The organism is Arachidicoccus ginsenosidivorans (assembly GCF_007971385.1).
In the GTDB taxonomy this organism is placed as follows: Bacteria; Bacteroidota; Bacteroidia; order Chitinophagales; family Chitinophagaceae; genus Arachidicoccus; species Arachidicoccus ginsenosidivorans.
In genome coordinates this window covers 1,845,484-2,076,169 of record NZ_CP042434.1, presented here as the reverse complement: position 1 = coordinate 2,076,169, position 230,686 = coordinate 1,845,484, and the positions used below count along the sequence as shown (strand labels likewise).

Genomic DNA, 230,686 nt, shown 5'->3' with positions numbered 1-230,686 from the left:
TAGTACGCCTGCCAGTAGTAACAGATAAATCAGATAGGCCCAGGAGGTTTTCCAAAAAGGAGGCAGAATACTTAATTGCATGGTCGTGGGACGGTTATTCCAGATGCCATCCTGATTGCAGCTTTTCACCTCCAGCGTATAATCGCCAGGATTTAAATTGGTATAAGTTGCCCGGTTATCTGCGTTATTTTCTATTAAAATCCAATCCTCATTAAATCCTTTGAGGCGGTAGGCATATTTGATTCTGGAGGAGTGCCCATAACCAAGCGCCATAAATGACAAAGAGAAGTCACTGGCGCCGTAGGGAAGTGTCAGGTGACTTGTCCAGGAAGGGGCATTTTTTAAGATCGTCCGGCCACTGTATTTCTTATCGATGGCTGTGGTCTTGCCCCCAATCTGAAGTTCCGTGAAAACGATAGGTGGTGTATGATAATCGATATGAATGTCCCCAGGATTAAACATATTAAAGCCTCCTGCCCCTCCAAAAATCAATAGGCCCGCCTTAGTCTTAAAGGCGGACTTCTCATTGAACTCCCGGCCTTGCAACCCGTCTGACTCATCAAATTTTCGAAAAGCACTGGCTTTGATGGAGTCGGTCATGGTGGCCGGTGGCCTAAAACGAATGAGCCCGTTTGGTGTACTCATCCAAAGATAATGTTGCTGATCTTCTAAAATGGTCAGTATTGTGTTATCAGGTAGGCCGTCCTGGGTCGTAAATCTTCGGATAAAACCTGTTTTGGGATCTATGCAATTGAGACCTTCTCTGGTGCCCACCCAAACATCGCCTTTTTGATCTTCATAGATGGTATTGATATTGTCGTTACTCAGGGACTGTTGGTTGCCAGCTATATTGCCCAGGTGCCTGGGCTGGCCGCCACTCTTTGGATAGATATCAATGCCGGCGGCGGTGCCGGCCCAAAGGTCGCCATTACTTAATTGATCCAGGGTCACCACATAGGCGCTACCATCCAGATTCGGGTGGCTGGGAGGATAAGTCGTGAAAATGCCTGTTGCCGGATCCATTTTTTGAAGACCACCACCCAAGGTGGCGATCCAGATGGCTTTGTTTTTGTCTTCAATGATATCCCAGACCCTATCATCACTTAAACTTTGCGGATTATCCTCGTGGTGGCGGTAGTGTGTGAAGCGTCCATTCTGGTAGCAATCGAGTCCACCATAATAGGTGCCGATCCAAAGCCGGTGCTGACTGTCATAGCATAGACCAACAATGACATCCGCACATAAGCTACTTGGATCTCCTGCTTTATGCGTAAATCTTTTAAAGGTGGAATCCTGCTGGTTATAATAAATAAGTCCACCCCCATTGGTGCCGATCCACAGATTCCCGCTTTCATCTTCCACGAACCGGTTGACATCTTCAAATGGAAGTGTGCGCCTGGGCCCCGTCTGGTTGGGATCATGACTATACAAAGGGAACCTGTCCATCCTCTCATTATAATAACACACTCCCTTTTTATAGGTGCCTACCCAGATCAGGCCGTTGTCATCCTTATACAGATCATATATACAGTTCTGGGCTAAGGACTTTTGGTTTTCAGGGTTGTTCATCAAATAACGGACGGATCCATTATGGGGATTAATGATATTGATACCGCCATGATCGGTGCCAACCCATATATTGCCCTGGTCATCCTCGGTCAAAGCATTAATGATATTATTATTCAGGCCGGGGGCATTACCTGAGCTTAATTTGTTTTCCTGGTATACTTTGAAATTGCTTTCTCCCCGCTGCAGTGTAAATAAAGCCCCAGGTCTGCCGCTATTGTATATCCAGACAGCGCCTTTGCTGTCTGCAAATACCCGGTAAGATTGCGTAGGCTGACTGAGTTTTGTTTTGTCGCCTTGAGGGGCCTTTGCCAGCTTTGCGGCTACCTGCCATTTACCGAGTGACGGTTCAAAACTGATCAAAATCCCTGTTTGAGAGATTACCCAAATTTTACCGCTGCGGTCAACAGTGGCATCTGCAGTTATAAAAACCGGACTTGCAGGGAAAAAGGTGATTTTAGGTAGGACTTGCAAATAATTGGGAGATTCATATAAGACGACACCCTTGTCCTTATAAATAAACAGATATTTATCTGTTGAAATGCGTCTGATTTGCTGCACCTCGCCTGCGGGCAGCCCCAGGGCTTTTAAAAAAGCATTTTTATCATGAGAAAAGCGCATTTTACGGGGATCAAATATATCACTGGAAGATCTGGATTTAATCCAAAGATAGCCTCCTGGCAAATTATAAATACTTTCTATATAATTATCAGTCAGGCTTGTGCTGTCATTACTGTTGTGCCTGAAATTTATAAAATGTCTGCCATCATAACGGCTCAGGCCTGAGGGGGTGCCAAGCCATACAAAACCTTTGGCATCTTTCATGATACAATTGACCTGGTTGTGAATCAGGCCGTCACCGATGTCTAAGTGGGTAAAGCTGAGTTGACGCTGCAAGGCAAAACAGGAGCAACCTCCCAGAAGAAAAAGCCCCATAAGGATAACCCGCCATTTGCATATATGCCGCATAACCGTTTTTACGTTTTTTTTAGTTAAATCTTTAGCAGGTGTTAAAAATACCCCTTTTTTTGATAAACCATGTCAAGGCCTTAATCCTGTTAAGGTAGACGCTTTGCTGCTTTAATGCACGGCTAATCGCTAAAAACGCCTATTTTTGATATATCTTCGCTGCTATAACAGAAAGTCCGATCCATGTCAGAAAAGAATTTTATTGATTATATCCGTGTTTTTTGCCACAGTGGTAAGGGCGGCAGAGGTATTACGCATTTTATGCGGACAAAATTTAATGCCAAGGCTGGTCCCGATGGGGGAGATGGTGGCCGCGGCGGGCATGTAATTCTCAGAGGTAATAAACAGTTATGGACCTTACTTCATCTGCGTTATTTTAAAAATGTTGTGGCCGATGACGGGGAGAATGGGATGAAAAATAATTGTACTGGTCGTTTTGGAAAGGATGTGATTATTGAAGTTCCTTTGGGCACTATTGCCAGGGATGAAGAAACGGGAGAAATCGAAGCGGAGATACTGGAAGATGGTCAGGAGGTTATCTGGCTGCGTGGTGGTCGCGGCGGGCAGGGAAACCAGCATTTTGCCACGCCTACCAATCAGGTGCCAGAACATTCCCAGCCAGGAGAAGAAGGTGTTGAGGGATATAAACTTCTGGAATTAAAGGTCTTGGCAGATGTAGGACTTGTGGGCTTTCCCAATGCGGGTAAATCCACCTTGCTCTCAGTGGTAAGCGCCGCTAAACCTAAAATTGCCAATTATGCTTTTACAACACTCATACCGAATTTGGGTATGGTGCCCTACCGGGATGGCAGGTCTTTTTGTATGGCAGATTTGCCTGGGATTATTGAAGGGGCCTCGGAAGGCAAAGGACTGGGGCACCGGTTTTTAAGACATATTGAACGAAATGCGGTATTATTATTTTTAATTCCCGCTGATAGTGAGGATCATGCAAAGGAATTTGCGGTCCTTTATAATGAGCTGGAGCAGTTCAACCCCGAACTATTGCAAAAAGATATGCTGATAGCGATCAGCAAATCGGATATGCTGGATGAGGAATTAAAAAGGGAGATCGCAAAGGAACTGCCAGAAAAGCTGCCCCATATTTTTATTTCTTCTGTGACTGGCTTTGGCATCGTAGAGCTAAAAGATCTGCTCTGGGCAAAGCTCAATATGACGCAAAGCGAATAGTTATCAATTGGACAGCCGTTACTGCTACTTTATTTTGAAAATCAATGCCAAGCAGGATGATTGATTGGGTAACAAGCCTGAATCCTGCAAAAGCAGGCAATATTATATTTATCGTATGTTTGGCGTAACCATATTAGGAAACAATTCTGCTGTGCCGGCTCATGACCGGCATCCGACAGCCCAGGCGGTCACAATCGCCGGGGAGGTGCTATTACTGGATTGTGGGGAAGGTACGCAGATGCAGATCAAAAACTACCATGTCAAACGTAGCAGGATTACCCGGATCTTCATTTCTCATTTACACGGAGATCATTATTTTGGTTTGATCGGTCTGATCAGCTCAATGGCCCTGATCAACCGTACCACGCCTCTGCATCTGTATGGTCCGGCTCCTTTAAAAGAGTTGATTGATCTGCAATTAAGTGTGTCGGATTCCATTTTGCCTTATGAGTTGATTTTTCATCCATTAGAAGGCCCGGCAGTGCTGGTACAAACTGCTAAATACCGGATAGAAACTTTTCCCGTGGAGCACAAAATTCCCTGCTATGGTTTTCTGATCCGGGAAAATCATGCGCCCAGAAAGATCGATCCCGATCTGACCAGGCAATATGAGGTCCCACAGGCTTATTTTGAAAAATTACAATGGGGCGCGGATTATCAGACCAAGGATGGCCGCTTGCTCAAAAATGAAATGCTTACGGTGCCTGGCAGAAAAAACCTGAGTTATGCCTATTGTGCGGATACCTTATTTACGGACAGCTTTTTGCCTTTTATTAAACAAGTGGATGTACTCTATCATGAATCCACTTATCTGGATGATTTTGCTGAGCAGGCCAAAAATCGCTTTCATTCTACGGCAAAACAAGCAGCCATGATTGCTGAGCGGGCTGAAGTAGGCCGGTTATTACTCGGGCATTTTAGCAGTAAGTTTAAAGGGGTACAACCATTTGAAGCGGAGGCCAGAGCCGTATTCCCTTATACTGATCTGAGCCAGGAAGGTGTAACATATTTGGTATAGGTATATAATAGTATTAATAATACAAACAAAGCAGCGGTATAATTTGTGGCATATAAACGCGCTTTGGCAAGTACAAAAAGTCATTTACCGGCAATCGCCGGTTAATGAACGAAAATAACTAAAGAAAAAAAGACGATTAAAACCATGAAATACTGGAAAAAACTTTCCGCTGCTACGCAAGACAGTATTATCAGTCAAGCCTTGAAACAAAATGTCAATTACTGGGAAGGTGGCTCCCTGGGGGTGCCGGCATCTACCTTAGACGATAAGGTGTTCTATGGCCAGGCCAGTTTTTTAAAAGACTCTCCCTGGCTTAGACTCTATGTCCACAATCCAAACCATATCGGTTGTCATACATTGGGAGAGTCAGAACCATTTTTTAAAGGCACTCAACAGCTGGAAAAAGAGGTTATTAGTTTGTTAAGTGAAGATCTGCTGGGTGCAGCAGAAAAAAGCACAGATGGTTATATTGCCTCTGGAGGTACAGAGGCTAATTTGCAGGCTATCTGGATTTATCGCAATTATTTTCAAAAGGAGTATCTGGCTCAGCCCCGGCAAATCGCCCTTATCGCATCTGAGGACACGCATTATTCCATTGCCAAAGGGGCCGGAATTTTTGGACTGCATCATATTACAGTGCCAGTTGAACACACGACCCGTTTAATAGAAAAGGCAGCTGTTGAAGCGAAGGTTCGTGTGGCAATGCAGCAAGGCGTCCGCTATTTTATCGTAGTCGCCAATATGGCGACCACCATGTTTGGAAGCGTGGATGATCCTGACATTTATACTTCGGTATTAAAGGCGGCAGGGCTGCCATTTAAACTACATGTAGATGGCGCCTTTGGAGGCTTTATCTACCCGGTGGCCACAAGTGAGATAAAGTTAGATTTTAAAAACCCGGATATTAGCTCCATCACCTTAGACGCCCATAAAATGTTGCAGGCACCCTATGGCACCGGCATTTTTTTAGCAAGAAAAAATCTGATGCAGTATGTGTATACTGAGCAGGCGGCCTATGTAAATGGCATGGATATAACGCTCTCTGGCAGTCGCTCCGGTGCGAATGCCGTGGCTGTCTGGATGATTCTTATGACTTATGGGTATTACGGGTGGCAGGAAAAAATACAGGTATTGCTCAACCGCACCAGCTGGTTTTGTAAGGAACTGGAAAAAAGAGGGATTCGATATTACCGGCATAAGTATATGAATATTGTGACCATTTACAGTGAGGACCTGCAAACGGCAATAGCGGAAAAATACTACCTGGTTCCAGATAAACATACAGGACCTGCCTCCTGGTATAAAATTGTGGTAATGGAGCATGTTGATCAAACGAAGTTGCTGGATTTTTTGTCGGATTTGGATAAAGGGAACGGGTAGGAGATTTTCCTAGAAACTTATGAATTTAACGTACTCCACTGTCCGTTTATCGGGAACAATTGTTAGTTTTGCAGGTTGGATACATGTAAATAATAACGTTGTAACAAAAGGCATTACTAAATCTAAATTCGTCATTTGGCTATGGCAAACGAGGCAATATCGGTATTTGATATGTTTAAAATTGGGGTGGGGCCTTCCAGCTCGCATACGCTGGGTCCTTGGAAAGCGGCACTTAGGGTGCTGGAGGAGATCAAAGGGCGCGGACTTATGGAAAAAGTAAGCCATATTGAGGTATTGCTGTACGGCTCTCTGGCAAAAACGGGCCATGGGCACGGAACGGATATCGCTGTAAAAATGGGGCTCCTAGGGGAAGACCCGGAAACGACAGATGTTGGCTTGATTACGATTAAAATGGACGAGATCGCTGAGGAAAAAAGATTAAATCTGGGCGGAAGCCATTTGATTGATTTTGATCCTAAGCAAGATATTGCATTTTTGTTTAGTGAGTCTTTGCCCTTCCATCCCAACGCACTGACTTTTTTAATCCGCTTTGAAAATGGCGAAGATCTGAGTGAGACCTGGTATTCTATTGGCGGTGGATTTGTGGTGAAAGAAGGCCAGATAGGACCAGATGCCAGTCAACTAGTGGAGTTGCCCTTTCCTATTCAGGATGCGAAAGATCTCATCTTTTGGTGCATGAAAACCGGTATGGCGATTCATGATGTTGTCTTAGAAAATGAATCCATCTGGCGGGCGGAAGAGGAGACAAGAGCTGGGGTGCTGCATATCTGGGAGACTATGAAAGCCTGTATTTATAGAGGTTGCCACCATCAGGGCATTCTGCCTGGTGGGTTAAATGTCAGGCGCAGGGCCTTTGAGCTGAATAAACGACTGACAAAGAAAGCAACTTATACAAACTATGATGAGTGGCTCAGTATAGTCAGACAATCCAAAGGTAATTTTAATGAGATTCTGGATTGGATGAGCTGTTTTGCACTGGCTGTCAATGAGGAGAATGCCGCCTTCGGACGGGTTGTTACTGCGCCCACCAATGGCGCAGCAGGGGTTATCCCGGCAGTTTTGATGTATTATATTGCTTTTTGCCAGGATGTAGATGAGGAAAAAATCATCCAGTTTTTGTTAACGGCCTCTGAAATCGGCTGTATCTTTAAAAAAGGTGCGACGATCTCCGCAGCCATGGGTGGCTGTCAGGCTGAAATCGGCGTTTCATCCGCAATGGCGGCAGCAGCGCTGGCTGAGGCGCTGGGAGGTACGCAAAAACAGAGCCTGATGGCCGCTGAAATTGCCATGGAACACCATCTTGGCCTCACCTGTGACCCCATAGGTGGCCTGGTGCAAATCCCTTGTATTGAAAGAAATACGATGGGTGCCATCAAAGCTATCACGGCCTCCCAGCTGGCCCTTCAAAGCGGACCGGATTATGCAAAGGTTTCCCTGGATAAGGTAGTAAAGACCATGTGGGATACTGCCCTGGATATGAATAGTAAATACAAAGAAACTTCGGATGGCGGTCTGGCCGTTCACATTCCACTGGGACTAAGTGAGTGTTAAAGGACTACTGCAATTTTTAGGGGATCTTTGCCACCATTTATTTGTCGTTATATTTGTAATTATAAGCAACTCTTTAATACACTGGATGAAACGCATCTATATTATACTTACCATTTTTATCGGAGCCACTGTCTGGGCCTGTACCAAGTCTTCTGTTACTGGCAATCAGGCCCCTACCAGAATAAGACTGATCAATGCCATGCCAGGCAAAAGCTTTGATCTGGAATTAAATAATGAGGTTCTGGCAGAAAATATCCCTTATGATACGTTCTCCGCATTTTTAAACGGACCCGCCGGCTTTTATAAGTTATTAATCCATGAAAATGGCAATCAGGATACCTTGATTAACGGCAATCAATATCTGCAGGCCGGTGAAAAGTATTCACTGTTTCTAATCCCCGACAGCAGTAATCGGACAAACGGAGTTAAGCTCTCTGTTATAACGGATGATGATGTTGCCCCTTTGTATGACTCAGCTAAACTCCGATTTTTTAACTTTGCACCGGACACAACTTCGATGTCCATCGTAAGGTTGAAAAGAAGAGGGACAACCACCAGATTTGATACCATTTTACCTTATTTGGGCGTGGGTAGAACTTATCTGGACAATAGCCTGAATAGCAGACTGGGTCAATACACGACTATTTTTACAGATACCTATTTGTTTTTGTTTTTGAAGACCAATGATCCCGGTGTGATCATTGATTCCTTCACGATGGCCATAGAAAAAGGAAAGTTTTACACGATCTATTATGAAGGATATGACAGCTTATCCACTGGGGAGTATATGCGGCAACCCAAAGTATTGGTGTCTGAACAGTAAAATCTGGATGTAAAAGGCCGAAAATTGTGTTGGGTTAATAACCCGCCTGAGCACAATTATTATATATCTTTGCGTCAATCATCAATAAGCAAATATAAAACTATGCAACTTTCTTCTCTTCTCGACCGGTTTGCGGAGCCGGAGACCCTCAAGATGGCCAAAATGGGCCGTGAGTTAAGAGCTCAGGGAATCGATGTTATTGATCTGAGTTTGGGTGAACCTGATTTTGACACGCCAAAGCATGTTAAAGACGCTGCGATTAAAGCCATTGAAGACAACTGGAGTCATTATACCCCTGTTCCCGGCTTCCTGGATTTAAGAGAAGCGGTAGTGACAAAACTTAAAAGAGACAATCAGCTGGCGTATGAACCTACCCAGATTGTGGTTTCTACGGGAGCCAAACAAAGCCTGGCAAATGCTATTTTAGCCATTACAGATGATGACGATGAAGTCATTATCCCTACACCTTATTGGGTAACATATTCTGAACTGGTAAAAATTGCCAGAGGGAAAGTCGTGGAAGTTCGTACAACCCCTGAAAGTGGGTTTAAAATCTCACCTGAGCAGTTAAAAGCAGCCATCACGCCTAAGACGAAAGTCTTCCTGTTCTCTTCTCCCTGCAACCCTTCTGGTGCGGTTTACAATAAAGAAGAGTTAGCGGCATTAGCTGAAGTTTTTAGGGCCTATCCGGAGATTTTTATTATCTCTGATGAGATCTATGAATATATAAATTATGTAGGCGAGCACCAGAGCATTGCTCAGTTTGCGGATCTGAAAGACAGGGTAATTATAGTCAATGGGCTTAGTAAAGGCTTTGCTATGACCGGATGGCGTTTAGGCTATACTGCCTCTAACACGACAGTGGCTAAGGCCATGGAAAAAATACAGGGTCAGACGACAAGTGGTACTTGTTCCATTACTCAGCGGGCGGCGATTGCGGCCTTGACAGGAGATTTACAGCCGTCTAGAGATATGGCCGCTGAATTTACACGTCGTAAAAAGCGTGTACTGGAACTTGTAAAAACAATACCTGGGCTAAAATGCACAGATCCTGAAGGCGCTTTTTATATTTTCCCGGATGTGCATGAATATTATGGAAAATCTGATGGAAATACCACTATTAAAGATTCTGCAGACTTCTCCATGTATTTACTGAATACCGCACATGTTTCCTCTGTGATGGGCGCTGCCTTTGGAGAACCCAATTGTGTTCGTTTTTCGTTTGCAAACAGCATCGAAAATATCGAAAAAGGCTGGGCAAGAATAGCGGATGCACTGGCAAAACTTAAATAATCTATTTTGTAGCGGGCGCGTGAAAATAATTTTGCCTGACCCGCTACATTTTTTTTAAATTTCCTGTACGTTTGTGCAATAAAAATAAATAACTATGAATTTTCCTTCTGAATTAAAGTACACAAAAGACCATGAATGGATAAAAGCGCTGGATGGTAATCAGGCGTTGGTTGGCATCACTGAATTTGCCCAGGGCGAACTCGGCGATATTGTATTTGTTGATATTAATTCTGTGGGGACTCCCTGAAAGCGGATGAAGTGTTTGGTACAGTAGAAGCTGTTAAAACCGTCAGCGATCTGTTTTTACCCATTAATGGTAAAATCCTGGAAGTTAACCCTGAGTTGGAAAATCAGCCCGAACTGGTGAATACAGATCCATATGGCAAAGGCTGGATGGTAAAAATTGAATTAGAAAATTCTACTGACCTGGAAGGACTGCTGGACAGCGATGCTTATCAGGCACTGGTATCCTAAAAATATTTAATAAAACCCTTTAGAACAGCCGTTTAAAACGGCAGTGTTTAATGAGCTTATGGTGGCTTGCGGTTGGTCTAGCGCGTTTTAACGCTAGACCAACCGCAAGCCACTTTATTTTGGGGCCTCGTAATTTTCTAATAATGTTCAGATAACTTGCTTGACGATTCTTATAAATTTACCGCAGGGATGCGGATTTACTCATTATTATTGTTTATCTTAGATGTCCTGATTTATTTTGGAAGACGAAAGGTGTTGATAATCAGCTGTCTGCCAGAGTTTCGGGGTTTAAGAACGCGTAAATACGCAATAAAATTTTTGAATAGATGAGAAGAAATATTTTACCGATGGCCATTGCCTTAAGTGCTATGTATATGAGCATTGCTGCCTGCAATAGCACAGGTCAGGAAAAAAGTGATAAAGACAGCATTAGTTTGCAGGATACGTCAGGGCAGCAGTCCAGTGTTGCAGCGGCGGACAGCGTTCCCTTTATTATAGCAGAAAACTATTTTATCAATAACTCCGTAAAGGATTCAATACCTGCCAAAATAACGACTCGAGCCATTTTTGATACCTATTTTGGGAAGGCCTCCACAATGGGCACGAATGGTAAACCGACGCCCATTGATTTTGACAAAGAGTACGTCATTGCGCTGAGTCATCCGACGACCAATATAAAAACGGAGATTATACCGGTAAGTTTAACCCAAAGTGACGGAAAAGTTGTCTTCAATTATAAAGAAACCCAGGGAGACTCACTGGGGTTTTCTATTCACCCATTGCTACTGTTAATTGTTGATAATCAGTTTAACGGAGATTTGGTGTTGCACAAAAACTAAATCAGGCAGAAGTGCCAGTTGGTTTAAAGTGCGCTACCCATAGGCGGACAAGCCAGTCGGTATTACAAATACTAAATGTAAATAAGCGACCGACTTGAAAATATATTGTTTCAACTCGGTCGCTTATTTATGTAAATATGTTTGTTCGGTTCTCTAAACGCTTAATTAGTCGCTTTGAAGACTTTTCTATTGATTGATCCCCCTATTTTAGGGAAAGAAAAAGTTAGATCTGTTAAGCTTACTTTGACGCTTCAATTTGACTTTGCTGACCTTTTGTTACAAATCTAACTTAGTAGCGTTTAATAGCTTTGTTTCTATTAACCTTCGTTCTTAAATCATCAGGTGACCAGCTGTAGGAACGCTGCAGTAGCGCTGTAGTCTCAGCCGTCATCTGAATTTGACTACCTAGGCTTTTGCTGTTTTATGGCTATTTAGCGTGTTGCCGCTTAAAATAGCTGGGCGCAGCAGATTAGATATTTGAGAAACGTTTTTCTTTAATTCTAGCACTTTTACCGCTTCTTTCACGCAGGAAGTACAGTTTCGCACGGCGAACTTTACCAACTTTATTCAAAACGATAGAGTCAACGTTGGGAGAGGTGAACGGGAAAGTTCTTTCTACACCAATGCTGTTAGAAATTTTGCGGACAGTGAAAGTAGCAGTTGCGCCATTGCCCTGGATTTTCAAAACATCACCACGGAAGCTCTGGATTCTCTCTTTACCACCTTCCACAATTTTATAGTTTACGGTAACATTGTCACCAGCTTTAAACTTCGGAAATTCTTTGACCTGTGTCAGTTGCTCGTGTACATAGTTCACTGCTGCGTTCATAGCTTAAAAATTTTAAGGACTGCAAAGGTAGGCATAAATGAAACAATCTACAAAATTATTTTGAACCGGTTATGACCTTGTCGGGGTTTTGCTTGTAATAGGTAAAAAATGGGGCATATTCAGGGGCAAGTTTCTGTTTTTTTTCATCCAGACGAATCAGTTTGCCTGGGGAGCCTTCCATTTGGTAATATTCAGAAAAAGCACCCATGGTTTCTTTGCCATATGCGTGAATAATTTGATTATCAGCTAATTCCCATTGTCCCATTACGATTTGATCGGCCACCCGGTCACTGGAATAATGAATGGTTTTGATAAAAGTATGGTTGGTTAGAAATTTCAATTTTCTTCTCTGCCTTTTTTATAAACCATGGTTTCTTTTGCGCCATTCATGTTTTGGACGTCCCTGGAAAAATCAGTTACGGCACTATAGATACCTGCTACCTGATCCTCCTGCAATGCAGGTCGGGTGAGCGCACATGAACTGATTATCAGTAGCGTTATTCCAGTCAGTGCTGCCGATAATCGGCGGCGTGTTAACAAATTATAAAGTAGTTTCACCTCCTAAAAATAGGGGATTTTTGCCAAAAATAAAGCGGGTATTGTGTTTAAAATCAGGGTTATATTTCTATTTACGCAGTTGATACCAATGCAAGCTGCGCGTATGCATGTCACCCATTAAAAGCGTTGTGTCAATCCGGTCTTTATCTGCTTGTTGGGAGTATAAGAGCATAAACTGATGGTCATTTTTCCATTTGGCGTCCAAAATGACGGTGCCGGGCCCGGCAAACATAACCTGCCACTCTTTGTGCTGGCCAGGAATACCCACCATAATCTTGGTATCTGGTTCCCCACCTTCCAGGCTGGTGCGCCCCGCCTTGTTTTTAACAGGGATACTCCCATAGGAGCCAAAATCTAAAATATAGCTGCTGTCTGGAGAGAAGCGAAGGACCGAGGCATATTGCTCATAGTATTTATTGTCTGGATTAAAATTCACAGAATCCCCGAAAAGGCCAATGGCGGCATCAGAGCCGGCAGCGGTACTGTCCGCAGTGGGACCAGGCGGGTGCCCGTTTTTAAAATCTGTTGTATCTACTTTTCTACCGCCCATGGTAGCAGACAGCCAGCCGGTAGTCTGGCTGTCAAAAGTAAACTGATGGCTGGACGTGCGTCCTTCCATGGCCAGACTGTCTGCTTTTAAAATTTCCAGACTGTCTGCATTACTGGTTCCTTGCTTATTATTATTACAGGTACAACCAGCCATTAACAGTGTAGATATAAGTAATAAGCAATACTGATTAATCTTATTAAAAGGGCTGTTTGACTGCCGAAAATTATGTAGGCTCATAGGGATAATTTTATGCGTACTCATTCATTTTATGCTTTTTGAAGAAATATCTCAGCCACCATGCAACGGGCACTGCCCCCACCTACGGTTTCAATGGTCGAGATATCAACAGCCAGCGGCTCACTGTGAATCGACAAAATCTGCTTTTGCTCTGAAGAAAGTATATTGTATGCAGATTGACTCATCAGGATATAGGATTGACCGGATTTGCTTGCTACCTGTAGCATATTACCTGCAAAGTGGGCTACCTGATCCAGGGTTATCTGGATAACTTCATGTCCGCTGCGTTGAAGTTCCTGAGCTATCCGGATGCGCTCTGCTTTATTTTTAATCGATTCCAGACAGATAACCGCATAAGTAGTGCCAATATGCATCATGACATTGGTGTGATAGATAGGTGTGCCATTTTCATCACTGGCATTGAAGTATATGGGCTTATAGCCATGGGCCCTTGCAAAGGTCTCCAGTAAGGGTTTATGGGTCCTGGCAGAAAGACAGCCGTACACTGTCTTATTTGGATGATCAAAGATCATGGATCCAGTGCCTTCTAAAAAGAAGTTCTCGGCCTCATATTCACTCCAATCTTCAAAATCACTGACTTGATATTGCTGCTTGAGCATTTGCAGGATTTCTTCTCTTTTTTCTTCTCTTCGGTTCCGGGCGAACATTGGGAAGATAATGACTTTGCCACTAGGTAAGGTACAAAACCAGTTATTGGGGAAAATAGCATCTGGTTTAACCGGCGTTTTGCTGTCTTGAATCACTTCAACCGTGATATCATGCGCTCTTAAGGTGGTAACATACCGGTCAAATTCCAGTAGTGCTTGTTTTTGGGTGGCAGTGGCCGCCTGACTATCTCCCGGATTTTGCTGGTAGGCATTATTTAAAGCCGTCTGGCTGTTAAAGCCAAAGCTGGCTGGCCTGACCATGAGTACAGTAGAACAGATCTGTGGAAATATTAAATTTTTATCCAGCATATATATAAGAAAATAATAATTAATTGGAGGCTAAAGGTACATTAACGAAGCTTATGCCCATTCAAACGCTGCTACAATAACCAACTATATAATTATATAAAGATTTATGCAAAATATTGGAAGGGCTATTATTGTCCGCTATGCACTTAGCTGTTGATTAAGGCAGCATGTCTCTGAGCAGTGGTTGACTCATACAGTGAGAACCACCTCTGGCCCTGGAAAGTTCAGCAGAGGGCAGCAAAATCAGTGTATTCTCAATGTCTGCTGCCTTTAATTTCCCAAAGCCCAGCTCATCGTTGAGTTCGGCTGCATTTTTAATGGAGAAGCCTCGCCTTTTAAAGGTATTAATGGTGAGTTCATTGCGGTCATAGCCCACAACGACGCCATCTTTCAAAGCCAACAGATTACAGGAGTCTGTCCATTGTTCCCTTTCATCATAGGGGAAAGTATTGTTGCCACTATAGATGATCTGAACCTTATCCGGATCCACCCCAAAATCATGCACACTGATATCCCTTAGCAGGGATTCCAGGCCGGTAATATGGGGGTGAATATTGACTTCATAGTTTTTATACGGGGCATAGGACTCTGATAACGGCTTCTGAAAGCGCAGAATCTCAATTTTAAAGCCACTTTCCTCATGATGATCCGTGTGTAATCTTTTTATATAACTATACTGGCTTCTTTTGTCCAGCTGCATGATTTTTTCAGAAAAGGGCCCGAAAAGTACCCAGGTATCTTTTCTGACTTGGGTAAAGACGGTGTCGATATGCATCATGGCCCGGTGCTGCGGAATTTTAATCACCGATATTTTTCGATGCCCGTGCTGGCATCGGCAAAAATATTATGGATTGCTTCATTGACACCAGCGGGCGTAGTACGTTCACTACAGCCGATCAGCAGATGATTAGGTGAGATCATCATTACGTCACCACCTTCCAGACTGGTTTTTTGAAGTGCCTGTTCTTCCTGGCTTAAGAGGAAAAAATTGCTTGGTTCAGAGATCTCAATCAATTTTTCACTTTGATTTTTAAATAAAGAATATTGTGCGATAAACTTCATTAATAGTGATTCTCTTTCTCTGGCAGGGCTGGCTGCATTACTGAGTAATAAATGGTCATTGACTGCAATGGCGATATCTCTGGTAAATATAAAATTGGGCAGGGGTGCAAAAATAAATTCTCCGGTATCTTCACCGCCTTCCTTGATAATGCCTGTTATCAAGGCCTTGGCCAGGTCCTCGGAGCGGTCCACGGCCATCAGTTTTTTCTCCGTTAACGAACTGCTGCCTTCCCAGCCGCATACCGCAGAAATCAGCCGCTGACGCAGGCTGTCTTCCTGAAGGAGTTCCGAGAGTAAGAACTGGGCATCCAGCACGTTTTTACTATTAAAATAGGCCGGGTTGTCCGGTTTATAACAATCCGGTTGTATTTTGTCCTTTTGGGTCTTTTCAAAATCCATCACATAGGCAGCCTTTTCAGGGTCGGTAAAGTGCAGTAGCAGTTTGATATATTGATTGTATTCACGGCGCATTTGGGATAAATGAACCGTATCGTCATATAACCATTCTTTAAATTTTGCAGGGACTACTTTTCCGATGCCGCCATCGGGACTGTGTATAATCAGTCTTTTTAAGGTGCCGATTTCTGTTTCAACGTGGATATGTTCATTTTGGGTCATAAAAAGGCGTTTGATTGGCCGCAATATAGGGCTTTTTTGACGATTAAATAGCCGCTGGGTGTTAATAACCTAATAAATGTTAGTTTACCGCAAGGCATTAATAGTCTAATGCTTTGTATATAAAAACGCGGGTTATTACAGCATAAAAAAGCTATGAGGAGGCCTTTTTTAGTATTAAAGCATTATGGCTCACTTATTCGTTCTTCCCTAAAAATAAATACTATAAAGCGGGAGTGATACGAGTTACAATCAGGAGGATTAAAAAATCAGATGTTCTTTATGTTCAAGGTACATATAATCAATTTCCGTGGCCAACTGCACATCCTGGATAGATTTAACTAAGGATAGCATCTGCCCGAACTCATCACCAGGACCGACCTGACCTTTTATCAACCAGATAAAGTCAATATGCTTAAACTCTGGGAGTAATATCTCGCCATCGTTTCTGTTGCTGTACAGAAAATGCTTGGTAAAGCTATGTTTTACATTGGATTGATAGACAGGGAAATAATAATTCCGGTTCTTTTTATTCAATAAAATCTCAATATCAGTATTGAGCCGAAAATCAAAATTCAGGAGTTTATTGACGCGCAAGCAAAATTTATAGCTTTTAACGGAAGTGACCAGCCCAATCAGACAGCTATCCTCGAAGAACTCGTCGTAGGAGTCTTGGGTGTCCAGTAAAAAGCTCTTGCCAGGTTTCATAGACCAAAGTTAGGATTTATAACAAAAAGGCCAATAGAAAGCTAAAAGAAACCGAGAAATCAGATAGTTTCCCAAAATCGTAAATGGAATCACGCCTAAGAATGGTAAATTTGCCCCGCAATGTTAAGAACCGGAAAAAAGACGATTCAGATCGCGCTGACGGGCAATCCCAATAGCGGTAAAACCTCTTTGTTTAATGCCCTGACGGGCCTTAACCAAAAGGTCGGGAATTTCCCGGGCGTTACGGTCGATAAGAAAGTGGGCTCTACCCAGATCGGCGGACATGGCCAGGCAAAAATTATTGACCTGCCAGGGACCTATAGTTTGTATCCCAGAAGAGAGGATGAATGGGTAGCCTATCGGGTTATGATGGATGTAGAAAAGGTACAGGATCTGGATTTGCTCTTACTGGTGATGGATGCCAGTAACTTAAAGCGGAATCTGCTGTTTTGCTCCCAATTGGTGGATCTCAAATGTCCGGTCGTTGTGGCCCTTACCATGAATGACCTGGCCCAGAAAAAAGGCATCCGCATTGATGTGGATGAACTTTCCAGAGAACTGAATATTCCGGTAGTACCGGTTAATCCAAGGACCAATAAAGGGATCGGAGAATTAAAAAAGGTGATCAGTCATGTGTTGTCGCAAAGCGTTTCTGCGCCGGCACCTGATTTTATTGACAATAAAGCCCTGGCGCCTGAAGCTGTTGCGGATTTACAGGCTTTGATGCCAGAAGTTAATGATTATTTGGCCATACATTATTTGGCTAATTATAAAAACCTGGCCTTTTCTAACGAAAAGAAGGAGGCCATCCAGCAAGTGGATGAAAAACACCACTTTTCACCCAATAAAGTCCAGGCAGAAGAGATCTTGCAGCGATACACCAGAATCCGCAAGATTATGCAACAATTTGTGGTGGAACCAGATCCGCTGCAAAAAAAGATTTTCACCGATAAACTGGATAATTTACTACTGCACAGAGTGTGGGGGTATGTGATTTTACTCGTTGTATTATTTATCCTGTTTCAGAGTATTTTTTGGCTGGCATCTTACCCAATGGATGCCATTGACTGGGGATTTTCTGAACTGACCGGATGGACGGCCTCCGTTTTGCCCGAAGCCTGGTGGAGTGATCTGCTTTGTAACGGCTTATTAGCCGGCCTGGGGGGATTGTCATTTTTGTGCCCCAGATCATGATTCTGTTTGGCCTGATAACACTTTTGGAAGATTCCGGTTATATGGCCCGTATTAGTTTTCTAATGGATAAACTGATGCGTAAGGTCGGGCTGAATGGCAAGAGTGTAATGCCAATGATCAGTGGGTTTGCCTGTGCGATCCCCGGCATCATGAGCACCCGTAATATTGAAAATAAGAAAGAACGGCTGCTGACCATTATGATTACGCCACTAATGAGTTGTAGTGCCCGCCTGCCGGTCTATACAATTTTGATTGGCCTGGTGGTGCCGGATACTTATTATCTGGGTATCTTTTCTGCCAGAGGATTGATTATGATGTTTATGTACCTGTTAGGGGTAGTGATGGCACTCATTGTCAGTCTGGTTTTAAAATGGATCATTAAAATCAAAGAGAAAAGTTTCTTTATCCTTGAATTACCAGTATACAGAGCCCCAAGATGGAAAACGTGGGGGTCACCATGGTAGAAAAAGCGAAGATATTTGTACTGGAAGCAGGGAAGGTTATTATGGTGATCAGTCTTTTGATTTGGTTTTTAAGTTCGTATGGGCCGTCCAAAAGAATGCATACGGTAACGGAAAAGTATGAACATGCAAAAACAGCGCTTATAGCAGCGGTGCCTGTTAATTCGACGGCTATTGAGGATTTGGACAGGGAATATGGCACAGAAAAACTGGAAAATTCTTATGCGGGTATTCTGGGCAAATCAATAGAACCGGTAATCCGTCCTTTGGGGTATGACTGGAAGATCGGTATTGCACTGATTACCTCCTTTGCTGCCAGAGAGGTCTTTGTGGGTACCATGGCTACTTTATACAGTGTGGATGAGAATAATACGGCAACGCTCCAAGAGAAAATGGAGAATGCTAAAAGGTCCGACGGCTCTAAAGTCTATACACTGGCCACTGCCATGTCCTTGATTATTTTCTATGTCTTAGCCATGCAGTGCATGAGTACACTGGCCGTCGTCAAAAGAGAAACCAAATCCTGGAAATGGCCGATGATCCAACTCGCATATATGACAGCGCTGGCCTATGTCTGTAGCTGGATTACCTTTTTGCTGCTGCGGTAAATGGTGGTATGGCGCGTAAAAGGGATTCAACGAATCAGCCCTATAGCAGTATTGTATGAACAATGCCACTATAGGGCTGATTCGTTTTTTGTTTTGTTGTAATTCAACCTCCTTACACTTCCTATAGCGTTTTGCTTATTTAAAAATCAATTGATTGGCTAAATCTATTTCTTCCTGATTAATGGTATGTCCCATTCCAGCATATTCTTTTAGCGTTACTTCAGCGTGCATATCCGTTAGGATATTTTGGGTGGCGTATACTCGTTCTATTGGCACGTGAAAATCTGGATTGCTGGTGCCAATAAATATGGGCGTGCCTTTAAAATCTCCCTTATATTGATCTTTATTTAGCTTTTGACCTATTAGTCCACCGATAATGGCCACTGCCCCGCCATAACGACCAGCATTACGAGCCATATATTCTAGGGTCAGGCAGGCTCCTTGAGAGAATCCAAAAAAGTAAATGTCTTGCTGGGCGATACCCGCTTTTATTACTTTTTGTACGGTTTGGTGGATAATGTCCACCGCTGAACTGAGCCAGGGCTCATTTTGTACAGTATCTACTAAAAAAGAATTTGGATACCAGGTATAATTAGTGGCTTGCGGTGCCAAAATAGCATAATCCTGAACCCGCAAGTGATTACTTAAAGCCAGCATATCCTCGGCGGCGGCCCCGCGGCCGTGGATCATAATCAGTGCTTTTTTAGCTTCCTGCAAGGACTTGCCCTTGTCAGGCAGGTGAATATCCAATGTATGTTTATTATTGTTTTGTGTCATTACTTTAAGGTTTAATTGGGGTTGATGGATGTTTCGTTTATACAACCTAAGGGCCTTGTTTAAAAGGGTTATTTAAACTTTTCTGCGTCATAATGAACGGTGGTCAGCTTACCGGTCAAATAGGTCCGGTTCCATTCAAAAAGTTCCGGTAACTGTAAATGGGTTCCCAGCTCGCCAGCCGTTTCGTCGACGGTAAAACCTGGACCGGAGGTCGCAATTTCAAAGATGACGCCACCGGGTTCTGTAAAATAAACTGATGAAAAATATTTGCGGTCTTTCACCTGCGTGGGGTTTAATCCCATTTGTTGTAACCGCACCTGAAGTTCCAATTGAGTTGTTTTATCCGGTGTGGCAAATGCCACATGGTGGACCATGCCTTTGCCGCTAAGCCCTTTAAGTGTTTGACCGCCTTGGCTGTCCCAAAGAATGTCTACATATTTTCCCGGCAAATCATCTACTGCGTATCTGAACCGACCGGCGCTTTCCTGCAGTAGCCGGTGGTTCATAACCGTTGTAAGCAAGGCCGCTGTTTTTTCAAAATGATCCAGCCAGAGTTCTACATGATGGAGGCCCCGGATACTATGGCTGGCCGGGATATTGGGATTAAAACCGCTACCTGGCCTGTTTTCTTTATTGTCAAAAACGAGTTCCAGACCTAAGCCATCCGGATCTTCCAAATAGATAAATACTTCCCCTTCATAACGCTGCTGTGCGTGTTTATGGGCAATATGAAACTGATCCAGACGCTTTTGCCAGAATGCCAGGCTAGCCGCAGGTAAAGAGAAGGCGGTGGTGTTGATTTTACCTTGTCCATGCCGACCTTCTTTGAGGCTTTCTCCATAGGGGAATACCGTGAAAATGCTGCCTGGAGAACCCTTCGAGTCGCCAAAATATAGATGATAGACATTTGGGTCGTCGAAGTTGACGGTCTTTTTGACGAGACGCAGCCCCAAGATGCCTGCATAAAAATCCATACTTGTCTGAGTGCCTCCTAGGACGGCTGTCACATGGTGTAAACCTGTTATTAACGTTTGCATGATTTTCCTTTCGGTTAATTGAGTTCAAGACAGCACCCCGCTGCTGTCATTGAAATTTATTGATTTGGTGAGACGTTAATGCATGGGGATAGATGTATTATGCATCTTCTCTTAACCAAATGTCCTGATAGTCTGACTCGTGGCGCTTAAATTGCGCGTGGACAAATGGGCAAAGCGGGCGCACTTTTAATTTGTTTGTCCTGGCGTAATCTACCATGGCCTGGAGCAGAATTTTGCCATACCCCTTACCTCCATAGGCATCACCAACTTCGGTGTGATAAACGGTTAAGAGGTTGTCAGCAACGGAAATGTCCATTTTGCCGGCGATGGCATCATCACTGAATAACAAGGTTTCTCCAAAACCGTTATCCTGTAATACAACTGCAGTTCTTTCCATGGTATTGATTTTTATATGTAATAATAAGGGATTAAAGTCTGGGCAGCACTTTTTCTATTTTGCTGCGCATACCTTCATATTGTTTGGGTAGCTTTAGAGTGCTGCCCAGCGTTTCCAGGGGTTCGTCTATAGTAAATCCAGGATTGTCTGTTGCGAGTTCAAAGAGCACTCCACCGGGTTCTCTAAAATATAGGGAGAAAAAATAATCCCGATCAATTTTGGGCGTAATCTGTAGGCCTGCGGCGAGAACCTTTTCCCGGTACTCCATCAGAATATCATCGTTTTTAACCCTAAAGGCAATATGATGATTCGTGCCAGCTGCATTGTAACCCCTGGGGCCGTTGGGGGCTTCCAGGAGGTCCACAACACCAGCCGTCTGAGTATGCGGATGAATAAAGCGTAATTTTTGCCCCTCTTGTTTGGAAGCTTCGTAACCCAGAATATCTGTCAGTACCTTGGCTGTTGCATCCGCCTTTTCTAAAGTCAGTGTCACATTATAGAAACCCTTTATCCCGACCTGGCTTTGGATATCTGTTGTGGCCCAAGGTATCCGATTGTCTTTGTTGTCTGGTGAAGCAGGTTCAATAAATTGCAACTGGAGTCCATCCGGATCCTTAAAGGAGAGTGTTTTTTGCGAAAAAAGTTCGGTCTCCTCGAAAGGAACCTTAAAGGCTGTCAGCCGTTCTTTCCAAAAGGGGATGGCCCTTTGGCAACACTAAATCCAATATGCGTGGCCAGGCCAGTTCCGTTTTGTCCTGCACCTATGCCTTCCCAGGGGAAAAACGTCAGGATCGTGCCCGGTGTCCCTGATTCATTACCATAATAAAAATGGTAGGTGCCCGGGTCATCGAAATTGACGGTTTTTTTTACCAGGCGCAGTCCCAGTACCTTGGTATAAAAATCAAGGTTTCTTTTTGCATCATTTGCGATGGCTGTTATGTGGTGTAATCCTAATACTTGATGGTCATTCATAATTCATAATTTTTTTGATACTGCAAAGTTACACCGGGGTTATACCCTTTAAAATAACCTAGGTTAAGTATGGTCCTCAGCAAACTTAATCTAGGTTAAGATACCTTTAGTATTGTTATTTTGGAGAAAGGCCATACCGGATTTTTCCCTCGCAGGCAGCAATTTGCTTACGAGTAAATTACCGAATGCTGAAGGCTTCATTTCCCAAAAGTTACATCAATACGCCACATATATATATTTATATGCCGTTGTTGATTATTATACGAAATTTACGACTTATTGTTAAACCTAGTTTCAGTCCCACTAAAACTTAACAGGATATAGGCGGGCGTTACGCGAATAATAAGGAACTATTGCGAAGAAGTGCTGATAATTGAGTTACCAACCTGCAGGGACTATTCAAATACAACAAATAACAACAAACAATCATCATCAACCTCCCGATTATATTGCGGGTAACCGATTGATTTTATAGTATTATAGCATGCCATCTATTATATAATTATTAATAATATATATGACAATCGATTGCAATTTCAGAATATTGATTACCTTTCCTTAAAATTAATCATTTGTCATGAAACGATTCTGCATTAAACTTAGTGTATTATCCATCCTTTTAGCCATGGCTGCTGTTTCTAATGGCCAGGTTTTCAAGGATCCTTCCAAATCAGTCAACGAGCGGGTTAATGATTTTATATCCAAACTAACGCTTAAGGAAAAAGTTGATCAATTAATGAACAGTACACCAGCGATTCCAAGGCTGGGTGTGCCAGCTTATAACTGGTGGAACGAGGCGTTGCATGGACTGGGACGTTCCGGCGTAGCGACGATTTTTCCCCAGGCCATCGGGGAGGCGGCTACTTTTGATCCGGTTTTATTAAAACAAATTTCTACAGCCATCGGTAAAGAGGCCAGGGCACAATTTAATATCAATCGTAAAAACGGTTATGAGATCCAATACGGCGGTTTATCATTTTGGAGTCCTAATATAAATATATTCAGGGACCCCAGATGGGGCAGGGGCCAAGAAACCTATGGAGAGGATCCATATCTGACCTCTCAGATGGGTGTTGCTTTTGTAGAAGGACTGCAAGGAGACGACCCCGAGCACCTGATGGCAGCAGCCTGTGCCAAACACTACGCCATTCATAGTGGCCCGGAAAGGCTGCGGCATGAATTTGATGCAAAGGTCAGTCTGCAGGATATGCGTCAAACCTATTTTCCGGCTTTTCATGCGCTGGCGGAAGCCGGCGTGGAATCTTTTATGTCTGCCTATAACCGCGTGAATGGTGAGGCCTGCAGTGCCAGTGGTTTTTTGATTGATACTGTACTTAGAGGCTGGTGGGGTTTTAAAGGACACATTGTATCCGACTGTGATGCGGTAGAAGATCTTTATAAGGGTCATCATATTGTAAATACTGCGGCCCAGGCGGCAGCCCTGGCTATTAATAAAGGCCTGGATCTGAACTGCGGAACAACTTATTATGCGCTGGTAGATGCAATAAAACAGGGATTAACGTCGGAGGCCAAAGTAGATAGCGCCCTGGCTGCGGTAACACGTACAAGGATCAAATTAGGTCTATTAGATCCAGTGGGCAGCAATCCTTATGACAAAATAACTCCAGATGAACTTAATAGTGATTCACACCGGGCATTAGCCCGTAAAGCCGCAGTAGAATCTGTGGTCATGTTGAAAAATAAGGCCAATACATTGCCATTATCCAACCATCTTAAAAAGTATTACATCACTGGCCCCAACGCCACTAATATGGAAGCGCTGATAGGCAATTACTATGGTGTAAATAATCAGATGAGTACCATTCTTGAGGGAATCGCAGGCCATATAGCCAAAGGCAGTCAACTGCAATACCGCAAAGGTATTTTAATGGACCGGCCCAATGACAATCCAATAGACTGGACAACAGGCGATGCGCAACAGGCCGAAGCCATTTTTGTCGTATTAGGTATCGATGGAACCTTGGAAGGTGAAGAGGGAGAAGCCATCGCTTCTAAGCATTTTGGAGACCGGCTCGATTATAATATTCCACAAAATCAGGTGGATTTTCTAAAAAAACTAAGAAAGGGTTATCAGGGCAAGATCGTAACCATCGTCACAGGTGGCAGCCCGATGAACCTAAAAACAGTCGATTCGCTCTCTGATGCATTACTCATGGTCTGGTATCCGGGAGAAGAGGGCGGCAATGCCGTAGCGGATATTATCTTTGGTAAAGTCTCTCCTTCCGGCAAACTACCTGTGACCTTCCCCATGTCTTTGGACGATTTACCGCCTTATCAGGATTATGCCATGAAAGGTCGTACATATAGATATATGGATAAGACGCCCATGTATCCTTTTGGATTTGGACTCAGCTATGCAGCTATTGTTTATCAGGATTTAAAGGCTGACCATAGCACTTTTAAAAACCCAGAGGATAAAATTACCATCACCGCTACGCTGCAAAATAAAAGTCAGGTGGCCAGCGACGAAGTCGTGCAACTATATGTAAGCGTACCCAAACAGGATTTTGAGACGCCAAAATATACCCTTAGGCATTTTAAACGGATACATCTTGAGCAAGGTGAAACTAAAAAGATAAGTTTCACGCTGGGGGCAGACGATCTGATGGTTTATGACGATGAAGGGAAAGCAGTAATGCCCAATGGTAAATTTACGGTATATGTCGGCGGCAGTGCGCCCATCTCGCGTGCTCAGCAATTAGGTGCGCCCGCCATGAGCAAATTGATTATTGACGTAAAGTAAATGATCCGATATTTTGGGAATTAATTAAAGGTGATGTGCTTAGTATGTGCCGCCTTATTGTGACTACTTGTCACTCCTTGTCTCACAAGGGAGGTTCACATGCTACTGGTTGTACTATCATGCATTAATGACTCCGATTTTTGATTGGATATTTTTCTACAATTAAAACAACACTGATGCGTATAAATTCTTTGTTATCGTTTTCTGTCTCCCTACTGCTCACTGCGTGTCTGAGTAGTTGCGGCAATCCCGCTGCCACCACTAAAAGCGCCTCCAAAAACAGCGCTACTAATAAGGGAGCGCACCGCAATACCCAAAAGGGGCTGAAGGATTATTATAAGGATTATTTTCCGATCGGCGTAGCGGTGAACAGCCATAATATTCATGGGGCTGAACAGCGGTTGATATTACAGGAATTTAATAGCATTACCCCAGAAAACGATATGAAGATGGGGCCGATCCATCCCAGGCAGAATAGGTATAATTTTGGCCCGACAGATAGTATTGTTGCTTTTGCAAGGGCCCATCATTTAAAAGTCAGGGGACATAATCTTTGCTGGCATGAACAAGCACCGGGCTGGCTTTTTAAGGACGGCAACGGCGCAACGGTAACAAAAGACAGCTTATTTGCCCGTTTGCGCAGTCATATTCAGACAGTGGTCACGCGCTATCATAAAGATATTTATGCCTGGGACGTGGTCAATGAAGCGATTAGCGATAATCCTGCAGAACTACTCAGAAAGAGCCCTTGGCTCAAGATCTGTGGTCCTTCTTTTATTGACAGCGCCTTTTGGTATGCCCATAGGGCGGATCCTAAAGCTGAACTTTATTATAATGATTACAACGTGGTATTTCCGGAGAAGGCAAAGCGCATTTATACTTTGCTGAAAGGGTTAAAAAAGCGTGGAGTGCCCATAACGGGCATCGGCATCCAGGCCCATTGGTCCATTTATCAGCCTACAGAACAGGCGCTTAGAAATGCCCTGGATCTGTTTAAAAGCCTGGGTTTAAAAATTCAGATTACAGAACTGGACGTCTCTGTATTTCCATGGGAGAAAAACAAAAGAGCATTAGAGAATAAGGATCATATTGTTTACAAGGGAGCGGTAGAGGATAAGCAAACTGCCTTTTATAAAATGATCTTTAAAGTATTCAGAGAATATAAGGGTACGATTACCAGTGTTACTTTTTGGAATGTTTCTGATAAAGACAGCTGGCTGAACTATTATCCCGTGGCAGGACGTAATAACTACCCCTTATTGTTTGACCGCTCTTTGCAAAGGAAGCCGGCCTATCAGGGGGTCACTGATTTTTAAAAAGAGATGCAATTACTTAATCTAATAACGCAACGCTGGTAAAATATTATTGAATATGAAAAGTCATTGGATAAACACAACAATAAGAGTAATGGCAAAAGTAATCTGCGTAAAAATGGGTAACAAAGGTATATACTTGCTTATTGCCTTTATGTGCTGGGGCAGTTCCTATAGTTTTGGTCAGCAGCAGGTGATTAGCTTTAGCAGTGATCAGCAGCAGGCAAGTGTCGCCTTTGCCCTGGCAGGCCAAGGTCAGGTTGCGCCTATTGTTTTGGCAGAAGATGATTGGAAGGGTGTTCAGATAGCAGCAGACAACCTAAGTCAGGATTTTAAAAGAGTAACCGGTACACCGGCGACGCTGCTGAAGATGCAGGATAATGCTATTGGTAATAACAGTAGTCATACAGCTATTATTGTTGGGACCATTGGCCATAGCTCGGTGATTGATCAATTGATTAAAAATGGGAAGATACAGGTAGATCAGGTGGCTGGTAAATGGGAGGCAACGCTGATGCGTGTTGTGGCGCATCCGTTCCCAGGCATAGAACAGGCGCTCGTGATTGCAGGAAGTGATAAGCGGGGCACGATTTATGGCATTTATGAGATTTCCAGACAAATCGGGGTTTCTCCCTGGTATTACTGGGGGGATGTGCCTGTTGTCCATCAACAAAATATATACTGTCTGGATCGAACCATGGTGCTGGCATCTCCAAAAGTCAAATACAGGGGCATTTTCTTAAATGACGAAGCGCCAGCCTTGTCAGGGTGGGTTCATGAACAGTTTGGGGGCTTTAATCATAAATTTTACACGAAAGTTTTTGAGCTGTTATTAAGGTTAAAAGCCAATTACCTTTGGCCGGCCATGTGGGGCAATGCCTTTAATGATGATGATACTTTAAATCCAGTGCTGGCGGATCAGTATGGCATCGTCATGGGGACTTCCCATCATGAGCCCATGCTGCGCGCCCAACAGGAATGGAAAAGATATGGCAAAGGCGAATGGAATTATCAGGAAAACCAAAAGGTATTACAGGATTTCTGGAAAAAGGGGATTCAGCACATGGGTAGCCATGAAAGTATTGTAACAGTCGGTATGCGTGGTGATGGAGATATGCCGATGACCGAAGGCAGCAATATTGCATTGCTGGAAAAAATTATTAAGGATCAAAGGCAGATCATAACCAGTGTAACTGGAAAACCTGCCAGCAAGACACCGCAGCTCTGGGCACTCTATAAAGAAGTACAGGAGTATTATGATAAAGGCATGCGGGTGCCCGATGATATAACGCTTTTGCTTTGTGATGATAACTGGGGAAATCTCAGAAAGCTGCCGGCCTTAAATGCTAAATATAGATCCGGTGGATATGGGATTTATTATCATTTTGACTACGTGGGAGATCCCAGAAATTATAAATGGATCAATACCAATACGATTGAGAGGACCTGGGAGCAAATGCACCTGGCATATAGTTATGGGGTCGATCAGATCTGGATTGTCAATGTAGGTGATCTAAAACCGATGGAATTCCCGATTTCGTTTTTTCTGGATTATGCCCGTAATCCAGAAGCCATTAACTATGACGACCTGCCGGCCTATACAACCAATTGGGCTAAGCAGCAGTTTGGAGAAACCTTCGCTCAGCCAATAGCTGATATTATTCATCTTTATACCAAATACAATGCACGGGTAAAGCCAGAGCTCCTTAATAGCAGGACGTACAGCCTTAAAAATTATAATGAATGGAACAGGGTGGTTGATGCGTATAATGCGCTGGCGCAAAAAAGCAGGGCCATTTATGATAAACTTCCAGAAGCTTATAAGGCTGCTTATTTTGAGCTGGTAGATTTTCAGGTGGCAGCCAGTGCGAATTTGTACCGGCTTTACCGGGCACAGGCGTTAAATCATCTATATGCCGACCAACACAGATCTGTGACCAATCAATTCGCAGATAGCGTCCGGTATTATTACCTGCAGGATAGCCTGCTTACATACCGGTATAATAAGATAAATGCAGGCGGAAAATGGAATCATTTTATGGATCAAACCCATATCGGCTATACTTATTGGCAGCAGCCCGAGCATAACAGCCTGCCTGCTGTCCGGGAAATCACGCTGCAGGGTAAAGCAATACTTGGCATTGATGGCCCGGATACGCTTTATCTAAATCAGGTACCCACCTCGGATAACACTACACCTCCTGGTCAGATCACGTTGTACGCAATGGGAAACCAGCCGGCCGATTATGCGGTGAAAGTTGCCAACGAAAAACTGCTCAGCCTGGACGCTCAAAAAGGAATAGTTAAAACCGCAGCAGCCGGTCGGGCGATTCACCTTAAGGTTGATTGGACGAAAATTTCCACTAAACAGGTGACTGCCATTGATATTAAAGGCAGTGGTGGCGTGCATAAAAAAATAACGGTGGTATTAAGTCCGGTAGATATTCGTCAGTTGCCACACGGGGCGTATATTCAAGGTAAAGACCTTGTCAGTATAGATGCGCTGGGCTATACCAGTGACAGCTTAAAATTTGGTCAGGGCATTCGCTGGACGGCCTTAAAGGGCTTTGGTAAAACAGCGGGCGGCGTTACGCCCATGCCGGTAAACTTTACGCCCCTTAAAATGAGCCGGGAAAATCCCAGTATCAGCTACCGGTTTTATACCCTTGATTCCGGGGATGCGCATATCCGGTTTTATCTTTCACCTACTTTAAATATCTGGCATACGGAGGGACTTAAATTTGCCTATGCTATTGACGCACAGGCGCCTGTAGTTGTTAATATCAACAAGGGATTTGAATCGGAAAATCTCTGGAGAAAAGAAGTGGCAGCCAGTATTAGGAAGATTGCAGACAAGGTAAGTATTAAGAACGCCGGCTTACATACCCTGACCATCTGGGCAATTTCTCCTGGTGTAGTCATTCAAAAGATGGAACTGGATTTTGGGAAAGAAAAGCAAAGTTTTCTGGGAGCACCCATTTCCTATTATAATCCTTAGAGATCAGATAGGGCGAGGTAAGGATTAGCAATGGTAAAGGGTGTGAAAATTGGAATTGGAGTTGGAATTTGAATTTGAATAGGAAAGGATTGAAGAAATTTATAAATAATCATATTTAAGCCTTTAGATGATGTTTAAAAAAATTGTGGGCAGTCTGCTATTATTACTGCCTGGTTTATTATTGCAGGCGCAATTAAAGCTTCCTGCATTATGTAGTAATGGAATGGTATTACAGAGCCATCAGGCAGTTCCTGTATGGGGATGGGCGAGCAGCGGCAGCAGGGTCAAGGTGGAATTTAAAGGCCACAGCTATGCCTCCAAGGCGGGCGCAGACGGCCGCTGGACAATAGCGCTCCCGGCCTTGGCTCCTGGAGGGCCTTATGAGATGAAAATTACCAGCGGAAAGGAAGCTATAATACTTAAGGATATACTGGTCGGAGAAGTTTGGGTTTGTAGCGGCCAGTCCAATATGGAACATGATCTAACCAGTGTAACAGAAAAGTATCCATCCTTGCTTGCAGATAGCAGTTACCCCCGTATCCGGCAATTTAAAGTACCGACTGCTTATAATTTTAAAAAACCCGAAATTAGTTACCAGTCAGGAAGCTGGCTTGCTGCCACTCATGAAAATATAGGCAGTTTTACGGCAGTTGGTTTTTTCTTTGCCCGCAGGCTCCATCAGCAAACCCGTGAGGCCGTTGGCATCATCAATATCAGTTTAGGGGGCTCTCCGATAGAGGCATGGTTACCCGAGGCTGTCGTGAAAAAGTACCCAAAGGATAACAATATACTTCAAAAATATAAAAGTGACAGCCTGATTGCTGCAATAGAAAAAAACGACCAGACAAAGGCTGCCGCCTGGGGAAAAGCATTAAATGACAAGGACCAGGGCGAAAGGCAAGGATGGCAACAAATTTCCATCAATAGCCCGGAAATCAAAAATTGGGCAACCATGTCTGTACCCGGTTATTGGGCGGATCAAGGCCTCGGTTATATGAACGGCGTCGTTTGGCTCAAAAAAAAGGTAGTACTGCAGCAGATTACTGAAAAAACAGTCAGGCTTGTTTTGGGCAGAATGGTAGACGCGGATTCTGTTTTTGTAAACGGAAGCTATGTAGGCAATACGACTTATTTATACCCCAGAAGAAGATATGATTTTTCAGGTGACCTGTTAAAACCAGGCATAAATACCATTACTATCCGGTTGGTTAATCAGTCGGGCAAAGGCGGCTTTGTACCGGATAAGCCCTATGCGTTAGTTTTAGGAAAGGACACGGTGTCGCTTGCCGGCCGTTGGAAATACAAAGTTGGAGGGGTGGTCGAGCCTGCCCCGGGTCAGACTTTTATCCGGTGGGGTCCCGCTGGGTTATATAACGCGATGCTGGCACCTGCGTTTTCTTACGCAGTCAAAGGCTTTATTTGGTATCAGGGCGAGTCCAATGCGGACAATGCCAGTGAATATGGAGGAAAGCTTACCGCATTATTGGAAGCTGTCAGGCAGGGATGGGGTCATCAGTACTTACCTTTTTTGGTCGTTCAATTGCCAAATTTTATGCAGCAGAGCTTTGACCCCAATAAATATAGCGGCTGGGCAAAACTTCGCCAACAGCAGCAAACGATTCTTCAGTACCCACGTACAGATATGGCTGTGACAATAGATCTGGGGGAATGGAATGATGTGCATCCTTATAATAAGCGACCCGTGGGGGAAAGACTTTTTATGCTGGCAGAAGATATGTGCTACGGAGGGCAAAATCAAAATGCGCCAGTCTTTAGTCCAATGCATCATAGCCCGATTGCGGATAAGGCTACCTGTCAAGGAGATACAGTATACATTGAATTTAAGCCGGATCAGTTGTTACAGATCAGAACCGGTGATCAAAAGCTGCGACGTTTTGCCCTGGCGGGTGCAGATGGGAAGTACAAATGGGCGACGGCAGGCATCCAGGCAAACGGGAAAACGGTCTGGGTCTATAGCCAGAACATAAAAAATCCCAAGGTTGTCCGGTATGCATGGAGTGATAACCCTATCAGCGCCAATCTTGAAAACAAGGCTGGATTACCGGCGGCTCCTTTTGAGTTACAGGTGACACACTGAGTTGACACGTTTAGCGGGCGTCCTGATTCGCAAATCTGAGCGCACTTTTGGCACTTTTAATAATGAGGTATTCTTCGAATGGCGTAGCGCTTTGGTTAAATAGAATTACACACATCTGGAAGGGGCTATTATTTAAGGGCATGCCAGATGTATGTTAGTCATGCGCCAAACTGGTTTCAGATTTGAATTGACGCAGGCTATTTTGTAATTGAATAATAACCAATTTTAAATGCATAAACTGCTGCTGGTATAAATCTCAACTGGACGTTATTATACATGAGGGACAAATCCTTATCAATGGTGGTCACGGTTGCCGTGTTCAGGTTATTTAGTTCACAGAAATAAAACAGGCTTTTGAGCTCTATGGGTCTTGTGATAAACCTGTTGGACCATTTTATTTCCAGACACCACGTGGCTTTTTGTTTTAGCGTATCAATGGCCACCATATCAACTTCTCCCTCTGTCTGGCCTACCTTCCACCTTGCATACCTTAATGAATCATTTTTTTCGTGCATCCATTGTGCATAAATAGCGGTTTCAACCATCAGACCCATTTCGTCATCTGTATAATCAATCGGAGAAAACATAGCACTTCTTATGGAAGTATTGGTGAGATAAATTTTAAAGAATGTAATTCTTTTAAATCTTGATGACTTTTCATGGATCTTGTTAACGACTTTAATAAGGAATGCCGCTTCTAAATATTCAAGATATTTTTAATGATATTTTTTTCAATGCCGCTTTCCTGAGAAATTCTTTCTAAAGAGAACTCCTTTCCGGTATTGTAGGCCAGATAGGCAAAGAATCGATTCATCTCTTGCACATCTCTAATACCATATAAACTGGGCAAGTCACGAAGTAATACTTTGTCAATTATATCCCCTTTGATATATTTAGACATATTTTCTCTTATCGTTTCGGAGAATATAACTTCTGGATAACCTCCAAAATTGATATAGTTCAAAAATTGGCCATTCAATTCTTTGATGTCCGTAACCTTGAAAGCTTCATTTTCCAGTGAAATTAGATCTTCCTTATGCTGAAGCGTCAAAAATTCCTGAAAGGTAAGCGGAGGTAGCATAAATTCTGTGAACCTTCCGGCACCACTTTCGGTACTTTTGATTTTTAGAGCGGCGGCTGCGGAGCCCGAGACAATAAATTTTACCTGGGGGTAACTATCTACCATAATCTTTAGGTGTCTTTCCCAGTCCTTCAAATATTGAATCTCGTCAAAAAAAACGAATAATGGATCTGTTTTTGCCCCAGAGGCCTTCCCTCCCAGCTGAAATAGCTCCTCTAGCCCAATGGAGGTATAAATAGGATTGTTAAGCCCGACATACAAAATGTTTTTAGCGGGGATTGCAACGCTAAGCAGCGCATGGATAACATGGTGCAATAATACTGTTTTCCCAACCCGATGGCCCCCCATTAAAACCACCGCTCTTTTTAAATCCCTGTTTTTGACAATAGGCAACAGTTGGTGTATATATAATCTCCGGGGTAGTTTTTGTATATCGGAGTTGATGGCTTTTGTTTGCCACCAAGGGTTTTCATATCGCAAATGCCCCATAATTTTTCCAATTGGAATAGTGGTGGAATATGGCATAAAATGGCTTATTTGTACAAAAACATTCAAATAAGGGGTAGAAAAAATGCTTATTTCAATGAATTTGTAAGAATAAGGATAAAATAAAAAATTTTACCCCTTAATTTAACGGTTGGTAGCTGAGCCCTGAAACAACATTAGATGATTCAACTGCCAGCTAGCTACGGGTCAAAGATACACTACACAGATGAACTATTTGTGTGGCCGGGTCGTCTTTGCCTTTTTGCGGACAGACGATTCTCTAAGAATAATCTCTGTTGGGATTACAATGGTATGATCTTTCACGTTTTTATTCTTGCGGCGCAATTTAATTTGTTCTATTAAGGTTTTGGCGGCCATTTCGCCCATTAAAAACCCGGGATAGTCAATGGTAGAGAGTTTAGGGGTGATCAGGTCACTCAGCATATCATTGTTAAACCCAAAGACCGCAATATCCTGCGGGATATTAATATCCTTATTGCGCAGGATTTCCATACAGACGGCGGCTGCAAAGTCACTGGGAATAAAAAAGGCGTCTGGTTTTTGCTCCAGCATTTCGGTTACCGCCTGGGTAGTCTCTGCTTTATTCAGCCCGCAGACTTTGACCAGATCCTTATTGAATTTGATCTTATGATCTTTTAAGGCCTTTTGGTAGCCTTTAAAACGGTCCATATATACATTAAGATCCATGTCGCCGGTTATATGGGCAATTCTTTTGCAACCCTGTGAGATCAGGTGATTGGTTGCGTCATAGCCTCCCTGAAAATTATCGATCACCACTTTGGTGCAATCTGCGCTCTGCAAGACCCGGTCAAAGAAGACCAGTGGCATTTCTCTTTCAAAAAGTGGGGTAAAATGCGCTGTATCGTGAGAATGCATGGCCAGCGATACAATAATCCCGTCTACTCTTTTGTTGATCAGGTTTTTAACATTTGCCTTTTCCCTTTCAGCAGTCTCAGCGGAGTGTGTAATCAGGATATCGAAGTTTTCCGGCGTGGTAACCTTCTCAATACCAGCTAGTACGGAGGTTGCAAAATAACTATTGACCTCATGCAGGATGACGCCAATTGTCTTAGTCTGCTGTTTTCTGAGGTTGGCGGCAATGGTATTATGCCGATAGCCTAGTTCCTTGGCAAGCTGGTGAACTTTTTCTCTGGTTTTCTTATTGATCCGCGGATTGTCATTTAAAGCCCTGCTAACAGTTGTGGCAGAGACGCCAAGACGTTCGGCGAGATCATAAATGGTTATTTCTTTTTGCATAGTTCCGACAAATTTATCTCAAAAATTTAAAAATAAATTGCAATCGATTGCAACTTTTGAAAAAATAATCCTACTTTAGCTCTGACAACTTCCCTGAGGGCAGACAAATGTTAAATCGGGTTTGGGCAGGGAGGGTATTTATTAAAATTCTAAAACAGAGTATGCTTTTACTGGGAATCGATTTAGGGACTTCATCCATAAAAGTGTCCGTTGTAGACGCTGCCACGAGAAAAGCGGTGGCGTCTACTTCTTATCCCACAGATACAGAGCGGGAAATCCAGAGTCCACAACATGGATGGGCTGAACAGGATCCAGAGCTTTGGTGGAGTGATGTGCAAAATGCCATTCAGGCGCTCACAAAAGCGGGCACCTTTAACCCTGCTGATATTCAGGCCATAGGGATTACCTATCAGATGCACGGTCTTGTGGTGGTGGATAAGGCCGGCAAAGTACTCAGGCCTTCTATCATTTGGTGTGACGGCAGAGCCATTGATATAGGTAATGCGGCAAAAAAGCAATTAAGCGAAAGTTACTGCTTAACCCAGTTGCTTAATTTTCCGGGCAATTTTACCTCCTCTAAACTAGGCTGGGTAAAGGCGCATGAACCTGAAGTCTACCATCAGACTTATAAAATGATGTTGCCGGGTGATTTTATAGCCTTAAGACTCACCGGAAATATTACGGCCAGTCCTTCTATGTTATCCGAAGGCGTTTTCTGGGATTTTAAAAAGGAAGAGATTTCTGAGGCATTATTAACGGCCATGGACCTGGATAAGGGTTTACTGCCTGAAACGCAACCTGTTTTCTCGGTACATGGAAAGCTTAAGGCGGACATAGCACAACACCTGGGCCTAGAACCCGGCATTCCAATTAGTTACAAGGCAGGAGATCAACCCAATAATGCACTTTCCCTGGGTGTCTTAGAGCCTGGTGAGATCGCAACCACGGCTGGCACCAGTGGTGTGATCTATGCGGTGACGGACCAAAGGTATTTTGATCCACTTTCCCGGGTAAACAGTTTTGCCCATGTCAATCATGGCAAAGATCATCGGAGAATCGGCATATTACTATGCATCAATGGCACCGGCATCAGTAACCGTTGGATCAAACAAATGACGGATCCCGGGCTTTCCTACGGCGCAATGGATGATAAGGCCTATGCAACAGCTGTGGGGGCAGAGGGCCTTTTATTTTTACCTTTCGGTAATGGTGCGGAAAGGGTGCTTTGCAATGCGTTTATTGGGGCGCATATGGAAAATATTGACTTTAATCTACATCAACGGGCACATATGTACCGGGCTGTGCATGAAGGAATCGCGTTTTCTTTCAGATATGGACTTGATATCATGCGGGAAGGGGGCACAGCGGCTAAGGTTGTAAAAGCAGGTAAAGCCAATATGTTTTTAAACAAAACCTTTATCCAGGCCTTTGTTAATGTCACCGGACTGACGCTGGAACTCTATAATACGGATGGAAGTGTGGGTGCTGCATTAGGAGCCGGCATCGGCCAGGGATTTTACGCAACGCCGGGCGAGGCTTTTGAAAAGCTGGAAAAGTTAGCCGTATATGAGCCGGATCCTGCCTTAGTTACACAATATGAAACTATTTATCAGCAGTGGAAAGCATTGCTGGATACAAAGCTTGAAAAAAATAATATTCATTCATAATCAAAAATCAAATTAGATATGTCAATTATTACTGGAGACAAAACGTTCTTCAAAGGCATCGAGCAAATTCAGTTTGAAGGCCGTGAATCAAAAAATCCACTGGCATTCAGGTGGTATGAAGCAGATAGAGTTGTGGCGGGTAAGCCCATGAAAGATTGGTTACGTTTTGCCTGTGCTTACTGGCATTCTTTCAATGGGGATGGTTCTGATCCATTTGGGGGCAGAACCCATTTCTTTCCCTGGGATGAAAGTGCGGATCCTTTGCTGCGTGCCAAGGATAAAATGGATGCCGCTTTTGAATTTATGACAAAGGTCAACCTGCCTTTTTATTGCTTTCATGACGTGGATCTGATTGATCACACAAATGACGTCGCAGAAAATGAAAAGCGTATGGCTTTTATTACGGATTATGCTAAGGAAAAACAAGCTGCCAGTGGTATTGAACTGCTATGGGGAACGGCAAACCTATTCTCCCATGTCCGTTATATGAATGGAGCAGCAACCAATCCTGATTTTCATGTACTGGCCCATGGTGGGGCACAGGTAAAATCCGCCTTGGATGCTACCATTAAGCTAGGTGGTTCCAATTATGTATTCTGGGGTGGTAGAGAAGGTTATATGACTTTACTCAACACGGATATGAAAAGAGAACAGGAACACCTGGCTAAGTTTCTGCATGTGGCCAAAGATTATGCTCGCGCTCAGGGCTTTACAGGGACTTTTTTAATTGAGCCTAAGCCATGTGAGCCTACCAAACATCAATATGATTATGATGCGGCCACTGTTATTGGGTTTTTGGAACATTTTGGCCTGCAAAATGACTTCAAACTAAATCTGGAAGTAAATCATGCGACGCTGGCTGGACATACCTTCCAACATGAAGTCCAGGTGGCTGCTCAGGCAGGACTATTAGGTTCTATGGATGCCAACAGGGGCGATTATCAAAACGGCTGGGATACTGACCAGTTCCCGACAAATGTCAATGAACTGGCAGAAACGATGCTGATTCTCTTAGAAGCAGGTGGTCTTAATAAGGGTGGAATCAACTTTGATGCGAAAATCAGAAGAAACTCAACAGATCCGGCAGATCTTTTCTATGCGCATATCGGAGGAATGGATACTTTTGCCAGAGCCCTCATCGTAGCTGATGATATCCTGCAACATTCTGATTACAAAAAACTCCGCCAAGAACGTTATGCTTCCTATGACAGTGGTGCCGGTGCTGATTTTGAGGCAGGCAAATTGGATTTGGTTGCCTTGCGCGATTATGCAGCAGCTAATGGCGAGCCTAAAATGACCAGTGGACAACAGGAATTATATGAAAATATCATTAATCAATATATATAATCATTCAAGCAGTAGCATTTTCTTAATACATCCTTTTTAAGTTTTAAACCAAACAATAAAACCATAAAATATGGCTTTCATAAATACAGGTGGATCCACAGGCGCAGGTATACAAAAAGGGAACAAATTCTATATTGTTCTTTTGACCCTGGTGGCTACTTTTGGCGGGCTTCTATTTGGGTATGATACGGCAGTGGTAAATGGTGCAGAAAAATCCCTGGTGGATTTTTATATCACACCCATGCTGGATCCGGCTAATTATACGGCGCTGACCCATCCGATCATTACCCAGTACAGGATCCTTATGGTGGTCGTACTTTTAGTGGTAGCGGTCATTATTTCTGTTCAAATGTTGAAGCTGCTGGGCAAACAAAGAGGTGGCATATTTACCGCCGTTGTATTGATTGCCTGGGCGGTGTGGAGCTGGTCTTTTATTGGGGAGAGCGTTCCAAAGGACAGTGTTGCTGTTCAGGGAATGGCAGACACGATAAAGGGCTTTGTGATTGCCAGTGCTTTGGTCGGATGTATTGTTGGTGGCGCCTTGGCTGGCATGGTCTCTAAAAGCCTCGGCCGTAAAAACGGGCTGTTTATCTCTGCTATATGCTTCATTTTGTCAGCTATCGGCGCTTGGAGACCGGAGCTGTTTAATGTTTTTGGCACCTTGGATGTGTTTTCTTTTGTGATATACAGAATCATCGGGGGAATTGGTGTGGGGCTTGCCTCCATGATTTCTCCGATGTATATCGCAGAAATAGCACCGGCAAAGACCCGCGGCAAACTCGTTTCTTTTAACCAGTTTGCCATTATCTTCGGTATGCTGGTCATTTATTTTGTGAATTACCGGATTGCGGCGCAAGGCGATGAGGCATGGTTAACGGCTACAGGCTGGCGCCTGATGTTCCTGTCTGGTGTTGTGCCAGCCGGACTGTTTTTATCCTGTTATTCTTTATTCCGGAAACACCGCGTTTTCTGGCTTTAAAGGGCAAAGAACAGGAAGCTTTGAAAGTGCTGGAAAAAATTGGCGGAAAGGATGAGGCGCCTGGTGTACTCAGTGCCATTAAAGGAACACTTAAAGATCATAGTCGCCCTTGGCTTTCCTATGGTTCACTGATTATTATTATCGGCATTTTGTTATCGGTATTCCAACAGTTCGTCGGTATTAATGTGGTGCTATATTATGCAGGAAATATCTTTCGTAATATGGGTTCTTCTACAGACGCATCCTTATTGCAAACCATCATTGTTGGGGTCGTCAATTTATTATTTACAGTACTGGCCATCTTTACGGTAGATAAATTTGGGCGTAAACCGCTGATGATTATTGGCTCTTTGGGGATGGCTGTCAGTATGATCGCCCTGGGATTGTCTTTCTATTTTAACAGTGTCGGCATGGGGGCTCTGATTTTTATGCTGATTTATACCGCCGCCTTTGCCATGAGCTGGGGCCCGGTTTGTTGGGTATTATTATCCGAGATCTTCCCTAATTCCATTAGAGGAGCCATGTCTATCGCGGTAGCCATACAGTGGATCGCCAACTGGGTCGTGTCGTTTACCTTCCCAATGATGAATGACAATATTGCACTGGTGGATAAATTCCATCATGGTTTTGCCTATTGGGTTTATGGCGTCATGTCGATTCTGTCTGCATTATTTGTCTGGCGCCTGGTGCCAGAAACAAAAGGACGTAGTCTGGAGGAGATTGAGCTGTTCTGGAAAAAGAAACATTGATTCGATTGCTTGCCATTATTACTGGTTTGAATTGGGGCACAACATAAGAAATAGACTAAGATCACATAATATTGGATTCATAAAAGAAAATCCAAGCAAATTTATGCATATAATCTCCATGAATGAGGGGGCCTCTAAAAATATTAGGGCTGTAAATTAATAATTCTTACCTTTTAAATCGCTCATATTGTGTTATATCAAACGAACAAAATAAGGGATTTGCAATTTAGAATGAGTTACTATAACGACGAGAAGGCTTATGAAGCATTATATGCCATCTTGTTTGATGACCTCTACCGGTTTGCCTTTTCTATAATAAAGTGTAAGGAGAATGCAGAGGAAATCGTTTCAGATGTTTTTGTCAAACTTTGGAAAAAAAAAGATCAATTGTCGCATGTCAAAGATTTGCGGCTGTACCTATTCACGGCGACAAAAAACTATGCGCTAAATTATATTGTAAAGCAATCAAAATGGGCATTGACGAATTATGATCGTGAAGATAATAGTGAATGTAAATGGAATTGCAGTGACAGTAGCCCAGAAGAAATTTATATCTCTAATGAAACGGAGAGTATGGTCAATAAAGCGATCGAGACTTTACCACCTCAATGTCGAGAAATTTTTAGAATGGTAAGAGTAGACGGATTACAATATAAGGATGTAGCAAGCGCTTTAAATATCTCTAAGTTTACCGTTCGAAATCAAATCGTTATCGCGTCCAGACGAATTTCTAAGACGCTCAGCTGTTATTTATAAATCAGCCACTTTTTTTTGGGACAAAAATATATTGTCAAAATGACAAAAGATTGAAAGTGGATGAAATTAGGTGCAAAATTTAGTCCTTGTATACCACCAATGAAAGGTGTAACATATTGAATGGGTAGTTTTATTATCAAGACAGAAGGTAAAACATATTATTTTATAAGCTATTATTTAAATATATGAAAAAGAATATTGTATATAAACGAATCTGTTTTTTAGGCGCTGCACTATTGTTCTGTGCCAGTACCTTTGGCCAGAAATTTCATAGCGATAATGGGGATGGGACTTATACGAATCCCATTATTGCGGCGGATTTTCCAGATCCGGATGTTATCCGGGTTGGGGACACCTATTACATGGTGACAACCACCATGTTTATTTTTCCCGGGGTGACTGTTCTGAAATCACATGACCTTGTAAACTGGGAATATTGCAGCAATGCGGTCCCAAGATTTGACTATGGTAAATGTTATGATTTAGAGGGTTGCAACCGATATGGCCATGGCCAGTGGGCAACCAGTATGAAGTATCATAATGGGAAGTTTTACCTTTTGTTTATCACCCTGAATGAAGGCGGTTTTATTTGTAGTGCGGATAAGGCGGAAGGGCCTTGGAAAATAAGGCATTTGTCAAAAGGATTTTATGATCCGGGGCTGTTTTTTGACACAGATGGCAAAATTTATGTTGCCCATGGATACGGTAAAATTTATATTACCGCATTGAATAAAGATTTTTCGCCGGCCGGGAATGACTCATTAGTGTATACCGGGGATATCAGAGGCGGGTTAGAAGGAACGCATGTTTATAAAATTGGCGATTTTTATTATCTGTATAGTACTTATGGTGGACGCGATGGTATTCAGGTAGCACTTCGGTCCAAAGATATTTATGGGCCTTATACGGAAAAGGTGGTGATCAGCGATAAAGTTAAAGGGGCGACTTTTGGAGTACACCAGGGTGCCTTGATACAGGTTAATAAAGATGAGTGGTGGACCATGCTTTTTGTTGACAGCGGCCCGTTAGGCCGATTCCCTTCTTTACAACCTGTTACATGGATAGATGGATGGCCAATTGTTGGAAATGACGGCCATGGTGTGATAACTTATAAGAAGCCGAATGTAGGTGCCAAGTATCCAGTTACCACGTTGCCTACTTCTGATAAGTTTGACAGCAAGGTGCTTGGTATGCAGTGGGGCTGGAACCATAATCCTGATACTGCTAAATGGTCGTTAACAGAGAGGCATGGTTACCTGCGGCTTAAGACTGTTCGGGTTTGTGATAGCTTACCAAAAGCTGTGAATACCCTTACCCAAAGGATATTTTGCAAATATGACGGGACTAAACCGACTTACTGTACGACCAAATTGGATGTTCGAAATATGAAGGATGGGGATATTGCCGGACTTGCTGTCTTTCAGATGCCTTATGGTTACATTGGTGTAAGAGTAAGCGGTAATCAGAAGTATTTAATTATGGTCAATGATGGAGAAGTTATTGATTCTGTTTTATTAAAAGGGGATATTGTCAGGCTCCGGACCATCGTTTCAAATACGAAATCAACTGCGGATTTTGAATATAGCTTTGACCATGTAAAATTTACAAAGCTTGGAAACGCTTTGAATATGAAATTTAATCTAAAAATATTTACGGGCAATAAAGTATGTTTATTTAATTATCCTACCAAACAACCCGGCGGCTATGTTGATTTTGATGAGTTAATCATGAACTAAAATTTTAAAAAAATATTGCTATGATGCATTTTAAAAAGCTAAGTGCCATATTATTACTGGCGGGTATATTACCTTGTATGAGCGTATTTGCCCAATCTACGCCCAGCATGGCTGTCAACCTGGATAAAGTCGGCCACGAGGTAAGTCCAATGCTTTATGGGTTAATGACCGAAGAAATCAATTATGCCTATGATGGCGGCATCTACGCCGAAATAATCAGAAACAGATCGTTTCAGGACGACAGAAATAATCCGGTGCACTGGTCATTATTTTCTGAGAAGCAGGGTGGCACGATAAAACTGGATCATAAAACATTTTTAAATAGGAATAATCCGGTCTCTCTGATGCTGGATGTACCTGTTTCCGAAAATATTACAGGCATTGCAAACGACGGCTTTTGGGGCGTTCCTGTAAAACCGGCGACGGTATATAAGGGCTTCTTTTATGCCAAGGCCGATTTTGACGGGGACCATCGCTTTTCTGTAAGTATAAGAGGCGATAGTGCTGATCCAACGGTTTATGCGACTGCTATTGTTAAGAAATCAGGTGCGGATTGGAATAAATATAGCTTTGAACTTACGACGAAACAGGATATTAAACCGACCTCAAACGCCAGATTTGTGATTACAACAGCGCAGAAGGGCAGGTACTGGTTTAGTGTAACTTCCTTATTCCCGCCTACTTTTAGGAACACGCCCAATGGTAATCGTCCGGATATCATGCAGCTCCTGAGTGACATGAAACCTGCTTTTTTAAGATTACCTGGCGGCAATTTTTTAGAGGGCGGCAAATTTAGCTCCAGGTATGATTGGAAGAAGACTTTAGGACCCTTAGAAAACCGACCGGGGCATATGGGTACCTGGGGCTACCGGGCCTCTGACGGCATGGGTCTGTTGGAATACCTAAGATGGTGCGAGGATCTGAATATGGAACCGTTATTGGCCGTCTTTGCCGGCTATACACTGGGTGGAGATCATCTGGAAGGTGCCTACTTACAGCCATTTATTGATGAAGCATTGGACGAAATTGAATATGTAATTGGAGATGTAAATACAAAATGGGGCGCCCAAAGGGCTAAAGACGGACATCCAAAAGCATTTCCATTACGATACATTGAAATTGGCAACGAAGATTTCTTTGATCGTTCAGGTAGCTATAAAGAGAGGTTTGCCCAATTTTACAAGGCGATTAAAACGAAGTATCCTCAAATGACGATCATTTCAACCTCCGGAAAAGAATTCGATGTTCCGGGTGGAAAAGCTGACATGATAGATGACCATTATTACAGGAATGCTTCTGAAATGGAAGGGATGAGCACACAGTACGATGATTATGACCGAAACGGCCCTAAAGTTATCGTGGGAGAATGGGCAACAAGGGAAGGTAGCCCAACTCCGAACTTTAATGCCGCATTAGGCGACGCTGCCTGGTTAACAGGGTTGGAACGTAATTCTGACGTAGTGCTGATGTCTTGCTATGCGCCGTTATTTGTGAATGTTAATCCTGGCGGGATGCAGTGGAAATCTGATTTAATCGGATATAATGCATTGAACAGCTACGGGTCGCCTTCCTATTATGTACAAAAGATGTTCAGTAATCATTTGGGCGATAAATATGTTCCTATACAAGCAGAAAATATCCCGACGCAGTTTGAAACCCTGAATGAAAAAGATATTGCCTCAGGTAGAAAGCCGAGAAAGATTCCAGCTATGTTTTATGTTGCAACCAAGGACAGCAAGAAAAAATTGCTGTATCTTAAATTAGTCAATACGCAGAACAAAGCACAAAAGGTTAATATTGATATCACCGGAACTGAACAAATATTGCCTGCTGCGACATTGGTAGAACTCAGTGCAATGTATCCTGAAGCGACTAATTCAATTAAGGAACCAACAAATATTGTTCCTGTAAAATCGGATATCAGGATAAACGGAAATGCGTTTACACGGGAACTGCCTGCGTATTCAATAGCTGTTATAGTATTAAAAATCAAGTAAAGGGCTTTTGTGAGAATTGATATTATAGTGGAGCGCAGCGAAAAGCCTGATTTAGTAAATTTCAATATTTAATTATGCAATCAGAAATAAGGTCTCAAACAAGGTTCTTATTGACAGTAGGGTTATTCGTTTTGGTCGGTGCCCATTGTTTTGGCCAAAATCCAATTATCAGGAGCGCTTTTTCTGCAGATCCTACTGCAAGAGTTTTCGGAGACAGCGTATATCTTTATCCATCACATGATATCCTTGCAACGGCGGATCGTGGAAGGGTCGGATGGTTTTGTATGGCGGATTACCATGTATACGCATCAGTGAGGCTCACGGACTGGAAGGATAAGGGCGTCGTGGTAAGTCAGTATAATGTACCCTGGGCAGATACCGCAGCTTACAGCATGTGGGCACCGGATTGCATATACAGGGATGGGAAATACTATTTTTATTTCCCTACGAAAGCGAGGGATACGACGTATGGGAGAGGATTCTCCATCGGTGTAGCCATCGCAGATAAGCCATATGGACCTTTTAAGCCCCTGGAAACGCCCATTATCGGTGTTCATGGTATAGACCCGAATGTTTTCATAGATACTGACGGACAGGCCTATTTATACTGGGCCGAAGGCGAAATTTATGTCGCCAAACTTAAACGCAATATGGTGGAACTCGCTTCCCCGCCACAAGTAATCGCCCATTTGCCCAATAAAGGTTTGAAGGAAGGGCCTTATTTGTTTAAAAGGGCGGATAAATACTACCTGACCTATCCCCATGTCGCAAATAAAACGGAAAGGCTGGAGTATGCCGTTAGTGATCATCCGATGGGTCCATTTAAGGTGGATGGGGTTATTATGGAGGCCAATGCCCATTGTTGGACCAATCATCAGTCCATCATTAAATATAAAGGGCAATGGTATTTATTTTATCATTCAAACGACTATTCGCCTGATTTTGATAAAGCCAGATCAGTTCGTGTCGACAGTCTGTTTTTTGACACTGATGGCTCCATTAAAGAAGTAATACCTACATTAAGAGGTGTAGGTATTACTGACGGAAAAAGCGAAATTCAGATCGATAGATATTCTGCTATTAGCAGCCTTGGCACCAGCGTTTCGTTTTTGGATACGGCTGACAGATTTGAAGGTTGGAAGACGACGCTGGGCGTTGGAGCTGCAGAAGGTTGGATTCAATATAATTCGGTTGATTTTGGAAAGTCAAATTTAACATCGTTGATCGCCCGGGTTAAATCGACAACCGGAGGAAAATTGCAGGTGCATCTGGACGGGGTAGCCGGCCCGGTCATTGCTGAAATCAGGATTCCGGCTACTGAAGGGTGGAAAACAGTTACGGCGACCGTAGCACACTTTGTTCCAGGTGTCCATAATATTGTGGTGACCAGTTCGGGTAAGGCGGTTACCGAGCTTGACTGGCTGCAATTTAAATAATGAGTGGTCATGTACGGGGCTTGCATTTTGTGCAGTATTTGCTGTATAAACCCATTATTATAATCCTGGGGACTTGCCAGGTGGTTTTGTAATGTAAACCTGGGTTGAACCCTATAGATAGATCAAAAAAACTACATAATGAAAAAACTGAACCTTATTATTATTGTTGTTGTATTGGCCGCTTCATCCGTGCAGGCACAGATCAGTCATGAGTTATGGTTGGGTGAACAAACGCCAGCAGCAGTAAATGTTGTGAGTGTAAAGTCGTCTCCCACTTTGGAAATTGCAAAAAAGGAACTACAAGACCGCTTTGTCGGTACACCTGGTTCGACCATAAGGATCCTTGTTGATAAGAAAGGAAACAATGATTTGAAAACTGATGGATACAAGCTTGATAATAATACGATTAAGGCAAAATCGGATATAGGCGCCTTATATGGCGCATATGCCCTCTTGAGACGGCAGCAAACAGGTGAACCTGTCTCAGGAGTTGTTTCCAATCCTTCCTATGAACGGCGAATACTAGATCATTGGGATAATTTAGATGGTTCCGTGGAACGTGGATATGCCGGCAACTCCATCTTTTGGCATGGAAAAGATTCACTGGCAGTATTGCCTTCTGATCGAAAATTGTGGCATGAATACGCCAGGGCGAATTGTTCAATCGGTATTAACGGCTCGGTGATCAATAATGTAAACGCCTCTCCTTTGGTTTTAACTGATGCTTATCTGCAACGCGTGAAGGCAATTGCAGATATACTACGACCTTATGGAATAAAAATCTATCTCTCTGTAAATTTTGCGTCTCCTGTAGCGCTCAAAGAACTTAGTACAGCTGATCCGTTGGACGGGAAGGTCATTTCCTGGTGGAGTCAAAAGGTAAAGGAAATCTATTCGATTATTCCGGATTTTGGTGGATTCTTAGTGAAGGCAAGTAGTGAAGGGCAGCCCGGGCCGCAAAATTACGGACGCTCGCACGCTGAAGGTGCAAATATGCTGGCGGATGCGCTGAAACCTTATGACGGTATTGTCATGTGGCGCGCATTTGTCTATACAGCAAATGATGAGGACCGCGCGAAACAGGCCTACGCTGAGTTTACACCACTGGATGGCAAATTCCGGGACAATGTGATTATCCAGGTCAAAAATGGCCCCATTGATTTCCAGCCCAGAGAGCCCTTTAGCCCTTTGTTCGGTGCCATGAAAAAAACTTCAGTCATGGTCGAATTCCAAATTACGCAGGAATATCTGGGGCATTCAACACATCTTGTATTTCTGTCGCCCATGTGGGAGGAGTGCCTAAAGAGCGACACCTACCAAAATGGCAAAGGAAGTACCGTCGCGAAGTGCACGGATGGCAGTATTTATGATCAGGCCCATACGGCTATTGCAGGTGTGTCGAATATTGGCCTGGACAGCAATTGGTGTGGTCACCCATTTGCCCAGGCCAATTGGTATGCCTTTGGCCGACTGGCATGGAATAATGAATTGGCCAGTGAACAAATCGCGGATGAGTGGTTAAAGCTTAGCTTTCATAAGGATGCTGCAAAGATGAAAAATAATCTGGATTATGCCGCCAATTGGTCCAGGCATTTTTTGCAGCCTGTAAAACAAATGATGTTGGATAGCCGTGAGGCAGCGGTCAATTATATGATGCCTTTGGGACTACATCATATCATGTCAGCAAACGGTCATTATGGCCCTGGTCCCTGGTGGGCTCCGAAAGGTGTCCGCTCAGACTGGACTCCACCCTATTATCATCAGGCAGACAAAAATGGAATTGGTTTTGACAGGACTATTCAGGGAAGCGGCGCTGTGAGGCAATACCATGAACCGGTTTTATCAAAGTTTAATAATTTGGCCACCTGTCCTGATAAATACTTGCTTTGGTTCCACCATCTGCCTTGGAACTATAAAATGAAAGATGGACATACTCTCTGGGATGCGCTATGCTACCATTATGACAAAGGAGTGAAGCAAGTTCGTTCATTTCAGAAAATTTGGGACCGGGTTGCCCCTTTTATAGATAGCAGTCGTTTTTTAGAAGTGCAGATGAAGCTACGCTACCAGTGTGCAAATGCCATTCTCTGGAAGGACGCTTGTTTACTTTACTTCCAGCAGTTTAGTCGGATGGCGATTCCCTATGACATAGAGCGGCCTGTACATATGCTTAAAGATATAAGGGCAGATGAATTTAAAGTAAGGATAAAATAAAACTTAAATTAGAAGTCCTATCAACATTAGATCATAGCACATGTGGCCCGGAGTCTTGAATTTTTGGATCAATTTGAAGATTTGATCGCAAAATACTGTTGATACTGTGGTTAAGGAAATCTGGGCTGTCAATGTAAAATTCACATTTTCAATCAAATGACAATCGATTTTTTTATTTTTTATAAAAATATTTGTCAATATGGCGATTATTTATTTATTTTGGTTTCGGAAAATCTAAATGATTTGCTAAAAAGTAATTAGATTGAGCTGTTCAATCTGTTATTTTAGTTTTCTTTTGGGTTTTTGGGGAAAATTGAGTTTTTTGAAAAGCGAATGTTTTATAGAAAAACTTTAAAGAAGCTTAGGCGTGGGCAATAGCAAAATAAGAAGCGGCCGAATTCATAGCTTGGATTAAATGTTTTATTGAACATGACAGGCTTAGGTTGAGACTCATAGTTTTCGTCGAACTATCATATATATCACCATCCACTTAAATTTTAATTAAAAACAAAAACATGGATTCAACAATCTTTTTAAAAGCAGCCAAAATATTGCAATCGATTGCAATTTAATGATTAAACATTGATTAGTATTCCTTAACAAATTAAATATTGCACAACTATGCAAAAATTCGATTTAAGAAACTTGATTGTTTCTCTTATCCTAATCGTTACAGCGACCCTGCTTTCCTCCCCTGCCTTGCTTGCACAGGGTGGTACTTCTGCCGTGCATGGGGTTGTCACCGATTCAACTGGTGGCCCGATTAGTGGCGCATCGGTCAAAAATAGTGAAACGGGGAAAGGTACGTTTACTGATGCCAAGGGACAATTTTCAATACAAGCGGCTAAGGGTCAGGAACTGGAAATTTCCTATATTGGTTTTCAACCACAGAAAGTAATATATAATGGTCAATCTGACATCACGGTAACCCTGATGGCCAAAACCGACGCAAGTCTTCAGGACATTGTGGTTATCGGATACGGCACACAGAGGAAAGAAGCGGTTACCGGATCGGTCTCTTCTATTAGTGGAACCAGTCTCAGGGAAGTGCCCTCATCAAATGTTTCGGATGCACTTCAAGGCCGCCTACCGGGTGTTCAGATTTCTCAGACCTCTTCTCAGCCAGGGGCGGCTATGCAAATACATATTCGCGGTACCAGATCACTGACAGCAAGTAATGATCCATTAATTGTGTTAGATGGTATTCCTTTCGCGGGTTCTATTAGTGATATCGATGCAAACAGTATTAAAAGTCTGGATATATTGAAAGACGCATCTGCTACAGCAATTTATGGCTCACGCGGTGCAAATGGTGTAATATTAATCACGACTTATAAAGGGATTGCCGGGCAGAAAGCGAGAATTAGTATTAATAGTTATTACGGCATAAAGAAAGTCTTTTCAGAATATCCGATGATGAATGGACCTGAATTTATCGCCCTGCGTAAAGCAGCGGGTCAATATAATAATGGTACGGATGAAAAAGATAGTATTAATACAGATTGGCAAAAACTATTTTACAGAACGGCACATATGACTAGCCAGGATGTTAACGTTTCGGGTGGCACTGATCGTGGAAGCTATAATTTTGGCGCAAGTTATTATAAGGATGAGGCAGTAATTCCGACTCAGCAGTACAAGCGTTTTTCATTGCATGGATCGGTTGACCAGAAAATCGGGAAATACTTTCGTGTAGGTTTTTCAACGAATAATAATTTTAATATTACACAGGGCACTCAAGTTGGGACATATGGCATCTTAAGTATGTCACCCCTCGCCAGTCCTTATAATTCCGACGGCTCGATGAAACGAACGATTAAAATGCCCTTAGATGAATCTTGGGTGTATACAAGAAACAGTATTGAAAGCCTAAAAGATACCTGGCTAAGTCAAACAAAAGCTTATGGATCTTATAACTCGCTTTATGGTGAGGTGAAGGTGCCCTGGGTAGAAGGTTTAAAATATAGGATAAATGTGGGGTTAAATTACCGATCTAGTAATGGCGGAAACTATACGGGGGAGGGAATCAATAGTTCGAATGAAACGACTCCTTCTACGGCCTCTATTACTAACGCGCTCACGACTGATTGGACAATTGAAAACCTATTGACTTATGACAGAACATTTAAAAATAAACATCAATTAAATGTCGTCGCGCTTTATTCCACTGCGCAAAACAAGTATAATAGTTCGAATGTTGCGGCAAAAGATATCCCCGCCGATGCATTCCAATTCTACAACCTTGGACAGGCAGCTGGTGAAATCACTGTCGATCCGGCTAATCAGAGCTATCAGGTCAGTGGCTTGATGTCCTGGATGGGTCGTGCTATGTATTCCTATGATAACCGTTATATGATCACAGCAACTTTGCGGTCAGATGCCTCTTCCAGACTAGCTAAGGGCCATCAGTGGCATACTTACCCCGCTGTATCAGCAGGTTGGAATATCGCCAATGAATCCTTTATGAAAAATGTGTCGACTATCAACTCATTGAAGTTAAGGGTTGGGTATGGCCAAACGTCCAATCAATCCATTGCGCCTTACGCTACTTTAGGTAGATTATCGACTAGCCCTTACAATTTTGGAGATGATAATTATTCTACAGGATTCTATGTATCCGAACTACCCAATGCTGATTTGGGCTGGGAATATTCAGAGACATGGAACTACGGCTTGGATTTTTCACTTTTCAATAATCGGTTAAGTGGAACGGTGGAATATTATGTGACTAATACTAATAATATTTTGCTGGGTGTAAGCTTACCAGGTACATCCGGTGTTGGTAGCTATACTGCTAATATTGGGAAAACGCAGAATAAGGGATTTGAACTATCTCTTGATGGCTCCATCATTAATAATGTGAATGGATGGTCATGGGATGCTGGTATCAACATATATGGAAATCGCAATAAGCTGGTTCAATTAGCTTCCGGTCAAGATAGGGACGAAGGGAATGCCTGGTTTGTTGGTTACCCAATTGACGTAATATATGATTATCAGAAAGTTGGTCTTTGGCAGGAAGGTGATCCAAATCTTGATAAATTAGAACCAGGTGGCAATGTAGGGATGATCAAAGTGAAATATACAGGCGGATATAACACAGATGGATCACCCTTGAGGGCAATTGGACCGGATGACAGGCAAATAATGAGTATGGACCCAGATTTCGAAGGTGGTTTTAATACGCGTGTCGCTTACAAAGCCTTTGATTTAAGTGTAGTAGGTGTTTATAAAAGCGGCGGTATACTGATAAGCACGCTTTATTCTTCTGCAGGCTATCTCAATTTAATGAGCGGAAGGAGAAATAATGTTAAAATTGATTATTGGACTCCTGAAAATACAGATGCCACTTATCCTAAACCAGGAGGTATTGCTAGTGGTGATAACCCAAAATACGGATCAACTTTGGGCTATTTTGACGCTTCCTATATGAAGATCCGTACAATTTCTCTTGGTTATAATATCGCAAAAAATGATTGGATGAAAAAGTCCGGTATCAGCAACTTGAGGGTCTATTTTACTGTACAGAATCCATTTGTCATGTTTTCACCTTTCTATAATAAAACAGGCCTTGATCCAGAGACAAACTCTTATGGAGATCAAAACTCGGCCGTGTCTGCTTATCAACATCGTTTGCTGACATTGGGGACGAACACGCCTGCTACCCGAAATTACTTGATTGGATTTAATTTAACATTTTAAAAAGTATAATGATGAAACAGACATATATAAAAACACTCTTAAGAGCGACCTTAGTAGTCATTCTTTTTACTGGCTGTTCCAAAATTCTGGAGGAACAACCCAGGAGTATTTATACGCCGGATTTCTTTAAAACAAAGTCCGGGTTAATGGGAGGGCTAACAGAGATGTATGCACACCTGCGTAATATTTATGGACAGGCTTATTACTATAATACATGTGAGACGGGGACCGATGAGGTAACCTATGGGCAGAGTGCTGACCAGAATTTTAAGGTGATGGACCTCTCTGGACAAGGTGACATTACTTCAACTACCAGTCGCGCAGATGCAATATGGGGAACTACATTTACCAATATCAATACCGCTAGTGGAATAATCGAAAATGCTTCCAGCATACCAGATGTAACGAATGATCTAATAGCGGAAGCCAGACTTTTTAGAGCATTTGATTATTTTTTATTGGTGCAGACTTTTGGAGGAGTTCCGCTAGATCTTGGTGCCGGAGAACTCAAATTTAATACAAATCCAGTGCGAGAATCTGTACGCAATACGGTGCCTGAAGTCTACACAAAGGGTATTTTCCCTGACTTTGTAACTGCAGTGAAGGATTTGCCTGATAACCCAAGAGTCACTGGCGGTGCAACAAAAACCTTGGCGAGACTATTATTATCCAAGGCGTACCTGACCTATGGTTGGTGGTTGCAAAACCCAAAAAACATACCTACTTATCCAGCAACTGACAGAAATGATCCCGATGGCCATAATGCACAGTGGTATTTTCAACAGGCCTATGACATAGCCACTACAGCAATAGAGAATCCAGGACCATTTGCCTTACAACCTACATTTTATGATGTCAATAATGGGGCTAATGACCGCAATAGTGAAATATTACTGTATGCTGACCATACCGAGACCAGTGAGTATTATAATGGTGGAAGTCTTACTTCCGGTAGCGGAGGTGCGCCAGACAACTTTGCTGGTTGGATGATGACATGGAATTATCCAAATATGACTAGTAGTTCGACGCCAACCGGTTGGACGGCTGTAAATTCTGTACAGCGGGACGCCACACAAGCCTTAGGCAGACCCTGGACCAGAATGGCACCAACAATTGGTGCGATTGAAAATACCTTTGCAGATAAATCCAATGATTCCAGATATGATGGCACATTTACGACCGTTTATAGAGGTAATTGGGATGAGGCGGGTATTAGTGGGCCACTTTATAATGCGAATCATTTGAAAATTAATCCAGGAGATGCCGTGCTGACCTTCTTGAATGAAAGTCCCGCTACACCAATTGATTATTCAAATACGACTTATAAGAGCAATATTGGAGTTGGTGTGTTGCCAGGCCGTGCCGATTATGTTGTAGGTCCAAATGATATCAGTAGGATCGTCTATCCGGGTTTATGGAAACTTGGACCTTACCGGACGGATAATGGCGATGGTTTGGGACAGCCTAATGCAGGGAGTACTCGTCCATTCAATATTGCTAAATTCTCTGAGCTTTATTTTATTGCGGCTGAGGCGGCTGTAAAAGGTGCCACAACTAAAGCCGGAAACACAGCAAGGGATCTGATTAATGTAATCAGAGCACGTGCCGGAAAATGGAACTGGGATAACAACGGAAATGTCGCCAAGGTCGAAGACCGTAGTGCCGCAATGGTTGGAGCTACACCTACTACGATAACAATTGATTATATTTTGGCAGAACGTTCTCGCGAATATTACGGTGAAGGTTACCGCTGGTATGATCTGATCCGTACACAGGAATGGGGCGATTTGGCTTCTTCCTATAAAATCGCCGGCAGTAATGTTGGAGATCATACCGCAACTGTCGTGACCCGTAATATACAGCCTTATTTATATCTACGGCCAATTCCTCAAGGTGAATTAGACGCATTACAAATGAGTACAGAAGCAAAGGCTGCCTACCAAAATCCTGGATATGAATAGGCTACTTTGATTGAATTCTGACGCTTCTTTAAAAATCAGATAGTTTTAGCAAGTCATCAAATGGAATGTTAAGGCTATCTGATTTTTCATTTAATTATTACCTTCACTAGAAATTGTCGAACAATCTTTGTTTTACAAAGATTTCAAAGTAATTATTCGAGTATAAATTTGGAAGTTGGCCGCTCCTTAAAAATTGACCTTTTTGGCATTTAATCATGCACACTTAAAAACCTTGAGTTGAATTAATGCTTGAAGTACTAATGGCAGGTCTATTTTCTCCTTTATTTTAATTAATGGTTATAGCGTCGGATTTTATCTCCAAATATCAGGTAATTATTAACGAACGCTTCATCAATACGCGGATCAGACAAGCGGCTATAACATTCCAGGTGATTGGAGAACAATCGGTAAAGGTTATGGGCAAGTATTGACTTTGTGAGATCGAAGTCGATCTTAATAAGCATTAAAAGATTAACTTTATTTAGATTGGAAAATTCGATTTGCTCACTGATATGTTTCTCTACATTCCGTCTCCTAGTATGTTTTCTAACAATTTGTTCCGACAGAGATCGAAATTATTAGAAATGAAAAAGCCGATTTCCCTTTCCATAATCTATAAACATAACCTGGCGAACCTTTGCATCATATACCCTTAGCGTTATATTGCTGTCATTAAATTTTAATGTCCTGTTTTTATTGCCGCCGCATGGAACAAGTACTTTTTTCCTTCAGGAAGCCAGATGGTTTTGAATATTGTTTACTTATTTTTTTACGATGCGACGTATGCTTATAAATCTGCACCTTGTTCATTTAGGCGGCTCAGATGCTCATAGCTGGTAAATTTGCCGTCAAGGATCGTTTAATATTGCCCCACAGCACCAATACAGCACTGCAGATAAAAATCTCAATATTCTAGAACAATTTTACGTTTGTTTTTTTGCTTAACATCTGTATTGCCATAACCGATGATAGGGCTATCATGTTCATCAATCAATACGGCTAGCATGTTTGTGAGCACCTTGCCGTTTTTGCAATCCCAATTATGCTTGCACGCTACTCATCTCCAATAGGAAATTGTTATAAAGTCCATATTTTTGTTGATCCCTAATAAGCCTAATTCGATTCATTTAAGACGGATTACTTTTAAAAAATACCGATTCATTCTAACAGTAATGCGGTCAGGATGGGATGTTGTAAACCAGGTAACCATAAGCTCTCTATCCATGTATCTTATATTGTCCTCAGAGTATCAGCAAAAATTTGATGGCTTCTAAGCGATAGAACTCGGAATAGAGCTTAGTAGATTGATAAGTTTCGTCTCAAGATAATCGATTAGATAATAATACCAGTTTACCAAGTTTTGCAAAATAGGGAAGAAAACAGAGTTTATCAGCAGCACTTTTAGAGGGCTGATCTTCTTCAAAGGTCAGCGTTTTGGGTTTTAATGCAGTAAGCTTGATGACACTCAAAATTATCATAAACACACATAAGTAGTGACTCATAAACAGGTAATTCAATTTTAAACAGAGCTGCAAGTGGTATAAAATATTTACCTTATGTGAGATTTAATACGCAATGGATAAGGAACCATAATTAAAATAAAGATAATAATTTATGATTCAAAAATATATAGATGATAAATCACTTTTTTGAAATAGAGAATATTACCATTAAGCATTGATGTTACCCGAAAAATCTACGCGCGCCATTTGAAATGTTCAAAAAAACTGACTTTTCTAACAAACATCATTTAATTGCGAACAAAAAAGATATGAAAACGTTTTATTTTAGAATTTTTTTTTGAAGCTTATTAATTAATTGTTAACCATTTGCAATGGAAATCGACTTCATGTTTAAAAAAAGTTAAGGTATTATTTGTCAATTTGATAATTAATAAGTAATATTGTTGTATAATAATATTCAAGCAGTTATAAATTATAAGGTTATTACAGGGCATCAGATATTTTTTTTATTAATTAATTGCAATCGATTGAAATTATTCTTACTCTTGAAATATTAACATTATATTGTTTAAAAGTGATATTAGAATATTACGCTAAAATTAAAACACGAAGATCTATTATCTATACCATTGAATCGCTTTAAATGATGATCAAACGGCCTTATATGAGCGACATTATTTATTATTGAGATATAATGCATCATGCTTTTAAATTTGTTAAATCCCAGGAAATTGTACAAGAAATAGTTTGTGAGTAAAAACATAAAGACATTCTTAATGAATATAGAAAGCCGTTAAGTAAAAATCTGAGAGAAAAAATTTTGATTAAAAATGGCAATCGATTGTTTTTTTAATTAATGAAAATTTGGGAATTGTTTCTAAACCATCTAAGTGCTTATATCATTTGATTACACCACTTATATTATGACACGTATTAAATAATAAACAGAAAAAGGTATGTTTAATTGCAAAATCTGTCGAAATTTTGGCGCCCTAATAGATTATAATAAAATCTGGGCTATTTTAATTGTTTTATTATTACCGGTTCAGTTGACGCTTGGACAAGCCAATGGTAATAAAAAACAAAAAGATATCGTAGAAGGACTGGTTGTCAATGAAAAAAATGAACCAGTTATTGGAGCAAGTATACTCACCGTTGATGGTAGAAACAGTTCGGCCATAACGAATAATTCTGGTGAATTTTTGATAAAATATGAAGGAGCCTCAGCAAAATTGTTGGTCAGATATGTAGGGTATAAAGATGAGGAGGTTTTCGTTAGAGGTTCAAAAAGCCATTTGGTGATTCATTTAAAGCCAGAAATCGCTGAAATGGATAGTGTGGTAGTGGTCGGATATGGAAAACAAAACAAAGAAAGCGTCGTAGGCTCAATTGTTCAAACAACAGGAGAGGTGTTGAATCATTCAGGCGGCGTTACAAATTTAGGGATGGCTTTAACTGGGAATTTACCGGGGTTAATTACTAGCTCCTCCACAGGGATGCCCGGAGCAGAAGATCCTCAAATTGTCATACGTGCAGCTACTTCTTGGAATAATAGCGCTCCGCTTATATTAGTTGATGGTGTAGAGCGTCCAATAAGTCAAATTGATATATCGTCAGTTGCCACAGTTACAGTTCTTAAAGATGCATCAGCTACTGCTGTTTTTGGCGTAAAAGGAGCAAACGGTGTTATTTTGATAACCACCAAGCAAGGTTTTCTAGGGAAGGCTAAAATTCAAATTAGATCGAATGTTACAACGAAAATTGCTTCTAAGTTACCTGCAAAGTATGATTCTTATGATGCTTTAACGCTTAAAAATGGCGTAATAGCGAGGGAACTAATGCTAACTGATAATGGCTGGACGGCCTATAAACCTGAGGATATCTTGTTAAAATATAGATTTCCTGCATCAGATGCCGAGCGTGATCAATATCCAAATACAGATTGGGAAAAAGAATTATTTAAGAGCCATGCCATGTCCTATAATACAAGTGTCAATGTTTCTGGTGGTTCCCAATTCGTAAAATACTTTGCCGCCATTGATTTTGTGCATGAAGGAGATTTATTTAGAACCTTTCAGAATAATAGAGGATATTCTTCAGGGTTTGGATATACAAGGGTAAATGTGCGCAGTAACCTAGATTTTAATTTAACGAAAACAACCAAGTTTTCAACAAAACTATTTGGGTCAAATGGTTTAAGAAAAGTTCCATGGGGAGCATCCGACGGTGATGCGACCTACTGGGCCTCGGCTTACCGTACCGCACCTGATGCCATGCCCCCCATTTACTCGGATGGTACTTGGGCATTCTATTCGCCAAGAAATGCGGATGTTCCCAATTCGGTATATTCTCTAGCTATGTCGGGCGTTGAGAAGAGAACAAATACGCAATTAACAACTGACTTTATTTTGGAACAAGATCTTAGAATGATTGCTAAAGGGCTTAATTTCAGGGGAAGTTATTCACTTGACAATACCTTTCAGGAGGCAGGTAGAGGTATCAATGATTTGTATAATGATGCACAAAGAAAATGGATTGATCCTGAAACCGGAATAGTTTATTATTTGCAACAAATTAATACAGGAACTGAACTGGACTATTCGGACGGTGTGCGTTGGACAAGTCAAGGTGGTAATGTAAATACCGGTGCTACTTACAGAAGACTTAATTATTCATTTCAATTGAATTATGCCAGGAAATTTGGAGATCATGATCTCTCAGCAATGGCATTATTGTCCAGAGAAAAATATGCATCTGGTAGCGAATTTTATCATTACCGCGAAGATTATGTATTTAGAGCCACTTATAATTATAAATCCAAATATTTCTTTGAGGGAAATGGTGCATATAATGGATCAGAAAAATTCTCCGCAGATAACCGATTGGCATTCTTCCCATCTATGGCTGCGGGCTGGACTATAAGTAATGAAGATTTTTTGAAAAATGTAAATTTTTTGAATTTATTGAAGGTCAGAGCATCCTGGGGTAAGATTGGTGATGACAATGTTAATGGAAGGTGGTTATATACAGATCAATGGTCTTACGGAGGCAATACATTGATGGGCACAATACCGGCTAACACACCATATACCTATTATAGGATTAGTTCCCTTGGCAATCCTAATATACATTGGGAAGCTATGGAAAAGAGGAATCTAGGTGTAGATTTTGGATTTTTAAATAACGACATATCAGGTAGTGTGGATGTTTTCAGGGATCATAGAACGGATATCATCATAGGTGGTGGCGGTAGAGCTATACCTACTTATTTTGGTGTAACGGCTCCAAGTGCAAATCTTGGGGAGGTGATTGCGAAAGGTTACGAGGTGCAACTTAAACTGAGCCATACTTTTAATAAATTACATGCCTGGGTAAATTTGAGCCTCACCCATGCCAAGAACAAGGTGATTTATAGAGATGATCCTGAATTGTTACCTGCTTATCAAAAACAAGCCAATTACGCAATTGGACAAACCAGATCTTATTTAAATGAAGGGTTTATTACAACCTGGGATGATCTGTACGGAAGTACACAACGTTCTACTAATAATGACAATAAATTACCCGGTGATTATAATATAATAGATTTTAATGGTGATGGAGTAATTGATACATATGATCAGGCGCCAGAAGGATATACGGGTACACCTCAAAATACTTATAATGCAACCTGGGGATTAGAATGGAAAGGATTAAATATAATAATTCAATTCTATGGTGTTAATAATGTAACCAGAGAAGTCAGTTTCCCAACCTTCCATTCAACTTCTGACGTAGCCTTTGTTGAAGGGACTTATTGGACGCTGGCAAATGGCGGAAATATTCCATTTCCGCGCTGGGCTACGACAGTTGGCCCAGAAGCAAATGGAACAAGATATTTGTATGATGGATCATATCTAAGGCTGAAAAATGCAGAAATTGGATATACTCTGACTGGCCAATATATTAAAAGATTTGGCATGGAGTCATGCAAAATATATGTAAATGGAGATAATTTATTGCTGTGGACAAAAATGCCCGATGACCGGGAATCAAACTTTAGTGGAAACTCCAGTTTTGGTGCCTATCCTACAGTAAGAAGGTTTAACGTCGGAATTGATATAAATCTGTAAAATTATAAATGACATGAAAGATAATTTAATTAAATATCTATTTGCGCTTACACTAACTTTAAGTTTATTCTGTTTTAGCTCATGCAAGAAATATCTTGATAAGTCTCCTCTGTCAGATATTTCAGATACGGAAGCCTACAAAAACTTTACTAATTTTCAGGGCTTTACTGAGGAACTATATAATTGTATTCCTCTAATATCTACTCAAGACTACCATAATAACTGGAACTTTGGGGAAGATGAGATGTGGGAAATTGGCGAAACAAGGCTTCTTGCTTATGCTATTGACCAAGGTGATTTTTGGGGGTGGAATACTTCTTATTATAGCTGGTTTAAGACAGGAGGAAATGGTTCGTCCCAGAATAGGGGAGATAAAGGACATCTATGGGGATTGTCATGGTATGCTATAAGAAAAGCGAATATAGGCATTGCAAATCTAGATAAATTGACTGATGCTACTCAGGAAGAGAAAGATTTGATTGCAGGACAATTATATTTTTTTAGAGGTTGGTTTCATTTTATGCTAATGCAATATTGGGGTGGTTTGCCTTATGTTGATCAGGTGATTCCTGCCGATCAGCCCATAAAATTGGAAAGGCTTAATTATCAGCAAACTGCAGATAAAGCTGCTGAAGATTTTCAGAAAGCTGCCGATTTATTACCTATAGACTGGGATGAGACACTGATTGGAAAGCAGACATTGGGAAATAATAATATTCGTATTAATAAAATAATGGCTTTAGCTTATTTAGGTAAGGATTTACTTTGGGCTGGAAGTCCATTAATGAATAGAGAATCCACTGGAAACAGTGATTACAATAAGGAATATTGTGAAAAAGCGGCAGATGCTTTTGCCAAGGCTTTGCAATTGTCAGAAACTACAGGCCGTTATCAACTAGCAGATTTCTCTCAATATTCTCAACTTTTTTACACTTTTAATCAGAGCGGCAAGCTTCCTGGGTTAAAAGAATCGATTTTCACGGAGAACTTGATTGGGGCAGAAAACCAGTGGAGATGGAATCAGGTAAATGACTATAGACCAATGACTATCGACGGATCCGGTATCAAGGTGAACCCTACTGCTAATTATGTTGATTATTATGGGATGAAAAATGGTCTTCCCATTACTGACCCTGCTTCCGGATTTGATCCGACCCATCCATGGAAAGATAGGGATCCCCGTTTCTATCATGATATTACTTTTGATGGTGTTAAATGTGTTATAAACGGTGGAAATGTGGGCAATGATGATCATCGCCAGTACGCTAGTTTGTATACGGGTGGCTTATATCGTACTGCCAACGGAAATAAGGCTGTACTAACGGGATACATGGAAACAAAATTTGTTTCGCAATATATGAATGATTGGGATGGCTTTAAGGATAATAATGTGTTTATATTGAGTTTAATGCGGCTATCTGATGTTTATTTAATGTATGCGGAGGCAACTGCTGAAGGATATGGTACACCCCAAAGTAAGGCATCTGGCTATGGATTATCTGCCGTAGATGCTGTAAATAAGATAAGGGAACGCGCTGGAGTTGAAGATGTGAATAGCAAATTCTTAAACAATATAAATGATTTTATGGGAGAACTTAGAAGAGAACGTGCCGTTGAATTAGCATTTGAAGGGCATAGATTTACTGATCTACGTCGCTGGCTGTTATTAACGGAAAGCCCATATACATTAAAGAAGGCTGTAGAATTTGACAGGGACATGCCAGATGAAGATATATATGCGGATCCCGTAAATGAAAAAGTCAAGAATTTTAGAGAAGTGACAATAGTTGAAAGGCATTTAAGTCAGAAACATTACTGGTTTCCTTTTTTGACTTCCGATGTTAATTTGTATCCTGGCTTTAAGCAAAATCCCGGCTGGTAGAAAGATCTAAAAATTGTTTTTTCAAAAGGAGGCGGTTGTCGAAGATTGTGTAAGTTAAATTGAAATTAAGTTACTAAAAATCAGGACAGACACTACTACAAGGGTAAATGAAGGGTGCTCATATAAAGTTTAAATTTATTATTTAAGATGATGCAAAAAATTATAAAAATTTGTACGCTGCTTTTTGTGATCAGCATAGTTGCTAAAACCCATGCTTCTGCGCAAAATAGCTTAGACAGTATTATTCACTTACAAAATGAAGTGGTGAATGATCTAGATTCATTAGGAGGTACTGGCACTGTTGATGTGAAAAATATCATTACTAAAGGTTACGGTACATATAGCCTCGATAATTTACAGAGTTTTGTCGGGGGCTATAATGGAAATATTTGGGGACAGGCAGGACTTGTTCTTGTGGACGGCGTTCCGCGCGATGCATCCTATGTGCGGATGGTAGAAGTGCAGTCTGTTAAAGTCTTGAAATCTGGCGATGCTGTTGCATTATATGGTAGCAATGGTGCAAAGGGCGTTATTTTGATAACAACAAAAAAGGGGCAAATTAGCCCGATCAGAATTGATGTTCGTGCTAATTCAGGTTTATATGTACCAAAGTATTACCCCAAATATTTAGGTGCCGCAGATTATATGACACTATATAATGAAGCTTCTAAAAATGACGGAATTGCCGAGAAATATACACAGGAACAGATCTATAATACGAGTGTTGGTGTGAATCCGTACAAATATCCTGATATAGGATTTTTTAATTCTAAATATTTAAAAAAATCCTATAATAAATCAGATTTAACTGCAGAAGTATACGGCGGTAGTGAATCTGCGCGCTATTATACTAATATTGGACTAGCTTACAACAATGATATATTAAGATATGGTTATGCGAATAAGAATAATAATGTTGCCATGAATTTAAGAGCCAATGTAGATATGAATCTTTCAAAATGGCTTTCTGTTTCGACTAGTGCAGTCGCGAATTTTAATAATAATTATGATGGAAGGGGAGATTTTTGGGGTGCATCTGCGACTTTGAGACCGAATTGGTTTTCGCCTTTAATTCCCCTCGACATGTTGGATTTAGATAATCCAAATTTGCAAATGATTGTTGATCACAGTAACCATTTAATAGATGGAAAGTATCTTTTGGGAGGTACTTCCACCGATCAAACCAATGCATTTTCGGATATGTTAGCCGCAGGTTACGTGAAGACCAAAACTCGAACTTTTATGTTCGATGTTAATGCAAAAGCGGATCTGGGAACGATGCTTAAAGGACTTTCTTTTAATGCAGCATATAGCATGGACTACAATGATATATATGCAGAGGGGTATAAATTGGACTATGCTGTTTATGAGCCTCAATGGACAACATACGATGGTAAGGATATTATCGGAGGATTGACAAAGTATAATAATGATAAGAATTCTACTAATGAATATATTGGTCAAACAACCTATTCTCAGACCTCTTCCATGCGTGCACAATTTGATTATGTAAATAAATTTGGGAAGGTAAATAATGTAAGCGCTACTTTATTGGGTTGGGGGTACAAAACACGTTATTCGAATGATGAGGGACACGGAGGTAGCACTTATCAACCAACAATAAACACTAATTTAGGATTACAAATGGGCTACGACTATGCACAAAGGTATTATTTTAATTTTGCAGGTTCAATGATACATTCTGCAAAACTGGCTCCTGGCCATAGAAATGGGTTCTCTCCCAGTTTTACCCTTGGTTGGAAGATTAGTGATGAGGATTTCTTTAAAAATAGCATAAATTTCATTAATTATTTAAAAATAACGGCTGCTTATTCCGATCTCAAGCAGGATCTTGATATATCAGATTATTATTTATATCAGGGGCCTTTAATAATGAAGGCGGATGGTATCAGTGGCGGGATGGTGTTGCGGGAGGTTGGACTACCGGTTCTACCCGAGGTGAGAATTTAGATTTAACTTTTATAGACAGGAAAGAATATCGTGTTGGATTAGACGCCGGATTATTCAACAACATGATAACTTTAGATGCCAACTATTTTGTACAAAACACAAATGGTTTGCTAACTCAAGGGGCGTCTACTCTTTTTCCTTCATATTTTTCAAATTGGGACTTTTCATTTTTGCCTTATTTAAATTATAATGAAGACAGACGAAGTGGCCTAGATTTTTCAGTTAAAGTCAACAAAAAAATTGGTAATGTATACACCTCACTTGGTTTCAGTGGTTTAATTTATGCATCTCAGGCTATGCACAGAGATGAAATCTATGATAATAGTTATCAGGATAGAGCAGGTAGACCCTTGATGCTTACTGGGGATACATAAGTGAAGGTTTCTTCCAGAATGAAGATGAAATTAGTAGCCATGCAACCCAAAGTTTCGGAACAGTTAAGCCTGGCGATATTAAGTATAAGGATGTTAATAATGACGGTGTAATTGATAGCAGAGATCAGGTGGATTTGGGTCATAATGGTTGGGCGGCCGCACCCTTTACCTTTGGTTTGAATTTGACCTTAAAATGGAAGAACCTGACACTGTTTGTATTAGGTTCTGGAAATTCCGGTGCAATAGGTTTTAAAAATAGTTCGTACTACTGGGTAAATGGTGCAGCGAAGTATTCTGACGTCGTTTGGGGGCGTTGGACAGAAGCTACTAAAAATACAGCGACCTATCCTCGATTGACCACTACAGCTAGTAGTAATAATTTTCAAAATTCAACATTTTGGCTCTATAAAACAAATCGGTTTAATTTATCCAGAGTTCAGTTGACATATGATTTTGATAAGAGTGTGTTTAAACAAGGTTTTGTCCGTGGTTTAAGTGTTTATTTTAAAGGAGATGACTTACTGGTTTTTTCAAAGGAACATAAGATGATGGAAACAAATATAGGTTCCGCTCCCCAGTATCGTTTTTACAACTTTGGATTTAAGATTTCTTTCTAATCTAATGAATATAAATTAATACTTATATGAATAAATTATTATTAATATCTGGATGCTTTATTTTATTTGCGTGTGGCTGTGAAAAAATATTTACGCCAGAGCCCGAGAATTTGAAGACAGTAGAGCAGATGTACACGGATCCAGCTTATGCTCAAGGTTTTCTTGTAAATGCATATCGCTCAATTCCTACCTACTATGATGACTGTGATTATGCCACTGATGATGCAGTTACAAATCAGAAAAGCAATGCCTACCTGAAGCTTGCCTCCGGAGCTTGGACGGCAACAAACAATCCTACTAATCTTTGGCAAAGTGCCTACGGTGCTATTCAGTATTTAAATTTGTTTTTACAGAATTCACCAAAGGTTCACTGGGCCGATGATACTGCAGCGGACCAGCTTTTTACCATTAGGATGCGGGGTGAAGCATTTGGGCTTAGAGCTTTATTTATGTATTATCTGCTTCGTAACCATGCAGGATTTGGTGGGGATGGTACTTTATTAGGGGTGCCTATTATTACAGAATTTCAGACTGTAAATTCGGATTTTAATGTCCCCAGGGCTACCTTTGCCGAGTGTTTAAAGCAGGTTTATAAGGATTTAGATAGTGCGGATGTTGATTTGCCATTTGATTATGAAGATGTTAGTTCCGCAGCACTGATTCCGGAAAGATTTAGTAAAATCACACAAACACCCGAAGTATATAATAGGGTAATGGGACATTATTCGAGACAACTATATAATGGACTAATTGCAAAATCGATCAGAACCAGGATGGCATTACTTGCTGCGAGCCCTGCGTTTCAATCACCCAACAATCCAGGTACGTGGGCTGATGCTGCAAATGCAGCCGCAACGGTGATTGATTACAAAGGTGGCGTTTCGGCCCTTCCTGCCAAAGGTGCAACATATTACACAAATACTACTGAGATCGGAAACTTGAGTGAAGGTATAAATCCACCTGAAATTATCTGGCGTGAGAATTTATCGACAAATAATTCTGATGAGGAAAGCAATAACTACCCTCCTTCACTATTCGGGAAAGGATATATGAATCCAACACAAAATCTTGTTGATGCATTTCCTATGAATAATGGGTATCCTATAACTAATTCAGCCAGCGGTTATGATCCTAAATATCCTTATAAAAACAGAGATCCTCGTCTGGCATTATATATTATCTATAATGGCAGTTCAGAAGGTGTAAATGCGAGCACCATTTATACAGGATCTGCCTCCGGTACTGATGATGGAATTAATATTAAGGAGACTTCAACCAGAACCGGCTATTATATGAAAAAAAGATTAAATATGAGTGTTAACTGCAATCCGGCATCTGTAACGGGTCAGACCCACTATAAACCCAGGATAAGATACACTGAGATTTATTTAGATTATGCCGAGGCCGCTAATGAAGCTTGGGGACCTACGGGCACAGGCTCACATTCCTACAGCGCTTATGATATTATTAAAGCCATTCGCGGTAGAGCTGGTCTGAATAGTGGAGGGAGCGATCCTTATTTAGAATCATGTATGGAAAGTAAAGAGAAGATGCGTGATTTAATACATAATGAGCGTCGTTTGGAACTTTGTTTTGAGGGATTTAGGTTCTGGGATCTTCGACGTTGGAAATCAAATCTAAATACAATTGCTACCGGGTTAGATGTGAATGGGGATGTAATAAAAAATATCGATGTGGAAAGTAGAAATTTTACAGATTATATGTATTACGGTCCGATTCCTTATTCCGAAATTCTAAAATACCCCAATTTGCAACAAAATAAAGGATGGAAATAAATTTTAAAGCAAAAACTAAATTAATTAATGATATGAAGTGGTTTAAATTTATAACGTGTGGAATACTATTGGTTTTTGCCTCTTGCACAAAGAACCAATCAATTACATATCCTGATTTCGATTATACTACTGTGTATTTTGCATCCCAATATCCGATAAGAACTATTGAACTAGGTGAGGATTTAAATGTTGATAACACATTGGATAATAAGCACAAAATTAATATTGAGGCTACTATTGGAGGAACGCGTGCCAATAAAAATCAGGTTTTAGTGGATTATACAGTTGTTGACACTCTATGCAATAACTTTTATTTTGAAAAGAACGGGTCTGAGATATTACCGATGCCTTCCTCATATTACAAATTGGTGTCCAAACAAATATCTATAGCTCCCGGAAATATATTAGGAGGTGTTCAAGTCGAGTTTACCGATGCCTTCTTCGCTGATCCTTTGGCGATTAAAAACACCTATGCAATTCCTCTGGTACTAACCAAAGCTATGGGTGTTGATTCCATCTTACGTGGAAATTCTCCTTTGGAAAGCCCTGATCGTAGAAACGGTTCTGAATGGACTATTCCTCCCAAGGATTATGTATTATATATGGTTAAGTATGTTAATCCATGGAACGGGCATTATTTAAGAAGAGGAAAAGATGTTATTACCTATGCCGGCGATGCGCAAACGACTGAATTAATAAGACATCAAACTTACGTGGAAAAGGACGAAGTTAATAACTTAACGACGAAATCTTTAAGTGAGGCTGATTTTCCTGTAACCTTCAAAGATAAAAATGGTAGCAATGTAACCATAGACTTAATATTAAAATTCGATGACCAGAATAATTGTACAATAAGTTCTGCTACAACTGGGGTGACTGCTTCAGGAACAGGAACATTTGTGAAGAAGGGAGATAAAAATAGTTGGGGCAATAGTGATCGGGATGTCCTTTATTTAAATTATGATGTTTCAATGGCGCAATTGTCCGCACAAACATTGGATACACTTGTTGTCAGAGATAGAGGAGTTAGCCCAGAATATTATAATCCAATCATTAGTTATAATTAACTTAACAAAATCGAATCATGAAAATTTTTAATAAATATTGGTTATTAGTTGTTTTCACAGCATATATTTTTATGTCTTTGGGTTGCGCAAAATTTGATTCAAATGAAAGTCAATATGATAAACCACAAAGTTTAATTGACCAGGAAGTGTTAAACTCATATAAGCCCCTAAAATCATATGTAAATTATAACGGACAAATTAATTTCAAACTTGGGGTAGAACTGACATTTAACGATTTGGTTAATAATTCATTGCTATATAGGATGCTTCAGGAACATTTCGATCAGATTACCTTTACAGACAAATTAAACCATTTAAATTATGTACAAGGCTCTGATTCCATTACATTGAATGATTTTCGTGAGGCATTAGAGGCTAATGATACAACGGGTTTATCTGTATATGCAGGCTCGATTATTTGGCATAAAAACCAAAATGCTGCCTATTTGAACAGTTTATTAGCTGACAGTATTTTGCAAGGTACTTCAGGCTCCGATGTTGTAGTTGACTTTGAAAGTAGTACTATAGGAGACGACTTTCCAACAACGACCGGTGATGCCAGTGCTACAATTGTGGCTGATCCTGATGGGAAAAGTGGAAATGCTGTTAGGATTTTAAAGGTTACCGGTACTGCTTTTCCACAATTTAAGGTTAACCTACCCGATGGGAAAACCTTAGGTCAATACGAATCAGTTTCTGTTGATTTTAAGGGAGGGGGTTGTTGTGGTTTTTATGGTGCCGGAATGAGAATGGCTATTACTGAAGGCTATGGGAATCCTTCTTTAACGGGCTATGGGGGCCCTCCAGCTTCGGAATTGCCGGAGATCAATGGGGAAGAGGTCTTATAGTCCTGCCTTTGGAGAATTTAAATTTATCCACAGACCAAAAGAAACTAACCTCATTTGTGTTGACAATAGGTTCCCAAACCGGGGCTCCTGATTATTTATTAGATAATGTTAGAATGAACTGGAAGATTTCAGGAGATACAATCAGAAAATCTGATGAACAGAAAGCGAATATTATTAGAGGTGAACTTGGCAGATGGGTGAAAGCAGTGGTGCTGACCGGCAAAGGTCATGTAGGTTCATGGAGTGTAGTTAAAGAGCCTATGGACGATGATAACCCCGCCCAGATTCGCACTGGAAAAACGATTGAAGTTTTGCCCGCCAATACATTTTACTGGCAGGATTACTTAGGAAAGGATTATGCAGCCATTGCCATAGATACTTTGCGTAAATATAGCGATGCCACCAATAAAGTTTTTATTACAGAAACCAATCTTTTAAACAACAGGGCAAAAGTGCAAGGATTATCTGATTTTATAAAATACACGGAACAGAAAGGCGCAAAAGTTGATGGAATTGCTACTGAATTGGCTTTAAATATAAATTCAGATACGGTCCAAGTAGAAACTTTATTAAGTGAACTTGCAGGCACCGGTAAATTGATTAAGATTTCTTCTTTAGATATTGGCACCGGTGGTAGTGCCAATCAGACAACCACTGAAACGTATCAGCGTCAGGCAGATAAATATCAATGGTTTGTTGAGGCGTATAATAAGCTAATACCGGCGGCACAAAGAGCGGGGATTTCATTTAGAAGTCCGGTTGATCAATCATCTTCATCAAATTGGAGACCCGGTGAACCTGTGGGGTTGTGGAATATGCAAAACAACCGTAAGCAAGCATATAAGGGAGTTGTTGAGGGATTACAAAATAATTAAAATATAAAATAAGAAGCGATGTTATTAATATTGTTTTTGTGCGATCTTCCATATTTTTAACGCGTATTATGTAGAGATGACAACCCATGAATTGACAACTTTACGCAGTCACGCACCTTGTGCTTTTTTATAATATATAAGGAGAAATAGTTTGTGTTTTTGAAAGTTTAAGCACTGACGGCTTTTCTACAATTGGTTTTTGATTTTTAGTAGTAAAGTGAGGTCAGTCGATTTTAAATGAATTATAATCGAATGAAAAGACCAATTTTTAGTATCTTTTTTGTCTGTATGCTCATTTTTAGTGCGGCTCATGGGCAATTAACGTATAACAATCCCATACTTGGAGGATTTTATCCGGATCCGAGTATTTGCAGAGTAGGAGATGAATATTACTTGGTAAATTCCAGTTTTGAATACTTTCCTGGTCTTCCAATTATGCAAAGTAAAGATTTAGTAAATTGGGTGCAGATTGGTAATGCAATGAATAGGAATGAACAATTTTCATTAGCGGGAGGCAGGGTTTCCCAAGGTCTATTTGCTCCCACCATACGATATCATGAGGGCATATTTTATATTATATGTACAAATGTCACAAAAGGTGGCAATTTTATAATTACGGCGACAGACCCAAAAGGCCCGTGGAGCGACCCAATATATTTACCTGAGGTCAATGGGATAGATCCATCTTTGTTTTTCGATGATGATGGGAGGACGTATATTACATACAATAGTGTACCACCTGATAACCAGTCCTTATACAACGGACATAGGACAATTCGCCTAATTGAGTACGATGTACAACGGCAGAAAACTATTGGAGAGAATAAAATCATCGTCAATGGGGGCTCAGATATTTCTAAGCACCCTGTATGGATTGAGGGCCCACACCTCTATAAAATTAAAGGATTGTATTATTTAATGTGTGCAGAAGGCGGAACTGCAGAGGCCCATTCGGAAGTGATCTTTAGAAGTAAGAATCTTTCTGATAGTTTTGTTGCATATAAAGATAATCCCATACTTACACAGAGGGATTTGAATCCATCAAGGGCCAATCCAATTACCTGCACTGGACATGCCGATTTAGTTGAGACACCAGGTGGAAAATGGTATGCGGTCTTTCTTGGCTGCCGTCCTTACATTGGGGATTATTTTAATACAGGGAGGGAAACATTTATGGTGCCCGTGACTTGGAAAGATGGTTGGCCAATAATCGTGCCTTCGGGATCGGAGGTGGCTCGGCAATATCCGGTGCCGTATTCTTCGACAAAAAAAGTTGAAAGTAAATTTAGTGGGGATTTTTTATTCGCAGACGATTTTAGCAGTTCGAATCTCAACTTTAGATTTGTGATGCTCCGAAATCCTACTGCAGATTTATATAAATTCCACAATGGAAAATTGGAACTGCCTTTGAAACCTGTGACTGTGGCCCAATTTGATAATCCTGCATTTATTGGATTCAGGCAGTCTAATTTAGTCTGTTCAGCAAAAACGCGTTTGTTTTTTAACACAACTAAAGAAAACGAAAGCGCAGGGTTGCTGATTTTTCAAAGTGAGAGCCACTATTATTACTTGTGTAAATCCGTAAAAAACAATGAGGATGTGGTTGAATTATTCAAATCTGTTACAGATAAAAGCGGAAAGGATGAATTAATTGCATCAGTAAACATCGGTGCGGATCGTAATTATATTGATCTCAAGATAAGTGCAGACAAGGATAAGTATTCTTTTTATTATTCTACAGGTGCAAACAAATGGAAATTATTAAAAGCCGATGTGAACGGAAAGTTTCTAAGCACTAAAGAGGCGGGAGGCTTTGTAGGTTCTATGTTTGGATTATATGGTACATCAAATGGGATACCTTCAGTCAACGTAGCAAAATTTGACTGGTTTGAATATAAAGGAGAGGATATTTAGTTCGCTAAAAAATATTGGCATTCTTGAAATTATAAAATATGGCGCGAATATACATTTTGATTTGTTTTAGTCTGTCAATTGCTATGTCGGTAAGCGCACAAGTTAGGTTGCCTCGCCTTGTAAGGGACAGTATGGTTTTACAAAGGGATGCAAAAATCAATATTTGGGGATGGGCATCCAAAGGTGAAGCAGTTACCGTTAAATTCTATGGGAAAACATATACAACCCAAGCTAGTGATAACGGTAAATGGAAGGTGTCTTTGGTGGCCATGAAAGCTGGTGGGCCATATACGATGGAAATCAAAGGTAAGAATAGAATTGTACTTCATGATATTCTGATCGGTGATGTGTGGTTTTGTTCTGGTCAGTCTAATATGGTACACCAATTGAGTTTGCATAGTGTTTATTATCCTGAGGTTATTGCTAATGCCAATAATCCTCAAATTAGACAGTTCTGGATCCCTACACTAACAAATTTAATGGGTCCTGTACAGGATTTGCCTGCAGGCTCCTGGAAGGCAGCTGTCCCACAAGATATTGGAGCGTTTTCGGCAGTAGCCTATTTTTTCGCAAAGAGTTTATTTGATAGGTATCATGTACCGATTGGTATTATTAATGCAAGTGTGGGCGGTACTCCTATTGAAGCATGGATTGGTGCAAGCGGCTTTAAGAGCTTTCCTACTATATTGAAGACAATTGCGACTAATAAGGAAAGACCAGAAACAGAAGCAGGATATTTAAATCATCCACCCTCTGGCAAAAGCGAGCCTGTAGATAAGGGCCTTTCTGGTACAACACCTTGGTATAGTACTGCTTTTATACCTAAAGGGTGGCGTCAAATAGGCATTCCGGGTTATTGGGAAGATCAGGGGATAAGGAATTTGAATGGGGTTGTCTGGTACCGAAAAGAAATTGAGGTCCCCGCTTCGATGTCCGGCAAATCCGCAAAGGTTTATTTGGGCAGGATTGTGGATGCAGACGAATTATACATTAATGGTAATCGGGTGGGCAATACCTCGTATCAATATCCACAAAGAAGATATACTGTTCCAGCCGGCTTGTTAAAAGCAGGTAAAAACCTGTTTGTTATTCGTGTTACGAATCAATCAGGTAAGGGTGGATTTGTCCCGGACAAACCTTATTATATGTTCTTTGGCGAAGATACAATTGATCTTAAGGGTTATTGGACGTATAAAGTAGGAGAAGTCTTTGTTCCGAACAGGCATGCAAGAAGGGTGTTCCCGTTCTCGGCACAAAATGCCCCGACGGCACTTTATAATGCCATGGTAGCACCGGAAAAAGGCTACGCTATCAAAGGTTTTATATGGTACCAAGGTGAAAGCAATACGGGGAATGCTCAGGAATATGGGCAATTGCTGCCTGCTCTGATTGCAGATTGGAGAGAAAAATGGAACATGGGCAATATTCCTTTTTTATATGTTCAATTACCAGGCTTTGGGGACTTTAATTATTTGCCCACCGAAAGCAATTGGGCGGAATTAAGAGAATCGCAACGCCAAACTTTATCAATCCCAAATACTGCAATGGCTGTCGCCATTGACCTGGGAGAGTGGAATGATATTCATCCGGACAGGAAAAAGCCGGTAGGGAAACGCCTTGCACTGGCCGCGGAAAAAATTGCGTATGGGGCAGATATTGTTTATACGGGCCCTGTTGCCCGTTTTTCAAAAAAGGAAGGCGATAAAGTGAGGGTATTTTTTACAAGCGTTGGAGGTGGTCTGATAACAAGTGACAGTGAAGATCTGCAAGAGTTTGCAATAGCAGGGGCTGATAAGAAGTTCGTTTGGGCTCATGCAAAAATTGAAGGTAGTCAGATTTTGTTATGGAACGAGGAAGTGAAAGACCCAAAATTTGTGAGATATGCATGGTCGGACAATCCCGTGGATCCAAATTTATCAAATAAGGAAGGACTGCCTGCTTCTCCATTTGAAATGGAATGCAATTGAGCAGATGGCCCTGGATCGATTTGGGAAATTAGATAGCATTTATTAATTTACTTGGTATGATTAACAACTTTGGTTTTCGCAGGCGGTGTAGCAGTTATAGGTGGGTATTTTTCGAGGTGTCGTAGGCACCTTTATCACGGTTAGATATAATTTAGAAACCAGGTAGTGCCATTTTTCCACTTAAATATATTATTTAAATTAATATTAAAATGCTATAACAGGAGAAATGGTTCTACTTTTTTATAGTGTGAAGAGAACGTTTAATAATAAATGGCTGTTTTTTTGGTACACTACTGGTAATTCTATTGTCTTGTAAGTAATAGACCATCATGCTCATCAAGGATGGATGGTGCTTTTTTTGACTATCTGGTAACTAGCTTTTAACTTCTCTAAATCGCCTAATGTAAAAAAGTAATAGTCAGTTAAACTTAATAATTTATGAAACACATTTTTGTTTTTTTTATTTTTTCGGTTTTTTTTATGCTTCGTACGAACGCGCAGGATGTGGCCACAACTGTACCATTTGGATTTGATGTGGTAGAATCGAATATCCCACATGGAAATATAGACACAATACATTACGTCTCCAAAACAGTGGGTACAGAGCGAAATGCATTGGTTTATACGCCTCCAGGTTATTCAACCGCTAAAAAGTATCCAGTGTTATACCTTTTGCATGGCATTGGTGGCGATGAATATGAATGGCTACATGGCGGACATCCTCAGGTTATACTGGATAATCTATATGCAAAGGGTAAACTTGCTCCAATGATTGTCGTACTGCCTAATGGAAGAGCCATGAAAGATGACAGGGCGACGGGTAATATTATGGAACCGGATAAAGTAAAAGCTTTTGCAACCTTTGAAGGTGATTTATTAAATGATTTAATTCCATATATAGAATCGAAGTATCCTGCATATACAGATAAGGATCATCGTGCTATCGCAGGTCTATCAATGGGAGGAGGCCAGACTTTAAATTTTGGTCTAGGGCATTTGGATAAATTTGCCTGGATAGGTGCATTTTCGGCCGCACCAAATACAAAAAACCCGGAGGAGTTATTGCCCAATCCGCAAAAGGCAAAGGATAATCTGAAGTTATTATGGATCTCTTGTGGGAATGAAGATGGTCTCATAGGTTTTAGCCGGCGCACACATGATTTTCTGGTTGAGAACGCTGTGCCGCATATCTATTATATTATGCCTGGTGTGCACGATTTTAAGGTCTGGAAAAGTTCTTTGTATTTATTCTCTCAGTTACTATTTAAACCGGTAGATAAATCCATATTTGACAAGTTTAGCCTTGTGGGACTACCCGCATCAACTAATATCAGAAATGGGCATTATCCGGAGATTTTACAAGATGGACGTGTTATTTTTAAAATTAAAGCGCCCGATGCAATGTCGGTTCAGGTTGATTTAGGGAAGAAATATGACATGAAAAAAGATAAAACCGGCCTTTGGACGGTTATCACTGATTCTATAGGAGAAGGGTTTCATTATTATTCTTTAATTATTGACGGTGTCAGCGTGGCTGATCCGTCAAGCCAGACATTCTATGGCATGGGTCGAATGGCCAGCGGCATAGAGATTCCGTTTTCCAGCGATGGTTTTTATGGTTTAAAAAACGTACCACATGGAAAGATTGCAATGCAGCCTTATTTTTCGAAAATTACAAACACATGGCGGCAGGTGTTTGTTTATACACCACCGGGTTATGACGAACTGGATTCGGCAAAATACCCGGTGTTGTATATATTGCACGGCGGTGGCGAGGATGAAACAGGATGGGCCAGACAAGGTAAAGCCAATTTAATACTAGATAATCTAATTGCCGAAAAGAAAGCCAAACCTATGGTGGTTGTGATGCCTGATGCGAATATTGGAACAGGTGGTTTTAGTGGTAAAGCGATTGAAGACGCATTAAAATTGTTTAAAGCAGAACTATTGCAATCGGTGATCCCGTTTGTTGAAAAAAACTATCGCGTCAGGGAAGACGCAGCCGGTCGGGCATTGGCAGGCTTGTCCTTTGGTGGACTACATACTCTTTATACAGGGATTCAGGATACTGAAATGTTCTCTTATTTGGGTGTGTTTAGCTCTGGGTGGATTATGCCGATGATGACAGACGTTGCCGGTGCGCAATATGATTATCTTGCAAAAAATGCGGATAAGATAAATTCGGATTTAAAAGTCTTCTGGATTGCAGATGGAGGAGAAAGCGACATTGCTTATAAAAATTGCCGGATAATGATGAACAAACTAGACGAACTTCATATTAAACATGATTATTTTGAATATCCGGGTGGACACACATGGCCGGTATGGAGAATGGATTTGTTCAAATTTGCACCTTTGTTATTTCAGTAGGCGAATGGATTATGGCAGAGACGTCCTTGTTGAACAGCGCGTGTTACTCGATATGGCTGGCAGAAAATTGAAACTTAAAGTCTTTGTGGTAATCCAAAACGAATTTCGTTTTTCAGGTTGGCCCCGGGTCGTGGTAAAGAACTGTGACCAATTGGAAATGTAATTTGCAAACCGAGTGGCCGCTTGGCCGTAAACGATTTAAAAATATGAGATTATCATTGCTTTTAATAGCGTTGCTGTTTTGGGTTTTTGGATACAGCCAGACGTACGAAAAATACGATTTGCAAAAAAACGGTGTGTCTATACAATTGTCAGGAGCTGTATTAACGATCAGTCCGTTATCTGATTATGCCATACGTGTTCAATTGGAAAAGGATGGTATAAAGGAGAAGCGGGAATTTGTTCTGGTAAACAGACAACCCGTTCCCGCATTTAGCGTTTCCGAAACTTCCTCTGCGCTTAAATTAATTACAAAGGCAATAACAGTTACATTTAATAAAGAAAATTGTGCGATTAGTTATCGGGACAATACGGGAAGGGTGTTTCTTAGTGAAAGACCAGGTAGCAGAAAGTTAATTCCTGATTCCGTATTTGGCCATCGGTGTTTTATTGCCGAACAAAGCTTTAACTCTCCAAAAGATGAATGCCTGTTTGGATTGGGACAATTTCAGGACGGTCACTTTAATCTTCGAAATGTCACCAGAAAATTAATACAGGTTAATACACAGATTGCTATTCCATTTCTGTATTCAAGCAAGGGTTACGGGTTGCTTTGGCATCAATATGGACTTACAGAATTTAATCCGGCGGATCATGGCGTAGCGCTGGAGAAAAAAGATTCGACTGCTGATACAAAGGGGGATATTGAAGTGACGACTACAGCAGGAACCCAAAAAGTGACGCGAAGACAATCTCTCTATAGCGGAAGATTTTCTGTAACGAAGGATGGAGAATATTCTATGATGCTGGATTTGGGAAATATGGAAAGTCGCCATTTGTTGATCATTGATGGCACGCCTGTTATAAATCAGTCGAACGTATGGCTTCCTCCTGCCGCGAGTGCATTAGTTAAGTTAAAAGCAGGGGAACATACTGTGGAGGTTGTTTGCAAATCGAGTAATGTGCCGAAATTATCCTGGAAACTTTCTGACAATGAAACTACGTTTCGTTCGCCTAATGCGAAGTCTTTGGATTATGTCGTGTTTAGTGGAAAGGATGCAGATGATGTGATTGCGCATTACAGAAGTCTTAGCGGGAACGTCCCGATGCTTCCGCTATGGGCGTTTGGTTTCTGGCAATGCCGTGAACGCTATACATCCGGTATGGATTTAGTTTCCGCTATAAAGGAGTTCAGGAAGCGGGATTTACCGGTCGATGTCATTGTGCAGGACTGGCAATATTGGGGGAAGCACGGCTGGGGGGTGCCAAAATTTGACACTTCACATTATCCAGATCCTGCAGGATTTATAAAGGAACTACATGATCTGCATGCCGAGTTTTCCATTTCCGTTTGGGAGAATTTGGACAAGAAATCGGATGTGGCTAAGCCTTATATTCAAAATAAACTTTATATCCCCAATAGCCCCTGGATTGATATTTATAATCCGGCAACCCGGATCACGCATTGGAATGCCTTGAATCAAAACCTATTCAGGCTTGGCGTGGATTCATGGTGGATGGATGCTACTGAACCGGAGAATGATGCGCTCGTTGGCAAGCAGACTTATTTCGGGTTGGGTGATTTCTACCGGCTTACCTACCCGTTGTTTGTCAGTAAAGCGATTTACGAGGGACAGCGCAAAACGAATCCTAAAAAGAGAGTCACTATACTTACCCGATCTGCTTATGCCGGACAGCAACGATATGGCACGATTAATTGGTCGGGCGACATCGGCAGTACATGGGATGCTTATAGACGGCAGATCGTTGCCGGATTGAATTATAGCCTAACCGGAATGCCTTACTGGACGACAGATATCGGCGGGTTTTTTCGCCCCGGCAATGGTCAGTACACCGACCCTAGCTATCATGATATCCTTACAAGATGGTTCCAATGGGGCGCATTTTGTCCTATATTCCGGATTCATGGGTACCAAACAGAAACGGAACCCTGGAAATATGGAGACACGGTAGAGGCGAATATGCGAACCGTGTTGAATCTGCGGTATCGCTTAATGCCGTATATATATTCCCAGGCCTGGCAGGTTTCAAAAAACGCTTCCACCATGATGCGGCCAATGGTGATGGATTTTATTAATGACTCTATTGCTATCAGACGGCCTTATCAATATATGTTTGGTAAAGAGGTACTTGTTGCACCGGTTATTGAGCCTAAGGCCACAAACTGGGATGTGTATCTCCCTAAACGGGCTGCCTGGTTTGATTTCTGGACTGGCAAGAGGTTCATTGGAGGTCAAACCGTAACAGTTGATGCGCCCGAAGATAGAATTCCTCTTTTTGTAAAGGCTGGCTCAATTATCCCAATGGGGAAGTTTTTACAGTACACATCGGAAAAACCAATGGATACTTTAGAAATAAGGGTGTATAGAGGAGCTGACGCACACTTTGCCTTATACAGCGATGAAGGTGACGGGTACAATTATGAAAAGGGAAAGTATAAGCTAATACCTTTTAGTTGGAACGAACAAAGCGGACAACTGACCATTGGAAAGTCCGTTGGCAATTTTGAAGGAGCTTTAATGAAGCAGGTATTCAATATTGTTTGGGTAGGCGAATCGCAAGGTTATGGAATAGCAATAAGTCCCTTGAAAAAAGCTGTGGTTTACACGGGGAATACATTAATTGTAAGCAAACCCAAGGATGAATAAAGCGTATTACAGCAAACGCAATTATGAAATGCAAGTTTGATAATTTAAAAAGGGTTCAACTAATTGGATTATCAAATACCGGTCTGGATACTAGAGGAATCAGGCACTGCATTTGAATATTATATTAAACTATATCTAAGTGAATTTAGTGCTTTACTAGATAATTATTGTCTTATTTCAATAAGGCTACTACAAATTTAGACCAAAAAGTTAAAAGAAATGAATAACCAACGAATAATGGGAATTTGGGTGCTGATTGTACTTTGTGTTGGCAGCGCATTGGGGCAAAATCCGATTATTCAGACTTGTTACACGGCTGATCCAGCTCCATTTGTCTATAAGGACACAGTATTCTTGTATACCGGACATGACGAAGACAAATCGACTTGGTTTACGATGAATGATTGGAAAGTCTTTTCCTCCGTTGATATGGTAAACTGGACCAGTCGCGGGACCCCTTTGTCTCTTAAAACGTTCAGTTGGGCTAAAAGAATGCATGGGCAGGGCAGTGTATTGAACGGGGTGGCAAGTTTTACTGGTATGTCCCTGTCATTGAAAAGTCGACTGGCAAAACCGCCATCGGTGTTGCGGTTGCCGATCATCCAACCGGTCCATTCAAAGACGCTTTGGGTAAGCCGCTTATAAATCCTGGCGACGGTTATATTGATCCAACTGTATTTATTGATACTGATGGTCAGGCATATTTGTATTGGGGAAATCCCGGACTTTGGTATGTAAAACTTAATGCGGATATGGTGTCCTATAAGGATTCGATTCATGGAGTAGCTCTAACACATGCTGGCTTTGGCATACGGACGGGCGATTCCAATAGGGCCACCTTATATGAGGAAGGTCCGTGGTTTTATAAGCGGGGTAAATTATATTACATGCTATATGCGGCCGGTGGTATTCCTGAACATATAGCCTATTCAACAAGTGATTCTCCGACCGGCCCCTGGCATTACCGCGATACGATCATGACCGTACAAGGAGGAAGCTTTACGAATCATTGTGGAGTGATTGATTTTAAAGGTAAAAACTACTTTTTTTATCATAATGGTGCACTACCTGGAGGCGGCGGTTTTACCCGTTCAGTTTGCGTTGAACCTTTTATGTATAATCCGGATGGTAGTTTTCCGCGCATTAATATGACACCAGGGATCAAGGAGGGCGTCGGTACATTAAATCCTTTTAAAAGAGTTGAAGCAGAAACGATGGCCCTGGAGAAAGGAGTCGAGATCGGTGAAGAAAAAACCGGGAACGTATTTGTAAGTGATATTAGCAATGGTGATTATATAAAAGTCCGCAATGTCGATTTTAGGAAGGGTGCAAAGAAATTTATGGGTGAATTTTCAGCTAAAGGCAATAGTAACTATGACCTTGAAATACGTTTAGATTCGGTTGGTGGACGTGTAATAGGTAAGGTGGCTATAGGTATTCCAGATAAAACGGGACATTGGGATACTTTTGCCGGTAATTTGAGACGGGTCAAAGGAGTCCATGATTTATACTTAGTCTTTCGTAATGCTGACAAGTTGGATTCGATGACATTAGCGTTTAATTGGTGGAAAATGTCAAATTAACAATGATTTTTTAGGAATTCCTCTCTATAATCAAGATTTTTTTTGAGTTCTTTAGTACTTCATTGTGATTAAGCTTGTCTTATTTGTGAATAATAATGCAAAGAGTGCGAAAAATTATTATTGTCATTCATACATTAATATTCAATTTTAATTAATCTCCTAATTTTTTATAGTTATGGGTAATTGTACCTTTAAAGGTAGCCGTTTAAAACGATATTCTATTGCGGCAACAGTAGCTTTTCTTTTGTTAATTCAGTTGCCGGCTTTCAGTCAGATAATGCAGCTAACCGGAGAAGTTTATGATCAAAATGAAAAGCCTATTTCCGGTGCTTCAATAAGTATTGAAGGTGCCACTGGCGGGACTGTCAGTAATATGGCCGGTCATTTTGAAATAATGGCGAAAAAGGGTTCGAAGTTGGTTATTCGATTTATTGGTTTTCAACAGCAGGAAGTAATTGTAAAGTCTGAGATTAAGTTGTTTATTCACCTTGTCCCTAGCGAGAATCTACTTGATTCCTTAGTTGTGCATGTTGGTTATGGTACTCAGAAGAAAATGGATCTATCATCATCCATATCTAGTGTATCTCCCAAAGAGTTATTGCAGGTTCCAGGCGGTTTTCAGGCGGTACTACAGAGTGAAGTGCCGGGCGTTCAGATAACCGGAGATAAGATTCGGGTGCGGGGTGTCGGCTCAATCAATAATACTGATCCCTTGTATGTGGTTGACGGAATGATTGGAGGGTCAATGCCTGATGAAAATAATATCGCCAGCATTCAGATACTTAAGGACGCTGCCTCTTGTGCTATTTATGGTGCCAGAGGCGCAAATGGCGTTATACTCGTTACCACCAAAAGAGGCAGGGCGGGAAACGTTCAAATTGATTATAGTGGATATGGCGGTATTAAGCAACTGGCGCATAACATTGATCTTTTGAACGGGCAACAACTTGCTGAGTTAATAAATGAAGAGATGTATAATCAGGATCCAACAAGGACAGACTATCTAAAAGCCTTGTCGAACCCGGATAGTATAGGAAAAGGATATAATATGGTGGATGCACTGCTGCGTACAGGCAACTATCAAAAGCATAACCTTTCCATAAGTGGTGGATCCAATTCTGCAACCTTTAGACTAAACGGCTCCTATTCGACTGATAAACCGATAATTATCAAAGATGAAAATAAAAATTACGGACTTCAGTTTATTTCTGATTTCAGGAAGGGGAACCTGAAAATAGGGGAGACTTTTTCCTTAAATTATTCTACCAGGGAATACAGTAATAAAAATATTATTGATGCTCAAAGATGGTCCTCTACATTGCCACTGTATGATCCCAGTAATGAGACAGGCTTTGCTGGTGCCGGTAATGGAACAGACGTGGAGAGTGCACTGGCAAATGCATACCTAAATTCAAATGACAACGAAACTTTCTCGGTAGTAGGGAACATCTGGGGGATTTATGAATTTATACCTGGGCTAAAGTACAAGTTCAATTTGGGGCTTGATCTTTATCGAAACAGAAACCAGGGATATATTTCAAAATATTTAGTTGGACAATATCAAAATAATGACCCCGATGAGTTAGACATTTCTAGTTCGCAAAGCAACCGTTTGCTGGTTGAACATACTCTATCTTATGACAAGACCATTGGGAAGCACAGTTTTAGTGCTATTGGGGGATCACATCTGAACAATCGAAATCTAAGGGCTTAAATGGTGGAGCGAGGTCAATGCCTAGTCCGGATCTTCTGATCCTTGGACTAACGCAAGATGCCAATTCAAAAGTTGTAGGGTCAAGTCTTGGACGTACGGCGATGTATTCTATGCTTGGAAGAGTGACTTATAATTATGATAGTAAGTATTTACTTACCGCGAACTTTCGACGCGATGGTTCTGCTAATTTCAGCAAAAGCAACAGATATGGGAATTTTCCATCCTTTTCTGCGGCCTGGCGTCTTAGTCGGGAGAACTTTATGAAGAACCTGACTTTTATTAATGATTTGAAACTTCGTGGTAGTTATGGTAAATTAGGTAATTCTGACATCAGTCCTTATCAATATCAAAGTACGGTGACTTTTGATCATGTCTGGTATTATTTAAACGATATTAAAGTTGTTGGTGCTTTACCTACGATGCCGTCAAATCCAAATGTTAAATGGGAAAGTCAGTATTCTACTGATTTAGGGATGGATCTTTCTATGTTTAATAACAGGTTATCCTTTACAATGGATTATTATAACAAAAAGACAGAGGAGATGTTGGTAAATGTACCAATTTCTTATGCTGTTGGTTATGGCGATAACTTTCCTACATTAAATTCAGGAAGTATCAGTAATAAAGGGTTTGAGTTTGCAGCGACTTATAATAAAAGAGAGGGAAGATTCAATTATTCATTATCTGCAAACATATCCACTGTTAAAAATAAAGTGTTGAATCTCGGGAATAAAAATGAAATTCTCGCAGGGGGCGTTAGCCCTGGTGGAGAAAACGTGACAAGAACTGCTGTCGGTCACGCCATTGGGCAGTTCTGGGGGTACAAAACCGATGGTCTTTATAAAACCGAAGCACAATTGGAGGCCGATAAGTCTTTTGCCCCGAATGCAGCACTTGGTGATGTAAAGTTTGTTGACAAAAATGATGACGGCATCTTAAATGCTGACGACAAGGATTTTATAGGAAATCCGATTCCTAAGTTCAGTTACGGGTTTAATTCTAATTTTAGTTATGCAGCTGGTTTTGGTACATTGGACTTCTCTATGATATGGCAGGGGAGCTATGGGAATGACATTTATAATAATGGCAGATACTGGGGCGAGGGGATGTACCATTATTATAATGATTATGCCAGTACGCTAGATCGGTATAGAAGTCAAGAGGTGATTTTTAAAAACCCGGTTTCAGGCGTGACTACGGTTTATCCAAAAAACACGGAAACAAATATTCCAAGAGCCATTCTGGGTGATCCTAACCACAATTTAAGTGCCTCAGACAGATTTGTTGAAGACGGTTCTTATCTGAGATTAAAGTCCTTAACGATTGGCTATACACTTCCGAACGCGTTGGTAAGCAGATGGAAAGTGGATAAGCTACGCATCTACATTGGTGGAAAGAACCTTTTGACTTTCACAAAATATACAGGATATGATCCTGAAGTGGCCTCAGACAATGGAGCGAACGGTGGACGTTATAATCTTGTAAGAGGTATTGATGAAATGACGCCATGGGGTATAACATTTGCGAACTCGCGCGAAGTATTTCTTGGAATTCAATGTTCATTTTAGTTCCATTCATTATCATAAAATTATATCATGAAACATACTATATATATATTGGCGTTTTTGGTGTCCGGATCATTATTTTTGTCTGGTTGTAAGCCAAACCTTGATTTGATTAATCCCCAGGAGCTATCGGTTGATACCTACTATAAGACGCCTGAAGAATTGGAAGCGGCTATTATTCCTGCTTATCAGGCAATTGTCGGTCGAACTCAAGGTGGTTATGCAAGAATGCTGTATTATGAATTACTGGCACCAGGTGATGATTTTAATCATACTTTTAAATGGGAACCCATGTACCAGGATACCTATAATACGCCTTCGAGCGATCAAATGCCTGTAGCAACATGGAAGGACTTTTTCAATGGTGTCTTTGCGGCAAATATTGCCTTAGACCGGATTAGCAATTTTACCGGGACGATAGATGAGGCAAGGAAGAACAGGCTTTTAGGGGAGGCACATTTTTTGCGTGCTTTTCATTATATGCATTTGTGTATGTTATTTGGGGAAACCATTCCTTTAATTACAGATCCAGTTAAAAGTAGTGATGAATATTATCCAACGAATGCCACTGCTGGTCAGATTTATCAATTGATTATCGAAGATTTTCAGAAGGCGGTGGAATTATTACCTGAAAGAAGTGTTTTATATTCGAACGCCGCAAATATCGGACGTGCGACCAAGGGGGCAGCCGAGGCATATTTGGCAAGGGCATATATGTATAGACCTATTTTGGAGATCGGGAAACCGGCAGAGTTTGCGAAAGCCCAAGTTCAGTTGAAGAACGTGATAGAAAGTGGTCAATATCATTTAATGAGTAGTTACAGTGATAATTTTAAAGAAGCTACAGAAAATAACGCAGAGTCTGTTTTTGAAGTTCAGATGCATAATGGCACCGGCTGGCTGGGAGACGATTTGTCTGACTCATGGCGTTGGCAAGAAATTGGCATGTTTGACGGAACAGGGGGCGCATGGTGGAATCTGGCACCTAATAAGAAGACTTACGATGAATTTGAACCAGGTGATCCTCGTAAATTTATGACGCTCTGGTGTGACAATGGCGCAAAGTATACGCAAATTGACGGCACAGTGACCGATTACAAGTATTGGATGGCCCATTTGGCTACTAATAAGGATCTTTACGGTACCCGGAAGTATTGTCCTGATGTTCAGGTTGCTGATTTTGATGATGGTATTAACGATAGACTCTTGAGGTATTCCGATGTGTTGTTGATGTATGCTGAATGCCTCAATGAAGCAGGAGACGTACCGGGAGCTAAAAAATACATCAATATGGTGCGCGCCAGGGCAAATGATGTTGTGCCCTCTGAACAACCTCAATTGTGGTACCAGCATTCTCCGGGAACCATTCCAGATGTAGATAAATTACTGGCGAAAGATACCGTAATAAATGGTGTGCGGTTAAATACAATAAAAAATATCATAGCACACGAGCGCTATGTTGAATTCTGTGGTGAATATTTACGTTACTTTGACCTTCTAAGATGGGGTATGGCGGATCCACAATGGCTTGAGCCGTTAAAGAAGATTGGATGGACACCAAGAGCAATGTATTACCCTTTCCCTCAGGCAGAATTGGATAATAATTCTAATCTGAAAGGGAACGCAATGAATAATTAATGATAAAACCTGAATAATTTTGAAGTCATCTGTGATTTTTGGTGGTATATTTATGTTTGTTGTCGCTGGTTTGGGCACTGCGAAGGGCAGGATATTACCCAGCAAAAATTCGCTTTAAATGAAGTACGTTTGCTGGAAAGTCCGTTTTCTGAGGCAGAAAAGGCAGACCTGAAATATATGATGCAGCTGGACCCGGACCGGCTTTTAGCGCCCTACCTCCGGGAGGCGGGGTTACCCGCCAAAGCCCAGCCTTATGGGAATTGGGAAAGTATGGGACTTGACGGGCATACAGCGGGCCATTATTTGACTGCATTGGCTCAAATGGACGCTTCCCTGGGAGATAAAGGATGCAAGGAAAGGCTGGACTATATGATAAGTGAACTGGCCAGATGCCAGGAGCATGGACAAAATGGCTATATAGGCGGAGTTCCAGGTGGTCAGAAGATGTGGGCATTACTCAAGACAGGTGATTTTAGTTTGTTTTATAAAAAATGGGTACCTTGGTATAACCTGCATAAGTTGTTTGCAGGCTTAAGGGATGCATATGAAATCGGTAATAATCAACAGGCCAAAACTATTTTGATAAAACTGAGTGATTGGGCCGTTGATTTGCTTTCCGGGTTATCAGATAAGCAAATGCAAAAGATGCTTCAGACAGAGTATGGCGGGATGAATGAAGTATTTGCGGATGTATATGCAATAACCAGGAGCCCGGTTTATCTTAAAATGGCAAAAAGGTTCAGTCAAAAAGACTTTGTTCACGCCCTCGCAGGTCGGGAAGATAAACTTACAGGACTTCATGCTAATACCCAGATCCCCAAAATCATCGGTTTTGAAAAGATTGCGAATCTGAGTCCTAAGGATACGCTCTATGGAGAAGCCGCAAATTTCTTCTGGAATACAGTGGTTGGAAAAAGGACGGTTTCATTTGGAGGTAACAGTGTAAAAGAGCATTTTAATCCCATTGATGATTTTTCGTCGATGATCGAATCTGTCCAGGGCCCCGAGACCTGTAATAGCTATAATATGCTGAAACTTACGGAAGACCTTTTCCTGTCTAATCCTAGCAGCAGGTATATGGATTATTATGAGAGAACAATGTATAACCACATTTTGTCCACTATAAGAAGGGGTAAAGGGGGATTTGTTTATTTTACACCTGTCAGGCCGCGGGAATACCGCGTGTATTCCGTAGCAGATAATGATTTTTGGTGCTGCGTTGGAACGGGTATGGAAAACCACGGCAAGTATGGCGAAATGATTTATACCCATCAGGGTAAGAACCTTTATCTGAACCTGTTTGTCGCGTCTGAGTTGAACTGGAAAGAGCAGGGCATGCGTTTAACACAGCAAAACCGTTTCCCCTATGACGCCAATACTTCCGTTGATATCAACCTAAAGGAAAATAAGGAATTTACCTTTTATATCCGGAGGCCACAGTGGCTAAGAGGGTCCATGGCAGTGAAGATTAATGGAAAACCTGTTGCAATCACGGTGAATAAGGCTGGTTATGCACAAGTTCACAGGATCTGGCATAATGGAGATTATGTTGAAATAGCGCTTCCGATGAAAGACCGGATGATACCTCTTCCGGATAATTCAGGATGGGTTAGTTTTGAACATGGACCAGTTATTCTGGGGCTGTCACTGATACGACAGATATTGTAAAACCCGAAGGTGATGGCGGGAGGTTTGACCATATTGCTTCTGGTCCACTCTATGACCTTGCTGAGACACCGATACTAAAAGTGGATAGCACGAGTATTCAAAATCTGAAGCTGATCCCCATAAACGGAAAGCCGTTAACTTTCAAAGTTCCACCGTTGGTTTATCCGGCAGGTTATACAGGAAACAAGCACTTAAAACTGGTGCCTTTTTTTGATATTCATGATAGCCGTTATATGATTTACTGGCCGGTTGCACAGAGAGGAGCAGTAAATGAAAGAGAACAGGAGCTAGCCGGACAAGACCATGAAGTCATGAGGATGTCGTTGACTACGATTGACCATGTTACGCCCGGAGAGCAACAACCTGAAATCGATCATGTTATCCAAAGTGAAAATTCAGTATCAGGCATCTTTAAGAACCGGCATTGGCGGTCTGCGGAAAATGGTTATTTTGCTTACAATTTGAAGATGGATTCGAGTGCCAGGTACTTGAGGGTTGCTTATTTTGGAAATAGCACATTACGAGGGTTGAGGATATATATTAACAACAGGCAGCTACCGGAATTGTATGCGAAAACATCAAAAGATGGTGTATTTTACTCCTTAGATTATCCGGTTGATCCAAAATTCAGACAGCTGCCTTCTGTAACCGTGAAATTTGAGGATGTGGAAGGAAAGGGTACCGGCCGGGTTTTCGATGTACGTATTTTGAAGTAATAATTTCATAAATGCACACTAATAAAAGAATTGAAATTTACAAGTATGCAAAAAATTGATCTTTAATGGTTCAAATTTCAGCAACAAGCATTAAAAAATTTTGTTTAAAATTATTGAATTATGCGGGGAATTTTATTTGTAAGCGTTCTTTTTATTTCGGTATGCTGTAATGCGCAAAAGGATGCAATGCTGAGTCTTTGGTACGATCATCCTTCAGGTAATACCTGGGAAAATGCGTTGCCACTTGGCAATGGGAGATTGGGGGCAATGCTGTATGGTAATGTAGATACAGAAAGGATCCAGCTAAACGAAAGCACAGTTTGGAGTGGCAGTCCGAATCAAAATGACAATCCAGAGGCTTTAGCAGCACTTCCCCGGATTCGAAAGCTTATTTTTGAGGGAAGGTACAAAGCTGCTGAAGCACTTACAAATAAATCCATCATAAGCAAATCTTCACAAGGACAAATGTATGAGCCTATCGGGGAACTGAATCTTGCATTTAACCGCAAAGGCCGTTACGTAAACTATACACGGACTTTAAACCTGGACAGCGCAGTTGCATCGACAACTTTTAAGCAAAATGGAGTTACCTATAAAAGGGAGACACTTTCCTCTTTAAGAGATCAGGTAATCGTCATGCATTTGACGGCGGATATAAAAGGAAGTATTTCATTTAAGGCTTATTTTACCACCCCTGAGAAAAATGCCTTGGTTACAGCGGCAGGTCCTGAATTGTCGATCTCAGGAAAAACCATGGATCACGAAGGCGTACAAGGGGCTGTTCGTTATAAAGGGATTGCACGGTTTAAACTGGACGGTGGAAAACTGCAGGCCGGAGATTCCACCCTATCAGTATTAGGGGCGAATGAAGTCACTATTTATATTTCGATTGCAACTAATTTTAAGAATTATCATAATATCCAGGAAGACGAGAATAAGAAAGCGGTAGCCTACCTGGATAAGGCCTATCCCAAATCCTACCTAGATATTTTAAGCACAAATGTTACTGAATATCAGAAATACTTTAACCGGGTTAAACTGGACCTTGGAACCACAAAGGCTGCTAAACTTCCTACCGATGTTCGTCTTAAAAATTTTGCCACGGTTAATGACCCGCAACTCGTAACACTCTATTACCAATATGGACGGTACTTGTTAATTGCATCATCGCAGCCCGGCGGTCAACCTGCAACACTACAGGGGCTGTGGAATAATAAATTATTTCCACCCTGGGACAGTAAGTATACGATTAACATTAATACTGAAATGAATTATTGGCCAGCGGAGAAAACGAATCTCGCTGAAATGCATGAACCGCTATTTGGTATGATCAAGGACCTGTCGGTTATGGGAAAACAGACGGCCCAGGAAATGTATGGAGCCAGGGGATGGATGGCTCATCACAATACAGATCTCTGGCGTTCTACCGGTGCCGTGGATGGCGCATTCTGGGGGCTTTGGAGTAACGGTGGAGGCTGGTTAAGCAAGCATTTATGGGAACATTATCTATATAGTGCGGACAAGGATTTTCTCGCCTCGGTTTACCCCATTATGAAAGGTGCGGCCTTATTTTATGTAGATTACTTGGTGGAGGAGCCTAAACATAACTGGTTGGTTCTTTGCCCCGATATGTCGCCTGAAAATGCGCCAAAAGAGCATCAGGGTGCTTCCATTGATGCCGGGACGACAATGAGTAACCAGATTGTATTTGATGTCTTTAGCAATACAATACGGGCGGCCAAACTCCTCCATAAGGATAAATCGTTTATTGATACTTTAATTGATATGCGGTCCCGTTTGGCACCGATGCAAATTGGACGGTATGGGCAGTTGCAGGAATGGATGGAAGATCTTGATGATCCTATGGATCATCACCGGCACATATCTCAGCTGTTCGGACTATTCCCGTCCAACCAGATATCCCCTTATCGGACCCCCAAACTATTTGGTGCTGCAAAAAATACGCTGATTCAAAGAGGAGACGTTTCAACGGGCTGGAGCATGGCCTGGAAAGTCAACTGGTGGGCACGAATGCTGGACGGAAATCATGCTTATTTATTAATACAGAAGCAATTATCACCAGTGGGTTCAAAGTCCGAAGGTGGTGGTAGCTATAATAATCTTTTTGATGCACATCCTCCCTTCCAGATTGATGGCAATTTTGGCTGTGTATCGGGTATTACAGAAATGCTGTTACAAAGTGATGATGGTGCCGTGAATTTGATTCCGGCTTTGCCCGATCAGTGGTCGAGAGGTAAGGTGAGTGGTCTGCGTGCCATAGGTGGTTTTGAAATCGTTGATTTGGAATGGGATGAAGCGAAAGTTGTCAAAGTTCAGATAAAGTCAAATGCTGGAGGTAACCTGAGAATACGAACGCCTAATGTATTAAAATTTACTGATGGAAGTAATATTTCAATAGCAACCGGCGAGAATCCAAATCCATTTTATCACCTTGAATCGACCGCAAGAGCTATAATTTCACCACAAGCGACCATACAAGAGCCAGTACTAAAAAAAACCGGGCTTTATGACATTGTTACAAAGCCAGGACAGGTTTATTCATTTGTTGCCCGGTAGTATAAAAAGAGGAGAACTCGGCTAAAGAACGGGGACAAATTGATCAGGAGCGGCAACTTATAAAGAATCTATTTTTTAGACCGAAAATAGTAGCTATTCGGCGGAGATAAGACCGTTTGTCCCTGATCCGGAACAAAAAAGTAAAGTTAATCGTTCAGGGATTGAGTCAAAATTTGTATATTTGACCTTGGATCCGTAATTTTAAATGTAAAATGTACATTTTACGCGCGAGAAAGCCTTTTATTTTGTTTGAATTGATTTTTAATTTACCCGAGGAAAAGGCTGTTGGCCTTGTAAATGATTATTTTGAGAAATGTGGTTATAGTGTTTGGGCAATCCCCCGCGTTGAACCGTAAAACTATTTTGAATAAGATTCGTTTGATTGAACGCAGTGTTAATTGATTTAATATGTTCTTCAGGAATAGTCAAGTCCTTGTGCCCTAATATTATTTACTGCATGCTTTTAATGAAAGTGTCGTTGCTGAGTGGGGTCAGATTATGGGCTCGAGGGGGTCTCGTAATTGCCGTGGCAGTAATTTAGGGGAGATGAATGGTCGAATATTGTTGGAAAACATATTACAAGGTTCAGGTTTAAGTATGGGCTAAAATTTTGGTTGGGAAAAGAACAGGAGATCGTGATATTAGTTTTAAATAAAAATTAAAATAGATCGTATTAATGAAAACGTTTTGTACTGCTGTTATACTAATGGCCCTTGGTCTCATTGTATACAACCAGCAATTGCATGGGCAAACCGTCCATTTTAAGACAGCTAATGGCATTAAAGCTGTCGTGAACGGCATAAATGTTGAACTTGAAATCTATAATCCCGGCATTATTAGGGTGATTAAATATCCTAAAGGAAGTGGTTTTCAGAAGCGCAGTCTCGCGGTGGTTAAAAACCCAGATACAAAAGTCCCCAGAAGGATTAGGATAACGGACAGTTCAATACTTCTTGAAACCTCCCGACTGAAGGTAATCTTAAACAAAAAAACCGGAAAAATCAGCTTTTGCAAACTGGACAACGACCTGCTATTGAGTGAAATGGACAATGGAGCCGTTTTTAAGCCCGTAAAAGATGGCGGTGTCGCTACATTTGATGTAAAACAGTCATTTTTATTAGAAAAGAATGAAGTTATCTATGGCTTGGGTCAACAACAAAATGGTCATTTAAACCAACGAGATCAGAAAAATTTATTAGTTCAGGGCAATACCAAAGTGGCAATCCCATTTTTTCAATCGATAAGTGGCTACGGTATTTATTGGGATAATTACGGACCTACCCTGTTTACGGATGATAAAGAGGAAACCTCCTTTGATTCCAAAGTTGGCAACGGTATGGATTATTATTTTATGCAAGGTGATAATGGTGACAGTATTGTAGCTCAGATGAGGTTTTTGACAGGAAAGGTGCCAATGCTGCCATTATGGGTCTATGGCTATAGTCAGTCAAAAGAAAGATATAAAACCCAGTTTGAGCTTATGGATGTCGTAAAAAAATACAGGGCGCTGCATGTGCCGCTTGACGGGATAATTCAGGACTGGCAATACTGGGGTAAGGACAGTAACTGGAATGCTATGCGTTTTGATCACACAACCTATCCAAGACCTAAAGCGATGATAGACAGTGTGCACCAGTTGAATGCGCATATTTTTGTTGTTGCCTGGCCTGGTTTTGGGCCCAAAACCAGGCAGTACAGTGAGTTTAAGAAAAGGGGAATGTTGCTGAATTTTGATACCTGGCCACCAAAAAGCGGTGCTAAGGTGTATGATGTATATGATCCAACAGCCCGAGATATTTATTGGAGATATCTGAATAAAGGTGTTTTTTCTTTGGGTGTTGATGCCTGGTGGCTCGATTCATCGGAGCCTGACCATCTCAATGAAAGAAATAGTGATTTTGATCAGAAAACCTATTTGGGGGTATACAGAAAAGTAAGGAACGCCTTTCCTTTAGAACATATTAAAGGGGTGTATGATCACCAAAGAGCAACCACGTCAGCTAAGCGTGTTGTGATATTGACTCGTTCTGCATTTGCAGGTCAGCAGCGGTTTGCCTCCAACACTTGGAGTGGGGACGTTACTTCGAGTTGGGAGTCGTTTCGTAAGCAGATTCCCGCAGGTTTAAACTTTTCGATGACCGGACTCCCTTATTGGAATACAGATATAGGAGGATTCTTTGCAAATAGCTACATAAAAGGCGGAGGCGCTAAGAATCCTGAATTTCAGGAACTATATACGCGGTGGTTACAGTTCGGGACTTTTATGCCTATGATGCGGTCGCATGGTACCGCTATTCCTAGAGAAATTTATCAGTTTGGCAGTAAAGGTGATACTATTTATGATGTATTGGAAAAGTTTATAAAATTAAGGTATAGTCTTCTGCCTTATATATACAGTACTGCCTGGCAGGTGACAAATAACAATCAGTCTTTTATGCGGGCGTTGGCAATTGATTTTAAACAGGATAAAAATGTATATGATATAGGCGATGAATATATGTTTGGAAGTTCTTTTCTGGTTGCTCCGGTGACCAAGAAGGATGCAAAGACACAGCAGGTTTATTTGCCAGCTGACGCTTCTTGGTATGACTTCTGGACGGGCGTATTGGTAAAAGGAGGTAAGTATATTAATCGGGCTACCCCTATTGGAATTATGCCACTTTATGTCAAGGCTGGAACTATTATGCCCTGGGGGCCGGATGTACAGTATGCGACAGAAAAAAAATGGGATAATCTTGAAATCAGGATTTATCCCGGAGCCGATGCGGATTTTACCCTTTATGAAGATGAAAATGACAACTATGATTATGAAAAGGGGCTATATACGACTATCAATTTTCACTGGAATGATAATCAGCATACTTTAATTATTGGTAACAAAAGTGGGCATTTCCCGGGGATGCTAAATACGAGGAAGTTTAGAGTTGTATTGATGAAACATAAAGGCGGATCCAGCGTGAAGCTGACAAAGAACGTTGATAAGGTGATAAATTATAATGGTGAAAAAATACAGGTGAATTTGTCATTTTAAGGGGGCGTTGTTGTCAATTTAATTTTAAATAAATATAGAAAATGTTGCAATATAGGTTGGATATGGCCGTGTTTATACTGTAACAGGTTTTCGACAAGTGTAGTTGAACATAAACGGACCGTGCTGGTCAATTTGGATAGTCTGGGAGGCGTTGCTCGTATAGATGGATATGGATTTTTGCCATACGGGTCAATTAGTTATTAAAGAAGTTAATTAAGGATCTGATGAACAGAAAAGAGCTTTTATTGTTATTAATGGTTTTATTCTTTATGAAAGTGGTTATGGGCCAACAATATCGGGGCGCATATTACACGCATGTATACCCTAATGTTCTGCGGGAGGTTGGTTACAGTCAAACTGAAATTGATGCTAAAATCAGTCTTGTTTATCATCAATTATTTGAAGGGTCAAATAAGGTATATTTTGAAGTGGGAGATTCAATGGCCTACGTTAGTGATTTAAAAAATCACGATGCAAGAAGTGAAGGGCTTTCGTATGGAATGATGATCGCTGTTCAGTTGGGCAAAAAGAATGTATTTGACCGGATATGGAGGTGGAGTAAAAAATATTTGCAGCACCAGAGCGGCCCAAGAAAGGGATATTTTGCCTGGAGCATCAATCCCAAAACGATGAAGCAGAATTCGCCGGGCACCGCTTCGGACGGAGAATTGTATTTTATTACGGACTTATTATTTGCTTCCAATAAATGGGGGAATACTACAGGAATAGATTATTATAAAGAAGCGCGTTTTATTCTGGACAATATGTGGAAAAAAGACGGGACAAAGGATGGCATTTTTAATATTATCAACATCGAACATAAGCAAATTTGCTTTACACCTGAAGGAAGAAATTATAACTATACAGACCCTTCATATCAATTGCCTGCTTTTTATGAGGTATGGGCTCTATATGCAAATGACGGACATCAACAGTTTTACAAGGACTGTGCAGATACGGCAAGGGCTTTTCTCCATCGTGCCTGTGCTGCACCTACCGGTTTAAATACAGACCTTACCTATTTTTCTGGCCAAGCTTTTGGAACCACCTGGTTAAAACCGGCATTCCGTTACGATTCTTGGCGTGTGCCAATGAATATAGCAATGGATTACAATTGGTTTGGTGTAGATGATATTTGGCAGCGTAATTACGCCGGAAGAATACAATCTTTTTTAAGTCTAAAGGCATTCATACATTTGTAGACCAATATAAGACGAATGGTTCTATACCCGATCAGATTTTGCAAGCTGGTGGGTATAAAAAATTACGGCATTCCTTAGGGCTGATTGCAACAGTCGCATCCACGCACATGATTATAAAAGATAAGTTTAGTTTTGTGAAGGCGTTATGGGGTGCTAAGCTTCTTCCTTACAAGGACGGTTATTTTGATCCTTATTACGACGGGTTATTGTACTTATTTAGCTTGATGCATTTAAGTGGTCAGTATCAACTAATACAACCCGCAATAAATAATCTTGAATAAAGGCTAGCGTGTAATATTGATATTGTTTTAAATCGCTTATTTTTATTACGACGTAATTATTGTAGGTGTCGTTGTAACAATATAATTTTGCAGATCTAAAATTAATTAAATAATTTTATTGCTGCATCCTTAACTATATAAATAACAATAATAATAGCGAGACCAGGTGGGATAACAAAGATAATTTATTTTGGATTTTGGTTTTGCAATCGATTGTAAATGTATTTTTTGGTGATTATCGTGAAGAAAAGATGTTTGTGTCAAGAGATAAGTGAATTTAAATAAATGGAATTGCCTTATCCGAAAACGAAAATTATTTTGTCGCGGGTTTCTCACCAATTCATGTTAAAAAAAATTGTTGTAGTGATGCTTTTATAAATAATAGCCTCTAGCGGCCGGCTTATTTCAAAATACAATTGGCTGCATTGTTTTCAATAATATTGGTAAGTAAAAATTCGTAATCATGAAATTAAAAAAGATTTTTTTCTTTGCTTTAGCCATGATGGCAGGGCAAATCGCCTGGGGTCAAAATACGATAGTGGAGGACTTCCAATCATCTACGTTGAATCAGCCGGGCCAGCAGTATCCTCAGGTAAATTCGCAGGGATATGCCAGGTTTAAAATTAAAGCGCCTAAAGCCAGTAGCGTTCGGGTGAGTCTAGGTTTGGGTGGTAGTGGTGGGACGCTGCTTACAAAAGGTGCGGACGGATTTTTTATAGGCACAACGGCGGGCCCAATGGATGAGGGTTTTCATTATTACCATTTATCTATAGACGGAGGTATTTTTAATGATCCGGGCGCTTTAAATTTCTATGGATCAACGCGTTGGGAAAGTGGCATCGAGATACCTGCGCATGATAGGGATTTTTATGCACTCAAAAATGTTCCACATGGTAACGTACAGCAGATTCTTTTCCCCTCTAAAAGCACCAATAGTCAACGCCGTGCTTTTGTTTATACGCCGCCTGGATATGAGAAAAACACAGCTAAAAAATATCCCGTATTATACCTGCAACATGGTTGGGGGGAAGATGAAACCGCCTGGAGTAACCAGGGACATGCCAATCTAATCATGGATAACCTGATTGCCGAAGGTAATACGATACCATTCCTGATTGTAATGACCTATGGTATGACCAATGAGCTTAAATGGGGTCATATGAAGGACTTTAAAATTGACGGATTTCAGAAAGTACTTGTTGATGAGCTGATCCCTTATATAGATGCTCATTTTCGTACTGTTGCAGATAGGGGGCACCGCGCGATGGCAGGGCTTTCGATGGGCGGCATGGAAACACATGCAATCACTTTGAATAATCCTGATGTATTCTCTTATTATGCTCTACTTAGTGGCGGTGTATATACGCCGGAGGAACTCAAAGGCAAAACAAAACCGGCACTCATCTTTATTAGCTGTGGTAGTCGGGAAAAGCCTGATGGCGTCAAAGGTGCGGTTGCCCAGTTAAAGAAAGCGGGGTATAATGCAGTTTCCTATATTTCTCAGAACACCGCCCATGAATTTTTGACATGGCGCCGCAGTCTCCACGAACTTGCGCCGATGCTGTTTCAAAATAACTAGTTCACCCTTTTCTTATACATTAATGGGAGATATGTAAAAATTCAGTAGCCTGGCAGGACAGATTACAAGATTTGAATTTATAAATTTAAAAGAAAAATATATATTGTGCAGCGTAAAAAAAGCCTTCTTATTGCATTTGGTCTGATGATAATGGCTGTTAATCTCGAGGCCCAAAATCCAATTATCAGGAATCTGTTCACTGCGGATCCGGCTCCTATCGTATATCATGATACTGTTTTTTTATATACGGGTCATGACACTGCCTCCTTAACAGCAACAAATTATAAAATGCCCGATTGGCATGTGTTTTCTTCTACGAATATGGTTGACTGGAAGGATTATGGCCCGGTATTATCCCCACATACTTTTTCTTGGGGGACAGGCGATGCCTATGCCGCCCAATGTATTGAAAGAAATGGTAAATTCTTTTGGTATGTGGCAACATTTCATAAAAAAGACAGCAACAGTAATGGTGGTGCTGCGATTGGTGTAGCTGTCTCTGACCGTCCTTCCGGACCTTTTAAGGATGCCATAGGCAAGGCACTGATCGTAAATGAGATGACCACGGATATGAAATACGGCTGGGATGATATTGATCCTACCGTGTTTATTGACGATGACGGGCAGGCCTATCTTTTCTGGGGCAATGGTAGCTGTAAGTGGATTAAATTAAAAGACAATATGATCCAGGCAGATAGTCCGATCAATACTTTCAAGCCGAAGAACTATATTGAAGGACCTTGGGTTTACAAAAGAAATGGCCTTTATTATCTATTGTATGCAGGCGCAGGTACCAAACCGGAAATGATTGAATATTGTACGGCTCCGACTATTAAAGGTCCATGGACATATCGTGGCATCATAGAGGGGAATGTCACCAACAGTTTTACTACACATCCTGGTGTAATTGACTATAAAGGCAAATCTTATTTTTTTTATCATAATGGCAGTTTGCCAACAGGTGGTAGTTACAGGAGGTCAATTTGTATTGATTACATGCATTATAATCCAGATGGGACTATACAAAAAGTTATACAGACAAAAGAAGGGGTGGCGCCTGTTAAGTAATATGTTGACTATACTTAACAACTTTAGCAATATAGAATCATGAATTAGGCTTTCATTTCCGGTAATATGGCAATTTGTTTTAAATGGAATAATACTTTTATAATGAAAAGATTTAATGAGTTGACGTGGATATTCTGTTTTGTTTCAATCTTGTTGAGTTGTGCTGTATCGGCTCAAACAGTATGGCTGGATCAATTGGATCTTAGTGCTGCTACGCAGGGATATGGAACCCCTGGTAAAAACAAAACCGTTGATGGTGGGAAATTTATGATCGCTGGAAAGACCTACGAGCGTGGGTTTGGCTCCCACGCTGTTAGTTCCTTAGAGATACTATTGGACAAAAAAGTAAAATCGTTTTCAGCCTTGGTTGGTATTGATGATGAAGTGAAAGGACATGAGTCGGCTGCTGAATTTCAAATAATTATAGATGGTAAACGAGCATGGTCAAGTGGTATTATGCACTTGGGGGAGCCTGCGAAACTTTGTAATGTCGTTCTTGTTGGTGCAAAGAAGTTAAGGTTGGTCGTAACTGACGGAGGCAATGGAAATTTTTATGATCATGTTGATTGGGTCGATGCGAAATTTGAAACAGAAGGAGTAACGACATTGCAAACCTTTAATCCAATTTCGGATGTCTCGTATATTCTTACGCCGAAGCCTCCGGCTACACCCAGAATCACAGGAGCTAAAGTCTTTGGAGTGCGCCCAAGGTCTCCATTTCAATTTCTTGTAACGGCGACGGGCTTAAGACCGATGAAGTTTTCAGTTGAAGGCCTTCCCAATGGATTAAAAATTGATCAGAATTCAGGTTTGATCACTGGAGTGCTTTCTTCGCCCGGTACATATACCGTTAAATTGAAAGCGATGAATGGGAAAGGGGAAGCAGGAAGGACCCTCCGAATTGTTTGCGGTGATCGTATTGCACTAACTCCCCCAATGGGTTGGAATAGTTGGAACTGTTTTGCGAATGAAGTTTCGGCAAATAAGGTAAAGCGTGCCGCTGATGCCATGGTAAAGACAGGACTGATCAATCACGGTTGGACATACATTAATATTGATGATTTTTGGCAAAATCACCGTGACGCTGAGGACACCACCTTGCGAGGCATATTCAGGGATGAACATGGCTACATTATTCCAAACAGCCGTTTTGATAATATGAAAGGTCTGGCTGATTACGTACATTCTTTAGGATTGAAGATCGGTCTGTATTCAAGTCCAGGTCCCTGGACCTGCGGAGGCTGCGCAGGTAGTTTTGGATACGAGAGGCAGGATGCTGAGAGTTATGCCAGATGGGGTATCGACTATTTGAAGTATGATTGGTGTAGTTATGGGAATGTAATTGATGGATTGCCTGAGAATGACCCTTATACAGTTTCATCATTATCATATAAGGGGGGAGATAAATTAAGTACAGCAATAAGGCCTTATAAGATCATGGGTGATTATCTTCGTCAACAACCGCGTGATATCGTATATAGTCTATGCCAATATGGTATGTCAGATGTTTGGAAGTGGGGAGATTCGGTGAATGGGAATTGCTGGCGCACCACAAATGATATAACTGATACCTGGGCTAGCGTTAGTCAAATAGCACTTAGTCAGGATCAGGCTGCAGCATACGCAAAGCCAGGTAACTGGAATGATCCTGATATGTTGGTAATCGGTACTGTGGGTTGGGGACATCCTCATAAGAGTAAGCTTCGTCCTGATGAGCAATATTTACATTTTAGCCTCTGGTGTCTCTTTTCTGCACCATTGCTTATCGGTTGCAACCTGGAACAACTGGATGCATTTACCTATAATCTGCTTACTAATGATGAGGTGATTGACGTCGATCAGGATCCTCTTGGCAAACAAGCAATTTGTGTGCAAACAATTGGAGATTTACATATATTTGAAAAGGAACTTGAAGACGGGAGCTCTGCTGTTGGGTTTTGTAATTTTGGATTAGACTCGGTTGATATTAATTATCGTGATTTTAATAAGTTAGGAGTAGCCGGCGTTCAAATGGTTAGAGATCTTTGGAGGCAAAAAAATATAGCTACGATTTCTACAGCTAAAGAGGCCCTTTCTCTGAAAATTCCTGCTCACGGCGTTCTCCTTTATAAGTTTTCCAGAGTACGGAAAAATTGAGTGGCGAATAAAATGACTTACCTTTTTAGGCCTATCTTTTCTGGGGCAATGGCAGCTGTAAGTGGATTAAATTAAAAAGCAATATGACCCAGTCAGATAGTCCGATCAATACTTTCAAGCCGAAGAACTATATAGAAGGATCTTGGGTTTACAAAAGAAATGGCCTTTATTATCTATTGTATGCAGGTGCAGGAGCCAAAACCGGAAATGATTGAATATTGTACGGCTTCGGCTATTACAGGTCCATGTACTTATCGTGGCATCATAGAGGGGAATGTATGTTATCAACAGTTTTACTACACATCCTGACGTAATTTACGATAAAGGCATATCTTATTTTTTTATCATAATGGCAGTTAGCCAACCGGTGGTGGTTACTGGAGGTCAATTTGTATTGATTACATGCATTAAAATCCAGATAGGACTATACAAAAAGTAATACAGACAAAAAAAGGGGTAGCGCCTGTTAAGTAATTTGTTGACTATACTTCTAACTGGATAACTTTAGCAATATAGAATCGGGAATTAGGCTTTTATTACCGGTAAAATGGCAAATTGTTTTAAATTTAATAATACTTTTATAATGAAAAGATTTAATGAGTTAACGAGGATATTCTGTTTTGTTTCAATCTTTACAATCATGACCGTTAACAGCCATGCGCAAAACCCAATAATTCAGACCAAATATACAGCTGATCCGGCTCCACTTGTTTATCATGATACTGTATTTCTATATACTAGTCACGATGAAGATGATGCTTTTGGGTTTAAAATGCATGACTGGTTGCTTTATACATCGACAGACATGGTTAACTGGACGGATCATGGCGTGGTGGCCTCACTCAAAGATTTCAAATGGGTGCCTTATGATAATGGCGCATGGGCGCCGCAATGTGTACAACGAGACGGGAAATTTTATATGTATTGCCCTATGCCGGGTGGTGTAGGTATCGGAGTCCTGGTTGCCGATAGTCCTTACGGACCGTTCAAGGATCCGCTTGGGAAAGCACTTATTAAGCATGGGGCTGAAGACATAGACCCGACTGTATTAATTGACAACGACGGGCAGGCTTATCTCTATTGGGGGAATCCCAATCTTTATTATGTTAAACTTAATAAAGACATGATTTCTTATTCAGGATCTATCATCAAGGACAGTTCAATCGCGAAAATAAAAGGACAGGCTGATCCGTTTCACTATCAGGAAGGACCATGGGCATATAAACGTGGCGGCCATTATTATATGGCGTATGCGTCTACATGTTGTCCTGAAGGCATTGGTTATGCTATGAGTAATAGCCCTGTTGGACCATGGAAATATAAAGGGATGATTATGGATGGGACCAGCAGATCTAATGGCAATCATCCGGGCATTATTGACTATAAAGGGAACTGTTACGTTTTTGGTTTTAGTTATAATTTGATGAAGCAAAGGATGTCAAAGCACTATGAGCGGAGATCTGTATCTGTCCAGAAAATAACTTATAATGAGGACGGTACAATCCAAAAGCTACCTTTTTGGACAGAAAAGGGCGTAACTCAAATCGGCACTTTAAATCCTTATAATAGGGTAGAAGCTGAAACCATAGCCTTTAGCAAAGGACTTAAAACTGAGAAAGCTTCGGAGTGGGAAAGGAACATTTCATGGGATAAAGGGAAATTGATCGCAGACCGGTTATTTGTAACCTCTATTAATAACGGAGACTATATCAAAGTGCAAGGCGTTGATTTTTCAAAGGGAGCATCCTCAATTGACATGAATATTGCATCCTTAAATGGTGGAAAGATTGAAATTCGTGCTGACGGCATTGGGGGCGGCTATTGGGTATTGTTGTCATAAATTTTTCTGCGCAGGGTGATGTCTGGAAAACCTTAACGACACCAATTGAAAATATAAGGGGAGTTCACGATTTATTTTTTGTGTTTAAGGGCAATAACGATCTTTTTAATTTTGACTGGTGGAAGGTTAATAAGTAACCTGAGTTTCGCGCCTAGTACTAACTTATATAAAATATTATAAAATATATGGTGACAGCGGCGATTATGGCCCTAATGGTGTCTATACAATCAAATTGGTTTCGGCTCCTGACTTTACTCAAAATAAAATAAATAGAACAATTCCCAGAAAGGTATCACTTACTTGTAAGAGAAAGGCGCTATAAATCATTAGCGCCTTTTCTTATAAATAATGTTTCGTAAATACCGATAGTTTTTTAAAAATCCACTTGGGTTCTTGGCCATTTATTGAAGTTAGCCGCTTTTCTCCCATTTTGTATGATTACTCACTCTTGATAGCCAAACTTGCATCAGCCAATCCTTTTGCATGTACTGTTAAATGGATATCGCCCTTTGCTCCCCGCTCACTTTTAATCACCACCAAGGCCTTACCTTTCCAAGCTTTGCGTGAAGTGGCATTATAGGGAACTGGATCTTGCAGATTGGCATTATCTACTCCTATAATGGATCCTGGCCCTTTAATATCAAAAGAAAGCAAATCCTCGGCACTTGGTTGGATAATCCCATTCTTATCTACAAGTTCCACTTTCACATAGGACAAATCCTGCCCATCCGCTGCAATATGATCCCGATCCGCCTTTAAAATTATCTTGGCTACCTTATCTGCCGTTCTGAGTATCTTCGCGTCCACTTCTTTCCCATTTTCAATGCCAACCGCTTTTAACACGCCTGCCTGATAAGGCACGGTAAATAAGGCCTTAAAAGCAGAGGATTCGTTGGTCGATTTTTCCCCGATTAATTGGTCATTTAGAAATAGTCTTACTTTTGGATATCTGGAATAGACTTCTACCTCGATGTTCTTACCTTCAAATCCAGGCCAGGTCCAGCTCTCCCAAGTCGGCCAAACCGCCCACTGTGTTAATTTAATCTCGCCATTTTTGGGATTAGGCTCCCTGACAGCTAAGTAAAGCTGCTGTTTATCACTATATAGTAAACTTCTGTAATAGGAGATCGGTTTTCTATCCCCATCATATCAATGTCTCCGCAGTAGGACCCATGCCAGGGAAAAAGATTACGTTCCCAAGGTTCTCCAGTCGGTTCACCAGGATAATAATACCGTCCAATACCGGATTCTCCCAGATAATCCAAAGAAGTCCAAACAAAATCACCAATAATATAGGGATGGGATTCTACCAGCTTCCAATTGGCATATGCATCTCTCGGGTAAGACTCCGTCTGCACGATAATCCGGGAAGGAACTCTGGCATGATCTGCCTCTGCCCGATGCAATTGATAATTATAACCAGCCACATCATGCACTGCCATCAATGGATCAAAGATTTCCCAGTCTTTATCCCAGGTCGTCATGGCAGAAGTGACAGGTCTTGTATTATCCATTCGTTTTATTTCATCAGATAGCATTTTGGCAGTTTTAACCGCTTGAGGTTCTTTGCGTTCAATAATCTCATTGCCAATGCTCCACATGATAACACTCGGATGGCTCCTATCGCGAAGAACCATAGCATCCAGGTCTTTTTTCCACCACTTATCAAAATACAGGGCGTAATCATATTTGTTTTTACCGGTTCGCCATCCATCAAAGGCTTCATCAATCACCAAAAGCCCTAATCTGTCACATGCATTTAGAAAAGCTGTTGAAGGTGGATTATGGGCAGTACGCACTGCGTTAAAGCCAGCTTTTTTCAATAACTCAACCTTTCTTTCCTCGGCCCTGTCATAAGCCGCTGCACCAAGGCAGCCGTTATCATGGTGTACACAACCCCCATTTAGTTTTACCGCCTGTCCATTAAGTTCAAATCCTTTGCTGGGTGTAAATTGAATGGAACGGATGCCAAAGGATTTTTCTATCTGCTGCAAACTAGGTTTTCGATTCCCCTCCAATGTTGTAAGTTCAATCCTCGCAGTATAAAGGTTCGGGGATTGCAGCCCCCAAAGTCTGGGGCGTTGTACTTCTATTGTTTGTATAATTGCCGTATCTGTTCCGGGGGCTATTTTGATCGTCATCGGTTTATTAGTTGCTGCATGTCTGCCACGGGTATCCACAATGGTCGTTCCTACAATCACTGTGTGGACTTGCTTATCTGTATTGCCTACCGATGTTTCAATTTGAACTGTAGCTATCTCAGCTGAGACCTTAGGAGTGGTGATATACACGCCCCAATGTTTAACATGAACTGGATTTTTCAAGTCCAGCCAAACATGACGATAAATGCCCGATCCTGTATACCACCGGCAATTTACCTGGCTGGAGTTATCCACTCTAACCGCAATTAGGTTGTCGCCGCCAAATTTAAGATAGGGCGTCAAATCATAATCAAACCCAGTAAACCCATAAGGATGTATGCCTAAAGAGTGCCCATTAATAAAGACCTCGCTGTTCATATAGACACCCTCAAAATAAATGGACAATTGTTTCCCTTTCCAATCCTCGGGAACTTTGAATGTTTTACGATACCAGCCAATACCAGTTGGAAAAAACCCTCCGGCACTTCCAGAAGGATTATTTTTATCTATTTTGCCTTCTATACTCCAGTCATGTGGTAAATCCAATATCCGCCAACTACGGTCATTAAAACCAGGATTGTTTGCATCCGAATAATCGCCTAATGCAAAATGCCAAGCATTATCAAACAACTCATGCCCGAATCCTTGTTGCAGGTTTTGCGCATTTACCTGGGAAACCAAGCCCCAGCATAACAACAATGCAAAGAAATAATGGCGCCAATTGCTCGATAGCTTATTACTGCTTAACATAAAACGATTTTAATTAGTTATTAATCAGAAAATAATTTTAAAAATACTATGTATAATTACGGTCTCACTCTAAGCATATTCAAACACTTAAACAAATATATGTAATTTAGACAATAATTATTCTTTTAAAGAATCAATTAATACTTCGGCCTAATGAGACGGATATTTGCCTAAAGATATCCGCGAACGTAGTCCAAACATTGAGCAATGTCTGATCTATGTGCAATTGCTCCTTATCAATAAAGGATTTAGCGTTGCAGTTTACGGATGTTTGCGTTAATGCAAACAGATTGGTTTTCAGATAAAATCCCGACAACATTAACCGGATATCCAGATGTGTATATATCCGAATATTATGCCCTTCTGGATTAGTCACATTTTGGCCTTTCTCATTAATGTCTGGCACAGGCAAGATTTTATGCTTACAAGATGCTGGGTCTGCCTTCCAACTTGATTTCAAGGCAATGATAATAAATGAGGCACAAGCTGAAACAAACTTGTGATCACCCACCCAATCATTGTCACCAGGATCCTCCCACGTAGGCAATTACTTTCGTCATATGAGAAGCCTTACTCGTCTGTACAATTGGGTAATTTGACCCAAAACCGTACAGTAGGTGTTCGGATTTGAGACACTATGGTGAAATAACTAATTTATAATTCTCGGATTTTAAACGGATACTGTAATGGCACTTTATTAGATGCCTCTGAATCTAAATAATTTCATATGCTGACGGGATACAATATCAAAGTTGCCTGGCGTAGCTTAAAGAGGCACAGGTTTTATAATTTTCTAAATATTCTGGGACTGACACTTGGCATGGCCACCAGTATATTGGTATTGATATGGGTACATTTTCAGTATAGTTTTGACCGCTTTCACCAGCAAGCGGATCAGATTTACCGGTTAAATACCACGCTTACCTCTGAAGATGGCCCAATGACTTGGGGGAAGGCGCCCAGTGGCCTGCCTGTATTAACCAAAGGCATATCAGGCATTCAGGATTACGTACGGATGCGATCCTGGGATGACCAGCTGGTCTCAACGGTAGATAAAACGAACATCACAGATGGCAATCATGTTGCCTATACGGATCCAACATTTTTATCGGTGTTTGACTTTCCATTACTTTATGGCAATAAGCAGGGCTGTCTAAATGATATTAATTCCGCGGTAATTACCCATCAACTGGCCCTGCAATTATTCGGGCAAGACCAGGTTGTCGGCCGTCAGATCAAATATTTTGGGGATATCTATAAGATTACGGCTGTATTGAAAGACTTCCCGAAGAATTCAACTTTGCAGTATCAGGCGTTTTTCCCCATGAGCGCCTTTGCCAGGCGTATATTGGCAGAAGGCTCGGTAAAGGATCCAAATTTTGTGGAAAGTAACGTGGACAGGATTGCTTTTGATGATTATTTGGTATTAACACCGACTGCACATCCCGCTCACGTAGCTGCCGCCATTTCTCAAAATTATGCCCGGCAAAAGGATAATTCAATGACTTTTTCGCTGCAGGCGTTAAGGGATTTGCATTTAGTCGGAGCTGATGGGAACCCTTCCGATTTAAGGATGGTTCAAATGCTGCTGCTGGTGGTGATCCTCGTGCTTATCGTTGCCTGTATCAATTATATGAATCTGAAAACGGCCAGATCTTTAACCCGGCTGAAAGAGGTTTCTGTCCGTAGGATAAATGGTGCTACAAAAGCGAGCCTTTTTAAATTGTTTATGACAGAAGCCATCCTACTCTTTTTATTGTCTGCAGTATTTGCGCTTATTTTGGTGTACGTATTATTGCCCTTTGTAAGCCAATTTACCGGTGCTGCTTTAAACGTGGTCAGCACAGATGTGACAACCCTTGGGATTATGGCGGCAGTATTAACGGGCACTTTCGCCGTTGCGACGGTTTTCCCAGCTTATCTATTATCAGCTTTGCAGGCAGTTACAGGGCTTAAAACAGGGGCAAAAGAAGGCCGGTTTGGCAACATCAGAAAGGGCCTGGTTACCCTGCAGTTTTGTGCTGCCTTTATATTGCTGATGGGGGCCATTGTGATCCACCGGCAAATGCATTTTATCGCTTCAAAGGATATTGGCTATGATAGAAGTTATGTGTTTGTTGCACCAATGACAAGTAATATGGTAGATAAAGAAACAGCCATGGAAGCAGAACTATTAAAGTCCACCGCTGTTCAGGCAGTAGGCGTATCCGATGCATACGATTTGTCCAATGTTCAAAATGTCACCAGTAATGTTAAGTGGCCCGGAAAATCTGAAAAAGATAATACCCTGTTTTCCGGCATCTCCGGGGATCAGGCTTTTATTGCGGCCATGAAATTCCATTTTGTTGCTGGCGGGAATTTTACCGGCCAACCTTCCGACAGCAATAAAATAATGTTGAACGAAGTGGCTGCCCGGCGCATGGGGCTGCAGCCGCCCTATGTGGGACAAATACTGCGCTATAACAATAAAAAGGCGGCAGTCGTTGGAGTCGTTAAGAATTTCAATTATGCCCCATTGACTAAATCCATCGGACCTTTAATAATAGAAAGTGGCGGGTTTAAAAACATATTATATGTAAGAACAAGTGCGGCGCATGCTTCGCAGGCGCTCAAAGAAACCGAAAGGCTTTATAAGCTTTATTCCGGCGGTGCTCCCTTTAGTTATAATTTTTTGGATAATAATTTTGCGGATAAATATATGTCGGAGAACAAGGCCAGCGGTTTGTTAAAAGGGTTTTCAATGGTCGCGCTGGCTATTTCCTGCTTGGGCTTATTTGGGTTGGCTACTTATATGGCTGAAGTAAAGAAAAAAGAGATCGGCATCCGAAAAGTTTTGGGTGCAAGTGTAGGACAACTCACCGGCTTGATAACCAGCCAGTTTTTACGGCTGGTGCTTTTAGCTGTAGTTATAGGAGCACCCATTGCCTTTTATATTACCGCCCGCTGGCAAAGTCATTTTGCTTATAAGGTGCCCGTTGGTCTTTTAACTTTTATCATTGGTGCCATTATCATTATTGCGATAACTGTAATAACCACCCTGTTCATCGCACTAAAATCAGCTCGTACAAGCCCGGTCAGCAGCCTCAAGGCGGAATAACACCTTGCTACATAGCTGATAAAATTATAACTGAGTAATAGAATATCTACAATGCAAGGATCATGTCATGCCAGGTTACGCCACCATGGTTGGAACCGCTAATGCCCGCATCTTTAAAGGCAAAGCGCTGGTAAAATGCCACCAAGTCGTTTTTGCAGGTTAGCGTAATGCCGGCAGCGCCCACTGCTTTTGTTTGTTGAATGGTTTCGCTGAGAAGCCTACTGGCATACCCTTTTTGCCGATAAACGGGTGCAACGGCCAGCCCCAGCACGGCTAACCATTTGCCGTTTGGGTCATGAAGCGCAGCATTATTAAACATTTCGTCCAAAATCTTAGGGTGATTGGTGCGCATGCCTCCAATAAAACCCAGGATCACTTTGTTGTTAGGCTTCATACTGTCTGTTGTCTCCAGCACCCAATACTGATCCGGGTGTACCTGCAGCCGTCGCGAAAGTGATGGATAGGTCGCCGCTTCCTTTTGCGGAAAACTGGCACATTCTATAGCGTAAATTCTATCTAAATCCGTGTATGTTGCTGTTCTGATTTCCATTTTTATTGATTCGTGATGACAAAAAAGCTGGGCACAACAGTTCATATTTGCCATTACGGCGTTAGTGCCGCTTCGAACAAAAATAAGGAAGTTTCCCCGACTGATTGATGGTGGGGCTAGGTTCCACGCTAAGGGCCGCAAATAAGGGCTTGCCCGTTATCCATGGGAACAGGGTTGCGGTGCCCGAGTCTTCTGGCGGCCGGTTAACCCAACCAGATAGTACATGGCTTTAATTTTATATAAAAAATAGTATATATGACTAAAACTGGTGCAATGAGACCTGTAAATAAAGACTTAGGTAAATTATTTTTACAGCAATCGCCTCAAAATCGTTAAATTTACCGACTGAAAAGTCGAAAATGGCAACATCCAAACCGATTATAACAACAGCTTTTAGCTATGAAACGCTCGAAGAAACACTGGATATTAAAAGAAAAAGTGCCCGGTTAGCCATTGGAATTCCCAAAGAAGTGGCCTTCCAGGAAGATCGCATTGCCCTGATTCCGGAGGCAGTCAGTGTACTTGTGGGCAATGGCCATCAAGTGATTATTCAGTCAAAGGCGGGTGAAGGCAGTAAATTCAGTGATAAGGATTATAGTGAGGCAGGCGCTAGAATTACACACGATCCAGATGAAGTTTTTAAACAGCCAATGCTGATCAAGAGCGCACCTATTACTTTATCCGATCTGCCAAAACTTCAAAAAGGGCAGATTATCATGAGCCCTATCAATCATTCCTTGATTCAACGAGAGATTTTAGAGGAACTCTCCAAAAAGAAAATCACCACCCTTGGCTTTGAGATGCTGAAAGACGACAGTGGCACTTTTCCAATTGTCCGGTCTATGAGTGAGATTGCAGGCAGTGCAGCCATGCTCTTGGCTGGCCAGTTTTTGGCCTGTTCCAATAATGGCAAAGGCGTACTGCTGGGAGGCATCAGTGGAATACCACCGACTAAAGTCATTATCATCGGCGCAGGTGTTGTTGGAGAATTTGCGACCAGGACGGCACTTGCGCTGGGCGCCTCTGTCAAAGTCTTTGATAATAATGTGTACCGGCTCAAGCGGTTGCAAAATAATCTGGGTTTCCGGGTCTGGACAAGTGTCATTGAACCTAAGATTCTGGCAAAGCAGTTGAAAACCTGTGAAGTGGCTGTAGGGGCACTTTCCAGTGAAAAAGGCCGTGTGCCTATTGTCGTATCAGAGAATATGGTCGCCAAAATGCGCCCGGGGAGTGTGATCCTGGATGTCTGCATTGACCGGGGTGGCTGTTTTGAGACCAGTGAACTGACCTCCCATGAGGAGCCTATTTTCAGAAAACACGATGTGATCCATTACTGTGTGCCCAATATAGCCAGTGGGTTTGCCCGCACGGCCAGCCATGCTATATCCAATGTATTAATGCCTATGCTGCTGAAAATAGCAGATGAAGGTGGACTGGATTCTATTCTCTGGCACAATTTTAACCTAAGAAACGGTATTTATATGTTTAAGGGTCAGGTGACCAATTTTTACCTAAGTGAAAGGTTTAACCTAAAGTATACGGATCTAAACCTGCTGCTGGCTACCAGCAGGCGGTAGCCCCCTATCCTTTCTTTTTGCTCACCGTATTGTGTATTCAAAGGAAAAGAATCAATAATTTCTCCCCTATATTTTAAACAAAATGCTAAAGCCAAGGTCAAAGGCCTTAGTTCTAAAAGCTTCCTTTGGAATCTGTGGCGAAAATAAAGGGCTTTTAGAATTATTCGCTATTTTGTGGCCGCAACTCCGACCAGCAATCTCACTAAAAGGGGTTCAACTGAGAATTATGATGAGAAAATGGTGTTTTTTGGTAATGTGCCTCCCTCTGTGCCTGGTTTCCAGTGCACAAGGGGATGCTGCTGCCTGGAACACAGCTTTTCAAAAGGCCAAAAATGAACTCAAAGGCCTGGCCGGAAAACCGGCCGAGGCATATGTAGCCACTGGCCGCTCCCTGGAAGAACTGGCCGTACAAAATCCCGGTAATCCGGAAGTCTGGTATTTTTTAGGTAATGCCATTGATAAGTTCAATACTTCCAGTTTAGAGAATCTGCATGCCTCAAAACTTGCCCTGGCCAGAAGGGCATCTGATTGTTTTGTCAACAGCATTGATTTATCCGATAGTAATACATATACAGGGGATAAGATACTATTTGATCCTCACACTAAAATCTTGTCTGTCTGGGGAGCCCAGGCAGAGAGATATCTGAGTGCCGGCGATAAGGATTCTGCTATCTGGTGCCTGCAACAGGCAGAGGCCTATGGCGGTGTGAATGCCAGTGTGAGTGCTTATTTTAAGCAGGTCCTGGATGAATGCACTGACAGTGCTTATTTATTTACCAATGGAGATGTGTATTTTTACTATATTTCTTATTTGCAGCTGGTAGAAAATTATAAACCGCATGTACATTGTATCAGCCTGAACTTCTTGAATACCCAGTGGTATCCAGAGTATCTACGCAAAAAAGGATCCCTGCATTTTGCTTTCGGGAAGGAGGAATTGGCTAAAATTCGTTCCAAAAAATGGAAACAGGAATCATTTACCGTGCAAAACAAAGCAGGAATAGGGGGCGATACGGCTATCGTTTGGAAAGCGACCCCCAAAGACGATAGTTATATGCTGCGCAGCGATATAATTTTGAAAGATTTTCTACAGGAAAATGGGTTTAAAAGCGATGTATATTTTGCAGCTGATGTGCCGGAAAATATGCGACTCTATTTGGGTGTAGACAACTATGCAGCACTCCAGGGACTGACCTTGAAAATCGTTCCCAACTGGAGAGCCACCTCTTTGAACTATCTGGAAAACCGCCTGGCGATGCTCAATGAACTTTCTCCTGAAGATGACGGCGACTTCACTTTTAATAAAGATAATATACAGGTCTTAAACAATTACCGCTTTGCCTATACTGCAGCGGCAGATTTGGCCATGAGCCAAAATCAACTCAAAGCTGCTGAAAACATACTTTTATTTGAGGAGAAAAAATATCCTGAGACGCTATTACCTTTCTATGCCGATGCGACCCGTAAATGGTTTGACGGGTTTAAAGAGAAGATTTTAACGGCCGCCGCCGACCATTAAAAAATTAAAATTTCCGCATCAAAAATAATCTGCTATTTTCGCTGCACAATCTATGATAACAGGTGTCAAATGCGCACGTGGTGTTAAAATAACGCAAACATTTATAATGTGTAAATAATTATAAAAAACTGTTTTGTTATTTCACTATATTTAGCGTCACTTTGCATCTTCAACACAATAAACGCAGCAAAAAAAAGAATGGGACTTTTTAATTTTTTTACACAGGAAATAGCGATGGATTTAGGCACCGCTAATACCTTAATTATTCATAATGAAGAAATTGTGGTAAACGAGCCCTCCATTGTGGCCCTGAACCGCAATAACCCTAAAGAAGTACTGGCTGTTGGTAAGCGTGCCTTACTGATGCACGAAAAGACCCATGAAAGTATTAGAACCGTGCGTCCACTCAAAGATGGTGTCATTGCCGATTTCAACGCCGCTGAGTTGATGATACGGGAAATGATCAAAATGATCCATCCAAAAAAGCCTTTATTCCCACCCAGCTGGAGAATGATGATCTGTATTCCTTCCAGTATTACGGAAGTAGAGAAAAGAGCTGTAAGAGACAGTGCGGAACAGGCAGGTGCAAAAGAAGTTTATTTGTTACATGAACCCATGGCAGCCGCAATCGGTATTGGTATCGATGTGGAAGAGCCGGTGGGCAATATGATTATTGATATTGGCGGTGGTACCACAGGAATTACGGTGATTGCACTGGCAGGGATTGTCTGTGATCAGAGTATCCGTATTGCCGGAGATGAATTTACAGCAGATATCATGGAAGCGCTCAGGCGCTATCACAGTCTGCTGATTGGTGAGAGAACAGCTGAACAGATCAAAATCCAGTTAGGCGCTGCCATGAAAGACCTGGACAACCCGCCCGATGACCTCCCGGTCAATGGTCGTGACCTGGTCACAGGTATCCCTAAGCAGATTATGGTCAGCTACCAGGAAATTGCAGAAGCACTCGATAAAAGTATCTTTAAAATAGAGGAAGCCATATTAAAAGCCTTGGAAACGACCCCGCCGGAACTGGCAGCAGACATCTATCGCCGCGGTCTTTACCTGACAGGTGGCGGTGCTTTACTGCGTGGCCTGGACAAAAGGCTGGGACAGAAAATCAAATTACCCGTCCATATTGCTGACGATCCACTGAAAAGTGTGGTGCGTGGCACGGGTATTGCCCTGAAGCATTATCAGCGTTTTCCCTTTATTATGCGCTAATCCGGCTGCCGAAGGTAGCTATGGGATTAAAGCCATCCAGAAATTAATTTACCCAACAGGCAGGTTAAAAACCTGCCTGTTGGGTAACGGATAGCGGCTAATAATAGGCGCCATTAATTTTTAGGGCGGCCCTGCAATTAGAACATAACTTAAGGTTATTCAGATGACTGTATAAGTTTTGATGAAGCAGTTAAGGTGGAAATCGTATTTTTGGCCCCTAACCGATACGGAGCGGTCAGACGACAGGTTAGAACATTACCCAGCTTTGGTTATTAGTACTTATTAGACGAGGTAGGACGTGAAAAATATATTTTTATTCATAAGGCGATTTTTTACCTTCTTTATGTTCCTGATATTCCAGGTGCTGAGTATCTCGTTTTTGGTAAATTATAATAAGACCTACGAGGCTGCCTATTCCAATACGGCACATGCGGTGACCGGAGATATTCAGAAAAAATACAATAACATCCAGTACTTTTTCGACCTGAAAAGTACCAATAAGCACCTGGCTGCAGAAAATGCAGCGTTGCGCAGCGCTTTATCCGCTTACGTCAGAAACGCAGATTCCCTGCATTTGAATAATATCTATACCTTAATCGATACGACTAGTGTGGACACCGCTGGCACTGTCCGAAAATACCATTATTATATGGCCAAGGTGGTCAGCAATTCGCTGAGTAACGAAAATAACTATATTACCATTGAAAAGGGTGCTAAACAAGGGATTCAGAAGGATATGGCGGTCGCCGGTCCGAATGGTATTGTAGGGCATGTCGTAGCAGTTAGTGATAATTATAGCCTGGTTATGAGTCTTTTGAACCATAAAAGCCGTGTCAGCGGCATGCTGAAAAAAGGCTTTATGCCAGGGCTAGTTGAGTGGGATGGAAAGGATCCCAGGTTCCTTACCTTTAGCAATATTCCCAAAAGAACAAAATTGGCCAAAGGAGATACAGTAGTTACGAGTAATTATTCAGATAATTATCCCGAAGGTCTTATGATTGGCCGCGTGGTAACCATCAGTCAGGAAGATCCTTCCAGTAATTACTATCAGATAAAGCTACTGGCTGCGACCGATTTTCGGACGCTACAATATGTATATGTAATTAAAAATGATTTTAGTAAAGAACAAAAAGAAATAGAAACGAAAGCCCAGAAATAGTCCATGAGTGTACTGATGAAAAACATATTGCGGTTTATTTTCTTTATCCTGATACAGGTATTTGTATTGGATAAGGTGCCGCTGCTGCATCAGTATCTAAAACCTACTATTGCCTTCTTATTTATCCTTTGGCTACCTTTTAGTCTGTCTCGGGTGGCACTGATGGCCATTGCCTTTATCTTTGGGCTGGTATTAGATTATTTTTCCGGCGTACCGGGGCTGCATTCTGCCCCCATGGTCCTGATTGCCTATCTAAGACCCTTCCTGTTAAACTTATTACTTCCCCAGCAAAAAGCGGAAATTACTTATTCCGATCCCAGCACAAAAAGTGTCGGAATCGGCCCCTATGCGGTTTATATTATTGTGCTGACGGTGGTGTACCATATTTACCTGACCTTTATTGAGTGGATGCAGTTTGGAAACTTTATGTTTTTCATCGGTAAAGTATTGGGCTCGGCATTACTTAGCCTGGTTTTAATCTTTATTACAGAATTGCTATTTTTTCGCAAAGTGAAGTTCAAGACCAATGCTGGTTAATTCAGCCATGTCACAAGCGCCTTTTTCAATCAACTACGTAATTTAACTGCAGCGCTCAAAACAAGCAATTGGCGTGGACCTCCTTTGTAGGTTTCTCAACGCGGAAAATTCAAGCCTAAAAGGTCCTTTTATAACTGATCTGCCGGTGGATGGCCTATTTGGAGGTAAATGTCCTACTCAAATATAGCAGCTAAAAAAATATAATAAATTATATACACCCAGGTGTCCAGTCAATTAACTGAAAGTGTAGTTTTGCATCTGAAAGCAGATAAAGATGGCCAGCGTAGATGAAGCAAACACGCTTGATCCGCGTAAAATGGCGCAATATGTGCTTTATAATCCGTAAATTACAACCTATTGCCCGTGCTCACGTGTCTGTTTGGTAAAACAAAACCCTGCATGTGCGAAGCGGCAATTTAACAAGCATTATTCAACAGGCCTGGTGCCCGGGATTTATTATGGCTACACAAAATAACAATCAGTCACGCAGCAGGATTATCCTTGGGATATTCATTGTTGTGTTCGTCATTATACTCGCGCAACTGCTCAACCTGCAGCTGTTTTCTCCTTCTTATAGATTACAGGCGGAGAATAATGCCATATTCCGTAAAGTGATTTATCCTGATCGCGGTATTATCTATGACCGGACAGGACATGCGATGATCGATAATATGATCAACTATGACTTTACGGTGACACCTAATGAGGCCAGAAAGGGCGTGGATACGGCGACGCTTTGTGCTATTTTAGGAATCGATAGTGCGGAATACCATAAAAGGATGATTACGGCTATTATCAAAAATAGCAGTTTTAAGCCCAGTACCTTTGAACCACTGCTTACTAAAGAGCTTTTTGCACAGCTCAATGAAAACCTCTATAAATTTCCGGGATTTGCCTTGCAGGAAAGACCCGTCAGAACCTATCCATTTCATGTAGGTGCCAATTTTTTAGGTCGGTTAGGGGAAGTCTCTTCCAATTATCTAAAAGATCATCCGGATGAAGGCTACCAGCCGGGTGATTATATCGGCATTGCCGGTCTGGAAAAATCCTATGAAAAAGTCTTGATGGGTCAAAGAGGGGTAAAAAGATTTTTGCGCGATAATCGCTCCAGAATACAAGGGCCTTATGCAGGAGGGGCATATGACACGACTGCCGTTGCCGGCAGGAGTCTATATACCAGCATTGATGTAAAAACCCAAAAACTGGGGGAGAAATTATTTCAGAATAAATTAGGAGCAGCAGTAGCCATAAATCCCAGGACCGGTGGCATTATTGCTATGATTACCGCTCCTTCTTTCGATCCCAATGACTTGACCCCTAGTGAATACAGAAGCCATATCGGCTTTTTAGTGACTGATACGTCAAGACCAATGTATAATAGAGCCATTGCCGGGATGTACCCGCCAGGGTCTACCTATAAGCCTCTGGGCGCACTGATTGCACTGGATGAAGGTGTTATTACGCCTTCCTATGGATATGACTGCAGGGGGGCTTATTGGGCCTGTGGCAAACGGGTCCGCTGTGATGAGAGCTGGGCTGGTCATGCGGCCAACCTTCAGTTGGCCATTGCGCATTCCTGTAACTCCTATTTTTGTAATATCTTCCGACTAACCATCGATAACCCCAAGTACGGATCTCCAAGAAAAGGTTATGCCCGCTGGCGGGAATATATGCATGGTTTTGGTTTTGGAACACACTTGGGGGTAGATATTCCGGGGGAAAGAGCTGGCAATATTCCAGATACCACAGAGTATAATCATGATTATGGCAATCGTTGGGTGTCGTGCAATATGGTTACCATGGGTATCGGACAGGACCGAATGACGGCCACTCCGTTACAATCCGCCAACGAAGCTTGTATTATTGCCAATAAAGGCTGGTATTATACACCGCATTTTGTAGATAGTATTGAGAACCCTCAACCGGGGGATACGAGTTTTCTGGCTAGATATAAAGTCAAACATTCCCTTTTGAATATAAGCGATCAGGACTATCGAGCAGTTCAGGCAGGTATGGAAGATGTAACGGAAGTGGGTACAGCTTCCAATGTTAAGATTCCCGGCGTAAAATATGCAGCCAAAACGGGTACCGCTCAGGTGCCAAAACTGAAAAATCTGGCTGTATTCGTTGCTTACGCTCCGGTGGATAATCCAAAAATCGCTATTGCGGTTTATGTGGAAAATGCAGGTTATGGTTCCGCATGGGCTGCGCCCATTGCGGCACATATGATGGAGCAATACTTGAATGATTCGCTGACCGAAGACACAAAGAAAGACGTTGAAAGGCTATCTAAGGCCAATTTGATCCCTCACCAGGTATTTGAATGGCGCAGGTCGCAGGATTCGCTGAAAGCTGCAAATGCGCGTGCAAAAGAACATAGAAAAGATTCAATTGAAAAAGCAGCGCAACAGCAGCATTTAGAAGACAGTATTCAGCTGGCAAAGCAGGCCTCCGGTCACAGCCAGGACTCTGCTAAAGAAGATTCCGTTAGAGAAGCCATGCTGGTAAACTGGAGATCTAAAATGTGGCCGCTTAGATTCCCTCCCCTTAAAAACGCAGGAAAATAAATGTATCAGCAAGAAAAGTTAGCAAAAGGTATAGACTGGATGGTGGTATTTTTATATGCTGCGCTGGTAGGCATCGGTATCCTCTGTATTTTTATGGTAGAGTATAACCCGGATATCAACTGGGCATCGGCCTTTGTTTCTGGCCAGACCGAATATAGCAAGCAACTGATTTTTGCTGGGGTCTGTGCCATACTGGCGATATTTATATTACTTAGTGATTCCAAGCTTTATACGGCTTTTGCCAATCTGGCCTATTTGTTTGGTATCCTGCTAATGCTGGCCACTTTTGTATTGGGTAAAAACATTAATGGTTCCAGAAGCTGGATTCCGCTTGGAGGAGGGTTTAATCTGCAACCGGCCGAACTCTGTAAGATTTTCACCTCACTGGCCCTGGCTAAATACCTCTCCATGCAGGAACTGGATTTCTCAAAGCTTCGTTCGCAGATTATAGCGACGATCATCGCTATGCTTCCAGCCATGATCTCTATCCTGCAAAATGAAACCGGGTTGGCTCTGGTGTATTGTTGCTTTTTTATTGTCATGTTCAGAGAAGGATTGCCAGGAGCGATCCTGCTGATTGGCTTTTCTTTTGGGGTGTTGGTCGTGGCGACTTTAATTATGGATCCGGACCTTTTGGCCATTATCCTGACCGCCATTGCCATCGCAACTATTTATTTATTAAGAAAGAAAATTAAACGAAGCCGACGCATCCTGGCGCTCATTATATTTGTCTGGGCGGCCTGTGTGGGTATCCAGCGTTTTGCGGTGCCCTATATATTTAATAATATTTTACAATGCTATCAATCCACCAGGGTGTATTCAATGGTGGGCAAGGTGTACGACTGTTCTAAGAATAAAAGTAGCATGGCCCGGGAGGAAGAAAATAAAACTTATGCCAAACCCGATGATTATAATGTACGTCAAAGTAAAATCGCTATTGGTTCGGGTGGCATTTTTGGCAGAGGCTTTTTAAAAGGTACCCAGACCAGAGGGAAATATGTTCCCGAGCAACAAACAGACTTTGTATTTACTTCCATTGGGGAGGCTTTTGGATTTGTTGGGTGCGCCATATTCTTGCTTACTTATCTGGCACTGCTTTTTAGGATCGTTAAAATCGCTGAAAGACAACGAAGTGTATTCTCAAGAGTCTATGCCTATTGTGTGGCCAGTATATTTCTGATGCATATAGCCATCAATGTCTGTATGACAGTTGGCCTTTTTCCGGTGGTAGGGATTCCTTTGCCTTTGGTCAGCTACGGTGGTTCCTCGCTGGTCACCTTTACCATCCTGATATTTATTATGCTAAGGCTGGATGCAGATCGGCAGATGGTGCTCAGGTAAATATCCAGGCAAATTCAGATAAATCAAGATGCTAAATCAAAGGCAAAAAGTAATTTTCACCTCAAAGATGAATGCTCATGAAACTCGAAAAAGGTAATTTTTTCAAATTGTGGCTGCCCACCAGGGAGTCTGCCGGCCGGCTTGTTTTTGAGAACCCAACTGATAATACCTTACGTCAGGATGCAGATAAATCCATTATCACCGCCTTTGTGTATGATGAGCATAACATAGAGAAGTTGGACCTCTCAGACATAGGGCAGTGTAAAAACCTAATCGGTACACAAAAAAGGTCTGGATCAATATTGATGGACTGCGTCGGGAGGAAGTTGGTCAGATTTGTAAAGAATTCAGTATCCACCAATTGATTGAAGAAGATATCCTGTCTGTAGACCAGCGACCCAAAAGTGACATATTCGAAGATTTTGTGTACTGTCTGCTCTATCAACTATATTTGGAAAAGGACGCTTTTAATGAACTCAGAAGGGAGCAAATATCCATGGTACTGGGAAAGAACTTCGTGCTGACTTTCCAGGAAGAAGCGACCAGAGATGCTTTTGGTGATATTAGAAAACGGCTGCAATCTCCTTTAAGCAAAGTCCGTCAGTTTGGGTCTGACTTTCTATACTATAGCCTGGTGGATGCCGTGGTGGATGATTATTTTACCACAATGGATTCTTATGGGGAAAAGTTGGAAAGAGGGGAAAGTCAACTCATCAGGACCAATGCGCAGATGCGAATGTCTTATATACTGTTTTTGCGTAAGGAGCTTTTACTGTTTAGGCGTACTATTTATCCGGCCAGAGATGTGATCAGCAGTCTGAATAAAAATGAAAATGCGCTTTTTAATACCAAAACGCTCCGGTATCTGAAAGACATCTATGACCATATTCTCCAGGCCGTTGAAATGGTAGAGAACTATAGGGAAGGCATGTCCAATCTGCAGGATCTGCATATGAACATGGCCAATCTAAAAATGAATGAATCCATGAAGGTGATGGCCGTTGTAACTTGTCTATTGGCTCCGGCAACGGTGATTGGCGGTATCTTTGGGATGAACTTCGCACAAATCCCGTTACTACATAATACCTACGGATTTACGGTGGCTGTGGCACTCATGCTGCTTATCCCAATATGGATGGTATTTGTGTTCAAAAAAAGAGGTTGGTTTTAGCTGTATGGGACAATGCTCACCAAAGCTTATTTGAACCTACTTATAGTCAAGGTAGTTATAGACTTTGATATTTTAAATAATACTAACCCATTAAAGGATATCTTTACAGAAGCGGGCGGTAATTGGAGTGAAATCTCGAACGATTGGAGCATTGTTAAGGTTTCGATAGACGCTAAAAGGCCAGAATTCGAAACAAAGGATTTGAAAGAAGAAATTGTCGAGTTTTTTGATTCCATCAATGAAAGAATTATTCCAAAAGAGAAAATTTCAGACATCCCCAAAAAATTAAAAAAAAGCACCAGCTTGGACTTATGCAAAAGAAGTCGGAAAAACATTTATCCCAAGTGGAGATGCTACAACAGCATTTACAAGGCTTCAATCAAATTTAAAATCTAAAAGCATATTTATCGTTGAGATTGGAGAGTTAGAATGTTTTGTAAAATCTATAAGAAATCACGGACCTAAAAGCGTAAATGAAGTTTTATCAAAGGATTTGATTAATGACGAAGAGCTTTCTGACAGCAAGAGAATTTGTTTCAGAAATTACTGCCCTATGAAGGCCAGCAGGCAACAAACAGCTTGCCGCAATGGCTGGTAAACGGCTTCGATTGACAGAAAAGTACTAAATTTACGTTCTCGTCTTCGGTTGATGTTTTGTGGTGAAAATCAGCCACTGCGGCAAGCTGCCAGACGTTGGGGGCAATTTTAAAGAACTACGTCTAAACAAGCACTTGACGGAAGGATTTGAAAATTTTTGCTGAAAGCTTTACAAATTTACCAATTTTTGGTAAATTTGAATAAAGGTTAAAGAAGATGAAAAACACATCAATATCACTCGGAAATTACTTTGAGCAATTTGTAAGTAGCCAAGTTTCAGCAGGGCGTTATAAAAATGTCAGTGAAGTCGTTCGTGCAGGACTTCGACTTTTAGAAGACGAAGAAAGCAAAGTTATTGCTTTGAGAGCTGCAATTCAGAAAGGATTGGATAGCCCGCGAGTTGAAAATTTCGATTTTAAAGAAAATTTGAAAAAGCTAAAAGAGGAAAAAAGAAAAAATGGCTAAGGTTATTTTAAGACAAGAGGCCATTGACGACTTGAATGATATTTGGACTTATACTTTTGAAAAATGGTCAGAAAAGCAAGCGGACAAATATTATGTGACTTTGGAATTTACCTGTATGCAAATTGGAAAGAACCCTGAGCTTGGAAATGAATATGAAGGAATAAATAGCAACCTGCTTGGACTAAGAACAGGTAAACACATTATATTCTATCAAGTTTTAACAGAAGATGAAATTGAAGTAATCGGAATTTTGAACGAAAGTATGGACTTGAAAAACAGGCTAAACGGATAGAAAACTGCCACCAACAAACAGTTTGCCGCAATGGCTGGTAAACGGCTTCTATTGACAGAAAAGTTTTAAATTGACGCTCAATGTTGTCAACAAACATACTGTATGGTTTGGATGGAATAGCCGGCGCTTCTAGGAAGTGATTGCTGTTCATAAATTATGTTGCATTGGATACCTGGCAAATGATAGGCTACAATGTGCTATTTCAAATGGTCAATACTGTTTAAATTGCAATAATTAAATCAACGATTGATAGCACAGAAATATGGAACTTTTTATTCTAAAACAAAATAATAGTAAAAATATTATTAATTATTGAACAAATTGTTTGTAATGGCTTGCCCTTAGTTTTCTGCTCATACTTTCCTCAAATAAAACCGCCTCATTATTTTTAAATAATGAGGCGGTTTTATTTGTATGCTGTTGTGTTATACTAACTGTCTTAAAAGGCTTTCCAGCCCTGTGCGGTAATATCAAATGTATTGCCGCCCTTGGTGAGAAACTTACAACCTTCTTCCAGATCCGTCATATAGCCTATGACACTGATCTCTTCATTTAAAACAATCTTATCATGATCCTCCTGACGGATGGTAAAGATCAGTTCATAATCTTCGCCACCATTCAGTGCACATACGGTGGGATCCAGCCCAAATTTAAAGGCAGCCTGACGCGTAGCTTCATTAATAGGAAGTTTGTCTTCATAAACCTTACAACCCAGTCCTGCCTTTTTGCATAAATGCAATACTTCACTACTAACGCCATCACTGACATCCATCATGGCGGTAGGATGGAGTTGTTGTTTTTCAAAGAATTCAATAATATCTTTTCTGGCTTCCGGTTTTAGGATGCGGCCCACAATATAGTCTTCTCCTTCCAGGTCCGGCTGTACTTTGGGATTCTCCATATATATTTTCTTTTCCCTTTCAAGCAAAGTCAGGCCCAGAAATGCACCTCCTAAGTCACCGGATACGCAAATCAAGTCCCCCTTTTTTGCCGTACTTCTTTTTATGTACTGATCAGGGGCTACTTCGCCGATTGCCGTGACAGAGATAATAAAACCTTTCTTGGAGGCGGAAGTGTCACCGCCTACCAGATCTACTTTGTACTTTTCGCAGGCGGCATACACGCCTTCGTAGAATTCGGATAGCGCTTCTACACTGAAGCGGTTGGTAATACCCAGGCTAACAGTTATTTGAGTAGGCTGCGCATTCATAGCATATACATCGCTTAGATTGACAATGACGCTTTTGTAGCCTAAATGCTTAAGTGGTGTATACATCAGGTCAAAATGTATGCCTTCAATCAATAGATCTGTGGTCATAACAGTCTGTTTGCCAAAATGATCCATTACAGCGGCGTCATCACCCACTGTTTCAATGGTAGAAACATTATAGGTCTCAAAGTTTTTGGTCAGATGATCAATCAGGCCAAATTCACCCAGATCCGAGATTTCTGTTCTATTTTCCATGTTTTTTTAGTTTTAGGCTGGTTATGCTTTAATGAGGTATTTATATAGACGGATTATTTAGTTATCTGGTTTTAACGCAGATCAACATATGATAAAGGGCGACAATGATAATAGAAGAGAACAGCAGGTGAAGTGGTTGCGCAAAGGCGGGCATCTTCATTTGCGTCATAATCAATCCTAAAAACAGCTCGGCGATTAGTGAGATTAAGATCAGTAGACCTGTTTTCTGGGTTTCTTTTTGATTGAATGACTTACCTACCACAAATATACAGGAAAGTGCTGCTACCCAGGCAAAAAGCTCATGGATATGGAGTGCCTGGCCTACCTGGCTAAGCCAGGTGTCTCGTGCCGTATACTGTAAAGCTTTAGAAATATTGTCCACCTCGGATCTAACCTCTGTCCCGATCAGAATCTGTATAAATACCAGTAGGAAGGCCAGATAAGTGAGCCATTTCAGGGATTTGTTAACGATAAATGGCTTGCCTTTTACAATGTGTATCATATAAACGCAAACACCTGCAATAATTAAGGCTGGGATCATGTGGGCCGTAATTTCTAACACACCCAGATTTGAATTCACTACCACTTTGCCTACCCAGGCTTCAAAGCCTACCAGGACAAAGAGGCTGAGCGCCCAAAAGAATATAGATTTATTGGTCTTCCAGTAAATTTTCCAGGCCATGAAGTTGAGCAGTACGATAAAAATCCCAAGTAAGACAGTCAACATTCTGTTCAGATATTCGATCCATGTGTGGAAGGCATTGAATGTATGATCAATATCTTGTTTTTTCAGGTATTTCTCATAGTCCTTGGGCAGTTGTCCTGCATTCAATGGTGGGATTAGCCTACCGAAACAATGGGGCCAGTCGGGGCATCCCATGCCGCTATGTGTGGTCCTGACAATGGATCCTGCCAGAATCACGATGAATATGGTATATAAAACTAATTTGGCGTATTTTATGAAACGCTGCTGGTTATCTGCTATTGATCTCATTGTTTCCTGTTTTTTCCGCAGCAAAGGTAGCCGATTAGCGGTAAAGAAGATTGGCAGGCCGATTGAAAGTTTATATTTTTGCCAAGTGCTAATCAATTCTTTTCAAAATAAAGTGCTGGAGGCAGGCTGTGATGAAGCCGGCAGGGGATGCTATGCGGGCCCTGTCTTTGCTGCTGCCGTTATTTTGCCAAAGGATTTTTACCACGAAAAGCTCAATGACAGCAAACAGGTTCCAGAAAAAGATAGAGACCTGCTCAGAGCTGTGATTGAACAAGAGGCCATCTGTTATTCAGTGGCCCGGGTGGATGTAGCAGAAATAGATTCCATCAATATTTTGAAAGCCTCTATCAAGGCCATGCATCTTGCGATTCATTCTTTAAATAAGAAGCCCCGTTTCCTGGCCATTGATGGCAATCGGTTTACGCCATTTCCTTCTATAAAGCATATATGTGTTATTAAAGGAGATGGCAAATATGCCAATATCGCGGCCGCCAGTATTCTGGCCAAAACTTACAGAGATGACTATATGAAGGATCTCCACACCAGCTACCCACGTTATGGATGGGCCAGTAATAAAGGTTATGGAACGGCTTTTCACAGGGAGGCTATAAAGGCCTACGGCCTTTGTGAACACCACCGAAAAAGTTTTAATATCAACCCAGATATTCCAACTTTATTCTAGACTTTGACATTCACGGAAGCTATTTGTTGGCTCACCGATTTGTTTGTTAAGTGATTTTAAAAATAATCCCACGGCTTGGGTTATCCCACAGCCATTAAGTATCTTCGTTACATGATAGGATATGTAGTATTAGCGTTTCTGCTTTATTTTCTGTACCGCTTTATTGTAGGCTTTATCCTGCCAGTGGTACGGACCGCTAATCAAATGAAACGCAAAGTAAGGGAAATGAATAACCCATACGGGCAGCAGGCTTACGGTCAACAAGGGACCTACAGTCAGCCGGGGGGTGCGCAGCAAAGGAAGGCTCAACAAGCACATGTAGACGTTTCGAGCGATAAAAAAGGTCCTTTTAGCCGGTTTTCTAAGCAAAAAGCGGCCGGACAGGCTGTAAAGCCTTCAAAATCAGATTATATTGAGTTTGAAGAGCTCAATTAATATATTTTGTAAAAATTGATAGTTACAAGTCCAGTAGAAGTAATTCTGCTGGACTTTTTAGTAGATGTGTTTGCAAGCCGGCCGCGGCTGCTCCTTCAATATTGCCAATGGTATCATCAATAAATAGTGTTTCTGCCGGCAGCAGATTTTCTGTTGTCAGCATATGGGTAAAAACCGCCGCATCTGGTTTACGAACGCCTTTTTCATGGGAAAACCAGGCGGATTTAAACAGGTCTTCTAATTTTTCTCCATTAAATTCATTCTGATACAAAGCTGCGAACCAATCGTAATGAATCTGGTTTGTATTGGAGAATAAATATAAGTTGTATTTATTTTTGAGCTGGTGCAGTAGTGCTACATTTTCTTTTGCATAAGCTAGCAGCATTGCATTCCAAGCGTCTTTTATTTGTTCATTACTCAAATCAGGGATGCCTGCTTCCATTCTAAATAGATCGTAGAACGTTTCTGGTGTAATATGGCCTGTTTCCAGCCTGGAGAATAACTGGCTGGCATGATGCTGACTAAAATGCGCCTTGGCATTTTTAATGCCTAAAGCTTCAAAAGCCTCATGTGTCTTTTTAAAATCAATGTGAAGAAGCACGCCTCCAAAATCGAAGATGATATTATTAAGGGTTGCTTTATTAAAATGCTGCGTTACTGGAATTGTTGTTGCCATATTTTTAATGGGTATTTTTGGGCTATTACCAAAAGTGACAAAGGTATGGTAAGATGTCAAACGTGAAAAATTAAGAAAATCCAAAGGGAATAATTAATGAAAGTATTAAAATGTTTATTTAGTAATAGATTGATAATTAGTATATTAATTGTAAGATTGAAAAAATTTTAAAAAAAAATCATTTAAAAGTCTACCTAATTAGTAGACTTTGTATTATGTTTGCAGCGCGGTTAGGGTTTTGCATGGCAAAGCAATTAAATAACTGTTTCCTACATGGCAATGAATTGTTAGGCGTTTTAAAATTTATGGGAGATAAAAAGTCTCCATTTTTATTACCTATTTAGTCTACTAAAATAATAGACTAATAAATTGTTGGGCATATTATGCAGTATACATTATATAACACACCAAGAGGGGGCCTTGCTAGTTGCATTATTGATAATGGAACAAATGGATGTATTGGATCAAATTTTTATCAATACACATTATCAAATAATAATATGAAACGTTATACGTATAAACCGCTTGTCTGGTTGGCATTTGGTGTAGCCGGTATAGGCAGCCCTGCATTCGGGCAAAAACAAGTAACCCACCAAAGTCAATATTGGGTCCGGTATTTTGGAAAATATAAACTCTCGGATGACTGGAGTCTGAATCTTGAAATTGAAGACAGACGATTTTTTAAAAATAATCGGCAAAGTAACTGGTTTTTACCGCGCGTTGCGGTTGAAAGAAAACTGGGCAAAGGCTGGGCGGCAGGTGCGGGTTTTTCTTATTACCTGGCATCAAGTCCAGCAGATCCTGACCAGGAAACAGTCGTCACCGCTCCAGAATTAAGACCCCACCAATACCTGACTTCTTCTCAGAATCTGGGGGACTTGGGGATTCAGCATAGGTTTCAGTTTGAGGAGCGATGGATTCATAATAGCACATCCACAGAGCTTACAGATGGGTATCATTACCAGGGCAGGGCCAGGTACCGGTTCCAACTAAAATATCCATTAATCAAACAAAAATCAGCGGCCGGAACTTTAACAGCTGTGGCCTTCGATGAGATTCTGCTAAATGTGGGCCATAGTATTGTTGCAAATACTTTTGATCAGAATAGGATTTACGCTGGACTTAATTATGGTCTTTCCAAATCCTTTCAGGTCGAGCTTGGGTATCTGAACTGGTTCCAGGAACGCAGTTCTGGACAACAGTATTACCACAGAGATATTGCCAGGCTGACGATCTACCATAATCTCAAGCTTTATTAATCCCGATAGGTATTTTTTTAAAACCTCATTTAAACAATATTTAAATATCATTAAAACATAAAAGATGCGTATTAAATCTTTATTAATCATTACTGTTTTTGGATCCCTTGCCGCTGGTTTGCTTTCCTGCGGCGGTGGCAAGAAGGGTAAAAACATAACCATTTCAGGGGCTTTTGCACTATATCCATTGGGTGTAAAATGGACGGAACAATATAAAACCAAGGCGCCAGACTTACGCTTTGATGTCTCTGCCGGCGGTGCCGGCAAGGGGTTGACCGATGTATTGGCAGGAGCGGCGGATATCGCCATGTTTTCCAGGCAGCTGACGGCTTCAGAAAAACAAAAGGATATCTGGGTCTTTGCTGTTGCCAAAGATGCGGTTTTACCCACATTTAGTTTGAAAAACCCCGTAGCCGACCGTATCAGAAAAAAGGGACTAACCAAGGATCAACTAAAAGAAGTCTACCTATCCGGTAAAAGCGATATTAGTTGGGGATCACTATTGGATACAGCCTATAGCCAAAATGTGGTGGTTTACACCCGCTCTGATGCAGCAGGAGCCGCCGATACCTGGGCAGATTACTTTGGGGGCAAGCAGGAAAATATTAAAGGAACCGGAATTTATGGTGATCCCGGTTTGGCAGAAGCCGTAGGCAAGGATGCCAATGGGGTGGGTTTTAATAATGTTGCCTATGCTTATGATGTCACGACTGGTAAGAAAAGGCCTGGTATTGACATTATACCGATTGATCAAAATAACAATCGGCAGATTGATCCAGAAGAAGATTTCTATGAAAATGCAGATAGTATCCTGCAGGCAATTTCTGACGGAAGGTACCCTTCTCCACCTGCACGCGATCTGTATTTTATTACCAAAGGCAAGCCGACCAATCCAGATATCATCAATTTTCTGAAGTGGGTGCTGACTGATGGCCAGCAGTTTGTGAAACAAGCAGGATATGTTCCACTAACAGACGCGAAGATTAAGGAACAATTAGACAAGCTGAATTAATACTAACTATAGAAACACAAATAGATGGCAGCGTTACAAAGACTTATCCTTCCGGCTAAATTAACGGATAGATTGTCCACTGGCTGGTTAAATTTTGCGGTGCTCTTTTTGATATTGCTACCGCTGGTAATTGGAGCAGGGTTGGTGATAAAATCGCTTCCATTACTGGAACAAGCCTCAATTGGGACCATGTTGCATTCTGCGGAATTTTCGCCTCAACAAGGTCATTTTGGGTTCTATGCCTTTATAATGGGGTCTGTCTGGGTGACGCTTCTGTCTTTTGTCTTATCAGCACCGGTTTGTCTATTAGCGGCTATTTATCTCACTGAGTATAGTCCTCAATGGCTGACGCAAAGCATGTATTTTGTAATTGATGTTCTGGCTGGTATTCCTTCCGTTGTCTATGGTGTTTGGGGTGTTTTAGTCATTGTTCCTTTGCTGGCAGATTATGTCGCTCCAGCATTAGGGCTCACCACAACAGGTTATTGTTTACTATCAGGGGGCATTGTGCTGGCCATTATGGCAGTGCCTTATATGCTCAATATGCTGATGGAGGTATTTAGAAGTGTACCCATTGAGTTGAAAGAAGCCTCTTTGTCTTTAGGGGCTACTTACTGGGAGACGATCAAGTGGGTCGTGCTCAAAAAAGGATTGACAGGTATTATTGCTGCACTTAGCCTGGGGATTTCCAAAGCGCTGGGAGAGACTATTGCTGTTTTAATGGTCGTAGGAAATGTGGCTAAGGTGCCAAAAAGTGTTTTTGATGCTGCTTATCCGTTACCGGCGCTTATCGCTAATAATTATGGAGATATGATGTCTGTGCCCTTATATGATTCGGCACTGATGTTTGCGGCCTTACTTTTATTTGTCATCATCTTGGTATTTAACAGTATAACCAGCTTTTTCTTGTACCGAATTAAGGAGCAGTAATATTTATAATCGGTTTATTTTTAAGTAATTCGCAAAACTTTTTTATCAAAAAAAGTTCTTGAACGATACAATAGCATAATAATAATCAAATGCAAAAAAGAAAATTACTGGAAGAGCAATTCTTTTTATGGTTGATGCGGATCGTGACACTGTCCATTATCCTGGTTTTTCTTTTTATTATGGGCGTCATTATTAAAAAGGGCTATCATGCAATGAGCTGGGAGATGATCAGTCAGGAACCGCAAGGAGGCTTTTATTTTGGGAAAGGTGGCGGTATTTTGAATGCCATTGTAGGATCCCTTTATTTGGCCGCCGGATCCACCTTTTGTGCATTGTTATTAGGACTTCCTGTGGCTTTGGGGATGAATGTTCACTGGGTAACTAAGACTAAATTTGTGGGTGCTATTCGTTTTCTTTTAAATGCGCTTTGGGGTGTACCATCCATTGTCTTTGGTGCATTTGGGTTTGCGCTTATGGCTTATTTGCAAATCAGGGCATCTTTACTGGCAGGTATTATTACTGTTACGCTATTTATTGTACCAATTTTTATCAGGGCCTTCGATGAGGTGCTGCGCACCGTCCCGCAGGGACTGATGGAAGCAGCCTATAGTCTTGGAGCCAACCGGACTCAGATTGCTTTTATTGTATTTTTCAGACAAGCATTACCGGGTTTTATCACAGCAATATTATTAGCCTTTGGTAGAGGGATCGGAGATGCTGCTTCGGTGCTCTTTACCGCCGGCTATACTGATCATATTCCGCAAACCGTCCAAGATCCAACTGCTACATTGCCGCTTGCCATATTTTTTCAACTAAGTTCCCCGATTCCAGAGGTAAAGGCCAGAGCCTATGCGGCTGCCTTGATACTTACGGCAATCATTTTAATTATAAGTCTTGTATCCCGGTTATCTACCCGGAGATTCAAAAAGAATATTTTGTAATATAATAAGTTTAGTAGTCATGTCAAATAGTTCAACCATAATAGATCAGGTGCAACAGGTGAATGGGGGCGAGGCAGGTGCCACTTCTGGAGCCTTTCCAAATACCTCCGTTCAAACGTCCGATTCACCGATTTTACAAATCAGGGATTTTAATGTTCAGGCAGGGGATACCAGAATATTGAAAGATATCCATTTGGATATCCCAAAAGGGAAAATAACGGTTTTATTAGGTCCATCAGGTTGCGGCAAGACTACTTTGCTGAAATGCCTAAACAGATTATCTGATTTGCATCCGAGTCTGAAGGTAAAGGGGCAGATTTTAATTGATGGGGAGGATATTTTTCACCCAACGCAGGATTTGACGACAATTCGCCAGAAAATGGGCTTATTGTCTCAAAGGCCATTCCCATTGCCGATGTCTATTTACAAGAATATTGCCTATGGTCTGAAAATAAAGGGGATTAGGGACAAAAAGGTAGTAAAAGAGAAGGTGGAGAAGCATTTAAGGGATGTGGGGCTATGGGAAGAGGTGAAAGATCGTTTGCATGGGCCAGCTGCCAGGCTATCCATTGGTCAACAGCAAAGGCTCTGCCTGGCCAGAGGGCTGGCTGTAGGCCCTGAAATCATACTGGCGGATGAACCCACTTCTGCCCTGGATCCTATTTCCAGTAGAAAGATTGAAGAAGAATTTTTAAGATTAAAGGAGGATTATACTTTGATAGTTGTTACTCATATACTTAGACAGGCAAAAAGGCTGGCCGATCATATTGTCTTTATGTATTTTGGGGAGATCATTGAACAGGGGACGCCTGATGAGATATTCAACCATCCTAAATCAGATATATTAAAACAGTATTTACAAAGCGGACATTAGAGAAAAGCGATTATTTTAAAAAGAATTCAGATTAAGGATTGATTTTTAGAATAAATCTTTATTTTTGCCACCTCGAATTTTGAAACCATCAAAATTTGGGGCCTATAGCTCAGCTGGTTAGAGCACCTGACTCATAATCAGGGGGTCCCTGGTTCAAGCCCAGGTGGGCCCACTTAAGAATCAAGTAGTTATGAACGAATTTCATAACTACTTTTTCATTTTTACAAAATTTGCCAGTAATTTGCCAGTAAACTACTGCAAACCTCAAAACAAAGAGCTTTACTGTTCAAAGTTAAGTATTTTCAGTGTTTTTTTGGGAGGAGAGTTATTTAAAAAATCTTGATTATTTTGGCAAGCTTCAGGGGGACTAAGCATTTAACTTAACACAAATAAACGATCTATTCGCCTTTAATCGCATTTTTGGGTGATATGAAAAGAATGACGGGTGTTTTGGGTGTAACTTGTTCAGAATGAATGATAAGGATGTATGGCTGAATGATTGGCAATTATCATATCATAATATTATGTTGCTTGTGTTAAAACCTTCGTCCACCTCTGTTCAGCTAGGAGGGCCTATTACCACATAAATGCTGTGAGAGTATTCATTATTTTTTTATTAATCTGTTTTTTGAAATGCCTAGCTTCAAGTCATAAATGCAATTCTTGGAGAGGATTCTTCTAAATACATTATTCATTTAATTCATATATTAAAGCAAACCCAAACATGCTTTGTATCGCTAAAGGGCGGCGGCGAAGCCCTGTGTATCCAGTAATTGAATTATGTACCAGATAATAATTAAGTTATGGACACTCATCCTATTTTACAATAATACCGCATTAATATTGGATGGTGGAGCTGGAAACGGGGCTGCTAGTCCTTTGGAGTCTCCTCCAACAACTTTTGAGCCTTGGGGTAAATGGCAGCATCCTTCGGTATTTTTTGTAGCCATATTCGGCAGGAAACATTTTGTTTTTCAATCCGGAAACTTAGTGCCGTAAAATAAGCTCCCTCATACTTGTAAACAGAGGATCCGTCAAATATAGTTTTCAAATCCTGTCTGGCTTTTTGGTAATCCTGCAAATGTAGATAGCTTATACCCCGATAAAACAGGTTCTGCATATTAGCAGGATCAGCGACAACCGCACTGTCCAGTAAGACAACAACTTCTTTATACTGTTTTGCATTAAAAAGTTTTGCAATCTGCTCTTGGGTTGATTGCACCTCGTCTCCCCTGACAACAGGACTTGTCATTTCTAATTGTCCATAATGATTTAATAAATTCACCTGCCAGGGAGACCATATAAATAGTATAATGGCAGCTGCGGCAACTATACTGACCCACAATCTGGCTTTGGATCTTATTGTCTTCACTGATGCAGTCGTTTCCAGTTGGCTGCGTACACTGTTCAATGATTCTCTAAATGCCCGCTCTTCCGTAGAAAGATCAAGTCTGCGACTAAGAAGATTTGCTGTTTGTTTATACATATCCAAGTCCTCCTGAAGCCCGGTATCCTGCCTTAAACGTGCTTCAAATTGTGCACGCTCGTCACTGGATAAATCATTATTCAGATAACTTTCAATATATTCAGCATTTGACTCTGTCATGATCTTCATTTTTAAAGATTTGCGCTGTGCACACTATTAATAAGCTGTGCCATACAGGCCGATTTCTTTTTACGTAAATAGCCGTAGGAAACGCCAAGTTGATCGGCTATTATTTCCTGGGAACTGCCTTTTTGCAAGCAAAGCCGCAAAATTTCCCGGCAACGATCGCCCAGTTTTTGATAAAAACGCATAATTATATTTTCTTTTTCCTGTGTCTCTATAAGACCTTCCAGTTCTTTAAACTGATGGGTCCCGATATCACCTGCATCTTCTATATCTATTGTTGCCCCCTGTCTGCCTCTTCTTTTCAATTCATTCAGCCACATCCTTTTTACAATCAAAAACAAATACGCCTCAAAAGGACAGGTGAGCGCCAGTTGATTTTCTTTTGCCTGTCGAAAAATCGTAATAAGCGCTTCCTGAAATATATCGTCGGCGTCGAAGCCAGATCCGCTGTTATTCAAAATCCAGCGTTTTATGCCTGGTGCAAATTTTTTATATATCAAATCAATTACTTTACCATCATTACCCAGTATTCCGATAATAAAGTGTTGATCTGCATGAATTGCTTTCGTTTCTGCCATAATCTGATTTTCCTCAAGGATAACATGCCTTGATTCCAAAGATAAAAATTAATCGCAGAACTAACCCCATAACAGCGGGATCTAAGTTACAGGCTTTCTGACCCGGCAAATAAGCCCGTCTAAAATACCACTACTTGTTTTTTGGCACCTACTAAGTCCTTGCCTGTTATTCCCAAATTATTTACCGAGTCCTTGCCAGACCTGCCTTGATCTTGTATCCAATCTTTGTAGCTATTGGTAGAATCCTCCAACCCGTTACGGCTAACCTTAAAAACCGCTTGTTTGGGCGGCAGCCCACCACTGGGCTGCGGCTGGTCAAAATATGAATTTCCGTTGGATGGAATCATCAGGCTATTTTCTCCCATCTTTTTACTTACTATAAGCGAAATCAACACTGATACCACCATGATAAGGGTCGCAATTGATTTTTTCATATCTATCTAGTTTTTAGCGTTAACAAAGCGCATTTCAAGGTTAAATAAATATAATCTCCAATTTGTGACCCCTGTTGGCAGATAAAATTGTAAACAGGCTTATACAAGGCCTGCGGCATTGATTTAATTGGCCATCTCCTTACCACGGCTGGCTACCCTAAACCGCACACATACAGGCCATTAATACAGTACAGCTGCATTCAGTCCTCCTGTCTGTTAAGTCAGAAAATATTTTTTGAATTTTCCGGCCAAACAGAGGTAACAAAACCTTCCCCCTGTTTATATACTTGTGTAAAGCGGCAGTAGTAGAAAACTACGGCCATACCCAATCATTAAAATTTGTCAAAGATGAAGAGCAAACAATTACTTAGAATCTGTACGTTAATAATCATATCGATCGTTTCATTATTACCGGCACAGGCCCAACAGTCCAAAGCCAGTTTTGATACATCATTATATCCAGTGGGGCTTTCTGCCTTGTACATAGGGGCTCAGGCGGGGTACTTATTTAGTAATAAGGACATCGCTAATGATCCTGCCTACTACCTGACAAGTGGCAAATTTGCTGAGCTTAATTTGGGCTGGAGAGCCAAAAACAGCTGGTTCGGCTGGCAATTAAATCTCGGAAGGCTGTCCATAGACAGAAAGTTACCCAGTGGGCAACATGGAAATACATCCCTGAACGGCTACGATATACTGCAAAGTTCAAGTCCAAACTGGATGTGGGAAAAGACCACCAGGGACGACCGAACCTTTTTATTTGATCAACCGACCATCGATACAGCCTCAATGACCAATTTTAGCTCCTGGTATGCAATGACAGGACCGCAGTTCTGGATGGGCAAAAAGCGGCTGCAGGCATCTCTTAGTTTAAATGCAGGTATAGGCATGACCGACTATGGTTATTATTTTGTGCAGGGTCATGGCACCTCCATGAACACCCTTCAATACGATTATTATTCAAAGCCGAATGACCAGATTGCAGGGCCGGTAGATGTAGCAATTGAGGGAAATTATAACCAGTATGCCATGAGTAAAGAAACTTTTATGGCTTCAGGATCCCCTACTGATTTCACCAGTGCGGACCTCAAGAGTCAATCAGAAATCAACCTTATGGCCAGAGGAGCGCTGGGTATTGAATACTTTATCACACCCAAAGTTTCAGTAACTGCCAACGCTTCCTATTGGTATATACTGGCGGCTGATCTGGCCGGTCAGCAGTCCTTTCGGGGAAAATTAATGTACAAAGGAACATGGAAGGAAGATTTTAAGCCTGCTACTCCAGGCGAAGACCCACATTTGGAGCCTAAAACCAGAACGATTATCGGTGTGAGTGAACTTAACTATAAAAGAGACTTTGAAAAGAAAAACTTAGGACTGTTGAGCGCCAGCATCGGGGTTAAATTCTGGTTGGGCAAACGGCATAAATCAAGACCAATAGTAAAAGTAATACCTGCGCCTGTCGTAACCACCAAGCCCATTCAAAATAAAGACCTGTTGATTACGGTCAAGGATAAACCAACTGGATATGCCTTAGGTAGTGTAACTGTAACTGTATTTAAAGATGGGCAACCTTTTTATACCGGCATAACAGATGTCAATGGTGCTTTGCCGTTAATTAAAGATATCCCGGCAGGTAATTATGCCATTGTCGGTTTATTAAATGGAATAAAAACCACGGCTACTGAATTAAACAGCTTTGATTTTAAAGGCGAGGCCCGGGTCATAAATTGCGAATTATTACATAATGATCCCCGGTTCACACTGGTCGGCCAAACGCTTAATGCAAAGACGGATGCCAGAATAGCCCATGTAAAAACGACTCTGAACCAAAATAAAGGCGGTGAAAACAATTTTCAGGTATCAGATGACAATGGTGAGTTCAGGTTCCAATTGCAACCCAACGCTGATTATACGGTTTACGCAGAGCAAAAAGGTTACTTCTCTAACAAAGAAGCCGTCACCACCAAGGGGTTAGACAGAAGCAAGACCCTTTATGTGGATCTTCGCCTGGCCTTAAACGAATTAAAACAAGGTGCGCACTTTGAACTAAAGGATATTTATTACGATTTTGATAAGGCCAATATCAGAACGGATGCAGCGATTATTCTGGACAATGTTTATCGTATGCTGATAGACAATCCAACGATTTCAATTGAACTATCTTCCTACACCGACAGTAGAGGTTCAGACAGTTATAATATGAAACTTTCTCAGCAAAGAGCTACTTCCGCCGTACAATATCTTGTCAGCAAAGGAATTTCCTCAACCCGCTTAGAGGCGAGAGGTTACGGAGAAACCCGCCCTGTTAACGGCTGCATCAATGGTGTTCCTTGTTCAGAGGACCAACATCAGGCAAATAGAAGAACAGAAATTAAGATTTTGAAACAGTAAGATGATCCTGCTCATATCCAGGAAATTTTGCTAACCTAATGTGTTTGATATATAGTCTGTTTGACAAGCGTCAGCTCCTCTTAAGGGGGCTGACGCTTGTTAAATTCCATTAGCCAATAATGTGAAGTGAAAAATATGAATGTACCACATGTTCATTCACCCATTGACATAGGATTTTGTATCTTTTAAAATTATAATTACCTTTAATGTATTAAATTAATAACAGGCTGCTATGTTGATTGAAACCAAACGATTATTACCATTGCTGATGCTTCCGGTAGCCCTTGTTTTTGGCAGCCCATTGATGGCGCAGCAAAACGATTCTCTTGCGCCACAGATTGGGTGGACACAAAAGGAATCCCTTATTCAGTTTCAGCCGAACTTACGTCCCTTAAGGCAAATTGCGGGTGCGCCTGAGGCCTTCTATACCTATTTTTGGGAATTTGGCGATGGCAACTTTAGCTTCGATGAAAGCCCCATTCATGGTTTCAGCGATACCGGCAGCTATAATGTGCAATTATATGCGACCAATAATTATGATGATGGTAAAACCCCGCCAACCCGACCCAGAAGAATTAATGTGACCCAAAATAATATAGCGGCCACCAATCAGGGTCATACGGGATTTTTCAGCAAGGGCAATCAGATTCAATTAAAGGTAAACCGGATGCCCAAACCGGGGGAGGATATGGTCTGCATAATTGGCTATCAAAATCCAGGCGGCAGTAAAGAAGCGTTAAATGGCTCCTTGGTTTTATTTTATAATGATAAAGCCTTTAAGAAAAAGAACTTTGGTCTGACGGATCTCAGGAACTACCATAAAGAACAAACCACAGATATGACCACCCTGCTGGCCAGCTGTGAATCGGGCAAGGTCGTTCCTTTATATGCCTATAATCAAATTCCAAGTAGCGGACCCAACCACTTTATCAGCTCAAAGATAGTTAGTAATAACACAACAATCAGTATCCTACAGGGCAAAAATTTACTGTTTGAAACCTCACACTCCCTGCATTTTGAAGGTTTAAAGGCCGGTGAGCAGCGTTATGTATACGCCATTTTGCACACCACCCCTGAGATGATCAAAGACACCAATGCCACGGTTACGATAAGTGCATTAATGATTCCAGACGACCCGGAACACCCCGTTTTTGAAAACAACCTGGCCCTTCAGATTGTCGCCTCCCATGACCCTAATAGGCTGATGCTTAGGAATCGGCGCTTGAATTACCGGTTCATGGGGCAACATAAAAAGCTCAAATACAAAGTCAGGTTTCAGAATACTGGTAAAGGCCCTACAAGCACCATAAAAATAGGCATCAAAGTGCCCACTGAGCTGGACGCCTCAACCTTGACCCTTATTGACCAATATCCTAAATGCATACCCTGCAGCACTGCCGAGCCAGGGCAAAGCTGTCTTGACACTTTGTATACAAAGGATAGTATCCACTTTATATTCAAAAACATCTATTTACCAGGTATGCGTCAACAAGGCGTTGAAGATAAAGATTCAACCAACGGGTTCGTTCAATACCAACTCCAGTTTAAAGAAAAACCGCCCAAAATTCCCTTCTGGTCGCAGGCAGGGATCATTTTTGACAAAAACGAGCCTGTTTATACCAATAAAATGCATACCAGGTTTATAAAAGGGTTGTCTCCCACGGTAATTGCCGGTTATCTTAAGGGCTTTGGAGACCAGAGAGGTCCTAATTCCCCCTTTATTCTGGGAGGTGCTCTTGCTCCCTATTCTCCCTACCGCTTCTATTTCCAGGTCGAAGCCTACTTGGGCATTCATCAAAAATCGACCAGCACACAATTTAATTCAATAGCAGAGCCCAGAGATACCTCCATCCAAGGCATAGGTTATATGGTCACAGAAAGAGGCAACACCACTGAAACAAGTCTTGTTAGCCTGGATATTGTGCCACTCGAAATCAGAAAAAACCTAAATGACTGGTTCAGTCTGGGGTCCGGTCTCTGGCTTCAAGGCAATCTCAAAGAAAAATCGACCATTACGCCTTTAACCCGGGTACAAAATATAAAAGACAGAACAATAGTAGATATACCAGGCGCAACTATGACACAAACCAAAACCTTCTCCCATATAAATCCGGGTGCATTTATTGATTTGAATGTGGGCAAGGTAAGAGTAGGTCCCGCACTCGGTCTGAGGTTATTACATTTCTTTTCTCCGGGTAAGACGGGCGTAATGGCCTATGCCTTATGGCGATTATAAAGGCCGGTAGATAAAGGCCTGTTGGACCATAAATATCATCTGCAAAATGTCAATCACCTCTACAAATATCATGACCCTGCTTCTGATAGGGTTATTTATACTGCCGGGGTCAAATAAAGCAATGGCCAGGGCTATTTCTGGTAATGACAGTACAATAATAGCAAAACACAGTAAAGTACCCATCCTTCCGGGTAATCTGGATCGCAGACTGGATAGTCTTCAAAAAGCTGACCAATTAGCTGGCTGGCTAAACACCTGGTATGATTATTTTTCCCCGAGTCCCAGTCAGCATATCCAACAGCTAGCCCTCCCTTTTAACAGGATTTGGAGAAAGCCCGCAACGGACCCCGAAAGAGTCGCCTTATTTTATCTGCTAATCCTCTGCGGCTACTATCAGTTGCAATATGGCAATATCCTTCAGTCAACTGATCTATATGAACAGGCGTATGAGCTGGCAAAAGGCCACAAGGCCATTCGTGACAGTGAGCTCCTGGATTATTTGATTAAACCCCTGGGCAATAATTACACCAGGCTCGGTGACTATAAGCGGGCGCTGTACATTCAACAGGAAGGTTTAAGGCGGGCAGTGCGCATGAATGACTCCATGCAGCAGGCAGCCGCCCTGGCAAATTTAAGCACAACAGCTCGCTGGAATGATCTACCCAAAGACGCCATAAAGTATGCCCGACAGGGGCTACAAAAAGTAAAAGCAGGTTCCGCCTTACAGGGTCTGCTTTTTAGTACACTCGCAGATATATTGCAGGCCGAAGGATCTACAGATACTGCGCAGTTAATCATCAGTAAAGCACTGGCACTCTTTTCAGCACAAAAACTTGAACGAGGCGCCAATAATACTTATTGGTATGGAGGCGCACTTTGTACTGCTGCTGCTATCGCCAGGCAACAAAAGCAATATGGCCAGGCAATTTCGTTACTCAGGCAGGCAAAGCATCTTTATGATCAGTACTTCCCAAGGTCCAGACAACGTGAAAAAATGAAAGTATTGGTCTCCCTGGGTCAGGTATACAAGACGTCCAACAACTTTAATAATGCATTTAAATATTTCAATCTGGCGCTCGCCGGGCTGCTCCCAAATCAATTCCCAGACGAAGCGGCCTGGCCGGCCCCTCACCTTCTCTATGCAGAAAACACCCTGCTGGATGCCATAACCGGTAAAGCACAAATACTACACCTTATGGGTAAGGACAGCCTGGCACTCATGGGCTATCAAAGCGCAGCAATTGTACTCCAAAAACTCAGGACAACCATTTTCAGTGTTGAAGCTAAAAGGCTCCTTCAGCAACAGAGCCTTCAAACGACCGAGGAGGCAATCAGTATTGCCTATCACCTATTTCAAGGGACGGATAATAAAAAATATGCCTGGATAGCACTTCAATTTGCAGAAGCGCATAAAGCCCGGTTATTATTAGACGATTTACAGAAAAGCAGCGCCTATTCCAGCCAGGCATCTGATGATAGCCTGCTCATCCAACAAAAGAAACTTCGTCAGGTCATCTCCTTTTATATCCATTCCAAAATGGATGCATTGGAGGAAAACCAGACAGCGGAAAACCAGGATTGGCAACAAAAGATAGAGGCCACAAAATATGAATTATCCCTGATCGACAAGCAGGTAAAAGAAAAATATCCGGCGATTACCTGGGACAGCCAAATTGATATAAATACAATAATTTCCGCATTACCACCAGGTATGATCGCATGGGAGTATTTTACAGGTCCCGATAAATGGTATGGATTTTCCATAAACAATAAAGGCATTCTGAGTTTTACTTCACTGAATGTTACCATGGACTTTCCAGACAAGGTTGCACAATTTGTACACCGTTGGTTTAGCAATGGACCTGAACAAATGGTAAATAATCCTGCATTATTTTATAAAAATGCATTTTATCTATACCAAAGGCTTGGCCTGGGCACTCTAAACGACTATTGTAAGTTATTGATTATTCCCGATGGTGTCCTGGGAAGGTTGCCATTTGAAGCCCTGACTACCGACTCAAATTATCATTCCAATCCGGCAAGCTGGCCTTATTTATTGCAAAAAGCCGAAACAAGTCAGGCTTATTCCCTGGCCGTATGGACGCATTCTCAAAAGCAATTTGCGACAATTAAAAACATCAATGGCTTCAGCGGGTTTTTTATTAATCCTACAGGCAATAATCAACTGGCCACATTAAACGGGGTCGATCAGGAAGCAAAAAGTATTCATAACCAAGTAGCCGGCCTTTATTATAAAAATACAGCCGCCACGGCAGAACAGCTCTTAAAGGCCCTACAGCAAAGTGAAGTGGTTCATATCAGTACCCATGCCATACTAATGGGAGATAAACAGATCCCCGCCCTGCAAATGGCGGATATGAAAATTTTATTGGCAGATCTATACCCTTTGCAGGCACATCCTTCCCTGGTATTCATCAGTGCCTGCCAAACGGCAGGGGGCTTATTGTCTCCTGGGGAAGGTATTATAAGCCTTGCCCGTGAATTTACGGCAATGGGTGCCGGAGGCGTAATTGCTGCTCTATGGAATATAAATGATGAAACGGCCTCAAAACTAACCGCACTGTATTATAAAAACCTGCAGGAAACCGGCGATAAATCAGGCGCATTATATCTGGCCAAAAAGCAATGGCTGACAACAGATCCAACCAATGCCACCGCCAAACTTCCATATTATTGGGCCGGGCTTTTGTATTATGGCAATAATACACCGCTCGCACATCCTTTGCGGACAACCGCTGTTTTCCCTGTCTGGGGCTGGGGAATTATCATTGCTTTATTGTTACTTTTATTTTCTCTAATTGGATGGCGTTTAGCTAAACGGAAGCATGATGAAAATAAAAATACATACAATTAGAGGCTATAAGACAAATGCTAAGGAAACCATACACACCGATCTCCACAGTCCGCATCATTTTTTCAGCCTGCAACTTCTAGCTTTTGGCTCTTAAAGTCCCTAAAGGTTTACGGCTGCAGTGCTGTTTCGTTGTCTGCCATTTATTTGTGCTTGTTTTTTATTTTTTGTTCTAAGAAATTCAAATCCTTCAAATCGTCTTGTTTTGCTTCAAACGCTTTCCGTTTTTGGTCAAATGCGGCATAAATTTCATTGACTTTCTTTTCCATCTGTTCGTGTGAAATGCTTCCTTTATGGTCCAGAACTTCTTTTTCATTAAAATCCAAAAGTCTGTCTACATTGATTCTCCAATAATTAAGCGTTAAGTCTTTTCGCTCTTTCACTCTTAATTCTGCTGTTTCTAAAAAGATAACAGTGAGTCTGTTTAATTGGTCTAATTCTTCTGTATTCAGGTAGTTTTTTGCTATCAAAATATCCTGTTTACGAACTTTGTTGCCTTTCCAGGAAGTTAATGCCATATTGGCTTGATCGGCATCGGCACGACTAATGATAATTTCCGCAGCAGTTTAGTGTGTAACTGCATACAGTAATTTATTTTGAGTTTCGAAGAACATTTGTGTGGATTTATCTGTAGCATCATAATCACTGCAAAGCGAAAGTAATTCACGAACCTTTTGATAAAATCGCTTTTCTGAAGTTCGTATTTCACAAATTCGCTCCAACAATTCATCAAAATAATCTGGTCTACCATCGGGATTTTTCAGGCGTTCGTCATCCATCACAAACCCCTTAATCATATACGCTTTCAGGTTTTTGCTTGCCCAAATCCTGAATTGCGTTCCGCGCTTACTTCGCACTCTGAAACCAATGGCGAGAATCATATCCAGAGAGTAAAATGTCACTTCATAATTTTTGCCGTCTGATGCAGTTGTAAAGTAATTCTTTACAACTGCATCCACACTTAACTCCTTGTCTTCCAAGATACTTTTGATATGTTGCCCTATATTTTGTTTAGAGGTGTCAAAAAGTTCAGCCAATTGATTTTGGTTCATCCAGATATTGCCATCTTTTGCCATAAGAACAACATTGGCTATCCCGTCGTCTGTTTGATATATAATGATTTCTGACTGTTCCATTCTACTCAATACTATATAAAATTGTTAGTAATTCTTCTAATGCTAGCAAATATCATGCTTTTCCCCGAAGGAACGAATTCTGCATGGTAGGTGCTCCAAAAAAAATAGCATTATATATAGTTGGCAGCCTACTCCGTTTTCGACCTAACTGATATTATCCAATCGGGATGGCACTTCTTTGCCCTCAGACACCCTGTATAAGAATGATTCGGCCTGGTATTGTACATCTTTAACCCCCTTGATCATTTATTTTGGTTAATTGAGGTTCAGTCATTTCAAATTAATGCTAATCATCAATAATCAGGGGGATTACTTGCAAACAAAACATTAAAAGATGAGTGGCTCATATGATTCATTATAGGTGACCCATATGGGTGCTTATTATCCAGATGAGATTTCTAAAAATAATTTTAACCAACTGTAAATACAAAAATGTGTATCAAATTGTGTGCAAATAAAAAAGCAGTTACGTTAATTTGTGACTGCTTTTTGATTTTATGTACAAACAATTGCTCGGCTGGATTTAACACACGTATTGTAACTAAATAGGAAATATTTCAGGGTCAAAGTGGTAACAACAAGGTGGACAGGCAGTGTGGAGGCTGTCGGTGTGTAAAATATGCATTTTTGACTACTTGGGGATTGTGTTGGAATTGCAGCATCTTGATATATACCGACTTGCGTTTCTGCTAAGGTCGTACACTATATGTTTACTACCCTTTTAGTCACCGTTTACTATACTTAAAGTATTCTGTTGGTGGTGTTTTACTATGCTTATTCTACCTCTTTTCTTTTGTGTCCAGCCATTGTGGGCTGAACTAAAAACGAATCGATTGCGAATCATCCTTTTTGATCAAAATCAAATGCTTTTTGAAGCCGGAGCCATAATTCAGCAGATCCACCGAAGTGCCGAGAGATATTTTCAGCCAATGTTGGACTTATGGGGGCTATTCCCGTTTGTTACGGAAGACAAATCGCTTATTGAGGTGCCTAATAGATCCGCTGCTAGTTCAATCGAATAGTTATTTGGAAGAAGGATCTCTTCAAATAGGATTATACCAGGGTGAATCATCTTCATTTTTCTTTTCATTTGGGTCGTTCTTCTAAGTAAAATTAATGAAGTCTCAGGATAAAAAACGTTGAATGTGATCGCCCGAAGTAATCCTTGCCTATTGCAAGGATTACTTCGGGTGTTAGAGTCTACCAGAATTCAGTTGAATAATTAGGTTTTTGTTTTAGTTTATTTTGTATATTTGTCCGTGTATGGACAAGTAAAATAATTGTAATAAATGTTAGGCCAAAAACTAAAAACATTACGAGAAGCCAAGGGATTACTACAGCGACAGGTTGCCGCTGCATTGGAAGTAGATACTGCTTATATCAGTAAAATGGAAAGCAGCGATAAGCCGGTAAGCAAAAGTTATCTTCCCAAGCTTTCGACGTTGTATGGTGTTTCAGAATCTGAGTTGCAGACTTTATGGCTTGCCAATAAAGTTTATGAGATCCTAAAGGATGATGACCTTGCACTAAAGGCCGTTGAAATTGTCCAGGAATCGTTAAAGAGAAAATAAAGACATTACGTGTGGTATTCAGAGACAATGGTTTTGTTAATGACACGACAAAAGATGAAAATTTGAGGCAGTTATTAAAGCAGTTGACTCCAGAAGCCAAATTAAAGTTATTTAAAATAATATGGCATTACCTTTAAATATAGAAGAATTAGTTCACGGGAAGACCATTGAATGGGAACGGCTGGAATTTAAAAAAGGCTGGAATCCTGAAGTTATTGTTCGCTCAATGTGTGCCTTTGCCAATGACTTAAACAATTGGGGTGGGGGTATATTATTGTTGGCATAAATGAAGATGCAGGGCAACCTGTTTTGCCTCCAGAGGGATTACCACAAGATGAACTCGATAAAATACAGAAAAAGGTTATTGAGCTGGGAAACAGGATTATACCTAGTTATTTCCCGATAATGCAACCTTATTATTTAGAAGGAAAACATATTTTGGTACTTTGGTGTCCTGCAGGGGATAATAGGCCGTATTCAGCTCCGGATTCTCTCGGGAAAGAGGGTGGTAGACTGAATTCTTATGTCCGAGTAGGAGCTGCTTCTGTTATTGCTAAGGGTGAAACCCTTAGGCGATTACAGGAGTTGACAGCAAGGATTCCATTTGATGACCGGATGAATAATCAAGCTACTATTGAGGATTTTAATCTGGGATTGATACGGGAATACCTTCAGGGAGTAAAAAGTGATTTATTTAATGAAAGTGATCGGATGCCTTTAATGGACCTTTGTAGGGCAATGTATATTGTGAAAGGACCAATTGAGCATGTGAGGCCGGTCAACGTGGGATTACTTTTCTTTTCTCTGGCTCCAGAGCGTTTCTTCCCGAGGTCATGGATCGAATTGGTTGTGCATAAAGATGACTCGGGTAGAGAGTTTGAAGAATTTTATTTTAAAGGGCCATTACACAAACAAATTGGCGAAACGTTGACTTTTCTTAGAACAAATGTTCTTGCTGAACGAGTAGTAAAACATCCAGATAGGGCCGAGGCAGATCGTTTTTATAATTTCCCTTATCGGGCATTAGAGGAAGTATTGTCTAATGCCGTCTATCATAAAAGCTATGAATTAGGATCACCTATTGAAGTTCAGGTATTTCCGGATAAGATAACATTTCTGAGCTATCCAGGACCATTGCCTCCTGTTGATGGGAAGGTGTTAAAAAATGAGCAGCATATTTTTGCCAGAGAATATAGAAATAGGCGCATTGGCGATTTTCTAAAAGAGCTGCACTTAACTGAAGGGCGCGGTACAGGTTTCCCTATTATTTATAAGGCAATGGCGAATAATGGCTCTCCGGCCCCCGTTTTTGAAACGGATGATAAGACCTATACTTTGGTGACACTAAAGGTGCACCCTTTCTACGGTGCGAGCGTTAATGGAAAATCGATAAAAGCCACTGACCCCGACCATGCTGACGACCAAGGTGATGTATTGAAAATCAAATCATTAGATGACATACTGTCGTTTTTGAATAGTTCGGACGACCAAGCTGGCGACCAAGCTAACGACCAGGCTCAGAAAGTATTAAGTAATTCAGTGCATGATAAGGTCGGTGTTATTTTAAGCCAATTGGATAAGCCTAAAAGCCGTACTGAAATCTTTGAGACTATTGGCCTTAAGAATCATACTGATGCCAAGAAACGTTATTTAGATCCATTGCTTCAATTTGGGTGGATTAAGATGACTATTCCCGAAATGCCAAGCAGCCCGAATCAAAAATACATAATAACGGAGACTGGCTCCAAACTATTGAAAATCATATAATATTTCCGCACTGACGGCAGTCGATGGCTGTAATTTTGCTTGATTTGATCACTGTTGTCAATTCGACCTTATTGTTTTAAGTTTAAATGATTTCGACTTATTACTTATTTTTTAATGCTTTTAGCATAACGTATATGATTATTTAGGGTCAACTAACACTAACTGAAATCCCATGGTATGCCCAAAGGCCAAAACATGATTGGAGTTGAAACATACTCTTTAACTATCTGAAAGCGATAGCTATCACAACGAAATTATATTTCCAAAACCCAGAAATTTAAAGACGTGCTTGATATGACCACATTCTTTCAGAATTTTTCTGCTGTTTTGCAGAGGATAGATTAGATAGGAGAAAATATTTTAATTTAACATTATATTGCATAATCAAATAAAAGACAATAAAGGTAAGTTATTGTCTTTTATTTGATTTCAAATATTTGACAATAAATGTCATTTATTGTCCGCTTATTAACGTAATTTTACTTTATAGAACAAGAAATGGCTACAAACTTTTTGACATATCAATTAGAACAAAAGTTTCATGGGAAAGAATATATTACCCGGGATGAACTTTACGAATTCTACAGGTTGTACGAACCAGATTTGAGTCCAGCTACCTTTAGCTGGCGTATTCATAATCTAAAAGAAAAAATATCCTGCAATCTGTGAAGCGGAATTTCTATACATTAATGGGGAAAAAATTATTTCAGCCAATTACCTCTCCTAAATTGAAAGCGCTTGGCATAAAAGTTACCAAGGAATTCCCTGCGGCTAATAGTTGCGTGTGGAGTACAAGGTGGCTGAATGAATGGACAATACATCAATCAGGTAGATTTTTGACGGTGGTAGAAGCAGAGGCATCGGCAACGGAATCGGTATTTTATTTTTTAAAGGATGCTAATTATAAAAATGTGTTCTTGAATCCTACTGAAGACATAATTGAAAAGTATATATATGAACAAGAAGAAACAATCATTGTTAAAACACTTCTTACAAAAGCGCCTATCCAACAGCAAAAGCATCTAAGTGTTCCTACACTGGAAAAAATATTGGTTGATTTATTTATTGATAAGAAGCTATACGTGCCATTCCAGGGAGGCGAGCTTATAAATATCTTCAATACCGTCTATAAAAATTACGGTATCAATATTACAAAAATGCTGAGGTATGCCAAAAGAAGGGGCAAAGGCGAAGTGATGATTGAATTTATTACTAAAAACACTCTTTTAAAAGAATTAGTCGATTAATGATATTGCCAGAATCATATACACCGGATTGGATTAAAGCCAAAAGGAAAATTTATACGAAAAGCGATCCCAGCATCATGGAAAAGGTTATCTATGCCCTTTCTTTGGTGGAACATTTAGTGAAATCCGGTCTGAGTTATACATTTAAAGGTGGGACGAGCTTGCTTTTAATACTTCCGGAACCTAAACGGTTCTCCGTTGACGTGGATATAATTACGACTGAAAGTCAGGAGAAAATAGAAAACATTTTAAAGCAAATATGCCAGGAAGGTGTGTTTCTAAGATATGAACTTGACGAATACCGGAGTTATAAACCTGGAGTTCCGAAGGCTCATTATCAATTGACTTTTTATTCCCAATGGGAGAATGTTGAAAAAAATATTTTACTGGATGTTCTTTTTGAAGAGCATGGTTATCCGGCTGTCATCTCCACACCCATTGTAAACGAATGGATAAAAACAGATGATGCACATCTCTTGGCATCTATTCCCACAGTCGACTCCATTGCCGGAGATAAAATTACAGCCTTTGCGCCAAATACAACCGGGATAAAATATCGGGTTGAGTATCCAGACGGCGGCGTTACGGAAAAACAAATGGAAGTAATGAAGCAGCTGTTTGATATTGGAATCTTATTTGACAGGTTATCTAATTTGGACCATTTTAAACAATCATTTAGTGCAACTTCTTTTAAGGAAATGGCTTACATAAAGCTGAAAGAAGAAAAGAAAAAAGCGCAGGACGTTTGTACGGAAGTCGGATTTAAAAAGCTTTCGCACTTTTCTACGGCATTTAAAAAGCAATACGGAATACCACCAACAGAAATATATTGAATATGGATATATTGAATATCAGAAAAGTAACACTAAACGACATTGACCAATTACAAAAATTGGTAAACAAACTTTCTATGAAACCTTTTCGGCAGGAAACACCGAAGAAAATATGATTAATTATTTAAACGAGGGATTTTCCATAGAAAAATTGACAACCGAATTAAGCGATAAAAATACAGAATTTTATTTTGCAACACTTGACAATAACGTAATCGGTTATCTAAAACTTAATTTCGGACAATCACAAACAGAATTGCAGGATGACAAAGCACTTGAAATTGAACGTATTTATGTTTTAAAGGAATTTCACGAAAAGAAAGTCGGGCAAGTGCTTTATGAAAAAGCGATTGAAATTGCTAAAGAGAAAAATGCCGACTATGTGTGGTTAGGCGTTTGGGAAGAAAACCCAAGAGCAATCAGCTTTTACAAGAAGAATGGTTTTGTAGAATTTGATAAGCACATTTTCAAATTGGGCAATGACGAGCAGACCGATATAATGATGAAACTAAAGTTGAAATAAGAGATTTAATAATCTATTTTGAGCTTTGCAAAAAAGTAATTTGTACCTTACAACAAAACAGTTGTGAGACTTTATTTTTAACTTTGCATTGTAAATAATTAAGATAATGCAGAGAACAGATATTTTCGAGCGGTTGCGGAATGGAGAAATCATTTTGCCAAACGACTCTGAAGCTTACAAAATGATAGAAGCTTCATTTGCTACAAAAAAGCTGCTTGTTCAAATGAACAATGCAATAGACCAGACAGAAATCAGGGATTTGTTGAGCCAAATCACAGGTACGGAAATTGACGAAAGCGTTGCAGTTTTCACGCCTTTGTATATCAATTACGGAAAGCATACTAGAATCGGGAAAAACGTATTTATCAATTTCGATTGTACGTTTTTGGATTTGGGAGGAATTACCATTGAAGATAACGTATTGATAGCTCCAAAAGTTAGTTTGTTATCAGAGGGACACCCGACAGAACCCGAAAACAGACACGCACTTATTCCTAAACCTATCCACATCAAAAAGAACGCTTGGATTGGTGCAGGAGCAACCATTTTGCAAGGCGTAACGATTGGCGAAAATGCAGTTGTAGCTTCGGGTGCAGTCGTTTCAAAAAATGTTCCCGATAATACAGTTGTTGGTGGTATTCCTGCGAAGATTATTAAAACAATTTAAAGAAGAATAAAATGAAATAATTATCAATCATAATGACAACCGCTTTGCTAACATTGGGAACTTGCCAACAAAATAAACAGAGGAGGAAATGAAACAGACAGAGCAAACAGAACACTATACATTTGAGTTGAGCGATAAAGTAACACGCCAAAAAGTAACATTCAAAAACCGGTACGGCATTACATTGACAGGAGATTTATACCTGCCGAAAGAGTACGGCAATCAGCCTTTGTGGGCTATTGTCATCAGGGGACCTTTCTGAGCGGTAAAAGAGCAATCTTCGAGATTATATGCCAATCAAATGGCAGAACGTGGATTTTGTTGCATTGGCTTTTGACCCGTCATACACAGGCGAAAGCGGTGGCGAACCTCGTAATGTTACTTCGCCTGACATCAGTGCGGAAGATTTTAGTTCGGCGGTAGATTTTCTCGGAATACAGAAGAGTGTGGACAGAAACAAAATTGGTATCATCGGGATTTGCGGTTGGGCAGGTTTTGCATTAAACACTACTGCCATTGACAAACGTGTAAAAGCCGTTGCCACAACAGGTATGTACGATATGACAAGAGTAATGTCAAAAGGTTATAACGATGCCACAACATTGGAGCAACGTACCCAAATATTAGAGCAATTAGGCGAACAGCGCTGGAAAGATGCAGAAGCAGGAACTTTCGCTTAGGGAGCGATATTAAACGCTGAATAACTAAAAGGCGATGAGCCACGATTTGATATTTGTGAAATTTTAATTTTCATTCTTTTATTGACATTTTGAATGTATTTTTGATAGTCTCTTATCGTGGTTTTTTTGCATCCTCAAATTGCATCTCTATTTTTTTATTTTAAATTCTTTAGAATGAAATTCCGGTTAACCCTTTTTATGTTGATTTTCTTTTTTGCTACTTTGATCACCTCGCAATTATCCGCTACGGCTCAAACAGGCCCATTAAAAGTTGCCTTGGCAGGGTTAAGTCATGACCATGTTTATCTTTTGATGCAACATTATAAACAAGGAGAAGTGGATATCATTGGAATTGCCGAGTCGGATCCTGCCTTGATCAATAAGTTTAAAAAGAATTATCATCTGGCGGATTCCTTATTCTACAAAGATCTTTCTACACTGTTGAAGCATAAAAAACCGGAAGTAGTGATGGCTTTCGATCCAAATTCAGCGCATCTCTCTGTTGTAAAAATTTGTGCACCCTTTCATGTGGATGTCATGGTAGAAAAGCCGCTGGCTACCACTGTGAAAGATGCGGAGCAGATTGTCTCCCTTGCGGAAAAATATCATATCCAGGTATTAACCGATTATGAAACTAGCTGGTATGCGAGCAATCAAACTTTATACAGCCAAGTCAAGGCGGATCAGATCGGTGATATAAGGAAGATGGTCGCTCATGATGGTCATCAGGGGCCTAAAGAGATAGGTTGCAGTCCTGAATTTCTGAGCTGGCTGACTGACCCCAAAACCAATGGTGCAGGGGCCTTATTTGATTTCGGTTGTTATGGGGCTAATCTAATGACCTGGTTGATGGACGGCAAAGCTCCTTTAGCCGTCTATGCAACGACTAGACATATTAAACCTGATATTTATCCCAGAGTGGATGATGATGCGACCATTGTGCTGGATTTTCCCAAAGCGACCGGCATCATTGAAGCTTCCTGGAACTGGCCCTATAATATTAAAGATTTGGAAGTTTTTGGTAAGACTGGTTACCTGCAGGCCGTTGATCCGAATACCTTACGTGAACGCAAAGGGAAAGAGTCGGATTTTAGCATTAAAAAGCTGGATGTCCCAGTGGCACCTTTTCAGAATTATGTTGCTTATGTTACCTCCGTTCTCAGGGGGCAGTTAAAACCCGGTAATGATCTTTCTTCTTTGCAGAACAACCTGATTGTGGTTAAAATCCTGTCTGCTGCCAGACAGTCGGCAAAAGAAGGGAGAAAAATATACCTAAAATAAACGGATAACAGTTGGTTTACTTGTAATACATGGACCGGTTATCAATGTTTTTGGGTCAGTCACCGAATTTACTTTCATTCAGTGACTGACAAGGTAAATGGTTGCTAATTATAGTATACCTATTTGTCTGGCACAAAATCGAGTGATATGGAATTCATGCAGAACCTTTTATAAGTGGGAGGGGGGCCATCGTCGAAAATGTGGCCCAAGTGCGAACCACATCTGCCACATTCGACTTCTGTCCTTTGCATTCCATAAGAGTCATCTTCCTTATAAACGACGCTCGTTGGACGAGACGGCTCATAAAAACTAGGCCAACCACAGGTACTTGCGAATTTGGCATCGGAACGGAATAATTTGTTTCCACAGACGGCGCAGTAATAGGTACCTTTTGCATTGCTGTTCCAGTATTTCCCGGTAAATGCTGTTTCCGTGCCCTTCTCCCTGGCAATGTTATATAGCTCTGGAGGGAGTATTTTCTTCCATTCTGCGTTAGAAACCCGAAGTTTTGTGGTATCGGTTCTTGAGTAATATGGATTGTTTTTATGCGGCTCTGTTGGGTTTGTATTTGGTTGTCCAACGCCTTTACAGGCAAACTGCATCAGCATTGCCACAATCAACACAAGTGAAAGTTTCATCATTATTTATTTTTAAGTTTATCCTTAAACACCTTTTGAATTTCTCCAGTTTTGGTCGGATCACCAGTTGACAATAGGGTTGTGAGCCATTATTGTTGTAATAATCCTGGTGATAACCCTCTGCTTTGTAGAAGACGGTCAGCGGCTGGACTTGAGTCACAATAGGTTTATCGTATGCTTTTTCTTCGTTTAGGCGCTTGATATAATAATTGGCTTTATCCTTTTGCTGCGTATTGCGATAGAAGATGGCTGAACGGTATTGTGTACCCACGTCATCTCCCTGCCTGTTCAGCTGGGTAGGGTCATGTGCCATGAAAAATGCGGCCAGCAATTCATCGTAAGAAATAATAGCTGGTTCATACACAATATTACATGCTTCGGCATGGCCGGTAGTACCGGTACATACCTGTTCATAGCTGGGATTGGGTACTGTCCCTCCGGTAAATCCGGAAATAACGGTATCGACTCCTTTTAATTGTTGAAACTGTGCTTCTACACACCAGAAACATCCTGCCGCAAAAGTTGCGGTATCAGTTTTACTGGTAGTGGTCAATGGTTTGGCGTTTTCCATTGCCTGGAATGCTTTTGAATGACTGATATCGGTTTTGTTTTGGGCGCAGGCTGCGATGGGTAACCAAAGCGTAGCGATGAGCAGGTGCTTAACTAACTGATTTATTTGAATGCTTTTCATTTTGAAGTAATTTATTTAATCATTGTAAAGATCCGTCTAAACCAAAGTAAAAGCAATACCCAGTCTTCCTAAATAATTGACAATACTTCTTATTGGGCCCTTCATGGTGGTTTTAACATAATGATATCTTTATACGATGCCCCTTTTGGGTGGAAATGAGTTTTTCCATTTAGCTCCTTACAGCATGAATGCTTTTGAGGAATCAATTTGGCGCATTCAGGAAGTATTGGCAAGTGTTAGGGCGTTTACGGCATTGTTACGGGCATTGATTGCTGCTAGCTTTGCCTATTATTAGCTTATTTCTCGAACTAAAACCTTTAAAAATGATTCGTAATAACTTTAAATGGCTACTTGCACTTGCCTTACCCTTATTTTTTGCGGCCTGCAGTAAGGATAATGACAATGATTCTCCAGGAAATACTGATCGATCCATAACGATAGAAAATGTTCTGCAGTCAAAGAGCCTTGTTGAATCGGGCACATTTGCGCAAACGGGTGCATCTCCGCTCATTATGCCCGGCCAGTCCGTTTCTTTTAAATTTTCGGCAGCCTACGGGCAGGCCGTGACTTTTGCAGCGATGTATGGGTATTCCAGTGACTTGTTTTTTGCTCCGATAAATCCTGGCATCACCCTCTATGATGCGGATAAAAACCCTATTGAAGGGGACGTGTCAGATATGGTGAAGCTATGGGATAATGGCACCAGGGTTAACCAGGCTCCTGGTCCGGGTGTAAATCGTCCTGGCGCAACTGAAAGCAACCCTATAAAGGAAGTCGTTGGGAAAGATGAGGAAGGGAATACCTACCTGAAGGCCTCCTCGCTGGTAAAAGCCACGCTAAAATATGATGGGGATTCTTATTTTACACTCACGTTGAAAAACACTTCGGGTGGAACAGCCAATGAAACACCCATTAGTCCGGGCGTATGGGCGGTCTCTTACATTGCTGGAGGCAGTATATTAAATACGGCGCCCTCTATGAGCAAGGGAAGCCTACGGCAAACGGACTGACCGCACTCGCTGAAACGGGTTCTACCGTCGATCTGGCTAAATATATCAGTGACAATACCGGCATATTTACCCCACTTTCACCGATTTTGGTCGTCACTTATACAGGCGCTGAAAATCCTATCTTTAAAGTAGGGCAGGCAGACCCGGGAAATGGTCTGATGAAACTGGCCCAGCAAGGAGATGCGGCTGATCTGGCTGCGGCACTCAAGAAGGTGGACGGCGTAACCCATGTGTACGTTTTGGCAGCCGAAAGTTCGACCGTCTTACTGCCGGCTGTAGGTGATCAACCTGGAAGCAAAGTTACCCAGAAACTACAGGTCGCTAAAGGGGAACATCTGGCCATTGCCACGATGTACGGATTCTCCAATGACTGGTTTTTCGCATCAACGGATGACATTGATCCCACAAAACCAGGTGATTACTCCAGCGCAGTTAAACTGTATGATGATGGAACTGCTGTTGATCAGTTTCCTGGAGCCGGTAATAGCCAATTTAACCTTGGCGGTAACGTGGCTGAGCATGATAATACGATCCAGGAAGTGCCTAATCCCAATGCCTTTACAACACTTCCTGAGATTACAGATTTCATAAAAGTGACGATCGAATAAACTCCTTTTCTCCTAAATTAATTGTGTATTTATTTAATAATCATATAAATTGTATAAGAAATAATGACGACAAATTTTGAAATTCCAAAGAAAGAAAGCATTTCCGTTAAAAATCAGAAGATCTTCGATAAGCTGGCAGGAGCACTGGGGTCGGTACCCAATTTATACGCCATGCTAGCCTATTCAGACTATGCTTTACAGACATATATAAATATGGAGAACAGTGGCACTTCTCTAACCAAAAGGCAAGTTGAAGTGGTGAATTTAGCAGTCAGTGAAGTGAATGGATGCCTATATTGTTTGAGCGCGCACACGGCTTTCTCAAAACTAAACGGATTTTCTCCGTCAGAAATTGAGGAGCTTCGCCAAGGTAAGGCATCCTTTGACCCGGCCTTGGATATACTGGCAAAATTGTCAAAAGCTCTGACAGAAAGCCGCGGACATGCAGACCCTGATCTTGTAAGTAAGTTCTTTGCTGCAGGGTATACCAAGGAAAACCTGATGGATGTGATCGTGTTAATAGGTGACAGAACAATCAGTAATATCTTACATGCAGTGACAAAAGCGCCTATTGATTTCCCATTGGCGGCCCGGTTGAACGGCTAAGGCTTGGAATCGTAGTTTTGGGCTGCATTTTTTAGTAATTTTAAGGTGAATCCTTTGGCAGGTGATCGGCTTCAAGTCTTTTGAAGGCTGATTACCTGCCAATGATTCAAGAATTGGTGTGCAAATATTAATGGAAGTATATCTAGAAGTATATCTATATGAACTTTGAATTTATAAATAAGGCGACAGGCGGCCTTTTTCGAATGGTCGTAGAAAGCGATGCGCTAAAAGGCGCCGGCATTTTGAGCCCTGAAAAGAGCACCATCAATACTTTCGTTATCAATAGAACTCCCGATGCACAGCAGGTTCGGATTGACGAAATGGCCTATACGATGCCTGGTTATTCACTGCTCCCCTTGGTCGCCAATCAGCATTTTGAGTTTGAAAGGCCGCAACAGATGATCGCGTGGCAGTTTAACCGTGAATTCTACTGTATAGTTGATCATGATGCAGAAGTGGGCTGTGTAGGATTTCTCTTTTATGGAATCCATCACCCTTTGTTCATTTTGCTAGGAGAGGAAGATCTGCGCAATATCAGCATAATTGAACAATTGTGCATAGCGGATATGCAACAACGGGACAGGATGCAGGGGAAATGCTGCGTACATTGCTGAAGCGCCTGATTATTAATAGCACACGAATGGCGAAAATCCAGACCAACAGTAATGAACTGTTGACTGACGAAAAACTGGATATCATCCGCCAGTTTAATTTGCTTTTAGAAATGCATTTTAAAGAGGCCCATGAAGTAAGCTATTACGCAGCTGTACTAAATAAGTCACCCAAGACCTTGACCAATCTCTTTCATCTGGCAGGCTATCCGGCTCCTTCGAGCCTTATTCATAAAAGAATCATCCTGGAAGCAAAAAGGTACCTGTTCTATACCAATAAGTCTGGCAAAGAAATCGGGTATGAATTGGGCTTTGAAAGTCCTGCCCATTTTAGCCGCTTTTTCAAATTAAAGACCGGCAATAATCTCTCTGAATTTAGAAAGACCATGTTGCTAATTGATTCGGGGACGAATCCAGATTAAGTTTGATTCTTTAAAATTCAATGCTACTGCATTTTGAAAACGATTATATTCAATTTGCCTGCTTAATGCACGGTCAGTCTGGGGTGCCTTCACGATACACCCTCCAAGGTCAAAATCAACCGGGGCGCATGATTATAATAATGCAGATCAAGACCCGTTATAACAGAATCAAGTTGAACCTGGCAACTGGATAGCAGCTACAATCAGAATGGACAGAATCCATCATTTTCGATCTATGCAGCTCGGTTTAAGCCGGAAGGAATTGCCGTATTCAAATAAAAGGGTGACTCGTTGAGTGAGGAGCAAGGCAAAAGGGACGGGTTTTATGAAAAGAAGGGGAAAGGTTTTATTAGGTACTGCTGTTTTTCAGGGTATTGCCTGTGATTTTGGAAACGTTGGATTGCGTGTTAGGCTTTAAAAGTAAAAAAGAGTACCCGGAAGACTATATTCAACTGATTTGAGAAAATCGGTTGAAAATGCCCCTGAAACAGTTATATGATCCTAATCAGCAAGATTAAATTATTCAAAGAGGGATTCACTATTTGATGGGTAGGCACGGTCAAAACGGATAATGGAAATAGCATATATTTGTTCTCTGAACGAACTATTAGTCTATATTTTATGATTCGATTTATCCTAATTTCTTTCTTTTTGTCGGTAACTACACTGGGCTTCTCCAATAGTAATGCTGGGCAAAAAGATACCCTACTTGGCAGGCTTACATCAGAAATTAAAAAGTCTTCCGAATACGACCGTATTAAGGAGGATCGAATCAGCACCATCAAATCCAAACTTGCTACAACAAGAGGTAGTGATGAGGAGTTACTTTTTGCGCTGACAGACAGTCTTTACAATGAATACGCGGCCTATAGTTATGATTCGGCTATTGTTTATGCCAGAAAATTACAAGAACTGGCCATTCGTTTCCAAAATCCGACGTTTTTAATCAGATCCAAAATCAGTTTTGGGCATACTTTGTTGTCAGCCGGGTTATATAAGGAAGCTTATGACACTTTAGCTGTTATCCAAATAGGACAGTCTGCACCGGCCGTTAAGGCCAGATATTATGCCCTGATGGCCAGGTATTATTATGATTTAGCTGCATATGATTATGATCCAGCCTTCTCCGTTGATTATGACAAGCGGGGAAACCGGTATATTGATTCTGCCTTAATTTACTTTCCGGTTTCCTCTTTTGAATATAACTATTATAAAGGCCTGAAAGCGTTCAAAAAGGAGATCAGGAGGCGGCCAGGATATCCTTCGGCAAAATTATTGACAGAAAGGATCTTACGGCGCATCAGCTAGCCATCGTGGCTTCCACATTGAGTGGTATTTATACGCAGCAAAATAATATGGCGCAGGCCAAAAAGTTACTTATTCGCGCCGCTATTGCAGATATCCAGGCTTCCACCAAAGAAACTTCGGCAACCCTAGACTTGGCCAAATTGCTATTCCATCACGGGGATGATATTAAAAATGCGTTTACCTGTGTTGAAAAAGCCAATAAAGATGCGATATTTTATGGCGCCAGACAGCGAAAGATCCAGGTGGGAACGCTGATGCCTCTGATAGAAGCCCAAAAATCAGCAATGTGGAGCAGCAGAAGAACTCTCTGATGATTTATGGTATTGTGGTGACCCTGTTACTCATTTTATTGATTATACTGGCCATAACTGTTTATCGGCAAATCAATAAACTGAAAGCGGCCAAAAAGATCATCACCAGTGCCCATGAACATCTCCAAAACACCAATATTAAATTATCGGAGGCAAATTCTATCAAGGAAAAGTATATTGCCTTTTTCTTTGACTTTTATTCTAAATTCTACAATAAGATAGAACGTTTTACTGTGCAGGTAGAAGAAAAGGCCCGGGATCGCAAAATTGATGAGATTAAGTTTTTGATCAATAATATACATCTCAAAAGAGAAAAAGAGGCCCTACTGCTTAATTTTGATAAGATCTTCTTGAGCTTGTTCCCGGGATTTGTAGAGGGATTCAATGCGCTATTAAGACCCGAGGAGGCCATTAAATTAAAAGAAGGTGAATTACTGAATCCGGATTTGCGCATTTTTGCGTTAATCCGGATGGGTATTCATGATACGGATAAGATTGCCGATATTTTAGAATATTCCGTCAATACGATCTATGCATATAAAGCCAAAATTAAAAATAAGGCGATTGTTAATAAAGATGAATTTGAACGAGAAGTTATGCAAATTAAAGCTATATAAACGGGGCGTTTGTGAAGAAAATGCAAAAACAAGGGTTTTTTCTTTCCATATTTCAATCACATATAGGTAAATTATATATGATTATAAATGTTTGATTTTAATTATTTTATGTTTTTGTAAAAGCCTATTTTGGCTTTTATTTTTCATATTTAGATCGCTCATTTTGCCATTCCCTTTTAACAGGGGTTATTTTGGTCATTCAATTAAAACTTTTGTGAAATGGCAAAAAACTCCTCCTGTTTTCTTTTTGTAAGTGTAGCCTTATTGCTGCTTTTTGTTGGGCCAGCTACTGCAAAAGCCCAAAACGCAGTGGTCCCGGTTGGCAATGTTATCCATGTCAGTCAACAGCAAAATGATATACATATTAAAACGACCAATGCTTTTGTACGCATAAAGCTGTACCATCCAGGTATTATTCAAGTTCAGATATCCAGGGAGGATTCTGCAACTGATTTTTCCTATGCGGTGGTTGGCAAACCTGATACAGAAAAAGGATTGTTTACGATGAGCCAAAACAGTCAGGATATTATTTTGAAAGCGGATTCTCTTACCATGCAAATTCAGAAAAACCCTTTCAGAATCGCCTTTTTGACGACTGATAATCAGGTTATTAATGAGGATGAGCAGGGCCTGGGCGTTTCATGGATCGGCCCCAAAGTAACCAATTACAAAAAAATGCAACCGGGAGAAAGGTTTATTGGCCTGGGGGAGAAAACGGGGAATCTGGATAGAAAGGGGGCTGCCTATACCAATTGGAATGAAGATCATTTTGGCTATAGCGTTACCCAGGATCCGCTATATGCTACCATTCCTTTTTTTATGGGCATTCAAAAGGGGCATTGTTATGGAATTTTTCTGGATAATAGCTACCAGACTGATTTTAACTTTGGTGCCAGCAATGACCGGTTTGCTTCCTTTGGCGCCAGAGGCGGGGTATTAAACTATTATTTTTTCTACAAAAACAGTCCTGCCGGTATTTTGAAGGATTATACCTGGCTGACGGGCAGAATGCCGATGCCCCCTCTATGGAGTCTGGGATATCAACAGAACCGCTATAGTTATTATCCCCAGACCGAAGTGATGCGCATTGCGCATACACTCAGGGAGAAGCGCATACCTGCTGACGGTATTACACTTGATATCCATTATATGCAGGATTACAAGCTCTTCACCTGGAATAAACAGCGGTTTCCCGATCCAGTTCAAATGAATGAGGCGTTGAAAGCTTTGGGTTTTAAAACAACGGTCATCGTTGATCCCGGCATTAAAAAGGAGCAGGGCTACCCCGCTTATGAGAGCGGAAAAAAGGCCGATATCTTCTTAAAATATAATGACGGCACTCCTTACACTGCTGAAGTTTGGCCAGGTTGGTGCAATTTTCCTGATTTTACCAGCGAAAAAGGCAGGGATTGGTGGCAGGAACAGGTTAAATTTTTTGCGGACAGCAAAGTGGATGGTATCTGGAATGACATGAATGAGATTTCTACCTGGGGGCAACAGATGCCGGATAATATTCTCTATAATTACGACAATCATCCAACCACGAATATGGAGGGTCATAATGTTTTTGGCCTGGAAATGACAAGGGCAAGCTATCTAGGAGCGGTAAAACATATGAAAAAGCGGCCTTTTATACTTACACGCTCAGGTTATGCGGGTTTACAACGTTATACGGCCATCTGGACAGGAGATAACCGTTCAGAGGATGATCATATGCTGGCGGGTGTAAGGCTGCTCAATAGCCTTGGACTGAGTGGCGTTTCTTTTACCGGCATGGATGTGGGGGGCTTTACCGGTAATCCTTCCACAGATTTGTATATCCGCTGGATGGAGCTAGGTGCTTTTATTCCTTATTTTCGCAATCATACCACCTTTAATACAAAGGCAGCTGAGCCCTGGACCTTCGGGGAAGAGGCACTTGGTATTGTTCGCAATTACATTAATTTACGTTATCAGCTACTGCCTTATATTTATTCCAGTTTTTACCGTTCGACGCAGGATGGTATGCCATTTATGCGCTCACTGGCTATCAGCTATCCTAATGATGCAAAAGTCTATGATCCCCAGTTTCAAAATCAGTTTTTATCCGGCCCTGCCTTTATGGTGGCGCCCGTAGAAAGTGGGAAGGATTTTCTAAAAGTATATTTGCCCAAAGGACAGTGGTATAATATGTATAATGACCTTTTGTTGGAAGGGGATACAGAAAGGGTGACTGAACTTTCTTTGCAGCAGTTACCCATTTATATTAAGGCGGGCAGTATTATTCCCATGCAGTCGCTCATACAGTCCACTGCAGAATTGCCTTCGGATACATTAAAAATTCATTTATATAAAGGCCAGGAGGCGAATAGCTTTGTCTATTATGAGGATGATGGAAGCAGCTTTGACTATCAAAAGGGGGATTTTTATAAAAGAACAATTCGATATAATCCTACTGATCATACACTCTCTTTTGACAAGGTGGAAGGCTCTTTTCAGTCAAAATTCAAACAAATAGCGCTTTATCTGCATGGATTTGAGAAAATGAACACCTTACAGTTGAACGGACAGTCTTTGGCCGTCAATACCACCGAGTTTTCGTTTTCAGCAGACAACGCGCCTTCCGCTGCATTAGCTATCGCGAATGGACCAGAGGTGACGCCTGGGAGTACTTTTCCAAAAAGTACGGTACAGCTGGTCGAGTTCCCTAATGGAGCAGGTCATATTGCCTTGGAATTTAGGGGCAGGGGGTAAGTAAGCCTATTTAATAGGAGGGTTATTCGTAAGGGTATTAGTAGGGCATTATTCCCAAAATCTTTATCATTCAACCAATTCGCCAATCATTTTAAAAAAAATCAACTATGATTCGATCCAACTGCAATTATAACAGGACCCGGAGAAGCTCCCTGTTATCCAGTTTACTGCTGCTCTGTCTGCTACTATGCGGGCAAGTAAGCGTGACTGCACAAACCTCAGTCACTGTCCAGGGAATCGTATATAATGATCATCAGCAGCCCCTGGAAGGTGCTTCCGTGACCATAAAAGGGACCGAACATGGAACCGCTACAGGCAGTGATGGCCATTTCAGCATTCAGGCTGCTGAAGGCGCCATTTTAAAAATAACGCACGTCGGTTATCAAGCGCAGGAAATTGCCGTGTCGCAAAATATAACGGCTGTTTTGCAACCAGAAAAGGGATCGCTCAGTGAGGTGGTTGTGATTGGTTACGGCACGCAACAGAAAAAGGAGCTTACTGGTGCCATCGCAACGGTGAATGCAGATGATTTTCAACAAGGTAGTATCACCAGTCCGGAACAACTGATTTCGGGCAAAGTGGCTGGCGTGTCAATTACGTCTAATGGCGGTTCTCCAGGTGCAGGAAGCGTTATTCGCATAAGAGGCGGCGCTTCCATCCAGGCCAGTAACAATCCTTTGATTGTCATCGATGGGGTGCCTTTAAGCGGCAATAATATTTATGGTGCTTCCAATCCCCTTAGTCTAATCAACCCCGGAGATATCGCCTCCTTCACCATTTTAAAAGACGCAGCTGCAACGGCGATTTATGGCTCCAGGGCTTCCAATGGCGTCATAATAATAACCACTAAAAAAGGTAAGGGCGGTAGTCCAGTAATTCAGCTTAATAGCCAGCTATCCGTATCTAAAATTGAGAAAACGGTCGATGTATTAACTGCAGGTGAGTTCCGTCAGTATGTGGACTCTTTGGGTCAGGGTAGTTATGACGGCACTCATACCTATGCCTCTTTAATGGGCTCGGCCAATACCAATTGGCAAAACGAGATATACCAAACCGCACTGAGTACGGACAATAGCCTGAGTGTAACGGGCGCTTTAAAGCACCTGCCTTATCGCATTTCTGCTGCCTATCTTAATCAGGATGGCATTTTACGCACAGATAACTTACAAAGAGTAACCGGAAGTATTGCGTTAACGCCAACCTTTTTTAATGACAAACTCAAAGTGTCTTTGAATCTAAACGGAACCTCCAGTCATACGCGATTTGCCAATAATGCTGCTATCAGCTCCTCCGTTTATTTTGACCCCACGCAACCGGTTTATGATGAAAATTCTCCCTATGGTGGTTATTATGAATGGGCCTCTGTCGATGCGAACACCCAGGCAGTGACGCTTAATAAACTGGCCCCCAGAAATCCACTGGCTCTTTTAGAATTATATAAGAATTTAAGTGATGTTCAAAGAAGTTATGGCAATCTGCAACTCGATTACCAACTGCCTTTTGTTACGGGACTCCATGCCAATCTTAATCTGGGTTATGATGTAGCCAAAGGGTCTGGAACGATTGACGTACCGGCGATGGCTGCACAGAATTTTCTGGACGGCGGTCAAAAAAATAAATATTCCAATAAAATAAACAACAAGGTGCTGGAATTCTACCTGAATTACAATAAAGACCTTGAAAAGTTGAAAAGTAATATCAATCTGGTGGCTGGGTACGGTTATTACAGTAATGAATCTACCAATGACAATTACCCGAATATCAGGGCAAACGGGGATACGATAGCTGGCAGTGAGCCTTCTTTTCCAATTGATAAACCTACTAATGTCTTATTATCTTACTATGGTCGTCTAATCTATACCTATAATACCCGGTATATCCTGGCGGCCTCCCTAAGGACAGATGGTTCTTCAAGGTTTGCACCTGACACGCGTTGGGGTGTATTCCCTTCTTTGGCGTTCACCTGGCGGATCAATCAAGAGCCCTTTCTTAAATCCTCCAGTACGCTTTCTGATTTAAAATTAAGGTTAAGTTATGGGGTGACCGGTAACCAGGATGGCATTTATGATTACCCCTATCAATCTATCTATTCCTATAGCAGTAATGCTTCTAAGGTGCAGTTTGGAGATACCTATTATAATATGGCGACCCCTGCTGCCTATGATGCAGGTATTAAATGGGAGCAAACAGCTACTTATAATGCCGGCTTGGATTATGGATTCCTGAATAACCGCATTACCGGTAGTTTGGACTTCTATTTTAAGAAAACAAAAGATCTGCTAAATACGATTCCAATCCCTGCGGGATCCAATTTTAGCAGCACGATCCTGACCAATGTGGGGAATATTGAAAATAAAGGTGTTGAATTTGCCATCAGTGCTGCTTTAATCCGGCAAAAGCGTCTGCAATGGAATGTCAATTTTAATGTGGCGTACAATAATAACAAAATCACCAATTTGACCGCCACCAAGGATTCCACCTATGCAGGTACGATGACAGGCAATGGCATCATTCAGATTAATTCTGTGGGGTATAATACCAATTCGTTTTATGTGTATCACCAGCAGTATGATCAAAATGGAAAGCCCATAGAAGGTGTGTACGCGGATATCAATGGAGATGGTATTATCAATCAGGATGACCTGTACCGTTATAAATCACCTTTCCCTAAGTTCACCTATGGTTTCAGTACGGATTTTACCGTGGGAAAATGGACGCTGAGCACTGTACTGCGTGCAAATCTTGGCAATTACATGTATAATAACATTGCAACGGGTGCTATAAGATCCAATATACTGAACCCGCTGGGTTATCTGGCAGGTGTTGTCTCAGATGTATTATATACTGGATTCAAGGATGGTCAGGGCCAGTCGGATTATTATATCCAGAACGCTTCCTTTCTTAAAATGGATAACCTGGGCTTAAGCTATCAGGTAGGTAAGGTCTTCCGTAATAAAGTTGGTCTGAGCCTGCAGGCGAACTGTCAAAATGTATTTACCGTTACAAAATACACGGGACTTGACCCGGAAATCTATGGCGGTATTGATAATGTGCTCTATCCAAGACCCAGAATCTATACACTAAGCCTGCATGCCAGCTTTCTTTAATCATCCAACCCATTAATATCAATTTTATGAAAAATAAACATAATAAGTTATATGGTTTTGCACTGATCCTTTTGTCCATATGCTTTGCCGGTTGCACAAAGGATTTTAACCAACAACCATTAAATGCCAATACTTCAGAAATTCAATACAGTACACCAGCTGGATACAAAGAAGTTCTTGCCAAAGTTTATGGCAGTTATTCCCTGGTCAGCAGTACCGGGGTCGGCAATTCTGATATAAATTTTCCGGGAATTACTGATGCCGGTACCACTGATTTTCTGCGGGCTTACTGGAATATGCAGGAACTAACAACGGATGAAGCGGTCTGCGCCTGGAATGACGCTCAATTACTGAGTTTTCATAATCTGAACTGGACGTCAAGCAATATTTATATTGGCGCTATGTATACGCGCAGTCTATATCAGATTACGGTCTGTAATGAGTTCATCCGCCAGTCAACAGATGAATTGTTGGCAAAGCGTGGCATTAAAGGGCAGGATTTGGAAGATGTACACAGGTACCGGGCGGAAGCCAGGTATTTAAGAGCTTTTCAATATTGGGTGCTGATGGATTTATTTGGCAATCCACCCTTTGTGACAGAAAAGGATCCTATTGGTAAATTTATTCCGAAGCAAATTCAGCGCAAGGATTTATTCGATTATATCGTCTCTGAATTAAAAGATATTGATGGGGCATTGGCAGCGCCCCACACGAATGAATACGGACGGGTAGATCAGGCGGCGGATTGGGCACTTTTAGCCAGAATTTACCTAAATGCGAATATCTATACCGGGACGAATAGCAACGACTATTATACTAATGCCATTACCTATGCATCTAAAGTAATCGGTGCTGGTTACAGTCTGATGCCAACCTATAAGAATTTGTTTAAAAGTGATAATAACCTGAATAATCCAGAGGTCATTCTGCCGATTGCCTATGACGGAGTGAACGCATCCAATTATGGGGGGACGACTTTTTTAATTTGTTCCGCTCACGGTACAGATCCTACGGATAATAAGGCTTATGGGATCCCAAGCGGCGGCTGGCTGGGCAATAGATCCACTAAAAATTTACCAGATCTATTTAGCCAGGCCGGCGATACAGATGATAGCCGTGCACTCTTTGGGCCTGGCAGCGCTGATATCAATGACATATTGGTATTTAATGAAGGGGAGAGTGTATACAAATTTGATAATACCGCCTCCAACGGTTCAACACCGCCATCCCCCGATGGCGTACTGTGCAGTACAGACTTTCCATTATTTCGGCTGGCAGAAATGTATTTGATCTATGCAGAGGCTGTTGCGCGCGGCGGTCAGGGTGGAAGTACAGCTACGGCGCTTGGATATTTAAATTTACTCAGAGAGCGCGCCTATGGTGGTCACCAGGGGATCTAACCAGTTATGATCTGAATACAATATTAGATGAACGGGGCAGGGAATTATACTGGGAAGGTTTTCGGCGGACGGATCTGATTCGTTTTGGTAAGTTTTCCGGTAATAATTATCTATGGCCATGGAAGGGCGGTGTGAAAGCCGGTGCGGGTAAGGATAGTCATTTTAACCTGTTTCCTATCCCTGCATCAGAGATCATTTCTAATACCAATCTGCAGCAAAACGAAGGGTATTAAGTTCTAACCAAATAAATCTAAAATTATGAAGATCAGCAAATATGTAATAGGTCTATTCACTTTAATGGCCTTTATGGCCCTGAATAGTGCCTGTAATAAAGATGGAGAGATGCTCATTGTTAAAAATGGTGTTTTCCAGGAAAATGCATTGAGTGTCAGTGCAAGTTCTTTGGTGCTTTCTGCCACTAGTGATGCGGATACGGTGGTCCGGTTTCAGTGGCCGGCTGTAGATTTTGGCAAAGAGACGGCCGTCTCTTATACTTTAGAGCTGACAACGCCTGAGGATACGGTAGGCCTAAATGGCTGGCAGGCAGCTAAGGTGTTTGTTATAGACCGAAATGTTTTAACCTATGGGTTTACCGGGAAGGTTTTAAATAATCTGGTAAGTAGCATGGGACTGGTGCCTGAGACTCAGGACAAATCGTGGCAAGAATCAAGGCAGATGTGAATCAATATAATGGTGCCGCTTCTACAGTTAATACTGCATTTTCCAATGCCGTTCTGCTACAAATAACGCCATATGGGTTGAATCTGTATGTGCCAGGTGATTATCAGGGGTGGAATCCCGCTGCAGCACCCTTTATAGGTCCTGTAGCCGGTAAAGCAGGACTATACGAAGGCTATGTATATATCAATGGCTCTGGCATTCAATACTTTAAGTTGACAAGTGCACCTGATTTTGATCACATCAACTATGGTGATGGTGGTAATAATACCTTTAGTACGGACGGAAATGCTGCCGGATTATCCGTACCGGAAGGTGGTTATTATGAATTGACTGCAGATCTGAATAATAATACCTGGACGGCTGTTCAAACTACCTGGAGTATGCTGGGTGATGCAACACCTGGGGGTTGGGTGACGGATACTGAGTTGCAATACGATGAGGTGAAGCAAGTCTGGAAAACAACGGCCTATCTTTCTTCCAATGGCTCCTTTAAGTTTAGGGCCAATAATGGGTGGGTAATTGATTTTGGCATTAATGCAGATGGCGACTTATCTTATGCAGATAATCCATTCTTTGGTTACGATGCAAGTGTAATGAATATAACTGTACCTGAAAGCGCCACCTATGACATTGTGCTGGATTTGCACGTACCTGGAAAATATACTTATAGTCTCACTAAAAAATAAACCTCTATGAAACCCTTATTCTCCATATTAGCGATTTTGCTCATTACATCATGTAGCAAAAGCAATTCGTTACCGACGATAAAACCGCCCGAACCGCCGGTCGTTATTGATTCTTCTATTCAGGCGGATCCTTCTCAGTATGGAACACCATATAGTGCAGTGCCTGATCCGGAGAATGCGATTATTTATCAGGTAAATCTTAGGGCATTTAGTCAGGCAGGCAATTTCAAAGGAGTTGAAGCACGCTTGGCAGATATTAAAGCGCTGGGTGTAAATGTGCTTTATCTGATGCCGATCTATCCTGTGGGTCAGCTAAATTCTGTGAATTCTCCTTATTGTGTGCAGGATTACAAGGCGGTCAATAAGGAATTTGGATCACTGGATGAGCTTCGCAGCCTTGTCGATGCGGCGCATAAAATTGGAATGGCCGTTATTTTGGATTGGGTGGCCAATCATACCGCCTGGGATAACCCATGGATCAAAAATAAAAGTTGGTATCAGGTGGACGGATCGGGTCAGATTATCAGTCCGGTCGGCACTGGTTGGAAAGATGTAGCTGCGCTGAATTTTAATAACCGGGACATGCGTCTGCAAATGATCAGTGCCATGAAATACTGGATTTATACCGCTAATGTGGATGGATATAGATGTGACGCGGCAGATTTTGTGCCGGCTGATTTTTGGCAACAGGCACTGGATTCGTTAAAAGGCATTGCCGCGCATAAATTATTACTTTTTGCGGAGGGAACCAGAAACGATCAGTTTACCTCTGGCTTTCAGTTGAAATACGCTATGGGGTTCTATTATACACTGAAAGACAGACTCTTTAAGCAAGGGGCTTCTGTAAAACTTATAGATAGTTTGAATCAGGCGGAATATGTGAATGCGACCTCCTCTTCCAGAGTAGTCAGGTACACGTCGAATCATGATGTGGATTTATCTGATGGTACGCCTATGGAACTATTTAGCGGAGAACAAGGTGCTATTGCGTCCTTTATTGTAGCAGCGTATATGAAAGGGGTGCCCATGGTTTATAATGGGCAGGAAGTAGGCTGCTCAACGAGACTGGATTACTTTGGGCAGACGACTAAAATTGACTGGGATGTCAATGGGGAGATAAAAGCCTTATACACAAAAATTCTCACATTTCGTGGGGCGAGTGATGCGCTCAGAAAAGGTACGTTAACCTCCTACAGTACGGATGATGTCTGCGCCTTTACGAAGACCTATCAAGGAGAAGAGGTATTGGTTATTGTCAATTTGCGAAATAAATCCATGGATTTCTCCATTCCTGCTGCCTGCAAAGGGGAGTGGAAGGATGCATTTGCTGACAGGTCTGTGGTGTTGGAAGATAAAGTTGGCCTGGATCCATTTGGGTATCTGGTGCTGAAGATGCCTTAAGGGTTGCTTACCGGGCCGCAACCAAACGATTTATATGAGTATTCAATAAAGACCATGCATCTACTTTTCTATACATCAGAAAAGCAGATGCATGGTCTTTTTTATGGATTAGATGCCGGGTCGAATCTAATGGACGCAGAATGGATTATATAAAAAGATAGATCTATCGCAATGTAGGTAATACTTTCAAAAATTTAATTGCAACCATAAGTTATTTGGTAAGTTGCACCAGGCTTATTTGCAAGGGTGGTCTTTATCGTAGTGATTCTTCCTTTAGTATCGAACGTATAACTATATTCAACGTTATTTATAGAGGCTAGTAAATTCTTATTTTTAACCGCTCTCAAAGCCCGTACATTGGCAATTCCCTCATCATCCATAAAAATTGACAAGGTAAAAGCGTCGCCGGGCATTATGGATTTGTCCGTATAATAAGTGAGTTTGTCGCCAAGGCTCGAGCTAATCATATTTCCATTTTTCCAGTTGTATTTGTAATCGTCGGATGCTCCCTGAGAATTGGAATATGTCGTCTGGGTCAATTGATTGCCATTATATGCATATTTTTTCTTTTTCCACACGGTTTTGGTTTCGTTGTCATATTCAATGGCATTTATTATTTGGCCATCGTTATTGAGCGTGAATATGGCTTTAAATATAAATTGCTTATTTGCACCTGTCACGATCTCAGTTATGGTATTCTTTGAATAACTATATGCATAAAGAAAAGGAGCCGTATTTGCATGAATAAATTTTATTGTAGCGATCTTTCCGTCACTGTTATAAGTGATATCTGATGTGTTTGTGCCATCACTTATTTGGGTGATGCCTCAATTCATTTTTTTGGGGGTCTTATCATGCTTATTGCAGCAAACAAATGACAGGCCGATAGCAAAAAGAATATAGCAAATTGTACTTTTTTCATAACTGAATTTTATAAATAGGGTGTAAATTTTTAATTTCAATCCCTGCGCTGCTTTTATTGCAAGAATGGATTTCCTGCGGCCTGTTTTTGCCTAATATTAAGTGTTGTAACTGTGACATATTAAGAATAATTAATTCTTTTTGACGCAATGACCACTGGAAGATGGATTGTGCTATTGCATCACAAAGATCCATTTTGCAATCTTATTCGTCAATCACATATTAATGTGAATTTGCCTAAAAGCGAATCAGTGTATTAAAAGTGGTCTTATGAAGATATAGAAATTCCAGGGGCTCCTCTAGTAAACCTGGAATGTAAAAGGACTTGATGGAAAGGTCAATGCAATTATTAAGAGAGGCGGGGTATCCGGGATTTCTAAATACGCGGCGCCGTAAAATTATATGAAATTTTTTTGTGCTGCTATATCAGCAACTTTTAAATAATGGTGTTTTGATTTTAAATAAAGCGGGTCATTTAAACGTGATGATCCTTGTTGAAAACCCTGTTTTGAGTAAATTTGATGACTTTAATACCTAAATTGCCAGCGCTACTATTGGTTGTTGTTGGAGTCTGCATATAGTAAATGATTTGTTGATCGACAAATGTCGGATTTGTATAAGAAAAGGTCCGTTTCTTTCATTTGATTAACCCTGCTTTTGGTTTAGCTTTGATTTTAGCTTTAGCATGCGCTTAAAAGAGGAAGGTCGCCTATGTTCTATTTGGTCATATATGGGCGAAAAATTTTTCTTTTGGCTTATTCGCTGATTATTTGAAGGATTGAACAGAGAATTGATTAATAAAACTGACAACGATAAATGTTTAAACTTATGAAATACAAAGTATTGTTATGTGTATTTGTTTGTTGGACGGCTGTAGGTTTTGCGCAGCAGCCTGATTCATCTGGGCGGAAAAATACTCCTCAGCATGATGCGCCTTACACGAAGCCCGTTAATGAGCAGATTGGAGAAGGTGGAAACACCTTTGGTTTTGATATGGCACCAGAGACAACACCGAAGGTAGTTGCTGCTGCTGTTCGGGCAATTAAAAAAATGAGCAAAAAGGGCCCCTTTAAACCAACATGGCAGTCAGTAAAGGAAAATTACCGGGTTCCAGATTGGTATAAGGGCGCTAAATTCGGACTCTGTATGCACTGGGGTCTTTATTCAGTACCTGCCTACCACAATGAATGGTATGAAAAGCATATGTATTCAAATTCAGGGATAGGCGCGTGGCATATACAACATTTTGGACCTCAGGATAAATTCGGTTATAAAGACTTTATTCCCATATTCACTGCAAAGTATTTTGACGCAAACGACTGGGCGGCCTTATTTAAAAAATCCGGAGCCAGGTTCTTTGCGCCGGCTTGTCAGCATCATGATGGCTTTGCACTGTGGGATAGCAAGGTTACCCCTACAATGCAATGGATATGGGACCGCACCGTGATCTGATTGGTGAACTTTGTAAAGCAGTGCGTAAACTTGGGCTGAAATTTGGGTTCACTAACCATGAAATTGAAAACTTTCAATTTATTAATCCACCTGCTGAAATGCTCAGCAAAATGAAAGCAGAGCACGCGGACTTATTTGATCCTAAATGGGAAGATTTTTACCATGTTGCTGACCGAAGTGATGAGGCTTGTAAAAACTTTCTGATAGATTGGTATAAACGTAATGTTGAGCTCATTAATAAATATAAGCCCGATATTTTATGGTTTGACAACGGGATTGATCAACGCTACCTGGACCCCTGAAACTCATGGTGGCTGCATATTACTATAATAGTGCAAAGAAATGGGGAAAAGAAGTGACGATAAACAGTAAAAAGGCTGCTTATGCACCCTCTGGCGTTAATACCGGAACAATTGGTTCTGTGCTTGATTTTGAGGGCAAAGTGCCGCCGGGCATACGTACCGGGACCTGGGTGGTGGACATGAAAATTGGGAGTACTTGGGGGTATACCAAAGGTATGTCTGTCGCCAGTGCAGCTTCTATTATTAGAAAGCTGATTGAAATTGCCAGTAAAAATGGAACCATGATGCTTAATTTATCGCCAACTGCAGATGGCACCCTACCCGAAAAACAGCGGGAAACACTTTTGGGTATCGGTAGATGGTTGGATATTAATGGAGAGGCCATATATGACACGCATAATTGGGTCAAATTTTCTGAAGGCGGGAATAATCATGCACCTAAAATCAATTTTACCGTAAAAAATAATGACTTATATGCCATCCTCCAGGGAAAGTGGCCAAAAGGGCAGATGGTAGTTACCTCGCTTCCAAATAGCATGGGTAAAGTCAGTTCGGTTAAACTCCTGGGTTATAACAAGCCTTTAAGTTTTACCCAGGACAGCAACGGCCTGAAAGTTTCTTTACCGGTGGGTCCTCCAGGTGATATTGCCTGGGCACTAAAAATTGAAGGATTAAAACTGAATGGTCCTACAAGTACTGTATCAGGCAATCCGATAGGGTATAATTAAGCCGGAGCGTCATTTTACAAATTACATGAGGAAACTAATTGAGATTTATTTGTGTTTTAATGTTTCTCTAAGACAGACCAGTCATGAATTCTGAATTATAAAAAGATGAAGCAAGTTTTTGTCCATTTAATACTCCTGGCAGGCTTATGTATATCTTTTGGATGTCGTGGTCAGCATAAATTCCGGATCCCGGTGTGGGGTGACTGGCAGGTATGGGGTGATGAGGGAAATGGGATGTATGCAAACCCTGTTTTACCTGGAGATTTTAGTGATATTGATTGTATACGCGTTGGAGATGATTATTACGGCGTATCCTCCACCTTTCAATTTAGCCCGGGTTTTGTGATCCTGCATTCCAAAGATTTGGTGAACTGGCAAATACTTGGCCATGTAGTAGATGACCTCAACAATGTCTCCGCTGACTTGAACTGGGACCGAATGAATAAATATGGTCGGGGGATTTGGGCCGGTGCTATCCGCTATCATGATCATAAATTCTGGGTTTACTTTTGCGATCCTGATAAGGGATACTTTATGAGTACAGCTACAAATCCTGAAGGGCCCTGGGAACCACCCCATCAGGTTTTAGCAGCAAAAGGATGGGATGACGGTTGTCCTTTTTGGGATGACAATGGCGACGGCTATTTTATAGGGACCCATTTTAGCGATGGATATAAGATTCATTTATTCAGGATGACCAAAGATGGCAGAAGCCTGATCACTAGCTCGGATAAAGTTATTTATCAGGCCAGGGGCAGTGAAGCCAATAAACTCTATAAAATTAATGGGATTTATTATCATTTTTTCAGTGAAGTAAGGGCTGGAGGACGTGCCGTTATGATGGAACGTTCCAAAAATATATGGGGCCCATATGAGGGGCCAAAACAGCTTAGTTATGCTCAGAAACAATTTCATGAGCCTAACCAGGGGGCGATTATTCAAGCGGTGAATGGCAACTGGTATTTTTTGACCCACCACGGTACAGGTGGAGATTGGGCGGGAAGGGTTTTGAGCCTGTTACCCGTTAATTTGCGGAGTGGCTGGCCTATACTTGGCAGTCCAGACGAGGATACGATTGGTCGCATGGTATGGCAAGGCAAAATGCCGGTTAAAAATAGTAAAATAGTGTTGCCACTAACAAATGATGAATTTAATGAAAGTAAATTAAATCCTGCATGGGAATGGAATTACCAACCGCGATCAGATAAATGGTCATTGACTCAGCGCCTGGGCTGGTTAAGGTTACACAGCTTCCGACCCTTGGAAAGTGGGAACTTTTTCAAAGCGGGCAATACGCTTACACAGCGTGTTTATCGAACCAGAAAAAATGTAGTTACTATCAAAATGGATATTCAGTCTTTGTCAGCTGGCCAGTGGGCGGGAATGGCTCATTTTGGTTACCCGAATTATGCTGCAATTGGTGTTGTTTCGGATACAACTGGCAAACACCTTCTGTTTAAAAATAATGAAGTTAGTATTAAGGGGATTCAACTAACAGGTAAGGACCTGTGGTTAAAATCTACATGGAGTTTGGATGGGCGTAATCAGTTTTATTATAGTCTGGACGGCCACAATTTTAGCCCTTTTGGAGCCGTCTATCAGTTAAAGTGGGGGGCATATCGGGGTGACAGGATTGCCATTTTTAATTATAATGAACAGGCAGATGCTGGATATGTAGATATTGATTATTTCCATTATGAATATAGTAAATAGTTAAAAGTTCCTAATTTGTGCGGCTTGTTTCACAGCCTAACTGCTGATTTTATTTTGAAGTAATAATAACGGGAGGGGGTGTAACCATTATATAAGAAAAAAGTGCAATGTATAAAATAGCCAACATGGCATTGTTTTTAGACATTTTTTAGATATCTTTTGCGTATAAATGATAGAAATTCAACTATTTATAAAATGTCTAAGCCCGAAATTAAGATTTTGATTAGCCATTTATTGCTATTTATAAGTCGGTAATGTCTCCAACTCTGATCATATTAAACATGCTGGTTAAACGGTACATTTCATATATCCGGCATGGGAAATTTGGCTAACTTGCGGTAATCCATCTAATAAAATTTAATGCAGTAATGAAGATCAAACTCCGGAAAAACCAGTATTCAGTAAGGTATCTTTTTATTTTGTTAGTTTTTTGTTTTGGCACAAGGCAATTGCTGGGGCAGTCCGGCAACGATCATATTTACCGAATAACGGATTTTGGGGCAATAGGAGACGCAAAGACGATTAATACAGCTGCGATCCAAAAAGCAATTGACGCGGCTAATGCCAATGGGGGCGGAAAAGTTGTTATTCCAGAAGGGAAATTCCTTGCTGGCACCCTGCAGATGAAAACTGGCGTGGAGTTGCATCTGGATAATAAGGCTGTATTACTGGGAAGTACGAATCCGAGAGATTATCATAAGATCGATAGGCCCGGCCACCCCGTCAGCCCTAAACAGGATGACAATTCAAGCTTGGCACTGATCGCAGCTTTCAAGGCAGATCATTTTTCTATTACAGGAACTGGAACAATTGATGGTCAGGGGACAGCCCTGGCATTAAATATTGACAGTTTGATTCATATCGGACAGATAAGTGATCCACACTATTCTAACCGTCCTAACGAGAAAGTCCGACCTAAACTCCTTTTATTCTCTCTTTGCCAAAATATAAATATTGAAGATGCTTCCCTTAAAAATTCTGCCTGTTGGGGGTTGTCCTTTGAGATTTGTGAGCATCTGACTTTGAATAATGTGAAGGTGACGAATATGGCTTATTGGAATAATGATGGCACAGATCTAACAGACTGTAAAAATGTGCGCATAACAAACTGTGATTTTAATACGGCAGATGACGGGATTTGTTTAAAGTCCTATTATCCGGGATATTTTGATGACTCCTTTTATATTGCTAACTGCAGGATCAGATCCGGTGCCAGTGCCATTAAGTTTGGAACAGCCTCTTATGGCGGATTTAAAAATATAGTGATTGATAATATCAATATTTGCGATACCTACCGTTCTGCTATTGCGATAGAATCCGTGGACGGTGGGGTAATTGAAAATGTCCATGTAACCCATATAAATGCCAAAAATACAGGCAATGCAATTTTTATTCGTTTGGGCCATAGAGCTGGAAAGGAAGTTGGAAGCATTAAAAATGTATATATAGGAAATGTCAAGGTGGAGATTCCATTTGGCAGACCTGACGTAAATTATGACTTGCGGGCACCGGAACCTGGGTTTCATAATCCGTTTCCTGCTTCTATAACCGGTATTCCAGGTCACAATGTTCAAAATATACAACTTGAAAATATAGAAATTACCTATCCAGGACGGGCTTCCAAGGCACAGGCATATTTTTCTTTAAGTAGATTAAATGATTTGCCGGAGAAAACTCGGAATTATCCGGAATTCACGATGTTTGGGGAGCTTCCTGCCTGGGGATTTTATATCCGTCACGCATCAAACATTGCATTTAAAAATATTACGCTTAAGCTGGCAGGAAGTGATTTTAGACCGGCATTTGTAATAGACAGTGCGCGTCACGTCACACTGAGCCATATTCAGCTACCCACAGGTTATCAGGATGGCCAGATAATTTTAAAGGATAGCCCTGATTATATGATTGAAGCGTCAGGTCAGCTGCATGGTACGGTTTTATAATATGGATCAGGATCAGGATCAGGATCAGGATTAAGATCTGGATCATAAACTGGACCGTGATTAAACGTAGTGCTGCGATTTTTTTTAAATGAGAGTGACTATGACTATGACGATGACTATGATTATGACCAGTTAATCTAAGGTAATGACTTGTATTGATCAATGAAGTGATCAACCTGTCAGAAGCCACTGCCTTTAAATGCTTTGGGCTCATCCTAGATCCTGGTCGAATAAAGAGATTTTATTGTAAAATCGACCGCTTAAATTAATTTTATTTACCGTTGGAAGGATGGGGCTTAAGTTAACTAGTCTCGTATAGCTGACTAGCCGCATGAAGTCTTTTGCGGATGGAATTTCTAAGGTTTCTGGGAGAGATAACTTCGATTAAATCACCGAATGCCAGAATGTCCTTTTCCAGTTCAAAGTTCAATACGACGTCTATACGAAGGGTTGTTCCAGAAGCGTCTTCATGGAGAACCTGTTGAGAAGGGTGCAGCGGCTTGGTGATTAAATAAGGTGCATTTTTGGAATTGACTTTTAATATGACTTTGTGTGCGCGGTCTGTCCGGTTTTTAGTCACGCCAATCAGGTCACTATAATACCGGTCAAAATCCACGCCTGTATAAGGCAGAAACTGAACGCTTTGAGCCACTTCAATGGTAATCATACGGTCCAGTGCTAAATTGAGTAACTGGTCACCTTTTTTGCTGTTGCAGATGAGAAACCATCTGTTCCTAAATTCCTTGAGCAGGTAAGGATGATATATGGCTTCATGGGCCTCTTTTGCCTTAAAAGATTTATAGGTGATTTTGAGGGGTTTATTTTGCCGGATGTATTGATAAAGTGGGGATAGGAAATGTAACCCTGTTAATAAATCATTTCCCTCAAACTGAATACAATTATGGGTAGGATGGGTGGTGGCATATAAATTGTTTTCAAGCCTGGCAATCATCTCACTCATGTCGTCCAGATATTGGAAGCCATTGAACTGTTTGAGAAGATCTACCACCTGTTTAAGGCTTTGGATATCACTGTCACTCATAGGAGCGTTGGTAATGCTGTAATCTTCCTCGCTGTAATAATAATATTTGCGCTGGGCTACTTCTATAGGTGCATTATAACCCAATTTATCGCTACGCATAACCTGGATATCCCCCTGGATAGTGCGTTTACTGACGCCGTTTTCTATGCCTTCCCGTTCATATAATACATCGGAGACCTTCTCAATCAAATCTTCTAAAGTCCATTTGCGCATTTTATTGCGCAAACAGGCATCAATGGTCTTATAGCGGATCAGGGCGAGTTTGTTTAGGGACATGTAGTTTGTATTGATTATTGTAAAGATAGGGATTAATCTACGCACTGTAATTGCGTAGATTAAAATATTTGGCTTGCTGTGATGCTGGGGGTTGATTATAATTGCTTGATTGACAGGGAAATATATTTTTTTGAAAAATATTTTTCGCTGCGTATCTCCAGTGCGTAGTGATAGGGACAACTTTGCTTTATCGTTGGAAGACGAGATGAGCGTTTTGTTGAAAAGATATTTAAATCAGACATGCGCCGTTGTAGTAACCCGTATCTACGGATATTCGGGCGTTTACTATTCAACTTCCTAGGTGGTTTTTAAGGATAGCCTTACATCCTTAGACGGGGGGAAAACTCCCACAAACACTACTCGTGTTTTGACAATGACCGTTGCCTTAAAAAAGCAGCACTACATTTTAGTTGTAGCGGGATTCGTTTTTGATGGATCTCAAAAATAAGTTTTCGCGGTATTCTTATAAAAAAAATCCGCTCTATGAATGCAATGTCAGCTAGGCGCTTGTTGGTTGAGATTATTTACTAATCGTAAATAGTCATATACGAACAATTTGCCTGAGCCTTGTATGTCAAGTTCTTTATAAACAGTGAACGTGGACTTTTGGGAGATGGTCATTTAGGCTAGGCTAAGCCTGCTGTACTAGCCAGCTTTTTGGATTTTTTTTGAGCGGTCGGCCCTTGGGGCCATTGGTTTCATTAGAAATTCCGATAAAAATGGGATTATACGGTTTGGAGTAGTTAGCTAAATCCCTTCCTTGGTGCAAAGTGCTATTTATATTTCCTGGCTTCCGCTTTTTGGGAGATCGGCGTTTGGCTGACTATTGCTATTCAAATTTATAATAAACGAAATAATTATTTAACAAAATTACAAAGATCATGAAAAAAGTAAGGATTGCATCTTATCAAATAGGACTTGTCTTTAAAGAAAAAGAATTAGTGGGTCTATTGAAGGCTGGAGCTTATTGGATCTTTGGTAATAAGCAAATAGAGATACTTCCTAAATCCGTAGCAATAAGTAGTAAGGTGTTGCCACTTGACTTGCTTTTAAAGTTTGATCCCTTGGCCGCTTTGTTAGACAAAATATCGGTGAGAGACGGAGAAATTGTCCTTTTATTTGAAGCAGGTATTTTTCAGGAGGTGCTGCCTACCGGTCAGTACGCCTATTGGAAAGAGGATAAAGACCGGGCATTTCTTAGCGTTGATTTGACCGACATATATATAGATAGGAGCATCAGCAGAGCCGTTTTGGATAATCCAAAGCTCCGAGCTTTTGTTAGGAAGCTTGTGGTCGCTAATCAACACAAAGGACTTTTATTTGTGGAAGGTAAGTTGGATAAAATCCTTGATGCGGGTACTTATTATTTTTGGAATAATGCAACTAGTATAGAAGTTAAATCCATTGATACCAGGATGCAGCAACTGGAAGTTGCCGGACAGGAGTTGCTGTCAAAAGATAAGGCAACCCTTAGGATTAACTTCTATATCCGCTATGAGGTGACTGATCTGGTCAGAGCAGTGATGGGTAACCGGGAATACGATAAACAATTATATGTTTTGGTGCAGCTCGCTTTAAGGGCATTTATCGGCGGGATGACTTTGGATGAACTATTAAGCAGGAAAACCGAAGTGGGTCCTGAGATCCTTTCTTATTTATCTGACCAAGTGACTGCCTTAGGGGTAAGTGTCGTTGATGCGGGTATCCGGGATGTGATCCTTACCGGAGACATGAAAGAGATCATGAGTCAGGTCATCATTGCGGAGAAAAAAGCGCAGGCGAATAGCATTATGCGCAGAGAAGAAACCGCAGCCACCAGAAGCATGCTCAATACCGCAAAAATGATGGAAGAAAATGCACTCCTTTTGAAGTTAAAGGAAATGGAGTATGTTGAAAGGATTGCCGATAAGATCGGATCGTTATCCCTGACTGGTAATAGCAATATGATCGGACAGCTAAAAGAGATCTTTTTAAAGTAACATACTGATTTTTAAGGTTATTTAGTAGTACGCAGGCAACCAAGATGCTGCTTATATATGGGAAGCAGGGTGGCTCAATTCCTGTTGATTAGGATATTGAGTCACCCTTTTTATTTTTCAACAATTAATTGCGGAGGTTAGTTTTAGCAAGAGTCTCGGAAGGCCCGTCCCTGGAAGCGTACTCGTTCTGTGGTTGGTAAAACAGCTGAAGGAGATAGCCGCTAAATAAGCGGTATCGACTATCATAAGCCTTTTATATGGAGGTGCAGGCACGCCCTGTATGATCGCGGCTTCAATAAATATTTTGTAGTTTGAAAATTTAATACTATGTTCGCACATATATACATAAAACCACTATAGTCCCATGAAACTGGAAATTAATCATGATAGTCCAATACCGCTGCATGTTCAGGTGGAAGAACTCATGAGAAAGCTGCTGCATTCCGCAGAATACAGGGATGGAGCACTCTTACCCAAGGAAGTGGAATTGAGCAACTTACTTGGGGTTTCCAGAAATACCATTCGTCAGGCGACCAATAAGTTAGAAAATGAGGGACTACTTGTGCGCAAAAAGGGAGTAGGCTCAAAAGCAGCACCCAAAAAACCACTTTATACCGGTCTGGATCATTGGTATAGCTTTACCAATGAGATGCGGGAAAGAGGAATTGAAGTATTTAATTTGAGTGTGGATGCCAAATGGGTAAATGCGGATAAAAAACTGGCCGCTTTCTTTAACGTGGAAGAAGGCAGAAAGATCCTGAAACTGAGTAAATTAAAAGGTACAAAGGATGGCGAGCAGCCAATCGTATATTTTGAAAGTTTCTTTCACCCTCGCATAGGTGTCGATGAACACGATGATTTTAATATCCCTTTATATACGATGCTAGAAAGAAAATACGGGGTGCGGGTTGTCCGGTCTTCAGAAAATATCAGTGCCTTAACAGCCGGTAAAATGGCAAAAAAATTACAGGTTAAGCCCGAGGCGCCTGTATTATATAGGGAAAGATTTGTAATGGACGCGGGAGATCGTCCAATAGAATATAATATTGGCTATTACAGATCTGATCGGTTTATTTATTCTATCAATATCAATAAGGCTTAGCTAGCCGTCATTTTTAAGATTCTTTATGTTCAAACATTCAAACAAAGTTATTCTGAGCGCTGATATTGGAGGCTCTCATATTACCACTGGACTCATTAAATTGGAAACATTGCAACTAATCCCTTCTTCCGTTAAGGAAGCAAAGCTGGACGCAAGGGCAGGTGCTTATGAAATCCTGATGGAAGGCTTAAAACCTGCCTTTGAGGACGCCATTGAGGATCTTGTTGATAAGTATGATATGGTGGGGATAGCCATTGCTATGCCTGGGCCTTTTGATTATGAAAGAGGAATATTCAGACTCAGTGGGTTGGATAAATTCGGTAACCTGTATGGCGTTGATTTAAAAAGGTTTTTATATGATCAGCTCCCCATTGAGGAGGCGATGCCGATATTTTTTAAAAATGATGCGGATTGCTTTGGATTAGGGGCTTATGTAGCACAAATAAACCATGGTCATCCCCCAAATGGGCAAATGGCCGAAAAAAAGGAGCAGGTGCAAGGTTTAAGAGATTCCAGTAAACTCATCGGGATTACCTTAGGTACGGGCCTTGGTAGCGCCTTTGTGGATAATGGAGATACGCTGGAATCAGGGACAAACGTCCCTGCAGGAGGACATCTTTACAATCAACCTTTACAGTTTGCCATGGATATGGCTGCCTTTGAGGATGATCAGGTCCAGGAAGGATTTTTCTCCTATGGTATCAGTGAGGAATTAATTTCCACCAGAGGGTTATTACAATATGTAAATGACCGGGTATATAACTCTGGTCAATCGGCTGACTATTCGGATAAAATTGCAGATGTAAAACAATTGGCTAAACTGGCAAGACTTGGATTGGGCGGAGATGCTCAAACGAATCGCAATGGTAATGGCAATGGCAATGTACCGGCGCTATCCGCTCTGGCACTGGAAGCTTTTAAAGTGATGGGATTTGGTCTGGGAACTTGTCTGAAACCCTGGTATGAAAAATTTCGGCCGGCAACCATTGTTCTGGGCGGCGGTATTGCAGGGGCGGCAGATTTATTTCTGCCTTCCATGCGAAAGACGATGTTGACGGATGATCAAAAATCGGTTGATATTATTATTCTTAATGCGGACCAGATGCAGGCTACCCCGCTTATCGGAGCGGCCTATGGCTTAAAGCGATCCTTGCCAGAAACACACGAGTGGATTAAGGGAAACAAATTGTATGGAGAACCTGGGGTGACATCCGATGTGCATGATGCGTTAATTTTAAATGCCAAACTGAACTTTGATCATTTGGACCATAAGTGGCGTAAGACGCATCAGAGCTTATTGCCAATTTGCATCGGTGTACCTAAAGAATTTGCATATTTGGAGACTGCCCTGTCCACCCAACCGGTTCAAGCACCTAGTTCAGCCGCTGCTGTAAACAAGCAATATGATATTTTCCCTTATCATAGCCTGGGAAGTGGCAAAATCCTGTCAGGATTTGAGGCGCTTGCTAAACATATACTTTATTTCACAGTGGAGACACCCACCAAAACCATCGCCATTGATGGATATCAAGGGGTGGATTGGTTAGCATTTCAAAAAGGGCTCTCTATGGCCTTAACAGACCGTGGCTATTCGCCTACCTGGGTAGATATTGCCTCTTTTGCAAAACCAGAGGAAGAGATTGAAAGGTTGGTTGCCCCATTTTTAGGTGCGCCAGGAGCGGTCTGGGGATCCAAAACGGATTTGCAGTTGATGGATCTGTTTGATCGGGATTTAATAAAGACCGGCCTGACGGCTAAACACTTAAAATCCTTTAAGGGCGATCCTGTGATTATATTTGGTTCTGGTGCTGGCCTTTGCGGTCCTGATATTCCGGTCGTATTCGTGGAGCTCCCCAAAAATGAAATCCAGTATAGAATGCGGGCAGGCACTGCTGGTAATCTACTGACCAGTGTCAAGGCAGATTATTCTCAGATGTATAAGCGCTCCTATTTTGTGGACTGGCCTATACTTGATCAGCACAGGGAGCGAATCATGTCCAGTATTGAAATAGTGGTAGATGCACAGTGGCGCACAGATATTAACTGGTGCTTTAAAGCGGATCTGGACGCCGCCTTTAAAAAAGTAACCCATGCGCCCATTAGAGTGCGTCCCTGGTTTGCACCAGGCGCATGGGGCGGCGATTGGATGAAAAACCATTTTAATCAACTAAGTAAGGAGGAGGTGAATTACGCCTGGTCATTTGAACTCATTGTTCCCGAAAACGGAATTGTTTTTGAGAGCGATAATTATTTGCTGGAAGTTCCTTTTGATATGCTGATGGCCAGTCAGTCCACGGCTATATTAGGCAGTGACGCAGAAATCTTCGGCCATTACTTTCCCATTCGTTTTGATTTTCTGGATACCTTCCATGGGGGGAATCTATCGATACAATGCCATCCATCCTTGCCTTATATTAAGGCGCACTTTGGAGAAATGATTACCCAGGATGAAACCTATTATATTTTGGACGCCGAGCCAGGTGCAGGTGTTTATTTAGGTTTTCAACATGATATTGATCCAGAAATATTCCGTGCTGAATTGGAGAGAAGCCACCAGGAAAATGCAGCTATTGACATAACGCAGTTTGTTCAGTTATTGCCGGCAAAAAAGCATGATCTGTTTTTAATACCCAATCAAACGGTACATAGTGCAGGCGCTAATAATCTGGTACTTGAAATCAGTGCAACACCTTATATTTTTACCTTCAAAATGTATGATTGGGTACGTCCGGATTTAAATGGCAAACCCCGACCCATTAATATAGACCACGCCTTTAAAAATCTGGATTTTTCAAGAAAAGGACAGGTCGTTCAACAGGAGCTTTGCGTCAAGCCGGAGATATTGGAATCAAATGATAATTATAGCATTATTGATCTTCCGACGCATCCGGAACACTTTTATGCCATTCGTCGCTTTGAGATTAAAACGGGGGTGAACGTGCAGACTTTGGGCAAATGTCAGATTATGATGGTCGTGGAAGGCGATGGGGTTTTAGTCGAACTCCCTAATGGAAAGGTTTATTATTACGGCTATGCAGAAACCTTTATTATTCCAGCCGCAGTGGAAAGTTATAAACTTGTTCATCCTGTTCCCGATAAACGTCAGGATAAGCATGAGGGTAAGCAAGAAGCATTAGAAAATACAGTAAAAGTCATTCAGGCTTTTGCCAAATAGGGTTATTTATTAAGAGTATTAGCATTCATGCGTTTACATTGTGGTCATCCTGAATGGCAATGTAGGACTAATGATATTTTAGAGGTAAAATTTTGTAGACGAAACAAGTGATCTTTAAACAAATCATATTCATTTAAACAAGCTTTATGTTAGAGAATGACCAAAGTGCATTTCAGGGTACTACGCTAGGCGTGCAAAATATGAATACAGGCGCATTAAAGTATTTGATCCTGATTTGCAGTGTAGCCGCACTCGGAGGCTTTTTATTCGGATTTGATACGGCTGTAATATCTGGCGTAGTCGGCTTTGTAAAATCAGAATATGCCATGAGTGCCGCCAGCGAAGGCTGGTTTGTGAGTGTGGCCCTTTTGGGTTGCATTATAGGCGTGGCAGGCGCAGGTAAGCTTAGTGATAGCTATGGCAGAAAAAAAGTCTTACTACTCTCAGCGCTTTTATTTACGGTATCTGCAATTGGTTGTTGCCTGGTAAAGCCGGAAGTGGAATTGCTCTGGTTTAGATTTATTGGCGGACTGGGTATTGGGGTGGCGTCCATGGTCTCCCCTTTATATATTACGGAATTTGCACCCGCTAAAATGCGGGGTCGACTGGTCGCTGTTTATCAGCTGGCCATTACGGTTGGCATACTTTGCGCCTATTTCTCAAATGCCTGGCTGCTGGGACTTTCTGAACAATCTGCCAGGTTTGCCAGCGAAGGATTTTTGAATTGGATCGTGACGGCTCATGTCTGGCGCGCTATGTTGGGCATCGGCGTATTGCCTGCGGTTATTTTTATGTTGAGCCTTTTGGCCATCCCGGAATCTCCCCGCTGGTTAATGATGAAAGGACAGAAGGTGGCTGCCCGTAAATGGGTGTATAAAGTGAATACGGCCGAGCAGGCGCACCTTGAAATGGCTGCCATGCAGGACGGCGTTCACCAATCGACTGGCGATAAAACGGGTTTAAAAGAGCTGATGAAGCCAATATATAGAACCGCCCTTATTATTGGTCTTGTACTGCCCGCATTGTCACAACTCTCCGGGATTAATGCCGTGATCTATTACGGGCCAAGAATTCTGGATGCTGCAGGCTTTACCTTAGGTGGCGCATTCGGTGGCCAGGTATCTATCGGGATCATTAATATGCTTTTTACCTTTGTGGCCATTTTTACCGTTGATAAATGGGGTCGTAAACCTTTGTTATATGTTGGTGCAGGGATTGCCTGCCTGGCACTGATTATCATCGGATTTTTGTTTTATGGTGGGGTGACAGAAGGCCCCTGGATATTACTTTTTATCCTGATCTATATTGCTTGTTTCGCCTTTTCTTTTGGTCCGGTATGCTGGATTATCATTGGGGAGATTTTTCCAACGCATATAAGAGGCAGGGCTATGGGACTGGCAACTTTATCGCTATGGGTTGCCAATTTCTTTGTCGGATGGCTTACGCCCATATTACTCGACCACGCGGGTCCCGCAGGCACTTTTTGGATCTTTGCCGTTTTATGTTCTCCGACTATATGGCTGACCTTTAAACTCATCCCTGAAACAAAAGGGCATTCTCTGGAGGATATTGAAGCTTATTGGCTGAATAAGTCTAAAGTGAACAAATAAAAAAGCTGAAAGTTAATTTTTAAATAGTAAGGAAGATAAGCGGTTCTCTTACAGAAGGGTTATACCGCTTAAGAAATAAATGCCTATATTTTTTTTGGAAAGTAAAAATTTTGCAATTACTTTTATGTAAGAATGTATGAACATAAAATTCTTTTGCTGAAAATGTTGGAGAAGTGAAATGCATTCTGTAGAAAACATCTTGGTCGGCTCTAAATCAGGCCTTATATACTGGTATAAAATACGATTGAGTAGGGAAAGATGCTAAATGCGCGATGCCTAAAAAGACAGCTGTTGTTTGCATAAGGAGACGAGTACCCTTTGCTAAGGCTGTCAGGGTTGTATAATTATTATTAGTGATGCTAGAATTTCCCTTAAAAAGGGGACAGGAAAAATATTGGCTGAATGGCCGAAAGCAATAGGTATGCCTATTCACGAATGATTTTGGATATTTTCTTTCATTCAATTATTTCAATTAACACTCATGAATGCAAATTGTTTTATGTACGGGGTTTTCCCGATAAAAAGAATGCTTCTGGTCCTGGCCTGCAGTATAATTATGCTGTGCGCCTATGGGCAACAAAGGCAGATATCTGGCGTGGTGAAAAATAGTGAAGGCTTGCCCCTGAGCGGCGTTTCGGTGGTCATAAAAAATACAACAACCGGAACAGTTACGGATGCAAATGGCCATTTTAGCCTCCAGGTCAATTCAGATGCGCAGCTACTCGTTTTCTCTTATGTCGGTTATACAGTTAAGGAATTGCCGGCAAATGCTGCCAGTGAGGTAATCCTTTCAATTGCCGGTAGTAATATGGATTCAGTGGTCGTTATCGGTTATGGCGCCATGAAAAAAACGGATGTAACGGGTTCGGTTGTTTCTGTGAGTGCCAAAGAACTACTTTCTAAGCCAGTCACCAATGCGCTGGAAGGACTCCAGGGACGCGTTCCTGGCGTAAGCGTGTCACTTAATTCCGGGGCACCTGGCGGCCTCGCTAGTGTCGTTATCAGGGGCATGGGCTCCATTAATTCCTCTACTGATCCACTCTATGTGGTAGATGGTGTAGCCATGACCAATATTCAATACCTGAATCCAGGTGATATTAAAAGCATGGAAGTACTAAAAGATGCCTCAGCTACTGCTATTTATGGTGCACGTGGCTCCAATGGGGTGATCCTGGTCACCACAAAAAGAGGCGCCAGTACGAATGGTACGATCGTTTCCTATGACTTTTCTATTAGTGCGGGTCATCTGCCCCGGGAATTACCGGTATTAAATTCTGATCAGTTTTTAGAAGTATTAAGCGGTGGGATGGCAAATAATCCGCTTTGGGGAGCAGCGCCTAGAACACTTAAACGTACGGATCCGCTTCTTTTTGACAGTAATGGAAACCCCCTTTATAATACAGACTGGCAAAAAGAAGTGACCCGAACAGCGATCTCTAACAATCATCAACTTTCCATTCAAAATAAAGGTGATCATTCCTCTACTGGGGTATTTTTCAATTATACCAATAATGAGGGTATTATGCTGCATTCTAACCTGCGCAGATATAATATTCGGTTTACACATGATCTAGCCCTGAATAAATGGATCGATTTTGGGGTTAATCTGCTGTATAACTATTCAAAAGAAGACGTTGTTAATCCTGGAACAGGCGCCAATACGCCGACCCGGACCATGATAGAGATGCCTTCCATCATCCCTGTCAGATTCCCGGATGGTTCATGGGCCAACAATCAAAGCTCTTCAGATTACTCCTTTTTGGATGCTGCTGAAAATCCGGTCAAGGTATTATTATCACAGACCAATCAGGATACGAGAAGTCAGGTTTTTGGTAATGCCTTTTTTAATTTCAAAATAACCCCGGACTTACAATTTAAAACTCAGTTTGGGATCGATAATCAGGATATCCGCTATGATTATTATTCACCTTCTGATCTGATGAATATATCAGCCAATCAAAAAGGCGTGGCCTCTATTACCAACGAGCAGATTCGTTATTGGCAACAGGAGAATTACCTGACCTTTGATAAGCAATTGGGGATCCATCATTTGAATATACTCGCAGGAGCAAGCTGGCAAAAGCGTATTGATCAGACATTAGGCGGTTCCACGCAGAATTTTGCGGATGACTTCTACAGACAATATAATCTTGGAGCCGGTTCCCAACCCAACCCGCCTTCCAGTAATTATACCAGCTGGGCCATTAATTCCTATTTTGCCCGTGCCAGCTATAATATGTCGGATAAATACCTGGTTACCCTCACCGAAAGAGCCGATGGCTCTTCCAGATTCGGTAAAACCAATAAGTACGGTTATTTTCCTTCTATTGGCTTAGGTTATATCCTTTCCAATGAGGATTTTATAAAGAAAGCTAATTGGATCAGTTTTCTAAAAATCCGTGGTAGTTATGGCATTACAGGTAATACCGAAATAGGCGCCTATCAATCTTTAGCTACCGTATCCAGCGGCACCACGCTGATTAATGGTACGAGAGAAGCCTCTTCTTATATTAATGGTTTAGCCAATCCGGATCTCAAATGGGAGAAAACAAAGCAAACAGATATTGGGCTGGAACTCAGGATGTTTGACAATCGAATCAGCTTCGAAGGTGATTATTATTATAAGCTGACCTCTGATTTACTTTTAAATAAACCTATTCCAACTTCTACAGGATTTGGTGGCGTGTTGAGTAATATCGGTTCTATGTCCAATCAAGGCGTAGAGCTCTCTTTAACGACGCGCAATATAATAAATCGTGATTTTAACTGGACTACGAATATTGTTGCCAGTTATAATAAAAATAAAGTGGTTTCCCTGGGAAGCAATGATGAAGATATTTTTCCCGGCCCTTTCTGGGGGCCGGTATCAGACGGGTTTACCATTTTAAGAGTAGGTGAGCCTGCCGGCTCGTTTTGGGGCTATGAAAGGCTAGGTACTTATAGTGAGGAGGAAGTTGAAGCTGGCAAGGCGAAAGACCCTAATTATCCCTATCATGCCGGGGAAGAAAAAGAATCGGCAGATAAGCGAATTCTGGGAAAGGGAACTCCTGATTGGACGGGAAGTTTTGTCAATACTTTCAGCTATAAAGGATTTGATCTGATGATTGATCTGCAATTCTCACAAGGTGCCAGTATTGCGCAAGCCTTCTTATTTTCCTCAGAAGACAGGACAGGATATAGTAATTCTCTGACTTCGGTGATGAATGCCTGGACAACCCAAAACCAAAATACCCCGATTCAGCAGTGGCGCTTTGCGCCAGATGCCGGCCAGTCGGCCGCCTTTGATAGCCATTGGGTGGCTAATGGCTCATTTATCAGGGGCAGAAATATTGTGTTGGGATATAACTTGCCTACGCGCCTTCTAAAGTCTGCGAAAATAAAATCACTGCGCTTTTATTTAAGTGGTCAGAATGTATTTTTAGTCAAATCCTCCTCCTATAAAGGGTATGATCCGGAAAATATCTCCTGGAATACACCTGGCGCACCGGCCTTTGGACAGAATATAGAATTCTACCAATATCCTAAACCAAGAACATTCACCTTCGGTTTAAATGCAACTTTTTAATTCACCCCAAGATTCAAATATTTATTTATGAAATATTCAAATATATTACTGGGCATTTGTCTTTTAAGTGGCAGCCTTTGTAGTTGCAATAAATTTCTGGAAGAATCTCCCAAGAGTATTACGCCTGTAGATGCTTATTTTCAATCTGTCTCCCAGGCAGAGAGTGCGATTAATTATTTATATGGTAAAGGTACTGGTCCTGGCCGCTTTTATAATATCAATGGGTTATATGATGGCACGAATAGTTTTACCCTGGACAATTTATCCGGACTGGCCAACAATACGGTCGCCCAGGATCCCAGTATTCGACATTTTGCCTCTTTGACGCAAACGGTGGGTAATGCCAGTAATTATCTGGGAGCGATCTGGTCCTCCTTTTACAGTTCTATTGCCAGTGCCAATACCATTATAGATAAAGTGACTGCTAGCACGTCCATTGCAGAGGGAGCAAAGGCGCCTTTGCTTGCAACAGCCAGGTTTTACCGTGCAGTAGATTATTATTATCTGGTGCGCATATTTGGCGGCGTTCCTCTTATCTTAGCGCCTTATACTTCACTTGAAAACCTGTATGCACCCAGAGCCTCAGTAGATTCTGTATATGCTTCCATCGTAGAAGACCTTAACTGGGCGATTGATAAAGGCGGCCTGGCAGATAAACCCATGGGCAGTAATGGCAACCGTATCTCAAAGGGATCTGCCGAGGTTGTTTTGGCAGAAGTTTATCTGACCATGGCAGGTTACCCATTACAAAAGGGGGCAGAGAGTTATACCAAAGCCTTACAAACGGCACAAAAACTGATTCAAAGCACAGGCGGTTATGCACTATTCGCTAGTGACGGCAATTCGACAGCTTTCGATAAACTCAGACTGACCAGTTATGACCAGGGAAGTGCGTATCTTTATTTTATAGAATATAATGGCAATATCCAGAGTTCGGGGTTCCCGGAGTATACCTTGCCTAATTCATTTCCGGTGCCTATTCCTAATTCGGATCTGAAAGTCCAATATACGCTCATGACTACACCGTGGACACCCTCCAATACATTATTGTCCATGTATGACAGTACAAACGATATCAGAAGGCATAATCGCCAGTTTTATCACAATTCTTTTAGCTATATCAATAAATCTGGTAGCCTGACAACGATAAAAATACCTACCTTACCATTCAGGTGGTATGATAGTACGGCTATATTTGAAACGGCCGCTTCAAGCAAGTATATAGATGTTTACAGAATGGCGGATGTCTATTTAATTGCTGCGGAGGCCGCTAATGCACTTGGGCAGGATCCCACCCCTTATCTGGATCCGATCCTAAGCAGGGCCTATGTGCACAAACCATCCATTCCAACCAGCCAGCAGGCCAGACGGGACTTGATTTTGGCAGAACGGTTCAGGGAACTGGCGATGGAAGGCCATTTTTGGTTTGATTTGGTGAGAACCAGATTGTACCCGGATGTAGGTGCTGGGCATACGGTCAGCTTTTCCGCCCTTGTTGGTCATGATAATGGGAGGGGACAGAAATTTCAGCAGAAAGATCTGCTCATGCCTATTCCTTCCACGGAATTGCAACGCAATCCGGCCTTAAAGCCCCAGAATCCCGGGTATGAGCAGTAGAAAAATATACAAAAAGAGTTATTTAAATAATGCGCATGACAGAACAAATTAGTACAGGAATTCGTTGCCATGGGTACATGCAGAAAATGCATTTATTGTTGACCAGACCCCGCCGGGGTCTGGTCTTGCAGGCCGTGCTTTCGGGACTGATATGCGCTGTTTGTCTGTTTTCAAGTTTCAAATTGGCGGCTCAGCCTTCAGATATATTGTCCTTTGTTCGCCCTGAAATCGGTACGGCCCAGAGCCGGTGGTTTTTCTTTACGCCTGGTGCAGTGCCCCAGGGTATGGCTAAACTGGCGCCATCCACTAATGGCCATTACGGCAATAAGTCTGGTTGGGAAGCGGTAGGGTATGACCCAAGAGATAAAACCATTGAAGGGTTTGTGCTGTTCCATGAATGGCAATTAGGAGGTGTCATGCTAACCGCAACAAACGGCCCCCTTCTTACCCGGATCGGTGATAGCTCGGATCATGTGAAAACAGGGTTCAGGTCGCATTACAAACACAGTACGGAAGTAGCCCGTCCTGGTTATTATAAAGTGCTGTTGGATGATTATGGCATAAAGGCTGAGTTGACTGCAACCAAGCATGTAGGATTTTTAAGATTTAGTTTTCCGGAAGGGCAGGTGAATAGAAAAGGAAATGGTAATGGTACTGGTAATAAATCCGGCAACCGCATCTTGCTACTAATGGGGCAAAAATGGGGCGAGAGCGGAGAGGTAAAAGCTGCAAATGTGCATATGGTGGATAGCACCCATTTTGAAGGGAATGTCCGTACGAGTCCTAAATATGTGGAGATTTTCGATCCAGGAGGCGCCGTGCAGATGTATATCTATGGCCAGCTCAGTCAGGCACCCACAGGGGTGGGCAGTTTTACAGATAAATCAGTTAGCACCATCTCCAAATCATTTCAGGCAACTGCCTCTGGGAAAGGCTGCGGCCTGTATTTTGATTATGCAGATAACGCAAGCAAGCCGAGCGATTCAGATAAGCAGAAGCCACGCGGTCCGGTTGAGGTAAAAATCGGCCTTTCCTACACAAGTATTGCAAATGCTAAAAAGAATTTGCAGGTGGAGGCTGCCGGGTTAAATTTTGACGGCGCTAAATTAAGCGCCCGGCAAATCTGGGCAGCTGCACTTAGTAAAATAAAAGTAAAGAGTGCTTCCAGGGCATTGAAAGAGAAATTTTATACGGGGCTTTATCATGCACTCCTGGGAAGAGGTGTCAGCTCGGATGTAAATGGAGACTATCCGATGGCTTTTCAATCTGAGCACATTTCCGGGCAATCCCAAAGGGTTGTTTCAACCAGTCCTATCACTGGCAGTGTTACGAGTAATGCTAAGGTAGGACCCGCTCATTTACCCTTTCAGATGCTGAACTCGGATGCTATTTGGGGGGCTTACTGGAACCTGACACAGCTGTGGTCGCTGGTCTATCCTCATTACCTGAAAGATTTTGTTTATACCCAATTAGAGATGTATAAAAACAGAGGCTGGTTTTCAGATGGACTCGTTAATAGCCAGTATGCTTCCGGGGTCGGAACCAATTTTGTGGGTCTGGTAGTAGCTTCTGCCTACCAGTTAGGGCTATTTAAACAAATGGATCCCGCTTCCCTTGAGCAAATATACCAGGCAGTTTATAAAAATGTACTAGGCGTTAAGGATCAAAATGGATCTCGTCCGGTGGGGGCAGGCAAAAGTGATCTGGAAAGTTTTGTCAAAAGAGGATATGTGCCCTACATTGATCAGCAGGGATCCACGGCAAAGGGATCCAATTTTTCTGCCTCGCATACGCTGGAATATTGTTTTGGGGCTTATGCAGCCAGCCAGCTGGCAGCCTCTTTAGGTAAGTCAGATGATGCCAAAATGTTTACTCAATATGCGAATGGCTGGCATCATCTCTTTGATAGCAGTTTAAAACTCATCCGCCCAAAAGATACATTAGGTCATTTTATTGACCATTATGATCCAAATGAGCCTTGGCGGGGATTTCAGGAAGGCAATGGAATGCAATATTCATTTTTTGTGCCCTGGGATCCACAGGGTTTAAGCGCCGCTGTAGGTAAAGACCGGTTTAATGAACGGCTCCAAAAGATTTTTACAAAAGAAAAGGCTGAGGGATTTGGCGGGGGCAAAACAATGGATGCATTTTCTGGTGTAAAAGCAGTTTATAATCAGGGCAATCAGCCTGATATGCAGATGAGCTGGCTCTTTAATTTTTCTGGTCAGCCCTGGCGAACACAGTATTGGACAAGAGCGATTGTGGATGATTTTTATGGCACGGACTCCATTCATGGATACGGTTATGGACAGGATGAGGACCAGGGACAGCTAGGCAGTTGGCTGGTCATGACTTCACTGGGGTTATTTGATGTAAAAGGGCTTACGGATAAACGCCCCATAGTAGAGCTGGGTAGCCCGGCTTTTGATAAGGCGGTTATTGAACTGGGCAATGGGAAGCAACTAGTCATAGAAACAAAAAATAATCAAAAGGAAAATGTCTATGTGCAATCTGTACGTTTTAATGGCAGGGACTTAAAGCAGTGTTGGCTGTACAGAGACCAGCTGATGCAAGGCGGAACGCTGCAATTTGTAATGGGTAGTCGTCCCAATAAGCAGTGGGGCGTGGCAGTGTTGCCTAAATAAAAAAATGTAATGGTATTTCAATGGCAATAAACATGCATGGATAATTAAAGGGGGTTTTACGACGAATATTATAGGATTAAATATTCAATAAAATATAAATAAGCAAGTAAATTAAGCAAAGTGTTTCGACGGAACTATTTTAAATATAAGAATCGAATGAATGACAATCACAGTGACAATTACAAGGAGTCAAGTTATGTAAGGTGCATAATTGCAGGTTTGCTATCCTTGCTAGTAGCGTTACCTGCAGCCAATAGCCAGGTATCAACCAGTAGTAATGAAGTAGACGGTGGCGGTAAACTACATACGGTCTGGCAAATTGGAAAGAAAGATGGTAGTGCCAAAGGCATGGCATTATACCCGGATAAATATGCAGATTTTTTGAAGGCTGATTTTGGATGGGAGGATAAATTCTATTTAATCGGCTATTCAAAACCCCAGACTGACTGGCCTTATGTATTACCGGGACCGGTTGACGGATTTGGGGGAACCAGTGGAACGGCAGGTGTTCGCAATCCAGTACTGAATGTCCTTTTCGGCATTCAGGATCTCCCCATAGATGATCCGAGCCAGCTGGTGATTGACCTGGTGGGTTATCAGGGGGAAAAACCAGCTAAATTAAAGATTACCATTAATGGTCATCCATTTGAGTATAACTTACAAAAAGATACGCTCATTAATTTTATCAGCGGCAATCCTACAGATTATAAAGCCGCCAAAGCCGCTAACCTGGCAAGGACGGTAAGCGTTGCTACAAAAGGATTATTAAAACCAGGAGGCAATCAAATCCAGATTACGTCAACTGAAGGCTCCTGGGTAGTATTTGATCAGGTACGTTTGGAGGCGGAGCAGCCTATTGCTTTGGTTAAACCAGGTCAGGTGTTTTTAAGAGATGTGCATGCAGGTGATTATGAGATCAATGTTAATGACCAAAGCCCATCCTCAGAAAGCCAGAAAGCTGGCCTGCTTGCGCAGCCCTTACTGGTGGATGTCCAGCAGTTAAAAGGACAACCTGAACTCAGCGTTACGCTAGACGGAAAGCATATTTTCCGGCAAAAACTAGATACCGGCAGGTTCGATCTGGAGGTGCCAATGCCTGCGGTAAAAGCCAAAAAGACAAGTACTTATGCAATTTATGCGGATGGTAGATTATTGACAAAAGGGACTGTAATCCGTAGCCCACAGCACTTGATCACGCCCGGTGAATACATTGATACAAAAATGGGTACGGCGCATTCCAGATGGATGATTGCACCTGGGCCTTGGATGCCATTTAGTATGGTGAAACTCAGTCCGGATAATCAGGACGCTGGTTGGTCCAGCGGATATGATCCCATGTATAACAGTATTGGTACTTTTAGTCATATCCATGAATGGACTTTATCTGGGCTGGGTACTTTTCCAACCAGCGGACCTTTGAAATTACAAGTAGGTCCCAGAAAACATCCGGAAAAAGGCTACCGGTCCAAATATGATCAGTCCTCTGAAGTAGCAGCTGTAGATTACTACAAGGTGCATCTGACCGATCATAATATCCTGGCTGAATTAACAGCAACGACACGGTGCAGTTTTCAACGGTATACCTATCCGAAGCAAGAAGGAAGTCGTATCATGATCGATCTGAAAACACCAGCTGAATACGGTTACGATTTAAAAGACGTTCATTTTAAAAAAGTAAGTGATTATAGAATTGAAGGTTATAGCCACCAGTTTGCGCCCAGGGTCTGGTCAAAGGATGCAGATCAGGACTATACCGTGCATTTTGTGATTGAATTTGATCAACCCATTAAAAAGTTTGGTACCTGGAATGGAGATCAGGTGTTGTCTGGGGACAATATCACCTTGAAAGACCCGAAATCGGCCGGGGCCTTTGTTGAGTTTGACACAAGGGTGCATAGGGCGGTACAAATGCGTACAGGCATCTCTCTAGTCAGCACCGCAAATGCTGCCCAGAACCTAAAAACAGAAATTACGGACCCTTTTGGCTGGAGTTTTGATAAAGTCCGTGGTCATAGTCTGGCCACGTGGAATGAGTTACTGGAAAGAATTAAAATTAATACGGATGATGCCAGAGAGAAAATGCGGTTTTATACCAATATGTACCGGGCATTATGCAGTAGAAATACCTGGAGCGATGTGAATGGGGAGTGGGTGGATGCCAGTGAAAAAGTTCAAAAACTGGCCGATACCAGTGCCAGAGCACTCGGTTGTGATGCTTTCTGGAATACCTTTTGGAATTTGAATCAATTCTGGAACCTGGCCTTTCCTGAGTGGTCTTCTAAATGGGTGAAATCTGAGTTAGCCATGTATGATGCGAATGGGTGGCTGGCCAAAGGACCCGCCGGTATGAACTACATACCGGTGATGGTGGCTGAGCATGAGATTCCGCTCATTGTAGGGGCTTATCAGATGGGGATCCGGGATTTTGATGCACAAAAAGCACTCAAGGCAGCCGTTAAAATGCAGACCACGCCTTCCCAGAAAGTAGGGAAGTCTGGTTATGCCGGTAACAGAGACTTGCTCCCTTACCTAAAACATCATTATGTACCTGGCGATAAAGGCAGGTTCTCTAATACGCTGGAATATAGCTATGATGATTGGACAGTGGGCCAACTGGCAAAAGCATTGGGTGATAAAAAAACTTATCAGGTTTTTAACGACCGCGGCAGTTGGTGGAAAAATGCCATTGATTCTACCACTGGCTATGCCAGGGTCAGGAATGCGGATGGCAGCTGGATGACACCTTTTGACCCTTTCAGATCGGGAGCTAACAAACAGTATGTGGAAGGAAATGCCTGGCAGTTGACCTATTATGTACCCCAAGACATTCCAGGACTTATCAAAAAGATCGGTAAAGACCGGTTTTTAAAGCGGCTTGAGTGGGGCTTTACCGAAAGCGAAAGGCTTCGTTATAATGCGCCCGGCGATCAATATTGGGATTATCCTGTTATTCAGGGTAATGAACAGTCCATGCAATTTGCCTTTTTGTTTAACTGGGCGGGCAAACCCTGGCTATCGCAAAAATGGTCACGTTCCATTTTGGACCGGTATTACGGTTATGGAGTAGCCAATGCTTATTTGGGCGATGAAGATCAGGGACAGATGAGCGCCTGGTTTGTGATGACAGCCCTTGGGCTGTTCCAGATGGATGGCGGTGCCAGCAGTACGCCTATTTATGAGATTGGTAGTCCGCTTTATCCGGAAGTTACCATCGATCTGGGGAGCCAGTACGGTAGAGGTAAATCCTTTAAGATAATCGCTAAAGATGCGTCCAGAACCAATAAGTATATTCAAAGTGCCAGATTGAATGGCAAGCCTTTAAATAATTTTTATTTCCCTGCAAGTGCATTACTGTCCGGTGGGCAACTGGAGCTTCAGATGGGACCTGAACCCAATAAGCATTGGGGTGTTAACAGTACTGCTAAAAGATAAATTATTTGATTGGTATCTTGATAGATAAATTTTTAAATATTATGATAAACGACTGTTTCGGTATATTAAAAAATAATAGAATGAATATTAAAAGTTGCTCTTTTAATCAACTTAAACCATTGGCTGTAATTATTTTAATGACTTTGCTCTTTGCTTTGCCAGGCAGCCGGTCTTTACACGCCCAAACGAACCATACAGGTGATGCGCAGTCAATTACAGCACTGCGTAATGACATCAAAAGTGATACTAGGTTACGTGAGGTAAGGACTATGGCCCAAAAGCTAGTGGCCAGCGGATTTACGGCGGGTAGCGGCTATGGAGAAGTCTGGATCCGTGATTTTAATACATTTATCAGGCTTTCTTGTAAGGTAATGCCTTTAGATACCGTAAAACAGAAACTGCTGCTATTTTTTAAAATGCAGGGACAGGACGGTAATATAATTGACGGGTATATACCCAAAACCAAGGCAAGTGTGGGCTATGATTATATATATAGTTCGCTGGCACCCGGTCTGGCAGGTCATAAAAACACGGTAGAAACAGACCAGGAGTCTTCTTTAATACAGGCGGTGTATAAGTATATAGAGGTGACCCATGATCAGCAGATCCTACAGGAAATGATTGGTGGGAAAAGCGTGGCAGACAGGATGGAAATGGCACTGGATTATCTGATGAAAAGTCACTACAGTAAAAAATATGGCTTGTTATATGGGGCGACCACCGCAGACTGGGGTGATGTACAACCAGAATCTCCTTGGGGCGTTGTGATAGACAGTAATAGCCATATGGCCATCGATATTTATGATAATGCGATGTTTTTGATTGCATTAAATAACTTTCTTGAAATGGAGCCCGCCAAGCATAGGTGGGAGAAAGTGCAAAAGGACATCCGTAAGCAGGTCCGCCGGGTATTATGGGACGCTAAAAATCAAAAGTTCAGACCCCATGTTTATTTAAATGGCAGTCCATTCCCGAAAGATTTTGATGAGAATAAGATCTTGTATTACGGTGGAACGGCGATTGCGATACAGGCGGGCCTTTTGACCAAGAAGGAAATTGCAGCTGTTAATCAGCAGATGGTGGCGGGCGTAAAAGCAGCCGGTGCGCCTTCCATTGGTCTTACTTTGTATCCAACTTATCCAGCTGGCTTTTTTAAAAATAAAGGCATGTACCCTTATGGATATCAAAATGGCGGTGACTGGACTTGGTTTGGAGGCAGAATGATTCTGGAGCTGGTAAGAAATGGGTTTGTTGGGGAAGCTTATCAGGAAATCAGTCCTATGCTAAACCGAGTGATTAAAAATAAGGGGTTTTATGAATGGTATACCAGAGATGGCAAACCTGCCGGTTCTGGCTCTTTTAGAGGCTCTGCCGGTGTATTGTTTGATGCAATAAATGCCTTAGAGACCTGGGCAGCAGCATCAAACTAATGCTGCTGCCCAGTACAGAAACTGGATTTTTTTGTTTCCCATCTCAGTAATTTAGCGCCAGGACCAGGCACTAAGCCTCTTAAATAAAAATGAAATCGTATTCCTTGCCTTGTGCCACACTGATTGTATGTTTCTCCTTTATTAAGGGTGATGGGTTAAGGTCAAACATTCTTTCGATGCTTTTATATCTTATCCATGAATCATTATCGATGCTGACATTGTAATAGATTTTAAGTTCGCCACAAACTATTAAAGTACAAGATTTATCATTTAAGATTAGAGTCATTGGTAAGGGCGCAATATATTATACTTACGATGCTGTAAGCAGGAATCTGGTGCGGAGATCATTGGGAAGTTAGTCGGTATTTTTTTAGAATTGTGTAGTGATGAGCATTTATTTAAATAGGTGCATGTATATTGTTATTGTCTTCCATCCAAAAAAATGTGGCAAATGGTGGATAATTTTTTATATTTGGCAATCGAATGCACAAATTGACTAAAATAGTCTTAATTTGTTGATTCTGATATATTTATTCAATTAAAGACTATTATCCATGAAAGGAGTACGCTTGGGTTATCGTTTGGGAATTGTTGCAGCTGCTGCAGGACTATTTTTTAATGCCGTTAATTTACAGGCGCAGACCAGTCAGTATCCATTTCAGAATTCGTCGCTATCTTTTGAGGCGCGCGTGAGCGATCTGGTAAGCCGCCTGACGCTCAAAGAAAAAATCGAACTCATGCAAAATGATGCCAAATCGGTACCTCGTTTAGGCATCCCGGCTTATAACTGGTGGAATGAGTGTTTACACGGTGTTGCCCGCGACGGCATTGCCACCGTTTTTCCGCAAGCCATTGGCATGGCTGCCATGTGGGATATTCCTTTAATGCATAAGATTGCAACAACGATCTCTACGGAGGCGCGGGCTAAGCATGAGGAGCATGTCCGTAAGGGAGAAAGAGGAATTTATCAGGGACTGGATTTCTGGACGCCTAATATTAATATCTTCAGAGATCCCAGGTGGGGCAGAGGGCAGGAAACCTATGGCGAGGATCCGTTTTTGACCGCTCATACAGGTGTGGCCTTTGTCAAAGGGCTGCAGGGAGACGATCCTAAATACTTTAAAGCAATTGCTACTGCTAAACACTTTGCCATTCATAGTGGCAGTGAATATAATCGGCATTGGTTTAACGCAGTCGTTAGTAAGCAAGATATGTATGATACTTATTTACCAGCTTTTGAAGCCTTGGTAAAACAAGGCCGTGTTTATTCGTTGATGGGTGCCTATAATAGCGTAGACGGTGTGCCGGCCTGTGCCAATACTTACTTACTGGATACGGTGCTTAGAGGTAAGTGGGGCTTCAAAGGGTACGTAGTGTCTGATTGTGGGGCGATAACCGATATCTATCAAGGACATAAATATGTCAAAACCAAAGCACAGGCGGCTGCTGTTGCTGTGAATGCTGGTTGTGATCTGACTTGTGGTAATGAATATGTAGCACTTGAAGACGCCGTGAAAAAAGGAGATATAACAGAGACTCAAATTAATGTTTCAGTTTCCAGATTGCTATTGGCGCTTTTTAAACTAGGAATGTTTGACAGTAAAGAGATGGTGGCCTATAAGCAAATCCCCTTTAGTGAAAATAACAGCCAGCCACATAACACGCTTTCTAAAGAGGCCGCCCTGGAAAGTATGGTTTTGCTACAGAATAAAAGTGGCATACTGCCACTGTCAAAACATCTTAAAGAAATTGCCGTTGTTGGGCCGTTCGCTAATGATACAGCTGTCTTACTGGGCAACTATAATGGAACGCCTACAAAACCCATAACCTTCCTGGAAGGAATCCGTCATGCAGTGGGTGGCAATACGCAAATTATTACCAGCCGATATATAAAAGGACCACTCAGGGACTATGCCAACGAGCAAAATATGCAGGATAGTATCCGGCTTATGGTGGACCATGTTGCGGATGCGGATGTGGTGATTTTCTGTGGCGGCCTTAGCCCGAAGGTGGAAGGTGAAGAAAGTGGTGTGGACAAAAAAGGCTTTTTCCATGGGGACCGGACAGCGCTGGGTTTGCCAGATGTGCAAAAAGCAGCCTTAAAGGCGCTTAAGGCGAAAGGCAAAAAAGTGGTCTTGGTCTTGACCAATGGCGGTATGTTGACCATTAATTGGGCCAACGAAAACCTGGATGGAATATTGGAAGCCTGGTATCCAGGGCAAAACGGGGGCGCGGCCGTGGCGGATATTTTATTTGGCCGTTATAATCCAGCTGGTAGGCTACCCATTACTTTTTACAAGTCTCTTGCTGAACTCCCGGCATTTGAGGATTATAGCATGAAAGGCAGGACTTATCGCTATTTTGACGGAAAGGTCTTATATCCTTTTGGATACGGGCTAAGCTATACGAAGTTTAATTATAAGGATATGAGTCTATCTAATACAAAGGCTGGTCAGGCAGATTCAGTTACCGTCAAAGTCCAGGTGAAAAATGCCGGCAAACGGGACGGTGAGGAAGTGGTACAACTGTACGGTACTGCTAAAAATATAGCGCAGTTCAAACCCTTGAAAACACTGATGGGCTTTCAGCGCGTACATTTAAAGGCAGGGGAGTCCAAGGAAGTTGCTATTAAATTTGCAGTGGCCACGCTTCGGCAGTACGATTCAACAATAAAAGATTACACCGTCTACAAGGGAAACTACATCTTGTATACGGGTGGCTCATCAGCTGATGAGGCTAAGACCGCAACAATCACCGTTCGATAGAAACATTCAATATGGCCAGGACAATTAAAATGAAAGTTAAGTCTTCAGTAAAGCCCACAGTAAAGCCCAAAGTTAAACATTCACTCTTAGCATGCATCTTATGTTGCGCTGTAGTGGCTTACGGTCAGCGTAATAAGCAGCCAAGCAATAAGACCTGGACCAATCCTTTAAATCTTAATTACCGGTTCAGTGATAATGGTTTGGGGTACCGGGAAGCGGCGGATCCGGTGATTCAGCTATTCAAAGGCGTCTATTACCTGTATGCCTCCAAATCAGGCGGTTACTGGTATTCGGATAACTTGATAAACTGGACGTATCGACCATCTACTTTGTTGCCTGTCAAAGACTATGCACCAGCAGTCATGGCTATTCAGGATACGGTCTTTTTTATCGCCTCTGGTGGGACGCACCGAATCTATTATAGCTTGCACCCCAAACAGGATAATTGGCAGGTATACCAAAAGAGCTTCCCCTTATCCGTTACCGACCCGGATTTGTTTTTGGATGATGATGGCAAGGTGTACTTTTATTATGGCTGTTCTGATGTGGATCCCATTATGGGTGTTCAATTAGACCGGAATCGAAGACTGGACACCATTGGACATCCACAAGTTTTAATCCCACATAATATCAGGGATCACGGCTGGGAAAGGCCTGGGGAAAACCATATTGATGAAAAGGCTGGCTGGAATGAAGGTGCCTGGATGACCAAGCGTAATGGTAAGTATTATTTGCAATACGCCGCACCTGGTACACAGTTTAATGTATATGGAGACGGTGTATATATCAGCGATCGACCTTTAGGGCCATTTACCTATATGGACAATAGTCCATTTTCCTATAAGCCGGGGGCTTTATTACGGGAGCAGGACACAGCGCTACCTTTCAGGACAGATTCTGCAATTATTGGCATATTGCGACGATGCGTATTTCTGTGCGCCATATGTTTGAACGCAGACTGGGCCTTTTTCCTGCATTTTTTGATGCGAATGGTAATCTGTACTGCAATACCAGCTTTGGGGATTATCCGCAAAACGCTGTGACCGGGAAAATGGATTTTGAAAAAGAAAGCATTTTTACCGGATGGATGTTACTTTCTTATAAAAAGAAAGTGCAGGCCTCTTCTTCCCTCGCTGGTCACCAACCGGAACTAGCCGTTAATGAAGATGTGCGCAATTGGTGGAGTGCCGCCTCTGGAAAGAAAGGCGAATGGTTTTTGATGGATTTAGGACATATCGCAGCTGTTCACGCGGTGCAAATTAATTTTGCAGACCAGGATGCAAAGCTCAGTGATACGGATAAGGTTTTGCCCTATAAGTATATTATGGAAGGGTCCAAAGATGGTAAGCACTGGGAAATGCTCATTGATAAATCTAAAAATAACGCTGACCAGGTACACGACTATACACAGCTGACTGCTGCCAAAAGTTTACGGTATTTGAAAATTACTTGTGTTTCGGTGCCTGCAGGCAAGTTTTCTATTTCTGGATTCAGGGTATTTGGTAAAGGCCCGGGGCCCATGCCCAGTGCAGTGACAAAGGTGGAAATCAAAAGAGAAAAATCAGATTCTCGCACAGCGCGGCTTAGCTGGCCGACTTCTGCAAGCGCTACCGGATATGTAGTGCATTACGGTGTAGCACCAGGCAAACTCTATAATTCTGTGATGCTATACGATCAGCAAAGTCTTAAACTCAACGGCCTGAACAATGGAGTGCCTTATTATTTTAGGATAGATGCCTTTAATGAAGCGGGTGTGCAAAAAGGAAAAGAGAAGCAGTCGTTTTGATGATTAACGGACGGATTCCAGGTGTGTTGCCTATCAGAGGGAACTTGTATTGCTGATTTGTAAAGTCGCGTTTCTTATTTATCCAACAGCAATTTGGGATTATTTATGTCAATTCAATATCTAACAATCTTCGTTGTGTTCTATTAATAATTGAAAAATCGCCTCAAAAGCCATTCACTGAATGTACGCCAGAATCTCTGTTAACAATAATCCCTTTTTGTGATATAAAACATACTGACAGTGGCAAAAATTTCCTCTTTTCAGTTACCTCACTATTTTTATAATCGGCTCAAAAATTAAGGATGATATTTTACCGATTGCAGCGACGGAGGATAATCGAAAATGATGATTAGCTGGACTATGGGACTAGCTATCAAGTTGATGCCATAAGTATAAACTAATGAGTCAATGAACAAATTAATATATCACATAATGATTTAACCCAGTAGAAGTGGGATGTAGGACAATTTGCTGATATATTTGTCTATCTGGGATATTCCGGGGTAAGGTGTTTTTTTTGGGAAGGATATCTTAAGTATTATTGTTTGAAATCATGAATTGTATTGGTCATGAGAATACCGCTGTTTGCCCATAAAATCTCTTTATTTGCCGCTTTCTTCTATTATTTTCCTTTGACTTTTTGCATATTGTGCATGCTTTACCAGCGGAGTTTAATTTTTCGGTTAGAATTTAATATTTAATGTATGAAAACAGCCCTTTTAAATTTCAAGACAATTTTAGTATTTGTTGTTACCTGTTGTATATTTTCCTGTGTAAAATCTGACGGTGTGTATTCTGATCCCAATTATGGTCAACAGTCCTCAGGGACAACTGCTGGTGATGGAACCACTTCTGCGACGACCCAAATTGACAGTACTTATACGTCGGGCTCGGGGGAAGGATCCACCGAAACGGGATATAATGCGGACGACTTTGTTGAATCCAGTTTTACACTTTCCAGTACGGTGAAAATTGTTTTCGGCGCAGTGGTAACTGTTACAAATCCACTTAAGGGAAATGGAGTAAGTATTACGACGGATGGCAATAATGTGGTAATCAATGCAACGGTGACCGGTGTGGCTTATGATATATCAGGAGGGACCAGCAATGGCTCCTTGAAGATTTATAGCGATAAAAAGTTTGAATTGAATCTAAATGGGGTTGACATAACAAGCACCGACCGGCCTGCTATTAACATACAATCAAAAAAGACGGCTTTTGTGGTTTTACAAACGGATTCCCACAATACCTTGGTAGATGCGGCCTCTTATACTTCTTTAACAGATGGAGAGGATGCTAAAGGCGCCCTTTTTAGTGAAGGACAGATTGTATTCAGTGGCGCAGGCAGCCTTTCAGTAACGGGGAACTTTAAACATGCTATTGTCAGCGATGATTATATCAGGGTCAGGTCTGGTGATCTGACAGTGACTTCAAAAGTGAAGGATGCCATCCACACAAACGAAGCCTTTGTGATGGATAATGGTATTTTAAGTTTAACTAGTGCTGATGATGGTATACAAGTGGATGCCGGTTATGCCATTATCAACGACGGGACGCTTAATATAGAGGCTAACGGCAAAGGTATTACGGCTGATAATGAGGATGAAAATCCGGATGTAACCCCATATTTGGTGATTAATGGAGGCAATATTACAGTAAATGGGCAGGATGAGGGTTTAGAAAGCAAGGGTGATTTGACCATTAATGATGGTCAAATTGTTTGTAAGACCTCTGATGATGGCATTAACGCAACTAACAACATCTATATAAATGGAGGACATATTTACGCTTATGCAACTGGAAATGACGCCATTGATGCTAATGGACTATTGACGGTGACGGGTGGAATTGTAGTGGCTGCAGGAGCCCGGCAACCAGAAGCCAGTTTTGATTGTGACGCCAGAACCTTTAAAATCACCGGCGGAATGATCGTTGGGGTAGCTGGAGCCACTAGTGGTCCTTCAGCTACAGCCAGCACCGTCCATACTGTTGTATTGGGGAGTGGTACAAATGGTGGAATTGTACATATTGAAGACACAGAGGGGAATGAAGTTATGACCTTTAAAGCACCTGAAGATTTTAGCACCCTTATCTATGCTAGTTCCAAGCTAAAATCAGAAATCAATTACAAGATCTATACAGGTGGCGCAGTTGCTTCTGGCACTGATTTTAACGGACTGTATTTGAGCGGCACCTATTCTGGGGGCACCAATGCAGGTTCGTTTTCAACTTCCAGCATGGTGACACAGGTGGGCGGCAGCATTAGCCGCGGTTAATATTAAAAGTTTTTTGGTTGATTCATATTAGGTGAAAGGTCGGACGTCAAAAGGATTTGGCAAGAAGCTTCAGGTTAAATCATTAGGGATGCTTAATACAGATAAAATAAATATTGAGCAGGCTAGCTGATTGAGTAGATATTATTGCAATCGAACAAAGATGCAAGCGTTTTTTTGAGGTCACAATTTGTGACCTCAATGGAACTAATGAAAGAATGGCGATGTTTTCCTTTAGTTTGTCAAAATTTAGAAGGTCACAAATTTTGACAAAGAAACAACCTGTGGACCAAAAATAGTGGGCCTTCTATATGCTTTTACAAAGCAAGATGCCGCTTTTTTTCCTGAATAAATTAGAAGTTAGATCCAATTCGATTTATTAGCCTTGTTAAAACTTATTAATTCGTTAACGGCTTATGTATGTAAGGTCTTCGACTATGTTTGTGATAAGTGTTTGATTATTATGTTATTATATATTTGTCCGCTTTTTGTCCGCCCTACTTTTAATCAATAGAAGAGGCAGATGATTATTTTTGACTTGTTCAATTGATGTTAGTGAAGTAAGCCGCAATTGACCCTAAAACACCCTTTGGGGTACACTAACTGCTTATGAATTTTTTTTAATGCTGCAGAGAACGGATCTGACATCAAAATGGCGTCATATTGCACTTAAATTTTATACAAAACAAACACTATGAAATCAATTTTACTCCTTGCTTTAAGCTTATGCTGCTACTTTACACTTGGTGCGCAAACAATTTATTATGTGAAGTCAGGAGGCTCAGGTGCTAAAACTGGAGCATCTTGGTCAGATGCATTGGACAATATACAGGTGGCTATTGATGGCGCCTCGACAGGAGATCAAGTCTGGGTAGCTCAAGGTGCCTTTAACGGTTTAGCTGCCAATGGGTTCGGCTTTATTTTAAAAGACGGGGTTTCCCTATACGGTGGATTTGCTGGTACGGAATCAGCCATTGATCAGCGGGATTTATCAGTCCATACAAGCACGCTCAGAGGGGGGTATTCTTCAGAAAAAGATACACGATAAGCGGCATGAATATAGGCGATCAGACTGTTGTAGATGGTTTTCTTTTGACACCTTTTAATCCCAGCGCCTACTCCAGAGGAGTTTATTTAAATAATAGTTCACCCATTATACAAAACTGTACTTTCAAAAAATGTGTTTCCTATGCTGCTACTTCTTCGCATAATGGCTATGGTGCGGCGGTTTTTATGGAAAATAATAGTAGTCCAAAATTTATCAATTGCAGCTTCGAGGATAATATAGCAATTAATTATGGAGGCGCGTTATATGTTCTTAATAGTTCACCTGTATTCATTGATTGTATATTTTCTAATAATAAGGGTTCTTCCACTGGTGGTGGCGCATTTAACAGCGGTTCTTCATCCATCTATTCTCATTGTATTTTCTCAGGCAACATTAGCAAAGGACAAAGTTCCAGTCGTGGCGGTGCGCTTAGTTTTAGTGGGGGAGGAAATTCAAAAATTAATAATTGTCTGATTACAAATAATACGGCTAATTATGGAGGGGCTGCTATCTCTTGTTTTCACGCCGGATTATCTGTTCTTAATTGCACAATAAGTGGAAATCCAGCTGATAATCAGACCGGGGGGCGGCTATTTTGTACGAGGAAACCGGCGCCAATACCTTAACCATAGCGAATTCCATTATCTGGAATAATGTTTCTACTCATGGAGACGGATCCTTGGAATTATATGAAATTGTAGGTCAAAACGGTTCTGCTGATCCTATTTTGGGCAATAATTTAATCAAATACGGCCAATATGGAAGTATGGGAGATGACCCACAGTTTGTGGATGCTGATAATGGCAATTTTCAGCTATTAGCAGCCAGTCCTGCCATAGATGCTGGTGATAACAGTGCCGCTGGATTTGTGGCGAGTGATACAGATTTAATTGATCATCATCGGGTTATTAATGATGTTGTAGATCTTGGTGCTTATGAAGCATTGACAGACAAGATTATTAATAACGGGGAGTCATCATTTAAAGGGTTCAGTGGTACACTTGATATTACGGGTAATCCCTATGAAAATGACCTGGAAAATACTTATAAATGGAAAATGATTATCAGTAGCCCTTCGATTAGCGAGATTTTGCTGGTTGATCCTAATGATCTTGTTGGTTATTCTGCGTTGATGACTGGCATGGGGATTACTTTTGACAGTACGCATTTTCAGGTTAGTGATTTATCGGTTATGCCAACCCTCCTTGGTATTATAACGCAAGAATCAGGATGGGATAATTTTACGGGTGATATTATCCTATCCAGACCAGTATATCCCAATCTGGGGACGGAAGACTCCTTAATATCAAATACGATTACCATCACCATTGAAAGTGTATTGCCGGTGACCATTACAGATTTTACGGGACAAGTTCAAAATGGCCTTGCCACTTTGAGCTGGCATACGGCTGCTGAAAGTGCGTTTGATCATTTTGAACTGGAAAAGAGTCTGGACGGAAAAATCTTTACCATAGTTGCGAAGATTTCGGCTACAGGCGATAACAGTATATACAGGAAGGTCACTGCTCAATCAGAACAAAAGGCCTTTTACCGCTTAAAATTGGTGAATAAAGATGGAAGCAGCAGCTATTATAGGCAAGTGTTGACGCTGGCACAAAACACCTCAAGTCAGACGTTAAGTGTATATCCCAATCCTGCCACAACTACTATACATATAAATGTGGATATAGCCGCTCACTTCAGGTTATTTGATGGAGCTGGCAAAGCGGTTAAATCCGGCGCACTAAAAGCGGGGCTAAACGATATTAACATCGCAAATTTAAGTAAAGGTGTTTATTTCGGGGAAATTGATGGCGTAGGCAGATTTAAAGTCATTAAGAAGTAGCCAATAGGTAGTTATCCTAATATAATGGGCCAGCGGTACGGGTTATCGCTGGCCCATTTTGTATATCCAGGTTGGTTCAATAGGAAATTCCTGTTTTATAACATGCTGTAAATAAATATAGTACGTAGGTCAATCGTTTGCTTAAATATCTAAATTCAAAAGGAACAGTAAAGTTTTTTAGAAATATTATGGCTATTATTGCTTAGCAAAAAATGCATGTTTTATTCCAAACGGACTAGGTCGCTAGCCGTGCGTACTTATTTTCTAAAATCCATCATCGTGAATCAAAAATCCTTTTTCGCTACCCTTCTTTTTCTGTCCCTTTGCCTGGGTTTACAGGCACAGGATTTCCAAGGTGTCCGGGGCCTGGTAAAACGAAGAGCGCCTTGGTTAAATAAATCCTTGGCACTTAAAAAGGTCGACTTTTCCGGTCAAAAGGATGCCTTTACCTTGAGTACAGTAGCTGGAAAAGTTACCGTAGCGGCTAATAGTCCAAGTGCAGCCGCCTTCGGGGTAAACTGGTATTTAAAATATTATTGCCATCGTTCTATGAGTCACATGGGAGACAATATGGGTGCAGTGGACAAACTACCCATGGTTAACGCGCCCGTTCATATAGAAGGGCTCGCTCAATACAGATATGCCCTTAACTATTGTACCTATAATTATACCATGAGTTTCTATAACTGGGAGGACTGGCAAAAAGAACTGGATTATATGGCGCTGAGTGGGGTTAATCTTATGTTGGTTGCGAATGGAGAAGAAGCCGTCTGGGAATCTGTTCTGGATGCGTTAGGTTACAGTCAAAGGGAAATAGATGCTTTTATTACTGGACCTGCCTTTAATGCCTGGTGGTTGATGGGCAATATTCAGGGCTGGGGTGGCCCTATGACCAGAAAAGAAATTGCAGAAAGGGCACATCTGGTGCAGCAGATGCTTAGAAGAATGAAAGAACTGGGTATAGAACCCGTTATGCAGGCATTTTTTGGGATGGTGCCTTCTTCTCTAAAAAATAAATTTAAAGCACATATTGTGCCGCAGGGAAACTGGCTCGCTTTTGAAAGACCGGATATCCTGGATCCATCTGATAGCCTTTTTACCAGAATTAGTGACCTGTTTTATGGCGCAACTAAAAAATTATATGGAAAAGACATACGTTTTTTCTCTGGTGATCCTTTCCATGAAGGGGGTAAACATGGCGATATTGATTTAAAAGAAGCGGGCATTAAGATACAAGATGCGATGCAAACAGCATTTCCAGGAGCTATCTGGGTGTTACAAGGCTGGCAGGCCAATCCTGATAAACATTTAATTTCCGGTGTCAATAAAAAGGATATTTTAATTCAGGAGCTTTTTGGAGAGAATACGCAGAACTGGGAAGATAGAAAAGGGTATGAAGGAACGCCATTTATCTGGTGCACTGTCACCAATTTTGGGGAAAGGCCAGGCGTCAATGGTAAACTTCAACGCTTTGCCGATGAAATCCATCGGGTACGCAATAGTCCATATGCAAGTCTTTGCAAAGGCATAGGTATTATGCCGGAAGGCATCAATAATAACCCGGTTGTTTATGAGCTGATGTTGGAACTTGGCTGGCATAAAAACAAAGTGGATGTTAACAGGTGGGTAAAAAGTTATATTTATGCCCGCTATGGCAAGACAGATTCAATCATACAGCAGGCCTGGCAATATTTACTGCAGTCAGCCTATAGCAGCAATCTGGGATATGCGGAAGGCCCTTTTGAAAACATATTATGCGCCCGTCCCGGACTTAAAATAACTTCTGTCTCTTCCTGGGGCAGTCTTAATAAGAAGTATGATCTTATGGCCTACAAAAAAGCGGTCGCACTTTATGTAAAAGCCTGGCCAGAATATAAGAATCAACAAACCTATAGAATAGATCTGGTGAACCTTTTGATGCAACAAATTGGGACAGAGGCGGACTCTGTTTATGCACGCGTGGTTACAGCCTATACAAATAAGGATAGACCATTATTTGATAATGCGTACAATGCGTTTTTGTCCTTATTTGATCAGGCAGAAGCATTGCTGGAATCGACGCCTTTTTATCAATTGTCTACCTATACCCATCAGGCGCTGGCATTAAATAAGGATAAAACCGTTGGCAAAAACAATCTCCTGAATCTATTAATGCTCAATACTTATTGGGGCGCCGTTGATTCCAGTCATGACGCTTTACATGAATATGCCTATAAAGAGTGGGCGCCTATGATAAAAACCTTCTATAAAGCTCGCTGGGTATTATTTTTTGATCATTTAAGGGATTCTTTGGAGGGAAAAGATGCGCCCGCTATTTATTATTATCAGTGGGAAAGAGACTGGGTGACTCGTAAACTTAACCAAGTGCTCGCAAATCCTGGTAAGCCCAAATCGGACAGTGAAAATTTAGGCAAATTAGCCAGTCAAATTCTATCTAACTTAAAATATTAATTGAGCCGGATGGCCTAACTTTTAAAATTGAATTTTTATGAATTTTGTAATAGATCAATTGTTTTATAAAAACCGCACCAGTCAGCCTGGGAATAAGCCCGGTTTTATCAACCCAAGGCTACTGCTGTTATCCACTGCCCTGGTATTATCAGGTGCGCTCTTTGCGCAAAAAAATACCAAAGAAGATGGGCAAACTTCTTCTATGAACAACAAGGAGTCATTGCTTAATGTCGGATTTGCGAATCCAGATATACGGTATAATCAGTACTGGCGCTTGCAGGATCGTGATGTCAGTAATGTAGGTAATGTCAGTAATATTGATGGCGAGGATGCTCCAACCGGCAAAATCAAGTTGGCTGATACGTATTCTCTATTCAGCTGGAAAGGAGAACGGGTGTTTATGCAATTACTCGTTCAGGCAAATGATCGTATTACCAATTTACAGGTAACCCCCAAGGATTTGCGATTACTTAAGGCGGCTGCAGGCAACGCATCTAATAACACAGGACTGGTTATTAAGGCAGCACAGGTTAAATCCGGATTTGTCCGTTATGTGCTGTCAAATGGTATTGGCAAATCGGGCAGTGGGTGCGGTATTGATACTTCCGTACAACATCTGGCTCATATTGTGGCAGATGGAATTGATTATGCAGGCAGGACGAGTGTGTCAGCGGGCAAAAATCAACCTGTATGGGTAAGTATAAAAGTGCCTGCAAATGCTGTAGCCGGTATTTATCAAGGCATATTATCTGTTCGTTACCAGTCGGCAAAAGGAACGAGCCATACCCAAAACCTGCATTATCAGTTGCAGGTTAAAAATGAGACCCTTCCCAAACCTGCGGACTGGAAGTTTCATCTGGATCTATGGCAATATCCTGGCGCTATTGCCAGATGGTATCAGGTGAAACCCTGGTCGAAGGCGCATTTTGAAAAAATGCGGCCCTATATGCAAATGCTCGCAGATGCCGGTCAAAAGGTGATTACAACAAGTATTATCAATGATCCCTGGAATGGGCAAACATATGACCCTTATACTTCTATGATCAAATGGACCAAAAACAAAGACGGTGGCTGGCAGTATGATTATAGTCTATTTGATCAGTGGGTTAGTTTTATGATGGGGCTGGGAATCGATCAGGAAATTAATTGCTATTCCATGGTTCCCTGGCATAATACCTTTACCTATTATGACGAGGCCAGCGCAGCCCAAAAGAAATTGGTGGCAAAACCAGGTACACCGGAATATGGTCAGTTCTGGAAAGGGATGTTGGAGGATTTTGCCAGCCATTTGATTCAAAAAGGCTGGTTTGACAGGACCTGTATTGCGATGGATGAGCGACCACTGGAAGATATGGAAAAGGTCATCCGTCTGGTTAAAGGGCTACCGCATCCTTTTAAGCTTTCTTTGGCCGGCAGCTATCATAAAGCACTTGACAGGGAGATTTATGATTATAGTATTACGACCAGGGAGCATTATGATAAAGATGTGCTGGAACGCCGTTTAAAGGCAGGGCTTCCGACCACTTATTATACCTGTTGCTCAGAAGATCATCCAAATACCTTTAGTTTTTCTCCACCGGCTGAGGCCGCCTTTATACCGCTGTTATCCGCGGCACGCAGCCTGAATGGGTATTTGCGCTGGGCTTTTAATGCATGGCCGTCTGATCCGTTAACCGATAGCCGTTTTGGTAGCTGGTCTTCCGGTGATACTTATTTGGTCTATCCCGGTCCAGGTAGTTCTATTCGTTATGAGCAGCTTATCAGAGGGATACAGGATTTTGAAAAGATTCGGATAATTAAAGCAGCGCTAAAAAGCAAGGATAATCAAGTAGGACTGCAGGAGTTGGAGCAGGCATTACAGAATATTACAGTCAAAAAATTAAGAGCGGTTGGGGCGGCCTCTTTGGTTAAAGAAGTGGAAGAAGTGATAGCTCAATATTGATTTTCTCTATTGGACTATCGACTATCTACAGCCACTTAGTTAAAACTGGCTCTGAACTGTAATGGTGATTGGTTGGTTTTGGACTTGAACAGTTTATGGAAGGACTGCACGCGTTCAAAACCTAGCGCGTAGGCAATTTCACTGACAGATAGCTCGGTGGTGGAAAGTTGTAACTTGGCTTTTTCAATGAGTTTTTCATGGATATGCTCCTGTGTACTTTTACCGGTAAGTGTCTTTAGCAGTCCGCTAAGGTAACTGGCAGAGATATTTAGCTCACCTGCGATGGCCTGAACGCTAGGTAGTCCATGAAGCGTGACTTGATCACTGGTAAAATAATCCTCTAATAGTACTTCAAGTTTACTCAGCACCTGATGACCGGAAATTTTTCGGGTGATAAATTGCCGCTCGTAAAACCTTTTTGAGTAGTTCAACAGTGTCTCTATTTGGGATATAATAATATCCTGACTGAATTTATCAATATTAGAATGGTACTCCTGCTGGATATTTTTGACAAGCCCGCCTATGACCTCTTCTTCCTTTGCGGAAAGAAAAAGCGCCTCATTGACCGAGTAATCAAAAAAATCATATTGATGAATGTTTTTAGCCAGCTCAGTGTTCCATAGGAAATCCGGATGGATGTATAATATCCATCCGGATCTGGTTTTTTGTACTGCATTATCCGACATGGGCCTGAATACCTGACTCGGCGCTAAAAAGAACATAACCCCTTCGTTAAAGTCATAGCTCTGTTGTCCGTAAGCTAAATAGCCGCAGCCACGTTTGATGGCAATGGAATAGAAGTCCAGAATAACCGCCTGACTTTTGCCGGGTTTCATGGTGCTATAATCCACCACGCTGATCAGTGGGTGCTCCGGCTGGGGAAGCCCCCGCAGCCGGTGTAAATCACTGATGGTTTTAATTCGGAGGATATTATTCCCTTTATTTTTATTATTTCCTGCGCCTGCCATTAGTCAAAGTTATGGGTTTTGTCATTAAATAGATGGGGGCCAAGGCTCAGCCATGTAACGAATAGATTACCAGTCAATACGACCTTCTTGTCCAAAAAAGCCCCCGGTCGGTCCTTGAGCGTCAAGTGTGGCATAACGAACAATTACATTTGCTGCCTCTGCCGGCGACTTAGCACCTTGATAATTATTAAGATTTGTTGCAGTGTAGCCTGGGGTTACGCTATTGATTTTAAAAGAAGTGCCCCTGAATTGACCAGCCATAAGTACCGTTAATGCATTGAGGGCCGTTTTAGTGGCACTGTAGGCATCATAACGCAGGTAATTGGACCTTTCATCCTTCAGGTGCGTGCTTAATGACCCTAATTCGCTGGACACATTCACGATTACAGGCAAAGTGGATTTGCTCAAAAGGGGCAAGAATGCCTGAGTGGATTGAATGGCACCAAAAAAATTGGTCTCAAATAGCTGTCTTAGCTTGTCTAATTCAATGGCGTGGATTTCCTGGGCGTTGTCCCCGGAAATCGCCGCATTGTTGATTAGTATATCTAATTGTGTAATGCGCTTCTGAAGATTACCTACTGCTGTCTGAATGGAGTTGAGATCAGTAACGTCTAATTGAACGAGCGTCACATTTTTGGCTCCGGCTTCAAGAAGCTTATCCAGTGCATTTTGTCCCTTATTAAGATCTCTGGAGCCAATGATGACATTATGACCTAAGGCCTCTAGTTGCCTGGCAACTTCAAAGCCAATGCCCTGATTGGCGCCTGTTATTAATACATTTTTCATCTTAAAAGTTTTATTGTTGATAGATCTGGGCAAATTCTTTAACATAATCTGCCATCTTTGTTTGCCCTAATTCGGGCTGGTGCTTATAATAATCAGCGTAAATACTGCCATTTTGGATCCCAATATTCATATCGGTAAATGCCTGGGCTGTACTAGGCTCCATACCTAATTTGATAAATGTGTTTAAAACCGTTTCATCTGGTACGGTGATCCACTGTAGCTGCGGTTTACCGATGGCTGTGCCGATAAGCGCAGCAATTTCATTGCAACTGAGCATTTCACTGGCGATATACTGAAAGGTTCTGCCCTCAAATGGACTCAGGATGGCTGCTGCTGTCGTGGTCGCAATATCAATGGGGGAGACCCAGGGTTTTTTCGTATCCCCACCATAACTGGTTGCAATTACCCCTGACTTTTAATTACTGGAATAAAGGACAGTAAATTATAATAAAAGCTGACGGGTCGCATGAATTTTATAGAAATATGTTCAGGTAACTGGTTGTATGCCTGTTCTATTGCATAGGCATATTGTAATAGTCCATTGCCTGAAGGCATATGAGCGCCCACACTGCTAAGAATGACCATTTTTGATATACCTGTCTGTAGGACAGCTGCCTTATAGTTTTCTGCAACGCTGGTATATTCTCCCACAATTTCCTGGAAGGATTTTTTGATGTCCGGATAAGGTACCATACAATAAACCACGTCCACACCTTTAAAGGTATGGGTTAAAAAGGTGGCGTCATGCATATCTCCGATAGCGGCTACTGCACCCAAAGCTTCGATTTCTTTTTGCCTTTCAGAATTGCTACTGATAATGGTGATTTGGTGGCCTTCTTTGATGAGATTGATAGCCAGTGGCCGGGTTATGTGTCCAAGCGAACCTGTGAGTACAATTTTCATGATTGTTTAAATTTGCGATGTATAAACTGTTTTACAAATGCAAAGTTGACCATAAATACCTGTCAAGTTGTCGCCAAATCTATGCTTATTGTATCCAAATCTGCTCTTTGCAACAAAAAAGCCTGCTGCGCCTTTTAATGTAAGTGCGCAACAGGCTTTTTTATACTAGCGCTCATTTAATCTGTGGGAAGCGAAGTATTGAACTGTATCAGAGGATAGGTTGGGTTATGGGATTAATTTTTGGGTGGGTCTGCTCTGTCAGGGGTCAGCTCGGGCAAATACATGCGCCAGGTGGTAAGCTTCGTGGCCAGATCCTGGACGAGCTTCGGATGCTTTCCAGCCAGGTTCGTGGTCTCATACTTATCCTTATCCATGTCATAAAGCTCCGCATCTTTAAGCTTGCCATGGAAATTCATCAGCAGTTTCCATTTCCCGGAACGAATGGCCAGATTAGGGCTGCGGTCACGTCCTTTTGGGTAATTAAAAGCGTAGTTGTTGCGGCCATATTCCCAGTACATGTCCTTGTGACGGGTACTAGGATGACCTAATAATACAGACGCTCTGTTTTCTCCATCCCCTTTATAGTTGCTGGGTAGTGTAGCACCGGTAATGGCTGCCAGGCTAGGGAATAAATCTGTGGAATTGAGCACAGATGTACTATCAGGCTGTCCGGCCGGCACATGACCAGGCCATTTTATGATAAAGGGCATCCGGATACCACCTTCGTATAAAGACAGCTTGGAACCTCTCAGCCCAGCCGCCCGACTGCCCCTGAAACTGGGTAGTGGCCCATTGTCACTGGTAAATATAACGATGGTGTTTTTATCAATTCCCAACGCTTTAAGTCCGTCCAGTAGTCTGCCGATTTGCTTGTCGTATTCTTTGAGTACTAATTTAAAGGCCTGTTCCTGTTCAGGGTTCATGGGGAATTTCCCTTCATAGACCCTGTCCACATACGGAACCCAGGGGGTATGCATGTCATCCGGCCATAGATTGACAAAGCAAGGCTGGCCTTTATGCCGTTTTAAGAAGTCAAGGGTTTTGTCTACAAAGTATTGGGTACGATTCCAGCGCTTGATACTGTCTTTTTTTGACCAGATCCAATCAGTGGCAGTGATCAGGGAATCGGGATCCGGGCTTTCATAGGTACTGACATGTTCGTCAAAGCCGTATTTGTCAAAATTAGGCGCATTTTTAATATCTCTGCCACCGCCCATATGCCATTTCCCAAAATGCCCTGTGGCATAACCTGCCGATTTCATGACCTTGGCGATGGAGGGTGCGTGGACGTTGAGATAATTGGCCTGCTCCGCCAGGCCATTACTGCGGCGGTCATTTAAAAAGGTTGTGAAATCCCACTCAGCAGGAAACGTACCGGTAAGTATGCTTACTCTGGAGGGGCTACAAATGGGTGCAGCGCTGTAATACTGGGTGAACTTGGTACCTTCTTTGGCAATGCGGTCAATATTGGGGGTGGGAACAAAGTTCCCGCCGAAGCAGCTAATATCACTATAGCCCATATCATCGGTCAAAATGAATATAATATTGGGCTTTTGTTGGGCTTTGAGCCCCGTGCTTAGCATTAATAGGGTAAATAAAAGTAGTGTCCATCCTTTTAAGGTCTTCATGTGTACAAATTTTAAAAATAAATAATGAAAATTGTTTAAAAGATGAACTGCCATATAGGTCCATGACGGTTCGACCTGTTAGGCTAAAGTTAATAAAGAAGGGCTACATTACAACAGGCAACTACTCAGATAACATTTTGTTTAAAAATGAAAAGGATAAATCACCGGGGAATAATTGACTAATTATTTTATTTCGAGCGCACAAAATGAAGGTCATTAATATAAGTTGGTCTTATTTTATTACCAGTTTCCATCATTAGTCCAATCACAGAACATTGATTTGACCTGGTTTAATTGGCGGTTTTGTCTTTTGGGCGCTATACGACCGTTTATGCTATTATTTAAGGGCATTTGTGACCGAAGGTTGCCAACGTTGTCCCCTGGTCTTCATAAATACAATCAGAGCGACCAAGGCTATTGCAAGACTGATCAGTAGGGTAAGATAAGCCCGGGACTGATGCAAGACACTAATCAGAATAAAGGGCAGCATAGAGAGAATGCTAGCCCAGGTGGAAGTGCCCTTTTTTATGCTGGATAAGGATTGGTCTTCCACTTTTTTAGGAAGTAAACAGCTTGTTATGATGGCGATGAGCATTAAGTAAATTGTAGCGGCAAAATAAAAAGCAATATTTTGCCAGCTGAAAAGATCAAACCATAGTAGATATGATAAAGAAATGATCGCATCTGTAACCATTAAGGGCATGAGCAAGGTACCGAAGGCTTGCAAATATTGACCTGGGCGGTCGTTAAAGAGCCAGATGTTGAAATAAAGATTCCTAAAATAGCCAAAACTGTTATTGAATATACTGGTAAATATCAGTAATGGGCTTAAAATGAGTAGATCTAGCGGTTGTAGAGTTGCTCCGGCTGTATATTTCCCGGTTAAATAAGGGCGAATAAATAACAATAAGGCTTTAATAATTAAAATGAGCAGAACAGCTTTTTTAGCCATAGCGTTGCGGGAGATTTCTTTAAAAACTAATGAGGTGAATTGTTGGTTGCCTGGCCTAATGGTAGTGCCCTTATTACGCTTTTTGGGCAATAGTACAGAATAAGTCGTCCAGACGGTATAGCTCAATATGACTAAGGAGAATATTTGTAAAGACAGCAAAAGGGTTTGGTCCTCCTGTAGCCATCTGGGTAAAATATTCAGTGCCACTGCTAGTGTAATTAATGTCCACCAACGGTGTTTTTGAAAAGAAATTATATTTACTATGGCGTCGGTAAATAATAGCGCGTTGAGTCCTGCCAGTATAATAATTGAAAGAGCCAGGGGATTTGCAGCATGAAAATTATATACAAATCCAATGGTCATGGCGACAATGGACAGCGAAGCTCTTCTGCCAATGGAGGAAATGAAATCCAGCAGAAAAAGCTTGTATTTGGCCAAAGGTAGATAGGCGGGTAGTATATTTCTTTTGGCCACAAAGGCAGGAAAGAAAAGTGACAAAAGGGGGGCAAAAAGGATAAATTGAGTAAAAAGGATCAATATGGGCAGCGGGAGCTCGCTGTTTTCCAGGTGAAACGCCTTTCCCAGCAAATGAGGAATATAAAGGTATCCAGCTATACTTAATAGCGTCAGCATATATTCTGCATTGTTTTCCTTATCGAAAAACAGCTGACTCCGTTTTTTGAGAATAAAAAAAATAGGTTCCATGATAATTAATATAGGATGAAGCGAAGTGGCTATTTTAATATTTCTTCTAAAACAGTCAGGTTTTTGCTGTCATAATTCAGAATCTTTTTCAACATTTTGTTGTCTTTGAAAAAGTCATTTTCCTGCTTAAAGTTTTCATAGTCACTATCCAGGATCAATTGCTTGTTATCGAGTACACCGATTCTGGTGGCAATTTTATCTATATATAGTAGGTCGTGAGAACTAAGCAGGATTATTTTACCTGCTTGCCTTTGTTGACTTAAAAAGTCGCAGAGCCTGCTACAGGCAGCCGGGTCCAGAAAGGTGAAAGGCTCGTCTAAAAGTAGAATTGCCGGATTATGGATAAAAGCAGCACAAATCAAGGCCTTCTTTTTCATGCCCGAAGAATAAGAGCGGATCGGTTTTGCGATTTTCTCTTCCGGTTCATAGAAGAAATTGATCAAAGATTTGCTTCTGGAGGCAGCAGTTGCTTGGTCTAAACCATAGATACTACCTAGTAAATGCAGATATTCTTCCACGGTAAGGGTCTGAATCAGATGATCCATGTTCAAAGCGACGCCGATATTTCTTTTCCAATGAAGGCTACTTGCCTGTACCTGCTGTTGATTGTAATATATTTCCCCTTGATCAGGGGCGGTGAGACCTACAAGCATTTCTAACAAAGTGGTTTTGCCAGCTCCGTTTTTTCCAATTAATGTATAAATGTCGCCGCTGAATACCTGTAGATGGATGTCTTCTAGCACCGGTAGGTTGTTATACGACTTATAAATTCCATTTAATTGCAATTGCTGTGCTTTGCTCATCTAATTTGTTTTACGGATGTTTTTATGTAGACTGCCTGTAAAGTGGGCAACTAAGTATAAAAGGCTAAAACCGGTTGTAAATGCGCTCCGGTTAAATTTTGAATCCTTCAACCATCCTGATATTTGATAAATAAATTGTCGCTTTTTTGAAGCGGGAATTGAAGGTAACAAAATCATTTTAAATCACTTGTATAAAATGATAAAGGGTTAGATGAATAGTATAAATGGCCAGTTTAGTAGGATAAATTCGTTCATTGTTATTAAAATGTCTGTGAATTTTGACCAGATGATCCACTAAAATGTCTACTATCTTTCCTCTTGGAAAGGTAGTGGACTAACAGAACAACCACACTCATAAAACGCTTTGATAATCAAGAATTTCCTCTTTGCGTAAATGGATTTCCCGTTTTTGAAAATGGTTGGCTTGCGCCTTTACTAATTTTGCGGGCGAAAACGATTAATACCAATCATTATGTATACGCTGATGCTTTTAATTTGCTGGTCTGGAGTTTTTTGCTTTTATAATACTTCCCGAAAGGCGAAGTTGATCAGTGGTGGTGCCATTGAATTTTGGCTGCAATCCAATCAGACCCCTGCAAAATTGTTAGGATTGGGAGGTATTATGCTGTCAACTCTGGGGCTGATACTAATGGATGGAGCCGTAATGGGGACACTGCATGCATTGCTGATGATGATGGCTGCGGGTTGTTATATTATCAGCCTTACGCCTTTCAGGTTAATTCGTTTTTCGCATATTCTGGGTCTTGGGGTCCTTGCCTTACTCATGGAATTTTTAATTTTTTAATATGCCAGCCAATAAGAAACATTTGACCGCCTCTCCATGGCAAAGGCTACTCAAAGTAACGGCTGCTTTTGTTGGCGGTTATATGGTGACGATGAGCCTGCATCTGTTTTTAATGGTCTTTGTGGATAAGGCCACCATATTTATAACCATGAAGTTTTCGGTATATATTTTATGGGCAGTACTTATGATCGTAGCTTTCCTTTCCAGGAGTGGCTGGAAAATATGGGTAGTCTATTTAGGACTGAGTCTGATTTTCTATTTGCCTTACTTGTTGCATATGACAGGAAAATAACAATTTTAAATAATGAATCTAAGAAATTATAATATATATTTTCATACGCATACCATCAGCGGGATTATTATCTCGCTGATACTTTATGTAATCTTTTTTGCAGGATCTTTTGCCTTTTTTAAAGCAGAGATTACTAATTGGCAAAAAGATACGCCAAATGCTGTGGTGCAAAAACAAAACATTGATATGAACCGCGTTCGCGATACAATGGCCGGAAGTATGAATTTGTATGGCCGTGATCTTTATATATCGCTTAATGAAAGAACCAGAAAAATGGTCGTTTCTGCTACCGCATCCAAGGATACAACTGTAAAGGGCAGGGGCGGATACTATTATATGGATGCGGCTACTTTTAATATGAAGGATTACAGGAAGGACTATGATTTAGGGGAGTTTTTGTATCGGTTACACTTTCTGGCGCCTTTAAATGTGATCGGTGGCAGGGGATTTCCATTTGGGTATTATGTGGCTGGTCTTGTCGCATTCCTATTTTTATTTGCCATTATTACGGGCGTCTTAGTGCACTGGAAGAAGATTGTCAGTAATTTTTATGTATTTCGTCCCTGGGAAAAGCTAAAAACCCTTTGGACGGATCTTCATACAGCTCTGGGTGTTATTACCCTACCTTTTCTATTTGTCTTTGCGGTAACGGGTGCCTATTATTTAATAAGTTATCCTTTAGTGAGCCAACCCGTAGCCGCAGCTCAATATGGAGGTAGTACGGACTCGCTATTTAAAGCGACCAGTGCCAGTACAGTAGCGTACGATTTTTTGTATCGACCTACAGAAAAAGCGCCTGATTTAAATGCGCTATACCTGGATGCACAAACCCGGATGAAACATACACATGTGACGAGTCTGGTGGTAAGTAATTATGGAGATGCAAGCATGCACATTACGATAAATGGTGCAAACCAACATAAGAACTTTACAGGGACGGCCAGCGTTGTCTATAATGGCGCTACTAGTGCTGTAGAAAAATTCACGCCCATTGACGGGCCTGCTTCTTATTCAAAGGCAGTAGACAATCTGATGTATACCCTTCATTTTGGCAATTTTGGGGGAATCTGGTCAGAATATTGTATTTCTTATTGGGTTTAGCAGGTTGTATCGTTATTATTTCTGGCGTGATGATCTGGCTGGTTGCCAGAAATAAAAAGAATATACCGGAAAAAAAGCGTCGCTTCAATGAATGGTTGGCGCGTATTTATTTATCTGCTTCTATCGGTATGTATCCGGTGACAGCTGCTGCTTTTATAGCCGTTAAATTAAATCCAGATGGCGGTCGCGGTTTTATTTATCAATTTTATTTCTGGGTTTGGCTGGTTGTGACCATACTGCTGATAATTAGAAGAGATAACTTTAAAATCACCAGAGACTGCCTGCTATTAGGTGGACTGCTTGGAATGGCGATCCCCATTGTAAATGGACTGGTTACTGGTAATTGGGTGTGGGTGAGCTGGCGTCATGGTTATTATGACATCTTATTTATAGATCTATTATGGCTGGTGATGAGTGTTGCGACGCTTGTGACCTGGTTACTTGCTGTCCGTAAGCGGCAAGGAAAACTAGGTCGGGCATTATCACCTGCTTAGCGCTGAGACATTTTTATTGATTTAATTTTTAAACAAATGGCTACCGAAGCCTTTAGGGACTAAGGTAGTAAAGGCATCCTATTTTCTTATCTGAGTCTTACCGGTGATACTGCATGGCAGTTTCGTCATGTAATACTTTAATTCTTACTATTCATATGTCTGTTTTATTTGAAGTGTTGCTTAAAAATATAGCTAGTGTAAAAAGGTGTCAAGATTGTAGACTTAGTCTACTTGGGAGTGTATTAGTGATGGTTACGATGCATATATGCATTTGCCAATCGCTGAGTGCGCAACCCGCTGATAAGGCTATGGGCTCAACAAAGGATCATTGGGGGCCTGTTACGGGACAGGTATTGAGTGCTGAAGGAGACCAATTGTCACATGTGGCAGTGCTTGTAAAAGGGACAAAGATAGGCATGGTAACTAATGAGGATGGGTATTTTAGTATTCAGCTTCCTGAAGATCGGGACACATATACCTTGATTTTCTCTTATATTGGTTATAATGCCAAGCAAGTTGATTTGACTGCTACCCAGATCAAAAGCGGTACGATTCAACTTCAGGTTGTTTTAAATAAAGCGGACAACCACCAGATGGAGGATGTCCAGGTGCTGGGTAGATCCGCCAGTGACCTTGCTAACCGGCAATCCTATAACGTTACAGCCATTGATGCCCAAAAACTGCATAATTCGACCTTGGATATCGCCCAGGCGCTGGACAGGGTCTCTGGCGTGCGGGTCAGGGAAAGTGGTGGAGTTGGTTCAGATTTTAATTTTTCCCTGAACGGGTTTTCCGGTGGTCGCATTAAGTTTTTTATTGACGGTATACCCATGGATGATCTGGGCTCTTCCTTCCAGATCAATAATATTCCGATCAATTTGGCAGAAAGAGTGGAAGTTTACAAAGGAGTTGTGCCTATTTGGTTAGGCTCTGATGCACTTGGTGGAGCCGTCAATATTATTACCGGTAATCAAAAAGCCAATTATATTGACGCATCCTATTCTTATGGCTCTTTTAATACGCACAAAACCAATTTGGCTGCCGCTGTGACTTCAAAAAAGGGGTTCACCTTTCAGCTGAACGCCTATCAGAATTATTCAGATAATGATTATAAGGTCACGCTGGATGTGGCAGATATCAATACAGGAGCTTACACACCTAATGCTACGGTTAGAAGGTTCCACGACAAATACCACAATGAAATGGCCATTGCCAATCTGGGATTTGTGGATAAAAAGTGGGCGGATAAATTTCTGGTTGGGATCTCTGTGGGTAAATCCTATAAGCAGATTCAGACAGGTGCCAGAATGGTTTCTGTGTTCGGCGCCTATCATACAAGGGGCAATATTTTGATGCCCAGCCTGAAATATGAGAAAAAAGATCTAATCAAGGGATTAGACGTGAAAGTAAACGCCAATTATAATTTTGGGAAAGAAACCTCCATTGATACGGCCAATAGAAGATATGACTGGTATGGTAACTATAAACAATATGAAGGTGCTGGCGGCGAGCGTTCAAGAGCTTATTTTGAATTTGGCAATAATCTGGGGATTGCTACCGGATCCATTCAATATCATATTGCAGATAACCAGGAGCTGGCTCTAAATAACGTCTTTACTCATTTTAATAGAAAGACTACGAATTTACTGCTCACGGGCAGTGATGTTTATTATCAACCCCAGAAAACAGACAAGAATATCCTGGGCCTAAGTTATAAATATGATTTTGCCAGCAAAGGAAGTATTACCCTTATTGGTAAGGACCTGCATCAACATGCTTATACCCGGCTTTCCTATAATCCCACCGGCAATTGGGGAGATGTCGCCTATAAAGACGTGTCTGCGAATACGGATAAAATCGGTTATGCAGTGGCCATGTCTTATTATCTCAGACGTAACCTTGAGGCAAAGCTCTCCTATGAAAAGGCTAATAGACTCCCAGGTAATGAAGAACTGTTTGGTGATATGGTGAATCAGGAAAGTAATTTTGACTTGAAGCCGGAGTCCAGTCAAAATGTAAACCTGGGCTTTATTTATAATTTTAATATTCAGCAGGACCACCGTTTTATGGTTACAGCCAGCGGCCTCTATCGGCATTCGACCAATTATATTTATAATATTTTTAATAACAATCAAACAAAACTCGTGGCTGCCAATCTGGATGGTGTTCGCAATCTGGGGGCAGAAGCGGAATTAAGATACTCCTATAAGAAGTTACTAGCTGCCGGATTTAGTGCCACCTATCAGGATTTGCGCAATATGCAAAAATATGAACCTGATTATGATGCGGTCAGTGTGGTGTATAAAGATCGTTTACCCAATGTCCCATATCTCTTTGGGAATGCGGACGCCTCTTTATTTTTTCATAATGTTTTTGCCAAAGGTGACCACCTTACGATAGGCTATAACCTGCTCTACGTGCATGCTTTTTATCTGTACTGGCCCAGCAGAGGGTCTAAGGATAATAAATATGGCATTCCCATGCAAATATCGCATGACGCCAATATCGTTTATTCTTTAAAAAATGGGCAGTATAATATTGCGCTGGAAGGGCATAATCTAGCTGACAGGTTGTTGTATGACAATTTTAGTCTCCAAAAACCTGGCAGATCCTTTAGCATTAAGTTCCGGTATTTTATCAGCAGAAAAACCAGATAGATTCATACATGGTCGAAAAGGAGGTTGTAAAAGTTACTGCGCAAGTGGCCACTGGGATCTATCTCCCTGGGTTATTGCATCATGGGCTGACATAATAGAAAACGCTAACATTAATAATTAAAAATCAAACATTAAAATTCAAGTAATATGAAAAGGACCAAACTTTTATTAGGAGCACTCGTAGCCATGAGTATTTGGACTGCCTGTAGTAAATCAGATAGCCCGGCAGGGGATGGTGATGGTAATACAAACATTGAAGGGAAGTTTGTTATTGCAGCTACCCCAGTAGCCACAGAAGGGGTCGCGGATTACCTGTTAACAGCAGATGATCTGGATGGCGGCACGATCAGTACGAAAAATAACGGCGTTGAACAGGATGGACCTGGCGCTATTATACGACTTCCGGAAATTTATTTTTCAGTATGTTGTACGGACAGGGTAATCCGGGTGCTGTTACGGCATACAAACTAGACAATGCAGGTAAACTGCAAAAGGTAACCAATTTTCAAACGGAGACTGTACAGGCTTTTGCCCCGGTGGATGATGATATTTTGCTACTGAAGGTTTCCCGTAATATCTCCAATGAGATCTCCCACTGGTATAAGGTCAACACAGAAACCCTGCAGTTATCAGGGGAAGGGGAGATCAATACCAAAGAATTAGCAGGTAATGGGGAGATGGCGCATTTTTCCTGGATCAAACAGGTAGGAAACAAGGTTTTTGCGCCTTATTTCTCCATTAAGGCGGACGGCGTAGATGGTTTTGGTACCAATTATCCGGACAGCTCCTGGATTGCTGTATTTAATTATCCGGATATGACACTCGATAAGGTCATTCGCGATAACAGAACCAGCTTTATTGGTGCTTATTTTACAGACGGTCTGGAAGTGGATGAGAAAGGCGATGTATATGCTTATTCTTCCCCGGATGCCACAACCAATGGTGAGTACACCTCCACCAAACCCTGTGCTTTTATGCGGATTAACAGTGGTACTACCGAATATGACAAGGATTATTTCTTTAATATCACAGAGAAGTCCGGTGGTTCCAAAATCGGTTTTAAACTTTATTTGGGGAATGGTCAGTTTTTGCTGGGTATGACAGATCCTTCTGATAAACAAAGCAGTAAGATCGATCGTTTTGGGTTAGCCAATGTATATACGCAACAGTTTACCTGGGTTACGGGAACGCCTGATCCCGCTAAAATTACTTCTGTTTCTGATCTGAACAGTTATTCCCCTAAAGATGGCAAAACGGGATATGTTGGTATTACCACCAGTGATGGCAAGAGTGCTGTTTATAAGTTTGATGCAGCCGCTGCCTCCGCTAGCCGTGGTCTGGAAGTTGAAGGTGGCACCATTACCGCTATCAGATGGTTACCGGCTCAGTCTTAAAAATCACCAAAATTGGGTGGTATTTAATACCAGAATTTTTGGGATTAAACCTTTTCAGATGCCCCCTCTTTCTAAAAGAAAGAGGGGCATCTGCATTTTATAATATCCGGTGGCGTTATTTTATCCTTTTTTAAAGGCACTGACAGTTTGAATGTTCGGTTTTAGGCGCATCTGTATCAAAAGCGGACAGTTGCTGATTTTGGCCCGATTTGTAAGTGTTTTATAATTAATCAGATGTGAAAATGGCATTTAAATCGATGCCAAAAGCCATGACAAAACGGTGAATAATTGTAGAAATGGCTTATTGACTTTAAATGATTTTTAAATGATCCAGCATTATATAAAAACTACTTGGCGAAATCTGATGAAAAACCGCGTGTTTTCCATCATCAACATTCTTGGCCTTGGCATGGGGGTCGGGGTTTGTTTGTTAATCTTTTTATTCGTTCATAATGAGTTTAGTGCAGATGGATTTCACGAGCATAAAAAGGAAATTTATCAGGTTGTTCGCTATGCGAAATTGGAGGGTAAGCAAAGTAGTGTGGCGTATTTGTCCGGACTATATGGCCCTGCACTAAAAACCGACTTTCCGGCTTCCATTGAAAAAATGGTCCGGGTTATGCCAAACAACAGCCTGGTTTCCTACGGACAGGATAAGTCATTTAATGAGAAGAAGATTCTGGCAGTGGATCCATCTTTTTTGCAAATATTTTCTTTTCCTGGGTTATTAGGCAATAACAATACAGCTTTAAATGATCCACATAGTATTGTCCTTACGGAAAGTGCCGCTAAGAAATATTTTGGAGACGCTGCCAGCGCGATGGGCAAAACACTTGAACTGGATAAGGAATTACAGTTGAAGGTTACAGGGGTGCTTAAAGATGTGCCTGTTAATTCTAGTCTAGATTTTGATATGCTGGTACCTATAGATAATTATAAGGATGCATCCTATTTTAAGGAGTGGATCAATAATAGCATGTACACTTTTGTTGAGTTGGCGCCAGGTGCAAAGGCAGCGGATATTACGCCGCAACTACCCGCATTTATGCAAAAATACATGGGAAAGCAAATGAAGATGTATGGCTTTAATTTTTCGCTGGGGCTGGTGCCACTCTCAGATGTTTATCTGGCAAAAGACATGTTTGGAGGCCAGCGGCACGGAGACAGAGGAGTCATTTATATATTTATTTCCATTGCTATTTTGATCCTTTTGATTGCCTGTATTAATTTTATGAATCTTTCCACGATAAGAGCTGCCCAGCGGTCCAAAGAAATCGGTTTACGTAAAGTACTGGGTGCTTTCAGAAAACAACTTATTGGTCAGTTCATTGGAGAATCCTTATTGATCACCTTGATCTCCTGCGTTGTGGCACTTGTTTTTCTTTATGCTGTATTACCTTTTTATAATCAAATGCTGGGATATACTTTAGGAATTGATTGGGGAGAACCGACAATCTATCTATTTATTGCCGGGGTTATATTTGTAGTGGGCTTGTTGTCGGGCAGTTATCCGGCTTTAATGCTTTCTGGATTTTCACCTGTGCAGGCGATTAAGGGAAAGCTCCGCATGGGGGCAGCGGGTATTCGATTCAGACAAATACTGGTTGTGTTTCAGTTTATGGTCTCAGTTTTTTTAATTATAGGCACCATTGTGATTTCTAAACAATTGCATTTTGTCAAAAATAAACAGTTGGGCTATGATAAGGATCAATCATTAGTAGTAAGAATTGATAATAGTGATATATATAATAATAGAGAATTATATAAGCAGCAGATTTTAAAGGAGCCGGGCGTATCCGCGGTCTCCTTAATGTCAGGGGAACCGGGCGGTTTTTTTGATACCTATTTTTTTAATGTGGAAGGACGGTCAGAAAAGTGGAGCGCACACACGGAATATACTGATTTTCAATATGTGCAAGCGCTTGGTTTAAAGCTCTTAAGTGGCCGGAATTTTTCTTCCGCCATGCCTACGGATACTTTGCGAGCTGTACTTTTGAATAAGACCGCAGCTGCCAACCTGGGTTGGACACCTGAACAGGCCGTGGGCAAATGGATTCAGAATACAAAAAATGATTCTTTAAAAAGAACGGTCATCGGTGTAGTGGCAGATTTTAGCTTTGAAAGCCTCAAGCAAGCGATTACACCGCTCGTTATTACGCCCGGAGATGACAATAGGTTGGTATATATCCGGTTAAAACCAGGGCGAATATCACAAACGCTGGCGGCGTTACAAAAGGATTATGCAACTGCGGCCCCAGGCTATCCTTTTGAATACAGCTTTATGGATCAGCAGTTTGATAATATGTACCGAAAAGATATAAAGCAACAAAAGCTGTTGACTTCTTTTTCAATGTTGGCTATAATAATTGCCAGTCTTGGATTATTTGGGCTAGCTACTTTTACGACCAATAAAAGGATTAAGGAGGTTGGTATAAGAAAAGTGTTAGGGTCATCTGTAAGCCAAGTGGTGGTTTTACTTTCCAAGGACTTATTAAAACCGGTGATCCTTGCGGTGCTGATAGCGATACCACTGGGGTATGCGGTCATGCATGCGTGGCTGCAGAATTTTGCTTATCAGACCGCGCTTAGCTGGTGGATTTTTCCACTTGCAGCCATGATCACCATGGTCATTGCATTACTTACGGTATGTTTTAAGGCTATTAAAGCCGGACGAACCAATCCGGTAGCGACGTTGAAATCGGAATAAGGTATAATGTTATAAGAATAGGAGTAGAGAGAGGAGGGGAGGCCTCCCACCCCCTGTCAATATTTAAATATGTAAGGTAATTTGAAAAAAGTATCTGAAAATTAGAACACGATGTTGAAAACTTATCTGAAGACTGCCTGGCGCAGTTTGCTTAAAAATAAAGTCAACTCCTTTATCAATATAACTGGTCTGGCAATCGGCCTTGCTTGTTTTTTGATGATTACTTTATACGTAACCTCCGAATTAAGTTATGACTCGTTTTATCCGAATAAAGATCAGATTTATAGAGTTAACACGGATTTTAAATTTGGGGGTTCCGATATGCATATGGCTCAAACTGCGGATATAATGGGGCCAGCACTTAAAAAGGATTATCCGCAGGTGGAAAACTATACCAGGATCTATAATAATGATGGCGGAAGATTGATTCAAAAAGGAAGAGAATACTTTAATGAGTCAAAGGTCGCCAGTGTTGATTCTACCTTTTTTGATGTTTTTCAGTTGCCGGTCATTGAGGGGGATTTAAACCACGCATTAGATAAGCCAGCCTCTGTGGTGCTGACGGCCAGCACGGCAAAAAGATATTTTGGGACGGTAAACGCGGTTGGCAAGGCCTTGATGGTTAAATCAGGGGATTCTCTTAAACCTTACAACGTTACTGCAGTTATTAAGGATATGCCAGTCAATAGTCATTTTCATTTTGATTTCCTTTTTGATATGCAGGATGTGCATTATAATTGGGGAGCAGCTACCAGCCATAACTTTTATACTTATCTTAAACTTAAAAAAGGCACAGATTATCACGAGCTGGAAAAGCATTTTCCAGATTATATTAAAAATTATGTATTGCCATATGCCGCTCGTTTTATTGATATTAGCAGTATGAGTGCCAGCCAGAAGGCGGATATTTTGACCTATACCTTAATGCCACTGACGGATATTCATCTGCACAGTCATTTAATGATGGAGCTTTCCCCCAGTGGCAATATAGAGTATGTATATATATTTAGTGCTGTGGCTTTGTTTATTCTACTGATGGCCTGCATTAATTTTATTAATCTGACCACCGCCAGATCAGGTGCCCGTGCAAAAGAAGTGGGCGTGCGAAAGGTATTTGGGACTGAGAGAAAGCAACTGATTATGCAATTTTTGGTAGAATCGACCTTAATGGTGGTGGTGGCGATGGTATTTGCGCTTGCCCTCGATTTTTGGTTCTTCCTGGGTTTAATCACCTTTCTGGTAAGCGACTTTCTTTTGCGACTTTATTGTCACCAGGTTTTATTTGTTTGATTATCCTATTGCCATTGGTGGTCGGCGTAATTGCCGGTAGTTATCCTGCTTTTTATCTGTCTGGATTTAAACCTGTACAGGTTTTAAAAGGCAGATTCAACAAAGGAGCAGGATCTGGAAAATTCAGAAATACCCTGGTGGTATTTCAGTTTGCTATTTCCATTGTATTGATTATTGCAACTATCGTGGTCTACAGGCAACTGCATTATATCCAAAATAAGAACATAGGATTTGTAAAAGACCAGGTGCTTGTTATTAAAGAGACGGGTGTTCTGGGTGATCATGCTACGGCCTTTAAACAAGCGTTGCTAAAGATGCCTGAGATTAAAGAAGGTACATTTAGCGGATATTTGCCCGTATCTGATGCTTTCAGGGGGACAATACCTATTCCACTGGCGCAGTTATGACTGGCACTAATGGATTTTCCATGCAAAACTGGAATGTGGATGAGGATTATATCAGTACCCTGGGCATGCAGTTGGTCAAGGGCAGAAATTTCTCCAAAGCATTTGGCAGTGATTCTGCGGCCGTGGTCATCAATGAAGCGGCTGCCAAGTATTTAGGTCAGGGAGATCCTATTGGGAAAAATTTGTATAGTACGGATAGCAAGGGTAACCTGGAGACATATCATGTTATTGGTGTTATTAAAGATTTTAATTATGAATCCTTACACAGTAGTATTGGCCCACTTGGCTTATTTTTAAAATCCAATCCATATACCGCCTCCTTCAAAATTGCGGCTACCTCAGATATTACGGGACTGATTCGTAAAGTCAAGTCGGTTTGGGAGAAATTTGCGCCCGGTATGCCATTTCATTACCGTTTTTTGGATGACTCTTTCAACGATATGTACAAAGCTGAATCCAGAACGGCTGTGACAGCCATCGTATTTTCGGGGCTTGCAATCTTTATTGCCTGTCTGGGCCTTTTTGGTCTGGCCATGTTTGCGGTGGAGCGCAGAACCAAGGAGATTGGGATCAGAAAAGTATTGGGGGCCAGCAGTACCGGAATTGTAGGGTTACTCAGCAAAGAATTTATTATATTAGTTTTGCTGTCATTTTGTATTGCAGCGCCTATTGGATGGTTTTGCATGCATCACTGGCTGGAGCAATTTGTTTACCGAACAGGCATTGCCTGGTGGATTTTTGTTCTTTCAGGTGGAGTAGCCCTATTGATCGCTCTATTAACGATTAGCTTTCAGTCGGTTAAAGCCGCCAGGGCCAACCCTGTCACCGTACTTAAAGCAGAATAAGGATAAAATGGCGTTGAATAGTCCAGTGAATATCCAGTGGATTTGGTAATCAGAAATGCACCGAATTGGTAATTGGTATGTACCAATTTGGAAACTAAAAATGGCCAATTCAGTAAAATGTCATTGACAAGGGCATAATTTCGGTAATCAGGTATGGACCGAATTGGCAATTAATAAGCACCAATTCAGAAAGGAACGAGGGCGCGTTTTATCATATTTAGGTTGTTGATTCATAGCAGAAGCCTAATTTGCCGTTATTTCAATAGTTTTTTTCGAGCACCTTTAAATAAATGCGCATTTGTTGAATAACAATTTTGTTCACCTTTGTTGTTCTTATATTCATAGTGAAATTCTAAGCGCAAAACCTGGTAACCAGCCAGCATTTTAAAGTGGTCTATTCCGCCATTTAAAATTTAAGGAGGGTTTCAATGTAATAATAAACGAAATACAAGGTAAATAAATTATTATAATAGGCAAAATGGTTTCTTTCGCTCGGTTGAACAATAATCACGTAGTTGAATTTGATTGTATTGGTATTTATTGAACTAAGTCTATCTGAATCAGTTATAAAATAATAGTCCCATACCCTAAGGCACAAATCGTCTAAAGCCCAGCCCCAAAGGATGTCCAGTTATTGCGTTGATTTTATTTTTGCTGTTCGATAAAATAATAGTATGTTCGCACATATAAAATATCGCTGTGCTTATTAAAAATGGCAGAATATGATTTTGGGCTATTTAGTGGACTTATTAGCATAGTTGATATTTTCATTGAAAACTAGTATTGTATGAAAACATGATAGTTTAAGATGAATCGGTAGGAAGTAACTGGTTATGTTTTCCGCATCACATATTTACATTGGGCGTTGTCGGAATGGTGAGGTCAAATATGTTCAAACATCCTGACAATTTAAAAGGTTGTATTATATTAAATGAGGCAGATAAAGCCATTTAACAACTGATAAAGTATTTAAAAAAGAGGCCTTTGATTGTTTTTGAATTTCTTGAAAATCATGGGCGACCATATAAATGAATGTACATGAAAAAATGGACCTTAATGTTTGGGGTATGGCTCTTGGGCCTGACAATTGCCTGGGCGCAGCAATCTCCAAAAAAGATCTGGCAAGTTGGAACAATGGATCATTCTGCTAATGAATTTGCACTGGCGCCAAACGGCTTCAAAAATTTTGTGGCCAGTGACTTTGGTTATGAAGATAAATTTTTTGTCGTAAACCGTTCTGTTTTGGACAAGGATTTTCCCTATGTATTACCTGGACCGGCGGATACCTGGGGTGGGACAAATCCTGCCACCGGTTGGCGAACCAATGAACTGAATATTTTATTTCGGTTACAGCAGGTGAATCCTAGCGGCCAATATGTACTGGTGATTGATTTGGCGGATTACGCTAAAAAGTTTCTCCCCGTTATAAAACTCAGTATTAATGGCGTGGATACTACTTTTCAAATAGGTGCAATAGCTGGCGCTATAAAGAAACAAAAAAAAACGGGTAAAAATGAACCGTTTGTTGATTCTATGTCATTAAAAGGCAATAAGCAAGATCGGACCCCTACTGAAATCAGGATACCTATTGCTGGAAGGCTATTGCGTAGTGGCGGCAATTCAATATGCATGACTATAATTGACGGATCCTGGATCATGTTTGATGATATGGCTTTACTAGGTGACAATAAAACGAGCCTGCAAATATCTACGGATGCCTATATAGGTCATGTTAGGTCTGCTGATTATGAGTTTATTTCAGGTGGACAGCGAAGTCAACCCTTATTAATTGAAGCCAAATACCTTTCAGGTAGCCCGGTCATAAAGGTTTTATTGGATGGGGATAAGATTTTTTCTGCCCATATAGATAGTACCAGTTATGATTTTGAATGCCCTATGCCTGCAGTCAAGCATTCACAAAAGAGCCGATATACGATATTAATAGATAATAAGGCGATTGAGACTGGGACTGTTAAGCGGACACCCCAAAAATTACAGACACCGGCGGATTATGTAGATACGAGAATAGGCACGGCGCATTCCAGATGGATGATTGCTCCGGGGCCGTGGATGCCTTTTTCTATGGTAAAGATCAGCCCGGATAACCAAAATGGAGGACGAATGGCTGGTTATGAACCACATTTTGAGACAATCGGGACCTTTAGTCATGTTCATGAATGGACGCTTGGGGGACTTGGCATATTCGCAACAAATGGTCCGTTGAAAACAAAAATCGGCGATGAACAAGATCCAGATAGTGGCTACCGTTCAAGGATTAATAAGCGCACTGAAGAGGCCCCCATCGGCTATTATAAGGCGGATTTACTGGATTATGGTATTAAGGCCGAACTCACCGCGACGACCAGGTGTAGCTTTGAAAGATTTAGTTTCCCAAAGGATAGAGCAGGCGCCAGGATTCTGCTTGATTTTATGATACCTACTGAGACCCGATATAAACTAAAGCAGATAAAATGGCATAAAGTAAGTGATTATAGAATTGAAGGATTTGCCCATCAGCTGGCTGCTCATGTCTGGAGCAGGGACGCGGATCAGGATTACACGCTACATTTTGTTTTGGAATTTGACCAGCCCATTGAAAAGCTGGGGTATTGGGTCGCTGATAGTGTGCATTATGCCAATCAATTAGATGTTGAGGATGCGACAACATCCGGATTATTTGCCACTTTTAATGTAAAACATAATGCTGTGGTTAAAGTACGGCTAGGCATGTCGATGGTCAGTATCGCTAATGCGGCTGAAAACCTGAGACGTGAAATCGAACAACCTTTTGGGTGGGATTTTGAGGCTGTCAGGGCACATCAGGTGGCTACCTGGAATAAGTTATTGGGCAGAGTTAATGTGACTACTTATAATAGAGATGACAAAATCCGCTTTTATAACAGTTTGTACCGGTCAATTTGTAGCCGTAACATATTTAGTGATGCCAATGGACAGTGGCGCGGCACGGATGGACAAGTGCAACAGCTGACAGACGCTGATGACGTCGTAATGGGGTGTGATGCCTTCTGGAATACCTTTTGGAACCTGAACCAGGTCTGGAACTTAATCACCCCTGATTGGAGCAAGCGGTGGATGCATTCCCAGCTGGCGATGTATGATGCCTATGGCTGGTTAGCCAAAGGTCCCGCAGGGCTTAATTATATACCTGTCATGGTGGCTGAACATGAAATACCTTTACTGGTCTCCGCTTATCAGATGGGAATTCGATCGGTGGATGCAGATAAATTGCTACAAGCCGTTGTTAAGATGCAGTCAACACCTGCCAGAAAATTATACAATGGTTTTGTAGGAAACAGGGATTTAACCAGTTATCTAAAGTACCATTATGTGCCTACAGATAAAGGCAGCTTCTCTAATACGATGGAGTATAGTTTTGATGATTGGAATGTAGCCGAACTTGCAAAAACTTTGGGTAAACCTGCTATTGAACATGCATTCAGTGATCGCGCCACCTGGTGGAATAATGCAATAGATGATTCCGGTTACTGTCATATGCGGTCCAGTAGTGGTGAATGGTCAAAGGATTTTGATCCCATGCTTAGTGGGGCTGGCCGGGAGTATGTGGAAGGAAACGGGTGGCAAATGAGCTATTTTGTGCCTCAAAACCCTGAGGCGCTTATTTCCAAAGTGGGAAGAAAACCTTTTATAAATCGGCTCTTGTGGGGGTTTGAGAAGAGCGAACCATGGCGCTATAATGGTCCAAATAAGGCTTATTGGAGTTGTCCTGTCAATCAGGGCAATGAACAAACCATGCATCTGCCTTACTTGTTTAATTTTGCCGGTGCACCCTGGTTAACACAAAAATGGACACGTTCTATATTGAGTAGATACTATGGAAAAGGCATGAGTAATGCTTACCTGGGGGATGAAGACCAGGGGCAGATGAGTGGATGGTTTGTCATGACAGCCATGGGGCTCTTTCAAACAGACGGCGGTGGCAGTGCACATCCACAATATGAAATCGGCAGTCCCTTATTCCCAAAAATTGAAATAGACTTAGGTGGCCGCTTTGGACGGGGACGTAAATTTGTGATTATTGCCAAGAATGCCTCCTATGATAATAAGTATGTGCAAAAAGCTAAGTTGAACGGGCATCCGTTAAATTCATTCCATTTTGATGCCAGTGATGTACTTAAAGGCGGCACCCTTGAATTAGAAATGGGGCCTTTGCCAAATAAAAACTGGGGAATTGCAAAATAAGGTGGTGAACGCAAGCTGCTGTTAAATAAATTTTGAAATTAAAAGTAAAGGTGGAAAAATTAATATGTAAGAATGTATGTACATATATAGTATTGAATGTCTTTATCTTTTGAAATTTTGGGTGCGGCTTATTTAATTATTGGTGCCTGAGTAGTGGTCAGATATTTGGTTTTATTTAAAATTCTTTTAAGAAAAGTTTGGCGAGATGATTAAATCGATATACTTTTATGTCGGAATGTCTGAACATATATTGTCTTTGTCAGAAATTTAATAGAGTTCAAGCCATGCATACAAAAAGAAATTAAGTTGGTTATGGGACTTGTGAGAATCGGTTAAAGTGGTTATTTCTATCTTGAATTAAATGTTCATACATAGGTACATATTTCATTTTATTTATTTAAAAATTAAACCCTCGCTAATG

At 41.5% G+C, this 230,686-nt stretch carries 172 protein-coding genes, 1 tRNA gene and 4 pseudogenes (1 of these 177 cut by a window edge); 138 read left to right on the top strand and 39 right to left on the bottom strand.

From position 1 onward, the window contains the following. Positions 1-2,535 carry the 5' portion of a sensor histidine kinase gene (locus FSB73_RS08345; RefSeq protein ID WP_146781046.1) on the bottom strand. Its footprint begins 1,050 nt before the window's first position, so the window shows 2,535 of its 3,585 coding nt (coding positions 1-2,535); the start codon lies at positions 2,533-2,535; its stop codon lies off the left edge, out of view. 183 nt (positions 2,536-2,718) lie between these two features. Here FSB73_RS08345 and obgE point away from each other — a divergent pair, with 183 nt between their 5' ends. The 8 genes and pseudogenes from obgE (at position 2,719) to FSB73_RS08305 (ending at position 11,122) form a co-directional block, all read left to right on the top strand. Continuing rightward, positions 2,719-3,723, top strand: a complete 1,005-nt coding sequence (gene obgE, locus FSB73_RS08340) for a GTPase ObgE (protein WP_146781045.1) — start codon at positions 2,719-2,721, stop codon at positions 3,721-3,723. 115 nt (positions 3,724-3,838) lie between these two features. After that, positions 3,839-4,741 (top strand): ribonuclease Z, encoded by a 903-nt coding sequence (locus FSB73_RS08335; RefSeq protein WP_146781044.1) that lies wholly within the window; start codon positions 3,839-3,841, stop codon positions 4,739-4,741. A gap of 144 nt (positions 4,742-4,885) precedes the next feature. Next, complete coding sequence (locus FSB73_RS08330) at positions 4,886-6,121, top strand: pyridoxal phosphate-dependent decarboxylase family protein (protein ID WP_146781043.1); 1,236 nt, start codon at positions 4,886-4,888, stop codon at positions 6,119-6,121. A 141-nt stretch (positions 6,122-6,262) separates the two neighbouring features. Next, positions 6,263-7,693 (top strand): L-serine ammonia-lyase, encoded by a 1,431-nt coding sequence (locus tag FSB73_RS08325; protein WP_146781042.1) that lies wholly within the window; start codon positions 6,263-6,265, stop codon positions 7,691-7,693. An 85-nt stretch (positions 7,694-7,778) separates the two neighbouring features. Continuing rightward, positions 7,779-8,516: a DUF4397 domain-containing protein gene (locus FSB73_RS08320; protein WP_146781041.1), complete on the top strand. Its 738-nt coding sequence runs from the start codon at positions 7,779-7,781 to the stop codon at positions 8,514-8,516. A gap of 102 nt (positions 8,517-8,618) precedes the next feature. Further along, on the top strand, positions 8,619-9,809 hold the full coding sequence (locus FSB73_RS08315; protein WP_146781040.1) for a pyridoxal phosphate-dependent aminotransferase: 1,191 nt from the start codon (positions 8,619-8,621) through the stop codon (positions 9,807-9,809). Positions 9,810-9,903: 94 nt separating this feature from the next. Next, a pseudogene (gcvH, locus tag FSB73_RS27525) lies at positions 9,904-10,283 on the top strand (glycine cleavage system protein GcvH). A 326-nt stretch (positions 10,284-10,609) separates the two neighbouring features. Beyond that, positions 10,610-11,122 carry a hypothetical protein gene (locus FSB73_RS08305; RefSeq protein ID WP_146781039.1) on the top strand — a complete coding sequence of 171 codons (513 nt, stop codon included), beginning with the start codon at positions 10,610-10,612 and terminating at the stop codon, positions 11,120-11,122. A gap of 469 nt (positions 11,123-11,591) precedes the next feature. Here the strand turns inward: FSB73_RS08305 and rplS are convergent, their stop codons facing one another. The 8 genes from rplS to FSB73_RS08265 all read right to left on the bottom strand — a co-directional run bounded on the left by rplS (position 11,592) and on the right by FSB73_RS08265 (position 16,658). Then, positions 11,592-11,951: a 50S ribosomal protein L19 gene (rplS, locus tag FSB73_RS08300; RefSeq protein ID WP_146781038.1), complete on the bottom strand. Its 360-nt coding sequence runs from the start codon at positions 11,949-11,951 to the stop codon at positions 11,592-11,594. A 55-nt stretch (positions 11,952-12,006) separates the two neighbouring features. After that, positions 12,007-12,291, bottom strand: a complete 285-nt coding sequence (locus FSB73_RS08295; RefSeq protein ID WP_146781037.1) for a hypothetical protein — start codon at positions 12,289-12,291, stop codon at positions 12,007-12,009. Beyond that, positions 12,288-12,491: a hypothetical protein gene (locus tag FSB73_RS08290; RefSeq protein WP_146781036.1), complete on the bottom strand. Its 204-nt coding sequence runs from the start codon at positions 12,489-12,491 to the stop codon at positions 12,288-12,290. Before FSB73_RS08290 ends, FSB73_RS08295 begins: the two co-directional genes overlap by 4 nt. A gap of 85 nt (positions 12,492-12,576) precedes the next feature. Further along, positions 12,577-13,320, bottom strand: a complete 744-nt coding sequence (locus FSB73_RS08285) for a hypothetical protein (RefSeq protein ID WP_146781035.1) — start codon at positions 13,318-13,320, stop codon at positions 12,577-12,579. A 5-nt stretch (positions 13,321-13,325) separates the two neighbouring features. Further along, positions 13,326-14,273 carry a citrulline utilization hydrolase CtlX gene (gene ctlX, locus FSB73_RS08280; protein WP_146781034.1) on the bottom strand — a complete coding sequence of 316 codons (948 nt, stop codon included), beginning with the start codon at positions 14,271-14,273 and terminating at the stop codon, positions 13,326-13,328. 157 nt (positions 14,274-14,430) lie between these two features. After that, positions 14,431-15,078 (bottom strand): arginine deiminase family protein, encoded by a 648-nt coding sequence (locus tag FSB73_RS26525; protein WP_146781033.1) that lies wholly within the window; start codon positions 15,076-15,078, stop codon positions 14,431-14,433. Further along, positions 15,075-15,953: an arginine deiminase family protein gene (locus FSB73_RS26520; protein WP_146781032.1), complete on the bottom strand. Its 879-nt coding sequence runs from the start codon at positions 15,951-15,953 to the stop codon at positions 15,075-15,077. The genes FSB73_RS26525 and FSB73_RS26520 overlap by 4 nt, the downstream gene beginning before the upstream one ends. Before the next feature lie 258 nt (positions 15,954-16,211). Further along, on the bottom strand, positions 16,212-16,658 hold the full coding sequence (locus tag FSB73_RS08265; RefSeq protein WP_146781031.1) for an IPExxxVDY family protein: 447 nt from the start codon (positions 16,656-16,658) through the stop codon (positions 16,212-16,214). A 120-nt stretch (positions 16,659-16,778) separates the two neighbouring features. On the opposite strand from FSB73_RS08265, the gene FSB73_RS24585 reads away from it, so the two are divergent. From FSB73_RS24585 to FSB73_RS24575, 3 genes are read left to right on the top strand one after another with little or no spacing between them, the layout of a single operon-like run. Further along, positions 16,779-17,852, top strand: a complete 1,074-nt coding sequence (locus FSB73_RS24585) for a FeoB small GTPase domain-containing protein (protein WP_225974634.1) — start codon at positions 16,779-16,781, stop codon at positions 17,850-17,852. Beyond that, entirely contained in the window at positions 17,849-18,316 is a 468-nt protein-coding gene (locus FSB73_RS24580; protein WP_225974633.1) for a nucleoside recognition domain-containing protein, read from the top strand. The genes FSB73_RS24585 and FSB73_RS24580 overlap by 4 nt, the downstream gene beginning before the upstream one ends. Further along, positions 18,289-18,921 (top strand): nucleoside recognition domain-containing protein, encoded by a 633-nt coding sequence (locus tag FSB73_RS24575; protein ID WP_225974632.1) that lies wholly within the window; start codon positions 18,289-18,291, stop codon positions 18,919-18,921. Before FSB73_RS24580 ends, FSB73_RS24575 begins: the two co-directional genes overlap by 28 nt. A 135-nt stretch (positions 18,922-19,056) precedes the next feature. Here the strand turns inward: FSB73_RS24575 and FSB73_RS08255 are convergent, their stop codons facing one another. From FSB73_RS08255 to FSB73_RS24565, 5 genes are all read right to left on the bottom strand, one after another. Beyond that, positions 19,057-19,698, bottom strand: a complete 642-nt coding sequence (locus FSB73_RS08255) for an alpha/beta hydrolase (RefSeq protein WP_146781030.1) — start codon at positions 19,696-19,698, stop codon at positions 19,057-19,059. Positions 19,699-19,766: 68 nt separating this feature from the next. Next, complete coding sequence (locus FSB73_RS08250; RefSeq protein ID WP_146781029.1) at positions 19,767-20,735, bottom strand: VOC family protein; 969 nt, start codon at positions 20,733-20,735, stop codon at positions 19,767-19,769. Positions 20,736-20,832: 97 nt separating this feature from the next. Then, positions 20,833-21,132 (bottom strand): GNAT family N-acetyltransferase, encoded by a 300-nt coding sequence (locus tag FSB73_RS08245; protein ID WP_146781028.1) that lies wholly within the window; start codon positions 21,130-21,132, stop codon positions 20,833-20,835. A 31-nt stretch (positions 21,133-21,163) separates the two neighbouring features. Next, positions 21,164-21,727 (bottom strand): VOC family protein, encoded by a 564-nt coding sequence (locus FSB73_RS24570; RefSeq protein ID WP_225974631.1) that lies wholly within the window; start codon positions 21,725-21,727, stop codon positions 21,164-21,166. Between the two features lie 80 nt (positions 21,728-21,807). Beyond that, positions 21,808-22,104 (bottom strand): VOC family protein, encoded by a 297-nt coding sequence (locus FSB73_RS24565; protein ID WP_225974630.1) that lies wholly within the window; start codon positions 22,102-22,104, stop codon positions 21,808-21,810. 577 nt (positions 22,105-22,681) lie between these two features. Between FSB73_RS24565 and FSB73_RS08235 the strand changes: the two genes are divergently transcribed. The 4 genes from FSB73_RS08235 to FSB73_RS08220 all read left to right on the top strand — a co-directional run bounded on the left by FSB73_RS08235 (position 22,682) and on the right by FSB73_RS08220 (position 31,277). Then, positions 22,682-24,868, top strand: a complete 2,187-nt coding sequence (locus FSB73_RS08235; RefSeq protein ID WP_146781027.1) for a glycoside hydrolase family 3 C-terminal domain-containing protein — start codon at positions 22,682-22,684, stop codon at positions 24,866-24,868. Positions 24,869-25,044: 176 nt separating this feature from the next. Next, positions 25,045-26,184, top strand: a complete 1,140-nt coding sequence (locus FSB73_RS08230; protein WP_146781026.1) for an endo-1,4-beta-xylanase — start codon at positions 25,045-25,047, stop codon at positions 26,182-26,184. 55 nt (positions 26,185-26,239) lie between these two features. Next, positions 26,240-29,179 (top strand): glycosyl hydrolase 115 family protein, encoded by a 2,940-nt coding sequence (locus FSB73_RS08225; protein ID WP_225974629.1) that lies wholly within the window; start codon positions 26,240-26,242, stop codon positions 29,177-29,179. 127 nt (positions 29,180-29,306) lie between these two features. Further along, positions 29,307-31,277, top strand: a complete 1,971-nt coding sequence (locus FSB73_RS08220; protein WP_146781025.1) for a sialate O-acetylesterase — start codon at positions 29,307-29,309, stop codon at positions 31,275-31,277. Positions 31,278-31,474: 197 nt separating this feature from the next. Here the strand turns inward: FSB73_RS08220 and FSB73_RS24560 are convergent, their stop codons facing one another. The 3 genes from FSB73_RS24560 to FSB73_RS08210 form a co-directional block, all read right to left on the bottom strand. Beyond that, a complete protein-coding gene (locus FSB73_RS24560; RefSeq protein WP_394344844.1) occupies positions 31,475-31,942 on the bottom strand; it encodes a hypothetical protein in 468 nt (155 codons plus the stop codon). A 32-nt stretch (positions 31,943-31,974) separates the two neighbouring features. After that, positions 31,975-32,847: an ATP-binding protein gene (locus FSB73_RS24555; RefSeq protein ID WP_225974627.1), complete on the bottom strand. Its 873-nt coding sequence runs from the start codon at positions 32,845-32,847 to the stop codon at positions 31,975-31,977. A gap of 228 nt (positions 32,848-33,075) precedes the next feature. After that, positions 33,076-34,122: a LacI family DNA-binding transcriptional regulator gene (locus tag FSB73_RS08210; RefSeq protein ID WP_146781024.1), complete on the bottom strand. Its 1,047-nt coding sequence runs from the start codon at positions 34,120-34,122 to the stop codon at positions 33,076-33,078. Between the two features lie 161 nt (positions 34,123-34,283). Here FSB73_RS08210 and FSB73_RS08205 point away from each other — a divergent pair, with 161 nt between their 5' ends. The 41 genes from FSB73_RS08205 (at position 34,284) to FSB73_RS27520 (ending at position 99,485) form a co-directional block, all read left to right on the top strand. Next, positions 34,284-35,789: a xylulokinase gene (locus tag FSB73_RS08205; RefSeq protein ID WP_146781023.1), complete on the top strand. Its 1,506-nt coding sequence runs from the start codon at positions 34,284-34,286 to the stop codon at positions 35,787-35,789. 18 nt (positions 35,790-35,807) lie between these two features. Further along, a complete protein-coding gene (gene xylA / locus FSB73_RS08200) occupies positions 35,808-37,136 on the top strand; it encodes a xylose isomerase (RefSeq protein ID WP_146781022.1) in 1,329 nt (442 codons plus the stop codon). 70 nt (positions 37,137-37,206) lie between these two features. Next, positions 37,207-38,115 (top strand): MFS transporter, encoded by a 909-nt coding sequence (locus FSB73_RS26515; protein ID WP_146781021.1) that lies wholly within the window; start codon positions 37,207-37,209, stop codon positions 38,113-38,115. Beyond that, positions 38,004-38,864, top strand: a complete 861-nt coding sequence (locus FSB73_RS26510) for a sugar porter family MFS transporter (RefSeq protein WP_146781020.1) — start codon at positions 38,004-38,006, stop codon at positions 38,862-38,864. The genes FSB73_RS26515 and FSB73_RS26510 overlap by 112 nt, the downstream gene beginning before the upstream one ends. A gap of 189 nt (positions 38,865-39,053) precedes the next feature. Continuing rightward, the gene (locus FSB73_RS08185) at positions 39,054-39,620 is read left to right on the top strand and encodes an RNA polymerase sigma-70 factor (protein WP_146781019.1); all 567 of its coding nucleotides are present in this window, start codon (positions 39,054-39,056) and stop codon (positions 39,618-39,620) included. Positions 39,621-39,805: 185 nt separating this feature from the next. Next, complete coding sequence (locus tag FSB73_RS08180) at positions 39,806-41,356, top strand: glycoside hydrolase family 43 protein (protein WP_146781018.1); 1,551 nt, start codon at positions 39,806-39,808, stop codon at positions 41,354-41,356. Positions 41,357-41,376: 20 nt separating this feature from the next. Next, a complete protein-coding gene (locus FSB73_RS08175; RefSeq protein ID WP_225974626.1) occupies positions 41,377-43,353 on the top strand; it encodes an alpha-L-arabinofuranosidase C-terminal domain-containing protein in 1,977 nt (658 codons plus the stop codon). A gap of 74 nt (positions 43,354-43,427) precedes the next feature. Beyond that, positions 43,428-44,789 carry a family 43 glycosylhydrolase gene (locus FSB73_RS08170; RefSeq protein ID WP_192904099.1) on the top strand — a complete coding sequence of 454 codons (1,362 nt, stop codon included), beginning with the start codon at positions 43,428-43,430 and terminating at the stop codon, positions 44,787-44,789. A 138-nt stretch (positions 44,790-44,927) separates the two neighbouring features. After that, positions 44,928-47,003: an alpha-glucuronidase gene (locus FSB73_RS08165; RefSeq protein ID WP_146781017.1), complete on the top strand. Its 2,076-nt coding sequence runs from the start codon at positions 44,928-44,930 to the stop codon at positions 47,001-47,003. Positions 47,004-47,624: 621 nt separating this feature from the next. Next, on the top strand, positions 47,625-50,705 hold the full coding sequence (locus FSB73_RS08160; protein ID WP_146781016.1) for a SusC/RagA family TonB-linked outer membrane protein: 3,081 nt from the start codon (positions 47,625-47,627) through the stop codon (positions 50,703-50,705). 8 nt (positions 50,706-50,713) lie between these two features. Continuing rightward, positions 50,714-52,666 carry a RagB/SusD family nutrient uptake outer membrane protein gene (locus tag FSB73_RS08155; RefSeq protein WP_225974625.1) on the top strand — a complete coding sequence of 651 codons (1,953 nt, stop codon included), beginning with the start codon at positions 50,714-50,716 and terminating at the stop codon, positions 52,664-52,666. Between the two features lie 2,419 nt (positions 52,667-55,085). Beyond that, complete coding sequence (locus FSB73_RS08150) at positions 55,086-58,241, top strand: SusC/RagA family TonB-linked outer membrane protein (RefSeq protein WP_146781015.1); 3,156 nt, start codon at positions 55,086-55,088, stop codon at positions 58,239-58,241. A gap of 13 nt (positions 58,242-58,254) precedes the next feature. Then, on the top strand, positions 58,255-60,123 hold the full coding sequence (locus tag FSB73_RS08145; RefSeq protein ID WP_146781014.1) for a RagB/SusD family nutrient uptake outer membrane protein: 1,869 nt from the start codon (positions 58,255-58,257) through the stop codon (positions 60,121-60,123). Positions 60,124-60,270: 147 nt separating this feature from the next. Further along, the gene (locus tag FSB73_RS24550) at positions 60,271-62,094 is read left to right on the top strand and encodes a SusC/RagA family TonB-linked outer membrane protein (protein ID WP_225974624.1); all 1,824 of its coding nucleotides are present in this window, start codon (positions 60,271-60,273) and stop codon (positions 62,092-62,094) included. A gap of 62 nt (positions 62,095-62,156) precedes the next feature. After that, on the top strand, positions 62,157-62,468 hold the full coding sequence (locus FSB73_RS24545; RefSeq protein ID WP_225974623.1) for a hypothetical protein: 312 nt from the start codon (positions 62,157-62,159) through the stop codon (positions 62,466-62,468). Between the two features lie 128 nt (positions 62,469-62,596). Then, entirely contained in the window at positions 62,597-63,085 is a 489-nt protein-coding gene (locus FSB73_RS24540) for a hypothetical protein (RefSeq protein WP_225974622.1), read from the top strand. Positions 63,086-63,111: 26 nt separating this feature from the next. After that, a complete protein-coding gene (locus FSB73_RS08135) occupies positions 63,112-64,881 on the top strand; it encodes a RagB/SusD family nutrient uptake outer membrane protein (protein ID WP_146781013.1) in 1,770 nt (589 codons plus the stop codon). After that, the gene (locus tag FSB73_RS08130; RefSeq protein WP_225974621.1) at positions 64,872-65,948 is read left to right on the top strand and encodes a DUF5627 domain-containing protein; all 1,077 of its coding nucleotides are present in this window, start codon (positions 64,872-64,874) and stop codon (positions 65,946-65,948) included. Before FSB73_RS08135 ends, FSB73_RS08130 begins: the two co-directional genes overlap by 10 nt. 17 nt (positions 65,949-65,965) lie before the next feature. Continuing rightward, positions 65,966-66,796, top strand: a complete 831-nt coding sequence (locus tag FSB73_RS08125) for a hypothetical protein (RefSeq protein WP_146781012.1) — start codon at positions 65,966-65,968, stop codon at positions 66,794-66,796. A gap of 56 nt (positions 66,797-66,852) precedes the next feature. Beyond that, on the top strand, positions 66,853-67,671 hold the full coding sequence (locus tag FSB73_RS08120; RefSeq protein ID WP_146781011.1) for an endo-1,4-beta-xylanase: 819 nt from the start codon (positions 66,853-66,855) through the stop codon (positions 67,669-67,671). Positions 67,672-67,923: 252 nt separating this feature from the next. Continuing rightward, complete coding sequence (locus FSB73_RS08115) at positions 67,924-69,585, top strand: glycoside hydrolase family 43 protein (RefSeq protein ID WP_225974620.1); 1,662 nt, start codon at positions 67,924-67,926, stop codon at positions 69,583-69,585. Positions 69,586-69,716: 131 nt separating this feature from the next. Beyond that, on the top strand, positions 69,717-71,552 hold the full coding sequence (locus tag FSB73_RS08110) for a sialate O-acetylesterase (protein ID WP_225974619.1): 1,836 nt from the start codon (positions 69,717-69,719) through the stop codon (positions 71,550-71,552). A gap of 480 nt (positions 71,553-72,032) precedes the next feature. Further along, complete coding sequence (locus FSB73_RS08105; RefSeq protein ID WP_225974618.1) at positions 72,033-73,922, top strand: alpha/beta hydrolase-fold protein; 1,890 nt, start codon at positions 72,033-72,035, stop codon at positions 73,920-73,922. 4 nt (positions 73,923-73,926) lie between these two features. After that, positions 73,927-74,085 (top strand): hypothetical protein, encoded by a 159-nt coding sequence (locus FSB73_RS23235; RefSeq protein WP_158639466.1) that lies wholly within the window; start codon positions 73,927-73,929, stop codon positions 74,083-74,085. A gap of 43 nt (positions 74,086-74,128) precedes the next feature. Further along, positions 74,129-76,750: a glycoside hydrolase family 31 protein gene (locus tag FSB73_RS08100; protein ID WP_146781008.1), complete on the top strand. Its 2,622-nt coding sequence runs from the start codon at positions 74,129-74,131 to the stop codon at positions 76,748-76,750. A 219-nt stretch (positions 76,751-76,969) separates the two neighbouring features. After that, the gene (locus FSB73_RS24535) at positions 76,970-77,395 is read left to right on the top strand and encodes a glycoside hydrolase family protein (protein ID WP_225974617.1); all 426 of its coding nucleotides are present in this window, start codon (positions 76,970-76,972) and stop codon (positions 77,393-77,395) included. Beyond that, positions 77,302-78,333 (top strand): family 43 glycosylhydrolase, encoded by a 1,032-nt coding sequence (locus FSB73_RS08095; protein WP_225974801.1) that lies wholly within the window; start codon positions 77,302-77,304, stop codon positions 78,331-78,333. Before FSB73_RS24535 ends, FSB73_RS08095 begins: the two co-directional genes overlap by 94 nt. 175 nt (positions 78,334-78,508) lie before the next feature. Next, positions 78,509-80,047 (top strand): carboxypeptidase-like regulatory domain-containing protein, encoded by a 1,539-nt coding sequence (locus FSB73_RS24530; protein WP_225974616.1) that lies wholly within the window; start codon positions 78,509-78,511, stop codon positions 80,045-80,047. Between the two features lie 17 nt (positions 80,048-80,064). Beyond that, positions 80,065-81,615, top strand: coding sequence for a SusC/RagA family TonB-linked outer membrane protein (locus FSB73_RS24525; protein ID WP_262712547.1), 1,551 nt, complete (start codon positions 80,065-80,067; stop codon positions 81,613-81,615). Between the two features lie 27 nt (positions 81,616-81,642). Beyond that, on the top strand, positions 81,643-83,250 hold the full coding sequence (locus FSB73_RS08085; protein WP_146781007.1) for a RagB/SusD family nutrient uptake outer membrane protein: 1,608 nt from the start codon (positions 81,643-81,645) through the stop codon (positions 83,248-83,250). A 129-nt stretch (positions 83,251-83,379) separates the two neighbouring features. Beyond that, positions 83,380-84,918, top strand: a complete 1,539-nt coding sequence (locus FSB73_RS08080; protein WP_158639465.1) for a glycoside hydrolase family 127 protein — start codon at positions 83,380-83,382, stop codon at positions 84,916-84,918. Continuing rightward, positions 84,912-85,634, top strand: coding sequence for a DUF6805 domain-containing protein (locus FSB73_RS08075; protein WP_146781005.1), 723 nt, complete (start codon positions 84,912-84,914; stop codon positions 85,632-85,634). The genes FSB73_RS08080 and FSB73_RS08075 overlap by 7 nt, the downstream gene beginning before the upstream one ends. A 120-nt stretch (positions 85,635-85,754) precedes the next feature. After that, positions 85,755-88,211 carry a glycoside hydrolase family 95 protein gene (locus tag FSB73_RS08070; protein ID WP_146781004.1) on the top strand — a complete coding sequence of 819 codons (2,457 nt, stop codon included), beginning with the start codon at positions 85,755-85,757 and terminating at the stop codon, positions 88,209-88,211. Between the two features lie 676 nt (positions 88,212-88,887). Continuing rightward, the gene (locus FSB73_RS08065) at positions 88,888-91,242 is read left to right on the top strand and encodes a glycoside hydrolase family 31 protein (protein WP_146781003.1); all 2,355 of its coding nucleotides are present in this window, start codon (positions 88,888-88,890) and stop codon (positions 91,240-91,242) included. A gap of 224 nt (positions 91,243-91,466) precedes the next feature. Next, complete coding sequence (locus FSB73_RS08060) at positions 91,467-92,444, top strand: glycosyl hydrolase family 8 (RefSeq protein WP_225974615.1); 978 nt, start codon at positions 91,467-91,469, stop codon at positions 92,442-92,444. Between the two features lie 744 nt (positions 92,445-93,188). Continuing rightward, positions 93,189-94,304, top strand: a complete 1,116-nt coding sequence (locus tag FSB73_RS08055) for an alpha/beta hydrolase (protein ID WP_146781002.1) — start codon at positions 93,189-93,191, stop codon at positions 94,302-94,304. Between the two features lie 105 nt (positions 94,305-94,409). Further along, complete coding sequence (locus FSB73_RS08050; protein ID WP_225974614.1) at positions 94,410-95,372, top strand: glycoside hydrolase family 43 protein; 963 nt, start codon at positions 94,410-94,412, stop codon at positions 95,370-95,372. A gap of 120 nt (positions 95,373-95,492) precedes the next feature. Further along, positions 95,493-97,508, top strand: a complete 2,016-nt coding sequence (locus tag FSB73_RS08045) for an NPCBM/NEW2 domain-containing protein (protein ID WP_225974613.1) — start codon at positions 95,493-95,495, stop codon at positions 97,506-97,508. 83 nt (positions 97,509-97,591) lie between these two features. Next, on the top strand, positions 97,592-97,723 hold the full coding sequence (locus FSB73_RS26505) for a hypothetical protein (protein WP_262712546.1): 132 nt from the start codon (positions 97,592-97,594) through the stop codon (positions 97,721-97,723). 425 nt (positions 97,724-98,148) lie between these two features. After that, entirely contained in the window at positions 98,149-99,348 is a 1,200-nt protein-coding gene (locus tag FSB73_RS08035) for a glycoside hydrolase family 43 protein (protein WP_262712545.1), read from the top strand. Next, complete coding sequence (locus FSB73_RS27520) at positions 99,330-99,485, top strand: carbohydrate-binding protein (RefSeq protein ID WP_394344827.1); 156 nt, start codon at positions 99,330-99,332, stop codon at positions 99,483-99,485. Before FSB73_RS08035 ends, FSB73_RS27520 begins: the two co-directional genes overlap by 19 nt. Before the next feature lie 301 nt (positions 99,486-99,786). Here FSB73_RS27520 and FSB73_RS24520 read toward each other — a convergent pair whose 3' ends face one another. From FSB73_RS24520 to FSB73_RS08025, 3 genes are all read right to left on the bottom strand, one after another. Further along, positions 99,787-100,320 (bottom strand): DUF4982 domain-containing protein, encoded by a 534-nt coding sequence (locus FSB73_RS24520; protein WP_225974799.1) that lies wholly within the window; start codon positions 100,318-100,320, stop codon positions 99,787-99,789. Between the two features lie 104 nt (positions 100,321-100,424). Further along, the gene (locus FSB73_RS08030) at positions 100,425-102,239 is read right to left on the bottom strand and encodes a sugar-binding domain-containing protein (protein ID WP_225974612.1); all 1,815 of its coding nucleotides are present in this window, start codon (positions 102,237-102,239) and stop codon (positions 100,425-100,427) included. A 133-nt stretch (positions 102,240-102,372) separates the two neighbouring features. Continuing rightward, positions 102,373-102,645 carry a hypothetical protein gene (locus FSB73_RS08025; RefSeq protein ID WP_146781000.1) on the bottom strand — a complete coding sequence of 91 codons (273 nt, stop codon included), beginning with the start codon at positions 102,643-102,645 and terminating at the stop codon, positions 102,373-102,375. A 321-nt stretch (positions 102,646-102,966) separates the two neighbouring features. Here FSB73_RS08025 and FSB73_RS08020 point away from each other — a divergent pair, with 321 nt between their 5' ends. Next, positions 102,967-105,336, top strand: a complete 2,370-nt coding sequence (locus tag FSB73_RS08020) for an ABC transporter permease (protein ID WP_146780999.1) — start codon at positions 102,967-102,969, stop codon at positions 105,334-105,336. A gap of 46 nt (positions 105,337-105,382) precedes the next feature. Here FSB73_RS08020 and FSB73_RS08015 read toward each other — a convergent pair whose 3' ends face one another. After that, complete coding sequence (locus tag FSB73_RS08015; RefSeq protein WP_146780998.1) at positions 105,383-105,886, bottom strand: GNAT family N-acetyltransferase; 504 nt, start codon at positions 105,884-105,886, stop codon at positions 105,383-105,385. Positions 105,887-106,245: 359 nt separating this feature from the next. On the opposite strand from FSB73_RS08015, the gene FSB73_RS08010 reads away from it, so the two are divergent. From FSB73_RS08010 to FSB73_RS07955, 12 genes are all read left to right on the top strand, one after another. Continuing rightward, entirely contained in the window at positions 106,246-107,463 is a 1,218-nt protein-coding gene (locus tag FSB73_RS08010; RefSeq protein WP_146780997.1) for an alanine dehydrogenase, read from the top strand. Positions 107,464-107,716: 253 nt separating this feature from the next. Further along, positions 107,717-108,982 carry a hypothetical protein gene (locus FSB73_RS08005; RefSeq protein WP_146780996.1) on the top strand — a complete coding sequence of 422 codons (1,266 nt, stop codon included), beginning with the start codon at positions 107,717-107,719 and terminating at the stop codon, positions 108,980-108,982. Positions 108,983-109,180: 198 nt separating this feature from the next. After that, complete coding sequence (locus FSB73_RS08000) at positions 109,181-110,206, top strand: rod shape-determining protein (RefSeq protein ID WP_091395449.1); 1,026 nt, start codon at positions 109,181-109,183, stop codon at positions 110,204-110,206. Between the two features lie 298 nt (positions 110,207-110,504). Continuing rightward, entirely contained in the window at positions 110,505-111,365 is an 861-nt protein-coding gene (gene mreC / locus FSB73_RS07995) for a rod shape-determining protein MreC (RefSeq protein WP_146780995.1), read from the top strand. Between the two features lie 15 nt (positions 111,366-111,380). Then, positions 111,381-111,902 carry a rod shape-determining protein MreD gene (locus tag FSB73_RS07990; RefSeq protein ID WP_225974611.1) on the top strand — a complete coding sequence of 174 codons (522 nt, stop codon included), beginning with the start codon at positions 111,381-111,383 and terminating at the stop codon, positions 111,900-111,902. Positions 111,903-112,303: 401 nt separating this feature from the next. Then, a complete protein-coding gene (gene mrdA, locus FSB73_RS07985) occupies positions 112,304-114,469 on the top strand; it encodes a penicillin-binding protein 2 (RefSeq protein WP_146780993.1) in 2,166 nt (721 codons plus the stop codon). Then, the gene (gene rodA, locus FSB73_RS07980) at positions 114,470-115,810 is read left to right on the top strand and encodes a rod shape-determining protein RodA (protein WP_146780992.1); all 1,341 of its coding nucleotides are present in this window, start codon (positions 114,470-114,472) and stop codon (positions 115,808-115,810) included. Between the two features lie 77 nt (positions 115,811-115,887). Continuing rightward, positions 115,888-116,175: a hypothetical protein gene (locus FSB73_RS07975; RefSeq protein ID WP_146780991.1), complete on the top strand. Its 288-nt coding sequence runs from the start codon at positions 115,888-115,890 to the stop codon at positions 116,173-116,175. Further along, positions 116,106-116,981: a magnesium/cobalt transporter CorA gene (gene corA / locus FSB73_RS07970; RefSeq protein ID WP_146780990.1), complete on the top strand. Its 876-nt coding sequence runs from the start codon at positions 116,106-116,108 to the stop codon at positions 116,979-116,981. The genes FSB73_RS07975 and corA overlap by 70 nt, the downstream gene beginning before the upstream one ends. A 12-nt stretch (positions 116,982-116,993) precedes the next feature. Then, positions 116,994-117,377, top strand: coding sequence for a hypothetical protein (locus FSB73_RS07965; protein ID WP_146780989.1), 384 nt, complete (start codon positions 116,994-116,996; stop codon positions 117,375-117,377). Between the two features lie 417 nt (positions 117,378-117,794). Beyond that, positions 117,795-118,043 carry a type II toxin-antitoxin system ParD family antitoxin gene (locus FSB73_RS07960; RefSeq protein ID WP_146780988.1) on the top strand — a complete coding sequence of 83 codons (249 nt, stop codon included), beginning with the start codon at positions 117,795-117,797 and terminating at the stop codon, positions 118,041-118,043. Further along, positions 118,036-118,335, top strand: coding sequence for a type II toxin-antitoxin system RelE/ParE family toxin (locus tag FSB73_RS07955; protein ID WP_146780987.1), 300 nt, complete (start codon positions 118,036-118,038; stop codon positions 118,333-118,335). The genes FSB73_RS07960 and FSB73_RS07955 overlap by 8 nt, the downstream gene beginning before the upstream one ends. A gap of 439 nt (positions 118,336-118,774) precedes the next feature. Here FSB73_RS07955 and thiL read toward each other — a convergent pair whose 3' ends face one another. Together thiL and FSB73_RS07945 are read right to left on the bottom strand one after the other, a co-directional pair. Further along, positions 118,775-119,800 (bottom strand): thiamine-phosphate kinase, encoded by a 1,026-nt coding sequence (gene thiL / locus FSB73_RS07950; protein WP_146780986.1) that lies wholly within the window; start codon positions 119,798-119,800, stop codon positions 118,775-118,777. A gap of 61 nt (positions 119,801-119,861) precedes the next feature. Beyond that, positions 119,862-120,794 carry a COX15/CtaA family protein gene (locus FSB73_RS07945; RefSeq protein ID WP_146780985.1) on the bottom strand — a complete coding sequence of 311 codons (933 nt, stop codon included), beginning with the start codon at positions 120,792-120,794 and terminating at the stop codon, positions 119,862-119,864. A gap of 85 nt (positions 120,795-120,879) precedes the next feature. Between FSB73_RS07945 and FSB73_RS07940 the strand changes: the two genes are divergently transcribed. Both FSB73_RS07940 and FSB73_RS07935 read left to right on the top strand, forming a co-directional pair. After that, complete coding sequence (locus FSB73_RS07940; RefSeq protein ID WP_225974610.1) at positions 120,880-121,476, top strand: ribonuclease HII; 597 nt, start codon at positions 120,880-120,882, stop codon at positions 121,474-121,476. Positions 121,477-121,587: 111 nt separating this feature from the next. Continuing rightward, positions 121,588-121,911 (top strand): hypothetical protein, encoded by a 324-nt coding sequence (locus tag FSB73_RS07935; protein WP_146780983.1) that lies wholly within the window; start codon positions 121,588-121,590, stop codon positions 121,909-121,911. Positions 121,912-121,933: 22 nt separating this feature from the next. Here FSB73_RS07935 and FSB73_RS07930 read toward each other — a convergent pair whose 3' ends face one another. Then, positions 121,934-122,587 carry an HAD family hydrolase gene (locus FSB73_RS07930; RefSeq protein WP_146780982.1) on the bottom strand — a complete coding sequence of 218 codons (654 nt, stop codon included), beginning with the start codon at positions 122,585-122,587 and terminating at the stop codon, positions 121,934-121,936. Between the two features lie 500 nt (positions 122,588-123,087). On the opposite strand from FSB73_RS07930, the gene FSB73_RS07925 reads away from it, so the two are divergent. The 6 genes from FSB73_RS07925 (at position 123,088) to FSB73_RS07900 (ending at position 127,775) form a co-directional block, all read left to right on the top strand. After that, positions 123,088-123,846 (top strand): DUF2490 domain-containing protein, encoded by a 759-nt coding sequence (locus FSB73_RS07925; protein WP_158639464.1) that lies wholly within the window; start codon positions 123,088-123,090, stop codon positions 123,844-123,846. Positions 123,847-123,910: 64 nt separating this feature from the next. Next, on the top strand, positions 123,911-124,858 hold the full coding sequence (locus FSB73_RS07920; RefSeq protein WP_146780980.1) for a PstS family phosphate ABC transporter substrate-binding protein: 948 nt from the start codon (positions 123,911-123,913) through the stop codon (positions 124,856-124,858). Positions 124,859-124,882: 24 nt separating this feature from the next. Next, the gene (gene pstC / locus FSB73_RS07915; protein WP_146780979.1) at positions 124,883-125,788 is read left to right on the top strand and encodes a phosphate ABC transporter permease subunit PstC; all 906 of its coding nucleotides are present in this window, start codon (positions 124,883-124,885) and stop codon (positions 125,786-125,788) included. An 89-nt stretch (positions 125,789-125,877) separates the two neighbouring features. Next, positions 125,878-126,729 (top strand): PstA family ABC transporter permease, encoded by an 852-nt coding sequence (locus FSB73_RS07910; protein WP_146780978.1) that lies wholly within the window; start codon positions 125,878-125,880, stop codon positions 126,727-126,729. 19 nt (positions 126,730-126,748) lie between these two features. Continuing rightward, positions 126,749-127,603, top strand: coding sequence for a phosphate ABC transporter ATP-binding protein (locus tag FSB73_RS07905; protein WP_146780977.1), 855 nt, complete (start codon positions 126,749-126,751; stop codon positions 127,601-127,603). A 98-nt stretch (positions 127,604-127,701) separates the two neighbouring features. Then, positions 127,702-127,775 (top strand) — tRNA-Ile (locus FSB73_RS07900). 699 nt (positions 127,776-128,474) lie between these two features. Here the strand turns inward: FSB73_RS07900 and FSB73_RS07895 are convergent. The 3 genes from FSB73_RS07895 to FSB73_RS07885 form a co-directional block, all read right to left on the bottom strand. Further along, positions 128,475-129,209 (bottom strand): hypothetical protein, encoded by a 735-nt coding sequence (locus FSB73_RS07895; RefSeq protein ID WP_146780976.1) that lies wholly within the window; start codon positions 129,207-129,209, stop codon positions 128,475-128,477. A gap of 11 nt (positions 129,210-129,220) precedes the next feature. Beyond that, positions 129,221-129,793 (bottom strand): RNA polymerase sigma factor, encoded by a 573-nt coding sequence (locus FSB73_RS07890; protein WP_146780975.1) that lies wholly within the window; start codon positions 129,791-129,793, stop codon positions 129,221-129,223. A 119-nt stretch (positions 129,794-129,912) separates the two neighbouring features. Beyond that, positions 129,913-130,227 carry a hypothetical protein gene (locus tag FSB73_RS07885; RefSeq protein WP_146780974.1) on the bottom strand — a complete coding sequence of 105 codons (315 nt, stop codon included), beginning with the start codon at positions 130,225-130,227 and terminating at the stop codon, positions 129,913-129,915. A gap of 348 nt (positions 130,228-130,575) precedes the next feature. On the opposite strand from FSB73_RS07885, the gene FSB73_RS07880 reads away from it, so the two are divergent. From FSB73_RS07880 to FSB73_RS07870, 3 genes are all read left to right on the top strand, one after another. After that, the gene (locus FSB73_RS07880) at positions 130,576-132,621 is read left to right on the top strand and encodes an OmpA family protein (protein WP_146780973.1); all 2,046 of its coding nucleotides are present in this window, start codon (positions 130,576-130,578) and stop codon (positions 132,619-132,621) included. 232 nt (positions 132,622-132,853) lie between these two features. Next, complete coding sequence (locus tag FSB73_RS07875) at positions 132,854-134,857, top strand: PKD domain-containing protein (protein ID WP_146780972.1); 2,004 nt, start codon at positions 132,854-132,856, stop codon at positions 134,855-134,857. Positions 134,858-134,903: 46 nt separating this feature from the next. Then, positions 134,904-137,732: a CHAT domain-containing protein gene (locus FSB73_RS07870; RefSeq protein ID WP_146780971.1), complete on the top strand. Its 2,829-nt coding sequence runs from the start codon at positions 134,904-134,906 to the stop codon at positions 137,730-137,732. A 140-nt stretch (positions 137,733-137,872) separates the two neighbouring features. On the opposite strand, the pseudogene FSB73_RS07865 reads toward FSB73_RS07870, so the two are convergent. After that, positions 137,873-138,781, bottom strand: a pseudogene (locus FSB73_RS07865) (virulence RhuM family protein). 1,373 nt (positions 138,782-140,154) lie between these two features. On the opposite strand from FSB73_RS07865, the gene FSB73_RS07860 reads away from it, so the two are divergent. From FSB73_RS07860 to FSB73_RS07825, 10 genes are all read left to right on the top strand, one after another. Continuing rightward, a complete protein-coding gene (locus FSB73_RS07860) occupies positions 140,155-140,436 on the top strand; it encodes a helix-turn-helix domain-containing protein (RefSeq protein WP_146780970.1) in 282 nt (93 codons plus the stop codon). A gap of 121 nt (positions 140,437-140,557) precedes the next feature. Further along, positions 140,558-140,722, top strand: a complete 165-nt coding sequence (locus FSB73_RS24515) for an AlbA family DNA-binding domain-containing protein (protein ID WP_225974609.1) — start codon at positions 140,558-140,560, stop codon at positions 140,720-140,722. Further along, positions 140,692-142,203, top strand: a complete 1,512-nt coding sequence (locus FSB73_RS07855; RefSeq protein WP_225974608.1) for a Fic family protein — start codon at positions 140,692-140,694, stop codon at positions 142,201-142,203. The genes FSB73_RS24515 and FSB73_RS07855 overlap by 31 nt, the downstream gene beginning before the upstream one ends. 653 nt (positions 142,204-142,856) lie before the next feature. Further along, positions 142,857-143,450, top strand: a complete 594-nt coding sequence (locus FSB73_RS07850; RefSeq protein WP_317132870.1) for a DUF6577 family protein — start codon at positions 142,857-142,859, stop codon at positions 143,448-143,450. Then, the gene (locus FSB73_RS07845) at positions 143,450-144,283 is read left to right on the top strand and encodes a nucleotidyl transferase AbiEii/AbiGii toxin family protein (protein WP_146780969.1); all 834 of its coding nucleotides are present in this window, start codon (positions 143,450-143,452) and stop codon (positions 144,281-144,283) included. Before FSB73_RS07850 ends, FSB73_RS07845 begins: the two co-directional genes overlap by 1 nt. A 112-nt stretch (positions 144,284-144,395) precedes the next feature. Continuing rightward, complete coding sequence (locus FSB73_RS07840; protein ID WP_225974606.1) at positions 144,396-144,806, top strand: GNAT family N-acetyltransferase; 411 nt, start codon at positions 144,396-144,398, stop codon at positions 144,804-144,806. Positions 144,807-144,912: 106 nt separating this feature from the next. Further along, entirely contained in the window at positions 144,913-145,473 is a 561-nt protein-coding gene (locus FSB73_RS07835) for a sugar O-acetyltransferase (protein WP_146780968.1), read from the top strand. An 88-nt stretch (positions 145,474-145,561) separates the two neighbouring features. After that, positions 145,562-145,735 carry an alpha/beta hydrolase gene (locus FSB73_RS24510; protein WP_225974605.1) on the top strand — a complete coding sequence of 58 codons (174 nt, stop codon included), beginning with the start codon at positions 145,562-145,564 and terminating at the stop codon, positions 145,733-145,735. Between the two features lie 49 nt (positions 145,736-145,784). After that, a complete protein-coding gene (locus FSB73_RS24505) occupies positions 145,785-146,153 on the top strand; it encodes an alpha/beta hydrolase (protein ID WP_225974604.1) in 369 nt (122 codons plus the stop codon). 174 nt (positions 146,154-146,327) lie between these two features. Beyond that, positions 146,328-147,434 carry a Gfo/Idh/MocA family protein gene (locus FSB73_RS07825; RefSeq protein ID WP_225974603.1) on the top strand — a complete coding sequence of 369 codons (1,107 nt, stop codon included), beginning with the start codon at positions 146,328-146,330 and terminating at the stop codon, positions 147,432-147,434. 119 nt (positions 147,435-147,553) lie between these two features. On the opposite strand, the gene msrB is transcribed toward FSB73_RS07825, so the two are convergent. Further along, positions 147,554-148,036, bottom strand: a complete 483-nt coding sequence (gene msrB, locus FSB73_RS07820) for a peptide-methionine (R)-S-oxide reductase MsrB (protein WP_317132869.1) — start codon at positions 148,034-148,036, stop codon at positions 147,554-147,556. Next, a complete protein-coding gene (gene msrA / locus FSB73_RS07815) occupies positions 148,020-148,763 on the bottom strand; it encodes a peptide-methionine (S)-S-oxide reductase MsrA (protein WP_146780967.1) in 744 nt (247 codons plus the stop codon). Before msrA ends, msrB begins: the two co-directional genes overlap by 17 nt. A gap of 323 nt (positions 148,764-149,086) precedes the next feature. Between msrA and FSB73_RS24500 the strand changes: the two genes are divergently transcribed. From FSB73_RS24500 to FSB73_RS07755, 14 genes and pseudogenes are all read left to right on the top strand, one after another. Then, positions 149,087-149,773 (top strand): spondin domain-containing protein, encoded by a 687-nt coding sequence (locus FSB73_RS24500; RefSeq protein WP_225974602.1) that lies wholly within the window; start codon positions 149,087-149,089, stop codon positions 149,771-149,773. Continuing rightward, on the top strand, positions 149,689-150,381 hold the full coding sequence (locus FSB73_RS24495) for a spondin domain-containing protein (protein ID WP_225974601.1): 693 nt from the start codon (positions 149,689-149,691) through the stop codon (positions 150,379-150,381). The genes FSB73_RS24500 and FSB73_RS24495 overlap by 85 nt, the downstream gene beginning before the upstream one ends. Positions 150,382-150,444: 63 nt before the next feature. Continuing rightward, a complete protein-coding gene (locus tag FSB73_RS07805; protein WP_146780966.1) occupies positions 150,445-150,987 on the top strand; it encodes a carboxymuconolactone decarboxylase family protein in 543 nt (180 codons plus the stop codon). Between the two features lie 158 nt (positions 150,988-151,145). Next, positions 151,146-151,601: a hypothetical protein gene (locus tag FSB73_RS24490; RefSeq protein ID WP_225974600.1), complete on the top strand. Its 456-nt coding sequence runs from the start codon at positions 151,146-151,148 to the stop codon at positions 151,599-151,601. Continuing rightward, the gene (locus tag FSB73_RS24485) at positions 151,541-152,020 is read left to right on the top strand and encodes a helix-turn-helix domain-containing protein (protein ID WP_225974599.1); all 480 of its coding nucleotides are present in this window, start codon (positions 151,541-151,543) and stop codon (positions 152,018-152,020) included. Before FSB73_RS24490 ends, FSB73_RS24485 begins: the two co-directional genes overlap by 61 nt. 651 nt (positions 152,021-152,671) lie before the next feature. Next, complete coding sequence (locus FSB73_RS07795) at positions 152,672-153,328, top strand: hypothetical protein (protein ID WP_146780965.1); 657 nt, start codon at positions 152,672-152,674, stop codon at positions 153,326-153,328. A 47-nt stretch (positions 153,329-153,375) separates the two neighbouring features. Next, positions 153,376-154,256 (top strand): annotated as a pseudogene (locus FSB73_RS07785) (DUF6377 domain-containing protein). Positions 154,257-154,475: 219 nt separating this feature from the next. Beyond that, entirely contained in the window at positions 154,476-156,989 is a 2,514-nt protein-coding gene (locus FSB73_RS07780; RefSeq protein WP_146780962.1) for a glycoside hydrolase family 31 protein, read from the top strand. Positions 156,990-157,096: 107 nt separating this feature from the next. Then, positions 157,097-160,096, top strand: coding sequence for a SusC/RagA family TonB-linked outer membrane protein (locus FSB73_RS07775; protein ID WP_146780961.1), 3,000 nt, complete (start codon positions 157,097-157,099; stop codon positions 160,094-160,096). A gap of 26 nt (positions 160,097-160,122) precedes the next feature. Then, positions 160,123-161,496, top strand: coding sequence for a RagB/SusD family nutrient uptake outer membrane protein (locus tag FSB73_RS07770; RefSeq protein WP_262712543.1), 1,374 nt, complete (start codon positions 160,123-160,125; stop codon positions 161,494-161,496). Then, positions 161,445-161,729 (top strand): RagB/SusD family nutrient uptake outer membrane protein, encoded by a 285-nt coding sequence (locus FSB73_RS26495; RefSeq protein ID WP_262712619.1) that lies wholly within the window; start codon positions 161,445-161,447, stop codon positions 161,727-161,729. Before FSB73_RS07770 ends, FSB73_RS26495 begins: the two co-directional genes overlap by 52 nt. Before the next feature lie 25 nt (positions 161,730-161,754). Further along, a complete protein-coding gene (locus FSB73_RS07765; RefSeq protein WP_146780960.1) occupies positions 161,755-162,177 on the top strand; it encodes a SusE domain-containing protein in 423 nt (140 codons plus the stop codon). Then, positions 162,153-162,863, top strand: coding sequence for a cadherin repeat domain-containing protein (locus tag FSB73_RS07760; protein ID WP_146780959.1), 711 nt, complete (start codon positions 162,153-162,155; stop codon positions 162,861-162,863). The genes FSB73_RS07765 and FSB73_RS07760 overlap by 25 nt, the downstream gene beginning before the upstream one ends. 6 nt (positions 162,864-162,869) lie before the next feature. Next, a complete protein-coding gene (locus FSB73_RS07755; protein WP_146780958.1) occupies positions 162,870-164,264 on the top strand; it encodes an alpha-amylase family glycosyl hydrolase in 1,395 nt (464 codons plus the stop codon). 194 nt (positions 164,265-164,458) lie between these two features. Here FSB73_RS07755 and FSB73_RS07750 read toward each other — a convergent pair whose 3' ends face one another. Then, positions 164,459-164,944: a hypothetical protein gene (locus tag FSB73_RS07750; protein WP_146780957.1), complete on the bottom strand. Its 486-nt coding sequence runs from the start codon at positions 164,942-164,944 to the stop codon at positions 164,459-164,461. A 1,057-nt stretch (positions 164,945-166,001) separates the two neighbouring features. On the opposite strand from FSB73_RS07750, the pseudogene FSB73_RS27515 reads away from it, so the two are divergent. From FSB73_RS27515 to FSB73_RS07725, 4 genes and pseudogenes are all read left to right on the top strand, one after another. Then, a pseudogene (locus FSB73_RS27515) lies at positions 166,002-166,939 on the top strand (alpha-L-fucosidase). Positions 166,940-166,944: 5 nt separating this feature from the next. Then, the gene (locus FSB73_RS26480) at positions 166,945-167,667 is read left to right on the top strand and encodes an alpha-L-fucosidase (protein WP_146780954.1); all 723 of its coding nucleotides are present in this window, start codon (positions 166,945-166,947) and stop codon (positions 167,665-167,667) included. Between the two features lie 105 nt (positions 167,668-167,772). Beyond that, positions 167,773-169,380, top strand: coding sequence for a glycoside hydrolase family 43 protein (locus FSB73_RS07730; RefSeq protein WP_146780953.1), 1,608 nt, complete (start codon positions 167,773-167,775; stop codon positions 169,378-169,380). Positions 169,381-169,748: 368 nt separating this feature from the next. Next, complete coding sequence (locus FSB73_RS07725) at positions 169,749-171,323, top strand: glycoside hydrolase family 28 protein (protein ID WP_146780952.1); 1,575 nt, start codon at positions 169,749-169,751, stop codon at positions 171,321-171,323. A gap of 301 nt (positions 171,324-171,624) precedes the next feature. Here the strand turns inward: FSB73_RS07725 and FSB73_RS07720 are convergent, their stop codons facing one another. Next, positions 171,625-172,641, bottom strand: a complete 1,017-nt coding sequence (locus tag FSB73_RS07720; protein ID WP_146780951.1) for a helix-turn-helix transcriptional regulator — start codon at positions 172,639-172,641, stop codon at positions 171,625-171,627. Between the two features lie 881 nt (positions 172,642-173,522). Between FSB73_RS07720 and FSB73_RS07715 the strand changes: the two genes are divergently transcribed. The 18 genes from FSB73_RS07715 (at position 173,523) to FSB73_RS07630 (ending at position 207,307) form a co-directional block, all read left to right on the top strand. Next, positions 173,523-174,620 carry a slipin family protein gene (locus FSB73_RS07715; RefSeq protein ID WP_225974598.1) on the top strand — a complete coding sequence of 366 codons (1,098 nt, stop codon included), beginning with the start codon at positions 173,523-173,525 and terminating at the stop codon, positions 174,618-174,620. Between the two features lie 364 nt (positions 174,621-174,984). Continuing rightward, positions 174,985-175,722: a GntR family transcriptional regulator gene (locus FSB73_RS07710; protein ID WP_146780949.1), complete on the top strand. Its 738-nt coding sequence runs from the start codon at positions 174,985-174,987 to the stop codon at positions 175,720-175,722. Between the two features lie 25 nt (positions 175,723-175,747). Continuing rightward, positions 175,748-178,897: an ROK family protein gene (locus tag FSB73_RS07705; protein ID WP_146780948.1), complete on the top strand. Its 3,150-nt coding sequence runs from the start codon at positions 175,748-175,750 to the stop codon at positions 178,895-178,897. A 146-nt stretch (positions 178,898-179,043) separates the two neighbouring features. Then, positions 179,044-180,507, top strand: coding sequence for a sugar porter family MFS transporter (locus tag FSB73_RS07700; RefSeq protein WP_225974597.1), 1,464 nt, complete (start codon positions 179,044-179,046; stop codon positions 180,505-180,507). Between the two features lie 481 nt (positions 180,508-180,988). Next, entirely contained in the window at positions 180,989-184,072 is a 3,084-nt protein-coding gene (locus tag FSB73_RS07695; RefSeq protein ID WP_146780947.1) for a SusC/RagA family TonB-linked outer membrane protein, read from the top strand. Between the two features lie 27 nt (positions 184,073-184,099). Beyond that, the gene (locus tag FSB73_RS07690; protein ID WP_146780946.1) at positions 184,100-185,689 is read left to right on the top strand and encodes a RagB/SusD family nutrient uptake outer membrane protein; all 1,590 of its coding nucleotides are present in this window, start codon (positions 184,100-184,102) and stop codon (positions 185,687-185,689) included. Between the two features lie 35 nt (positions 185,690-185,724). After that, complete coding sequence (locus FSB73_RS07685) at positions 185,725-188,334, top strand: GH92 family glycosyl hydrolase (RefSeq protein WP_225974596.1); 2,610 nt, start codon at positions 185,725-185,727, stop codon at positions 188,332-188,334. A 156-nt stretch (positions 188,335-188,490) separates the two neighbouring features. Beyond that, positions 188,491-191,766 (top strand): GH92 family glycosyl hydrolase, encoded by a 3,276-nt coding sequence (locus FSB73_RS07680; RefSeq protein ID WP_146780945.1) that lies wholly within the window; start codon positions 188,491-188,493, stop codon positions 191,764-191,766. Positions 191,767-191,846: 80 nt separating this feature from the next. Next, positions 191,847-193,196, top strand: coding sequence for a glucosidase family protein (locus FSB73_RS07675; protein ID WP_146780944.1), 1,350 nt, complete (start codon positions 191,847-191,849; stop codon positions 193,194-193,196). A gap of 554 nt (positions 193,197-193,750) precedes the next feature. Beyond that, positions 193,751-195,961: a glycoside hydrolase family 3 C-terminal domain-containing protein gene (locus FSB73_RS07670; RefSeq protein WP_146780943.1), complete on the top strand. Its 2,211-nt coding sequence runs from the start codon at positions 193,751-193,753 to the stop codon at positions 195,959-195,961. A gap of 113 nt (positions 195,962-196,074) precedes the next feature. Next, positions 196,075-197,004 (top strand): family 43 glycosylhydrolase, encoded by a 930-nt coding sequence (locus FSB73_RS07665; protein WP_158639461.1) that lies wholly within the window; start codon positions 196,075-196,077, stop codon positions 197,002-197,004. Then, positions 196,905-197,747 (top strand): discoidin domain-containing protein, encoded by an 843-nt coding sequence (locus FSB73_RS07660; protein ID WP_158639460.1) that lies wholly within the window; start codon positions 196,905-196,907, stop codon positions 197,745-197,747. Before FSB73_RS07665 ends, FSB73_RS07660 begins: the two co-directional genes overlap by 100 nt. A gap of 788 nt (positions 197,748-198,535) precedes the next feature. After that, positions 198,536-200,023: a carbohydrate-binding domain-containing protein gene (locus tag FSB73_RS07655; protein ID WP_158639459.1), complete on the top strand. Its 1,488-nt coding sequence runs from the start codon at positions 198,536-198,538 to the stop codon at positions 200,021-200,023. Between the two features lie 691 nt (positions 200,024-200,714). Continuing rightward, positions 200,715-201,068 carry a hypothetical protein gene (locus FSB73_RS07650; RefSeq protein WP_158639458.1) on the top strand — a complete coding sequence of 118 codons (354 nt, stop codon included), beginning with the start codon at positions 200,715-200,717 and terminating at the stop codon, positions 201,066-201,068. 5 nt (positions 201,069-201,073) lie between these two features. Continuing rightward, complete coding sequence (locus tag FSB73_RS07645) at positions 201,074-201,694, top strand: right-handed parallel beta-helix repeat-containing protein (protein WP_146780938.1); 621 nt, start codon at positions 201,074-201,076, stop codon at positions 201,692-201,694. Then, entirely contained in the window at positions 201,664-202,914 is a 1,251-nt protein-coding gene (locus tag FSB73_RS07640; RefSeq protein ID WP_146780937.1) for a T9SS type A sorting domain-containing protein, read from the top strand. The genes FSB73_RS07645 and FSB73_RS07640 overlap by 31 nt, the downstream gene beginning before the upstream one ends. Before the next feature lie 279 nt (positions 202,915-203,193). Continuing rightward, on the top strand, positions 203,194-205,365 hold the full coding sequence (locus FSB73_RS07635; protein ID WP_158639457.1) for an alpha-N-acetylglucosaminidase: 2,172 nt from the start codon (positions 203,194-203,196) through the stop codon (positions 205,363-205,365). Positions 205,366-205,402: 37 nt separating this feature from the next. Next, on the top strand, positions 205,403-207,307 hold the full coding sequence (locus FSB73_RS07630) for a DUF4091 domain-containing protein (protein WP_146780935.1): 1,905 nt from the start codon (positions 205,403-205,405) through the stop codon (positions 207,305-207,307). A gap of 35 nt (positions 207,308-207,342) precedes the next feature. On the opposite strand, the gene FSB73_RS07625 is transcribed toward FSB73_RS07630, so the two are convergent. The 7 genes from FSB73_RS07625 to FSB73_RS07600 form a co-directional block, all read right to left on the bottom strand. Further along, positions 207,343-208,275 (bottom strand): helix-turn-helix domain-containing protein, encoded by a 933-nt coding sequence (locus FSB73_RS07625; RefSeq protein WP_146780934.1) that lies wholly within the window; start codon positions 208,273-208,275, stop codon positions 207,343-207,345. Positions 208,276-208,341: 66 nt separating this feature from the next. After that, the gene (locus FSB73_RS07620; protein WP_146780933.1) at positions 208,342-209,061 is read right to left on the bottom strand and encodes an SDR family NAD(P)-dependent oxidoreductase; all 720 of its coding nucleotides are present in this window, start codon (positions 209,059-209,061) and stop codon (positions 208,342-208,344) included. A 10-nt stretch (positions 209,062-209,071) separates the two neighbouring features. Further along, positions 209,072-209,338 carry a Rossmann-fold NAD(P)-binding domain-containing protein gene (locus FSB73_RS24470; RefSeq protein ID WP_225974595.1) on the bottom strand — a complete coding sequence of 89 codons (267 nt, stop codon included), beginning with the start codon at positions 209,336-209,338 and terminating at the stop codon, positions 209,072-209,074. A 125-nt stretch (positions 209,339-209,463) separates the two neighbouring features. Continuing rightward, on the bottom strand, positions 209,464-209,964 hold the full coding sequence (locus FSB73_RS24465) for an SDR family oxidoreductase (protein WP_225974594.1): 501 nt from the start codon (positions 209,962-209,964) through the stop codon (positions 209,464-209,466). A 233-nt stretch (positions 209,965-210,197) separates the two neighbouring features. After that, positions 210,198-211,592, bottom strand: a complete 1,395-nt coding sequence (locus FSB73_RS07610; protein WP_146780932.1) for a sulfatase-like hydrolase/transferase — start codon at positions 211,590-211,592, stop codon at positions 210,198-210,200. A gap of 337 nt (positions 211,593-211,929) precedes the next feature. Beyond that, positions 211,930-213,249 (bottom strand): hypothetical protein, encoded by a 1,320-nt coding sequence (locus FSB73_RS07605; RefSeq protein ID WP_146780931.1) that lies wholly within the window; start codon positions 213,247-213,249, stop codon positions 211,930-211,932. Between the two features lie 29 nt (positions 213,250-213,278). Further along, positions 213,279-214,052 carry an ABC transporter ATP-binding protein gene (locus FSB73_RS07600; protein WP_146780930.1) on the bottom strand — a complete coding sequence of 258 codons (774 nt, stop codon included), beginning with the start codon at positions 214,050-214,052 and terminating at the stop codon, positions 213,279-213,281. 472 nt (positions 214,053-214,524) lie between these two features. Here FSB73_RS07600 and FSB73_RS07595 point away from each other — a divergent pair, with 472 nt between their 5' ends. From FSB73_RS07595 to FSB73_RS07560, 12 genes are all read left to right on the top strand, one after another. Then, a complete protein-coding gene (locus tag FSB73_RS07595) occupies positions 214,525-214,857 on the top strand; it encodes a hypothetical protein (protein ID WP_146780929.1) in 333 nt (110 codons plus the stop codon). A 1-nt stretch (position 214,858) separates the two neighbouring features. After that, a complete protein-coding gene (locus FSB73_RS07590) occupies positions 214,859-215,149 on the top strand; it encodes a hypothetical protein (protein WP_146780928.1) in 291 nt (96 codons plus the stop codon). A gap of 12 nt (positions 215,150-215,161) precedes the next feature. Then, on the top strand, positions 215,162-216,250 hold the full coding sequence (locus FSB73_RS07585; protein WP_225974593.1) for a PepSY-associated TM helix domain-containing protein: 1,089 nt from the start codon (positions 215,162-215,164) through the stop codon (positions 216,248-216,250). Then, positions 216,241-216,744, top strand: coding sequence for a hypothetical protein (locus tag FSB73_RS24460; RefSeq protein ID WP_225974592.1), 504 nt, complete (start codon positions 216,241-216,243; stop codon positions 216,742-216,744). Before FSB73_RS07585 ends, FSB73_RS24460 begins: the two co-directional genes overlap by 10 nt. 155 nt (positions 216,745-216,899) lie before the next feature. Then, positions 216,900-219,401: a TonB-dependent receptor gene (locus FSB73_RS07580; RefSeq protein ID WP_192904098.1), complete on the top strand. Its 2,502-nt coding sequence runs from the start codon at positions 216,900-216,902 to the stop codon at positions 219,399-219,401. Positions 219,402-219,548: 147 nt separating this feature from the next. Further along, entirely contained in the window at positions 219,549-219,872 is a 324-nt protein-coding gene (locus tag FSB73_RS24455; RefSeq protein WP_225974591.1) for a DUF4374 domain-containing protein, read from the top strand. After that, complete coding sequence (locus tag FSB73_RS07575) at positions 219,824-220,795, top strand: DUF4374 domain-containing protein (RefSeq protein WP_225974590.1); 972 nt, start codon at positions 219,824-219,826, stop codon at positions 220,793-220,795. The genes FSB73_RS24455 and FSB73_RS07575 overlap by 49 nt, the downstream gene beginning before the upstream one ends. Positions 220,796-221,120: 325 nt before the next feature. After that, a complete protein-coding gene (locus tag FSB73_RS07570; RefSeq protein WP_146780927.1) occupies positions 221,121-223,502 on the top strand; it encodes an ABC transporter permease in 2,382 nt (793 codons plus the stop codon). 111 nt (positions 223,503-223,613) lie between these two features. Continuing rightward, complete coding sequence (locus FSB73_RS24450; RefSeq protein WP_225974589.1) at positions 223,614-224,792, top strand: ABC transporter permease; 1,179 nt, start codon at positions 223,614-223,616, stop codon at positions 224,790-224,792. Next, complete coding sequence (locus FSB73_RS24445; protein WP_225974588.1) at positions 224,789-225,199, top strand: hypothetical protein; 411 nt, start codon at positions 224,789-224,791, stop codon at positions 225,197-225,199. The genes FSB73_RS24450 and FSB73_RS24445 overlap by 4 nt, the downstream gene beginning before the upstream one ends. Continuing rightward, on the top strand, positions 225,196-226,044 hold the full coding sequence (locus tag FSB73_RS24440; RefSeq protein ID WP_225974587.1) for an ABC transporter permease: 849 nt from the start codon (positions 225,196-225,198) through the stop codon (positions 226,042-226,044). The genes FSB73_RS24445 and FSB73_RS24440 overlap by 4 nt, the downstream gene beginning before the upstream one ends. A gap of 1,038 nt (positions 226,045-227,082) precedes the next feature. Beyond that, a complete protein-coding gene (locus FSB73_RS07560; RefSeq protein ID WP_225974586.1) occupies positions 227,083-230,265 on the top strand; it encodes a GH92 family glycosyl hydrolase in 3,183 nt (1,060 codons plus the stop codon). Positions 230,266-230,686 lie beyond the last annotated feature (421 nt).

Bases quoted from the DNA above. Each gene is read 5' to 3' on its own strand.
- obgE (WP_146781045.1), top strand. From the start codon at position 2,719: ATGTCAGAAAAGAATTTTATTGATTATATCCGTGTTTTTTGCCACAGT.
- FSB73_RS08335 (WP_146781044.1), top strand. From the start codon at position 3,839: ATGTTTGGCGTAACCATATTAGGAAACAATTCTGCTGTGCCGGCTCAT.
- FSB73_RS08330 (WP_146781043.1), top strand. From the start codon at position 4,886: ATGAAATACTGGAAAAAACTTTCCGCTGCTACGCAAGACAGTATTATC.
- FSB73_RS08325 (WP_146781042.1), top strand. From the start codon at position 6,263: ATGGCAAACGAGGCAATATCGGTATTTGATATGTTTAAAATTGGGGTG.
- FSB73_RS08320 (WP_146781041.1), top strand. From the start codon at position 7,779: ATGAAACGCATCTATATTATACTTACCATTTTTATCGGAGCCACTGTC.
- FSB73_RS08315 (WP_146781040.1), top strand. From the start codon at position 8,619: ATGCAACTTTCTTCTCTTCTCGACCGGTTTGCGGAGCCGGAGACCCTC.
- FSB73_RS08305 (WP_146781039.1), top strand. From the start codon at position 10,610: ATGAGAAGAAATATTTTACCGATGGCCATTGCCTTAAGTGCTATGTAT.
- rplS (WP_146781038.1), bottom strand. From the start codon at position 11,951: ATGAACGCAGCAGTGAACTATGTACACGAGCAACTGACACAGGTCAAA.
- FSB73_RS08285 (WP_146781035.1), bottom strand. From the start codon at position 13,320: ATGAGTACGCATAAAATTATCCCTATGAGCCTACATAATTTTCGGCAG.
- ctlX (WP_146781034.1), bottom strand. From the start codon at position 14,273: ATGCTGGATAAAAATTTAATATTTCCACAGATCTGTTCTACTGTACTC.
- FSB73_RS26520 (WP_146781032.1), bottom strand. From the start codon at position 15,953: ATGACCCAAAATGAACATATCCACGTTGAAACAGAAATCGGCACCTTA.
- FSB73_RS08265 (WP_146781031.1), bottom strand. From the start codon at position 16,658: ATGAAACCTGGCAAGAGCTTTTTACTGGACACCCAAGACTCCTACGAC.
- FSB73_RS24585 (WP_225974634.1), top strand. From the start codon at position 16,779: ATGTTAAGAACCGGAAAAAAGACGATTCAGATCGCGCTGACGGGCAAT.
- FSB73_RS24580 (WP_225974633.1), top strand. From the start codon at position 17,849: ATGATTCTGTTTGGCCTGATAACACTTTTGGAAGATTCCGGTTATATG.
- FSB73_RS24575 (WP_225974632.1), top strand. From the start codon at position 18,289: ATGGAAAACGTGGGGGTCACCATGGTAGAAAAAGCGAAGATATTTGTA.
- FSB73_RS08255 (WP_146781030.1), bottom strand. From the start codon at position 19,698: ATGACACAAAACAATAATAAACATACATTGGATATTCACCTGCCTGAC.
- FSB73_RS08250 (WP_146781029.1), bottom strand. From the start codon at position 20,735: ATGCAAACGTTAATAACAGGTTTACACCATGTGACAGCCGTCCTAGGA.
- FSB73_RS08245 (WP_146781028.1), bottom strand. From the start codon at position 21,132: ATGGAAAGAACTGCAGTTGTATTACAGGATAACGGTTTTGGAGAAACC.
- FSB73_RS24565 (WP_225974630.1), bottom strand. From the start codon at position 22,104: ATGAATGACCATCAAGTATTAGGATTACACCACATAACAGCCATCGCA.
- FSB73_RS08235 (WP_146781027.1), top strand. From the start codon at position 22,682: ATGAAACGATTCTGCATTAAACTTAGTGTATTATCCATCCTTTTAGCC.
- FSB73_RS08230 (WP_146781026.1), top strand. From the start codon at position 25,045: ATGCGTATAAATTCTTTGTTATCGTTTTCTGTCTCCCTACTGCTCACT.
- FSB73_RS08225 (WP_225974629.1), top strand. From the start codon at position 26,240: ATGAAAAGTCATTGGATAAACACAACAATAAGAGTAATGGCAAAAGTA.
- FSB73_RS08220 (WP_146781025.1), top strand. From the start codon at position 29,307: ATGATGTTTAAAAAAATTGTGGGCAGTCTGCTATTATTACTGCCTGGT.
- FSB73_RS24555 (WP_225974627.1), bottom strand. From the start codon at position 32,847: ATGGGGCATTTGCGATATGAAAACCCTTGGTGGCAAACAAAAGCCATC.
- FSB73_RS08210 (WP_146781024.1), bottom strand. From the start codon at position 34,122: ATGCAAAAAGAAATAACCATTTATGATCTCGCCGAACGTCTTGGCGTC.
- FSB73_RS08205 (WP_146781023.1), top strand. From the start codon at position 34,284: ATGCTTTTACTGGGAATCGATTTAGGGACTTCATCCATAAAAGTGTCC.
- xylA (WP_146781022.1), top strand. From the start codon at position 35,808: ATGTCAATTATTACTGGAGACAAAACGTTCTTCAAAGGCATCGAGCAA.
- FSB73_RS26515 (WP_146781021.1), top strand. From the start codon at position 37,207: ATGGCTTTCATAAATACAGGTGGATCCACAGGCGCAGGTATACAAAAA.
- FSB73_RS26510 (WP_146781020.1), top strand. From the start codon at position 38,004: ATGGTTAACGGCTACAGGCTGGCGCCTGATGTTCCTGTCTGGTGTTGT.
- FSB73_RS08180 (WP_146781018.1), top strand. From the start codon at position 39,806: ATGAAAAAGAATATTGTATATAAACGAATCTGTTTTTTAGGCGCTGCA.
- FSB73_RS08175 (WP_225974626.1), top strand. From the start codon at position 41,377: ATGATGCATTTTAAAAAGCTAAGTGCCATATTATTACTGGCGGGTATA.
- FSB73_RS08170 (WP_192904099.1), top strand. From the start codon at position 43,428: ATGCAATCAGAAATAAGGTCTCAAACAAGGTTCTTATTGACAGTAGGG.
- FSB73_RS08165 (WP_146781017.1), top strand. From the start codon at position 44,928: ATGAAAAAACTGAACCTTATTATTATTGTTGTTGTATTGGCCGCTTCA.
- FSB73_RS08160 (WP_146781016.1), top strand. From the start codon at position 47,625: ATGCAAAAATTCGATTTAAGAAACTTGATTGTTTCTCTTATCCTAATC.
- FSB73_RS08155 (WP_225974625.1), top strand. From the start codon at position 50,714: ATGATGAAACAGACATATATAAAAACACTCTTAAGAGCGACCTTAGTA.
- FSB73_RS08150 (WP_146781015.1), top strand. From the start codon at position 55,086: ATGTTTAATTGCAAAATCTGTCGAAATTTTGGCGCCCTAATAGATTAT.
- FSB73_RS08145 (WP_146781014.1), top strand. From the start codon at position 58,255: ATGAAAGATAATTTAATTAAATATCTATTTGCGCTTACACTAACTTTA.
- FSB73_RS24550 (WP_225974624.1), top strand. From the start codon at position 60,271: ATGATGCAAAAAATTATAAAAATTTGTACGCTGCTTTTTGTGATCAGC.
- FSB73_RS24545 (WP_225974623.1), top strand. From the start codon at position 62,157: ATGATAACTTTAGATGCCAACTATTTTGTACAAAACACAAATGGTTTG.
- FSB73_RS08135 (WP_146781013.1), top strand. From the start codon at position 63,112: ATGAATAAATTATTATTAATATCTGGATGCTTTATTTTATTTGCGTGT.
- FSB73_RS08130 (WP_225974621.1), top strand. From the start codon at position 64,872: ATGGAAATAAATTTTAAAGCAAAAACTAAATTAATTAATGATATGAAG.
- FSB73_RS08125 (WP_146781012.1), top strand. From the start codon at position 65,966: ATGAAAATTTTTAATAAATATTGGTTATTAGTTGTTTTCACAGCATAT.
- FSB73_RS08115 (WP_225974620.1), top strand. From the start codon at position 67,924: ATGAAAAGACCAATTTTTAGTATCTTTTTTGTCTGTATGCTCATTTTT.
- FSB73_RS08110 (WP_225974619.1), top strand. From the start codon at position 69,717: ATGGTTTTACAAAGGGATGCAAAAATCAATATTTGGGGATGGGCATCC.
- FSB73_RS08105 (WP_225974618.1), top strand. From the start codon at position 72,033: ATGCTTCGTACGAACGCGCAGGATGTGGCCACAACTGTACCATTTGGA.
- FSB73_RS23235 (WP_158639466.1), top strand. From the start codon at position 73,927: ATGGATTATGGCAGAGACGTCCTTGTTGAACAGCGCGTGTTACTCGAT.
- FSB73_RS08100 (WP_146781008.1), top strand. From the start codon at position 74,129: ATGAGATTATCATTGCTTTTAATAGCGTTGCTGTTTTGGGTTTTTGGA.
- FSB73_RS24535 (WP_225974617.1), top strand. From the start codon at position 76,970: ATGAATAACCAACGAATAATGGGAATTTGGGTGCTGATTGTACTTTGT.
- FSB73_RS24530 (WP_225974616.1), top strand. From the start codon at position 78,509: ATGGGTAATTGTACCTTTAAAGGTAGCCGTTTAAAACGATATTCTATT.
- FSB73_RS24525 (WP_262712547.1), top strand. From the start codon at position 80,065: ATGCCTAGTCCGGATCTTCTGATCCTTGGACTAACGCAAGATGCCAAT.
- FSB73_RS08085 (WP_146781007.1), top strand. From the start codon at position 81,643: ATGAAACATACTATATATATATTGGCGTTTTTGGTGTCCGGATCATTA.
- FSB73_RS08070 (WP_146781004.1), top strand. From the start codon at position 85,755: ATGCGGGGAATTTTATTTGTAAGCGTTCTTTTTATTTCGGTATGCTGT.
- FSB73_RS08065 (WP_146781003.1), top strand. From the start codon at position 88,888: ATGAAAACGTTTTGTACTGCTGTTATACTAATGGCCCTTGGTCTCATT.
- FSB73_RS08060 (WP_225974615.1), top strand. From the start codon at position 91,467: ATGAACAGAAAAGAGCTTTTATTGTTATTAATGGTTTTATTCTTTATG.
- FSB73_RS08055 (WP_146781002.1), top strand. From the start codon at position 93,189: ATGAAATTAAAAAAGATTTTTTTCTTTGCTTTAGCCATGATGGCAGGG.
- FSB73_RS26505 (WP_262712546.1), top strand. From the start codon at position 97,592: ATGACCCAGTCAGATAGTCCGATCAATACTTTCAAGCCGAAGAACTAT.
- FSB73_RS08035 (WP_262712545.1), top strand. From the start codon at position 98,149: ATGACCGTTAACAGCCATGCGCAAAACCCAATAATTCAGACCAAATAT.
- FSB73_RS08030 (WP_225974612.1), bottom strand. From the start codon at position 102,239: ATGTTAAGCAGTAATAAGCTATCGAGCAATTGGCGCCATTATTTCTTT.
- FSB73_RS08020 (WP_146780999.1), top strand. From the start codon at position 102,967: ATGCTGACGGGATACAATATCAAAGTTGCCTGGCGTAGCTTAAAGAGG.
- FSB73_RS08015 (WP_146780998.1), bottom strand. From the start codon at position 105,886: ATGGAAATCAGAACAGCAACATACACGGATTTAGATAGAATTTACGCT.
- FSB73_RS08010 (WP_146780997.1), top strand. From the start codon at position 106,246: ATGGCAACATCCAAACCGATTATAACAACAGCTTTTAGCTATGAAACG.
- FSB73_RS08005 (WP_146780996.1), top strand. From the start codon at position 107,717: ATGTGCCTCCCTCTGTGCCTGGTTTCCAGTGCACAAGGGGATGCTGCT.
- FSB73_RS08000 (WP_091395449.1), top strand. From the start codon at position 109,181: ATGGGACTTTTTAATTTTTTTACACAGGAAATAGCGATGGATTTAGGC.
- FSB73_RS07990 (WP_225974611.1), top strand. From the start codon at position 111,381: ATGAAAAACATATTGCGGTTTATTTTCTTTATCCTGATACAGGTATTT.
- rodA (WP_146780992.1), top strand. From the start codon at position 114,470: ATGTATCAGCAAGAAAAGTTAGCAAAAGGTATAGACTGGATGGTGGTA.
- FSB73_RS07975 (WP_146780991.1), top strand. From the start codon at position 115,888: ATGAAACTCGAAAAAGGTAATTTTTTCAAATTGTGGCTGCCCACCAGG.
- FSB73_RS07965 (WP_146780989.1), top strand. From the start codon at position 116,994: ATGCTCACCAAAGCTTATTTGAACCTACTTATAGTCAAGGTAGTTATA.
- FSB73_RS07960 (WP_146780988.1), top strand. From the start codon at position 117,795: ATGAAAAACACATCAATATCACTCGGAAATTACTTTGAGCAATTTGTA.
- FSB73_RS07955 (WP_146780987.1), top strand. From the start codon at position 118,036: ATGGCTAAGGTTATTTTAAGACAAGAGGCCATTGACGACTTGAATGAT.
- thiL (WP_146780986.1), bottom strand. From the start codon at position 119,800: ATGGAAAATAGAACAGAAATCTCGGATCTGGGTGAATTTGGCCTGATT.
- FSB73_RS07945 (WP_146780985.1), bottom strand. From the start codon at position 120,794: ATGAGATCAATAGCAGATAACCAGCAGCGTTTCATAAAATACGCCAAA.
- FSB73_RS07935 (WP_146780983.1), top strand. From the start codon at position 121,588: ATGATAGGATATGTAGTATTAGCGTTTCTGCTTTATTTTCTGTACCGC.
- FSB73_RS07930 (WP_146780982.1), bottom strand. From the start codon at position 122,587: ATGGCAACAACAATTCCAGTAACGCAGCATTTTAATAAAGCAACCCTT.
- FSB73_RS07925 (WP_158639464.1), top strand. From the start codon at position 123,088: ATGAAACGTTATACGTATAAACCGCTTGTCTGGTTGGCATTTGGTGTA.
- FSB73_RS07920 (WP_146780980.1), top strand. From the start codon at position 123,911: ATGCGTATTAAATCTTTATTAATCATTACTGTTTTTGGATCCCTTGCC.
- pstC (WP_146780979.1), top strand. From the start codon at position 124,883: ATGGCAGCGTTACAAAGACTTATCCTTCCGGCTAAATTAACGGATAGA.
- FSB73_RS07910 (WP_146780978.1), top strand. From the start codon at position 125,878: ATGCAAAAAAGAAAATTACTGGAAGAGCAATTCTTTTTATGGTTGATG.
- FSB73_RS07905 (WP_146780977.1), top strand. From the start codon at position 126,749: ATGTCAAATAGTTCAACCATAATAGATCAGGTGCAACAGGTGAATGGG.
- FSB73_RS07895 (WP_146780976.1), bottom strand. From the start codon at position 129,209: ATGACAGAGTCAAATGCTGAATATATTGAAAGTTATCTGAATAATGAT.
- FSB73_RS07890 (WP_146780975.1), bottom strand. From the start codon at position 129,793: ATGGCAGAAACGAAAGCAATTCATGCAGATCAACACTTTATTATCGGA.
- FSB73_RS07885 (WP_146780974.1), bottom strand. From the start codon at position 130,227: ATGAAAAAATCAATTGCGACCCTTATCATGGTGGTATCAGTGTTGATT.
- FSB73_RS07880 (WP_146780973.1), top strand. From the start codon at position 130,576: ATGAAGAGCAAACAATTACTTAGAATCTGTACGTTAATAATCATATCG.
- FSB73_RS07875 (WP_146780972.1), top strand. From the start codon at position 132,854: ATGTTGATTGAAACCAAACGATTATTACCATTGCTGATGCTTCCGGTA.
- FSB73_RS07870 (WP_146780971.1), top strand. From the start codon at position 134,904: ATGTCAATCACCTCTACAAATATCATGACCCTGCTTCTGATAGGGTTA.
- FSB73_RS07860 (WP_146780970.1), top strand. From the start codon at position 140,155: ATGTTAGGCCAAAAACTAAAAACATTACGAGAAGCCAAGGGATTACTA.
- FSB73_RS24515 (WP_225974609.1), top strand. From the start codon at position 140,558: ATGGCATTACCTTTAAATATAGAAGAATTAGTTCACGGGAAGACCATT.
- FSB73_RS07845 (WP_146780969.1), top strand. From the start codon at position 143,450: ATGATATTGCCAGAATCATATACACCGGATTGGATTAAAGCCAAAAGG.
- FSB73_RS07840 (WP_225974606.1), top strand. From the start codon at position 144,396: ATGATTAATTATTTAAACGAGGGATTTTCCATAGAAAAATTGACAACC.
- FSB73_RS07835 (WP_146780968.1), top strand. From the start codon at position 144,913: ATGCAGAGAACAGATATTTTCGAGCGGTTGCGGAATGGAGAAATCATT.
- FSB73_RS24510 (WP_225974605.1), top strand. From the start codon at position 145,562: ATGAAACAGACAGAGCAAACAGAACACTATACATTTGAGTTGAGCGAT.
- FSB73_RS07825 (WP_225974603.1), top strand. From the start codon at position 146,328: ATGAAATTCCGGTTAACCCTTTTTATGTTGATTTTCTTTTTTGCTACT.
- msrB (WP_317132869.1), bottom strand. From the start codon at position 148,036: ATGCAGTTTGCCTGTAAAGGCGTTGGACAACCAAATACAAACCCAACA.
- msrA (WP_146780967.1), bottom strand. From the start codon at position 148,763: ATGAAAAGCATTCAAATAAATCAGTTAGTTAAGCACCTGCTCATCGCT.
- FSB73_RS24500 (WP_225974602.1), top strand. From the start codon at position 149,087: ATGATTCGTAATAACTTTAAATGGCTACTTGCACTTGCCTTACCCTTA.
- FSB73_RS24495 (WP_225974601.1), top strand. From the start codon at position 149,689: ATGGGCGGTCTCTTACATTGCTGGAGGCAGTATATTAAATACGGCGCC.
- FSB73_RS07805 (WP_146780966.1), top strand. From the start codon at position 150,445: ATGACGACAAATTTTGAAATTCCAAAGAAAGAAAGCATTTCCGTTAAA.
- FSB73_RS24490 (WP_225974600.1), top strand. From the start codon at position 151,146: ATGAACTTTGAATTTATAAATAAGGCGACAGGCGGCCTTTTTCGAATG.
- FSB73_RS07780 (WP_146780962.1), top strand. From the start codon at position 154,476: ATGGCAAAAAACTCCTCCTGTTTTCTTTTTGTAAGTGTAGCCTTATTG.
- FSB73_RS07775 (WP_146780961.1), top strand. From the start codon at position 157,097: ATGATTCGATCCAACTGCAATTATAACAGGACCCGGAGAAGCTCCCTG.
- FSB73_RS07770 (WP_262712543.1), top strand. From the start codon at position 160,123: ATGAAAAATAAACATAATAAGTTATATGGTTTTGCACTGATCCTTTTG.
- FSB73_RS07765 (WP_146780960.1), top strand. From the start codon at position 161,755: ATGAAGATCAGCAAATATGTAATAGGTCTATTCACTTTAATGGCCTTT.
- FSB73_RS07755 (WP_146780958.1), top strand. From the start codon at position 162,870: ATGAAACCCTTATTCTCCATATTAGCGATTTTGCTCATTACATCATGT.
- FSB73_RS26480 (WP_146780954.1), top strand. From the start codon at position 166,945: ATGGTGGCTGCATATTACTATAATAGTGCAAAGAAATGGGGAAAAGAA.
- FSB73_RS07730 (WP_146780953.1), top strand. From the start codon at position 167,773: ATGAAGCAAGTTTTTGTCCATTTAATACTCCTGGCAGGCTTATGTATA.
- FSB73_RS07725 (WP_146780952.1), top strand. From the start codon at position 169,749: ATGAAGATCAAACTCCGGAAAAACCAGTATTCAGTAAGGTATCTTTTT.
- FSB73_RS07720 (WP_146780951.1), bottom strand. From the start codon at position 172,641: ATGTCCCTAAACAAACTCGCCCTGATCCGCTATAAGACCATTGATGCC.
- FSB73_RS07715 (WP_225974598.1), top strand. From the start codon at position 173,523: ATGAAAAAAGTAAGGATTGCATCTTATCAAATAGGACTTGTCTTTAAA.
- FSB73_RS07710 (WP_146780949.1), top strand. From the start codon at position 174,985: ATGAAACTGGAAATTAATCATGATAGTCCAATACCGCTGCATGTTCAG.
- FSB73_RS07705 (WP_146780948.1), top strand. From the start codon at position 175,748: ATGTTCAAACATTCAAACAAAGTTATTCTGAGCGCTGATATTGGAGGC.
- FSB73_RS07700 (WP_225974597.1), top strand. From the start codon at position 179,044: ATGTTAGAGAATGACCAAAGTGCATTTCAGGGTACTACGCTAGGCGTG.
- FSB73_RS07695 (WP_146780947.1), top strand. From the start codon at position 180,989: ATGAATGCAAATTGTTTTATGTACGGGGTTTTCCCGATAAAAAGAATG.
- FSB73_RS07690 (WP_146780946.1), top strand. From the start codon at position 184,100: ATGAAATATTCAAATATATTACTGGGCATTTGTCTTTTAAGTGGCAGC.
- FSB73_RS07685 (WP_225974596.1), top strand. From the start codon at position 185,725: ATGACAGAACAAATTAGTACAGGAATTCGTTGCCATGGGTACATGCAG.
- FSB73_RS07680 (WP_146780945.1), top strand. From the start codon at position 188,491: ATGAATGACAATCACAGTGACAATTACAAGGAGTCAAGTTATGTAAGG.
- FSB73_RS07675 (WP_146780944.1), top strand. From the start codon at position 191,847: ATGAATATTAAAAGTTGCTCTTTTAATCAACTTAAACCATTGGCTGTA.
- FSB73_RS07670 (WP_146780943.1), top strand. From the start codon at position 193,751: ATGAAAGGAGTACGCTTGGGTTATCGTTTGGGAATTGTTGCAGCTGCT.
- FSB73_RS07660 (WP_158639460.1), top strand. From the start codon at position 196,905: ATGTTTGAACGCAGACTGGGCCTTTTTCCTGCATTTTTTGATGCGAAT.
- FSB73_RS07650 (WP_158639458.1), top strand. From the start codon at position 200,715: ATGAAATCAATTTTACTCCTTGCTTTAAGCTTATGCTGCTACTTTACA.
- FSB73_RS07645 (WP_146780938.1), top strand. From the start codon at position 201,074: ATGAATATAGGCGATCAGACTGTTGTAGATGGTTTTCTTTTGACACCT.
- FSB73_RS07630 (WP_146780935.1), top strand. From the start codon at position 205,403: ATGAATTTTGTAATAGATCAATTGTTTTATAAAAACCGCACCAGTCAG.
- FSB73_RS07625 (WP_146780934.1), bottom strand. From the start codon at position 208,275: ATGGCAGGCGCAGGAAATAATAAAAATAAAGGGAATAATATCCTCCGA.
- FSB73_RS07620 (WP_146780933.1), bottom strand. From the start codon at position 209,061: ATGAAAAATGTATTAATAACAGGCGCCAATCAGGGCATTGGCTTTGAA.
- FSB73_RS24470 (WP_225974595.1), bottom strand. From the start codon at position 209,338: ATGCTCAGTTGCAATGAAATTGCTGCGCTTATCGGCACAGCCATCGGT.
- FSB73_RS24465 (WP_225974594.1), bottom strand. From the start codon at position 209,964: ATGAAAATTGTACTCACAGGTTCGCTTGGACACATAACCCGGCCACTG.
- FSB73_RS07610 (WP_146780932.1), bottom strand. From the start codon at position 211,592: ATGAAGACCTTAAAAGGATGGACACTACTTTTATTTACCCTATTAATG.
- FSB73_RS07605 (WP_146780931.1), bottom strand. From the start codon at position 213,249: ATGGAACCTATTTTTTTTATTCTCAAAAAACGGAGTCAGCTGTTTTTC.
- FSB73_RS07600 (WP_146780930.1), bottom strand. From the start codon at position 214,052: ATGAGCAAAGCACAGCAATTGCAATTAAATGGAATTTATAAGTCGTAT.
- FSB73_RS07595 (WP_146780929.1), top strand. From the start codon at position 214,525: ATGTATACGCTGATGCTTTTAATTTGCTGGTCTGGAGTTTTTTGCTTT.
- FSB73_RS07590 (WP_146780928.1), top strand. From the start codon at position 214,859: ATGCCAGCCAATAAGAAACATTTGACCGCCTCTCCATGGCAAAGGCTA.
- FSB73_RS07585 (WP_225974593.1), top strand. From the start codon at position 215,162: ATGAATCTAAGAAATTATAATATATATTTTCATACGCATACCATCAGC.
- FSB73_RS07580 (WP_192904098.1), top strand. From the start codon at position 216,900: ATGTCTGTTTTATTTGAAGTGTTGCTTAAAAATATAGCTAGTGTAAAA.
- FSB73_RS24455 (WP_225974591.1), top strand. From the start codon at position 219,549: ATGAAAAGGACCAAACTTTTATTAGGAGCACTCGTAGCCATGAGTATT.
- FSB73_RS07575 (WP_225974590.1), top strand. From the start codon at position 219,824: ATGTTGTACGGACAGGGTAATCCGGGTGCTGTTACGGCATACAAACTA.
- FSB73_RS07570 (WP_146780927.1), top strand. From the start codon at position 221,121: ATGATCCAGCATTATATAAAAACTACTTGGCGAAATCTGATGAAAAAC.
- FSB73_RS24450 (WP_225974589.1), top strand. From the start codon at position 223,614: ATGTTGAAAACTTATCTGAAGACTGCCTGGCGCAGTTTGCTTAAAAAT.
- FSB73_RS24440 (WP_225974587.1), top strand. From the start codon at position 225,196: ATGACTGGCACTAATGGATTTTCCATGCAAAACTGGAATGTGGATGAG.
- FSB73_RS07560 (WP_225974586.1), top strand. From the start codon at position 227,083: ATGAAAAAATGGACCTTAATGTTTGGGGTATGGCTCTTGGGCCTGACA.